This is a genomic window from Chelatococcus daeguensis, from assembly GCF_001887265.1.
Lineage (GTDB): Bacteria > Pseudomonadota > Alphaproteobacteria > Rhizobiales > Beijerinckiaceae > Chelatococcus_A > Chelatococcus_A sambhunathii.
The window spans coordinates 393,850-617,573 of the sequence record NZ_CP018095.1 but is presented as its reverse complement, the minus strand read 5'-3'; the positions used below and the strand labels follow the sequence as shown (position 1 = coordinate 617,573).

207 protein-coding genes, 4 tRNA genes and 1 riboswitch (2 of these 212 only partly in view) are annotated in these 223,724 nt (G+C 68.9%); of the genes, 105 read left to right on the top strand and 106 right to left on the bottom strand.

The window, feature by feature from the left end:
• Positions 1–340 carry the final stretch of a prephenate/arogenate dehydrogenase family protein gene (locus tag BOQ54_RS02850; protein WP_063188281.1) on the top strand. The gene continues 620 nt to the left of window position 1, outside the view, so 340 of the gene's 960 nt are visible here — the last part of the coding sequence; the start codon falls outside the window, past its left edge; the stop codon is at positions 338–340.
• A 12-nt stretch (positions 341–352) separates the two neighbouring features.
• On the opposite strand, the gene BOQ54_RS02845 is transcribed toward BOQ54_RS02850, so the two are convergent.
• Complete coding sequence (locus tag BOQ54_RS02845; RefSeq protein WP_055459702.1) at positions 353–1,429, bottom strand: DUF2125 domain-containing protein; 1,077 nt, start codon at positions 1,427–1,429, stop codon at positions 353–355.
• Between the two features lie 135 nt (positions 1,430–1,564).
• Between BOQ54_RS02845 and BOQ54_RS02840 the strand changes: the two genes are divergently transcribed.
• The gene (locus tag BOQ54_RS02840) at positions 1,565–2,092 is read left to right on the top strand and encodes a gamma-glutamylcyclotransferase (protein WP_063188278.1); all 528 of its coding nucleotides are present in this window, start codon (positions 1,565–1,567) and stop codon (positions 2,090–2,092) included.
• Positions 2,093–2,113: 21 nt separating this feature from the next.
• On the opposite strand, the gene BOQ54_RS02835 is transcribed toward BOQ54_RS02840, so the two are convergent.
• The 5 genes from BOQ54_RS02835 to ftsE form a co-directional block, all read right to left on the bottom strand.
• The gene (locus BOQ54_RS02835; RefSeq protein WP_145979709.1) at positions 2,114–2,545 is read right to left on the bottom strand and encodes a hypothetical protein; all 432 of its coding nucleotides are present in this window, start codon (positions 2,543–2,545) and stop codon (positions 2,114–2,116) included.
• Positions 2,546–2,626: 81 nt separating this feature from the next.
• Complete coding sequence (locus tag BOQ54_RS02830; protein WP_071924379.1) at positions 2,627–3,391, bottom strand: lysophospholipid acyltransferase family protein; 765 nt, start codon at positions 3,389–3,391, stop codon at positions 2,627–2,629.
• 47 nt (positions 3,392–3,438) lie between these two features.
• Positions 3,439–4,191, bottom strand: coding sequence for a YdcF family protein (locus BOQ54_RS02825; protein ID WP_083585883.1), 753 nt, complete (start codon positions 4,189–4,191; stop codon positions 3,439–3,441).
• 77 nt (positions 4,192–4,268) lie between these two features.
• Entirely contained in the window at positions 4,269–5,240 is a 972-nt protein-coding gene (locus tag BOQ54_RS02820) for a cell division protein FtsX (protein ID WP_071923208.1), read from the bottom strand.
• 4 nt (positions 5,241–5,244) lie between these two features.
• Positions 5,245–5,868, bottom strand: coding sequence for a cell division ATP-binding protein FtsE (gene ftsE / locus BOQ54_RS02815; RefSeq protein ID WP_245280552.1), 624 nt, complete (start codon positions 5,866–5,868; stop codon positions 5,245–5,247).
• 337 nt (positions 5,869–6,205) lie between these two features.
• Here ftsE and hpt point away from each other — a divergent pair, with 337 nt between their 5' ends.
• From hpt to BOQ54_RS02800, 3 genes are all read left to right on the top strand, one after another.
• On the top strand, positions 6,206–6,760 hold the full coding sequence (hpt, locus tag BOQ54_RS02810) for a hypoxanthine phosphoribosyltransferase (protein WP_055459708.1): 555 nt from the start codon (positions 6,206–6,208) through the stop codon (positions 6,758–6,760).
• Positions 6,761–6,762: 2 nt separating this feature from the next.
• Positions 6,763–7,125, top strand: coding sequence for a response regulator (locus tag BOQ54_RS02805; protein ID WP_055459709.1), 363 nt, complete (start codon positions 6,763–6,765; stop codon positions 7,123–7,125).
• A 115-nt stretch (positions 7,126–7,240) separates the two neighbouring features.
• Complete coding sequence (locus BOQ54_RS02800) at positions 7,241–8,404, top strand: trans-sulfuration enzyme family protein (RefSeq protein ID WP_071923207.1); 1,164 nt, start codon at positions 7,241–7,243, stop codon at positions 8,402–8,404.
• A gap of 14 nt (positions 8,405–8,418) precedes the next feature.
• On the opposite strand, the gene BOQ54_RS02795 is transcribed toward BOQ54_RS02800, so the two are convergent.
• The 4 genes from BOQ54_RS02795 to BOQ54_RS02780 all read right to left on the bottom strand — a co-directional run bounded on the left by BOQ54_RS02795 (position 8,419) and on the right by BOQ54_RS02780 (position 13,299).
• Positions 8,419–8,982: a hypothetical protein gene (locus BOQ54_RS02795; protein WP_141659684.1), complete on the bottom strand. Its 564-nt coding sequence runs from the start codon at positions 8,980–8,982 to the stop codon at positions 8,419–8,421.
• Positions 8,983–9,036: 54 nt separating this feature from the next.
• Complete coding sequence (locus tag BOQ54_RS02790; protein WP_063188357.1) at positions 9,037–9,486, bottom strand: host attachment protein; 450 nt, start codon at positions 9,484–9,486, stop codon at positions 9,037–9,039.
• Positions 9,487–9,584: 98 nt separating this feature from the next.
• A complete protein-coding gene (locus BOQ54_RS02785) occupies positions 9,585–11,264 on the bottom strand; it encodes an acyl-CoA dehydrogenase family protein (RefSeq protein WP_071924377.1) in 1,680 nt (559 codons plus the stop codon).
• A gap of 37 nt (positions 11,265–11,301) precedes the next feature.
• Entirely contained in the window at positions 11,302–13,299 is a 1,998-nt protein-coding gene (locus BOQ54_RS02780; protein ID WP_063188264.1) for a protein meaA, read from the bottom strand.
• A gap of 252 nt (positions 13,300–13,551) precedes the next feature.
• On the opposite strand from BOQ54_RS02780, the gene ccrA reads away from it, so the two are divergent.
• Positions 13,552–14,841, top strand: coding sequence for a crotonyl-CoA carboxylase/reductase (ccrA, locus tag BOQ54_RS02775; RefSeq protein WP_055459713.1), 1,290 nt, complete (start codon positions 13,552–13,554; stop codon positions 14,839–14,841).
• Positions 14,842–15,069: 228 nt separating this feature from the next.
• On the opposite strand, the gene BOQ54_RS02770 is transcribed toward ccrA, so the two are convergent.
• Positions 15,070–15,921 carry a YihY/virulence factor BrkB family protein gene (locus BOQ54_RS02770; RefSeq protein ID WP_082464827.1) on the bottom strand — a complete coding sequence of 284 codons (852 nt, stop codon included), beginning with the start codon at positions 15,919–15,921 and terminating at the stop codon, positions 15,070–15,072.
• Positions 15,922–16,178: 257 nt separating this feature from the next.
• Here BOQ54_RS02770 and BOQ54_RS02765 point away from each other — a divergent pair, with 257 nt between their 5' ends.
• Entirely contained in the window at positions 16,179–17,024 is an 846-nt protein-coding gene (locus BOQ54_RS02765; RefSeq protein ID WP_245316275.1) for a DMT family transporter, read from the top strand.
• On the opposite strand, the gene BOQ54_RS02760 is transcribed toward BOQ54_RS02765, so the two are convergent.
• Both BOQ54_RS02760 and ubiG read right to left on the bottom strand, forming a co-directional pair.
• The gene (locus BOQ54_RS02760) at positions 17,021–17,542 is read right to left on the bottom strand and encodes a GNAT family N-acetyltransferase (RefSeq protein ID WP_055459715.1); all 522 of its coding nucleotides are present in this window, start codon (positions 17,540–17,542) and stop codon (positions 17,021–17,023) included. The two genes, BOQ54_RS02765 and BOQ54_RS02760, sit on opposite strands and share 4 nt — an antisense overlap.
• A gap of 5 nt (positions 17,543–17,547) precedes the next feature.
• Complete coding sequence (gene ubiG / locus BOQ54_RS02755) at positions 17,548–18,333, bottom strand: bifunctional 2-polyprenyl-6-hydroxyphenol methylase/3-demethylubiquinol 3-O-methyltransferase UbiG (protein WP_071923205.1); 786 nt, start codon at positions 18,331–18,333, stop codon at positions 17,548–17,550.
• Positions 18,334–18,478: 145 nt separating this feature from the next.
• On the opposite strand from ubiG, the gene BOQ54_RS02750 reads away from it, so the two are divergent.
• The 7 genes from BOQ54_RS02750 (at position 18,479) to clpB (ending at position 29,811) form a co-directional block, all read left to right on the top strand.
• Positions 18,479–19,717 carry an aspartate kinase gene (locus BOQ54_RS02750; protein ID WP_063188254.1) on the top strand — a complete coding sequence of 413 codons (1,239 nt, stop codon included), beginning with the start codon at positions 18,479–18,481 and terminating at the stop codon, positions 19,715–19,717.
• A gap of 90 nt (positions 19,718–19,807) precedes the next feature.
• Positions 19,808–20,740, top strand: a complete 933-nt coding sequence (locus BOQ54_RS02745; RefSeq protein ID WP_245316273.1) for a DMT family transporter — start codon at positions 19,808–19,810, stop codon at positions 20,738–20,740.
• 166 nt (positions 20,741–20,906) lie between these two features.
• Entirely contained in the window at positions 20,907–23,171 is a 2,265-nt protein-coding gene (gene ptsP, locus BOQ54_RS02740) for a phosphoenolpyruvate--protein phosphotransferase (protein ID WP_055459718.1), read from the top strand.
• A gap of 82 nt (positions 23,172–23,253) precedes the next feature.
• On the top strand, positions 23,254–24,345 hold the full coding sequence (gene prfA, locus BOQ54_RS02735; RefSeq protein ID WP_055459719.1) for a peptide chain release factor 1: 1,092 nt from the start codon (positions 23,254–23,256) through the stop codon (positions 24,343–24,345).
• 386 nt (positions 24,346–24,731) lie between these two features.
• Entirely contained in the window at positions 24,732–25,592 is an 861-nt protein-coding gene (gene prmC, locus BOQ54_RS02730) for a peptide chain release factor N(5)-glutamine methyltransferase (RefSeq protein ID WP_245316270.1), read from the top strand.
• 439 nt (positions 25,593–26,031) lie between these two features.
• A complete protein-coding gene (locus tag BOQ54_RS02725; protein ID WP_083585882.1) occupies positions 26,032–26,910 on the top strand; it encodes a DUF4167 domain-containing protein in 879 nt (292 codons plus the stop codon).
• Between the two features lie 270 nt (positions 26,911–27,180).
• Entirely contained in the window at positions 27,181–29,811 is a 2,631-nt protein-coding gene (gene clpB, locus BOQ54_RS02720; RefSeq protein WP_071923202.1) for an ATP-dependent chaperone ClpB, read from the top strand.
• A gap of 42 nt (positions 29,812–29,853) precedes the next feature.
• Here the strand turns inward: clpB and BOQ54_RS02715 are convergent, their stop codons facing one another.
• The 6 genes from BOQ54_RS02715 to BOQ54_RS02695 form a co-directional block, all read right to left on the bottom strand.
• The gene (locus BOQ54_RS02715) at positions 29,854–31,488 is read right to left on the bottom strand and encodes a hypothetical protein (RefSeq protein WP_145979708.1); all 1,635 of its coding nucleotides are present in this window, start codon (positions 31,486–31,488) and stop codon (positions 29,854–29,856) included.
• 39 nt (positions 31,489–31,527) lie between these two features.
• Positions 31,528–31,677 carry a diguanylate cyclase domain-containing protein gene (locus BOQ54_RS19955; RefSeq protein WP_157672336.1) on the bottom strand — a complete coding sequence of 50 codons (150 nt, stop codon included), beginning with the start codon at positions 31,675–31,677 and terminating at the stop codon, positions 31,528–31,530.
• Positions 31,678–31,715: 38 nt separating this feature from the next.
• Complete coding sequence (locus BOQ54_RS19950) at positions 31,716–31,892, bottom strand: hypothetical protein (RefSeq protein WP_157672337.1); 177 nt, start codon at positions 31,890–31,892, stop codon at positions 31,716–31,718.
• A 15-nt stretch (positions 31,893–31,907) separates the two neighbouring features.
• The gene (locus BOQ54_RS19945; RefSeq protein ID WP_071923200.1) at positions 31,908–32,087 is read right to left on the bottom strand and encodes a hypothetical protein; all 180 of its coding nucleotides are present in this window, start codon (positions 32,085–32,087) and stop codon (positions 31,908–31,910) included.
• A 175-nt stretch (positions 32,088–32,262) separates the two neighbouring features.
• Positions 32,263–33,198 carry a site-specific tyrosine recombinase XerD gene (locus tag BOQ54_RS02700; protein ID WP_071923199.1) on the bottom strand — a complete coding sequence of 312 codons (936 nt, stop codon included), beginning with the start codon at positions 33,196–33,198 and terminating at the stop codon, positions 32,263–32,265.
• A 15-nt stretch (positions 33,199–33,213) separates the two neighbouring features.
• A complete protein-coding gene (locus BOQ54_RS02695) occupies positions 33,214–33,357 on the bottom strand; it encodes a hypothetical protein (RefSeq protein ID WP_055459907.1) in 144 nt (47 codons plus the stop codon).
• Between the two features lie 92 nt (positions 33,358–33,449).
• Here BOQ54_RS02695 and BOQ54_RS02690 point away from each other — a divergent pair, with 92 nt between their 5' ends.
• From BOQ54_RS02690 to BOQ54_RS02680, 3 genes are read left to right on the top strand one after another with little or no spacing between them, the layout of a single operon-like run.
• Positions 33,450–34,067 carry a shikimate kinase gene (locus BOQ54_RS02690; protein WP_083585880.1) on the top strand — a complete coding sequence of 206 codons (618 nt, stop codon included), beginning with the start codon at positions 33,450–33,452 and terminating at the stop codon, positions 34,065–34,067.
• Between the two features lie 11 nt (positions 34,068–34,078).
• Positions 34,079–35,224, top strand: a complete 1,146-nt coding sequence (aroB, locus tag BOQ54_RS02685; protein ID WP_071923198.1) for a 3-dehydroquinate synthase — start codon at positions 34,079–34,081, stop codon at positions 35,222–35,224.
• A complete protein-coding gene (locus BOQ54_RS02680) occupies positions 35,221–36,510 on the top strand; it encodes an HlyC/CorC family transporter (protein ID WP_055459727.1) in 1,290 nt (429 codons plus the stop codon). Before aroB ends, BOQ54_RS02680 begins: the two co-directional genes overlap by 4 nt.
• A gap of 230 nt (positions 36,511–36,740) precedes the next feature.
• Here the strand turns inward: BOQ54_RS02680 and BOQ54_RS02675 are convergent, their stop codons facing one another.
• Positions 36,741–38,531 (bottom strand): glucan ABC transporter ATP-binding protein/ permease, encoded by a 1,791-nt coding sequence (locus BOQ54_RS02675; RefSeq protein WP_071923197.1) that lies wholly within the window; start codon positions 38,529–38,531, stop codon positions 36,741–36,743.
• A gap of 211 nt (positions 38,532–38,742) precedes the next feature.
• On the opposite strand from BOQ54_RS02675, the gene BOQ54_RS02670 reads away from it, so the two are divergent.
• Entirely contained in the window at positions 38,743–41,289 is a 2,547-nt protein-coding gene (locus tag BOQ54_RS02670; RefSeq protein WP_071924374.1) for a DUF3772 domain-containing protein, read from the top strand.
• A gap of 1 nt (position 41,290) precedes the next feature.
• Positions 41,291–41,806, top strand: a complete 516-nt coding sequence (locus BOQ54_RS02665; protein ID WP_082464831.1) for a CAP domain-containing protein — start codon at positions 41,291–41,293, stop codon at positions 41,804–41,806.
• Positions 41,807–41,812: 6 nt separating this feature from the next.
• Here the strand turns inward: BOQ54_RS02665 and BOQ54_RS02660 are convergent, their stop codons facing one another.
• Genes BOQ54_RS02660 through cbiE form a run of 5 tightly spaced genes read right to left on the bottom strand, consistent with a single transcriptional unit; the run spans position 41,813 to position 46,494 of the window.
• Positions 41,813–43,315, bottom strand: coding sequence for a cobyrinate a,c-diamide synthase (locus tag BOQ54_RS02660; RefSeq protein WP_055459729.1), 1,503 nt, complete (start codon positions 43,313–43,315; stop codon positions 41,813–41,815).
• Complete coding sequence (cobA, locus tag BOQ54_RS02655; protein WP_071923196.1) at positions 43,312–44,094, bottom strand: uroporphyrinogen-III C-methyltransferase; 783 nt, start codon at positions 44,092–44,094, stop codon at positions 43,312–43,314. The genes BOQ54_RS02660 and cobA overlap by 4 nt, the downstream gene beginning before the upstream one ends.
• Positions 44,094–44,867: a precorrin-4 C(11)-methyltransferase gene (gene cobM, locus BOQ54_RS02650; RefSeq protein ID WP_055459731.1), complete on the bottom strand. Its 774-nt coding sequence runs from the start codon at positions 44,865–44,867 to the stop codon at positions 44,094–44,096. Before cobM ends, cobA begins: the two co-directional genes overlap by 1 nt.
• Positions 44,864–45,238 carry a cobalamin biosynthesis protein gene (locus tag BOQ54_RS02645; protein WP_145979707.1) on the bottom strand — a complete coding sequence of 125 codons (375 nt, stop codon included), beginning with the start codon at positions 45,236–45,238 and terminating at the stop codon, positions 44,864–44,866. The genes cobM and BOQ54_RS02645 overlap by 4 nt, the downstream gene beginning before the upstream one ends.
• A complete protein-coding gene (gene cbiE / locus BOQ54_RS02640) occupies positions 45,235–46,494 on the bottom strand; it encodes a precorrin-6y C5,15-methyltransferase (decarboxylating) subunit CbiE (RefSeq protein WP_432431525.1) in 1,260 nt (419 codons plus the stop codon). Before cbiE ends, BOQ54_RS02645 begins: the two co-directional genes overlap by 4 nt.
• On the opposite strand from cbiE, the gene BOQ54_RS02635 reads away from it, so the two are divergent.
• A complete protein-coding gene (locus BOQ54_RS02635; protein ID WP_071923194.1) occupies positions 46,493–47,275 on the top strand; it encodes a cobalt-precorrin-6A reductase in 783 nt (260 codons plus the stop codon). The genes cbiE and BOQ54_RS02635 overlap by 2 nt on opposite strands.
• Positions 47,276–47,382: 107 nt before the next feature.
• On the opposite strand, the gene cobJ is transcribed toward BOQ54_RS02635, so the two are convergent.
• The 13 genes from cobJ to BOQ54_RS02570 all read right to left on the bottom strand — a co-directional run bounded on the left by cobJ (position 47,383) and on the right by BOQ54_RS02570 (position 60,094).
• Positions 47,383–48,156, bottom strand: coding sequence for a precorrin-3B C(17)-methyltransferase (gene cobJ / locus BOQ54_RS02630; RefSeq protein ID WP_071923193.1), 774 nt, complete (start codon positions 48,154–48,156; stop codon positions 47,383–47,385).
• Complete coding sequence (locus BOQ54_RS02625; RefSeq protein WP_071923192.1) at positions 48,153–48,884, bottom strand: precorrin-2 C(20)-methyltransferase; 732 nt, start codon at positions 48,882–48,884, stop codon at positions 48,153–48,155. The genes cobJ and BOQ54_RS02625 overlap by 4 nt, the downstream gene beginning before the upstream one ends.
• Positions 48,881–49,513, bottom strand: a complete 633-nt coding sequence (locus tag BOQ54_RS02620; RefSeq protein ID WP_071923191.1) for a precorrin-8X methylmutase — start codon at positions 49,511–49,513, stop codon at positions 48,881–48,883. Before BOQ54_RS02620 ends, BOQ54_RS02625 begins: the two co-directional genes overlap by 4 nt.
• Positions 49,510–50,781 carry a hypothetical protein gene (locus tag BOQ54_RS02615; RefSeq protein WP_083585878.1) on the bottom strand — a complete coding sequence of 424 codons (1,272 nt, stop codon included), beginning with the start codon at positions 50,779–50,781 and terminating at the stop codon, positions 49,510–49,512. The genes BOQ54_RS02620 and BOQ54_RS02615 overlap by 4 nt, the downstream gene beginning before the upstream one ends.
• Positions 50,778–54,263, bottom strand: a complete 3,486-nt coding sequence (cobN, locus tag BOQ54_RS02610; protein WP_071923189.1) for a cobaltochelatase subunit CobN — start codon at positions 54,261–54,263, stop codon at positions 50,778–50,780. Before cobN ends, BOQ54_RS02615 begins: the two co-directional genes overlap by 4 nt.
• Before the next feature lie 47 nt (positions 54,264–54,310).
• Positions 54,311–55,360, bottom strand: coding sequence for a cobalamin biosynthesis protein CobW (gene cobW / locus BOQ54_RS02605; protein WP_071923188.1), 1,050 nt, complete (start codon positions 55,358–55,360; stop codon positions 54,311–54,313).
• A gap of 67 nt (positions 55,361–55,427) precedes the next feature.
• Positions 55,428–55,856, bottom strand: a complete 429-nt coding sequence (locus tag BOQ54_RS02600) for a DUF1636 family protein (protein WP_055459740.1) — start codon at positions 55,854–55,856, stop codon at positions 55,428–55,430.
• Positions 55,856–56,581 carry a CbtA family protein gene (locus tag BOQ54_RS02595; protein ID WP_071923187.1) on the bottom strand — a complete coding sequence of 242 codons (726 nt, stop codon included), beginning with the start codon at positions 56,579–56,581 and terminating at the stop codon, positions 55,856–55,858. Before BOQ54_RS02595 ends, BOQ54_RS02600 begins: the two co-directional genes overlap by 1 nt.
• A 6-nt stretch (positions 56,582–56,587) precedes the next feature.
• Positions 56,588–56,761, bottom strand: a complete 174-nt coding sequence (locus BOQ54_RS02590; protein WP_071923186.1) for a CbtB domain-containing protein — start codon at positions 56,759–56,761, stop codon at positions 56,588–56,590.
• A 35-nt stretch (positions 56,762–56,796) separates the two neighbouring features.
• A riboswitch (cobalamin riboswitch) is annotated at positions 56,797–56,985 on the bottom strand.
• 64 nt (positions 56,986–57,049) lie between these two features.
• The gene (rnk, locus tag BOQ54_RS02585) at positions 57,050–57,463 is read right to left on the bottom strand and encodes a nucleoside diphosphate kinase regulator (protein ID WP_071923185.1); all 414 of its coding nucleotides are present in this window, start codon (positions 57,461–57,463) and stop codon (positions 57,050–57,052) included.
• A gap of 378 nt (positions 57,464–57,841) precedes the next feature.
• Positions 57,842–58,531, bottom strand: coding sequence for a hypothetical protein (locus tag BOQ54_RS02580; protein WP_071923184.1), 690 nt, complete (start codon positions 58,529–58,531; stop codon positions 57,842–57,844).
• Positions 58,528–59,889 (bottom strand): O-antigen ligase family protein, encoded by a 1,362-nt coding sequence (locus BOQ54_RS02575; RefSeq protein ID WP_055459745.1) that lies wholly within the window; start codon positions 59,887–59,889, stop codon positions 58,528–58,530. The genes BOQ54_RS02580 and BOQ54_RS02575 overlap by 4 nt, the downstream gene beginning before the upstream one ends.
• A 128-nt stretch (positions 59,890–60,017) precedes the next feature.
• Positions 60,018–60,094, bottom strand: a tRNA-Arg gene (locus tag BOQ54_RS02570).
• A gap of 20 nt (positions 60,095–60,114) precedes the next feature.
• Here BOQ54_RS02570 and BOQ54_RS02565 point away from each other — a divergent pair.
• Both BOQ54_RS02565 and BOQ54_RS02560 read left to right on the top strand, forming a co-directional pair.
• Entirely contained in the window at positions 60,115–60,981 is an 867-nt protein-coding gene (locus tag BOQ54_RS02565; protein WP_071923183.1) for a thermonuclease family protein, read from the top strand.
• A gap of 68 nt (positions 60,982–61,049) precedes the next feature.
• Positions 61,050–62,462: a M48 family metalloprotease gene (locus tag BOQ54_RS02560; RefSeq protein WP_082464834.1), complete on the top strand. Its 1,413-nt coding sequence runs from the start codon at positions 61,050–61,052 to the stop codon at positions 62,460–62,462.
• Positions 62,463–62,673: 211 nt separating this feature from the next.
• Here BOQ54_RS02560 and BOQ54_RS02555 read toward each other — a convergent pair whose 3' ends face one another.
• The 5 genes from BOQ54_RS02555 to BOQ54_RS02535 all read right to left on the bottom strand — a co-directional run bounded on the left by BOQ54_RS02555 (position 62,674) and on the right by BOQ54_RS02535 (position 69,003).
• Positions 62,674–63,264, bottom strand: a complete 591-nt coding sequence (locus BOQ54_RS02555) for a CarD family transcriptional regulator (RefSeq protein ID WP_071923182.1) — start codon at positions 63,262–63,264, stop codon at positions 62,674–62,676.
• A 338-nt stretch (positions 63,265–63,602) separates the two neighbouring features.
• A complete protein-coding gene (gene fdxA, locus BOQ54_RS02550; protein ID WP_055459748.1) occupies positions 63,603–63,941 on the bottom strand; it encodes a ferredoxin FdxA in 339 nt (112 codons plus the stop codon).
• A gap of 205 nt (positions 63,942–64,146) precedes the next feature.
• Positions 64,147–64,443, bottom strand: coding sequence for an RNA-binding S4 domain-containing protein (locus tag BOQ54_RS02545; protein ID WP_063188197.1), 297 nt, complete (start codon positions 64,441–64,443; stop codon positions 64,147–64,149).
• A 46-nt stretch (positions 64,444–64,489) separates the two neighbouring features.
• Complete coding sequence (locus tag BOQ54_RS02540; protein WP_071923181.1) at positions 64,490–67,642, bottom strand: helicase-related protein; 3,153 nt, start codon at positions 67,640–67,642, stop codon at positions 64,490–64,492.
• 563 nt (positions 67,643–68,205) lie between these two features.
• Positions 68,206–69,003 (bottom strand): DUF3108 domain-containing protein, encoded by a 798-nt coding sequence (locus BOQ54_RS02535; protein ID WP_186438018.1) that lies wholly within the window; start codon positions 69,001–69,003, stop codon positions 68,206–68,208.
• Between the two features lie 353 nt (positions 69,004–69,356).
• On the opposite strand from BOQ54_RS02535, the gene rpmB reads away from it, so the two are divergent.
• Entirely contained in the window at positions 69,357–69,647 is a 291-nt protein-coding gene (gene rpmB, locus BOQ54_RS02530; protein WP_055459752.1) for a 50S ribosomal protein L28, read from the top strand.
• Between the two features lie 83 nt (positions 69,648–69,730).
• A complete protein-coding gene (locus BOQ54_RS02525) occupies positions 69,731–70,354 on the top strand; it encodes a queuosine precursor transporter (RefSeq protein WP_063188191.1) in 624 nt (207 codons plus the stop codon).
• A 7-nt stretch (positions 70,355–70,361) separates the two neighbouring features.
• Here the strand turns inward: BOQ54_RS02525 and BOQ54_RS02520 are convergent, their stop codons facing one another.
• The 4 genes from BOQ54_RS02520 to BOQ54_RS02505 form a co-directional block, all read right to left on the bottom strand.
• Positions 70,362–71,390, bottom strand: a complete 1,029-nt coding sequence (locus BOQ54_RS02520; RefSeq protein ID WP_071923179.1) for an esterase-like activity of phytase family protein — start codon at positions 71,388–71,390, stop codon at positions 70,362–70,364.
• Positions 71,387–73,288, bottom strand: coding sequence for a cobaltochelatase subunit CobT (cobT, locus tag BOQ54_RS02515; protein ID WP_063188188.1), 1,902 nt, complete (start codon positions 73,286–73,288; stop codon positions 71,387–71,389). The genes BOQ54_RS02520 and cobT overlap by 4 nt, the downstream gene beginning before the upstream one ends.
• 22 nt (positions 73,289–73,310) lie before the next feature.
• Positions 73,311–74,300, bottom strand: a complete 990-nt coding sequence (cobS, locus tag BOQ54_RS02510; protein WP_055459756.1) for a cobaltochelatase subunit CobS — start codon at positions 74,298–74,300, stop codon at positions 73,311–73,313.
• Positions 74,301–74,461: 161 nt separating this feature from the next.
• On the bottom strand, positions 74,462–75,082 hold the full coding sequence (locus tag BOQ54_RS02505; protein ID WP_063188185.1) for a J domain-containing protein: 621 nt from the start codon (positions 75,080–75,082) through the stop codon (positions 74,462–74,464).
• Between the two features lie 79 nt (positions 75,083–75,161).
• Here BOQ54_RS02505 and BOQ54_RS02500 point away from each other — a divergent pair, with 79 nt between their 5' ends.
• Positions 75,162–75,428: a BolA family protein gene (locus BOQ54_RS02500; RefSeq protein ID WP_096335248.1), complete on the top strand. Its 267-nt coding sequence runs from the start codon at positions 75,162–75,164 to the stop codon at positions 75,426–75,428.
• Between the two features lie 90 nt (positions 75,429–75,518).
• Here the strand turns inward: BOQ54_RS02500 and BOQ54_RS02495 are convergent, their stop codons facing one another.
• Positions 75,519–76,685 (bottom strand): acetyl-CoA acetyltransferase, encoded by a 1,167-nt coding sequence (locus BOQ54_RS02495; protein WP_063188181.1) that lies wholly within the window; start codon positions 76,683–76,685, stop codon positions 75,519–75,521.
• Positions 76,686–76,761: 76 nt separating this feature from the next.
• Positions 76,762–77,664: a DMT family transporter gene (locus BOQ54_RS02490; protein WP_083585876.1), complete on the bottom strand. Its 903-nt coding sequence runs from the start codon at positions 77,662–77,664 to the stop codon at positions 76,762–76,764.
• A gap of 230 nt (positions 77,665–77,894) precedes the next feature.
• Between BOQ54_RS02490 and BOQ54_RS02485 the strand changes: the two genes are divergently transcribed.
• The 4 genes from BOQ54_RS02485 (at position 77,895) to BOQ54_RS02470 (ending at position 83,125) form a co-directional block, all read left to right on the top strand.
• Entirely contained in the window at positions 77,895–79,172 is a 1,278-nt protein-coding gene (locus BOQ54_RS02485; protein ID WP_071923178.1) for a D-alanyl-D-alanine carboxypeptidase family protein, read from the top strand.
• Positions 79,173–79,340: 168 nt separating this feature from the next.
• Complete coding sequence (locus BOQ54_RS02480; RefSeq protein WP_071924370.1) at positions 79,341–80,525, top strand: CobW family GTP-binding protein; 1,185 nt, start codon at positions 79,341–79,343, stop codon at positions 80,523–80,525.
• A 112-nt stretch (positions 80,526–80,637) separates the two neighbouring features.
• Positions 80,638–81,882 (top strand): GNAT family N-acetyltransferase, encoded by a 1,245-nt coding sequence (locus BOQ54_RS02475; RefSeq protein ID WP_083585875.1) that lies wholly within the window; start codon positions 80,638–80,640, stop codon positions 81,880–81,882.
• Between the two features lie 697 nt (positions 81,883–82,579).
• Positions 82,580–83,125 carry a hypothetical protein gene (locus BOQ54_RS02470; RefSeq protein WP_055459762.1) on the top strand — a complete coding sequence of 182 codons (546 nt, stop codon included), beginning with the start codon at positions 82,580–82,582 and terminating at the stop codon, positions 83,123–83,125.
• A gap of 206 nt (positions 83,126–83,331) precedes the next feature.
• Here BOQ54_RS02470 and BOQ54_RS02465 read toward each other — a convergent pair.
• Positions 83,332–83,406 (bottom strand) — tRNA-Gly (locus tag BOQ54_RS02465).
• Positions 83,407–83,593: 187 nt separating this feature from the next.
• Here BOQ54_RS02465 and BOQ54_RS19940 point away from each other — a divergent pair.
• From BOQ54_RS19940 to BOQ54_RS02455, 3 genes are all read left to right on the top strand, one after another.
• Positions 83,594–83,767 carry a hypothetical protein gene (locus tag BOQ54_RS19940; RefSeq protein ID WP_157672339.1) on the top strand — a complete coding sequence of 58 codons (174 nt, stop codon included), beginning with the start codon at positions 83,594–83,596 and terminating at the stop codon, positions 83,765–83,767.
• A gap of 120 nt (positions 83,768–83,887) precedes the next feature.
• The gene (locus BOQ54_RS02460; RefSeq protein ID WP_055459763.1) at positions 83,888–85,129 is read left to right on the top strand and encodes a GNAT family N-acetyltransferase; all 1,242 of its coding nucleotides are present in this window, start codon (positions 83,888–83,890) and stop codon (positions 85,127–85,129) included.
• Positions 85,130–85,132: 3 nt separating this feature from the next.
• Positions 85,133–86,065, top strand: coding sequence for a cupin-like domain-containing protein (locus BOQ54_RS02455; RefSeq protein ID WP_055459764.1), 933 nt, complete (start codon positions 85,133–85,135; stop codon positions 86,063–86,065).
• Between the two features lie 60 nt (positions 86,066–86,125).
• Here BOQ54_RS02455 and BOQ54_RS02450 read toward each other — a convergent pair whose 3' ends face one another.
• Positions 86,126–87,226 carry a 2'-deoxycytidine 5'-triphosphate deaminase gene (locus BOQ54_RS02450; protein ID WP_055459765.1) on the bottom strand — a complete coding sequence of 367 codons (1,101 nt, stop codon included), beginning with the start codon at positions 87,224–87,226 and terminating at the stop codon, positions 86,126–86,128.
• Between the two features lie 90 nt (positions 87,227–87,316).
• The gene (locus tag BOQ54_RS02445) at positions 87,317–87,985 is read right to left on the bottom strand and encodes a CDP-alcohol phosphatidyltransferase family protein (protein WP_055459766.1); all 669 of its coding nucleotides are present in this window, start codon (positions 87,983–87,985) and stop codon (positions 87,317–87,319) included.
• A 105-nt stretch (positions 87,986–88,090) separates the two neighbouring features.
• On the opposite strand from BOQ54_RS02445, the gene apaG reads away from it, so the two are divergent.
• Both apaG and argE read left to right on the top strand, forming a co-directional pair.
• Positions 88,091–88,483, top strand: a complete 393-nt coding sequence (gene apaG / locus BOQ54_RS02440; protein WP_055459767.1) for a Co2+/Mg2+ efflux protein ApaG — start codon at positions 88,091–88,093, stop codon at positions 88,481–88,483.
• A gap of 31 nt (positions 88,484–88,514) precedes the next feature.
• Positions 88,515–89,675: an acetylornithine deacetylase gene (gene argE / locus BOQ54_RS02435; RefSeq protein WP_055459768.1), complete on the top strand. Its 1,161-nt coding sequence runs from the start codon at positions 88,515–88,517 to the stop codon at positions 89,673–89,675.
• Positions 89,676–89,787: 112 nt separating this feature from the next.
• On the opposite strand, the gene BOQ54_RS02430 is transcribed toward argE, so the two are convergent.
• From BOQ54_RS02430 to BOQ54_RS02420, 3 genes are read right to left on the bottom strand one after another with little or no spacing between them, the layout of a single operon-like run.
• Positions 89,788–90,768, bottom strand: a complete 981-nt coding sequence (locus BOQ54_RS02430) for an Hsp33 family molecular chaperone (protein ID WP_071923176.1) — start codon at positions 90,766–90,768, stop codon at positions 89,788–89,790.
• Positions 90,768–91,697 carry an ornithine carbamoyltransferase gene (gene argF / locus BOQ54_RS02425; RefSeq protein WP_055459770.1) on the bottom strand — a complete coding sequence of 310 codons (930 nt, stop codon included), beginning with the start codon at positions 91,695–91,697 and terminating at the stop codon, positions 90,768–90,770. The genes BOQ54_RS02430 and argF overlap by 1 nt, the downstream gene beginning before the upstream one ends.
• Positions 91,697–92,896, bottom strand: coding sequence for an aspartate aminotransferase family protein (locus BOQ54_RS02420; RefSeq protein ID WP_055459915.1), 1,200 nt, complete (start codon positions 92,894–92,896; stop codon positions 91,697–91,699). The genes argF and BOQ54_RS02420 overlap by 1 nt, the downstream gene beginning before the upstream one ends.
• 371 nt (positions 92,897–93,267) lie before the next feature.
• Between BOQ54_RS02420 and BOQ54_RS02415 the strand changes: the two genes are divergently transcribed.
• Positions 93,268–93,813, top strand: a complete 546-nt coding sequence (locus BOQ54_RS02415; RefSeq protein ID WP_055459771.1) for a GcrA family cell cycle regulator — start codon at positions 93,268–93,270, stop codon at positions 93,811–93,813.
• Positions 93,814–93,903: 90 nt separating this feature from the next.
• Here the strand turns inward: BOQ54_RS02415 and phoB are convergent, their stop codons facing one another.
• The 8 genes from phoB to phaR all read right to left on the bottom strand — a co-directional run bounded on the left by phoB (position 93,904) and on the right by phaR (position 102,697).
• Positions 93,904–94,605 carry a phosphate regulon transcriptional regulator PhoB gene (gene phoB, locus BOQ54_RS02410; RefSeq protein WP_055459772.1) on the bottom strand — a complete coding sequence of 234 codons (702 nt, stop codon included), beginning with the start codon at positions 94,603–94,605 and terminating at the stop codon, positions 93,904–93,906.
• A gap of 38 nt (positions 94,606–94,643) precedes the next feature.
• Entirely contained in the window at positions 94,644–95,363 is a 720-nt protein-coding gene (phoU, locus tag BOQ54_RS02405; protein WP_055459773.1) for a phosphate signaling complex protein PhoU, read from the bottom strand.
• 29 nt (positions 95,364–95,392) lie between these two features.
• Positions 95,393–96,211, bottom strand: coding sequence for a phosphate ABC transporter ATP-binding protein PstB (gene pstB / locus BOQ54_RS02400; RefSeq protein ID WP_055459916.1), 819 nt, complete (start codon positions 96,209–96,211; stop codon positions 95,393–95,395).
• Positions 96,212–96,243: 32 nt separating this feature from the next.
• Positions 96,244–97,998, bottom strand: a complete 1,755-nt coding sequence (gene pstA, locus BOQ54_RS02395; protein WP_055459774.1) for a phosphate ABC transporter permease PstA — start codon at positions 97,996–97,998, stop codon at positions 96,244–96,246.
• The gene (gene pstC / locus BOQ54_RS02390) at positions 97,991–99,364 is read right to left on the bottom strand and encodes a phosphate ABC transporter permease subunit PstC (protein ID WP_055459775.1); all 1,374 of its coding nucleotides are present in this window, start codon (positions 99,362–99,364) and stop codon (positions 97,991–97,993) included. The genes pstA and pstC overlap by 8 nt, the downstream gene beginning before the upstream one ends.
• 113 nt (positions 99,365–99,477) lie before the next feature.
• A complete protein-coding gene (locus tag BOQ54_RS02385; protein WP_055459776.1) occupies positions 99,478–100,524 on the bottom strand; it encodes a PstS family phosphate ABC transporter substrate-binding protein in 1,047 nt (348 codons plus the stop codon).
• A gap of 156 nt (positions 100,525–100,680) precedes the next feature.
• Complete coding sequence (locus tag BOQ54_RS02380; protein WP_096335374.1) at positions 100,681–101,970, bottom strand: ATP-binding protein; 1,290 nt, start codon at positions 101,968–101,970, stop codon at positions 100,681–100,683.
• Positions 101,971–102,091: 121 nt separating this feature from the next.
• Entirely contained in the window at positions 102,092–102,697 is a 606-nt protein-coding gene (phaR, locus tag BOQ54_RS02375; protein WP_055459777.1) for a polyhydroxyalkanoate synthesis repressor PhaR, read from the bottom strand.
• A 301-nt stretch (positions 102,698–102,998) separates the two neighbouring features.
• Here phaR and BOQ54_RS02370 point away from each other — a divergent pair, with 301 nt between their 5' ends.
• Together BOQ54_RS02370 and phbB are read left to right on the top strand one after the other, a co-directional pair.
• Positions 102,999–104,177 carry an acetyl-CoA C-acetyltransferase gene (locus BOQ54_RS02370; RefSeq protein ID WP_071923175.1) on the top strand — a complete coding sequence of 393 codons (1,179 nt, stop codon included), beginning with the start codon at positions 102,999–103,001 and terminating at the stop codon, positions 104,175–104,177.
• A gap of 75 nt (positions 104,178–104,252) precedes the next feature.
• Positions 104,253–104,981, top strand: coding sequence for an acetoacetyl-CoA reductase (gene phbB, locus BOQ54_RS02365; RefSeq protein ID WP_055459779.1), 729 nt, complete (start codon positions 104,253–104,255; stop codon positions 104,979–104,981).
• A 17-nt stretch (positions 104,982–104,998) separates the two neighbouring features.
• Here the strand turns inward: phbB and BOQ54_RS02360 are convergent, their stop codons facing one another.
• From BOQ54_RS02360 to BOQ54_RS02350, 3 genes are all read right to left on the bottom strand, one after another.
• Positions 104,999–106,318 (bottom strand): HlyD family type I secretion periplasmic adaptor subunit, encoded by a 1,320-nt coding sequence (locus BOQ54_RS02360; protein WP_055459780.1) that lies wholly within the window; start codon positions 106,316–106,318, stop codon positions 104,999–105,001.
• Positions 106,315–108,057: a type I secretion system permease/ATPase gene (locus tag BOQ54_RS02355; RefSeq protein WP_063188166.1), complete on the bottom strand. Its 1,743-nt coding sequence runs from the start codon at positions 108,055–108,057 to the stop codon at positions 106,315–106,317. The genes BOQ54_RS02360 and BOQ54_RS02355 overlap by 4 nt, the downstream gene beginning before the upstream one ends.
• Positions 108,058–108,438: 381 nt before the next feature.
• Positions 108,439–109,176, bottom strand: a complete 738-nt coding sequence (locus BOQ54_RS02350; RefSeq protein WP_055459782.1) for an RluA family pseudouridine synthase — start codon at positions 109,174–109,176, stop codon at positions 108,439–108,441.
• 57 nt (positions 109,177–109,233) lie between these two features.
• Here BOQ54_RS02350 and ftsY point away from each other — a divergent pair, with 57 nt between their 5' ends.
• Both ftsY and BOQ54_RS02340 read left to right on the top strand, forming a co-directional pair.
• Positions 109,234–110,343: a signal recognition particle-docking protein FtsY gene (gene ftsY / locus BOQ54_RS02345; protein WP_063188164.1), complete on the top strand. Its 1,110-nt coding sequence runs from the start codon at positions 109,234–109,236 to the stop codon at positions 110,341–110,343.
• Between the two features lie 4 nt (positions 110,344–110,347).
• Positions 110,348–111,010 carry a septation protein A gene (locus BOQ54_RS02340; RefSeq protein ID WP_071923174.1) on the top strand — a complete coding sequence of 221 codons (663 nt, stop codon included), beginning with the start codon at positions 110,348–110,350 and terminating at the stop codon, positions 111,008–111,010.
• Between the two features lie 9 nt (positions 111,011–111,019).
• Here the strand turns inward: BOQ54_RS02340 and BOQ54_RS02335 are convergent, their stop codons facing one another.
• From BOQ54_RS02335 to ccmA, 6 genes are all read right to left on the bottom strand, one after another.
• Positions 111,020–112,345, bottom strand: coding sequence for an adenylate/guanylate cyclase domain-containing protein (locus BOQ54_RS02335; protein ID WP_071923173.1), 1,326 nt, complete (start codon positions 112,343–112,345; stop codon positions 111,020–111,022).
• Positions 112,346–112,353: 8 nt separating this feature from the next.
• Complete coding sequence (locus BOQ54_RS02330; RefSeq protein ID WP_055459786.1) at positions 112,354–112,974, bottom strand: DsbE family thiol:disulfide interchange protein; 621 nt, start codon at positions 112,972–112,974, stop codon at positions 112,354–112,356.
• Positions 112,971–113,144, bottom strand: a complete 174-nt coding sequence (gene ccmD, locus BOQ54_RS02325) for a heme exporter protein CcmD (RefSeq protein ID WP_071923172.1) — start codon at positions 113,142–113,144, stop codon at positions 112,971–112,973. The genes BOQ54_RS02330 and ccmD overlap by 4 nt, the downstream gene beginning before the upstream one ends.
• The gene (locus BOQ54_RS02320; protein ID WP_055459787.1) at positions 113,141–113,917 is read right to left on the bottom strand and encodes a heme ABC transporter permease; all 777 of its coding nucleotides are present in this window, start codon (positions 113,915–113,917) and stop codon (positions 113,141–113,143) included. The genes ccmD and BOQ54_RS02320 overlap by 4 nt, the downstream gene beginning before the upstream one ends.
• Positions 113,918–113,996: 79 nt before the next feature.
• Complete coding sequence (ccmB, locus tag BOQ54_RS02315; protein WP_071923171.1) at positions 113,997–114,665, bottom strand: heme exporter protein CcmB; 669 nt, start codon at positions 114,663–114,665, stop codon at positions 113,997–113,999.
• 100 nt (positions 114,666–114,765) lie between these two features.
• Positions 114,766–115,410 (bottom strand): heme ABC exporter ATP-binding protein CcmA, encoded by a 645-nt coding sequence (ccmA, locus tag BOQ54_RS02310; protein ID WP_071923170.1) that lies wholly within the window; start codon positions 115,408–115,410, stop codon positions 114,766–114,768.
• Between the two features lie 203 nt (positions 115,411–115,613).
• On the opposite strand from ccmA, the gene acnA reads away from it, so the two are divergent.
• The 9 genes from acnA (at position 115,614) to BOQ54_RS02265 (ending at position 125,486) form a co-directional block, all read left to right on the top strand.
• A complete protein-coding gene (gene acnA / locus BOQ54_RS02305; RefSeq protein ID WP_063188156.1) occupies positions 115,614–118,322 on the top strand; it encodes an aconitate hydratase AcnA in 2,709 nt (902 codons plus the stop codon).
• 194 nt (positions 118,323–118,516) lie between these two features.
• On the top strand, positions 118,517–118,795 hold the full coding sequence (locus tag BOQ54_RS02300; RefSeq protein WP_019400864.1) for an acyl carrier protein: 279 nt from the start codon (positions 118,517–118,519) through the stop codon (positions 118,793–118,795).
• Positions 118,796–118,872: 77 nt separating this feature from the next.
• Positions 118,873–119,346 carry a 3-hydroxyacyl-ACP dehydratase FabZ family protein gene (locus tag BOQ54_RS02295; RefSeq protein WP_071923169.1) on the top strand — a complete coding sequence of 158 codons (474 nt, stop codon included), beginning with the start codon at positions 118,873–118,875 and terminating at the stop codon, positions 119,344–119,346.
• 1 nt (position 119,347) lies between these two features.
• Positions 119,348–120,481, top strand: a complete 1,134-nt coding sequence (locus BOQ54_RS02290) for a beta-ketoacyl-ACP synthase (protein WP_071923168.1) — start codon at positions 119,348–119,350, stop codon at positions 120,479–120,481.
• A 12-nt stretch (positions 120,482–120,493) separates the two neighbouring features.
• Positions 120,494–121,777, top strand: a complete 1,284-nt coding sequence (locus BOQ54_RS02285) for a beta-ketoacyl-ACP synthase (RefSeq protein WP_071923167.1) — start codon at positions 120,494–120,496, stop codon at positions 121,775–121,777.
• The gene (locus BOQ54_RS02280; protein WP_071923166.1) at positions 121,774–122,535 is read left to right on the top strand and encodes an SDR family oxidoreductase; all 762 of its coding nucleotides are present in this window, start codon (positions 121,774–121,776) and stop codon (positions 122,533–122,535) included. Before BOQ54_RS02285 ends, BOQ54_RS02280 begins: the two co-directional genes overlap by 4 nt.
• A 44-nt stretch (positions 122,536–122,579) precedes the next feature.
• Complete coding sequence (locus BOQ54_RS02275; protein ID WP_071923165.1) at positions 122,580–123,602, top strand: zinc-binding dehydrogenase; 1,023 nt, start codon at positions 122,580–122,582, stop codon at positions 123,600–123,602.
• A gap of 64 nt (positions 123,603–123,666) precedes the next feature.
• Positions 123,667–124,593, top strand: coding sequence for a lipid A biosynthesis lauroyl acyltransferase (locus BOQ54_RS02270; protein ID WP_276199864.1), 927 nt, complete (start codon positions 123,667–123,669; stop codon positions 124,591–124,593).
• 92 nt (positions 124,594–124,685) lie between these two features.
• Positions 124,686–125,486, top strand: coding sequence for a DUF1223 domain-containing protein (locus BOQ54_RS02265; protein ID WP_055459919.1), 801 nt, complete (start codon positions 124,686–124,688; stop codon positions 125,484–125,486).
• Between the two features lie 12 nt (positions 125,487–125,498).
• Here the strand turns inward: BOQ54_RS02265 and ggt are convergent, their stop codons facing one another.
• Positions 125,499–127,262 carry a gamma-glutamyltransferase gene (ggt, locus tag BOQ54_RS02260; protein ID WP_071923164.1) on the bottom strand — a complete coding sequence of 588 codons (1,764 nt, stop codon included), beginning with the start codon at positions 127,260–127,262 and terminating at the stop codon, positions 125,499–125,501.
• Positions 127,263–127,376: 114 nt separating this feature from the next.
• On the opposite strand from ggt, the gene BOQ54_RS02255 reads away from it, so the two are divergent.
• Complete coding sequence (locus BOQ54_RS02255) at positions 127,377–128,018, top strand: LysE family translocator (RefSeq protein ID WP_063188143.1); 642 nt, start codon at positions 127,377–127,379, stop codon at positions 128,016–128,018.
• 17 nt (positions 128,019–128,035) lie between these two features.
• On the opposite strand, the gene BOQ54_RS19935 is transcribed toward BOQ54_RS02255, so the two are convergent.
• The 5 genes from BOQ54_RS19935 to BOQ54_RS02230 form a co-directional block, all read right to left on the bottom strand.
• Positions 128,036–128,614 (bottom strand): LemA family protein, encoded by a 579-nt coding sequence (locus BOQ54_RS19935; RefSeq protein ID WP_063188141.1) that lies wholly within the window; start codon positions 128,612–128,614, stop codon positions 128,036–128,038.
• Between the two features lie 31 nt (positions 128,615–128,645).
• The gene (locus BOQ54_RS19930) at positions 128,646–129,128 is read right to left on the bottom strand and encodes a hypothetical protein (protein ID WP_063188139.1); all 483 of its coding nucleotides are present in this window, start codon (positions 129,126–129,128) and stop codon (positions 128,646–128,648) included.
• A gap of 9 nt (positions 129,129–129,137) precedes the next feature.
• The gene (gene rlmN / locus BOQ54_RS02240) at positions 129,138–130,322 is read right to left on the bottom strand and encodes a 23S rRNA (adenine(2503)-C(2))-methyltransferase RlmN (protein ID WP_432430784.1); all 1,185 of its coding nucleotides are present in this window, start codon (positions 130,320–130,322) and stop codon (positions 129,138–129,140) included.
• Positions 130,323–130,525: 203 nt separating this feature from the next.
• Entirely contained in the window at positions 130,526–131,074 is a 549-nt protein-coding gene (locus BOQ54_RS02235; protein ID WP_072249502.1) for an invasion associated locus B family protein, read from the bottom strand.
• A 144-nt stretch (positions 131,075–131,218) separates the two neighbouring features.
• Positions 131,219–131,590, bottom strand: coding sequence for a YkvA family protein (locus BOQ54_RS02230; protein ID WP_425349140.1), 372 nt, complete (start codon positions 131,588–131,590; stop codon positions 131,219–131,221).
• A gap of 243 nt (positions 131,591–131,833) precedes the next feature.
• Here BOQ54_RS02230 and BOQ54_RS02225 point away from each other — a divergent pair, with 243 nt between their 5' ends.
• Together BOQ54_RS02225 and BOQ54_RS02220 are read left to right on the top strand one after the other, a co-directional pair.
• Positions 131,834–132,619 (top strand): SDR family NAD(P)-dependent oxidoreductase, encoded by a 786-nt coding sequence (locus tag BOQ54_RS02225; protein WP_071923163.1) that lies wholly within the window; start codon positions 131,834–131,836, stop codon positions 132,617–132,619.
• A 154-nt stretch (positions 132,620–132,773) separates the two neighbouring features.
• The gene (locus BOQ54_RS02220) at positions 132,774–133,808 is read left to right on the top strand and encodes an HWE histidine kinase domain-containing protein (protein ID WP_071923162.1); all 1,035 of its coding nucleotides are present in this window, start codon (positions 132,774–132,776) and stop codon (positions 133,806–133,808) included.
• Here the strand turns inward: BOQ54_RS02220 and thpR are convergent, their stop codons facing one another.
• From thpR to BOQ54_RS02205, 3 genes are all read right to left on the bottom strand, one after another.
• A complete protein-coding gene (thpR, locus tag BOQ54_RS02215; protein WP_063188333.1) occupies positions 133,809–134,384 on the bottom strand; it encodes an RNA 2',3'-cyclic phosphodiesterase in 576 nt (191 codons plus the stop codon).
• A gap of 196 nt (positions 134,385–134,580) precedes the next feature.
• Positions 134,581–135,627 carry an aldo/keto reductase gene (locus tag BOQ54_RS02210; RefSeq protein ID WP_071923161.1) on the bottom strand — a complete coding sequence of 349 codons (1,047 nt, stop codon included), beginning with the start codon at positions 135,625–135,627 and terminating at the stop codon, positions 134,581–134,583.
• Between the two features lie 64 nt (positions 135,628–135,691).
• Positions 135,692–136,342, bottom strand: coding sequence for an arylesterase (locus BOQ54_RS02205; RefSeq protein WP_055459804.1), 651 nt, complete (start codon positions 136,340–136,342; stop codon positions 135,692–135,694).
• Between the two features lie 61 nt (positions 136,343–136,403).
• On the opposite strand from BOQ54_RS02205, the gene BOQ54_RS02200 reads away from it, so the two are divergent.
• The 3 genes from BOQ54_RS02200 (at position 136,404) to BOQ54_RS02190 (ending at position 140,677) form a co-directional block, all read left to right on the top strand.
• Positions 136,404–137,123 carry an ABC transporter ATP-binding protein gene (locus BOQ54_RS02200; protein ID WP_071923160.1) on the top strand — a complete coding sequence of 240 codons (720 nt, stop codon included), beginning with the start codon at positions 136,404–136,406 and terminating at the stop codon, positions 137,121–137,123.
• Positions 137,124–137,131: 8 nt separating this feature from the next.
• Entirely contained in the window at positions 137,132–139,711 is a 2,580-nt protein-coding gene (locus BOQ54_RS02195) for an ABC transporter permease (RefSeq protein WP_071924368.1), read from the top strand.
• 180 nt (positions 139,712–139,891) lie between these two features.
• Positions 139,892–140,677, top strand: a complete 786-nt coding sequence (locus BOQ54_RS02190; RefSeq protein ID WP_055459806.1) for a Bax inhibitor-1/YccA family protein — start codon at positions 139,892–139,894, stop codon at positions 140,675–140,677.
• Between the two features lie 88 nt (positions 140,678–140,765).
• Here the strand turns inward: BOQ54_RS02190 and BOQ54_RS02185 are convergent, their stop codons facing one another.
• Complete coding sequence (locus tag BOQ54_RS02185; protein ID WP_186438016.1) at positions 140,766–141,215, bottom strand: DUF2794 domain-containing protein; 450 nt, start codon at positions 141,213–141,215, stop codon at positions 140,766–140,768.
• Positions 141,216–141,628: 413 nt separating this feature from the next.
• Positions 141,629–142,237 carry a peroxidase-related enzyme gene (locus tag BOQ54_RS02180; protein WP_071923159.1) on the bottom strand — a complete coding sequence of 203 codons (609 nt, stop codon included), beginning with the start codon at positions 142,235–142,237 and terminating at the stop codon, positions 141,629–141,631.
• 143 nt (positions 142,238–142,380) lie between these two features.
• Between BOQ54_RS02180 and BOQ54_RS02175 the strand changes: the two genes are divergently transcribed.
• The 4 genes from BOQ54_RS02175 (at position 142,381) to BOQ54_RS02160 (ending at position 149,885) form a co-directional block, all read left to right on the top strand.
• Positions 142,381–147,213: an NAD-glutamate dehydrogenase gene (locus BOQ54_RS02175; RefSeq protein WP_071923158.1), complete on the top strand. Its 4,833-nt coding sequence runs from the start codon at positions 142,381–142,383 to the stop codon at positions 147,211–147,213.
• On the top strand, positions 147,194–147,874 hold the full coding sequence (gene bluB, locus BOQ54_RS02170) for a 5,6-dimethylbenzimidazole synthase (protein WP_245316267.1): 681 nt from the start codon (positions 147,194–147,196) through the stop codon (positions 147,872–147,874). Before BOQ54_RS02175 ends, bluB begins: the two co-directional genes overlap by 20 nt.
• Positions 147,874–149,274, top strand: a complete 1,401-nt coding sequence (locus BOQ54_RS02165) for an MFS transporter (RefSeq protein WP_063188131.1) — start codon at positions 147,874–147,876, stop codon at positions 149,272–149,274. The genes bluB and BOQ54_RS02165 overlap by 1 nt, the downstream gene beginning before the upstream one ends.
• A 110-nt stretch (positions 149,275–149,384) precedes the next feature.
• Positions 149,385–149,885, top strand: coding sequence for a L,D-transpeptidase (locus BOQ54_RS02160; RefSeq protein ID WP_083585874.1), 501 nt, complete (start codon positions 149,385–149,387; stop codon positions 149,883–149,885).
• 201 nt (positions 149,886–150,086) lie between these two features.
• Here BOQ54_RS02160 and BOQ54_RS02155 read toward each other — a convergent pair whose 3' ends face one another.
• A complete protein-coding gene (locus tag BOQ54_RS02155) occupies positions 150,087–151,406 on the bottom strand; it encodes an SAM-dependent methyltransferase (protein ID WP_063188130.1) in 1,320 nt (439 codons plus the stop codon).
• Positions 151,407–151,661: 255 nt separating this feature from the next.
• Between BOQ54_RS02155 and BOQ54_RS02150 the strand changes: the two genes are divergently transcribed.
• Positions 151,662–152,210 carry an AAA family ATPase gene (locus BOQ54_RS02150; protein WP_071923157.1) on the top strand — a complete coding sequence of 183 codons (549 nt, stop codon included), beginning with the start codon at positions 151,662–151,664 and terminating at the stop codon, positions 152,208–152,210.
• Here the strand turns inward: BOQ54_RS02150 and BOQ54_RS02145 are convergent.
• Both BOQ54_RS02145 and BOQ54_RS02140 read right to left on the bottom strand, forming a co-directional pair.
• On the bottom strand, positions 152,188–152,742 hold the full coding sequence (locus BOQ54_RS02145; protein WP_071923156.1) for a thermonuclease family protein: 555 nt from the start codon (positions 152,740–152,742) through the stop codon (positions 152,188–152,190). The genes BOQ54_RS02150 and BOQ54_RS02145 overlap by 23 nt on opposite strands.
• 63 nt (positions 152,743–152,805) lie before the next feature.
• The gene (locus tag BOQ54_RS02140) at positions 152,806–153,042 is read right to left on the bottom strand and encodes a DUF1674 domain-containing protein (RefSeq protein ID WP_055459813.1); all 237 of its coding nucleotides are present in this window, start codon (positions 153,040–153,042) and stop codon (positions 152,806–152,808) included.
• Between the two features lie 147 nt (positions 153,043–153,189).
• Here BOQ54_RS02140 and htpX point away from each other — a divergent pair, with 147 nt between their 5' ends.
• The 4 genes from htpX (at position 153,190) to purH (ending at position 159,100) form a co-directional block, all read left to right on the top strand.
• Positions 153,190–154,107: a zinc metalloprotease HtpX gene (gene htpX / locus BOQ54_RS02135; protein WP_071923155.1), complete on the top strand. Its 918-nt coding sequence runs from the start codon at positions 153,190–153,192 to the stop codon at positions 154,105–154,107.
• Between the two features lie 3 nt (positions 154,108–154,110).
• A complete protein-coding gene (locus BOQ54_RS02130; RefSeq protein ID WP_346348317.1) occupies positions 154,111–155,466 on the top strand; it encodes an RsmB/NOP family class I SAM-dependent RNA methyltransferase in 1,356 nt (451 codons plus the stop codon).
• 110 nt (positions 155,467–155,576) lie between these two features.
• A complete protein-coding gene (locus BOQ54_RS02125) occupies positions 155,577–157,382 on the top strand; it encodes a heparinase II/III family protein (protein ID WP_055459816.1) in 1,806 nt (601 codons plus the stop codon).
• Between the two features lie 125 nt (positions 157,383–157,507).
• A complete protein-coding gene (purH, locus tag BOQ54_RS02120; protein ID WP_071923154.1) occupies positions 157,508–159,100 on the top strand; it encodes a bifunctional phosphoribosylaminoimidazolecarboxamide formyltransferase/IMP cyclohydrolase in 1,593 nt (530 codons plus the stop codon).
• Positions 159,101–159,164: 64 nt separating this feature from the next.
• Here the strand turns inward: purH and acs are convergent, their stop codons facing one another.
• The 6 genes from acs to hemC all read right to left on the bottom strand — a co-directional run bounded on the left by acs (position 159,165) and on the right by hemC (position 166,658).
• Positions 159,165–161,114, bottom strand: coding sequence for an acetate--CoA ligase (gene acs, locus BOQ54_RS02115; protein WP_055459818.1), 1,950 nt, complete (start codon positions 161,112–161,114; stop codon positions 159,165–159,167).
• Positions 161,115–161,534: 420 nt separating this feature from the next.
• A tRNA-Thr gene (locus BOQ54_RS02110) sits at positions 161,535–161,610 on the bottom strand.
• A gap of 98 nt (positions 161,611–161,708) precedes the next feature.
• Positions 161,709–163,565 (bottom strand): heme biosynthesis protein HemY, encoded by a 1,857-nt coding sequence (locus BOQ54_RS02105; protein ID WP_071923153.1) that lies wholly within the window; start codon positions 163,563–163,565, stop codon positions 161,709–161,711.
• 10 nt (positions 163,566–163,575) lie between these two features.
• Complete coding sequence (locus BOQ54_RS02100) at positions 163,576–164,892, bottom strand: COG4223 family protein (protein WP_071923152.1); 1,317 nt, start codon at positions 164,890–164,892, stop codon at positions 163,576–163,578.
• Between the two features lie 114 nt (positions 164,893–165,006).
• Entirely contained in the window at positions 165,007–165,726 is a 720-nt protein-coding gene (locus BOQ54_RS02095) for a uroporphyrinogen-III synthase (protein WP_071923151.1), read from the bottom strand.
• Between the two features lie 2 nt (positions 165,727–165,728).
• Positions 165,729–166,658 carry a hydroxymethylbilane synthase gene (hemC, locus tag BOQ54_RS02090; RefSeq protein WP_055459822.1) on the bottom strand — a complete coding sequence of 310 codons (930 nt, stop codon included), beginning with the start codon at positions 166,656–166,658 and terminating at the stop codon, positions 165,729–165,731.
• Positions 166,659–166,871: 213 nt separating this feature from the next.
• On the opposite strand from hemC, the gene tsaD reads away from it, so the two are divergent.
• From tsaD to BOQ54_RS02050, 8 genes are all read left to right on the top strand, one after another.
• The gene (tsaD, locus tag BOQ54_RS02085; RefSeq protein ID WP_063188111.1) at positions 166,872–167,912 is read left to right on the top strand and encodes a tRNA (adenosine(37)-N6)-threonylcarbamoyltransferase complex transferase subunit TsaD; all 1,041 of its coding nucleotides are present in this window, start codon (positions 166,872–166,874) and stop codon (positions 167,910–167,912) included.
• On the top strand, positions 167,909–168,907 hold the full coding sequence (locus BOQ54_RS02080) for an NAD(P)H-dependent glycerol-3-phosphate dehydrogenase (protein ID WP_071923150.1): 999 nt from the start codon (positions 167,909–167,911) through the stop codon (positions 168,905–168,907). Before tsaD ends, BOQ54_RS02080 begins: the two co-directional genes overlap by 4 nt.
• 16 nt (positions 168,908–168,923) lie before the next feature.
• Positions 168,924–169,337, top strand: coding sequence for an EVE domain-containing protein (locus tag BOQ54_RS02075; RefSeq protein WP_055459825.1), 414 nt, complete (start codon positions 168,924–168,926; stop codon positions 169,335–169,337).
• 66 nt (positions 169,338–169,403) lie between these two features.
• On the top strand, positions 169,404–169,898 hold the full coding sequence (locus BOQ54_RS02070; protein WP_157672643.1) for a TerB family tellurite resistance protein: 495 nt from the start codon (positions 169,404–169,406) through the stop codon (positions 169,896–169,898).
• Positions 169,898–170,674, top strand: coding sequence for a glutamine amidotransferase (locus tag BOQ54_RS02065; protein ID WP_063188103.1), 777 nt, complete (start codon positions 169,898–169,900; stop codon positions 170,672–170,674). The genes BOQ54_RS02070 and BOQ54_RS02065 overlap by 1 nt, the downstream gene beginning before the upstream one ends.
• Before the next feature lie 59 nt (positions 170,675–170,733).
• A complete protein-coding gene (locus BOQ54_RS02060) occupies positions 170,734–172,140 on the top strand; it encodes an adenylate/guanylate cyclase domain-containing protein (protein ID WP_055459828.1) in 1,407 nt (468 codons plus the stop codon).
• A gap of 19 nt (positions 172,141–172,159) precedes the next feature.
• Positions 172,160–172,510, top strand: coding sequence for a 4a-hydroxytetrahydrobiopterin dehydratase (locus tag BOQ54_RS02055; protein WP_055459829.1), 351 nt, complete (start codon positions 172,160–172,162; stop codon positions 172,508–172,510).
• Between the two features lie 55 nt (positions 172,511–172,565).
• A complete protein-coding gene (locus BOQ54_RS02050; RefSeq protein ID WP_083585873.1) occupies positions 172,566–173,198 on the top strand; it encodes a MarC family protein in 633 nt (210 codons plus the stop codon).
• 417 nt (positions 173,199–173,615) lie between these two features.
• Here BOQ54_RS02050 and BOQ54_RS02045 read toward each other — a convergent pair.
• Positions 173,616–173,691, bottom strand: a tRNA-Ala gene (locus BOQ54_RS02045).
• A 147-nt stretch (positions 173,692–173,838) separates the two neighbouring features.
• Between BOQ54_RS02045 and BOQ54_RS02040 the strand changes: the two genes are divergently transcribed.
• The 9 genes from BOQ54_RS02040 to BOQ54_RS02000 all read left to right on the top strand — a co-directional run bounded on the left by BOQ54_RS02040 (position 173,839) and on the right by BOQ54_RS02000 (position 181,259).
• On the top strand, positions 173,839–174,129 hold the full coding sequence (locus BOQ54_RS02040; protein ID WP_019404936.1) for a YggT family protein: 291 nt from the start codon (positions 173,839–173,841) through the stop codon (positions 174,127–174,129).
• Between the two features lie 23 nt (positions 174,130–174,152).
• On the top strand, positions 174,153–174,479 hold the full coding sequence (locus BOQ54_RS02035; RefSeq protein ID WP_055459831.1) for a DUF167 family protein: 327 nt from the start codon (positions 174,153–174,155) through the stop codon (positions 174,477–174,479).
• Positions 174,476–175,387: a bifunctional methylenetetrahydrofolate dehydrogenase/methenyltetrahydrofolate cyclohydrolase FolD gene (gene folD / locus BOQ54_RS02030; protein WP_071923149.1), complete on the top strand. Its 912-nt coding sequence runs from the start codon at positions 174,476–174,478 to the stop codon at positions 175,385–175,387. The genes BOQ54_RS02035 and folD overlap by 4 nt, the downstream gene beginning before the upstream one ends.
• A gap of 94 nt (positions 175,388–175,481) precedes the next feature.
• Complete coding sequence (locus tag BOQ54_RS02025; protein ID WP_063188326.1) at positions 175,482–176,528, top strand: MaoC family dehydratase; 1,047 nt, start codon at positions 175,482–175,484, stop codon at positions 176,526–176,528.
• A gap of 137 nt (positions 176,529–176,665) precedes the next feature.
• The gene (sdhC, locus tag BOQ54_RS02020; RefSeq protein ID WP_055459833.1) at positions 176,666–177,079 is read left to right on the top strand and encodes a succinate dehydrogenase, cytochrome b556 subunit; all 414 of its coding nucleotides are present in this window, start codon (positions 176,666–176,668) and stop codon (positions 177,077–177,079) included.
• Between the two features lie 11 nt (positions 177,080–177,090).
• The gene (gene sdhD / locus BOQ54_RS02015) at positions 177,091–177,486 is read left to right on the top strand and encodes a succinate dehydrogenase, hydrophobic membrane anchor protein (protein WP_055459834.1); all 396 of its coding nucleotides are present in this window, start codon (positions 177,091–177,093) and stop codon (positions 177,484–177,486) included.
• Between the two features lie 4 nt (positions 177,487–177,490).
• Positions 177,491–179,515: a succinate dehydrogenase flavoprotein subunit gene (sdhA, locus tag BOQ54_RS02010; protein ID WP_245316265.1), complete on the top strand. Its 2,025-nt coding sequence runs from the start codon at positions 177,491–177,493 to the stop codon at positions 179,513–179,515.
• Positions 179,516–179,590: 75 nt separating this feature from the next.
• Positions 179,591–180,376, top strand: coding sequence for a succinate dehydrogenase iron-sulfur subunit (locus BOQ54_RS02005; protein ID WP_055459835.1), 786 nt, complete (start codon positions 179,591–179,593; stop codon positions 180,374–180,376).
• 208 nt (positions 180,377–180,584) lie between these two features.
• Positions 180,585–181,259 (top strand): AprI/Inh family metalloprotease inhibitor, encoded by a 675-nt coding sequence (locus BOQ54_RS02000; protein WP_245280551.1) that lies wholly within the window; start codon positions 180,585–180,587, stop codon positions 181,257–181,259.
• Positions 181,260–181,302: 43 nt separating this feature from the next.
• Here BOQ54_RS02000 and BOQ54_RS01995 read toward each other — a convergent pair whose 3' ends face one another.
• Positions 181,303–181,974, bottom strand: a complete 672-nt coding sequence (locus tag BOQ54_RS01995; RefSeq protein WP_141659686.1) for a GNAT family N-acetyltransferase — start codon at positions 181,972–181,974, stop codon at positions 181,303–181,305.
• Between the two features lie 104 nt (positions 181,975–182,078).
• On the opposite strand from BOQ54_RS01995, the gene BOQ54_RS01990 reads away from it, so the two are divergent.
• From BOQ54_RS01990 to lpdA, 9 genes are all read left to right on the top strand, one after another.
• A complete protein-coding gene (locus BOQ54_RS01990) occupies positions 182,079–182,705 on the top strand; it encodes a glutathione S-transferase family protein (RefSeq protein WP_071923148.1) in 627 nt (208 codons plus the stop codon).
• A 62-nt stretch (positions 182,706–182,767) separates the two neighbouring features.
• Positions 182,768–183,976: a cell division protein ZapE gene (zapE, locus tag BOQ54_RS01985; RefSeq protein WP_186438015.1), complete on the top strand. Its 1,209-nt coding sequence runs from the start codon at positions 182,768–182,770 to the stop codon at positions 183,974–183,976.
• Positions 183,973–184,596 (top strand): TetR/AcrR family transcriptional regulator, encoded by a 624-nt coding sequence (locus BOQ54_RS01980; protein ID WP_055459839.1) that lies wholly within the window; start codon positions 183,973–183,975, stop codon positions 184,594–184,596. The genes zapE and BOQ54_RS01980 overlap by 4 nt, the downstream gene beginning before the upstream one ends.
• Before the next feature lie 302 nt (positions 184,597–184,898).
• Complete coding sequence (gene mdh / locus BOQ54_RS01975; RefSeq protein ID WP_055459840.1) at positions 184,899–185,864, top strand: malate dehydrogenase; 966 nt, start codon at positions 184,899–184,901, stop codon at positions 185,862–185,864.
• Positions 185,865–185,964: 100 nt separating this feature from the next.
• Positions 185,965–187,161, top strand: a complete 1,197-nt coding sequence (gene sucC / locus BOQ54_RS01970; protein ID WP_071923147.1) for an ADP-forming succinate--CoA ligase subunit beta — start codon at positions 185,965–185,967, stop codon at positions 187,159–187,161.
• 3 nt (positions 187,162–187,164) lie between these two features.
• On the top strand, positions 187,165–188,049 hold the full coding sequence (gene sucD, locus BOQ54_RS01965; RefSeq protein WP_055459842.1) for a succinate--CoA ligase subunit alpha: 885 nt from the start codon (positions 187,165–187,167) through the stop codon (positions 188,047–188,049).
• A 203-nt stretch (positions 188,050–188,252) separates the two neighbouring features.
• Positions 188,253–191,213: a 2-oxoglutarate dehydrogenase E1 component gene (locus BOQ54_RS01960; RefSeq protein WP_071923146.1), complete on the top strand. Its 2,961-nt coding sequence runs from the start codon at positions 188,253–188,255 to the stop codon at positions 191,211–191,213.
• A gap of 72 nt (positions 191,214–191,285) precedes the next feature.
• Positions 191,286–192,512 carry a 2-oxoglutarate dehydrogenase complex dihydrolipoyllysine-residue succinyltransferase gene (gene odhB / locus BOQ54_RS01955; protein ID WP_055459844.1) on the top strand — a complete coding sequence of 409 codons (1,227 nt, stop codon included), beginning with the start codon at positions 191,286–191,288 and terminating at the stop codon, positions 192,510–192,512.
• A 100-nt stretch (positions 192,513–192,612) separates the two neighbouring features.
• The gene (lpdA, locus tag BOQ54_RS01950) at positions 192,613–194,013 is read left to right on the top strand and encodes a dihydrolipoyl dehydrogenase (RefSeq protein ID WP_055459845.1); all 1,401 of its coding nucleotides are present in this window, start codon (positions 192,613–192,615) and stop codon (positions 194,011–194,013) included.
• Between the two features lie 296 nt (positions 194,014–194,309).
• Here lpdA and BOQ54_RS01945 read toward each other — a convergent pair whose 3' ends face one another.
• A complete protein-coding gene (locus BOQ54_RS01945; protein WP_071923145.1) occupies positions 194,310–195,242 on the bottom strand; it encodes a tyrosine recombinase XerC in 933 nt (310 codons plus the stop codon).
• A 70-nt stretch (positions 195,243–195,312) separates the two neighbouring features.
• Between BOQ54_RS01945 and BOQ54_RS01940 the strand changes: the two genes are divergently transcribed.
• Positions 195,313–197,517 (top strand): primosomal protein N', encoded by a 2,205-nt coding sequence (locus BOQ54_RS01940; protein ID WP_083585872.1) that lies wholly within the window; start codon positions 195,313–195,315, stop codon positions 197,515–197,517.
• 20 nt (positions 197,518–197,537) lie between these two features.
• Here the strand turns inward: BOQ54_RS01940 and BOQ54_RS01935 are convergent, their stop codons facing one another.
• Together BOQ54_RS01935 and BOQ54_RS01930 are read right to left on the bottom strand one after the other, a co-directional pair.
• On the bottom strand, positions 197,538–198,458 hold the full coding sequence (locus BOQ54_RS01935; RefSeq protein ID WP_071923144.1) for a pseudouridine-5'-phosphate glycosidase: 921 nt from the start codon (positions 198,456–198,458) through the stop codon (positions 197,538–197,540).
• Entirely contained in the window at positions 198,455–199,372 is a 918-nt protein-coding gene (locus BOQ54_RS01930) for a carbohydrate kinase family protein (protein ID WP_063188073.1), read from the bottom strand. The genes BOQ54_RS01935 and BOQ54_RS01930 overlap by 4 nt, the downstream gene beginning before the upstream one ends.
• 304 nt (positions 199,373–199,676) lie before the next feature.
• Between BOQ54_RS01930 and BOQ54_RS01925 the strand changes: the two genes are divergently transcribed.
• The 5 genes from BOQ54_RS01925 (at position 199,677) to BOQ54_RS01905 (ending at position 204,676) form a co-directional block, all read left to right on the top strand.
• Positions 199,677–200,237: a F0F1 ATP synthase subunit delta gene (locus tag BOQ54_RS01925; RefSeq protein ID WP_055459849.1), complete on the top strand. Its 561-nt coding sequence runs from the start codon at positions 199,677–199,679 to the stop codon at positions 200,235–200,237.
• Positions 200,237–201,766 (top strand): F0F1 ATP synthase subunit alpha, encoded by a 1,530-nt coding sequence (atpA, locus tag BOQ54_RS01920; RefSeq protein ID WP_063188069.1) that lies wholly within the window; start codon positions 200,237–200,239, stop codon positions 201,764–201,766. The genes BOQ54_RS01925 and atpA overlap by 1 nt, the downstream gene beginning before the upstream one ends.
• Positions 201,767–201,822: 56 nt before the next feature.
• A complete protein-coding gene (locus tag BOQ54_RS01915; protein WP_071923143.1) occupies positions 201,823–202,704 on the top strand; it encodes a F0F1 ATP synthase subunit gamma in 882 nt (293 codons plus the stop codon).
• A 35-nt stretch (positions 202,705–202,739) separates the two neighbouring features.
• A complete protein-coding gene (gene atpD / locus BOQ54_RS01910) occupies positions 202,740–204,191 on the top strand; it encodes a F0F1 ATP synthase subunit beta (protein ID WP_055459852.1) in 1,452 nt (483 codons plus the stop codon).
• 83 nt (positions 204,192–204,274) lie between these two features.
• Positions 204,275–204,676 (top strand): F0F1 ATP synthase subunit epsilon, encoded by a 402-nt coding sequence (locus tag BOQ54_RS01905; protein ID WP_055459853.1) that lies wholly within the window; start codon positions 204,275–204,277, stop codon positions 204,674–204,676.
• Positions 204,677–204,744: 68 nt separating this feature from the next.
• Here the strand turns inward: BOQ54_RS01905 and BOQ54_RS01900 are convergent, their stop codons facing one another.
• The 5 genes from BOQ54_RS01900 to BOQ54_RS01880 form a co-directional block, all read right to left on the bottom strand.
• On the bottom strand, positions 204,745–206,361 hold the full coding sequence (locus BOQ54_RS01900) for an acyl-CoA synthetase (RefSeq protein ID WP_071923142.1): 1,617 nt from the start codon (positions 206,359–206,361) through the stop codon (positions 204,745–204,747).
• 80 nt (positions 206,362–206,441) lie between these two features.
• Positions 206,442–207,188: an ABC transporter permease gene (locus tag BOQ54_RS01895; RefSeq protein ID WP_063188321.1), complete on the bottom strand. Its 747-nt coding sequence runs from the start codon at positions 207,186–207,188 to the stop codon at positions 206,442–206,444.
• A 98-nt stretch (positions 207,189–207,286) separates the two neighbouring features.
• Positions 207,287–208,075, bottom strand: coding sequence for an ABC transporter ATP-binding protein (locus BOQ54_RS01890; RefSeq protein WP_019402743.1), 789 nt, complete (start codon positions 208,073–208,075; stop codon positions 207,287–207,289).
• Positions 208,076–208,154: 79 nt separating this feature from the next.
• Positions 208,155–209,216 (bottom strand): ABC transporter substrate-binding protein, encoded by a 1,062-nt coding sequence (locus BOQ54_RS01885; RefSeq protein WP_055459855.1) that lies wholly within the window; start codon positions 209,214–209,216, stop codon positions 208,155–208,157.
• Positions 209,217–209,417: 201 nt separating this feature from the next.
• Positions 209,418–209,876, bottom strand: coding sequence for an Lrp/AsnC ligand binding domain-containing protein (locus BOQ54_RS01880; protein WP_055459856.1), 459 nt, complete (start codon positions 209,874–209,876; stop codon positions 209,418–209,420).
• Positions 209,877–209,999: 123 nt separating this feature from the next.
• On the opposite strand from BOQ54_RS01880, the gene putA reads away from it, so the two are divergent.
• The 6 genes from putA (at position 210,000) to BOQ54_RS01850 (ending at position 217,392) form a co-directional block, all read left to right on the top strand.
• Positions 210,000–213,116, top strand: a complete 3,117-nt coding sequence (putA, locus tag BOQ54_RS01875; protein ID WP_071923141.1) for a bifunctional proline dehydrogenase/L-glutamate gamma-semialdehyde dehydrogenase PutA — start codon at positions 210,000–210,002, stop codon at positions 213,114–213,116.
• Positions 213,117–213,365: 249 nt separating this feature from the next.
• A complete protein-coding gene (locus tag BOQ54_RS01870; RefSeq protein ID WP_019402473.1) occupies positions 213,366–213,920 on the top strand; it encodes a peroxiredoxin in 555 nt (184 codons plus the stop codon).
• Positions 213,921–213,981: 61 nt separating this feature from the next.
• Positions 213,982–214,518 (top strand): carboxymuconolactone decarboxylase family protein, encoded by a 537-nt coding sequence (locus BOQ54_RS01865; RefSeq protein WP_019402474.1) that lies wholly within the window; start codon positions 213,982–213,984, stop codon positions 214,516–214,518.
• 140 nt (positions 214,519–214,658) lie between these two features.
• Positions 214,659–215,345, top strand: a complete 687-nt coding sequence (locus BOQ54_RS01860) for a response regulator transcription factor (protein WP_055459858.1) — start codon at positions 214,659–214,661, stop codon at positions 215,343–215,345.
• Positions 215,342–216,709 carry a sensor histidine kinase gene (locus tag BOQ54_RS01855; RefSeq protein WP_055459859.1) on the top strand — a complete coding sequence of 456 codons (1,368 nt, stop codon included), beginning with the start codon at positions 215,342–215,344 and terminating at the stop codon, positions 216,707–216,709. The genes BOQ54_RS01860 and BOQ54_RS01855 overlap by 4 nt, the downstream gene beginning before the upstream one ends.
• 80 nt (positions 216,710–216,789) lie before the next feature.
• Positions 216,790–217,392 carry a class I SAM-dependent methyltransferase gene (locus tag BOQ54_RS01850; RefSeq protein WP_071923140.1) on the top strand — a complete coding sequence of 201 codons (603 nt, stop codon included), beginning with the start codon at positions 216,790–216,792 and terminating at the stop codon, positions 217,390–217,392.
• A gap of 38 nt (positions 217,393–217,430) precedes the next feature.
• On the opposite strand, the gene BOQ54_RS01845 is transcribed toward BOQ54_RS01850, so the two are convergent.
• The gene (locus tag BOQ54_RS01845) at positions 217,431–218,141 is read right to left on the bottom strand and encodes a CPBP family glutamic-type intramembrane protease (protein ID WP_210187188.1); all 711 of its coding nucleotides are present in this window, start codon (positions 218,139–218,141) and stop codon (positions 217,431–217,433) included.
• Between the two features lie 52 nt (positions 218,142–218,193).
• Here BOQ54_RS01845 and BOQ54_RS20335 point away from each other — a divergent pair, with 52 nt between their 5' ends.
• From BOQ54_RS20335 to BOQ54_RS01835, 3 genes are all read left to right on the top strand, one after another.
• A complete protein-coding gene (locus BOQ54_RS20335) occupies positions 218,194–218,316 on the top strand; it encodes a hypothetical protein (protein WP_280949166.1) in 123 nt (40 codons plus the stop codon).
• A gap of 82 nt (positions 218,317–218,398) precedes the next feature.
• A complete protein-coding gene (locus tag BOQ54_RS01840; RefSeq protein ID WP_055459932.1) occupies positions 218,399–219,139 on the top strand; it encodes a hypothetical protein in 741 nt (246 codons plus the stop codon).
• Positions 219,140–219,170: 31 nt separating this feature from the next.
• Complete coding sequence (locus BOQ54_RS01835) at positions 219,171–219,887, top strand: hypothetical protein (protein WP_055459862.1); 717 nt, start codon at positions 219,171–219,173, stop codon at positions 219,885–219,887.
• An 11-nt stretch (positions 219,888–219,898) separates the two neighbouring features.
• Here the strand turns inward: BOQ54_RS01835 and cueR are convergent, their stop codons facing one another.
• Together cueR and BOQ54_RS01825 are read right to left on the bottom strand one after the other, a co-directional pair.
• Positions 219,899–220,339: a Cu(I)-responsive transcriptional regulator gene (cueR, locus tag BOQ54_RS01830; protein WP_055459863.1), complete on the bottom strand. Its 441-nt coding sequence runs from the start codon at positions 220,337–220,339 to the stop codon at positions 219,899–219,901.
• Positions 220,340–220,350: 11 nt separating this feature from the next.
• The gene (locus tag BOQ54_RS01825) at positions 220,351–222,867 is read right to left on the bottom strand and encodes a heavy metal translocating P-type ATPase (protein WP_071923138.1); all 2,517 of its coding nucleotides are present in this window, start codon (positions 222,865–222,867) and stop codon (positions 220,351–220,353) included.
• 173 nt (positions 222,868–223,040) lie between these two features.
• Between BOQ54_RS01825 and BOQ54_RS01820 the strand changes: the two genes are divergently transcribed.
• The gene (locus BOQ54_RS01820) at positions 223,041–223,244 is read left to right on the top strand and encodes a cation transporter (RefSeq protein WP_055459864.1); all 204 of its coding nucleotides are present in this window, start codon (positions 223,041–223,043) and stop codon (positions 223,242–223,244) included.
• A gap of 6 nt (positions 223,245–223,250) precedes the next feature.
• Here the strand turns inward: BOQ54_RS01820 and BOQ54_RS01815 are convergent, their stop codons facing one another.
• A protein-coding gene (locus tag BOQ54_RS01815; RefSeq protein WP_071923137.1) for a homocysteine S-methyltransferase family protein crosses the window boundary here: on the bottom strand, positions 223,251–223,724 show its 3' portion. 474 nt of this gene lie beyond the right edge of the window; the window shows 474 of its 948 coding nt (coding positions 475–948); its start codon lies off the right edge, out of view — the gene reads right to left on this strand; it ends in the stop codon at positions 223,251–223,253.

Below are 223,724 nucleotides of genomic sequence, written 5' to 3'. Positions count from 1 at the left end.
CATCGTCGGGACGGCGGCGGACCTCGAAGAAGTCACCCAGTCGGAGGTGATCAAATTCTCGGCCGGCGGTTTTCGCGATTTCACGCGCATCGCCGCGTCCGACCCGACCATGTGGCGCGACGTCTTCCTCAACAACAAGGAGGCGGTGCTGGAGATGCTCGGCCGCTTCAACGAGGATCTCGCGGCGCTGCAGAGGGCCATCCGCTGGGGCGACGGGCAGGCGCTGTTCGACCTCTTCACGCGCACGCGCGCCATCCGCCGCAACATCATCGCCGTCGGCCAGGAGACGGCCGAACCGGACTTCGGCCGCCGGCGGGGCGGAGACGGCGACGGGCAGTGACCGGCCCGCCGCTCAGCGCAGCGGCGCGACCGTGCCCACCTGGAAAGGACCGAGGAGGATCCGCCCGTCCGCGAAGCGGATGGGCGGCAGCCTGGTCATCCCCGGCGCACCCGGAGCCTGGGCATCGGCCCTGCCGCCGCCGAGCACGGAGAGACCTCCGGCGATGAGGCCGCCGAGTCCGTTGCCGCCGATGCCGAAGCGCGAGAGCAACCCCTCGAGGCCTGCCACCGACGCATCGATGGTGCCCTCCGGCCGATGCAGCACATCGATCCCGAGCCTTCCGCTTGCCTCCAGCGACTGCGGGCCCTTGACGAGGGCAAGGCGGGTCAGCTCCACCGCCCCATCGCGTTCCCGCCAGGCCTCCAGGCGGGTGGGGGTGGCGCCACGGGCCAATATCTCGGCATCGGTCACCGTTGCGCGCAATGTCATGTCCGCGGCGTCCGAGGTCGCGAGAAGGGCGTCTAGCTCGGGCACACTTGCCTTGCGCAGATCAAGCGCGAGGTCATAGGCACCGGGGCGCTCGGGCGCACGCCGGGCATGGAATTCCATGGCCTCCGCCTGGAAACGGCCCCCGGTCGAATCAGGCGCGCTCACCGTAAGCGTCGGCTCCGCGATGCTCACGGCGATCCGCTCGGGTAGATCGTCGGCGATGACAACGCTCGCATCGAAGCGCCGCCAGTCCAGCGTCAGGCCGGCATCGTTGACCGTGCTGCGCGCCACGAGCGGCCCCTCGACCTCCAGGATAACGTGCTGCGGGCGATAGACCTGCGAGACCGCGAGGAAGCGCTTCAGCTCGCCCGTGGCAGGGCCGATGTTGGTCTCGCCCGTGAAGGTGGCGTTCTCGCAACGCAGCTCGAAGCGGAAGGGAAAGCCTCCGACCGAGCGCTGCGGGCAGGACCAGCGGCGCCCCTCGGCCGCCTCGCGTGCCAGCCACAATTCGACCGTCTCGAGGGCCCGGGCGCGCGCGCTGAACCAGAAGACGGACCAGCCGGCGACGAGCAGCGCCAGCAGCACGACCGGAAGATAGAGCCCCCAGCGGCTGCGGCGCACGCCGGCCAGGCTGCTGTCGACCTGTTCGCTTTGGTTCAACACCCTCTCCCTTGTTGCACCGCCCCTTCCTAGCTGTTACCCGGCTTGCGGCCAAGCGGCGGCGCGGGCAAGCTTTCGGCGTCGGCGGAAACGGCCTGTCATCGACGAGACGGTTCATCGACGAGACGGAAGGGCATGGGCCACGAATCGGGCGATCTGTGGGTCTTCGGCTATGGCTCGCTGATGTGGCGGCCCGGCTTTCCCTTCATCGACCGCTTTCCCGCCCGGCTCGCCGGCTACCGGCGCTCGCTGTGCATCTATTCGCACGTCCATCGCGGCACCCCGGAGCGGCCGGGCCTCGTCCTCGGACTCGATCGCGGCGGCGCCTGCAAGGGGGTAGCCTTCCGCGTGCCGCGGCCGGAGGTCGCCGAAACGATCGCCTATCTGAGGGCACGGGAACAGGCGACGGCCGTCTATCTGGAGCGCTACCTGCCGGTGCGCCTCGACGACGGCAGGCACGTGACCGCCCTCACCTATGTGGCGGACCGCCGGCACCGCCAATATGCCGGGGAGCTGCCGCGCGAGGCGCTGCTCGCCATCGTGCGACAGGGCGTGGGCCAGTCTGGCCCCAATCCCGAATATGTGCTGAACACTTACGAGCACCTCATGGCGCTCGACGTGCATGACGCAACGCTCGCCTGGCTGGCCGCGCAGCTGCGCTGACGCCAGCCCCGCAACGCCGGATCACTGGAAGGGGCGCAGGTCCCGCGCGACGGCCGCGCGTTCCCCGGCGCTGGTGGCGAGGAGGTGGACGTGGAGCTCCACCGCGCCGCAGGCGCGCATCTGCCCGAACCAGGCGCCGTCGAAGCCCTCGGGCGAGAGCGGGGAGGAATCGCGCACCCCGACGATGCGGCGCGCCTCACCGTCACGGGCGACGGCGATGAGCACGGCGTCGAGATGCGCCTCCTGCCACATGGCCGTCATCGGATAAACCGACACGACATAGCGGCGCCCCGAGCGCCCGCGCCAGGCACGCAGCGGCAGGAGATCGCCGCCCGAGGCGACGTGGAGGGCCTCGTCCTGCACGGCCCGGCGCCCCGCAACGAGCGGGCGGACCAACGGGCGCGCGACGGGACGGCGCGCCATGTGCATGGGAAATTGGACGACTGCGCTCATATCCGGCTCCATGTTCCCTATTTGTTCCGGACAAAGAGAGAACAAATTAACCATGTTGTCAAGCGCCGAGGCTTCAGCTGATCACGGGGCCTCCGCCCGCTCCGGTGCCGGCTGGATGGTCCCGCCGATCTCCGCAAGGCCTTCGGCATGGAGGCGGCGGGCGACGGGCTCGATCGCTTCGATCAGCGCCGGCACAAGGCTGTCGCGCGGCAGGCCGGCCGGGATCGGCGGCAGGAACTCGACCACGATGGTGCCGGGCCGGCGGATGAAGCGCCGGCGCGGCCAGTAGAGGCCGGAGTTGAGGGCGACCGGCAGGCACGGCACGCCGAGCCGGCCGTAGAGATGGGCGATGCCGTATTTGTAGGCGGGCTCGGCGCCCGGCGGCCGGCGCGTGCCCTCGGGGAAGATGATGATCTGGCGGCCGTCGCGCGCCTCCTCGGCCGCCTTCTCGGTCATGCGCACCATCGCCCGCGCGCCGCCGCGCCGGTTCACGGGCACCATGTCGGCCTTCCACAGGTACCAGCCGAAGAAGGGGATGAACATGAGCTCCCGCTTCAGGATAAAGGTGGGATCCGAGAAGAAGGGAACGAGCGCGAAGGTCTCCCACATCGACTGGTGCTTGCAGGCGACGAGGCAGCCCCCCTGCGGGATGTTGGCGAGGCCGCGCACCTCGAGACGCGTGCCGGCAATGACGCGCAGGAGCCACAGGGAGCTCCGGGCCCAGCCGCGCGCCACCGCCATCAGGGCGCGCCGCGGCAGGAGCATCGTCGGCAGGCAGATGACGAGCCACACGGCGAGGTTGGCGTAGAAGGCGATGTTGAAGGCGAGGGAACGGAGAGCGAGCATGGCATCCGGCGGCATCTGCGCGCGCGGGCCGGCGCGCCGCTGACCGCCTAGCGCAGCACGGGAACGGTCGCAACCGGTTTGCGGCCGCCGACGAAGACCGCGACGCGCGAATCTTCCGGATCGCGCTCCACATAGGTGCGCGCCACCGCGACGAGATACTTCAGATATTCCATGAAGAGCAGCTTCGCGGCCACGGGGTCGCGCCACCACCGCTCTGTGTCGATGCGGTCGGCCGAGACGGCATGCGGCACGAGTTCGGTCTCGGGCAGGACATTGCCGAGCTCCACCAGCGAGCGCGGCATGTGGTAGTTCGACGTCACCACGATCAGCGAGCGGAAGGCGTGCTGTTGCACCCAGCGCCGCGTCTCGATGGCGTTGCCGATCGTATTGCGCGCCCGGTAGTCGAGATCGACGCAGCAGTCGACGAGATCGCCGAGTTCCGGGTTGAGATCGGCGAGTTGGGCCGGCGTCGTGTGCTTGTTGACGCCGCTGATCAGGAGACGGCGAGCATAGCCCTGCTTCAGCAGGTCGGCAGCATCGGCGATGCGCTGGGCGCCGCCGGTCAGGGCCACCACGGCATCGGCGCTCGCGTTCACCCGCCGCTCCGCGCGCCCGACCATGTCGGTGAACACGAAGAAGCCGACGGCGAAGGCAAGGCAGGCGAGAAGGCCGGTCGCAGCCACGCCACGGCGCAGCACCAGCCATCCCCTGCCGCGCCGCGGGGGCACTGCCGTCGCCACGGCGGACGGCTCGCCTTCGGCAGGATCGACCGCGACCGGCTCGTTGCCCACGACGCTCATGCTTTCAACCTTTCGCCGCGCAGCATAACGACGAATGCGGCGGGCACTAGGCAGAAAGCGCGCACAGCCACGCGTTGTCAGCCCAGCCCACTCAGGTGACGGCGCACCGTGACGCGCGAGACGAGCGCCGTCACGGCGGCGACGATCGCCGCCACCACGACGACGGCGCCATAGCCGCGCCAGCCGATGTCGAAAGCCCCGAACAGCGCCTCGATCTGATCGCCGCCCGGACTCGCGCGCCAGTAGCCGGCGAGGAAGCCGAGCGCCGCGATGAGCAGGATGGCCGCCAGGCAGCCGATGGCCCCGCCCTTGAGGCCGAGGCCGAGGAACCTCAGCTGGAACTCGCGGGCGATGAAGCGGTCATCCGCGCCCACGAAATGCAGCACCTCCAGGATCTCGCGGCTGCTCGCCACGGCCCCGCGCGTCGCGAAGGCGATGGCCAGCGCCGCCGCCGTGAGCACCAGGCCGACGATGGCGAGCGCGATGACGACGAGGGTGCCCGCCATGGTCGACAGGCGCGCGATCCACATGCGGTGATCGTCGAGGCTCGCGGTCGGCACCTGCTCGGCCAGTTGCTGCTTCATGCCGGCAAGGTCCGGCGTGATGCCGCCCTTGAGGCGGACGACGACAAGCCGCGGCACCGGCAGTTCGACGAGGTCGAGCCCCGTGCCGAGCCAGGGCGCCAGCAGCCGCTCCGCCTCCTCCTTCGAATAGACGGAGACGGAATCGACCTGCGGGTCGGCACCCGCCACCGCGGTGGCAGTGGCGACATCGGCCTCGATGTCACGCTGGGTGTTGGGCTTCACCTGGATGGTGACCTCGCGCGAGATCGAGGAGCGCCATTCGGCCGAGGCGCCGGCGACGAGCTCGGCGGCACCGGCCGCGAGCGCGGCGAGGAAGGTCAGGATGGCGATGACGGTGACGAGCGCCCGGCCGGCGACCGAATCGGCCGGGACGAGCGGCTGGTTGCGCCGCAGCGTCTCTGGCAGCGGCCCGAGGTCGGGCTCTGCGACCGGTTGGACGGTGGTCTGTTCGGCGCGGCGCATCATGCGATCACTCGTAGATATGCAGGCGGCCTTCGCCAAGCACCAGGCGCCGAGCGTCCACCTGATCCATGAGCGCAAGATCGTGCGTGGCGATGATCACCGACGTGCCGAGCCGGTTGAGCTCCACGAAGAGGCGCAGCAGGCGTCTGGCGAGGCTGGGGTCAACATTGCCGGTCGGCTCGTCGGCAAGGAGTAGCTCCGGCCGGGCGATGAGGGCGCGGGCAATGGCCGCGCGCTGCTTTTCGCCGCCCGAGAGCACAGGCGGCAGCACGTGCATGCGTTCGCCGAGGCCAACCCAGCGCAGCAGTTCCACCACCTCGGCACGGTAGCCCGCTTCCTCCCGCCCCTGCACGCGCAGCGGCAGAGCGACGTTCTCGTATGTGGTGAGATGGTCGAGCAGCCGGAAGTCCTGGAAGACGACGCCCATGCGCCGGCGCAGGGCTGTCAACGCGTCCCCGCCGATCTGGGATACATCCTCGCCGAACAGCGTGATGAGGCCCCGCGTGGGCTTGAGCGCGAGAAGAATGAGGCGCAGCAGCGTCGTCTTGCCCGCGCCCGACGGGCCGGTCAGGAACTGGAACGAGCGCGGCTCGATCGAGAACGTCAGGTCTCTCAGCACCTCCGGCCCCATGCCGTAGCGCAGTCCGACATTGTCGAAACGAACCACCAGTCACCTCCTCGCGGCCGCGGCGCGTTCACGGTTCGTTAACCATGAGGGCCGACCAATTGGTGTTACGCGGATGCCTGTCCTACCCGGGGCAGGCCGCGCAAGCCAGCCTGATTCGCCATGCCCATTGTCTGTCCTTCCCGCGCCAACGCCTATAGGGTCATACGCGCGGAGGCGCGGGCGCCCCGGCAGCGGATGGATCCGCGCCCGGACCCTGCCCGCCCGTCCTACTTGCACCCATCGCCGGTGGCGGCTAAGCGGCAGCGTGCGCTTCGCCGTGGGCAACGATAAAGGCCAGACCATGCAGACCAAGAGCATCCGGGTTCTGTTCGACGAGAGCAAGATCGCCGCCCGCAACGAGGACATCGCCAGGGCCGTAGCGGCCTCCAAGCCGCACGACCTGCTCGTCGTCGCCGTGCTCAAGGGCAGTTTCATGTTCGCGGCCGATCTCATTCGCGCGCTGCACAGGGCCGGGCTCGAGCCGCAGGTCGAGTTCGTGCACATGTCGAGCTATCGCGAGGCAACCGTTTCCTCCGGGCAGGTCGAAATCCTGAAGGATGTCGAGAGCGACGTACGCGACCGCGACGTGCTGCTCGTCGACGACATCCTCGAATCGGGCCGCACCCTCGCCTTCGCAAAAGACCTTCTGATGGCGCGCGGCGCGCGCACCGTGAAATCCGCCGTCCTGCTCGAGAAGCCGGGCAAGCGCGCGGTGCAGATCGATGCCGACTACATCGGCTTCGAATGCCCGGACCTGTTCGTGGTCGGTTACGGCATGGACGTCGCCCACCGCTACCGGCAACTGCCGTTCGTCGGCGTCGTGGAGACAGAAGACAAGGACCGCAAGGAGCAGTGACGATGGCGCATATTCTGCTCGTCGACGATGAGGAAGGCGTCCGCGGCTTCCTGAAGCGCGGGCTGGAGATCGACGGCCATGCGGTCGTCACGGCCATCGACGGCGAGGACGGCCTTGCCCGTCTCGACCAGCACGAGGGCCGTTTCGACCTCCTGCTCACCGATATCCGCATGCCCATCATGGACGGGATCGCCCTCGCGCATGCGGCCAAGCGCTCCTACCCCGAGCTTCCGGTCATGTTGATGACCGGCTTCGCCGACCAGCGCGAGCGGGCAGGTTCCCTCGACGGCATCGTCATCGACGTCCTGACAAAACCCTTCTCACTGGCGGACCTGCGCACGAGCGTGCGGGACGCGTTGAGCTGAAGGCGGCCACCGCCATGCGCCCGGCGCAGTCGGACGCTTCGTCGCGCCGCTTGCGTCGCCTGCCGGCTGGCGTCATATGCACGCATCCCGGTTCGCGCGCCGCAAGGAGCTTCCCATGACCGCGCCCCAGAAGCCCTGGTCCGCCCGCACCCTCGCCGCGCAGGCCATGGGTGTCACCGATCCGGTGACCAAGGCCGTGGTGCCGCCCATCCATGTCGCGACGACCTATATCCGGGACGAGGACAACGCCTATTCGTCGGGCTACGTCTACGGCCGGCCCGACAACGCCACGACGCGCGAGGCCGAGGCCGTCCTCGCCATGCTGGAGGGGGGCAAGGAGGCGCTGCTCTTCGGCTCAGGCATGGCCGCAGCCACTGCCCTTTTCCAGGCGCTCGACCCCGGCGACCACATTGTCGCGCCGACCGTGATGTACTGGGCGCTGCGCCACTGGCTGGCGAACGAGGCCAGGCGCTGGGGCCTCCTCGTCGATTTCGTCGATACCGCCGATCTTGACGCACTGCGCGCCGCCGTCACGCCCGGCCGCACCAGACTCGTCTGGATTGAGACCCCGTCTAACCCGCTGTGGACGATCACCGACATTGCCGCCGCCGCCGAGATCGCCCATGCAGCCGGCGCGCGCCTTGCGGTCGATTCCACCACCGCCTCGCCCTTCCACAGCCAGCCGCTGGCGCTCGGCGCCGATATCGTGATGCATGCGGCGACAAAGATCCTCAACGGCCATTCGGATGTCGTCGCCGGTGCCCTCGTCACCGCTGCAGAGGACGACTTCTGGGCGCGCATCACGACGATCCGCCGGGGCCAGGGCGGCATCCTCGGCCCCTTCGAGGCCTATCTCCTGATGCGCGGTATGCGCACCTTCCACTTGCGCGCCGCGGCCCAGAGCGCCTCGGCTGCAACGCTCGCCGAACGGCTCGCCGCTCATCCCGCGGTGGCGAAGGTGCTCTATCCGGGCCTGCCGGGCCACCCTGGCCATGCCGTCGCGGCCCGGCAGATGGCGAACGGCTTCGGCTACATGCTGTCGATCCGGCTCGCAGCCGGCCCACAGGCGGCCATCGCGACGGCCGCGAAGGTCCAGTTGTGGAAACGGGCGACTTCCCTCGGCGGCGTCGAGAGCCTGATCGAGCATCGCGCCTCCATCGAGGGGGCGGGATCGCCCTGCCCGCCCGATCTCCTGCGCCTGTCGGTCGGCATCGAGGATCCGCAGGATCTCTACGATGACCTGTCCTCCGCGCTCGAGCGGGCGACCCGGCACGGCTGAGACCGCATCCGACGTCAGCCCCCGACCGCGGGGCGCGGTGCCGCCTTCCGGCACGCTTCGCCGCTTCCGTGCGACGCCGAGTCCGTCCGGCCGCCGAGGGCCACGACGAGATTGCGCGCGGCAGAGCGTACAAGCCGGGCGACAGCCGGCAGATCGACGGCATCGACGGCCGGCGCGCGGCGGGCGAGCCCTTCGGCCACAAGCGCTTCAAGGCCCGCTTCCGACACCAGCATGTAGCGCGTGAATGGCCGAAATGTGCCCGGGCTCGTCTCCAGCCGCACCAGCATCTTGTCATCGGGACCGACACAGGCGAGCGCTTGGGTGACGTTGATGGCGCCGGCCCGGTTCAAGGTGAAGCGCAGGGACCGGCAAACGTCGGCCGCGACGAACCACAACCCGCCAGCGCGTTCCACGAACCGCACCTCGTCGCCGGTCTCCGGCCAAGGCAGGCGAAAAACGGTATCGGCTTCGAAACTCTCCAGGGCCCACCCCATCGCCGGTACGCTCCCCTCGCTCGTTGCGCCATTCCGATAGCTGACAACGCAACGCGCGGCGTGGCAACACCCGCCGGCAGCCATGGGGCTTTTGCAGGAGCGCCCGCGCGGCACCGCCTGGCGGCTGGCGCAGGCACTTCAGGCCGTCAGGACCTTCTCGATATCGTAGACCGGGTGGGAGGTGAGCGTCTTGTCCACCTCGGCGACGATGCGCTCGCTGACCTCCTTGTGGAAGGCCTTGCGCAATTCGCCGAGCGTCTGCGGCGGAGCGACGACGACAAGCCGCTCGAATCGCTTTTCGTGAGCCGCCCGGTAGAGTGTTTCTGCCACCTCGCTCGCGAATCGATCCTTGGCGAGACGGTGCCAGTCCGTCGGCTCGATGGCACTCTTGTTGTTGCTGGGCCGGCCACGGTTCATGCGGCCCGGCACGTCCGTAGCCTGCTCGCGATTGGGCGGATTGTCCTGCGCGAAGACATTCTCGACGACAAGGTTCGGATAGGCGGCGTCCCCCTCGTTGCGGAAGAAGAGCGCCTTCTCTCCGTCGCCGACGAGAACCCAGGTGTCGTGGGCAAGGCGTAGTCCGCTCATCATGGTCCTCCTTGGCTGCATTGACTTATGTGGGAAGCGGGCACGCGCGATGCCAGACACGCGCGTGAAAGCCCTTCAGGAAGCGAACACGGCAAAGGTCAGGACAGTTCCTCGATCAGGCGGCGGGCGATGACCTGGGCCTGGATCTCGGCAGCGCCTTCAAAGATCGACAGGATGCGCGCATCGCACAGCACGCGCGACACCGGATATTCGAGCGCAAAGCCGTTGCCGCCGTGGATCTGCACAGCATTGTCTGCCGCCGCCCAGGCGACGCGGGCTGCCAGAAGCTTCGCCATGCCAGCCTCGAGATCGCAACGCCGGCCCTCGTCCTTGGCGCGGGCGGCGAAATAGGTGAGCTGACGGGCAAGCATGATCTCGACCGCCATCATGACGAGCTTGTCGGCAACCCGCGGGAAGTGGATGAGGCTCTTGCCGAACTGCATCCGCTCCTCGCCATAGCGCAGGCCGAGCTCGAAGGCCGATTGCGCGACGCCAATGGCGCGCGCCGCCGTCTGGATGCGGGCCGCCTCGAAGGTCTGCATCAGTTGCTTGAAACCCTGCCCCTCGTGCCCGCCGAGAAGATTGGCCGCCGGCACCTCGAAGCCATCGAAGGCGAGTTCGTACTCCTTCATGCCGCGATAGCCGAGCACCTCGATCTCGCCACCCGTCAACCCCGCCACCGGGAAGGGGTCTTCATCCGTGCCGCGCGGTTTCTCGGCCAGCAGGATGGAAAGGCCGCGGTGGCCGGGCTCGGCCGGGTCGGTGCGCACGAGCAGGGTCATGAGGTCGGCACGCACGGGATGCGTGATCCAGGTCTTGTTGCCGTGGACCTTGTAGACTTCGCCCTCGCGCAGGGCGCGCGCCTTCAGGGACGCGAGGTCCGAACCGGTGTTCGGCTCCGTGAAGACCGCCGTCGGCAGGATCTCTCCGCTCGCGATCTTCGGCAGGAAACGTGCTTTCTGCTCCTCCGTGCCGCCGCCGAGGATCAGTTCGGCCGCGATCTCGGAGCGCGTGCCGAGGGAGCCGACGCCGATATAGCCGCGCGACAGCTCCTCCGAGACGACGCACATGGACACCTTGGACAGTCCCATGCCGCCGTATTGCTCGGGGATGGTGAGGCCGAAGACACCGAGCGCGGCCATGTCGGCGATGATCTCGAGCGGAATGTAGCTGTTGCTGCGATGCCAGTCCTGCGCGTGCGGCATGACCTCCGCATCGGCGAACCGGCGCATCTCGGCGCGGATGGCCTCGAGCGTCTCGTCGAGACCGGTGTCGCCGATGCTCGAGGCGCCATCGCGCTGGCGGATGAGCATCGCCAGCCGGGCACGGTTTTCAGCCGTATTGCCTTGAGCTATGAGCGTCCGCAGCGCCGGTGTACGCAAGGTGGCAAGCGCCGCTTCGTCGAAACTGAAGACATCAGGCCGCACGATCTCGCCCTGGCTCATGGGGATGCCGCCGAAGACCTGCGCGCAATATTCGCCCGCGCCTATGGCGAGGATGAGTTCCTCCACCTCGCCGAAGCGGCCTTCCCCGGCGAGCCGATCGGCCCAGGCGGCGAGCTCGCGCACGGCCGTGGCATAGGTCGCGATCCAGGCGAGACCATGGGCCATGTGCTGGGCGCGGTCGAGCCTGTCCGGCGCGATACGCCCCTCCATCATGACGGTGATCCGTGTCGCCTCTGTCGCGGTCCCTGTCAGTGCGCCGAGTGCCTTGGCCGCCTCGCGGGCGAGGGTGCGCAGATCGGTCGGTATCGTGCTCGCGGCAGCGGCAGGGCTCATCATGTCTCCCTTTCGTTATCGTTTCTTAATGGAGCGCTCAGGCATCGAGCCGGGCGCGGGCGCGCTCGACGACCCGGACGATGCCGGCCATCACCTCGTCGAGCGCATAGTCCTTCGGCGTGTAGACGGCGGAGACGCCGATGTTCTGCAGCACCAGTTCGTCCTCCGGCGGGATGATGCCGCCGACGACGACCGGAATGTGGTCCAGTCCCTCGGAGCGCAGCCGCGCCATGACGTCGCGGACGAGCGGCACGTGGGAGCCAGAGAGGATGGAGAGGCCGATGACATGGGCATCAACCGCGCGGGCCCGGGCCACGATGTCCGCCGGGGTCTGGCGGATGCCGTCGTAGGTCACGTCCATGCCGACATCGCGGGCGCGCAGGGCCACCTGCTCGGCACCGTTGGAATGGCCGTCGAGCCCCGGCTTGCCGACGACGAGGCGCGGCGGACCGCCGAGCTTTTCCGCAAGATCAGCCACCAGCAGGCGCACATCGCGGTCGACCTCGGGCGAGCGCGTCTCAATGGAGACGCCGGTCGGCGCACGGTATTCGCCGAAGACGCGGCGCAGGGTCTCGCCCCATTCGCCGGTGGTGACGCCGGCACGGGCGCAGCGGATCGATGGCTCCATGATGTTGCGCGCCTCGCGCGCCGCGGTCTCGAGATCGGAAAGCGCCGCCGCAACCTCGCTGCCGTTGCGCCGGGCCCGCCACTCCCTGAGCCGGGCCACGGCCTCCATCTCGACCGTCTCCGGCACGGTGAGAATGGCCCCCTCCCCAGCCAGGAGCGGGGAAGGCTCGCTCTCCGTCCAGCGGTTGACACCGACGACGACCTGCTCGCCCGCCTCGATGGCAGCGAGCCGGGCCGCATTCGATTCGACGAGCGCCCGCTTGAGATAGCCGGTCTCGACCGCGGCGACGGCCCCGCCGAGCGACTCGATGCGGGCGAGTTCCGCCCGCGCCGCATCCTTCAACGCCTCTACCTTCTCCTCGATCACGCGGGAACCGTCGAAGATGTCGTCATATTCGAGCAGGTCCGTCTCGTAGGCCATGATCTGCTGCATGCGCAGCGACCATTGCTGGTCGAAGGTACGCGGCAGGCCGAGCGCCTCGTTCCACGCGGGCAACTGCACGGCGCGCGCGCGCGCCTTCTTGGAGAGCACGACGGCGAGCATCTCGATGAGGATGCGGTAGACGTTGTTCTCGGGCTGCTGCTCGGTGAGGCCGAGGGAATTGACCTGAACGCCGTAGCGGAAGAGGCGCTTTTTCGCATCCGTGATGCCGTAACGATCGACGCAGATCTCATCCCACAGTTCCGCGAAGGCGCGCATCTTGCAGAGCTCGGTGATGAAGCGCATGCCCGCGTTGACGAAGAAGGAAATGCGCCCGACGACCTCGGCGAAGGTCTCCTCATCCACCTCGCCGCTACCCCGCACGGTGTCGAGGACGGCAATGGCCGTGGCGAGCGCGAACGACAACTCCTGCACGGGTGTCGCGCCCGCCTCCTGCAGGTGGTAGGAGCAGACGTTCATCGGATTCCACTTCGGCACCTCACGCGTCGTGAACAACACGATGTCCTTGGTGAGGCGCATCGACGGCACCGGCGGGAAGACATAGGTGCCGCGCGAGAGATATTCCTTGACGATGTCGTTCTGCGTCGTGCCCGCGAGGCGCCCTCGCGCGGCACCCTGCCCGTCAGCAACAGCGATGTAGAGCGACAGCAGCCACGCCGCCGTCGCATTGATCGTCATGGAGGTGTTCATCTCCGCGAGCGGGATGCCCTCGAAGAGGGTGCGCATGTCGCCGATATGGGCGATGGAGACACCGACCTTGCCGACCTCCCCGCGAGCGAGCGCATGGTCCGGGTCGTAACCGGTCTGCGTCGGCAGGTCGAAGGCGACCGACAGACCGGTCTGGCCGCGCGCGAGATTGGTGCGGTAGAGCCGGTTTGATTCCGCCGCCGTCGAATGGCCCGCGTAGGTGCGGAAGATCCAGGGCCTGTCCCGGTGCGGGCGCGCGCCGCCGTCTCGCTCGCTCATGCCGTCTCCCCATCATGCGCTCGCGGGTTCGTTTTTCCCGCGCTGCTGTTCTGACGTCATGGTGCGGCGCAGCAACCCGCGCTGCAAGCGCAAAATGCCGGATTGGCCGAAGGTCGAATGCAACCGGCGCCCGCCAACGGGCGTTTTCGCTTTCGCTGCATCGCAATATCATTCATTCTGTCCATGGCGCAGCGCAGCAGAGCCCCGTCATCAAGAGGGCGCGCCGGGGAAACACGAACGACAGGAGGCCGCATGAACGCCACAGCCAGAGCGACCACCGCGGGCGGCACGGACGAGCGCAAGGACCTTTACGCCATCGGCGAGATTCCGCCTCTCGGCCATGTGCCGGCGAAGATGCATGCCTGGGCCATCCGCAAGGAGCGGCACGGGCCACCGGAAGAATCGATGCAGCTCGAAGTTGTGCCGACCTGGACCATCGGCGACGACGAGGTGCTGGTGCTCGTGATGGCCGCCGGCGTCAACTACAATGGCGTCTGGGCCGCGCTCGGCCAGCCGATTTCGGTGCTCGACGTCCACAAGCAGCCATACCATGTGGCCGGCTCCGACGCCGCCGGCATCGTCTGGGCCGTCGGCTCCAAGGTGAGACGCTGGAAGGTTGGCGACGAAGTCGTCGTGCACTGCAACCAGGACGACGGCGACGACGAGGAGTGCAACGGCGGCGATCCGATGTTCTCGCCCTCGCAGCGCATCTGGGGCTATGAGACGCCGGACGGCTCCTTCGGCCAGTTCTGCCGCGTGCAGTCGCGCCAGCTCATGGAGCGGCCGAAGCACCTGACGTGGGAGGAATGCGCCTCCTACACGCTGACCCTCGCCACCGCCTACCGCATGCTCTTCGGCCACGCGCCGCATACGCTGAAGCCCGGCGACAACGTGCTCGTCTGGGGCGCCTCGGGGGGGCTCGGCGTTTTCGGCGTGCAGCTGTGCGCCGCCGCCGGCGCCAATGCCATCGGCATCATCTCCGACGAGGACAAGCGCGACTACGTGCTCGGCCTCGGCGCCAAGGGCGTCATCAACCGCAGGGACTTCAACTGCTGGGGGCAATTGCCCAAGGTGAACTCGCCCGAATATGCCGCCTGGACGCAGGAGGCGCGCAAGTTCGGCAAGGCGATCTGGGACATCACCGGCCGGCAGGACGTCGATATCGTCTTCGAGCACCCGGGCGAACAGACCTTCCCGGTCTCGACCCTGGTCGTGAAGCGCGGCGGCATGGTGGTGTTCTGCGCCGGCACAACCGGATTCAACCTCACCTTCGACGCCCGCTACGTCTGGATGCGGCAGAAGCGCATCCAGGGCTCCCACTTCGCCCATCTCAAGCAGGCTGCCGCCGCCAACAAATTCGTCGTCGACCGGCGTATCGACCCATGCATGTCCGAAGTCCTCTCCTGGCACGAGATCCCGGCCGCGCATACCAAGATGTGGAAGAATGAGCACAAGCCCGGCAACATGGCCGTGCTCGTCAATGCGCCGCGGCCCGGCCTGCGGAGCTTCGACGACGTGCTGGAGGCAGCGCGAGAAGGTTGAGTGACCCCCGGACGGTGCTGCGGGCCGATCCATCCGGAGCCCGGCGGATCGCCCGTGGCGCCACCGCCGGGGTCGGCCTCTCCGCCGTCCTGGACGGGCTTGCCCCGGCCATCCACGTCTTGGGCCTCGCACGATCGTCGCGGCATGGATGCCCCCGACGAGTGGTCATGACGGTGGAAAGCTCGCCCCTCGCTACCCTAGGCTTCTGCAGTCCTTGGCGTCACTCCGCTACAAGCCGCCATCGTCCACCTCGCGCTCGCGGATCAGCGCGGCGTTGAGCTCGCCGCCAAAGATGAAGATGGCGGACAGGATATAGAGGAAGACGAGCACGATCATGCCGGAGGCGAGGCCGGCATAGGTCGACACGTAATTGGTGGCGAAGCCCTCGAGATAGAGGCCGAAGGCGGTGCCGCCGATGAGCCAGAGCACCAGGGTCGCAGCGATGCCCGGCAGCACCGACCTCACGCTGCGCCGCCCGCCCGGCAGGAGGAGATGGGCAATAAGCAGGGCCACGACGATGACGATCGTCGCCACGGCAAAGCGCGCCGTGACGATGAGCGGACCGAGCGGGCGCAGTGCCGGCACCTCGGCGACGATCGCGCGCCAGGCAAGCGGACCGAAGACGACGAGGAGGGCGAAGACCATGAGCGCGATGGCTCCGACGAGGACGTAGGCGATCGCCTCGAGCCGTGTCAGCCACCAGGGCCTCCAGTCGTAGCAGTCATAGGCGCGATTAAGGCCGATGCGCAGCGATTCGACGCCGTTCGAGGAGAAATAGACCGCAAGGAGAGCGCCGACCGTCAGGAGGTCGCGCCGCTGCTGGGTCATGACCTTGCGCACCTCGCCGGCCACCGAACCGGCAACCTCGCTCGGCCAGGTTTCGAAGATGAGGTCGGCGACGCCGCGGGCAAGATCGGTCGAGCCGATGAAACCGGCGAGCGCCGTGACGAGAATGAGGAACGGAAAGAGCGACATCAGGCCGGACAAGGCGATGTGGCTCGCGATCGCCCAGCCATCATGATCATTGAACCGTTCGAAGGCCCGCCAGAGGACGCGTGCCGAAATGGCTATCGCCTTCACCGTCGCTCCCCTTGCACGGCGGCCTTTCGCCTCGTGACCTGCATCGCTCCTCCCGGCGCTCGCCCGCCAAGTTCGGCATTCCGGCCGCCGCTGACAAGTCGCATGGCAAGCCGGATGGCGACCGGACACATGGTCGCACGGCTGTGTGGCCGCCCCGACATTGCGGCTCGGCCGCCGCCATGGTTGGGTGCAGCCCCTTCTCGACAACGGATCGACCTGCCTTGCCGTTCCCGCCCTCCATGCCCGCCGAACGGCTGATGCCGGCGCTTTTCGTCGTCATCTGGGCGACAGGCTTCGTCGTGGCGCGCCTCGTCGCGCCCCATGCCGAGCCGTTCACCTTCCTCTTCATCCGCTATTGCCTTACCATAGCCGTGCTCGGTGGCCTGTGCCTCGCCGTTGGCGCGCCCTGGCCGCGGACGGCGCGCGGCTGGCGCGACGGCCTCGTGGCCGGCGTGCTGCTGCACGGCGTCTATCTCGGCGGCGTGTTCTGGTCCGTCGGCCACGGCCTGCCAGCTGGCATCGCCGCGCTCATCGCCGGCATGCAGCCGCTGCTCACCGGGGCGCTCGCCGGGCCCCTCATCGGCGAAAGGGTCAGCCCACGGCGCTGGCTCGGCATCGTCACCGGCTTTGCGGGCGCCCTCCTTGTGCTCGTGCCGAAGCTCGGCGGGGTCGACGGCCTCGCGCCGATGGCGGTACTTGCCTGCTCGCTCGGCATGGTGTCCATCACCATGGGAACGTTCTGGCAGAAGCGGACGGGCGCCGGCTCGGACCTGCGCACCAACGCCGTCGTGCAGTTCATCGGGGCGGCGCTCGTGACCCTGCCGGCCATGCTGCTCGCCGGGGACATGCGCTTCGACCCAGCGCCGCCCGCGCTTGCCGGCCTCGCCTGGGCGGTCGTCGTCCTGTCGATCGGGGGCATCCTCCTGCTGATGCACCTCATTCGCCGGGGCGCAGTGGCGGGTGTCGCCTCCCTGCTCTATCTGGTGCCGCCTGTGTCGGCCGTCATGGCCTTCCTTATCTTCGGCGAGAGCCTCGCGCCGCTGCAGATGCTGGGCATGGCCATCGCCGCCGTCGGCGTCGCCATCGCGAGCCGCGGCGCTTAAGACGCGATCATGCTCCACATGTAGAGCGCATCCTCGCCGTAGCTGGCGAGCTTGTCGGCAAGTCCCGGTGCGTCGGCCGCCACGAAGCCGTGGCGCTGCCAGAATGCAGCGGAATTGTTGACGGCCACGAGCGAGAGGTTGTCGGCTCCCGCGATCCGCGCCTGCCGCACGAGATGGGGCAGCGCGGCTGCGGCAGCGCCGGTGCCGCGACCGGGCGGCAACAGGGCGATGTCGTGCAGATAATAGGTGGTCGCGACCGGCGGCAGACGGCCGAGGAGGCTGTCGAGCGGCGGGGGCGCGCCAGCGTGCCAGGGATGGCTGAGGAGATAGCCGGCCGCCTCGCCGTCCCGCTCCAGGATCAGGCAGCCGGCCGGGAAGAGCGCAAGGCGCTCGGCGAAGACCTCTGGCCGTTCGGGAAAGCCCGGATGCACCGCCCGCGCGATGGCATCGACCTCCGGCAGGTCCGTCACCGTCATGGGCCGCCAGCCGGCGCCGGCGGCATCGCTGCCCTCGATCATCGTACCTAAGCGCCGGCCTCGCCCGGCCGGGCGGCGACCAGCATGTAGTTGACATCGAGATCGCGCGACGGACGCCAGCTGTCGGCAAGCGGATTGTAGACCACGCCGGTGCGGTCGAGCACAGAGAGGCCGCCGTCCTCGATGGTGTCGGTGAGTTCGTCCGGCGTGACGAACTTCTCCCAGGAATGGGTGCCGCGCGGCAACCAGCGCAGGACATATTCGGCGCCGACGATGGCGAGCGCATAGGACTTCAGCGTGCGGTTGATGGTCGCCATGAAGAGCAGGCCGCCCGGTTTCACCACCGCGCAGCAGGCCGCGACGAAGGCGCCGACGTCGGCAACATGCTCCACCACCTCCATGGCGCAGACGATATCGAAGCGTTCGCCGCGTGCGGCAAGGGCCTCCACCGTCTCATCGCGATAGGCGATGGAAAGGCCCGCGCGCTCCGCATGCAGGCGCGCCACCTCCACATTGGTGGTGGCGGGGTCGAGCCCCGTGACCTCCGCCCCGAGGCGCGCCAGAGGCTCGCACAGCAGCCCGCCGCCGCAGCCGATGTCGACCACCGAAAGATCCTGCAGGCAGGTCAGGCTCGCCGGGTCGCGGCCGAAATGCCGCGCCGCCTCGTCGCGGATATAGCCGACGCGGACCGGGTTGAACTTGTGCAGCACGCGCATCGATCCGCGCGGGTCCCACCAGGTGTCGGCGAGCGCGGCGAAGCGCGCCACCTCCCGCTCATCCACCGTGCGGCGCTCACCCGTGCCGTGCCGCGGCTCGCTCCTCGTTCCAGCCATGTCCCTCACCCTCGTCCGGGGGCCTTTCCCGCCGTTGACACGGCAGGGGGCTCCCGTCATCTATACGCGCCTTTTGCGTGCTTGGCGCCAGGCTCCTGGTCGCTGTAGCACCTCCCGTCGTCCTGTAAATGGTGTCAGTCCTGCCATGGCCCGTCTGGTGATGAAGTTCGGCGGCACGTCCGTCGCCAATATCGAACGCATCCGCAACGTGGCCAGGCACGTCAAACGGGAGGTCGACGCCGGCCACCAGGTGGCGGTCGTCGTCTCGGCCATGGCCGGCAAGACGAACGAACTCGTCGGCTGGTGCCGCGAGGCCTCACCCCTGCACGATGCGCGCGAATATGACGCGGTCGTCGCCTCCGGCGAGCAGGTGACGGCGGGCCTCCTCGCCATCGTGCTGCAGGACATGGGTATCTGGGCCCGTTCCTGGCAGGGCTGGCAGATACCGATTCTGACCGACGGTGCCCACGGCGCGGCCCGAATCACGGGCGCCGACGGCTCGCGCATCATCCAGCATTTCGAGGAGCGCAACGAGGTCGCGGTCGTCACCGGCTTCCAGGGCATCCACCAGCCGACAAACCGCATCGCGACGCTCGGCCGCGGCGGCTCGGACACGAGCGCGGTGGCGCTCGCCGCCGCCATCCATGCCGACCGCTGCGACATCTACACCGACGTCGACGGCGTCTACACGACGGACCCGCGCATCGTGCCCCAGGCCCGGCGCCTCGACCGCGTCTCCTTCGAGGAGATGCTCGAGATGGCCTCGCTCGGCGCCAAGGTGCTGCAGGTGCGCTCGGTCGAGCTCGCCATGACCCATAATGTGAAGACTTTCGTGCGTTCCAGCTTCGACGATCCCGCCGATCCCAAGCCGGGCACGTTGATCTGTGACGAGGAGGATATCGTGGAACAGCAGATCGTCACCGGCATCGCCTATTCCAAGGACGAGGCCCAGATCACGCTCCGCCGCGTCGCCGACAAGCCGGGCGTCGCCGCCGCGATCTTCGTGCCGCTGGCCGATGCCAACATCAACGTCGACATGATCATCCAGGTCGTGTCCGACGACACGACGACCACCGACATCACCTTTACCGTGCCGGCCGCCGACTATGAGCGCGCCAAGACGATCCTCGAGAAGGCGCGCGGCGAGATCGGCTATGCCACGCTGCAGGGCGCCACAGACGTGGTGAAGGTCTCGGCCATCGGCGTGGGCATGCGCAGCCACGCCGGCGTCGCCGCCAAGGCCTTCAAGGCGCTCGCCGACAAGGGCATCAACATCCGCGCCATCACGACGTCCGAGATCAAGTTCTCGGTGCTGATCGACGCGGCCTATACAGAGCTTGCGGTGCGCACGCTGCACTCGCTCTACGGGCTCGACAAGGCCTAGAGCGCAGGCAAGACCGGCCCGGTTTCGGGTGGCCTCCTCCCCGCGCGCGGCTAACGTTCAGGCGGCTGCAACGAACAGCGATCGAGGAGCATGATGACGGCCACCCCACGCACCCCGGCCATGGGACCTACCGAATGGGCGATGCTGATCGCCCTGTCCGTCCTGTGGGGCGGCTCGTTCCTCTTCATCGGCATCGCCGTCAAGGCCGTGCCGCCGCTCACTATCGTGCTGGCCCGCGTCGGCATCGCCGCCCTCGCCCTCAACCTCGTGCTGCGGCTCTCGGGCCAGCGGCTGCCGATCGACGGCCGCTTCTGGGTCGCCTTCGCGATCATGGGCCTCCTCAACAACCTCATCCCCTTCAGCCTCATCGTCTGGGGACAGGCGCGCATCCCGAGCGGAGTCGCCTCCGTCCTCAACGCCATGACGCCCGTCTTCACCGTCATCGTCGCCCATTTCCTGACGAGCGACGAAAAGCTGACCGGCAACCGGCTCGCCGGCGTCGCGCTGGGCTTTGCCGGCGTTGCGGTGATGATCGGGCCGGCGGCCGTCATGGGCCTGGGTGCCGATGTCATCGGCGCCGTCGCCGTTCTTCTCGCGGCGCTGTCCTACGCCTTCTCCGGCATCTTCGGGCGCCGCTTCCGCGGCTACGGGCTGAGCCCGCTTGTGGCCGCCACCGGCCAGCTCACGGCGACGACGGCGATGATGACGCCGCTTGCCGTCCTTGTGGAACAGCCGTGGACATTGCCGGCGCCCGGCCTCGGCCCGGTGGCCGCGATCGTCGCGCTGGCGCTCGCCTCCACCGCGCTCGCCTATATCCTCTTCTTCCGCATCCTCACCGCGGCGGGGGCGGTCAATCTGTCGCTGGTGACGCTGCTCATCCCGGTGAGCGCCGTCTTCTTCGGCGCCATCTTTCTCCACGAGGCCCTCGCGGCGAGGCATCTGGCCGGAATGGGCCTGATCGGCCTGGGTTTGCTCGCCATCGACGGCCGCCTGTTCGCCGCCTTCCGGCGCGCGCCCGCGTGAAGCAGGCGGGAAGGAAATACGCATCCACATGCGCGCGGCAGCTTGCGGGTGCGGCAAGACCTTGGTTATACGGCTAGTTGAAGCTGTCGGCCGGAGACGATCATCGGCGCCGGTCCGACGAAGAGGGAACGGGCTGCGCTGGCGGCCCGATGACGGGAACCGGCTGATGCGAGGCGCTCTCGGTGGCCCGCGCGTTCTCCTGCGCCGCCTCCGCGAGGTCATGGCGGAGCCGGTCCACGCGCAGGAGAAGCTCGACAGGATCGTCATCCAGATCGCCGCCAACATGGTGGCGGAGGTCTGCTCGGTCTATGTCATGCGTGCCGACGGCGTACTGGAGCTTTACGCCACCGAAGGCCTGAAGCGCGAGGCCGTGCACCTGACAGCCATGCGCGCGGACGAGGGCCTCGTCGGTCTCATCGCCCGCGAGGCCGAGCCGCTCGCCCTCTCCGACGCCCAGTCGCATCCCGCCTTCAGCTACCGCCCGGAGACGGGCGAGGAGATCTACCACGCCTTCCTCGGCGTTCCCATCCTGCGCGCCGGCAATACGCTGGGCGTGCTCGTGGTGCAGAACAGGGCGCACCGCCTCTACAGCGAGGAGGAGATCGAGGCGCTGCAGACGACCGCGATGGTCCTCGCGGAGCTGATCGCCTCGGGCGAGCTGCAAGCCATCGCGACGCCGGGCGCCGACATCGCCATCCGCCGGCCGCTGCACCAGCGCGGGGTGTGCCTCGCCGATGGCGTCGGCCTCGGACACGTGGTGCTGCACGAGCCGCGGGTTGTCGTGAAGAATCTCATCGCCGAGGACGTGCAGCGGGAGGTGCAGCGCCTCGAGGATGCGATCGCCGCCATGCGGGCGGCTATCGACAAGCTCATCGAGCGCGGCGACGTCGCCCACCATGGCGAGCACCGGGACGTGCTCGAGACCGTGCGCATGTTCGCCAACGACCAGGGTTGGCTGCGCCGCATCCGCGAGGCGGTACTCACTGGCCTCACGGCCGAGGCCGCGGTCGAGCGCGTGCAGTCGGACACGCGCGCTCGCCTCCTGCGCCAGACCGATCCCTATCTTCGCGAGCGTCTGCACGATCTCGACGACCTCGCCAACCGGCTGCTGCACACGCTGGCCGGCACCGACTTCGCAACCAGCCGGGAGGGCCTGCCGGAGAATGCCATCCTGGTCGCCCGTTCCATGGGGCCCGCCGCGCTGCTCGACTACGACCGGGCACACCTCAGGGGTGTCATTCTCGAGGAAGGCGGCCCGACGAGCCATATCGCCATCGTCGCCCGGGCGCTCGGCATCCCGGCGGTCGGGGAGGTGGAGAACATCACGAGCCTCGTCGAGCAGGGCGACGCCATCATCGTCGACGGCGGCGCGGGCGAGGTTCAGATCCGCCCGGCACCCGACGTCGAGGCGGCCTATGCGGAGAAGGCGCGGCTGCGCGCCCGCCGGCAGGAGCAGTACCGCAGCCTGCGCGACCTGCCGAGCCGCACGCGCGACGGCGTCGCGATCGACCTTAACATCAATGCCGGCCTCCTCGTCGACATGCCGCATCTGGCGGAGACGAATGCCGCCGGCGTCGGCCTGTTCCGGACCGAAATCCAGTTCATGGTAGCGCAGCGCCTGCCGACGACCGGCGAACAGCTTGCGCTCTATGCAAGCGTGCTCGAAGCCGCGCAGGGCCGGCCCGTCACCTTCCGCACGCTCGATATCGGCGGCGACAAGGTGCTGCCCTACATGAAACAGGTGGAAGAGGAGAACCCGGCGCTAGGCTGGCGCGCGATCCGCATCGGCCTCGACCGGCCGGGGCTGCTGCGCTCGCAGGTGCGCGCCCTGCTGCGCGCCGGAGCCGGGCACCACCTCAGGATCATGTTCCCGATGGTGGCCACCGTCGAGGAATTCGAAATGGCAAAGGCCATCGTGGCGCGGGAAGAGGCGCATCTTGCGCGGCACGGCCACCCCCCGCCCGCGTCGCTGTCGCTGGGCGTCATGGTAGAGGTGCCCTCGCTTCTCTTCCACATCGACGAGGTCGCCCGCAAGGTCGACTTCATGTCGGTCGGCTCCAACGACCTGATGCAGTTCCTTTTCGCCGCCGACCGGGAGAACCGGCAGGTCGCCGCGCGATTCGACCCGCTGTGCCGGCCGGCGCTCCGGGCTCTCAAGGTCGTCGCCGAGCGGGCCGATGCGCTCGGCTGCCCGGTCACCGTCTGTGGCGAGATCGGGGGCCGGCCGCTCGAGGCGATGGCGCTCATCGGCCTCGGCTATCGCCGGCTCTCGATGTCACCCTCCGCGGTCGGGCCCGTCAAGGCGATGCTGCTCAAGCTCGACGCCGGCGCCATCACGGCGGAGATGGAGCGGTTGCTCGCGGGAGACGGCGACCTGTCCCTGCGCAAGGCGCTCCTGCGCTTCGCCGAGGCCCACGACATCCCGTTGTAGCGACGCTGCCGCACATCCCGGTTCCCCGGCCGTGCGCTCAGCCCTGACGGCCGTATCGACGCAGCCGCATTTCGGAAACGCCATGTCCGACCAGACCTTTACCCCCCCGCGAGAGAGGCTCGACGCCATCCGGGCTCGGCGCGACATTCTGACTGCGACCCTCGCGGCCGGCGCCGGGGCGGACGATTTCGTCGCGCTGTCGCGCGAACTCGCCGAGATCGATCCCGTCGTCGTCGCGATCGACGCCTTCGAGGGCGCGCGCAAGAACCTCGCGGAAATCGAGGCGCTCATGGACGACCCGGCAACGGACGCAGACATGCGCGCACTCGCCGAAGAGGAACTGCCGCGGGCACGCGAGGCGGTGAACGAGGCGGCACACACCCTCAAGCTGCTGCTGCTGCCGAAGGACGAGGCCGACGAGAAGAGCGCCATCCTCGAGATCCGCGCCGGGACGGGCGGCGACGAGGCCGCCCTCTTCGCCGGCGACCTCTTCCGGATGTACAGCCGCTACGCCGACCTCAAGGGCTGGAGCGTGGAGATCCTGTCGGAAAGCGAGGGTACCGTCGGCGGCTACAAGGAGATCATCGCCGAGGTGAAGGGCCGCGGCGTCTTTGCCCGCCTCAAGTTCGAATCCGGAGTCCACCGCGTGCAGCGCGTGCCGGAGACGGAGGCTTCCGGCCGCATCCACACCTCGGCCGCCACGGTCGCCGTCCTCCCGGAAGCTGCAGAGGTCGACTTCGCCATCGACGAGGGCGATCTCAGGGTCGACACCATGCGCGCCGGCGGCGCCGGCGGCCAGCACGTCAACAAGACCGAATCGGCCGTGCGCATCACGCATGTGCCGACTGGCATCGTCGTCCTGGTGCAGGACGAACGCTCGCAGCACCGCAATCGCGCCAAGGCCATGGCGCTCCTGCGCTCGCGCCTCTATGACGCCGAGCGTCAGCGCAAGGACGCGGAGCGCGCGGCCGATCGGCGAGCGCAGGTCGGCTCCGGCGACCGCTCCGAACGCATCCGCACCTACAACTTCCCCCAAGGGCGCCTCACCGACCACCGCATCGGCCTCACCCTCTACAAGCTCGACGAGGTGATGATGGGTACGGCCTTGGACGAGGTCATCGATGCTCTGATCACCGAGCACCAGACGGCGCAACTGGCAGCGCAGGCGGGGTGAGGACAGCATCCCCTCTCCGCCGGAGGAGTATGGTGGAAAGGAAAACGTCTCCACCGAAGCGACAGCAGGCGCTTCGGCTATTGGCTTTTGCCCCTCACCCCGGCCCTCTCCCCCTGATAGGGGAGAGCGGGCAGGGTCCAGTTGTGCGAGTGATCGTCGCCCGCCTCATAGCTTCGGCCGCAATCCCAGCATCGAGCGGCAGGAGGGTGTCGGCGAACTGCTCGAAGGAGAATGGCTTGCATGCGGCGGTTCTGCGGCGGATAAGACGCGCCTTATGGCCCGCCCAGTGGCCCGCGAACAAGCGGGCACCACATGTCCCTGCCGCCGTTTGCGACGGAGCGGGAGGAATCACCCTGACGACCATGCCCGCTCCGGTTCCACCTTTGATGCCGACGACGACGCGTCAGGAAGCCCTGCGGCATTTGCGCGCGTCCTTTGCGGCCGCCGGCATCGACAACCCGGCGCTCGACGCGCGACTTCTCCTTCTGGCCGCATGCGAGATCGCCGGCGCGGAGCTCGCCGCCAACCCGACGGAACCCCTTGGCGAGGACGGCGCGAAGCGCCTCGCCGCCGTCGCGGCGCGCCGGCTCGAGCGCGAGCCGGTGGCGCGCATCCTCGGCGAGCGTGAGTTCTGGGGTCTGCCCTTCCGGCTGTCGCCCGCGACGCTGGAGCCGCGGCCCGACACCGAGACGCTCGTCGCGGCGGTACTGAAAACGTTGAGGGCGCAAGGCCGCGCCGATGCGCCGCTTACCATCCTCGACATTGGTACCGGCACCGGCTGCATCCTCCTCGCGCTGCTGCACGAACTGCCCCATGCCACGGGCCTTGGCATCGACCGCGCCCTGGAGGCTGCGCAGACGGCGCGGGGCAATGCGGAGCGCCTTGGCCTAGCAGAGCGCGCGCGTTTCATCGTCGGCAACTGGTCCGCAGCCGTTGCTGGGCCGATCGACATCCTCGTCTCGAACCCACCCTATATTGCGAGCGCCGTGATCCCTGGCCTCGCGCCGGAAGTGCGGCGATACGATCCGCTGCTCGCCCTCGACGGCGGCGGCGACGGGCTCGATGCCTATCGGGCGCTCGCGGCCGATGCGCCGCGCCTCCTCGCTCAGGGCGGTCTTGCGGCGCTTGAGGTCGGTGCGGGGCAGGACGGTGCCGTCGCCGGCCTCTTCGCCGGACTCGGGCCGATAACGGTCCATGCCGATCTCGCGGGCATTGCCCGCGCGGTCGTTGTCGCGGCGGCTGGATGAGCCTGTCGGCGGAGGGGCCCGCCGGGCCGGAGCGCAAAAAAGGCTTGGCGGGCACGGTCAAAGCCGCTAGTGTCCGGTTAGGAATCGCGCTCCACGACAAATGATCTGGCTTCAGCAAGCCCGGTCGAGGTTGCGACAGCAAGCCTCCGGGTCGGCGCGAACATCAAGTCTTCGGAGTGCCGGGATGCGTCTGCGCCTGGCATGAAGCGCCGGACGACGAGGCGACGTCTGTTCGGCGCGGCCGGGGAAGTATCCGGAGAGCTCGCTCGCCCTCGGATCATTGCCGCTGTTACATGACGTTCTCGGCTGACAGGCCCCTTCGGTTCGGCATGCGACCCGAACCAACCGGCTCGCTCAATGCCTCTCGGCGGCTCGCCGCCCGGGATGGTCTGCGGCGTCGGGATGTCATGCGGTTCAGGAAGCTTCAAAGAGACATTAGATGAGACCAGGTCAGAACAGGCGTATGCGGGGGCGCAACCGCAAGGGTCCCAACCCGCTGACGAGAAGCTACGAGTCGAACGGTCCGGACGTGAAGGTGCGCGGCACCGCTCAGCATATCGCCGAGAAATACAGCCAGCTGGCGCGCGACGCCCAGGCTTCGGGCGATCCGGTCGCGGCCGAGAATTACTTCCAGCACGCCGAACATTATTTCCGCATCATTGCGGCGGCGCAGTCGCAGCTGCAGCAGACCTACGGCGGCTTCCAGCGGCCGTACGACGACGAACGCGATGATCTCGATGCCGAGGAGGGCAACGGCTTCGGTTACGGGCCGGGCCAACCGGCCGTGCACGAGCTTGGCGCGCCCCAGCCGGATGTGCGCGGCGAAACCTTCGCCGACGACGACGGCGAGGCCCGGCCCGAGCGCCCGCGCTTCGAACGCGGCCCGCGCGGCGACCGCCCGATGCGACAGGACCGTGGTGACCGTCCGGACCGGAGCGATCGCCAAGAGCGTGGCGAGCGACAGGACCGTGGCGAGCGCCGCGAGCGCGGTCCCCGGCCTGCCTATGTGAACGGCAATGCCGCGGGCGAGGCGCGCCGCGCCGAGAGCGAGGAAAAGGCTGGCCTGCCGGCCTTCCTGACAACCCCCGTGCGCACGCCGATCGCCCCGGTCGAGGATGATGAGGCATCCGCACCGGCGAACGAGCCGGCGGCTGTCGAAGAGGTCGCCCCCAAGCGCACGCGCCGCCGCAAGGCCCCGCTGGCGACCGAGCAGGTTGCCGCCGAGAGCACTCCGGCGGAGGAGGACAAGCCCGCTCGCGCCAGCCGTCGCCCCCGTGCCCGCAAGACCGCGGACGACAAGGTGCCCGTCGGCGAGTGAGCCCAGGCCATCATAACGACTGCGCGGAAGGCGGGCGACGAGCCCGCCTTTTTCGTCTTGGCCGGCCTTGCCGCGATCGGCGGGCTGCATCGGCGCCCGCCCCTTGATGTGGCCGCCGTGCAACACCTACATGATTGATGCGGCGCAATGACCGGTGCCGCAGCCGTGCCGAGGATCGCCGCAATGGGGTCTTGGGCCGGCAAGTCCATTGAATGGGGGGCGCCTTCCCGGGCATCATCTGGCGGGCGGCGCGGCCTCGAGGAGGTTTTGATGAACGTCGACAAATACACCGACCGCTCGAAGGGTTTTCTGCAGTCCGCGCAGGCACTCGCCCTGCGCGAGGGCCATCAGCAGTTTTCGCCCGAACATCTCCTCAAGGTACTGCTCGACGATCCCGAAGGGCTCGCGGCCGGCCTCATCGACCGCGCCGGCGGGCGCTCGCGCGAGGCGCTGCAACTCGCCGAACAGGCACTCGCCAAACTGCCGAAGGTTGAGGGCGGCTCGGGCCAGCTCTATCTCTCGCCCGGCCTCGCCCGGGTGTTCGACACGGCCGAGAAGGCGGCGGACAAGGCGGGCGACAGCTTCGTCACCGCCGAGCGGCTACTCATCGCCCTCGCCATCGAGAAGGACACCGAGGCCGGCAAGGCGCTGGCGAAGGCCGGCGTAACCGCCCAGAGCCTCAATGCCGCCATCGAGGCCCTGCGCCAGGGCCGCAAGGCAGACACGGCCTCGGCCGAGGAAGGCTACGACGCGCTGAAGAAATATGCCCGCGACCTCACGCAAGCGGCGCGCGACGGCAAGCTCGATCCCGTCATCGGCCGCGACGAGGAGATCCGCCGCACCATCCAGGTGCTGTCGCGGCGCACCAAGAACAACCCGGTGCTGATCGGCGAGCCCGGCGTCGGCAAGACGGCCATCGTCGAGGGCCTCGCCCTCCGGATCGTCGACGGCGACGTGCCCGAGAGCCTCAAGGACAAGCGCCTGCTCGCACTCGACATGGGCTCGCTCATCGCCGGCGCGAAGTACCGCGGCGAGTTCGAAGAGCGGCTGAAGGCCGTGCTGCAGGAAGTGCAGGCGGCCGAAGGCGGCATCGTCCTGTTCATCGACGAGATGCACACGCTCGTCGGCGCAGGCAAGGCTGACGGGGCGATGGACGCCTCGAACCTGCTGAAGCCCGCACTTGCCCGCGGCGAATTGCACTGCGTCGGCGCGACCACGCTCGACGAGTACCGCAAGCACGTGGAAAAGGACGCGGCGCTCGCCCGACGATTCCAGCCCGTCTTCGTCTCCGAGCCGACGGTGGAGGACACGGTCTCGATACTGCGCGGCCTCAAGGAGAAGTACGAGCAGCATCACGGCGTGCGCATCCAGGACGCGGCGCTCGTCGCGGCCGCAACCCTGTCGAACCGCTACATCACCGACCGCTTCCTGCCCGACAAGGCCATCGACCTCGTCGACGAGGCGGCGGCGCGCCTTCGGATGCAGGTCGATTCCAAGCCGGAGGAGCTCGATTCGCTCGACCGCGAGATCGTGCGCCTCAAGATCGAGGCCGAGGCCCTGAAGAAGGAGAATGACGCCGCCTCCAGGGACCGACTCGTGCGGCTGGAGAAGGAGCTGGCCGCGCTCGAGGAGCGGTCCGCCGTGCTGACCGCCGCCTGGCAGGCCGAGAAGGACAAGCTCGGCCGCGCCGCGGACCTCAAGAAGAAGCTCGACGAGGCGCGCAACGAGCTCGCCATCGCCCAGCGCAAGGGCGAGTATCAGCGCGCCGGCGAACTCGCCTACGGCATCATCCCGCAGCTCGAGCGCGAACTGGCCGAGACTGAGGCCAAGGCCGACGGCAAGGGGGACGGTGCCGGCGTGGTGCAGGAGGCAGTGACGCCCGACAACATTGCCCAGGTGGTGTCGCGCTGGACGGGCGTGCCCGTCGACAAGATGCTCGAGGGCGAGAAGGAGAAGCTCCTCAAGATGGAGGAGCAGCTGGCGCGCCGGGTCGTCGGCCAGAGCGAGGCGGTGGAGGCGGTGTCGACCGCCGTGCGCCGCGCCCGCGCCGGCCTGCAGGACCCGAACCGCCCGATCGGCTCCTTCATGTTCCTCGGCCCCACGGGCGTCGGCAAGACGGAGCTGACGAAGGCGCTCGCCGCCTTCCTCTTCGACGACGAGACGGCGTTGGTGCGTATCGACATGTCGGAATACATGGAGAAGCACTCGGTCGCCCGGCTCATCGGCGCCCCGCCCGGCTATGTCGGCTACGAGGAGGGCGGCGCGCTGACGGAGGCCGTGCGCCGGCGGCCCTATCAGGTCGTGCTCTTCGACGAGATCGAGAAGGCGCATCCGGACGTGTTCAACGTCCTGCTGCAGGTGCTCGACGACGGGCGCCTGACGGACGGCCAGGGCCGTACGGTGGACTTCCGTAACACGCTCATCATCATGACCTCGAACCTCGGGGCCGAATATCTCGTCGCGCAGAAGGCGGGCGAGGATTCGGAGGCCGTGCGTGACGAGGTGATGGGAGTTGTCAGGGCCCACTTCCGGCCAGAGTTCCTCAACCGCGTGGACGAGATCATCCTCTTCCACCGCCTGAGGCCCGAGCAGATGGGATCAATCGTCGACATCCAGCTCAAGCGCCTCGCCCGGCTGCTCGAGGACCGCAAGATCACGCTCGCGCTCGACGACGCGGCGCGCGAATGGCTGGCGACCAAGGGCTACGATCCGGCCTACGGCGCACGCCCCCTGAAGCGCGTGATCCAGAAGAACGTGCAGGACCCGCTCGCCGAGATGATCCTCGCCGGCCGGGTGAAGGACGGCGAGACCGTGCCGCTGACGGCGGGGCCGGAGGGCCTGGTCATCGGCAACACGCCCGTCGTGCGCGAGCGCCGGCCGGCCGGCGTGCCGCTGAACTGATCGTGGAACGGGAGCCGCAGCCGGTGCTGCAGCTCCCGCTGCTCAGGCGGTGGGCGGGACGTCGGGCGTGCCCGCCTGTTGTGATTCGCCTGGATCCTGCCGCGGCACGACGACGACCGCTTCGGGCGCCTCCGCCTCGCCGGCGGGCCGGGCCGCCCCCCCGGCCCAGGCTTCCAGGGGGCGGGAAACGGTTCGCATCGCACTTCCCGCCACGGTCCTGACCGCCTCCTTGATCGAGGCGTTGTCGTAGATGCCGGACAGCGGCACTCTCAGGGGAAAGGCTGCCAGCCTCCCTGCCGCATCGCCCCAGAGCCGGCTCGCCCCGGCCCCCTCAACCGCGTCCTTGACGGCCGTTCTCGTCACGGCATAGGCGCTCAAGCCGCCGACGAGCCATGCACCCAGCGCGACATTCTCGACGGACACGGCATCCTTCAGGTTGTCGCCAAGGCTGCGCACGGCATCATAGGGCAGCAGGGCAACCTTGCGGCCGATGTTGAGGGCAGGCTCATAGGGGGGCGAGGCCTTCAGGGTGTCGTAAACCTCCTCCCAGTCGTGCCTGCCGAACAACCACAACGGGCCATAACGGCCGGCCTGGTACTCGATGCCGTAGCGGATACCGTCCTTGATGGCGCCACCCGGCATGCGCAGCGCGTTGTTGACGATCTTGTCGACGACGCCGGCCGTGCTGGGAGAGGAGGCCGCCTCCACCGCGACGGCGATGGGGAGCAGCAGAAGATTGCGCACCGATCCCGTCTGGTTGGTCAGGAACCGGTTGCGGAAGACCTGCCATTGCCCGAGCTCCATGGCCTTGTTGGCCTTGGCCGCCGGCTCGACCAGCTTTTCCACGTTCGGCGCCAGATAGAACCGGTCACCGACCGAGGGTACCACGCGCAAAGACAGCAGATAGCAGCCAAGCACATCGGCCGCGTGCTCGAAGGCTCCCGCCTGCGCCGCCGTGGCGGCCGCCTTGCCGAGCGGATTGCCCAGTTTCTCCGCCTCGGCGAAGAAGTTTGGCGTGAAATCGGCCGCCCATCCGGCCGCCATGGCGGGGACGGCATTGACCGCCCCGGTCGCCGCGGCCGTCAGGACATCGCGCCGCAACGCCTTGAGCGCCAGCGCCCTGATGTCCTCGAGCCGCTCTCCTTTTTCGGCCAGGCGACGGCTCACGGCCTCGAGATGCAGGCCGAGGGCCGCGCGCACATCCTCGTCAAGCTCCCGCGGGACGGAGGACGCCAGCCAGGAACCGATGACCTCTCCCTCGGGAATGTCGATCGCGACCGACTGTGCACGGGTAGGTCCCTGCGATGCGGCCGCCCCGTTAACCGGCACCGGATCTCCGAGGTGGATGACCACCGAGCGGTCCGGCCGATAGCTGATCGTCGCGCTGGGCGCACCCAAGGGGATCTCCGCCAACGCGGGCCCGCGGACCCGGCGCCCCGGGCCCGCCTGCGCGGCGTCCCGGAACCGGGCAGCCGCGGCACCGCGTGCCGGGCTCTCGCCCGCCCGCGGAGATGGAACAGCATCATTATTGATATCAACACCCATTATAAGTCCTCTCAAAATATCCCGAACAGGCGCAAAGCCACCCTGCGGCGCAGAACCATAAATCCAGCAAGTGATATTGGTGACGTATATTAGAATTCCCATGAACGAGATGGGAAATATCGGTCTGCGCATCGATAGACTATCGCGGGGCGAGCACACTCACGTAGCGGCCTACACCTCGGCCGCTACGGAAAAACCATTGCGACCACGCTTCTTCGTAGCATAGAGCGCCACGTCTGCCGCCTCGATGACCCGCGCCAGTCTGGCGTTTCCTTCAGGGCGCCATTCTGCAATGCCGACGCTGATGGAAAGCGGGATCATCTTGCCGCGCCACAGACAGGGGCTTGCAGCGACGAGCCTCACGAGATCGTGGCCATGTTGAGACTCGCCCGGTTGCCAACGCACAGCACCATGCCGAGACCTGCCGCTGCCGTCACGACGACGGTCACATCCCAGCGCGGCCGTTCCCCGTAGAACACGCGCACGCCACCCCACGTGACACCGAAACCGAAGATGACGCACGCATTGCCCGCCACCGTGAAGGCCTCGTCCTAGGGCAGCACCTCCAGCGCCAGGAGACAGCCGCCGAACGTCGTCAGAATGCAGCTCGCCAACCCGTAACGCGCGGCCGCGAACGGCCGGTAGGCGTGGCAGATGGCGGCCCAGACGATGGTCAACGTCAGCGAATTGAGGAGTATGATGACGTAGAGCGTGAAGAAATCGAGGTTCAATCGATGCCCGCCCGCTGTGGGTCGGGCGCTTGGCCCGATCGGGCACGACACCGGCGCCCTGGGCCCGCCGGTCGATCATTGTGCTCTTGTTGCACCGCATGCAGAGCGTTGCAAGCACGATACGCGGCACCAGAGGTGCGGATCCGGACAGGCCGAACCACCGGGCGCCTTTCGCTCACCCCTTATCCGCCAGCGGATGCAGGTCGCGCACCATGGCCTTCAGCCGCTCGTCGAGCACGTGGGTATAGATCTGGGTCGTGGCGATGTCGGCGTGGCCGAGCAGCTCCTGCACGATGCGCAGATCCGCGCCATTCTGCAGGAGGTGGCTGGCAAAGGCGTGCCGCAGCACGTGCGGACTGACGCGCGCCGGATCGAGGCCGGCGGCGATGGCGAGGTCCTTCAGTTCGCGGGCGAAGGCCTGGCGGGTCAGGTGGCCGCTCTCGCTGTCGGCCGGAAAGAGCCAGGGCGAGGTCCTGTCCGCCGCCTCGCCCGTGGTGGCGAGGTCGAGCCACGTCCGCATTGCCCGGCGCGCGGCCCCCGTCAACGGCACCAGCCGCTCCTTGCCGCCCTTGCCCTTGACAAGGAGGAAGCGCTCCTTCGTACGCGCAGCCGCCACGGGCAGTGAGACGAGCTCCGATACGCGCAGGCCGGTGGCATAGATGAGCTCGAGAAGGCAGGCGAGACGGGCGGCGCGGCGGCGCCCGCGCAGGGGGCGCTTCTCGTCGTCGATGCCCTCGTGCGCCGTGGCGATGAGCCGGTCGACCTCGGCGACGCTGAGCACCTTCGGCAGCGGCCGGCCCTGCTTCGACCCCTCGATGGCGCCGGTCGGGTCGTCGCCGCGATAGCCCTCGGCATAGAGGAACTTGTGCAGTTGCCGGACGGCCGAGAGGCGGCGCGCCGCCGAACTCGCCTTGAAGCCGCGGGTGTGCACGTCCTGCAGATAGGCCCGTATCATCGCCGCATCCGCACTCCTCAGACCGGTGCCGGCCGCGGCCAGGAAGGCCGTGTAATCCTCGAGATCGCGCCCGTAAGCCGCGAGCGTGTTGGCGGAGGCCCCACGCTCGGCCGCCAGCATGTCGAGGTAGAGGGCGATGAGCCGGTCGTCGCGCATCGTCAGCTGCCGGTGTCACTTGCCGAGACGGGAATTGGGAATGGTGACCGTGATCTCCCGCTCCTGCGGCTCGACGAAGGTGGCTAGCGCGAACATGCCGGCATAGACGGCGCCGACGACGAGACCGACGACGAAAAGGAAGCGAAACAGGGTGGGCACGTGTCGGAACCTGCCGTCAAAGTCCATGCCGCGACCACCGTGGCGCGGCTTTCCTGTCCGTGATAGTGAAGCATCGAAGAGTGAATACCAAGATGACGAGCTATCAGGACATGGCGACCGTGGACGACAAGGCTCCACCGGCCGCCCTTGCGCCCGACGCGCTGCGCCGCAGCCTCGGCAAGCGCTCGATCGTGCTCGTCGGCATGATGGGCGCGGGCAAGAGCACGGTCGGGCGGCGGCTGGCCGCGAGGCTTGGCCTGCCCTTCATCGATGCCGACAACGAGATTGAGGCAGCGGCCGGGATGACGATTCCCGAGATCTTCGCCGCCCATGGGGAGGCTTCCTTTCGCGACGGCGAGCGGCGGGTGATCGAGCGACTTCTCGGCGAGGGGCCGCAGGTCCTCGCCACCGGCGGCGGTGCCTACATGAACGCGGAGACACGCGCCCGAATCGCCGAAGCCGGCATCTCGGTGTGGCTCAAGGCCGACCTCGATGTGCTGATCAAGCGCGTGCGCAAGCGCCCCAACCGGCCGCTGCTGCAGACACCCGACCCGGAAAAGACCCTGCGCGGGCTCATCGATCTGCGCTATCCGATCTATGCCGAGGCTGCCATCACCGTGATCTCGCGCGATGCCCCGCACGAGGCGGTGGTGGAGGACATCATCCGGCGCGTCTCCGCCTTCCTCCAATCGCCCGCCGGCCGCGCATAACGAGCCCTGCGGTGACAGCATCCCCTTCCCCCGCCCGCTCCGCCACCCCTGCGCGCGTCGTCAAGGTTCCGCTCGGCGAGCGGTCCTACGACATCCGGATCGGCCGCGGCGTCCTCGCCGAGGCGGGCTCCGCCATGGCAGCCCTCAAGCCCGCCGCCTGCGCCATCGTCAGCGACGAGACGGTCGCGAGGCTGCACGCTTCGGCGCTCGCAGCGTCCCTCGAAGGCGCCGGCCTCAGGACGTCCCTCGTCACCGTGCCGGCCGGCGAGCCCTCGAAAAGCTACGCCCGGTTCGCCGAGGTGTGCGACAGCATTCTCGCCGCGCGCATCGAGCGCGGCGACCTCGTGGTCGCATTCGGCGGCGGGGTGGTCGGCGACCTTGCAGGCTTTGCCGCTGCGGTCGTGCGGCGCGGCGTACGCTTCGTGCAGGTGCCGACGACGTTGCTCGCGCAGGTCGATTCTTCCGTGGGCGGCAAGACCGGCATCAACTCGCCCCACGGCAAGAACCTCGTCGGCGCCTTCCACCAGCCGAGTCTTGTCCTTGCCGACACGGCGCTGCTCGACACGCTGCCCGCGCGGGAGTTCCGCGCCGGCTATGCCGAGGTGGTGAAATACGGCCTCATCAACGACGCCGGCTTCTTCGACTGGTGCGAGGCGAACGGTACGCGCGTCTTCGCCCCCGGCGACGAGCGCGACCAAGCGGTGGCTGTCAGTTGCGCTGCCAAAGCCGCCATCGTCTCGCGGGACGAGCGCGAGACGGGCGAGCGGGCGCTGCTCAACCTCGGCCACACCTTCGCTCACGCGCTCGAGCGCGCCTGTCGCTACGACGGCAGCCGCCTGGTACACGGAGAGGCGGTCGCGATCGGCCTTGCCCTCGCCTTCCGCTTCTCGCAGCGACTCGGCCTGTGTCCCGGCCAGGACGCGGTGCGCGTCGCCCGCCATCTTCAGGCCGTCGGCCTGCCCTCGCGACTGCAGGACGTGCCCGGCGGCGCCGTCACGGCCGACAGCCTCATCGACGCCATGGGGCAAGACAAGAAGGTGGAGCGCGGGGCGCTCACCTTCATTCTGGCGCGCGGCATCGGCAAGAGCTTCGTCGCCAAGGGCATCGAGGCTGGCGCCGTACACGACTTTCTCACGGAGGAACTGAAGCCGTCATGACGGCAGACCTTTGGCTTGCGATCGGTACCGTCTTCATCTGCCTCATTCTCTCGGCCTTCTTTTCCGGCTCCGAGACGGCGCTGACCGCCGCCTCACGTGCGCGCATGCATGCCCTCGAAAAGGGGGGCGACGCGCAAGCCGGCATCGTCAACCGCCTGCTCTCTCTGCGCGAGCGGTTGATCGGCGCCATTCTCATCGGCAACAACATCGTCAACATTCTCGCCTCGTCCCTGGCGACGAGCGTGCTGGTTGCCTTCTTCGGCAGTGCCGGCGTCATCTATGCGACGGCGGTGATGACGGTGCTCGTGGTCGTGTTTTCCGAGGTGATGCCGAAGACAGTCGCCATCAATGCACCCGACCGGGTGGCGCTCCTCGTCTCGCGGCCGGTCGCTGTCTTCGTGGCGCTGTTCGGCCCCCTCGCGCTTGCCGTCGAAGCCATCGTGCGTCTGACGCTCAGGCCCTTCGGCGTCCGCATCGGCGAAAATCAGGCCATCCTTTCGGCCCACGAGGAATTGCGCGGGACGGTCGACCTGCTGCACCGTGAAGGCGGCGTGGTTAAGGACGACCGGGACATGCTCGGCGGGCTCCTCGACCTGCAAGATCTCGAGGTCTCGGACGTGATGGTCCACCGCACCAAGATGCGCACCATCAATGCCGAGCTGCCACCGCAGGAGCTCGTCAACGAGGTGCTCTCCTCGCCCTACACGCGCCTGCCCCTGTGGCGGGGCACAGGGGACAACATCATCGGCATCCTGCACGCCAAGGACCTGCTCCGGGCGCTCGCCGCCGCGGGCGGCGACGCGGAGAAGCTCGACATCGAGAAGATCGCCCTGCCGGCGTGGTTCGTCCCGGACACGACCGGCCTCGTCGACCAGCTGCGCGCCTTCCTGTCCAAGAAGACGCATTTTGCCCTCGTCGTTGACGAATACGGTGAGGTGATGGGCCTCATCACGCTCGAGGACATCATCGAGGAGATCGTCGGCGACATCAAGGATGAGCACGATATCATCGTGCAGGGCGTGCGGCCGCTGCCGGACGGCTCCATCAACGTCGACGGCTCGGTGCCGATCCGCGACCTCAACCGGGCCATGGATTGGGACCTGCCGGACGAGGAGGCGACGACCATCGCCGGCCTCGTCATCCACGAGGCGCAGACCATCCCCGAGCAGGGCCAGGCCTTCACCTTCCACAACTTCCGCTTCCAGGTACTGCGCAAGACGCGCAACCGCATCACTTTGCTCCGTGTGACGCCACTCATCCCGCGTCGCAAGGCGGCAGGGGAGTAGGGCCTCGAAGATTGCGGCCCACGGCGGTTCGGTCGACGATCGGGAGCGCCGGGGAAGGCGAGCGGGCGCCGTCACGGCCGGGCCTGTCCCGGTCATCCACGCCATTTGAGACAGCTTGGAGCGTCAGCCGCGTGGATGCCCGCGACAAGCGCGGGCATGACGGCGAGCGGCCGTGCCGAGACTGCCCGGTCGCGGCCCGATAGCAGCCAGCCACCACGGACCGCGGGACCTCACGTCTCGGCGATGCCGGCGCCCTCCGGCTGCGCCTCGGCCTCGGCCAGGAACTGCGCCCGGGCGAGGGCCGCGAAATGGCCGCCCTTGGCTACCAGCTCCGCGAAGCTGCCGCTCTCGATGATATGGCCGTCCGAGAAGACGAGGATGCGGTCGGCGTTGCGGATGGTGGCCAGCCGGTGGGCGATGACGAAGGTGGTGCGCCCAGTCATGACCGCTTCGAGCGCCTTCTGGAGCTTCGCCTCGGTCGCCGCGTCGAGCGCGCTCGTCGCCTCATCGAGGATGAGGATCGGCGGGTTCTTGAGGAGGACGCGGGCGATGGAGAGGCGCTGGCGCTCACCGCCCGAGAGCGTGCGCCCGCGCTCGCCGATGACGGTGGCGAGCCCGTCCGGCTGACGGGCGAGAAAGTCGCTGGCCTGCGCCTTCGCGAGCGCCGCCCGCATTTCGTCCTCGCTCGCGTCAGGCTTGCCCACGGCAAGGTTCTCGGCGATGGAGCGGGCGAAGAGCATCGGCTCCTGGAAGACGACGCCGATGTTGTGGCGCAGGCTCTCGAGTGTCAGCGAACGGATGTCGCGCCCGTCCACCGTAATCGTGCCCGATTGCGGATCGAAGGCACGGTAGAGCAGGCCGAGCGTCGTCGACTTGCCCGAGCCGGTGGCGCCGACGAGCGCCACCGTCTCGCCGGGGGAGACGGTGAAGGTCACGTCCGCGACCGCGGCCCGCTTGCCGTCGTAGGAGAAGCTCACCCCGTCGAACGCGACGGCGCCCGAGAGTTGCCCGGCGTCGATCGCGTCCGGCCGGTCGGCGACGGTGGGTGCAGTGTCGGCCACGGTAAAGAACTCGGCGATCTTCGGCGCCTGCATGAAGAGCACGTTGACGAAGCCGACCGCCTGCTCCAGCCGGCCGATGAGCAAGGTGGCGAGGCTCATGAAGGTGACGATCTCGCCGATGCTCGCCTCGTCGCGCAGATGCAGCCAGGTGCCGAGGAGGAAGACGGCGAGGATGGTCAGCGTCGCCGCCGCACGCGTCGAGATGGTGGCGAGCGCCCACCAGGACAGGACGGGGGTCTGGGCCGCAAGCAGCCGATCTGTCGTCTCGCGCAGGGCGCGCGCCTCGGCCTCGATGCGCGTGAAGCTCTGGATGACGGGCACATTGCCGAGGGCGTCCGAGGCCCGCTCGGCCAGCGCGCTGTGATAGCGCTCGACCGTGCCCTGCTTCGTCTGCGTGCGCCTGAGGACGAAGTTGATCAGCACCGCGAAGACGAGCACGAGGACGAGCAGCAGCGCGCCGAGGCGCAGGTTGATGACGAGCGACAGCGGCAGCAGCACGACGAGCATGACGAAGGCGGCGCAATGCTCGCGGAAGAAGGAGAGCCACAGGCTCGCCATGCCGTTCGCGCCTTCCAGCATCACCTTGAGGAGCCGGCCGGAATGGGTCTCGCCGTGGAAGGACAGGGGCAGGCCGAGGACGTGCTCGAAGAGCCGCGCCATGACCGCGAGACGCCGGCGGTGCGACAGCCGGTCGGCATGCAGCGCGACGACGACGCCCATGGCGATCGAGAACAGGCCGAAGGCGACCCACAGGCCGGCGAACAGGGTAAGACGGCGCGTGTCGAGCGGCACATCCGGCGCCTGGGCGCGGGCGAGCACGTCGATGAGCCGGCCGAAGAGCACGGGCTCGGCGAACAGCGCCGCCGCGAGCGCGACATTGGCGAGGGCGAGCGCGAGCGCCAGGCGCGCCTCGTCCCTCAGCAGGCCGAGGACACGGGCGTAGAGACGGATGATCGACATGGATGTCCGCGAGGGTGGACCGGGCCCGCAGCTTGCCCGCCGGCGCCTGCCGCCGCAACCCGCCCGTCCTGCGTTAACGCTTCCTTCACCAAAGGCCCGCTTGCTGCCCACAGAGCACAACTTCCCCGCCTTGTCTTTGCCGCAACCGCCGAAGAGGTTGCCGCGGGCGACGGCCGGGGGGCTGAGCCGAAGCAGCGGATGCCGCATGCGCATGACACATCCTGTCCCGATCCTTCGCCTTGCGGCGGCCATCGTCCTCGCCACCAGCCTTTCCATCGGCTTCTGCTGGCCCGCAAGCCTGGCCGCCGCTGCACAGGACGCGGCAGAGCAACGCCCCCCGGTGCTGGCAGCGCCATCGGGAGCGGTCGCGGAGCCGGGCAACGGTCAGGATGCCGCTATCCATCGGGCGCAGCTCGACGGGGTAAGGGCCCAGCTCGACCAGATCGAGAACGCCCTGACGCGCCAGGATCTTTCGGACGACGACCTGCAGCGGCTGCGCCAGCTGCTGGAGGCGCCAGCGGCGCGGATTCAGGCAACCCTCACGGCCCTGACGCCGAAGGCCGATGCCGTCAAGGAGCGCCTGACCCAACTCGGCCCGGCGCCGGCGGCCGGAGCCGCACCGGAGACGGCGGAGATCAGCCGTGAGCGGGAGGAACGCAGCCGCTCGCTGAAGGAGCTCGAGGACACGATTCGCCTCGCCAGGGCACTGCAGGTGCAGTCCGAGCAGATCCGGGCCACGTTGGCCGAACGGCGGCAGGCGGCCTTTACGCGCATGATCTTCCAGCGCACGCATAGCCTGCTCAGCCCTCATCTCTGGTCGCGCTTGCTTTCGGCCCTGCCGGGCGAGTTCGCCGCGCTCTCCACCGTTGCGCGCGACTGGCTGGCGACCTTCGAGCGGCGCGCCCGCAGCGGGGAGGTGCTGGCGCTGCTCGCCGCCCTCGGCATCGGGCTTGCCCTGCATTTCGCGCGCGTCCGGCTGCTGCCGCATGTCGCACGCCGCCCCGCGGAGGTGACGGACCCGAGCCGGCTGCGGCAGTCCGTGACAGCCCTCGGCATCGTGCTGGCCCAGACGGTGCCGGTCCTTGCCGGGGTGTTGGTGCTCTATCTTGCGCTCGAGAGCATCCAGCTGCTGCCGCCGCGGGTCGCGCCGATCGTCGGCACCTTCCTGACGAGCCTCGTCTTCCTCACCTTCGTGCGCTCTCTCGCCCACGGCCTCCTCGCCCCCGGCCTGCCTGCCTGGCGGCTGCTGCCGGCACAGGAGGTAACGGCGCGCATTCTCGTCACGGCAGTCACGACCGGCTCGGCACTGGTCCTGCTGTTCACCACACTCGAGCGCATCGCCGAATCGATCGGCGCCGACTACGCCGTCCTCGTCTTCCTGCGGGGCGTCCATGCTGTTGCGATCGCGGCGCTGCTGGCGGTGACGCTGCACCGAACGCAATCGACCGGTGCCAGCGACGAAGCCTGCCTCGGCCCCTATGTGCCCGACAGCCGGGCCGGCGGTCCGCTCAAGGCCCTTGGCTGGCTGGTGGCGGCGATCATCCTCATCGCCTGCCTCGCCGGCTACATCGCCCTCGCCACCTTCCTCGTCGAGCAGATCGTCTGGGTGGCGACGCTCGCGGCGGTGCTCTTCCTGCTGCTCGTCCTGGTCGAGGAAACCTTCGAGCACGCGATCCGCCCCAACAGCCGCTTCGCGCTCTCGCTGCAGACCAGCCTCGGGCTGCGCCGTGGCGCGCTCGACCAGCTGTCGGTGCTCGCGGGCGGCACGATCCGCATCCTGCTCGCCATCGCTGCCATCGTGCTGGTGCTCGCACCATGGGGAATCGAATCGTCCGACATCCTCGGCTCGCTGCGCAGCGGGCTCGCCGGCATCCAGCTCGGCGAGGTCAGACTGTCGCCGACAGCGATCGCCATCTCCATCGTCACCTTTCTCATCGTGATCGTGGTGACGCGGGCCGTGCAGCGCTGGCTCGACCAGAAGTTCCTGCCAGCGACGGAGCTCGATTCCGGGCTGCGCAACTCCATCCGGACGGCGACCGGCTATCTCGGCTTCTTCCTGGCGGTCGCGCTCGCAACGGCCCAGATGGGCCTCAGCCTGGAGAAGATCGCGATCGTCGCCGGTGCCCTCTCCGTCGGCATCGGTTTCGGCCTGCAGTCGGTCGTCAACAACTTCGTCTCCGGCCTCATCCTCCTGTGGGAGCGGCCGATCCGCGTCGGTGACTGGGTCGTCGTCGGCGACGAGCAGGGCTACGTGCGGCGCATCAACGTGCGCGCGACGGAGATCGAGACTTTCGACCGGGCAGCGGTCATCGTGCCCAATTCCAACCTCATCTCCGGCGTCGTCAAGAACTGGGTACACAACAACCGCATCGGCCGCATCATCGTGCCCGTCGGCGTCTCCTATGACGCCGATCCGGACGAGGTAGCGCGCATCCTCGAGAGCTGCGCCCGCGAGCATTCGGAGGTGCTGAGCGAGCCCGCTCCGACGGTCCTGTTCATCCGGTTCGGCGATTCCTCGCTCGACTTCGAGCTGCGTTGCTTCGTCGGCAATGTCGAGGCGTCGCTCGGCGTGAAGAGCGCCCTGCTCTTCTCCATCTTCCGCAAGCTGCGCGAGGCGGGCATCGAGATCCCCTATCCGCAACGTGACCTCCACGTGCGCGGCACCGAACGGCTGGAACAGGTCCTCGAACGGCTGACAGATGCCACAAGGGCACCGCCGGCGCCCGCGAGTGCGGCCGAGACGTCCCAATCTTCATAGGATGACCATGGTGAACACCTCCTCCGTTCAGCAACTCCTGCGCCGCGCGCTTGCCGCAGCCCCGCTCGCGCTCCTGGCGGCCTGCTCCTCGCAGCCGGAGACGCAGCAGCCGGCCTTCTACCGCTCCCTCGCCTCGGCCGGTGCGAGCGTCGATGCCGCAAGCGCCGCGGGGATGATCTCGGCCTACCGCCGCAACCACGGCCTGCCGCCCGTCGCCGTCGACGCCGCCCTGCAGCGCGAGGCGCAGGCAGAGGCTGAGCGCATGGCGGCGGCCGACAGGCCGAGCTCGGCCGATGCGGTGAAGCAGCGCCTCGCCGCGGCGGGCGTCGCCTCTCCCGCCGTCAACCTCTCGGCCGGCTACCACACCATGGCGGAGGCCTTCTCCGGCTGGCGCGAATCGCCCCAGCACGACCGCACCATGCTGGCGCCCAGCGCGACGCGCCTCGGCATCGCCACGGCCTATGCGCCGGGGTCGAAATACAAGGTCTACTGGGCGCTGATCGTCGCCAGCCCCTGAGAGGGCTCAGCGCGGAGCGATAGCGTGAAAGAAGGTGCCGCTGACGCGCCCGCGCAGATGGCCCACCGGGCCGATGTCCGTTCCATGTGCATCGCGCACCTGCGCCAGGCAATCGACCTCGCCCGGGGCGCCGGCCGTCACCGAGGCATAGTGGAACTCGTGGCCGACGAGCACCGCGCCGGCGGAGCCGAGGACGCTGTCGCGGGCCAGCGTCGCGATGCGATAACCGAGGTGCAGGCGGCGCCTCGCGAAGGAGGTGACGACGGGCAGCAGGCCGGCCATGGCGTGCGTCACACCTTCGGCATCCTCCAGCGCCTCGCCCAGCACCATGTAACCGCCGCATTCGCCGTGCACCAGCCGGCTGGCCGCGAACCCGCGGAGGCCGTCGAGGAAGCGCGCATTGCCGGCGAGTCGCCCGGCATGCAGTTCCGGATAGCCGCCCGGCAGCCAGCAGGCGTCGCAATCGTCCCCCGGCGGCTCGTCCTCCAGCGGCGAGAAGGGCACGATCTCCGCCCCCGCCTGCCGCCAACCGTCGAGCACATGCGGATAGACGAAGGAAAAGGCCGCATCCTGCGCCAGCGCGATACGCCGGCCGGGCGGTGGCAGGCGGAGCGATGGGCGGCCGGGCGGTCGAAGGCTGGGCGATGAAGGACTGGGCGCCGTTCCCCTCCCCCCGCCTTTCGGTTGGAAGGGGCTAGGGGTGGGGGGTGTTCCCGCTTGGATGGGCCGGCTGTCGATCGTCGCGCCGCTGCCCCCCACCCCAACCCTCCCAACCGCAAAGCGGGGGGAGGGAGCCTGTCGCTCCCGGTCGTCGCCAGCGTTTTGCGATTGCCGCGCAGCGCGCAGCAAGGCGTCGAGATCTATCGACGCCTCCGCGAGGTCCGCCAGTGCGTCGAGGCGGGCGGCGAGGTCGGCCGTCTCGCCCGCCTGGACGAGGCCGAGGTGGCGCTCGGGCAGGATGATCTCCTTGCGGCGCATGACGACGCCGACGACGGGCAAGCCGATCTGCGCCATGCCGTCGGCCGAGAGGCGCCGGTGGCGCTCGCTCGCGACGTTGTTGAGGATGACGCCGGCGATCATCACGCGCGGATCGTAGCTGCGGAAGCCGAGAGCCGTCGCGGCCGCCGACTGCGCCTGGCCCGAGACGTCGAGCACCAGCACGACCGGCCAGCCGAAGCGGGCGGCGATGTCGGCGCTGGCGCCGGTCGCCCCCTCGCCGCCGGTCACACCGTCGAAGAGCCCCATGGAGCCCTCGGCAATGACGAGGTCGGCCGCCGCATGGTCGGTGACAAGATCCTCCAGCAGCGCCGGCGGCATGGCGAAGCTGTCGAGGTTGAAGCTCGGCCGCCCGGTCGCCGCGGCATGGAAGGCCGGGTCGATATAGTCCGGCCCGCATTTGGCGCCCTGCACGACAAGGCCGCGCCGGCTGAGCGCCCGCATCACCGCAAGCGTGATCGTCGTCTTGCCGGAGCCGGAGCGTGGGGCGGCGATGAGGAGGCCGGGGCTCACGAAGCCTCCTTCAGGCGAGCGGCGAGCATGGCGCGGAACCGCGCTATGGCGCCCACAGCGATTACCGCCGGCGCGTTGAGGCCGCCGCCAGCGGCGAGCGCGGCAAGCTCGTCGAGCGTGCCCTCCACAAGCCGCTCGTCCAAGGTCGAGACCCGCTCCACCGCGAGCGCCGGTGTCGCGCCCGGCATGCCACCGGCCTTGAGTCCGGCAACGATGGCGGGCAGGTTGGCGACGGCCATGTAAAGCACGATGGGCACGCCCGCCCGGGCAAGCGCCGCCCAGTCCGCGCCCTCCTCGCCCGGCGCCGCATGGCCGGTAGCGAGAATGACGGCGTGGTTGGTGTCGCGCGTCGTCGCCGGAAGGGCGTGGGCGGCGAGTGCGGCAATGCCGCTCGACAGGCCGGGCACCACGTGGAACGGCACGCCGGCGGCGGCGAGCGCCAGCACCTCCTCGCCGCCGCGGCCGAAGACGAAGGGATCGCCTCCCTTGAGGCGCAGCACGCGCAGCCCTTCGCGCGCGAGCGCGACCAGCCGCTCTGAGATGTCGCGTTGGCACGCCGAGGGCTTGCCGCCGCGCTTGCCGGCATATTCGCGCCGAGCCGAAGACGGTGCGAGCGCGAGGATGCGCGGATCGACGAGCGCGTCGTGGACGATGACGTCCGCCTCGACGAGCGCCTTGACGGCATGGAGCGTCAGGAGCCCGGGGTCGCCGGGGCCGGCGCCGACGAGCCAAACCGAGCCGGGCGCGAAGGCGGGCGTCTCGATCTCCGGCAGCCTCATCACGTCTCGCTCTCCCCCTCCTGCGGGCGGAAGCGCCGCGCATAGGTCTTCGTATAAAGCGCGCTGTCGCGGAAATCCTCGCGAGCCAGCGCCGGCCCGACGAGGATGAGCGCGGTGCGCTCCAGCTTCTCGCGCGCCACCTCGCCGGCGATGCCGGAGAGGGTACCCCTCAGGATACGCTCGTCCGGCCAGGACGCACGCCAGACCACGGCCGCCGGGCAATCCGGCCCGTAGTGCGGCGTGAGCTCATCCACCACCTTGTCGATGACATGGATGGAGAGATGGATGGCGAGCGTGGCACCCGTCGCGGCGAAGGCGGCGAGCTTCTCCCTGTCCGGCATGGGCGAGGCGCGGCCGCCGGTACGGGTGAGCACGAGCGACTGGGCGACGCCGGGCAGCGTCAGCTCTCGCCCGAGCGCAGCCGCAGCCGCGGCGAAAGCCGGCACGCCCGGCGTCAGCGTATAAGGAATGCCAAGGGCATCGAGCCGGCGCATCTGCTCGGCCACCGCGCTCCAGATGGAGAGGTCGCCCGAGTGGAGGCGCGCCACGTCCTGCCCGAGCGCATGGGCACGCTCGAACTCGGCGGCGATGGCATCGAGGTCGAGTCCGGCCGTATCGACGAGGCGCGCACCCGGCGGGCACCAGGAGAGGATCTCCGGCGGCAGGATCGAGCCGGCATAGAGGCAGACCGGACAGCGCTCGACGAGGCTGCGCCCGCGCAGGGTCATGAGATCGGCGGCGCCGGGACCCGCGCCGATGAAATGGACGGTCATGGCCCCTCCCCTTCCGCCACGGCGCAGGTCGCCCCCGCCTCTGCAAGGCGCGCCACGAGCAGGCGCGCGCCGCGTCCGGCGGCGACGAGCGCCGCCGCTTCGGCGACCGAGCCGACGCCGTAGCGGGCAAGGCTTTCGGGCGCGCGTGTCGCCACGGCCGCCTCGACGGTCTGCATGGCCGCGCGCGATACCGGCGCGACCGGCAGGCCCAAGAGGCGCGCCGCCGCGGCCACCGCCGGCAGGTCCGCGCGCCAGTCGGGCACGGCGAGCACGGACGCCTCCAGTCCGGCATGGGCCAACGCTCGGCGTACGAGCGCGGCAATGGCCGCGCCGTCGACAGCGCTGGTAAGACCGATGCCGAGGGCGATCATGGCTTGTCCACCATCCATTGCGTCACGGGCATCGCCGTGCGCCAGCCATGGAAGCCGCCGACCGGCTCGGCCCGGGCGACGGAGAGGCGCCGCAGCCGCCCGCCGTGGGCGGCGAAGAGCGCGGCGAGCCGCTGTTCGCTCTCCAGCGTCACGGCATTGGCGACGAGCCGCGCGCCGGCCGGCAAGGCGGCCCAGGCCGCCTCGAAGACGCCGGCATCCGTCAGCCCGCCGCCGATAAAGACGGCCTCAGGCCGCGGCAGGTCGGCGAGCCCTTCCGGCGCCCGGGCTTCCACCACCGTGACAGCGATCGCGCCGAGCCTGTCCGCATTCGCCGCGGCACGCGCGGCGCGGTCCGGCCGCTCCTCGATGGCGAAGGCGCGGTTACGGGGATGGGCAAGGCACCATTCGATGGCGATGGAGCCGGCGCCGGCGCCAATATCCCACAACACCTCGCCCGCGCGCGGGGCGAGCGCCGCCAGGGTCACGGCGCGGATCTCGCTCTTGGTGAGCTGGCCGTCGTTGTCGAACCAGGCATCGTCGCGCCCCGGCACCAGCGTCACGACCCGGGCGTCCGGGCCGGCGAGGACCTCGACGGCGAGCGTGTTGAGCGGACCGATCCCGGCAAGATCGAAGCCTTGCGCCGACGCCACAAGGCGCCGCTCGCGCGGCCCACCCATGGCCTCGAACACGGTGAGGCGCGAGGCGCCGAAGCCACGCTCCGTGAGCAGCGTCGCCACCTTGCCGGGCGTCGTGCCGTCCCATGTCAGCACGATGAGCCGCGCACCGGGCTGCAGGTAAGGCACGATGCCGGCGAGCGCGCGGCCGTGCAGGCTGATGGTCGCGGCGTCCGGCAGCGACCAGCCGAGACGCGCGGCGGCGAGCGAGAAGGAGGAGGGCTGAGGCAGGCACAGCAGTTCGTCGGCCGGCACGAGGGCGGCGATCTGCGCGCCGATGCCATAATTGAAGGGATCGCCGCTGGCGAGGATGCACACCGGGCGGCCGCGATGGGCGAGGATTTCCGGAAAAGCCTCCTTGAGCGGGCTCGGCCAGGCGAGGGCCCGGCCGGGAAAGGGCGCGGCGAGCGCGAGGTGCCGCTCCCCGCCGACCACGAGCTCGGCCGCCTCGAGCGCCGCGAGCGCGGCGGGAGACAAGCCGCCGCGCCCGTCCTCCCCGATGCCGACAATCGTCAGCCAGGGCCCCGCGCTCATCCGCGCGGCGCTCGACATCGGCGCTGCGTTGGGCGAGAAGTCCGGCATGTCAGCGGCCATGCGCATTCTCCTTCTCGGCGGCACCAGCGAGGCGACGACCCTTGCCCGGCTCGTGGCGGAGGATACGCGGTTCGAGCCCGTGCTGTCGCTCGCCGGGCGCACGAGCGCGCCGGCCGCCGCGCCTGTCGCGACACGCATCGGCGGCTTTGGCGGCGTGGACGGGCTGGCGCATTTCCTCGCCCGAGAACGGATTGCGGCCGTCGTCGATGCGACGCATCCCTTCGCCGCTCGCATGAGCGCGAATGCGGCCGCCGCCTGCGGGATGGCGGGCGTGCCGCTTCTCGCCCTCACGAGGCCGTCGTGGCAGCATCGGCCGGATGATAACTGGATCGAGGTCGCCGACATGGCGGGCGCGGCGGCGGCGCTCGGCACGATGCCTGCCCGCGTGTTCCTCACCATCGGGCGGCAGGAACTCGCCGCCTTCGCGGCGGCGCCGCAGCACCATTATGTCGTGCGCAGCATCGAGCCGGCGGAGGGGCTTCTCGCGTCCGCCACGCTCATCCGGGCGCGCGGGCCGTTCGCGGTGGAGGACGAGGTGGCGCTGATGCGGCGCGAGGCGATCGATGTCGTCGTCTCCAAGAATGCCGGCGGCCGCGCCACCGAGGCCAAGATCATCGCGGCCCGCAAGCTCGGCCTGCCCGTCGTCATGGTGCGACGGCCCGACCGGCCTGACGTGCCGATGGTCGAGACCGCCGAGGCCGCACTGGCATGGCTCGTCGCCAGGCACCGGAGCGCAAGCGTCCCCTCCCCCCTTGTGGGGGAGGGTTAGGAAGGGGGGTAGCGCCATCCGCTGCACAAGCGACCGGCGCCCGGCCTGACGCCCCCCACCCCCGATACCTCCCCGCAAGGGGGAGGGGAGAATTGACGCCGCTCTGTTCACCGCCCGCCTCCGTAGCTGCGCGGCGTGTAGACCCAGGGTCGTTCACCGGCCGGCCGCAGCACGCAGCGCGTCGTCGAGGCCCCGATAATGACGAGGGTCGCCATGTCGGCGAGGCCGCCGGCCGCCTCGGCGAGAGGCACCACCGTCAGCTTCTCGTCGGCACGCCCCACGGCCCGGGCGAAGATGACGGGCGTTTCCGGCGCGCGATGCTCGCGGGCGATGGCGAGGGCGCGCCCGAGCTGCCAAGGCCGCGCGCGCGAGATGGGGTTGTAGAGGCAGATGACGAAATCGGCCGACAGCGCCGCAGCGAGCCGCTTCTCCAGCACCTCCCAGGGCTTCAGATTGTCGGACAGGGAGATGGCGCAGAAATCGCCGCCGAGCGGCGCGCCGGCCCGGGCCGCGGCGGCGAGCATGGCGGTGACGCCGGGCTCCACGTGGATGTCGAGCCCCGCCCAGGCGGGATCGCCCCCTTCGACCGCCTCGAACACGGCCGCCGCCATGGCGAAGACGCCGGGATCACCGCCCGAGACGACGGCCACCCGCCGGCCCTCGGCGGCGAGCGTGAGCGCGTGGCGCGCCCGCTCCAGCTCCACCCGGTTGTCGGAGGCGTGGCGGCGCTGGTCGGGCCGCAGGTCGCCGAGGCGGTCGAGATAGGGTCCGTAGCCGATGAGGTCGCTCGCGCCCTCAAGCGCGGCGCGCGCCGCCGGCGTCAGCCAGTGCGGCTCGCCGGGCCCGAGGCCGACGATGACGAGGCGGCCCGACGCCCTCACAGCCGGCGCCCCTCGCCGGGCACCAGCACCATGGCGAAATAGGGCGCCTCGTCGTCGGCCTTCTCGGCAAGCGGGCAGACGATCTCGCCGTCCATCGTGCCGCGCTCGACGAAGACAGCGCGCTCGATGAGCCCGGCCTCGATCAGCGCCGCACGCACCTTGCGGAGGTTGCGGCCGAGCTTCATGATGACGGCGGCGTCCGTCGTGCCGAGACGGCGCACCAGGTCCTCCTTCGCGAGCGTCGCCGGCAGCACCGTGAGCACGTCGTCGCCCCAGGTGATGGGCACGCCGGCGCGTGACCAGCAGCCCGACATGCCGGTGACGCCCGGCACCACCTCCACCGCGAAGCGCCCCCGCAGGCGCCGCCACAGATGCATGAAGGAGCCGTAGAAGAAGGGGTCGCCCTCGCATAGCACGGCGACATCGGTGCCGGCGGCGAGTTCCCGGGCGATCGCCTCGGCCGCCTCGTCGTAGAAGGACGTGATGGCGGCACCGTAGCCCGGATCGGCCACGGCGATCTCGGTCGTCACCGGATAGACGAGGGCCATTTCGCGCCTGCCTGTGCCGATGGCCGCATCCGCGATGGTGCGGGCATGGCCGCGCCGCCCCTTCTTGGCGAAATGGGCGACGACGCCCGCCTCGAGCACCACTGCGCGGGCGCGCAGCGTCACATAGCCGGCGTCGCCCGGCCCCATGCCGACACCGAAGAGCTTGCCTGGGGTGGTCATTCGCTATCGCTCGCAAGGGCGTTGACCGCCGCGGCCGCCATGGCGCTGCCGCCGCGCCGGCCCTGGACGACGAGGTGCGGCACGCGCCCGTCGGCGGCGAGCGCCGCCTTCGATTCGGCCGCGCCGACGAAGCCGACGGGGATGCCGATGATGGCAGCCGGCAGCGGCGCGCCCTCGTCCAGCATTTCCAGCAGACGGAACAGCGCCGTGGGCGCATTGCCGACGACGACGAGGCTGCCGGCGAGCCGCGCGCGCCACAGCTCCATGGCCGCGGCGGTGCGGGTGTTACCTATCTTCTCAGCGAGGGCCGGCACGCGCGGGTCGTCGAGCGTGCAGACGACCTCGTTGCCCGCCGGCAGGCGCGCGCGGGTGATGCCGTTCGCCACCATGCGCGCGTCGCAGAGGATGGGCGCGCCCCGGCGCAGGGCCGCCGCCGCCGCTTCCGCGAAGCCGCCGGACATGTCGACGTCCTGCGACAGGTCCGTCATGCCGCAGGCGTGGATCATGCGCACGACGACGCGCTCGGCGGCGCCGGAAAAGCGCGCAAGATCCGCCTCGGCGCGGATGATGGCGAAGGAAGCGCGATAGATCGCCGCCCCGTCGCGCTCGTAATCGTAACGGCCGCTCATCGCGGCATCTCCTTCCCCGGTTCAGATCCCAACGCGCGGACGAGGGAAGCGATTGCCTCGCCCCGCGACGGGCCAGTCGCGACAACCTGCTGCAGCAGCGCCTCGATCTCCGCCGCTGAGCGGACGGCGAGCGGCGCATCGCGCACCGTGCCGTCGAGCACCACGCCATAGCCGCCCGCCTGGGCCACCAGCGTGAGCGGCGCTGGCGCCTGGCGCGCACAGCCCTTGGCGCAGCCCGAGACATGCACGGCGCCGAGGAGCCCGGCCACGCCGGCGAGGCGCAGGGCATCGGCCTGCGCCGGCGCGAAGGCGCTCCGGCAGGCCGGCCGCCCCGGACAGGCGACAAGCAAGGCACGCGGATCATCGGCATCGACGATGAAGCCGGCCGCCCGCGCCTCGCGCATCAGCCCGTCCGCGGCGCCCCTGTCAAGATGCGGGATGAGCACGGCCCGGGAGGGCGTCAGGCGCAGTTCTCCCGCGCCGTGGCGGCCGGCCCAACCGGCGAGCCGGCGCATGTCGGCAGCGGCGAGGCGGCCGAAGGCCGGGGCGACGGCGAGGATCGGTTGTTCGCCGGCTGGCAGAAGGCCGAGGTAATTAGCCGGCACATCGCTTCGTTGTCGGGGACTACGCTTGGCGGAGCGACGGGCGAGGAACTCCAATACCAGCGCCACGATCCGGGCCGGGAGCCCGGCCTCCTGTCTCCTCCTCCCTTGCGAAGGAGGGGAGCAGGGCGTGTCCGCCTCAGGCGGTTGCGCGCCGGGCAAATGGACGACAGCGTTGCCGTCGGCATCGATGGCGACCTCGACGTCCGCTGCCACGGCGGGCGCGGTGCCTTCATGTCCAAGGGCGATGCAGAACTTGCCGGGGAGCTTCGCGCGCAGCGGCCGCAGCTCGGCCTCGATGGCATCAGCGAGCGGGCGCAGGTCGCGCAGTCCGTCGAGACCCGCGAGCGGATGCAGAAAGACGACGCGCTGCGGTCCCGTTGCCGGCAAATCATCGATGAAGCCGAGTCCGGCGAGCGCGTCAGAGAGCGCGCCATGATCGGCCTCGACAACACCGCGCAACTGCAGGTTGCCGCGGCTCGTCACATCGGCGAGGCCGTTGCCGTAGCGCTCAGCCAGATCGGCGAGCCCTCCAAGCTGTGCCGCCGTCAAGGAGCCGTGGCGCGGGTGGATGCGCACGAGCAGGCCGTCGCCGGTCGCCATGGGGCGGGCGATGCCCGGACACCAACCGCGTCGGCTGGCCGGTACAGGAGCCGCAACGCTCATGCCGCGGCCTCCCGGACGAGGGTCTCCAGCCGGGTGGCGGCGGAATTGAGCCGCGAGCGCCACAGGCCGCGGCGGCGGGCCGCGGCGAAACGCTCGAGGATAGCACCGGCGGCCGGGGGATTGGCCTCCCGCACCTGGGCGAAAACCGCCTCGTCGCCGACATAGGCGGAAAACAGCATGTCGAACTGATGGTCCGACACTGCGCCCGTGGTGGCCGCACAGATGAAGACGGCATCGAGCGACTGGGCGAGCTCGGCGGCGCCGCGCCAGCCGTGAGCGAGCTGGCCGGCGATCCAGCGCGGGTTGATGAGCCGGCCGCGGACGAGGCGGGCGACGTCCTCCTCCACGGTGCGCACGCGCGGCGCCACCGGCCGGCTGGTATCGAGACTGAAGACGAGCGCCCCGTCGCGCCCGGCGACGGCGAAACCGCCGATGGCCTCCATGGCGTCGTCGCCGTCGAGGATGTCGCGCTCGCACGTGTCGGACACGTGGACGAAGGCATCGGCCGCCGCGAGCCGCTCCGCGAAGGAGTCATCCGCGCGCGCCTCGCCGGCGCCATAAGCGTGGTCGGTCGCGGCCAGGTAGAGCGCGGCGAGGTCCGTGCGCGCGGCCTCGTCATCCGCCAAGACCCGGTCCGCCAGCCCCATGCCGTAGCGGCCCGGCGCGGCGCCGAAGACGCGGGACAGGAGGCCACCGGCGCGGCGCGCGGCGGCGAGCGGGTTCCAGCCGTCCTCCTCGTCGAGCGCCGCGACCGCCCGCGCCGCCTGGTCGAGCAGCGCCAGCTGGACGGGGAAGGTATCACGAAAGGCGCCCGAGACGCGCAGGGTGACGTCGACGCGCGGCCGGTCGAGCAGCGCCAGAGGCAGGATGGTGAAGCCGCCGACACGGCCGGAGGCATGGTCCCACTCCGGCTTCGCGCCCATCAGCGCCAGCGCGTGGGCGATGTCCTCACCGCCGGTGCGCATGGTGGGCGAGGCCCACAGGTCCATGACGATGCGGCGCGGCCAGTCGCCCGTCTCCTGCAGATGGCGGCGGACCACTTCGGCGGCGGCGCGCTCGCCGAGCCGGGTGGCAGCCGGGGTGGGGACGGCGCGCGGATCGAGCGTCGTCATGTTGCGGCCGGTGGGCAGCACCTCCACCTGCCCGCGGGCAGGCGATCCCGATGGGCCCGGCGGCACGAAACGCCCGTCGAGCGCGGCGACGAGTGCCTCACGCTCGGCCGCGCCGCTCGCCGCGACAGCCTCGGCCACGCGCGCGGCCTCCGGTTCGTCGAGCCCGGCGATCTCGGCCAGAAGACGCGCCCGCTCAGGTGCCGCGGGGCTGCGGCCGAAGACGTGCAGTCCCGCGGCGAACGAAACTTCGGCGAGATCGCAAAGATGCGCATCGAGCGCGCTCAGCGCCTCCGCCATCCCCATGCCCGGGACGATGCCGCATTCGGCGGCGAGGCCGGCGGCTTCGGCACGCGACAGGATGTCCTCGGCAAGGAGTGTCGCCCGGCGCGGGTCGAGCACCTGTGCGCCGGCATATTCCTCCACGAGGTCGCGCAGTCCGGCCGCCTCGCCGTGGAGTCCACCGATGGCGAGCGGCGGCGTGAGATGGCCGAGCGTCAGGGCCGCGATACGCCGCTTGGCGGGCGCCGCCTCGCCGGGATCGTTGACGATGAAGGGATAGATCACCGGCAGGTCGCCCGTCACCACCTGCGGCCAGCAGGCGCCCGACAGCGCTACGGCCTTGCCCGGCAGCCATTCCATGGTGCCGTGCGTGCCGAGATGGACGAGGGCATCGACGCCGGAGCGCCTGAGCGCCAGATAGAAGGCGAGATAGCCGTGGCAGGGCGGCACGTCCGGCGCGTGATGCAACGCCTTCCTGTCGGCGTCAGGCAGGCCGCGGCCCGGCTGCAGGGCGGCAAGCGCCTTGCCCGCGCGCAGCACGGGGAAGACGAAATGGCCGTCGCGACAGGCGGGGTCCGATTCAGGCGCGCCCCAGCGGTCCAGAACCTCCGCCTGCAGCGCGGCGGGCAGGGCGGAGAACCAGGCGCGGTAATCGGCAAGGGACAGGAGCGCTTCGCCGGGGGCCGCCGAATCTCGGGAGAGATCAGCCGCGGCGACCGGGTGCCCCCTGGCCCCCTCCCCCCGCAAGCGGGGGGAGGGAGGCACGGCGCCCGTCAGCCGCGGCATCACGTCGGCCACATCGAAGCTGCGGCGTGTGTCGAAGCCGACCGCGGCGAGATCGTCGAAGATGGCGCAGAGGCTCGCCGGCGTGTCGAGCCCAACGGCATAGCCGGCGCGGCCGGCACGGGCAGGATAGTCGGACAGGACGAAGGCAAGGCGCCGCTCGCCGCGCGGCGTCGCGGCAAGGCGCGCCCAGCGGGCGGCAAGGTCCGCGACCGCCGCCACGCCCTCCGGATCGGCGACCTTGCGCCGGCCGACGAAATCGGCCGCGGGCACGTCGAGCGCCCATTCCTTGAAGGCGACGGCGCGGCCGATGAGGCGCCCGTCCGCCTCCGGCAGCACGACCTGCATGGCAAGATCCGCCGCGGCGAGGCCGGCCGGCGCCTCCGCCCAGGCCTCGCGCGTGCTGCCCGAGACGATCGCCTGGATGACGGGCACCCCGGCCGCGTCGAGGACGAAGCCGGCATCGTCCCGCGCCGAAAAGCCCGTCAGCGCGACGATCACGGCGGGCGGGCGCAACGCGAGGAGCCGGCGCAGCGGCTCGGCGACGGCAGGGTCCTTCAGGCTGGTGAGCGCCAGCGGCAGCGGCGCGAGGCCACGCACGGCCAAGGCTTCGGCAAGGGCTGCGACCGGCGCGACATCCCCGGCCGCGAGCGCCGAACGATAGAAGAGGAGCGGCACGACCGGCCGGTCCGCCGGCAGGCTTGCGAGCGCCGCCACGGGCTCCACGGCCCCGCCCTCCGCCGACCAGGCGACGAGCGGCGGCAGCGGCGCCGGCGGTGCAGACGCGGTCTCGCTCGCCGCTTCATGGCCGAGGGCGGCGGCGATGCGGCCGAGCATTGCCTGCATCGCTGCCTCGCTGCCGGCCGAGAAATCGGCATGGAGCGCGCGCAGCAGGTCCGGCGAGGCGCTGGAGAGCGCCATGAGCGCAGGGTCGGGCCGCGGTTCGCCGGGCACCGCCGCGAGCATCAAGCCCGTCTCCCGCGCGAGCTGTGACAGGCGCTCGAGGCCGTAGCGCCAGTAGTCGACGCCGCCGAGGCAACGCACCAGGACGAAACGCGCCTTCGCCGCCACCTGATCGACGTAGAGGTCGACCGACAGGGGATGGCGCAGCCGCTTGAGGTCGGCGAGGCGCAGGCTGGGAAAGTCGCTGCCGGAGCGAGCATGGGCGAGACGGGCATGGGCGGCCGCGACGAGCGCAAGATCGCTGTCGGCGAAGGAGAGCACGACGACGTCGCCCGGCGACTGGGCGACATCCACCGCCTCGTTCGCCTCGTCGAGCGTCACGGATGTCGTCGCGAGGAGGTGCATCGCCTCCGTCCCTCAGCTCTCACGCAGCCGGCAAGCCCGCGCGCTCCTCACCCGGCGAGCGCACCCGCCACCGCATCCCGGTCGAAGCCCTTGAGGCCGATGACGACGAGCCGGCCCGCGCGCTCCTCACCCGGCTTCCATGCCCGGTCGAAATGATGGCCTACTCGGGATCCCACCGCCTGCACCACGAGCCGCATGGGCTTGTCCGGCAGCGCGAGGAAACCCTTGATGCGCAGGACGCCATCCACCGCGCCCGCGGCGGCGACGCGCCGGGCGATCTCCTCGGGCGAATCGACATCGGCCACCGGGAAGATAGCGCTCTCGAAGTCGTCGTGGTCGTGCTCGCCGATGTCGTCATGGTGCGACGGACGGGCGGCAAGGTCGTTCTCCGCCGCCGCGCCGAGGCCGATCAGCACGCGCGCGTCGATGGCGCCGTTGGCCGCCGGCACGATCTTGACCGCGCGCGGCAGTTCGCTGGCAATCTGTGCTGACACGGCCTCGATCTCGGCCGAGGTCATCAGGTCCGTCTTGTTGAGCACGATGAGGTCGGCGCACAGAATCTGGTCCTCGAACACCTCCTCGAGCGGATTGTCGTGGTCGAGCGTCTCGTCCGCCGCACGCTGCGCCGCCAGCGCGGCGGGATCGTCGGCAAAGCGCCCCTCCGCCACGGCCGGCCCGTCGACCACGGCGACGACGCCGTCGACGGTGACGCGCGAGCGGATCTGCGGCCAGTTGAAGGCGCTGACGAGCGGCTTGGGCAGGGCGAGGCCCGAGGTCTCGATGACGATGTGGTCGGGCGCCGGCTCAATGGCGAGCAACCGGTCGAGCGCCGGCACGAAGTCATCCGCCACCGTGCAGCACAGGCAGCCGTTGGGCAGCTCCACCACCGCCTCCTCCGGGCAGCCGGCGATGCCGCAGCCGGAAAGGAACGAGCCGTCGAAGCCGACGTCGCCGAATTCGTTAACGATGACGGCAATGCGCCGGCCGTGGCCGCCCTCGAGGATGCGGCGCACGAGGGTCGTCTTGCCCGCGCCAAGGAAGCCGGTGACGATGGTACACGGCACCTTGGCCGTCGTTGCTGGAAGGGTCGCTTGCATCTGTCGGTCCAGTCTGCCGCATCACGGCGGCACAAGAAAATCGGGGGCTGCGCCAGGAGCGGCGCGGCTAGTCCTGCGTCAGCGCATCGCTGCCGCTCAGGGCCGGCGTCGGCGTCTGCGGGCGAAAGGCCAGGGGCGGCACGCGCGCGACGACGCCCTTGCGGAAGGGCAGCGGCCGCTCCTTCCAGGCGATGATGCCGTTCTCGGTGGCGCCATAAGCCCGTGCGGCAGCGGCGATGTCGTCGAGATGGGCCTCGTTGTCGAGGTCACCGACGAGATAGGTCCACTTGCCGTCACCGACGAGCGCCACCGTGCAGGGGCGGTTGCAGACGGCGAGGCACTCGACCGGCACCACCGCGGCGCCGGGCGCGTCATCGGCCAGCCGGTCGGCGAGGCGCTCGGCGAGCACGCGGCCCGGCTCATCGAAGCCGACGGCATTGTCGGCGCGCCGCCGGCAGGAGACGCAGACGAAGACGGTGACGTCGGGCGCCGCCATCACGCCTCACCCGCCCGGTGGGCCAGATGCTGCCAGAGGAGACCGACGAGGAGCCCGGTCGACAGCCACAGCACCGCCTGGACGGCGAGCGAGGTGGCGGCGAACTGGGCGGCGAGCTCGGCCGGCACGCGGCTCTCGTAGGCGGCCGGATGCGGCGCGCCGACGACGTGCGGCGCCGCGATCATGGCAAGGGCGATAGCTCGGGCCCAGAACGCGCCGTGGTGCACGAACAGCCACAGGCCGCCCGCGGTCAGCGCCGCCGTCGCGATCCACCAGACCTGCCGCGCCAGCAGCGGCGCGGCGGCGCTGCCGGGCAGTTCCGGCGCGAGGCCGAGGGCCGGTGCAAGGCCGGCGGCGAGGAAGGCGGCGAAGGCGAACCCGAGGGCCCGGCGCTCGTCGATGCGCCCGCCTGCCGCGATCATGGCGGCGAGGATGACGAGGGCGAAACCGACGGCCGTGACGATCGTGGCAAGCCCGGTCAGCAAGGCCCTGCCGGCATCGAAGCCGGCCTCACCGCCCGATGCGGCAGCACGGGCGCCGTGGCCGCCGTGAGCGAGGATGATATTGGCCGGCACCAGCAGGCCACGGGCCTGCTGCTCGGCCTCGACCTCATAGACCTCCGCCGCCAGGATCAGCGGCGTCGTGGTGAAATGCTGCAGGACCGCAACCGCAAGCCCGGCAACGAGGCCGGCCACAAGGCCGACCGCGAGCACGCGTTGAAGCATTGCCCGTCAGTGGCAGGGGAAGCTCAGGGCGTGGCGCGTGTCGTGCGCGGCGTCGTGGATGGTGTCGGGATGGGCGAAGCCCGTCACGAAGACGAGGCCCGTGCCGAGGACGAAGGCGAGAAGCGCCACCTTGAAGGCTTCGGCGCGGCTGGCAACGCGGGCGGTTGCGACTGCGGTCATCGTGCATCTCCCTGGCTGCCACACCCGGCAGCCTCACGCGTGGATCGGCGACGGCAGGTCTCCTGGCTTGCGGCTCTCGGCTCCGGGCCGCCTTCCCGGGACCATGGGTCCCAGTGGCATCCGGCCCGGCGCTTGCCGCCTACAGTTGCGGGGGCAGCCGCGGCTTTCGACCGCGTTCCCTTTTCACCTCGCGGGAGCGAGGCACCGTCACCGGCACATTACCGTTTCACGAGGCGCTTGCAATCACGCTTTTTGCCGAGCGTCACCGCCGAGGCGCCCGTTGGCGCCTCAGGACCGCTCCTCGACGGCGTGGACCTTGAGCTGCCGCCGCTCGCCGCTGCGCGTCTCCCACGAGATCGACTGGCCGGCGGCGAGGCCGATGAGCGCGACGCCGATTGGAGTCAGAATGGAGATGCGGCCGGCCGCGATATCGGCCTCACCGGGGTAGACGAGCTCGACCGTCTGCACCTTGCCGGTCACCTCGTCCTCGAAGGTGACGCGCGAGCCCATGGCGACGACGGCGCTGCGCAGCTTGCCGGCTGGAAGGACCTTGGCCCGATCGAGCTCGCCCAGGAGATTCTCGGCAACCTCCGGCTGGCGATCTGCCGCGGCCTCGGCCAGCGCGTAAAGCCGGTCGAAATCCTCCTGCGAGACCGTGATGGGCGGACGGCGCAAGGCGCGGCGCGACGATACGGCGGACATGGAATAACCTCCCGATGAGCGTTCGACGGCCCGGTGCCGCTTCCTGACGGGCAGGCCGCTCGCGGAACGGCCCTCGCAGCGCGACCGCCTCTACGGCCGGCCGGCGCGCGGCGCCCTAGCCGCATGATGTGGATGACTGTCGTGTGATGTCGTGTATGGCCGGCCTACGCCGGCGGTCGTCAGGCCGAAGCCCGGCGGCTGCCCCGAACCCGGGCAGCCCAATGGCCACACCGCGTCCGGGGCTATATTCCCGCGATGAGAGAACCCGCGCGAAGCAGGAAACGGCGCTGTGGCACGACCTTCAACATCATCCATCGAATATGGGTTCGGCCGGAGCGGGTGTCAAACGGGCTGACGCGCTGCGGCCTGTGGACAGCGTCACTTCTCGGCGGCATCGAGCCGCGCGAGCTGGGTGGCGAACCATGCGCGCACCTCGCCGCCCGCCAAGTCACCCAGCGCCAGCGCGACCTTTTCGGCCCGCGGGTCCAGCGACGCGCGCGCGAGGATGTGCTGCATGCGATGCCCGGACATCACGAGGATGGCGAAATCCGCCGCGATGCGCCTGCGCTCGTCCGGCGTGAGGGCGTCGAAGGCATCGAGGGCGAAGAGCACCCGCCGCTCCGCCATCCACGCCTCGAAAGGCATGGTGCGGATCGACAGGGCGAGGGCAGCCCTGCCCTGGTCGTCGAGGCGCCCCCCGGTCACGTGGGTGGCAGCCAGCGCAAGCCAGGCATCGCCCGAACGGGGCGAGGCCCGCACGAGGCGCCGGCGCAGATCGGCGCAGGCTCCGCGCTGCCGCTCCGCCTCATCGCGAGCCCTCCGCGCCACCAGGACGAGCCACTCGCTGTCGCAGGACAGCGCCGCAACGGCCAGAACCTCGCCTGATTCGATGTCGCCGAGCGGCCCCGGAACGGGCGAATCAGCGATCGCGACGCGCGACAGCTGTCTTGCGCCGAACTCCGGCACAAGGGTTCCCATCGCGCGAACTGCCCAGCACTCGGACCGCAACATGACAAGGCCGGCGGCGACCAGCGCGACGGCAGGGAGGAGGGTCGTGGCGCGCCTCATCGCGTCTGTCCCGAAAGGATGGGCAGAACGGCCAGCCCCGTAGCCCGACGCCGGGTAGCCGTGATGCCGCGTGCCGCATCACCCGCGGCCGCGAAGGTCAGCGCGAGCAGCGCGGTGGCGAAGCCGCGGCTCTCGATCAGCATGGCTTCGACCACATTTGCACCGATCAGGAAGACAGCGACGGCGAAAGGCATACAGCGCAAGGCTCCGAGCCGTGCCACGTCCTCCCGCAAGGCGAGACGCAAGGACTGGCGAAGGAGAACGAAGAGGACGAAGAGAGCGGCGAGGAGCCCGACGACGCCAAGGCCGATGAGAATGTCCATGTAGCCGCTGTGCGGATTGACGAAATCGTAGCCGAACATCGCTGTGATGGCCGGCCGAAGCACCTGGTAGCCGGCGCTGAAGCCGTAACCGAGCCAGGGATTCTCCCTCGCGAGATCGATCAGCAGGACCCACAATTGCCAGCGGCCGGTGAAGGTGAGGTCTCGGCCGAGGGCCATGATGCCGGCGGCGAGCAGCGCCTGCGACGCGAGCAGCAGCGGAACGAGGAAGAAGAGGCCAAGGACCAGCAGCACACCGCGCAGGCTCCGCCCGGCCCCTTCGAGGAGGCGAAGCCCGGCCATGGCGGCAACCCCGATGACGAGCGCCGCATAGCCGCCGGCCGATTCCGACCGCACGAGACAAAGCACGGCCACGGCGGCGATAGCGAGACGCAGAACGAGCGGCCCGAGGGACGGCCCGGCGCAGAAGAGCCAGGTGATGCATGTGAGGGCCGCCGCCTGACCCAGCAGCACGCGATGGTAGAAGACGCCCCGCCAGACACCGGCATGGATGGATTCGAAGGCATCCGTGCGCTGGTGCAACGCCTGTTCGGGCGCAGCGAAGGCAAAGAGCGCGCTGGCGAGGATGCCGATGGCGAGGACGATGGCGACCAGACGCAAGGTCTCGCGGGCGCCGAAATACGCAACATAGCCGCAGCCGAGGACGAAGGTCGCCGTGCTGGCGAAGGCCTTCTGCAATGTCACCCCCGGAAGCGGCGACCAAAAGGCAGACAACGCCGCGAGAAGCAGCACCGGGAAGACGGGCCACGCGCGCAGCAGCGTGGCTGCGAAGCGGCGCGGCACCATCAGGCCGAAGCAGAGGCCAAGGGCGTAGATGCCGATGAGCAGGCCGCGCAACAGCGGCGAATAGATCTCGATGGCCTGCTCGAAGTCGATGCCGACTATCTGCGGCCGAAAGACATCGAAAAGCACGACAAGCGCCGCCAGCGCAACCAGCCGGATCACGGCGGGCCTTTGAGCGACATCGCCATCCCCCGGGCGGCGCAGTTGCGCCTTGCCGGTTCCCGTCTGTTGCATCCGCGGCGCCCCGCTGGCTCCCGAAACATGAGACTACCGCCGCCCGGCACAAATTGCCACGCGCCCACGCGCGGGCGGCGCCGCAAGCGCTGGCCGGCCCACTGCTGGCGGGATAACAATGGACGGGATGGTGTCCCGGACAGGATTCGAACCTGTGACCTACGGTTTAGGAAACCGTTGCTCTATCCTGCTGAGCTACCGGGACAACCGCAGCCCCTTTAGCACATGATTCTCGAAATTGCAGCGCGGCACATGCATCATGTCGGCATCGCGGCCGTTCTCGTGGCGCTCATCGCAGCGGCGCCGGCTCGCGCAGCCTCCTGCCCGGGGCGCATCGCCGGCACGGCGCGCATCGCCGCCGTCACACATCATGGCGACCTGAATCTCGATGACGGCCGCACGGTGCGGATCGCGGGTGCCCTGCTGCCGCAGGACGGGCCGGCGGCCGAAACCTGGCGTGGACGACTTGCAACACTCGCCGGAGAAGAGGTCACGCTTGCCGCAATCGGGGCGGGAACGGACCGCTGGGGCCGCAATGTTGCCTCAATCTTGGTCGGAAAGAACTTTTCGGCCGCGTGGGACGTTTTCCCACAACGCGCGTCAACCGACGCCGAAGGCGCATCCGATGTCATGATGCTCGAGGAGCTGTTGGTGCGGAACGGTTTGGCGCGTGTGTGGCCGCAGTATGGCGTGAAGGGTTGCATACCGACGTTGCTCGCGGCAGAGACAGAAGCGCGGCGCGAGGTACGCGGGCTGTGGCGCGAAGCCGAGCATGCGGTGCGGGAGGCGAGCGATCTTGACGGGCTTGCAGCCTTGGCGGGGCGGTTCGCCATCGTCGAGGGCACGGTGGCGAGTGTAGGCGAGCGTACAGCCCGTACCTATCTCAATTTCGGCCGGAGCTGGTCTGAGGACATGACGGTCACCGTCTCGAAACCGATCTGGGAGACCATGCGCGCGGCCGGTCTCTCTGCGGCCTCTCTCAAAGGGCGCCGGGTGCGTGTACGCGGCGTCGTCGAGCTGCGCGGCGGCCCGCTGATCGAGGTAACACGGGCGGAAGACATAGAGCGGATCGAGGTGGCCGGAACGGAATGAGCAGGCTGAGCGACAGGACAGGTCTGGTCTTGCCGGGACGTACCGCGCGTCTGGCGGCAGGACTTGCCATGGCACTTCTCCTGGCCGGCTGTGCTTTCGACAATAGCCGGCTGCCGGACACTGCCCCCCTGCCGCCGGCGGCGCCGCGGCTGACGGGGCTCGACCGGGCAGCAAGCCGCGAGCACCAGCAACTCGTCACCGCGCTCGGCGGCGAATACCGCAACGCCAGGGCCGAGCAGTTGCTGCAGCAGGTTGTGGCCAAGCTGGCGCCGGCGAGCGACCGTCCGGCAGAGAGCTATCGCGTCACCATCCTCAACTCCCCGACTGTCAACGCCTTCGCCCTTCCGACCGGCAACGTCTATGTCACGCGCGGTCTGCTCGCGCTCGCCAACGACACGTCGGAGATCGCCGGCGTACTGGCGCACGAGATCGCCCACGTCACCGCACGCCACGCTGTCGCGCGCGCGGAGATGGAGCAGCGCTCCATGCTCGTCAGCCGCGTGGTCTCCGAGGTGCTGAACGACCCGGCGGCGAGCGAGCAGGTGCGAGACGAGACGCGCCTGTCGATCGCAGGCTTCTCGCGCGCCCAGGAGCTCGAGGCGGACCGCATCGGCGTGCGCACCATCGCCAAGGCGGGTTACGACCCCTATGGTGCGGCGCGCTTCCTCGTCTCTCTCAGCCGCAACGCCGAGCTCAATGGAAGCTCGAGCCGGTCGGCCCAGGGGCAGAACTTCCTCTCGACCCACCCGACAACGCCGGAGCGCGTGTCCCAGGCCATCGCCGCGGCACGGCTGGCCAGCAGCACGCGGGCTGGGGCGGCCGACCGCAATGCCTATCTCAACGCCATCAACGGCATCGCCTATGGCGAGGACCCGGCCGACGGCGTCGTTCAGGGACGCCGCTTCCAGCATCCGCGCCTGGGCATCACCTTCGCCGGACCGGAGGGATTCCAGCTCGATAATACGGCCCAAGCCGTGTTCGGCGTCTCGCCCGACGGCTCGCATGCCCTCCGCCTCGACGCCGTCGAGCTGCCGCCGGCACAGAGCCTCCGGGACTTCCTCGCCTCGGGCTGGATCGAGGGCATGACGACCCAGAACATCACCGAGACGACGATCAACGGCCTGCCGGCGGCGACTGGCACCACCCAGGGCAAGGAGTGGTATTTCCAGCTGGCCGCCATCCGCGTCGACGGTGCCGTCTACCGCCTCGTCTACGCCTCGCGCGACAACAGCACCGCCACCATGCGCGCCTTCCGACAGACCCTCGCGAGCTTCCGCCGGCTCTCCACGCACGAAATCGCGTCCATCCGGCCGCGCCGCATCGCCTTGATCACGGCGCAGCCCGGCGACACGCCCGAGAGCCTCGCAAGCCGCATGTCGGCGCCCGACCGGCCGCTCGAGCGCTTTCTCGTGCTGAATGGCCTGACTGCGGGCAAGCCGCTGACGCCCGGCTGGACCTACAAGATCATCACGGAAGAATGATCGGCTGCGCGGCCTGCCAGGTCGCGGAACGGCGCGCCTGCGAATGGTGCAGGTGCATGCCGCGTGCCGCACGAGGCGGCCGGCCCCCGTCGCGGGCCAATGATGAAACCGGCGCAGCGCAAGCGGAGCCCGGGACCGCGCCGCCAGCAACGGCGACGGTCAGACAGCGAAAAGCCCGGCATTGCTGCCGGGCTCTTGTCTAACGCAGGGCTCAGGCGGCTTCTTCCTGGACGTCCTCGGCATCAAGGTCGGCATCGGCCTCGACCGGCGCCTTCGCCGCCCGCTTGGGTGACTTGGCAAGGCTGTCCTCGATCAGCTTCAGCGCCTCGGTCTCAGTGACGCGGTTGACGGCCGAGATCTCCCGCACCATCCGGTCGAGCGCGGCTTCGTAGAGCTGGCGCTCACTGTAGGACTGCTCGGGCTGGGCATCGGAACGGTGCAGGTCGCGCACCACCTCGGCGATGGCGATGAGATCGCCCGAATTGATCTTGGCCTCGTACTCCTGGGCACGACGCGACCACATGGTGCGCTTGATGCGCGCGCGGCCGGTCAGCGTCTCCAACGCCTTGGCGACCAGCGGTGTCTCGGCGAGCTTGCGCATGCCCACGCTTGCCGCCTTCGTGGTCGGCACGCGCAGGGTCATCTTGTCCTTCTCGAATGTGATGACGAACAGTTCCAGCTTGAAACCGGCGACCTCCTGCTCCTCGATGGCGACGATCTGGCCGACGCCATGAGCGGGATAGACGATGGATTCCCCCGTCTTGAAACCCTGACGCTGGGCGGTCTTCTTGGCATTCGTCATGATAGTGGTCGCCTCCTGATCGCACTCGCCTCAAAACGGACGATACGCCCCACCACCGGGAAGGCTGATCCGCGGCGGTGGCACAACACCAGCGGGGCAGGAGGGACACCTCTGCCTCGCAAACCGATCTCAGTCGATGAACCCGTGTCGCGCAAAGGCCTTGGGCGCCTGCGAGGACATCGCAGGTTCCGCTACTGACGTTCTTTGGCTGAACAAAGTACGGCGAAAACGACCGTGCCCATTGCGCTAACCGACTGTAGAACAACAACCTATCATAAAATGCAGTGAAAATCAAAGGCCTACCGCGCCGCACCCCGCGAGCGGACGGGGCAAGGCGCTCAATCCCCTTCTCCCGGCTCGGGCGAAAAATACTTCTCCAGCTTCCCCGGGACGCCATCAAACTCCTTGGCATCGGCCGGCGGCTCGCGCTTCTGGGTGATGTTCGGCCACACCTTGGCGAAATCGGCGTTCAGCTTCAACCAGTTCTCAAGCGCAGGCTCCGTGTCCGGCTTGATCGCCTCGGCAGGGCATTCCGGCTCGCACACACCGCAATCGATGCACTCGTCGGGATGGATGACGAGCATGTTCTCGCCTTCATAGAAACAGTCGACGGGGCAAACTTCGACGCAATCCATATACTTGCAACGAATGCAGTTGTCGGTGACGACGTAGGTCATCCGCTTCTCCTGCCGCCTGGCCCCGTGTTCGAAGGCGGGCCCGCGCCCGTCCGTCAGTTGCGAAAGCGCGCTCTACCCGCTCCGCGTCCGCAAAGCAAGCGACGTCTCGTCGCGCGCGGCCGCGACGGCCGCGCGTGGATTGCGACCTCGCACATCCGCCCATCGTGTGACTTAAGGGGCCAGCCGGGACGATGCCAGAGCGCACTCATTCGCTGGCTGCAGGGCCGTCCTGCAAATTCTCGACATAGAGGGTGCGCGCTTCTGCCGCAGGCCCGCGGCGCGTACCGAGCGCCATGACGGTGACGACGAAAGTCCCGTGCGCGAGCGCGATCGTGAGGACATCCCCCCTGCCGATGCGGCGGGCGGGATCCTCCATGCGCCGGCCGTTGAGGCGCACGTGGCCGGCGGTCACCAGCCTGGCCGCGAGCGTGCGACTCTTGGCCATGCGCGCGTGCCACAGCCACTTGTCGAGACGCAGCCGCTCGGCTTCCTGCTCGGTCATGCACTCCGTCCGCGCTGGCGGCGGGACGCGAGGCCCCGTGGCGCCGCTACTTCTTGTCGTCCCGCGCTTCGAGCTGCTGCTTGAGGGCGAGCAGCTTGGCAAAAGGCGAATGGGGATCTGGCGCGCGCTCGTTGCGCTGTTCGTGGCGGCGCTCGCCGCGTCCCTCCCCGGGTTTGCCGCGACGCGGCCCGCCGTCGGCCCGTTTCTCGGATCGCCCTTCGGCCGGCCCGCCGTTGCGCGGCTGGGCCGAACGCATCGGTCCACGCACCGCCGGTCTGTCGGGACGCCCCGGCCCGCCCTCACGCGGCGCCTCGGCGCGGCCATGGCGGCGGCCGCGCTTTTCCGCGCCCTGCCGCTGCTGCGCGTGGTGATGATGCCGGTGCGGACGCCACACCTCGACGATAGCCGGCTCCGCCGGCGCTTCCGTTGCGCCTTCCTGCGCAGCAGGCTCGTCCACCCCACTCTCTCCCACGGGAGCAGGTTCCTGCGCGGCCAGTTCCTGGGCGACGACTTCCTGGGCGGTATCCTCTCGGGTGTTGGCCTCTTGCTCAGCCGGCTCGTCTGCCAACGGCGTCTCGCCGGCCGCATCCTCGGAGGCTGCCCGTTCGGCGATGGTCGCCCCCGTCTCGGCAACTGGCTCGGCCGGCGCATCCCCCAGCGCTTCGGCAGCCGCGTCCGGCAGACCGGGCTGCGGCGGCGTCACCTGACGGGGCGCCGGCACGAGCGGCACCGTGATGGCCGGCCCCGGGCGGCGGTCGACGACATAGCCCAGCGCCTTGAGGATCGAGGAGAAATCCTCGCCCGAGCAGCCGACGAGGGAGGTCATGGCGACGGTGACGACAAAGCCGTCGCCATCGGCCGCGCCGGCCGGCGGCTCGCCGGGCGTCGTGCCGGGCCGGTAGGCGATGGCCGGGCGGATGAGATCAGCGAGGCGCTCGAGGATGTCGACCCGCACGGCCCGCTCGCCGCAGACGCGGAAGCCGGCGGCGCGATACAGCGCCTTCGGCGCCTCGGCATCGACGGGAATGGACGTGCGTCCGGAGGCGGCGAGATGGGGAATATCGTCGAGCCCCTTGACGTCGAGGCCGCCGTGCTTGAGCGCCCAGAGCTGCGCGGCAAGCGCCCGCGGCGCCGGCTTCAGGAGCTGGGGCAAGTAGAGATGATAGGCGCCGAACCGCACGCCCATGCGCCTGAGAGCGCCGCGCTGCTCCTGGTCGAGGCCCTTGACCTCCTGCGCCACGCGCGCCCTGTCTAGCACGCCAAGAGATTCGGCGATCTGGAACGCGATGCCACGGGCAATGCCATTGAGTTCGTTCGCCTCCTCGAGGGCGATAAGCGGCCCGAGCAGCTTGCCGACATGCGCCTTGAGCCAGAGGTCCAGCCGCTGCTCGACCTTGTCGCGCGCCGGACCACTCAGATGCTCGTCGGCGAGGATGCGCAGGCGCGGGCCCAGCAACTTCTCGCCCGGCACCAGCCGCGCTACGGCCTCGCCCATCCAGCGCACGACGCCATCGTTCGCGAGCACGAACGTATCATCCCCGGCGTTGGCCAGGCGCTCGGCGCGCATTTCGATCTCGCCGGCCAGCGCCTTCTGCGCTGCGGCGCGCAGGGCCTTGGCCTCGGTGCCGTCCGCCTGCGGGTCCGCGGCGAACTGAAATCCGTGGAGCTGGCCCACGTGCTGGCCCTCGACCAGCACATCCCCAGCGGCGGTGACTTCCGCTTCAAGCATCGCATTCTCTCTCAAACGCCGCATCAGGACGCTGGTGCGCCGGTCGACGAACCGACTGGCCAGACGCTCGTGCAGCGCATCCGACAGCCTGTCCTCTACCTGACGGGTTCGCGCCTGCCAATGCTCGGGATCGGTCAACCAGTCGGGACGGTTGGCGACGAAGGTCCATGTGCGCACCTGCGCGATGCGTGCGGAAAGTGTGTCGATGTCGCCGTCGGTGCGGTCGACGAGGCCGACCTGACGGGCGAACCAGTCCTCCGCTAGCACGCCGTTGCTGACGAGATCGCGGTAAATCGTGACGACGAGGTCGGCATGAGCGGCCGATGCGACGCGCCGGTAGTCCGGCACCTGGCACACCTCCCACAGCCGCTCGACCGCCGACCGCGAGCCGGCGAGGCGGCGCACCTCGGCATCGCGGGCAGCGATGTCGAGCGCCGCCTCGTCCTCGGCCGTGGGGGCGCGCGTCAACCCCTCCTCGCGCGGCGGCGCAGCGAGGCTGCGCTGCAGGGCAGCCAGCGAGGAGAAATCGAGGTCGGGATTGCGCCACTGCAACATGCGCACCGGATCGAAGGCATGGTCCTCGAGTGCCGTGACGAGCTCGGAATCGAAGGGCGGGCAGCGACCCGTCGTGCCGAAGGTGCCATCCCGCATGTGACGGCCGGCACGGCCGGCGATCTGGCCGAATTCGGCAGGGGTCAGCTGGCGAAAGCCGTAACCGTCGAACTTCCTCTCGCTGGCAAAGGCGACATGATCGACGTCGAGGTTGAGGCCCATGCCGATGGCATCCGTGGCGACGAGATAATCCACCTCGCCGGATTGGAAGAGCTCGACCTGGGCGTTGCGCGTGCGCGGGCTCAGAGCTCCGAGGACAACGGCCGCCCCACCCTTCTGCCGTCGGATCAGCTCGGCGACGGCATAGACCTCCTCGGCCGAGAAGGCCACGACGGCAGAGCGCCGCGGCAGGCGCGTGATCTTCTTTTCTCCGGTATAGCTCAGTTGCGAGAGACGCGGCCGCGAGACGATGTTGGCCCCCGGCAGCAGCCTCTCGACGAGCGGGCGCATTGTGGCCGCGCCTATGATCAGGGTTTCGGAGCGGCCGCGCTGGTTGAGCAGCCGGTCGGTAAAGACGTGGCCGCGATCGAAGTCGCTAGCGAGCTGTATCTCGTCGATGGCGCAGAAGGCGACATCGAGGTCGCGCGGCATGGCCTCGACAGTCGCCACCCAGTAGCGGGCGTTGAGTGGTTTGATCTTCTCCTCGCCCGTGACGAGCGCGACCTGATCGGCGCCGGCGCGTTCGACGAGGCGGCCGTAGACCTCCCGCGCCAGCAGGCGCAGCGGCAGGCCGATTATACCGCTGTCGTGCGCCAGCATGCGCTCGATGGCGAGATGCGTCTTGCCCGTATTGGTCGGCCCAAGCACGGCGGTGACCCCGCGGGCGCGCACGGAAGGCGGCAATGATCGAAGAAGCATGCGATCCCGATTACGATAAACGGTCCGGCGCCGCGAAGCTTTGCTCCGGCACCCTCCTGTACCACAGCGGAACGCCCGCCCGCGCGCTTTTTAACGATGCGAACAGGCCACGAACGAAGGGAGCCCGAATCGCTGACTCGTGCAGAATCAGGATTCGTTCGCCACGACATATGGTGGCTGAACCTGCCCTGCGCCACAAACGACCGATATGGAACCTCCAGCCAAGGCACGGCGAAGCACTTGGAATGGTTAACGGGGCCGGCTTTCTGCAATTGGCAAATATTAACGCTCCGGATGGCCGCCGGCGGCCGCGACGTTAACGGTCAGGCCGAAACGGGAACGGAGGTGCGACGAATCACTGCCAATGCACCGTTCACGGTTCGGTCTGCGCAAGATATCGTGGCCGCCCCATGAGAGAGGCACAAGTTGCCGCCGGCGCTACGAGCGCGCGCCGCCCTGGAAACGCCGCGCGTTTACCACGCCGTGCTGAAATGGCACAGGAATCGGGACACGCACGCATTCCTTCTTCGCGGAAGCGTAAAGCGCCGGATCGGCCCCCGCTTTCAGTTCTGGGCGCGGACCGGCGACATGTCCCGGCCGAGGGGGACACCGTCCATCGTCAGGCTCGTCGCCTCGATCTCGCTGAGGCCGATGGGCGTGCGCACGGCGATGCGGTAGGGCATGAACAGGCGCGTGCCGGCGAGCGGCGCGAGCCACACCTGCATGTCCCTGTTCTCCTCCATGAACTTCGTCACCTTGCGGTTGGCACGATGCCCGGCAATGGCGGAATAGCGCACGTCGCAGACTGCGACAGGTCCCTGATAGCCGTTGCCGTTCACCGTGCGCACGGTCCTGGGCGTCAAGCTGATGTCATAACGGGCGGCCCCGTCGAAAATAGGCAGGGTGCGCCGGCAGGCGTTCGCGCTCACGCTCGCGGCATTCGTCCGCGACAGCGTGGCCGAGACGGGCATCAGAAGGGCGCTGACCGGATCGAGCACATTGCGCCGATGCGCATCAGTGACAGCGATTCGGTCGGGATGCGGCTCGATCTGCGGATTGACCTCGAGGGCCTGCACGGTACCGCCAGACATGGCCATGCGCACGGTGATGGATTTTTCGGAGCCTGCGGTGGTGATGGCAAAGGTGCCCGGGGCGGGGCGGCTGCCGTCGAGGCTGCCTGTTGCCGTGGCAGCCCCCTTGCCGCTGGTCATCACCCCTGCAAGGCCAGTGAGTTTGGCCCAGATCGACAGGTCATAGCGATCCCCGTCGATATCAGCCTTGACGGTGGCGACGCCGATCTTGAAGCCCATCAACGAAATGTCGTATCTCGCCTCGACCGTGCCGGCGGCGGCCTGCGACACGAAGGCCACCAAGGCGAGAGACGCGCCCGCGGACGCGCGAAGGCAGGCCGTGCTCCAGCCGGAGCGGCCCAGCATGCGGGGAAGAGACTTCCCTCGCCTCAATCGGTAGCGCGCCTGCATGTCGAACCCCGGGTGCCCGCTCGTCCTTAACTGGCCTGCGAATCAGTCCGAATCGTGGCGCTTTCCTCGCCGTTTGGCGAGATGCGCGCGTTCACGTCCTTGACGAACACGGGCGAAGTCCACTATACACCCGCGACTTTCTCGGGACATGTGGTGCCCAGCCGCCGGCGACGGTTGCCGGTCATGGGGCTTTGCCTGGTCGGCGGCACCTGTAGCGTTGAGGACGAATCATCATGGCACGCCGTTGTGAACTGACGGGCAAGGCGGTTCTGACCGGCCACCTCGTGAGCCACTCGAACCGCAAGACCAAGCGCCGGTTCCTGCCGAACCTGTGCAACGTCACGCTGCAGTCGGATGCGCTCGGCCGCGCCGTTCGCCTGCGCATCGCCGCTGCCGCCCTGCGCTCGGTCGAGCACCGCGGCGGCCTTGATGCCTTCCTCGTCAAGGCGGCCGACGGCGACCTGTCGCAGGGCGCCCGCGCGCTCAAGCGCGAGGTCGAGAAGAAGCTCGCCGCCGCCGAATAAGGCCGGCGCGCCAGTCTTCCTGCGGGCGGCTCACGGCCGCCCGTTTGTGTTTGGGCACCCGCGACTGGTGAGAGAAGCCGACCATGGACCGTGATCGACGCCCCTTCTTGCCGGCGCGGACGCGCCGCCTATGGGCGCCGGTCACCGCCATGGCGCTGGTGGTACTCGCGTCCAACATCGCGGTGCAGCACCCCTTCACGCCCTGGGGCCTTGAGGATTACCTGACCTGGGGGGCCTTTACCTATCCGGTCGCTTTCCTCGTCACCGACCTTACCAACCGCCGCTATGGTGCCGCCACGGCACGCCGGCTCGTCATCGTCGGCTTCGTGCTTGCCCTGGCCGCTTCCGTCGTCGCGGCGAGCCCGCGCATCGCCTTCGCTTCCGGCACCGCCTTCCTCGTCGGGCAACTGCTCGACATCGGCGTGTTCAACCGTCTGCGCCGGCTCGCGTGGTGGAAAGCACCGCTGACCGGCAGCCTCCTCGGCTCAGCTCTCGACACGGCCCTGTTCTTCACCCTCGCCTTCGCGGGCGATGTGACCGATCTCGTCACCTATGGCGGCGGGCCGCTTGCAGCGACCGTTCCCGTCTGGATCGGCTGGGCAATCTGCGACTTCATCGTCAAGGTCGCGATGGCGCTCGCCATGCTGGTGCCCTACGGCGCCCTCATGGGCCTTGTCCGCCCTGCGGTCGAGGCCCGCGCCTCCTGAACGGCGCCTAGGGTGCCAGGGCGAATTCCAGCAGCAGCGTGCGCTGCATCATCGAGAAATTGTTGTCGGAGATGACGGTGAGGATGGTCTCGCCCGCGGCGCCGCGGCGCACGGCGAGCCCCTCCATGTTGTCGATCTCGTAGCCGTTGTCCGCCTCGATGAGCGCCGTGCCGTCGAGGACGGCGCCCGGCACGAGCGCCCGTCCCTCGATGTGCCGGATGCGCATGCCGATGCTGAAGGGCGGCACGTAGCGCCGCTCCAGCACGATCAGATCGCCGCCGGGCAGGAAGGCGAGATCCGTCACGTCGAAGCCGTCCCGCCGGCCGAACGCGAACCGGCCGGGCCGCCGCCCGCCGATGATGAAGCCGGCCGTCTCGTCCTCGCCCGAGCGCTCGGCAATGGCGACGATGGCACCGGCGACGGGGCTGCCGCGCGGCGCGACGCCGATGGCCTCGAGCCCGCGGTTGCGGGGCAGGCGACGTGCCTCGTCCGGCACGGCAAGACGTTCGGCGCGTGCCGCGACGCCCGACCGGGCCCAGTCGAACTTCAGGATCTGGTGCACGCGCTCGACGCCGACATAGGCGGTGCCGCCGGCGATCGTGAGGCTCTCGGTGTCGTAAGCCGATGTTGCCGCCAGCGGCACGCCGTTGCCGGCGAGCATCGGCGCCATCACCGCCTCGGCGAGGCCGACGAGGCGATCGCCCTGGCGCTCCGGCCGGGCGACGAGCCATTCGGCCGCATCGGAGATCGCGACGAGCCGGCCGTCGTCCGCGAAAGCAAGGCCGGAAAAGCCACCGAATCCCTCATAATCCGCCTTGAGCTGCAGCCCGCCGCGAAAGACGAGCGCGCCGAAGCGCTGGCGGCCGGGATCGCCCGGACGGAAGGCGTCGATGCGGCGCGCCTCGACATTGAGGCGCACCGGCCCGTCCGGCACCGGCGGGCGGGCATTGACGCGGTGCAGCCCGAAGGCGGCGAGACCCGCGGTCGCCAGCCCGCCCCCGAGGAGGGCGCGGCGCGTCGGCCACAGCCATCTCATGCGTGGAGGCGCTGGCGTCGGCCGGCGACGGGCGAGGCGCGGCTCGCCGTCTCGTCGAACAGCTCGGCAAGCTTCTCGGTCATCACGCCGCCGAGTTCCTCGGCGTCGACGATGGTGACCGCACGACGGTAATAGCGGGTGACGTCGTGGCCAATGCCGATGGCGATGAGCTCGACGGGCGAGCGCTCCTCGATCTCCGCAATGACGTGGCGCAGATGGCGCTCGAGATAGTTGCCCGGATTGACGGACAGGGTCGAATCGTCGACCGGCGCGCCATCCGAGATCACCATCAGGATGCGGCGCTGTTCGGGCCGCACCAGGAGGCGCTTGTGCGCCCAATCCAGCGCCTCCCCGTCGATGTTCTCCTTGAGGAGGCCCTCCCGCATCATCAGGCCGAGATTGCGCCGGGCACGGCGCCAGGGCGCGTCGGCCGCCTTGTAGACGATGTGGCGCAGGTCGTTGAGGCGACCGGGATTGGCCGGCTTACCGGACTGGAGCCACAGCTCGCGCGACTGCCCGCCCTTCCAGGCGCGCGTCGTGAAACCGAGGATCTCCACCTTGACACCGCAGCGCTCCAGCGTGCGGGCGAGGACGTCGGCGCAGGTTGCGGCCACCGTGATCGGCCGCCCGCGCATGGAGCCCGAATTGTCGATGAGCAGGCTCACCACCGTATCGCGGAAGTCGGTGTCCTTCTCGCGCTTGAAGGAGAGCGGCTGGAACGGATCCGTCACCACGCGCGGCAGACGCGCGGGGTCCAGCATCCCCTCTTCGAGGTCGAATTCCCAAGCCCGGTTCTGCTGCGCGAGAAGGCGCCGCTGCAGGCGGTTGGCGAGACGCGCCACGACGCCCTGGAGATTGGCGAGCTGCTTGTCGAGATAGCCGCGCAGCCGCGCCAGCTCCTCGGCATCGCAGAGCTCCTCGGCGGCAACCGTCTCGTCGAAGCGCGTCGAGAAGGCCTTGTATTCCGGGCCGCGCGGCTCGTTGGACAGCGATGTCGGCGGGCGGCGAGATTCGCCGGCATCGTCTGCCTCCGAAACATCGGCATCGTCGGGCATCTCACCGGAGGGCGCCTCGGCGGCCTCGCTCATGCCCTCCTCGAGCTCCTGCATGGCCTCGGCGGCGCTCTCCGACTCGCCGCCCTCATCCTGCGACTGGCGCTCGCCCTCGCCCTCGTTCTCGTCCTGCTGCTGGTCGGACTTGTCCTCGCTGTCCTCGTCCGCCTCGTCCTCGGCGTCGAGATCCGTCTCGTCGGCCATGTCGAGGCTTACGAGAATGTCACGCACGCCGCGGGCGAACAGGCGTTGGTCCTCCACCGACGCAACCAGCCTGTCGAGCTCGCGGCTCGCCTTGTCCTCGACCACGTCGCGCCAGATGTCGACGAGCTTGCGCGCGGACGGCGGCGGGCGCTGGCCGGTCAGCCGCTCGCGCACGATCATGGCGACCGCCTCCTCGATGGGCGCATCACTGCGATCGGCGACGTCCTGCATGTTCGCGCGGTGGCAACGGTCCTCGAGCATCGCCGAGAGATTGGCGGCGACACCGCTCATGCGCCGCGCGCCAATGGCCTCGACACGCGCCTGCTCGACGGCATCGAACAGCGCCCGCGCAGCCTGCCCGTCCGGGGCAAAGCGACGATGCACGGCCTCGTCGTGACAGGCAAGCCGGAGCGCCATCGCATCGGCATGGCCGCGCAGGATGGCGGCGTCCGCCTCGCTCATGCGGCGCGGCGGCTCGGGCAGGCGCGCGCGCTCGCCGACGAGTGCCGGCCGATCCACGGCAAAAGCGACGTCGAGCTCCGGCCGACGAGAGATGGCCCGCATCGTGCCGGCGACGGCGCGCTTCAGCGGCTCGCTCGGCGCCTCCTTCGACGTGGCGGGCTTGCGGTTGGAGATGCTCACGGCGCTGCCCTCTCGTCTCCCGTCAGCTCAGGGCGACGTTGACAGCCGATTCCGGCAAGTCCTTGCCGAAGCAGCGCTGGTAGAACTCCGCCACCAGCGGCCGCTCCAGCTCGTCACACTTGTTGAGGAAGGTGACGCGGAAGGCAAAGCCGATGTCGTCGAAGATGTCCGCGTTCTCGGCCCAGGTGATGACCGTGCGCGGGCTCATGACCGTCGACAGGTCGCCATTGATGAAGGCGTTGCGCGTCAGGTCCGCCAGCCGCACCATCTTGTTGACGATGTCGCGACCCTCACCGCTCTGGTAGTGCTTGGCCTTGGCGAGGACGATCGCCACTTCCTTGTCGTGCGGCAGGTAGTTGAGCGTCGTCACGATCGACCAGCGGTCCATCTGGCCCTGGTTGATCTGCTGCGTGCCGTGGTAGAGGCCCGAGGTGTCGCCGAGGCCGATGGTATTGGCCGTGGAGAACAGGCGGAAGGCCGGATGCGGGCGGATAACGCGCTTCTGGTCGAGCAGCGTCAGCTTGCCGGACAGTTCCAGCACGCGCTGGATGACGAACATCACGTCCGGACGGCCCGCATCGTATTCGTCGAAGACGAGGGCGACGTTGTGCTGCAGCGCCCAGGGCAGGATGCCGTCCTGGAACTCGGTGACCTGCTTGCCTTCCTTGAGCACGATCGCGTCCTTGCCGACGAGGTCGACGCGGCTCACATGGCTGTCGAGATTGATGCGCACGCAGGGCCAGTTGAGGCGCGCCGCGACCTGCTCGATATGCGTCGACTTGCCGGTGCCGTGATAGCCCGTGACCATGACACGGCGGTTGCGGGCAAAGCCCGCGAGGATGGCGAGCGTCGTCTCCCGGTCGAACAGATAGTCGGGATCGAGGTCGGGCACGTGTTCTTCGGGCGTCGAATAGGCCGGCACCTCGAGATCGGTGTCGATGCCGAAGACCTGCCGCACGGATAGCTTCATGTCGGGCAGGGAATTCGCGCTCGTATCGGTGGTCGCTTGCATGGCTCCTCACAATCGGCGGGACCTCCCGCCGCGTCGCGGCAGAGTTTCACCGCCTCCGCCCGCGGGCAAGCCCAAATATATCGATATGACTCTCGATATAGGCTCGCGCCGGCGCGCACAAATCACCATGCGTCATCGTGACCGTCACGACGACAGGTGGTTCAGCACAAGCCGACCGTCTTCAGGGTATTGTAGGCGCGGATGATCTCCTGCAGCCGCGCCTCGAAGGACCGGTCGCCGCCGTTGGCATCGGGGTGAAAACGTTTCACGAGCTGCTTGTAGCGCGCCTTTATCGCGGCTGCATCCGCCACCTCCTCGAGCCCGAGGGTATCGAGGGCCTGGGCCGCTGGCGCGGACAGGCGCCGAACCGGCTCGGCACGGCGAGCCGCGCCCTGTGCCTCGCGGGCGCCGGCGAAGAAATCGAACGGATCGATCACCTCGGCCTCGTCATCGGCCCTGGCATAGGCGGCCGAGCGCATGCGTGCGGTGCCGTTAACGCCCATCTTCCATGTCGGCCGGTGGCCGATGACCGAATCCTTCTGGTAGGCGGCGACGGCATCCTCGCTCATGCCGGCGAAATAATTGTAGGACTGGTTATAGGCGCGCACATGCTCAAGGCAGAACCGAAAGTACTGGCCCTCCTGCCCCCGCCCTTTCGGTGCCCGGTGCAGGCCAAGGCCCGCGCAGCCCGGATGCTCGCACACCGGGTCGTCGCGACGCGCCGTCTCCTCCGCCGCGGGGCGGACACGGATGCGATCGAAGAGGGGCGAGTTGAGATTCATGACTCAAAGCTTATGTGAGACGCGGTTGTCAGAACAAGTGCCGCAGAGACACAGCGGCGTTGCAATGCAGGGGGCACCCATGGGCTTGAAGGACGACATCGGCGCCAAACTCACGGCGGGGCTCTCCCCCACCCACATCACGGTCACGGACGAATCGGGCAACCACATCGGCCATTCCGGCTGGCGTCCGGGCGGCGAGACGCATTTTCGCGTCGAGATCACCGCCCCGGCCTTCGCCGGCAAGAGCCGCGTCGAACGTCACCGCATGGTCAACGCCCTTCTCGCCGAGGAGTTCGCCAACGGCATGCACGCGCTGGCCGTGACCGCGCGGGCGCCGGGAGAATAGATGGATAGGCAATAGGCAATAGGCAATAGGCAGTCGGATCCCCCCGACTGCCTATTGCCAACGGCCTGAGGTCGCGGCTCGGCCGCGACTTTACTTGATGCGCTCGAGCACCGACACGTAGTTGGCGACTGCCGCCCCGCCCATGTTGAAGATGCCGGCAAGGGTCGCGCCTGGCACCTGGATGCCCCCGGCCTCGCCGCACAGCTGCATGGCGGAGAGCGCGTGCATGGAGACGCCCGTCGCGCCGATGGGATGGCCCTTGGCCTTGAGGCCGCCGGAGGGATTGACCGGCAGGCGCCCGCCCTTCTCCGTCCAGCCCTCCTTGATGGCGCGCGCGCCCTCGCCCTCGGGCACGAGGCCCATGGCCTCGTATTCGATGAGCTCGGCGATGGTGAAGCAATCGTGCGTCTCGACGAAGGACAGGTCGTCGAGCGTCAGGCCGGCGCGGTCGAGCGCATCGGCCCAGGCCTTGGCGCAGCCCTCGAACTTGAGGATATCGCGGCGCGACAGGGGCAGGAAGTCCTGGGCATGGGCCGTGCTGCGGAAAGCGACGGCCCGGCGCATCTTCAAGGCCGTCTCAATGTCGGCGAGGACGATGGCGGCCGCGCCATCGGAGACGAGGGAGCAGTCCGTGCGCTTCAGCGGCCCTGCGACGATGGGGTTCTTCTCGCTCTCGGCGCGGCAGAAGTCGAAGCCGAGATCCTTGCGCATCTGGGCGTAGGGGTTGTCGACGCCGTTCCTGTGGTTCTTGGCCGCGATCATGGCGAGCGCGTCGGACTGGTCGCCGTGGCGCTGGAAATAGGCAGCGGCGATCTTGCCGAAGACGCCGGCGAAGCCGCCGGTGATGTCGCCTTCCTCTTTGAGATAGGAGGCCTTGAGCAGGTTCTTGCCGATCTCGGGACCGGGCGTCGTCGTCATCTGCTCGACGCCGACGACAAGCACGACGCGCGCATCACGGGCGGCGATGGTCTTGAGGCCCTGCTGGACGGCGGCCGAGCCGGTGGCGCAGGCGTTCTCGACGCGCGTGGCCGGCTTGAAGCGGAACGCGGGATCGGCCTGCAGCACGAGCGAGGCCGTGAAGTCCTGCTGCGAGAAGCCGCCGTTGAAATGGCCGAGCACGATCTCGTCGACATCGTCGGCGCCGATGCCGGCATGGGCGAGCGCCTCGTTGGCGACGCGGACGATGAGGCTTTCGACGCTCTCGCTGTCGAGCTTGCCGAACGGCGTATGGGCCCAGCCGACGATTGCCGCGGTCATTCCTGTTATCCTCCCATCATTGTGCGGCGCACTGTGCACCCGCCTATGACGGGTCGCAACCCGATTATCGCTCATATCACTGTGCGGCGAAGAGCATGGCGACGCCAAGGCAGACGAGGAGCATGCCGGCGATCTCGCGCCGCGACGCGGACTGGGCGAAGAGGCGCCGCGCCGCGATCTGGGCGAAGAACACCTCGACGAGGGCGAGGGTGCGCACGTTGGCTGCACTCGTGAGCGAGAAGCCGACGAACCAGAACTGCGAGGCGAGCGCGCCCATGAAGCCGGCAAAGAGCGACGGCCGCCAGGCCCGGAAGCTGCCGATGAGCGCCCCCCTGTCGAAGAGGGCGAGATAGGCGAGGAGCACCAGCGTCTGGATGCCGAGCCCGAAGACGAGCGTCGTCGTCGCCCGCACCAGGAACGAGCCTTCCGGCAGGGCGAGGATGGCGCCGCGGAAGCCGATGGCGGCGAGCGCGAAACACGCGCCGGAGGCGATGCCGGCGAGCGCCGGCCCGCCGCGGGCAAGGGAGGTGAGGCGGCTGCCCGGCTTCACCGACATCATGACGACGCCGAGCGTCGCGACGACGACCGCGCCGGCGCCGAGCATGGTCAGCCGGTCGCCGAGGACGATGAGGCCGAAGAGGGCGACCTGCACCGGCTCGCTCTTGGTATAGGCGATGGTGACGGCGAAGCCCTCGCGGCGCATGGCGGCGAGCATGAGCGCGGTCGCCGCGATCTGGGCCAGCGCACCGGCCGTGACAAAAGCGAGGAAGCCCGCGCCCGGCGCCGGCAAACCCTCCCCCGTCACGGCGGTGACAAGCCCGAGGAAGATGAGGGCGAAGGGAAAGCCATAGAGGAAGCGCACCTGGGTCGCGCCGACCGTGCCGAGCACATCGGTCAGGCTGCGCTGCATGGCATTGCGCAGGGTCTGCGCGGCGGCGGCCGCGATGGTGGCGGGAATCCACAGAAGGGCTGTGACCACGGCGAAACTGTCCGGTGAAACGCGGATGTGGAAGACGCCACCGTCCGCCCGGACGCTGCCGCAATTGCTGTCTACAGGCCGCTGCGACCCTATGCAAATCAGACGATACAGGTTACGACTGACCAGCGAAAACGCTTGCCTTCCGGGTTGGACGCCAGGAAGGACTGCTTCGGGCCGCATCGCACCACGGTGTCGGCCATGCGCCGGCAGGCGACCCGGACAGGTTCGATATGACAACCGCTCTCTTCTCGCGAACGGCTGCACCTCTTTTTTCCGGTCTTGCGGCACTCCTTCTCTCGGTCTCCATGGCGCTGGCCGCACCGGCCATCGTGGTCGATGCCGGCTCCGGCCGCGTGCTACACGCGGAGGATGCAACGCTCGCCTGGTATCCGGCCTCGATCACCAAGCTCATGACGACCTATGTCGTGCTCAGCGAGATCCGCGCCGGGCGCATCACCTTCGAGACGCCGCTGACGGTGAGCGCGACGGCCACGGCGGTGATCCCATCCAAGATGGGCTTCAAGCCCGGGACCGAGGTGACGGTCGACAACGCCCTGAAGATGATCATGGTCAAGTCGGCCAACGACATGGCCGTAGCGCTGGCGGAAGGCGTCGGCGGCTCCGTCGAGAACTTCGCCGCCATGATGAACGCTTCGGCCAGCCGGCTCGGCATGCACGACAGCTATTTCGTCAACCCGCACGGCCTGCCGGACGAGCGCCAGCGCACCAGCGCCCGCGACATGGCTGTGCTCGCCCGCGCCTTGCTGACGGAATTTCCCCAGTACAAGGATTACTTCGGCATCGGGGCGATCCGCTTCGGCAAGCGCATCATGCGCAACACCAACGGCCTCATCGGCCGCTATCCGGGTGCCGACGGCATGAAGACCGGCTTCATCTGTGCCTCCGGCTTCAACGTGGTTGCCACGGCGACGCGGAACGGGCGCACGCTGATCACGGTGGTACTGGGCGCGCACAACGCCACCGAGCGCACGATCCGCGCCGCCGCGCTCTTCGACAAGGGTTTCGCCAGCACCGGGTGGGCCGGTTCGACGTTGGAGGCGATGCCGGTCTCCTATACCTCGCCGCCGGACATGCGCGAGGCCGTCTGCGGCCGTAACCGCGGAACGGTGGGCGAGGATGGCGACGAGATGCAGACGGTGGAGGCTAATGCCGGCCTGTTCAACATCTTCTCGCCCTCACCCGGGCTCTCGAAGGTGATGGGCGACAAGCCGGGCACGCTCGGGCCGCGTGAGCCGACGACGCCCATCGACGTCTATGTCGGCCGCGCCCCAGGTGCCAAGGCTGCGCCGGCTGCCGTTGCCGCGACGCCACCAGCCGCTCGCGCCTTCGCGCCCAAGGAAGCGGAGGGCCCTGCGCTCAGCGGCAGCGGCCCGATGGTGCTTCAGGGGGCCGTCCGGCCGCCGCCGCGCCCCGTCATGAAGACGCAGGCCCCGGCGAAGAAGACCGTCCAGAAGACACCGCCGGCCCGGAAGGTGAGCGGCAACTAGCGTCCCGGACCGGTCGCGCCCACAGCACTGACCCGGTCTTGCGCTTGTCCATCGCGCGATAGATGTAATAGTAGAACATTGTCGCCGGCGCAGGGCCGGCGGCTTGCAATGCATGACGCGACCGCCGGCATGGCCGGTGGCCCGTCAGCCATGCGGGATTTTCTTTCCATGACCGCTGACCAGCCCAGCCGTCCGGCGCCGATCCCGCTCAATGTCGTCACCGGTTTCCTCGGGGCGGGGAAGACGACCCTGCTCAATCGCCTGCTGCGCGACCCATGGATGACGGACACCATCGTCATCATCAACGAATTTGGCGAGATCGGGCTCGATCATCTTTTCGTCGAGAAGGTGGACGAGGACCTGGTGCTGATGACGGCCGGCTGCCTGTGCTGCAGCATCCGCGGTGATCTCGTGGCAACGCTGGAGGACCTCCTGCGCAGGCGCGACAACGGCCGCATCCGGCCCTTCCGCCGTGTCGTCATCGAGACCACAGGCCTCGCCGATCCGGCCCCCATCCTGCACACGATCCTGCGCCACCCCTATCTCTCGATGCGCTATGCGCTCGACGGCGTCGTGACACTCGTCGACGCGGTCAATGGCGAGGCGACGCTCGATGCGCATGAGGAGGCGATGAAGCAGGCCGCCGTGGCCGATTGCCTCGTCCTGACCAAGGCCGATCTCCTGCGGGGCGATGACCTACGCAGGCTCGAGAGACTGACAGCGCGTCTTGGTGCCCTCAACCCCGCAGCGGACGTCGTGCGCGCGGACGATGCCACCGCGACCGCCGAGCGCCTTCTCGACCGCGGCCTCTACAGCCCGGATGGCAAGATCGGCGACGTCGCCCGCTGGCTCCGCGCCGAGGTCTTCGAGGACGCGCATCATCATGGCCATGGGCACGATCAGCATGGCCACCATGATCATAACCATCATCATCACGACGATCATGGCCACGGCCACCACCAGCACGACGTCAACCGGCATGATGCGCGCATCCGCGCCTTCTGCCTGACGAGCGACCGACCGATCCCGGCCCCCTCCTTCGATCTCTTCCTTGACCTGCTGCGCTCGGCGCACGGGCCGAACCTGCTGCGCGTCAAGGGCCTCGTCGCTGTAAAGGAGGAGCCGGAGCATCCGGTCGTCATCCACGGCGTGCAACATATCTTCCACCCGCCGGTCGTGCTCGACGCCTGGCCGGACGGGGACCGGCGCACCCGCATCGTCTTCATCCTGCGCGACCTCGACGAAAGCTTCGTCAGGCGCCTGTGGGGCGCCTTCGACGGCACGCCTGCCGTCGACACGCCCGATGCTCAGGCGCTCACCGACAATCCGCTCGCCATCGGCGGAAGCCGCTGAGCCTCTGGAGCGGCTTTCCGGCACGCCCCCTGCTATGGCAATAGGCGACCGCTCCAGGACGGCAACATCCGTCCCGGTACGGGACGCCAGGCACAAGCGGGACCGGGCCGCCATGGAACAGAATGTCGTCCGTTTCAGATTCGGCGCGGTGATCGCCCCGGCTGGCTCGCCGTGTCCGGTGGCGCCCGGCAAGGACGAAAAAACGGGCCGCGATGATGTGGGTTGCCTTGTCATCGAAGAGCGCGCTGGCGCCCGGCTCGGCGACATCGCCGATGCGTGGGACGATCTCGCCCGCCGCGCTCTGGAGCGCAATGTCTTCGTCGAGCGGGCCTTCGCCCTCGCCGCGATGCAGCACATTGCGGGAGGGCAGGCCACCTCGGCCCTCCTCGTCTGGCGCGAACGCGGCGACGGCCGGCAGCTTGCCGGCCTCCTCCTTCTCGCCGCGCGACGGCGCCTCGACGTGCCCGGCCTCCTGCGCGGCTGGCATGTCCCACTCTCGGGTCTCGGCACACCGCTGATCGATGCCGACAGTTCCGAGGCCGTGGCCGCCGCAATCATCGATCACCTCTGCCGCCGCTCACGCGCCGGTGCCGGCCTCGTCCTGCCGATGCTGGCCACCAAGGGCCCGGTGGCGATGACCTTTGCGGCGGCCGCCCGCGCCCGCGGCCTGCCGGTGGAGGCGCTCGACCGGCACGAGCGCGCCGTCCTCGACGGCGGGCAGGATGCCGAACGCCTCCTGCAAATCAACCTCTCGGCGAAGAAGCTGAAAGACCTGCGACGGCAACTGCGCCGGCTGGGCGACCATGGCCGGGTGCGGATCGAGGAGGCGCGTGACCCACAAAGCGTGCGGGATGCGACCGAGGTGTTCCTCGGCCTCGAGGCCTCGGGCTGGAAGGGCACGCGCGGCACCGCCCTCCTGCAAGACCGCGGCACGGCGACCTTCGTGCGGACGATGACGCGGCTGCTAGCGCGCGAGGGGCGCTGCCATGTCGAGACGCTCTTGGTCGGCGAGATGCCGGTGGCGGCAGCCCTCGTGCTGCAGAGCGCAGACCAGGCCTGGTTCTGGAAGATCGCCTATGACGAGCGCTTCGCCCGCTTCTCCCCGGGCGTGCAGCTCACGCTCGCGCTCACCCACCGGCAATTGGCCGAAACCACCCTTACCCGCACGGATTCCTGCGCCATCGCGGACCACCCCATGATCGACCGTCTCTGGTCCGAACGGATGGCCGTCGCCGATCTCTTCATCGGACTGCACCGGGCGGACGATGTCCGGACGCGGATGACCTTGCGGTTCGAATTGATGCGTCGGTGGCTGCATGGCGCGGCGAAGCGCACGTACCACATGCTCAAACCGTAAAGGCCAACAGCTTGTTGATCCTGTCCCGCGCGACGGCGCTGAGGTCGTGAAGCATCAGGGGTGGCACTTGGGGCGATGAAGGGGTCGCATTGCATTTGAACCGCAAAACGTCCTTTCGCATCTTCTGAATAGCGGCGCAGATCTTCATCAGCTCATTTAGGGGCCAACATCAGACCATTTGACAGGCTTCAACATGATGGATCGCAGTCCGCGCGTCGGCCAGACGACACCGCCAAGTCCCGCTCCGACCTTTCAGACGCCTCCCCCATTTCCGCCCCTCGTACTGCTTTCGCCGAACGGTCTCCACGAATGCGGGCACACGCCACCGGCGTCACCGCCTGCCGATGTTCGTTCCTGGGATTCGACTACGGCTCTGGGCGCTGGCGGGCGCGGGACAGCCGAGGTTCCGTCCAGCCTTCCGGCCCCGCACCGATCCCGGCCGGATGCATCACCGGGCACGGCCGTGTCCGGCGCGAGCCCGGTTTCCATCGAACGGCCCGGGTCGGTCATGGCTGCTCAGCAAACGCTTGGGGCGGCTCCTCAAGCTCCAGATACCCCGGCTGCGCACGACCGGGCCGGCTCGAGTATGTCGCGCACGACCACACTGGAGACAGCGGAGTCTCCCACAACCAGCACTGCGGCTGCAATCCAAAGGGCGCTCGACGCATATGACGGGCAACTCGCTCGCATACGTCCCATGCTGACGCCCTTGGAGCACGCAATATTGGATCGTCCCCATCAGAACAACAAGGATCTCGCGCGCGCGAACAACGTTAGCGAACATACTGTCTGGGAGAGGCGGCAGGCGTTTCTCCGGTGCGGGCTTGTCACCACAGCCGCTTATGGCGGCGTTCAAGAGAACCGCATCGAACGCCAGAAGATCGGCGAAGCCTTAAAGAAGCGCCCGTGGATCGAGTCGAAAGACCTCGCGAAGCAACTCAATGTGAGCTATCCGCTGGTTCAATCCGAGCGGCGCATCAAGGAAAGGACGGATCAATTCAGGTGGGCTTTAGGGTTGGCAGACGAGCCACCGGCGGCAAGACAGCGCCCGCCGACGCAAGTGTTACCGGTTTGGACGGTCCCGCGGCCGGATGGAACGCTCCTCACAGTGCGCCCCGAGGATCGGCAGGAGGTCCTCGATCGATTGCATCCGGGTGCCACCACCTATGAGCTTCTTGAACCCCTCGAGCGCCGGTACGGCCCTATCGGGTACAGCACCCTCAACAGATGGCTTGGCCTTTAGGACGAGCGCAGCACCGCGGCCTGCCGCGGCGTCGATCACGTCCAACCGGGCTGCAACGACGACGCCGGCAGCGCGTCCTGCCCCGGGCACAGGCAGAAGCACGCCGGGCTTCTCGCTCCCGAGCGGCCCGCTTCGGCTTTGTCTGGCCCCGATCCGTCTCCCCAGGGAGCGGGACGGCGCCCCGGTCCTCGGGCTGGTTGCGTCTCTGGAGCGGGCGAAGGGAATCGAACCCTCGACATACAGCTTGGGAAGCTGTCGTTCTACCACTGAACTACACCCGCGAAGCCGGTGCGCGGCCCGTCGCGCGGTCGTCGCAGTGCAACGATGGCGACGTCTTTCCATAGCCGGTTCCGGAGCGGCTGTCACTATGCGGCATCGCAACGCCCGCGCCGCATCCCCCAGATTTCTCATTCGCCTTCGTTGCGGATGGCACCCCGCCTCTGCCATGCTGCAATCGGAGGTGTGCCGATGGACGACCCATCCGATGTTCCGCCGGGCTGGGAGAGCCGTCGCGAGCGGCGCCTTTGGCTCATCGCCTATGTCGCCATGGTGATCGTCGTCGGCCTCGGCGCCGCGCGCCAGCTCCACAAGCTGTACGGCAGGCCCGGGCCGGCTTCGACGGCGGTCACCGATACGCGCTGATCCGTCCGAGCAGACGGGTCCCCCGCCGGCACGATCCCTGCGAGAGCTGGAGAGCGGGCCGTCGGAACGGCCGGAACCGTTTCACGGTGGGACAAACAGTTGCAGATCGGAACAGCCGGCATGGCACCCAAGGCCGCACACCCCTTGCAGAACGCGCCGCAGAAGCCGCACACCGCGCGCGGCACCATGGGCTGTGCTGCGCGCCCGAAAACGGCCTCCGGCGGCCGCTTTACCATCGAGCGGCAGCCCGCGGCCAAGCTCTCGGACATCGCAGAAGCCTGGGACGACCTCGCCCGCCGAGCCCTGGAACGCAACATCTTCACCGAACGGGCCTTCGCGCTCACAGCCGCGCTGCACATCGCCTCGGAACAGCACACGAGCGCCGTGCTCGTCTGGCGGGGCGACGGCAGGGCACCGCGCGATCTCCTCGGCCTCTTCCTCATCGATCGCCGACGGTTCGACGTACCCGGCGTGTCGCGCCTGTGGCACATGCCTTTCTGCGGCCTCGATACGCCACTGATCGACGCGGACAGCGCGGTGGCCGTCGCCGGTGCCTTCCTCGACCATATGGCGCAGCACGGCGCCCTGGCCGGCGGCATCCTGTTCCCGCTGCTTCCCGCCGAGGGCGCCGTGGCGCGGACGCTCGCAGCCGCGGCCGAGGCTCGGGACCTGCCGATGCGGCTCTTCGACCGCCACGAGCGGGCCGTGCTCAATGGCGGACACGCCCCGGAGGCATTCCAGGTAGCGAGCCTGCCCGGCAAGAAACTGAAGGAGCTGCGCCGCCAGCTGCGGCGGCTCGGCGAACTCGGCGAGGTGCACATCGAGACGGCGAGCGAGCCGCAGGCCGTGCGCGACGCCACCGAAATATTCCTGGCCCTCGAGGCGTCCGGCTGGAAGGCGGAGCGCGGCACCGCCCTGTTGCAATCCAGCGGCACGGCCACCTTCGTGCGCACCCTGACGCGGCTGCTCGCGAGCGAAGGCCGCTGCCGCGTCATCACGCTGCACGCCGGCGCGACGCCCGTCGCCGCGGGGCTCCTGCTGGATGCCGGCAGCCACAGCTGGTTCTGGAAGATCGCCTACGATGAGCAGTTTGCCCGCTTCTCGCCCGGGGTTCAGCTCACGCTGGCCCTCACCCGGTCCCAGCTCGAGCGCTCGACGGTGGAACGCACCGATTCCTGCGCCATCGCCGATCACCCGATGATCGACCACCTGTGGCCGGAACGGATGGCCGTCGCCGATCTCTTCGTCGGCCTGCGCCAGGAGGGCCACAGCCTCCCGATCGCTGTCGTCCGTCTCGAGCACCTGCGTCGCCGCCTGCGCGGCGCTGCCAAGCACGTCTACTACCGCCTGAAGGGATACTGACACATGATTGCCGAGATCATCGCCACCGAGGCCGATTTTGCCAGCCGCTTCCCCCGCGAGCCCTTCGCCACGCGCCACAACCTCGCCGACCACCCGTTGTTCTCGCTCACCGCGCTCGCGCGCCTCGCCAAGGCGCTGCCGCGCGACCGGGTGGAGTACAACGCCGGCGATGTCGCGCCGGGCGTCAAGCCGGAAGACGTGCCGACGCTGGACATGTCGGCCGAGGAGGTCGTGCACCGCATCGAGCAATGCAACGCCTGGATGGTGCTGAAGCGCGTCGAGGTGGAGCCCGCCTATCGTGCGCTGCTCGAGGAGGTCCTGACCGGCGTCGCCGAGAAGCTCGGCCACGGCTCCCTGGAAGAGGCCGGCTTCCATGACATCCAGGGCTTCGTCTTCGTCGCCTCCGCGAACGCGACCACGCCCTTCCATGTCGACCCGGAGGAGAACTTCTTCGTCCAGATCCGCGGGCCGAAGTTCTTCCACATCTTCGACAATCGCGACCGCTCGCTTCTGAGCGACGAGGAACTCGAGATGCTGCCCTCCAAGCACCGCAACAAGCGCTACGACCCGCGCCACGAGACAAAGGCGCAGGTCTTCTCGCTCCAGCCCGGCGACGGGCTCTTCGTGCCCCACCTGTGGCCGCACTGGGTGCGCACCGGCGACGGCCATTCCGTCTCCATGGCCATCACCTGGAAGTCGCCGCGGGCCGAGCGGCTCAATACCCTCCTGCGCGCCAACGGACTGCTGCGCAAATATGGCTGGCCACAACCCGCGCCGGGCACCAATCCGTTGATGGACGGCGTGAAGATCGCCGCCTATCGGACCATGCGCGCCGCCATCGAACCGCTGCGGCGTTCGGAGAGCATGCGCCGCACTCTGCGCGGCCTCGTGTTCGGGAGGCAGGCAAATTACTACTATGGTGAGAAGAAAGCCTGAGGCCCCATCCCACCGGCAGCACGGCCCTTGCGTCGCGCTCCGGCGCAACCGGTCAGCCGACTATACGTCCATGATGAAGTGCTTGGAGAGCTTCAACCCCTGCGCCTGGTAGTGCGAGCCGGCGCCGGCGCCGTAGAGCACGGCCGGGCGGGCGGCCATGCGCTCGTAGACGAGGCGGCCCACGATCTGCCCGTCCTCCAGGATGAAAGGCACGTCGCGCGAGCGCACCTCGAGCACGGCGCGGGCGCCCGAGCCGCCCGCCCCGGCATGACCGAACCCGGGATCGAAGAAACCCGCGTAGTGCACGCGGAACTCGCCGACCAACGGATCGAACGGCACCATCTCGGCCGCATAGTCCGGTGGCACGTGCACCGCTTCCTTGGACGCGAGGATGTAGAACTGGCCCGGATCGAGGATGATCTCGCCCTGGCCGCCAGCATAGAGCGGCTCCCAGAAGGCGCTCGCCTGATAGGCGCCGGGCCGGTCGACATCGACGAGGCCGGTGTGGCGCTTGGCGCGGTAGCCGACGAGGCGGCGCTCGCCGAAACCGGCTAGATCGACGCTGACGGCGACGCCAGCCTGGATAGAGGGCTCGTGCGAGGCGACCACCCGCGCCTCCTCATGCAGGGCGGCAAGCTCCGCGTCGCTCAGTCGGCAGGCGCCGTGGCGGAAGCGCAGTTGCGACAGGCGCGAACCCTGGCGCACCAGCACCGGGAAGGTGCGCGGCGAGATTTCGGCAAACAGCGCCCCCTCATAGCCGGCGTCGATGACATCGAACTCGCGGCCGTGGTCGGCGATGACGCGGGTGAAGACATCGAGGCGGCCGGTCGAGCTCTTGGGATTGGCCGCGGCGGCGAGCCCGGCGGGCAGCGCAAGCCCCTCCTGCAGCTCGGCGATGTAGACGCAGCCCGTCTCGAGCACGGCACCGCGCGTCAGATCGATCTCGTGCAGGGAGAGACCAGCGAGCCGCTCGCGCACCGAACGGCCGCGGCCGGGCAGGAAGCTCGCCCTGACGCGATAGGCCCGTGCGCCGAGGCGCAGGTCGAGGCTCGCCGGCTGGATCTGGTCCCCGTCGAAAGCGGCCGCGGCGCGGATCACGCCGGCCTCGGCGAAGGCGGCGATCGTCTCTGCAGGCTGGATGCCGGGAACGAGTGGAACCATGAAACCTCGCAGGAACCTCGCGGGGACAGGGGACGACGCCCGGGGCCCGGGCGCGGGAGTTCCGTGATTAGCGCGCTTTCGTGGCAAAGGCTATGGCTGCGCGTGCTCGTCCCGTTCGGGCGGGGAAAAGCCCGAAGCACGCACCTGCGGAGCCTCGCGAAAGCGGTACCAGCCGGCGAGCGCGCGGCCGACGGCGGTCGCGAGCGTCATGGCAGCGAAGGCGTAGGCGATCACCGGAAAATGCTGCGGCAGCGCCAGCATGAGGAGGAAGGCGAGGATCGTCTCCGTGCCCTCCGCGAGGCCGGCCGTGAAATAGATGGACTTTGGGCCGCGCGTCTCGGTCTCCCATCCCCGCCGGGCCGCCACCGCTGCATAGGCGAGGAAGGTCGCGCCGTTGACGTAGAAGCTACCCAGCAGGACCGCCGCGGGGAGCGCATTGGCGTCGGGATCGCGCAGCGCGAAGGCGAGCGGAAAAGCGCCATAGAGGGCGAAATCGCAGACAATATCGAGAAAGCCGCCGCGATCGGTGCGCCGGCCGGCCCGCGCGATCGCCCCGTCGAGACCGTCCGCGACGCGCCCGACGAGGAAGAGAAGGGCGGCAAGGGCATCGAGCCGCAGGACGACCGCTGCGGCGCCGACAAGCCCGGCGGCGAAGCCCGCGAGCGTCACGGCGTCTGCCGCAACGCCAGCTGCGGCCAACCGCCGGCCCGCGACGGCGAGCGGCGGGTCGATGACACGGCGCATGATCCCGTCGAGCATGTCGTGCTGCCTCCCCGGCGCGCGGGGCGATTGACGCTCGGCCCCGTTAGCGCTTACCACGCCGGACGGGGCGTTGTCCGTTCGCGACGTTCACGGAGCTGCGAGATGTACAGGGCCGAAACCAAGGGAATTCGCGTCACTGTCGAGCCGCGTTTCCTCGAGGATGAATCTTCGCCGCGCGACGGACGCTTTTTCTGGTCCTACACGGTCGAGATCGTCAATCTCAGCGCCGAGACGGTGCAGCTCAAGACCCGCCACTGGACGATCACCGACGGCGAGGGCCGCTCGCAGGAGGTGCACGGCCCCGGCGTCATCGGCGAGGAGCCCATCCTTGAGCCGGGTGAGAGCTTCACCTACACCAGCGGCTGCCCCCTTTCAACGGCCCACGGCACGATGGTCGGCTCCTACGACATGATCACGCAGCGCGGCGAGCGTTTTCCCGTGGATATCCCGCTGTTCCCGCTGGACAGCCCCTATGTGCGGCGGGTCATGCATTGATCCTTCGCAGCAGCAACCGATCGGGCCCCGCATGACCGGCACGCGCCTTTCCCCTCTCGACATGCTGGCGCGGCTCGTCGCCTTCGACACCGAGAGCGCCAAGTCCAACCTCGCGCTCGTCGAATTCGTCGCGACCTATCTCGACGGCTGGGGCGTGCGCTACATCCGCCTGCCGAACGCCACCGGCGACAAGGCGGCGCTGCTCGCCACCATCGGCCCCGCCGTGCCCGGCGGTGTTGTCCTCTCCGGCCATACCGACGTCGTGCCCGTGGCCGGCCAGGCCTGGACGAGCGATCCCTACAACCTGCGCGTCGCGGACGGGCGCGCCTATGGCCGCGGCGCGGTGGACATGAAGGGCTTCTGCGCGCTGGCGCTCGCCCTCGTGCCCGAGTTCCTGGCTGCGGATCTCAAGCGGCCGATCCACATCTTCCTCTCCTATGACGAGGAAACGACCTGCCTCGGCGTGGCCGACGGCATCGCCTGCTTCGGCAAGGACCTGCCGCTGCCCGGCGCCGTCTTCGTCGGCGAGCCGACGGGCCTCGAGGTGGCCGATGCGCACAAGAGCGTCGTGACCTTCGAGACTGAGGTGCACGGCGTCGAGGCGCATTCCTCGAAGCCCGAGCTCGGCGCGAGCGCGGTCATGGCCGCCTGCGATCTCGTGGCGGAACTCAACCGCATGGCCGAGGACTTCGTGGCGCGCGGTGACGCGTCCGGCCGTTTCGACCCGCCCTATACGACGATCCACATCGGCACCATCGCCGGCGGCACGGCGCGCAACATCCTCGCGCGCAACTGCGCGTTCCACTGGGAGTTCCGCGGCCTGCCGGATCTCGACCCTCAGGAGATTCCGCGCCGCTTCGCCGCGGTATCCGAGACGGTCCTCGCGCGCATGCGGCGCACGGCGCCGGCGAGCCGCATCGAAACCCTGTGCGAGGTCTCCGTTCCCGGCCTCAGGCCCGACACGGGCTCGGCCGCCGAGACGCTGGCGCTGCGCCTTGCCGGCCGCAACCGCACCATCACCGTGCCCTTCGGCACGGAGGCCGGGCACTTCCAGAACGCCGGCATCGCCACCGTCGTCTGCGGCCCGGGCACCATCGACCGGGCGCATCAGGCGGACGAATACATCACGCTCGCGGAACTAGAGGCGGGCGCCGCCTTCATGCGCGACCTGGCGCGCAGCCTCGCGCAATAGGCGACGTCAGCCACGCCGCTTGCGGAAGGCGAGCTTGGTCCAGCTCACACCCGGCTGGCTGAGCTTGCGCGCGACTGTCTCGTCGGCCGTGCCGCGCCGGTCCTTGCCGTCCTCAGCCGGCATCGGCTTCCTCGGCGACATCGGCCGGGTCGATGTCGTAATGGCGGGAGCAGAATTCGCAGGTGATGCCGATGCGGCCGTTGTCGCCCACCATGTCGGCGCGATCCTCGAGCGAGAAACGCTTGAGCATGGCAAGGATGCGGTGAGACGAACAGCGGCAGCTCTCCTCGACCGCCTGCGGCTGGAAGACGCGAACGCCGCGCTCGTGGAAGAGGCGATAGAGCAGTTGCTCGCGCGTCAACGTCGGATCGAGCAGTTCGTGGTCCTCGACGGTGGAGACGAGGAGCTTGGCCTCCACCCAGGCGTCGTCCTCGTCCGGCCCGGCCGCCGGATTGTGCCCCTCAGGCGCATCGCCGGGATCGAGGTCCGGCCGGCGCATGCGCTCGACCGAGCGCGGCAGGAACTGCACCATGAGGCCACCGGCCCGCCAAGCATGATCGCCGCCCCCCATCGCCTCGCCGACAGCGAGGCGCACGAGCGTCGGGATCTGCTCGGACTGGCGGAAGTACTGGTGCGCCGCCTCTTCGAAGCTCTGCCCCTCGAGCGCCACCACGCCCTGATAGCGGTTCATGTCGCCGCCCTGGTCGATGGTGAGGGCAAGATGGCCGTGGCCGATGAGGTCTCCCGTCGCCGTCGCGCGCGCGGCGATAGCCGCCTCGAGGCGCGCGGCATCGAAGCGGGCGCAGGCGCGCAGCCGGCCCGGCGCGTCGAAATCGACGATGACCATGTCGACCGGCCCGTCGCTGCGCGTCTGCAGCTGGAAGCGGCCATCGAGCTTGAGAGCCGAACCGAGCAGCGCCGTCAGCACTAAGGCTTCGCCGACCACGCGCGAGACAGGGGGGGGATAGTCGTGGCGTGCGATGATCGTGTCGACGCTCGTCCCGAGGCTGGCGACGCGGCCGCGCACGTCGAGCCCCTCCACCGCGAAGGGCAAGACGCGGTCGTCGCCGGCCGGCGGCGCAGCCATGTCCATTACGCGATTGCTCCCAGACACCAAGCCAGAATACCCTTTTGTGCATGGAGGCGGTTCTCCGCCTCGTCGAAGACGACCGAAGCCGGCCCGTCCATCACCTCGTCCGTCACCTCCTCGCCGCGGTGCGCCGGCAGGCAGTGCATGAAAATGGCATCCCTGGCGGCAGCGGCCATCAGCTTGCCGTTGACCTGATAGGGCCTCAGCAGGTTGTGGCGGCGGCCTTCGTCCTCGTCACCCATGGACACCCAGCAGTCGGTGACTACCGCATCGGCCCCCTCCACTGCTGCGAAGGGGTCGCTCGTGACATTGACGCGCGCGCCCTCCCGCCGGGCGAAGGCGATGACCTCCTCGGGCGGGGCGAGCTCCGGCGGGCTCGCGATGTTGAGCGTGAAATCGAGCCGCGCCGCGGCGTGCACCCAGGAGGCGAGCACGTTGTTGGCATCACCCGACCAGGCGACCGTGCGGCCCGTGATCGGGCCGCGATGCTCTTCAAAGGTCAGCACGTCGGCCATGATCTGGCAGGGATGCGAACGCTTCGTCAGCCCGTTGATCACCGGCACGTCGGCATGGCGGGCGAGCTCCAGCATCGCCTCGTGATCGAGGATGCGGATCATGATGGCATCGACATAGCGCGACAGAACGCGCGCCGTATCGGCGATGGTCTCGCCGCGGCCAAGCTGCATCTCCTTGCCCGTCAGCATCAGGGGCTCGCCACCGAGTTCGCGCATGGCGAGGTCGAAGGAGACGCGCGTGCGCGTCGACGGCTTGTCGAAGATCATGGCCAGCACCTTGCCGGCGAGCGGCTTCTCCTTCGGCGGCTGGCCTTTGCGGCGCCCGGCCTTCAGCGCGGCGCTGGCGTCGAGCACCTGGCGCAGGTCGTCTTGCGTGAAATCGGTGAGGTCGAGGAAGTGGCGCACGGAGCCGCTCATCACGCCGCTCCCTTCTCGACCGAGCGGGCGGCCTCGACGGCGGCGGCGGTCGCCTCCAGGCGTTCCAGCGCCTCGCTCACCTCGGCCTCGCCGATGGTGAGCGGCGGCAGCAGCCGCACCACGTTATCGCCGGCGCCGATGACGATGAGCCTGTTGGCCCGCGCCGCATCGACGAATTCCGTGTTCGGCACGGCGAGCTTGAGGCCGAGCATCAGCCCCTCGCCGCGCACCTCGGCGATGACACCAGGATGCCTGTCCTTGAGCGCGGCAAGGCGCTGCTTGAGGAGCAGGCCGGTCCGCGCCACCTGATCGAGGAAGCCGGGCGCCAGCACCACGTCGAGCACCGCATTTCCGACCGCCATGGCGAGCGGATTGCCGCCGAAGGTTGTGCCGTGAACGCCATAGGTCATGCCGCTCGCCGCCTCGGCGGTGGCGAGGCAGGCACCCATGGGGAAGCCGCCGCCGATGCCCTTGGCCACCGCCATGATGTCCGGCGTGATGCCGGCCCATTCGTGCGCGAAGAGCTTGCCCGTGCGGCCGACGCCGCTCTGCACCTCGTCGAGGATGAGGAGGAGGCCCCGCTCGTCGCAGAATTTGCGCAGGCGGCGCAACGCCTCGGGCGCGACGGCGCGGATGCCGCCCTCGCCCTGGATCGGCTCGATGAGGATGGCGCCGGTCTGCGGGCCGACGACGGCCTCGAGCGCCTCCCAGTCGCCGAAGGCGACCTGGTCGAAGCCTTCGACCTTGGGGCCGAAGCCCTCGAGATATTTCTTCTGGCCGCCGGCGGCGATGGTCGCCAGCGTGCGGCCGTGGAAGGCGCCCTCGAAGGTGACGATGTGGAAGCGCTCGGGCTGGCCCTTGGACGAATGGTAGCGCCGGGCCATCTTGATGGCGCATTCCAGCGCCTCGGCGCCGGAATTGGTGAAGAAGACATTGTCGGCGAAAGTCGCATCGACCAGCCGCTGGGCGAGCCGCTCGCCCTCGGGGATGCGCACGAGGTTCGACGTGTGCCAGAGCTTGCCGGCCTGCGCGGTCAACGCCTCGACGAGATGCGGATGGCAATGGCCGAGGGCGTTGACAGCGATGCCGGCGCCGAAATCGAGGTATCGCTCGCCGCTTCGCGTCACGAGCCACGCGCCCTCGCCCTTCTCGAATTCGATGTCGGCCCGCGCATAGGTCTGCAGAAGCGGCGAAGTCACGTCTCTCGTCTCCGCGATGAGGCGCCGGCCTGCCGCCGGACGCCTCGGATTTTCCCGAAAATCAAAGTGCCGCCCGGGCAGGGGCGGCACCGTCCACAATTTTAGATGGGTCACAGGGACTGTCAATTCAATCGCATTGATACGATCGATCAGCCGGCGCCCGATTGCTGTCACGATCTTGGGGAAAACGCAGATCGGCCGGCGCGAAGCCTTGCTCGTGCCTTCCCTCATATTGTAGCTTCCGAGCCACAGACCACGACATATCGTGTGGCCAATTCCCTATCGGCGCTACCTGCAGCAGGATGCGACGAGGCAAGAGCCTCTTTCGCGCTCCCCTTGCGCGCGCCGGAACGAGCCGGGCGGAGAGAGCGATGAGCGATCAGAGCAATACCTGGAGCGACGAGCGGGTGGAGCTGCTGCGCAAGCTCTGGACCGAAGGCCTTAGCGCCAGCCAGATCGCCGCCGAGCTCGGCGGCGTGACGCGCAATGCCGTCATCGGCAAGGTGCATCGCCTCGGGCTTTCCGGCCGCGCCAAGTCGGCGGCACCGGCGGCCTCCCGGCCGCGGAAGGCCGCGCACACACGCAGCCCGAGCCATCCTATGACGCAGCCATCGGGCCAGACCGTCGTGCGCGGCAACACAGCCCTCGCCGCGGCGCCCGAGCTCGAGACCGAGGCGGTGCCGCAGGAACAGTTCCAGCCCCAGGACGAGGTGGTCGTGCCGCTGAGCGAGCGCGTGACCATCATGGAGCTGCGGGAAGCCATGTGCCGCTGGCCGATGGGTGACCCGACGACGCCGGACTTCCGCTTCTGCGGCGCGCGCTCCCTCCTCGGCATGCCCTATTGCGCGCACCATGCGCGCATCGCCTACCAGCCGGCGGCGGACCGTCGGCGCGAGAAGAAGGTGATGCGCTCCTGACCGGGGACAGAAGCGGCCAGCAAAGAGGCCGGAGCGGGCCGCTCCGGCCTCTTTGCTGGCCGCACCGGGGGATGGCGGCAGCATCGCGCTTCACTCCGCGTGCGAAAAGGTCTCGTCGAAGGAATAGCCGGCGCCGCGCACCGTGCGGATCGGGTCCGGCTTGCGGGCCCGGTTGATGGCTTTGCGCAGGCGTCCGACATGCACGTCCACCGTGCGCTCGTCGATATAGACGTCGTGGCCCCAGACGCCGTCGAGCAACTGCTCGCGCGTGAAGACACGGCCGGGGCTCTGCATCAGGAACTCGAGCAGCTTGAACTCGGTGGGGCCGAGGTGAAGCTCGCGGCCAGAACGGCGTACGCGCCGGGTCTCGCGGTCGAGCTCGATATCGCCGGCGGTGAGCACGGTGGCCACATGGCCCGGCTTGGCGCGGCGCAGCAGGGCACGCACGCGCGCCAGGAGCTCCGGTACGGAGAAGGGCTTGACGACGTAATCGTCCGCGCCGGTCGCGAGACCGCGCACACGCTCGCCCTCCTCGCCCCGGGCGGTGAGCATGATGACGGGCAGCCGTTCCGTTTCCCGGCGGGCACGCAAGCGCCGGCATAGCTCGATGCCGGACAGTCCCGGCAGCATCCAGTCGAGCAGCACGAGGTCCGGGACCTGCTCGCGCAGGCGCACCTCGGCCTCGTCACCGCGCGCGACGGCATCGACGGTATAGCCTTCGGCCTCGAGGTTGTAGCGTAGGAGGAGTGTGAGCGGCTCTTCGTCTTCGACGATGAGGATACGGGGTCCCATCGGTCCTTCCGTGGTGGACGCTGGCGCGTGATCGACACTTACTGCCGGCCGGAGACCGGCACGGTGGTGAAGCTCGAGTCGTCGCTCTTCGGCCGTTCGGCGGCGAGCGGCTTTCCGGTGACAAGATAGTGGATGGTCTCGGCGATGTTGGTGGTGTGGTCGCCGATGCGCTCGATGTTCTTGGCGAGGAACAGGAGATGCGTGCAGAAGCTGATGTTGCGCGGGTCTTCCATCATGTAGGTCAGCAGTTCGCGAAAGATCGAGGTGTAGAGCGCGTCGATGCGATCGTCGCGCTGCCACACGTCGAGCGCGCGGGCCGTGTCCTTCTGCGCATAGGCGTCGAGCACATCCTTGAGCTGGGCCTGCACGAGGTCGCTCATGTGCTGCACGCCACCGACGATCTTCTGCGGCTGCATCTCGTTGCTGATGGCGACGACACGCTTGGCGGTGTTCTTGGCGAGGTCGCCGACGCGCTCGATATCGCCCGCCACGCGGATGGCGGAGACGATCTCGCGCAGGTCGACCGCCATCGGCTGGCGCTTGGCGATGGTGAGCACGGCGCGTTCCTCGACGTCGTGTTGCAGGGCATCGAGCCGCTCGTCGACGGCGATAACCGCCTGGGCGAGGGCTGCATCGCGCCGCACGAGGGCTATCGTCGCATCGCCCAGCATCTTCTCGGCGATGCCACCCATCTCGGCGATCTTGCTGCGCAGGGTATCGAGCTCGACGTCGTACGAGCTGACGATATGATCGGTCATCGTCGGCAATCCTTGTTGCTGCGGCAGCCTCAGCCGAAGCGCCCAGTGATGTAGTCTTGCGTCCGCTTGTCCTGCGGCGCCGTGAAGATCTGCTCCGTCGGCCCCTCTTCCACGAGCTTGCCGAGGTGGAAGAACGCCGTGCGCTGCGAGACGCGGGCCGCCTGCTGCATCGAGTGCGTGACGATGACGATGGTGTAGTTCTCGCGCAATTCGTCGATCAACTCCTCGATCTTTGCCGTGGCGATGGGATCAAGCGCCGAACACGGCTCGTCCATGAGGATGACCTCGGGATTGACGGCGATGGCACGGGCGATGCACAGGCGCTGCTGCTGGCCGCCGGAGAGGCCGGTGCCCGGCGAGGCGAGACGGTCCTTCACCTCCTCATAGAGACCGGCGCGCTTGAGGCTCATGGTGACGACCTCGTCGAGGTCGGCCTTGGAGCTCGTGAGCCCGTGGATGCGCGGCCCGTAGGCGACGTTCTCGTAGATCGACTTGGGGAAGGGGTTCGGCTTCTGGAACACCATGCCGACCTTCGCCCGCAACTGCACCGGGTCGAGATTCCGGTCATAGATGTCGCTGCCGTCGATCTCGATGCGGCCGCTGACGCGGCAGATCGATATCGTGTCGTTCATCCGGTTGATGCAGCGTAGGAAGGTGGACTTGCCGCAGCCGGACGGGCCGATGAAGGCGGTGACCGCCTTCTCAGGAATGTCAATCGAGACATCGTGCAAGGCGTGCTTGTCGGCGTAATAGACGTTGACCTCGCGGGCCACGACCTTCGTCGCTGCCTCGTCCGCGACTTCGGCCACCGTGGCCTTCGCCAGCTCGATGTTCGGCATCGTCGTCATCATTGAGAACTCCCTTCGGCCCGCGACGCGGCTCACCAGCGGCGCTCGAAGCGGCGGCGCAGCAGGATGGCAAGACCGTTCATGATAAAGAGGAAAGCGAGCAGAACCAGGATGGCGGCGGCGGTCTTGGCCTGGAACAGCGGCTCCGGCAGGTCCGACCACAGGTAGATCTGTACGGGCAGCGCCGTCGCCGCATCGGTGATTGAGCCCGGTACGTCGACGATGAAGGCGACCATGCCGATGAGGAGCAGCGGCGCGGTTTCCCCCAGCGCATGCGCCATGCCGATGATGGTGCCGGTCATGATGCCGGGCATGGCGAGCGGCAGCACGTGGTGGAACACCGCCTGCTGGTGCGAGGCGCCGATGCCGAGCGCCGCCTCGCGGATCGACGGCGGCACCGACTTCAGAGCGGCGCGGCTCGCGATGATGATCGTCGGCAGCACCAGGAGAGCGAGGACGAGACCACCGACGAGTGGCGCCGAGCGCGGCAGGCCGAAGAAGTTGAGGAACATCGCAAGGCCGAGCAGACCGAAGACGATCGAGGGCACCGCCGCGAGATTGTTGATGTTGACCTCGATGAGGTCCGTCAGCCGGTTCTTCGGCGCGAATTCCTCGAGATAGACGGCGGCACCGACGCCGATCGGCAGGCACAGGACCAGCGTCACCAGCATGGTCAGCGCCGAGCCGATGAGAGCTCCGAGAATACCCGCCTGCTCCGGCTCGCGGCTGTCGCCAGAGGTGAAGAAGCGGCTGGCGAAATGCGACGCTACCATGCCGCGCTGCTTCAGGTCCTCGAGCCAGGCGACCACCTGGTCGTCAAGCCGACGGTTCGCCTCGGGTTGGGTCAGGGTGAGGATGTCCCACCCACCCGCCGTCACAGCGTCGGTATTGGCCAGCGGCACGAGCACCGTGCCGCGCGCCTCGGAGGCGCCGATCTCGGTCAGCTTGACGATGCCGCCGTTGATGAAGACGAGTTTCGAGGGCAGGTCAGCCGTCAGCCGCTCGGGCGCATCAGCCGCGGCAGCGCGTGCTTCGGCGGCAGCGGCATCGCCCTCGAGGTCGGCGATGCGCTTCTGCAGAGCCTCGCGCTGGTCGCCGGCGACATCGGCCGCCGCGGCGGTCAGCCGTGCGGCCTCGCGACGGTCGGCGGCCGCCTCCTCGCGCAGGCTCTCCTTGACCTCGGCAAGGGCGCGGGCGAAATCGGGGGCCGAGCTCGTCAGCACCACGTCCTCGCCGTCCAGCGTCACCTGCGCCTGCCCTTGGCCGACGCTCTCGCGCCGCCCGGTCATCAGGCCCTTGAGGTAGAGGTCGGCCGCGTCGTCGAGCAGTGCCTCGATCGTCACCGGCTGGCCGATGGCGGAGGGATCGGCCAGCACCCGATTGCGCAGCGTCATCGCCGCGCCAGACGACAGAAGGTCGTTGTTGAGCTTGCGGCGCAAGGCACGCGTCGTGACCTGCGGGAAGAGTTCCTGCAAGCCCCTGCGCAGCACGGCGTCATAATCGCCGCTGCGCAGCGCCTGCGGATCGGTGGTGCCGTCGCTGGACACCTGCTCCAGCGTCGGCGTCACCGTCATGGTCAGGCGATATTCGGTAAAAGCCGGCATCGCCTTGACGATGACGTCGCCGATCAGGACGACGAGGAAGATCGCCGCGAGCGCGATTGCGCCGATGCCATAGGCACGGAACCGTGCCTCCGCGGCGTGGCGCCGCCTCAACCGCGCCTGGGCCTCGGCCGACGAGAGACCGAACCGACGGGCGCCTTGAGGGGGTGCAGCAATGTCAGTCATATTGCTCTCGGTATTTGCGAACGATGCGCAGGGCGATGATGTTGAGCGCCAGCGTGAAGAAGAAGAGCACGAAGCCGAGGGCGAAGGCTGACAGGGTCTTGGCGCTGTCGAACTCCTGGTCGCCGACGAGGAGCGTCTTGATCTGCACGGTAACGGTCGTGACGGCCTCGAGCGGATTGAAGGTGAGGTTGCCAGCGAGGCCCGCGGCCATGACGACGATCATCGTCTCGCCGACGGCCCGCGAGATGGCGAGCATGAGGGCCGAGACGATGCCGGGGAGTGCGGCCGGCAGCACGACGCGCTTGATGGTCTCCGACCGAGTCGCGCCCATGCCGTAGGAGCCGTCGCGCAGCGACTGCGGCACGGCGTTGATGACGTCGTCCGACAAGGACGAGACGAAGGGAATGATCATGACGCCCATGACGAGGCCGGCGGCCAGCGCGCTCTCCGACGCAACGGACAGGCCGAGCGACTCGCCGACGTTCTTGATGAAGGGCGCCACGGTGAGCGCGGCGAAGAAGCCGAACACCACGGTCGGGATGCCGGCGAGCACCTCGAGCACGGGCTTGGCGACGGCCCGGACACGCGGCGTCGCATATTCGGACATGTAGATCGCGGCGAAGAGGCCGACCGGACCCGCGACCATCATGGCGATCAGCATGATGAGCGTGGTGCCGGCGAAGAGAGGCACCGCGCCGAAGGTGCCGGACTGGCCCACCTGATCGGCGCGGATCGCCGTCTGCGGCGACCACTGCAGGCCAAAGAGGAAATCGTACCAAGGATAGCGCGCGAAGAAGCGTAGCGTCTCGAACAGCACCGAGAAGACGATGCCGACGGTCGTCAGGATAGCGACGCCCGAACAAGCGATGAGGACGACCTTGGTGACATGCTCGAAACTGTTGCGGGCCCGAAAGTCGGGCGCCAGGCGCCGACGACCGAAGACGAAGCCGGCCGCAGCCCCGGCGAGGCCGAGCACGAGGAGAGTCACCTCCGCCTCGGTTCGAGCGCCCGCGTAGGCGCCGGCGGCAACGGTCGTGCCGGCATCGGGCGTGCCCGCGAATTGACCGAGAGCGACGAGGCGGGCCTCGCGCAGGCGTCCTTCCTTTTCCAGCGTGGTCTGCGGCGCAAGCTCCGCCGGGAGGGCGGCAAGCGTGCGAGCCTCGACGTAGCGTGGCGCAACCGGTGTCCAGGCCGCCAGGACGACGAGCATGGGCAGGACGCATAGCGTGGCCAGAAACAGGCCGTGATAGACGGGCAACGAATGAAGCCGAGCGCCGCCGCCGACGAAGGCACGCCCCCTGGAACGTCCGAAAGCGAAGGCCGCCAGCGCAACGGCGACAATGAGCAGGAAGAACAAGCTAACCATCTCCGCCCCCGGGAGAGCAGCGGCAGGAGGCCGCGTCGGCGACCGGCTCTACCGCATTTTGACGGCAAAACGAAGCGGGTGGATGGTCCACCCGCTTCGCCTGCGTCAACGGATCAAAGCCCGGCGTCGGCGGCAAGCGGCTTCTGCGCCTCGACGTCGGCGCGCACCTTGGCAAGTTGGTCGGTCGGCAGCGGCACGAGACCCTTGCGCGACAGGTAGCCATCCTCGCCGAGTGCCTTCTCGGAGACGTATTCGGCGATGAACTTATCGAGCCCGGGCACGACGCCGATGTGCTGCTTCTTGAAGTAGACGAACAGCGGGCGGGAAACCGAGTACTTGCCGTCGGCGATGGTGTCGAAGTCCGGCTCCACGCCGTCGATCTTGGCCCCCTTGATCTTGGCCGCGTTCTCCTCGAGGAAGGAATAGCCGAAGATGCCGACCGCCTTGGGGTTGGCGTCGAGTTTCTGGACGATGAGGTTGTCGTTCTCGCCGGCGTCGATGTAGGCACCGTCCTCGCGGATCGTCTTCCAGGCGGCGGCAAAAGCCTTCGCGTCGCTCTTCTTGAGATCGGCGAGAACCTTCTCGGCGCCCGGCTCCATGACGAGCTCGAGGAAGGAATCACGGGTGCCGGAAGTCGGCGGGGGGCCAAGCACCTCGATCTTCTCGTTCGGCAGCGCCTTGTCGATGTCTGACCAGTTCTTGTACGGGTTGGCGACCAGCTTGCCGTCCGGACCAGGAACTTCCTTGGCGAGAGCGAGGAAAATCTGCTCCTTGGTGAAGTTGAGGTCCGGACCCGCCTTGGAATTGGCGACGGTCAGTCCATCGAAGCCAACCTTCAGCTCGATGATGTCGGCGACGCCGTTCTTCTTGCAGTCTTCGAACTCCGACTTCTTGATGCGGCGCGAGGCGTTCGTTGCATCCGGATGGTCCGTGCCGACACCGGCGCAGAACAGCTTCATGCCGCCGCCCGTGCCGGTCGATTCAACGACCGGCGCCTTGCCGGCGCCCGAACGGCCGAACTGCTCGGCAACCGCCGTCGTGAAGGGATAGACCGTCGAGGAGCCGACGATGCGGATCTGGTCGCGCGCCTGGGCGGCACCGGCAGCGGCGACGCCGGCCAGCGTGAGGGCGGCGACGCTGACGAGGGAACGGAATTTCACGGTATATCTCCCTGATCTCTTGGAGCGGGACGGCGATCGCACGGCCATGACGGGGTCGTGCCGCATCCGCTTCGGCAATGCCGCAAGCACCACCGACACCTCTTGTCTATGACGGCAAGGTGACAGCCGAATGACAGCGTAACAATTTGATCCGTCTTAGTTTTGCGATTCGTCGCCGAGCGCTGGCAGCGTCACCGTGAAGGAAGCGCCCCGGCCCACATCGCTGGCGATGGCGAGGCGCCCGCGATGACGCATCACGATGTGCTTGACGATGGCAAGGCCGAGGCCGGTGCCACCCTTGCCCCGGCTGGCCGCAACATCGACGCGGTAGAAGCGCTCGGTCAGGCGCGGCAGGTGCTCGGGCGCGATGCCGGGGCCATAGTCGCGCACCACGACCGACACTTCACCCCCGCCGCTACCCGGTGCCGTGGTCGCAACCCGTACGTCGACGCGGCCGCCACCTTCGCCGTATTTCACGGCATTCTCGATCAGGTTCTCGAAGACGCGCAGGAGCTCGTCGCGCTCGCCGCGCACGTTGACCGGTCCCGGCGGGGCCTCGAGCACGATCTCGACCCCGCGCTCGCGCGCCAGCGGCGCAAGCGTGTCGATCATGTGGCGCAGCAGGGCGATGACATCGACGATCGCCGTCGGTTGCACGTGCACGCTGAGCTCGATGCGCGACAGCGACAGGAGGTCGTCGATGAGGCGCGCCATGCGCTGCGCCTGCTCGCGCATGATGGCGAGGAAGCGTTCGCGCGCGGCCGCGTCGTTGCGAGCCGGCCCCTGCAGGGTCTCGATGAACCCCATCAGCGAGGCGAGCGGCGTGCGCAACTCGTGGCTGGCGTTGGCGACGAAGTCGACCCGCATGTGCTCCAGCCGGCGTGCCGGCGTCAGATCGCGGAAATAGAGGGCGGCCCCGGCCCGACCGGCATCGGCCCCGGCCTCGTCGGACAGGGGAGCGATGTGCACCTCGAAGGCGCGCTCGACCGGCACACGCTCGACAAATTCGACCGCCTCGGCCTTGCCGCCCTTCACCACCCGATCGAGACCATCGAGCACGTCGGGTGCGCGCAGAGCGAAGGACAGGGGATGGGCGTTGCGCAGGCCCGGCAGCACGGCAATCGCCGCACGGTTGGCGTCGACCACGAGGCCACGCCGGTCAACGATGACGACGGGATCCGGCAAGGCCGCCAGAACGGCCGCCGGCCCGAAGGCGTGTTTCTGGCGCCGCTCGCCCGTCGTCACGACACGGCCGCTCAGCGGCCGCCGGTCGCGGAAGGCAAGGCCTGCGACGACAAGGCTGGCGAGCGCAGCGAGCGCAGTCGAGATGCCGAGCGAGCCGCCGGCCAACGCGGCGAGCGTAAATATCGCGCTGCTGAGGCCGGCGGTTCTGAGCGCGATGGCATTGGCGCTGAGCCGCAGGCTGTTCTTCGTCGTCTCGATCATGCCCTTGCCCGAACCGGCCGCACTCCCGGCAACCAAGGCCGGCGAATCGGGACGGGCGGCACGTCAAGGAGTCATCTCAACCGCCCTTCCGCGTCATCCCGATGACAGCGGCGATACGCCCTCAGCCGCGGCCCGAGCCCTTGCCGGCCAGTTCGTCCAGGCGCGCCTGCATCTCGAGCACCTGGCGCTTGAGGTCGTCAAGGTCGCCGCCCGCCTGCCGGGGCTCGTCCTCGCGCGGCCGCGCCGTGGGCTCGCCCTGCTGCCCGCCGCGCGGGCCGAACGGGGAGAACAACCTGAGGGCCTCGCCGAACATCGCCATGTTCGTGCGCACGTGCTCTTCCATGCTCTTGAAGGCAGCCGCCGGGCCGAAGGCCTCGGCCATCTTTTCGCGCAGCTTCTGCTGCTCGCGCGTGAAGTTCTCGATGGAGAACTCGAGGTAGCTCGGCACCAGCGCCTGCATGCTGTCGCCGTAGAAACGGATGAGCTGACGCAGGAAGGCGACCGGAAGCAGGTTCTGTCCGGCCTTGTTCTCCTCCTCGAAGATGATCTGCGTCAGTACCGAACGGGTGATGTCCTCGTTGGTCTTGGCATCGAAGACGATGAAGTCCTCCCCGTCCCGCACCATCTGCGCGAGGTCCTCCAGGGTGACGTATGTGCTGGTTCCCGTGTGATAGAGGCGGCGGTTGGCGTATTTCTTGATGACGGTCGGATTTTCTTCTGTCGCCATGGCTCTGCTTTGTCTCGTCCCGGCCCCGGTAAGGGCTCATGCCGCGGCGCCCGAAGCATTGCCGGCGTCGGAACCGGTTGCCTGCGCACGGCCTCCCCGGCGCAGACGATAGGCGCTAATCAGCCCGACGAAAACTCATTTGTGCGACACGGGGGCGCGGTGCGCGCCCGATGTGGTGCTTGACGCTCCGCGGAGGCCCCCCGAAGATGGCTTCGACCCGTCCACATGGCCCCGTCCAGGCGGCCGCAGCATGACAGCAAGGCCGCCACGAGCGGCAAAAGAAGGAACAAGGGAGATCACCATGGCCTCCACGGATATCGTCATCGTCGCCGCCACCCGCACGCCGGTAGGCTCGTTCAACGGCGCCTTCGCCAACGTGCCCGCGCATGTGCTGGGCGCCGCCGCCATCAAGGGTGCCCTCGAGCGGGCGGGCGTCGCCGCCGAAGAGGTCGACGAGGTCATCCTCGGCCAGGTGCTGACAGCCGGCGAAGGGCAGAACCCGGCCCGCCAGGCCGCGATGAAGGCGGGCATCCCGGTCGCCAAGACGGCCTGGAGCCTCAATCAGGTCTGCGGCTCGGGGCTGCGCGCCGTCGCCCTCGGCATGCAACAAATCGCCAACGGCGATGCTTCCGTGATCGTTGCCGGCGGGCAGGAATCGATGTCGTTGTCGCCGCACGCGGCCCACATGCGCGCCGGCACCAAGTTCGGAGACGTGCAGTTCGTCGACACGATGATTCGCGACGGACTCTGGGATGCCTTCCATGGTTACCACATGGGCGTGACTGCGGAGAACGTGGCCCAGAAATGGCAGATCAGCCGCGAGGAGCAGGACGCCTTCGCGGTCGCCTCCCAGAACAAGGCCGAAGCCGCCAAGAAGGCCGGCCGCTTCGCGGAGGAGATCACGCCCGTGACGGTCGCCTCGCGCAAGGGTGACGTCGTTGTCGACACAGACGAGTACATCCGCGACGGAGCGACGCTCGATGCGGTCGCCAAGCTGCGGCCCGCCTTTCAGAAGGACGGCACGGTGACGGCTGGCAACGCCTCCGGCCTCAACGACGGGGCGGCGGCACTCGTGCTGATGACGGCGACGGAAGCCGAGCGGCGCGGCCTCAAGCCGATCGCCCGCATCGCCTCCTGGGCAACGGCAGGCGTCGAGCCGGCCGTCATGGGCTCGGGCCCGATCCCGGCCTCGCGCAAGGCGCTCGAGAAGGCGGGCTGGACGGTGCAGGATCTCGACCTCGTCGAGGCCAACGAGGCCTTCGCCGCCCAGGCGCTGGCCGTCAATAAGGACATGGGCTGGAACCCCGACATCGTGAACGTCAATGGCGGTGCCATCGCCATCGGCCATCCCATCGGTGCTTCCGGCGCGCGCATCCTGACGACCCTGCTGCACGAGATGGGTCGGCGCGACGCCAAGAAGGGCCTCGCGACACTGTGCATCGGCGGCGGCATGGGAGTCGCCATGTGCGTGGAGCGCTGAAGACGGACCCGAAGGGGCTTTCCGGCGGCGGCCTCACCCCTTCCCGACAACGATAACGGCCAGAGGGAGAGAAACATGGCACGAGTTGCAGTCGTCACAGGTGGCACGCGCGGTATCGGCGCCGCGATCGCGCGCGCCCTGAAAGCGGCGGGGCACACGGTGGCCGCCAACTATGCAGGCAACGACGAGGCCGCCGCCCGCTTCAAGAGTGAGACCGGCATCTCCGTCTACAAGTGGGACGTGAGCGATGCCAGCGCCTGCGCCGACGGGCTGGCGCGCGTCGCGGCCGATCTCGGGCCGGTGGACGTCCTCGTCAACAATGCCGGCATCACCCGCGACGGCATGTTCCACCGTATGAACCTCGAGCAGTGGCAGGCGGTGATCCGTACCAACCTCGATTCGATGTTCACGATGACCCGGCCGGTGATCGAAGGCATGCGCGAGCGCGGCTTCGGCCGCATCATCAACATCTCGTCCATCAACGGCCAGAAGGGCCAGATGGGACAGACCAACTATTCCGCCGCCAAGGCTGGCGTCATCGGCTTCACCAAGGCGCTGGCGCAGGAAAACGCCGCCAAGGGCGTCACCGTCAACTGCATCTGCCCCGGCTACATCGACACCGACATGGTGGCGGCGGTGCCTGAGGATGTGCTGAAGAAAATCATCGCCGGCATCCCCGTCGGCCGTCTCGGCCGCGCCGAGGAAATCGCCGCCGCGGTGGTCTATCTCGCCTCCGATGCCGCAGCCTTCGCAACCGGTTCGGTACTGACCATCAACGGCGGTCAGTACATCGCCAACGGCTGAGCCAGCGCGGGCGCGCGTCACTCCTCCCGGAAGGCGCGCGCCAGCTGGTCCGCCAGCGGTTTCAGCATGTAGGAGAGAGCCGAGCGCGAGCCGGTGCGGATATGGACCTCGACCGGCATGCCCGGGACGAGCCTGAGACCGCGCAGGCGGGCGAGTTCATCCGGCGCGATGTGGATCCGGACCTTGTAGAACGCTTCACCCGTCGCCGCGACCGTGAGGAGGTCGGGCGCAACACTGGTGACGATGCCGGCGAGTTCGGGTGTGGTGCGCTGGCTGAAGGCCGAGAAGCGCACCACGGCCATCTGGTCCGGCGTCACCTGGTCGATGTCGCCCGGCGAGACCCGGGCCTCGACGACGAGTTCGTCGCTGCGCGGGACGATAAGCATCATAACCTGCCCCGCGCTGACAACCCCGCCAACCGTGTGTACATCGAGCTGATGGACGATGCCGTCCTGCGGGGCGCGGATGTCGATCCGCGCGAGCTGATCCTGCGCTGCCGTCCTGCGTTCGACATATTCGCCGATTCGGGCCTCGTAGTCCCGCAGCTCCTGCATCACTTCGGTCCGGCGGTTCTGGTCGAGCTGGATGATCTGCAGTTCCGTCTCGGCGATGCGCCCCCGGACCTGGGCGATGGCGGCGACGATCTGGCCACGCTCGCCGCCGAGGCGCGCGGCCTCCCGCTGCAGATGCTTGAGCCGGTTGATCTGGACGAGGTTACGCTCGAACAGCGCCAGCACACCGGCGAGTTCATCCTCGATCAGTGCGATCTCCCGGCCCTTTGCCGTCTGCTGGGCATCGAGGCCATCGATCTCGCGCCGCGACTGCAAGATGCGCTCGCGCAGCTGCGCTTTCTGGCCCTCCATCGCCATCCGTCGGGCCCTGAAGAGGCGGCTTTCGCCATCGATGACCGCAGCGGCCTCGTCGTCCGTGCCGGCCCTGGCGACCAGGCCGGCGGGGAAGACGATCTCCGACAGGCCGTCACGCTCGGCGATGAGCCGTGCGACGCGGCCGGCCGCCTGGTCGAGCTGCTTGGAGACGAGTTGCAGACTGGCCCTGGCAAGGGTGGCATCGAGCCGCGCCAAGACGTCGCCAGCCCGCACCACGTCGCCTTCCCTGACATTGAGCTGGCCGAGGACGCCGCCGGTGGGATGCTGTACGCGCTTGACGTTGGATTCGACGACGAGGAGGCCGGGAGCGATGACGGCACCGGCCAGTTGCGCCACCGATGCCCAGCCGCCGATCGTGCCGAGCAGCAGGAAGGACATTGCGAGGCCGAGCGCCATATTGCGCCGGATCGAGCGCGCGTCGCAGCCTCCGGGTGGAAACCATGCGCTCATTGGGCACCCGCTTTGTTTTCCTCGACGACGGCCAGCGGTGCGGAGCTTCGGGCGGGCCCCGATTGCCCGCGCATGCGGCGCAGCACCTCCTGGTGCGGGCCGAAGGCCTGCAGCGCTCCGTCGCGCAGGATGGCGATCAGGTCGACGCCCGCGAGCACGGCCGGGCGGTGCGCCACCACGACGACGATGCCGCCGCGGGCACGCACACCATGGATGGCTTCCGTCAGCGCCGTCTCACCTTCCGAATCGAGGTTGGAGTTGGGCTCGTCGAGGACCACGAAGAAGGGATCGCGATAGAGCGCCCGGGCCAGCGCCAGGCGCTGGCGCTGGCCCGCCGACAACGCTTCGCCGCGCTCACCGATCTGCGTCTCATAACCGTCCGGCAGACGCAGGATCATCTCGTGCACACCGGCCGCCATGGCCGCGGCGATCACCGCCTGGGCATCCGGCTCGTCCTCGAATCGGGCAATGTTGGCGGCGATGGTGCCGGCGAACAGCTCCACGTCCTGGGGCAGATAGCCGATGTGGCGGCCGAGGACGGTCTCGTCCCACTGGTCAAGGGCGGCGCCGTCGAGACGCACCGTGCCCGAGGCGAGCGGCCAGACGCCGACGAGGCCCCGCGCGAGGGATGACTTGCCGGCGGCGCTTGGGCCGATGATGCAGAGCGCCTGCCCCGCCTGCAGCCCGAAGGAGACGTTGCGAACGCTCGGCCGGCGCTGGCCCGGCGCTGCGACCGAGAGTTGCTCGACGGCAAGGCTGGCGACGGGCGCCGGCAGGTCGAGCCGTCGCGCCGCCGGCGGTATCGCCTTGAGCAAGCTGGCGAGCCGGTGCCAGCTGTCGCGTGCGGCGACGAAGGACTTCCATTGCCCGATGACCAGTTCCACCGGCGCGAGCGCCCGGGTCGCGGCGATCGAGGCGGCGATGATGGCCCCTGCGGTCACCTCGCCGCGAATGGTCAGCCATGCGCCGAGTGCGAGAATGAGCGACTGCAGCAGGAGCCGCAGGACGCGGGAAGCGGCGCCGAGCCCGCCGACGATGTCGCCTGCCCGCCGCTGCTCGGCGAGAAAGGCCTGATTGAGGCCCAGCCAGCGCGCCGTCAGCCGTTCTCCAAAGCCCATGGCGCGCAGCACCTCGGCATTGCGGCGACCGGCGAGGCCGAGGTTGATACGTTGCACATTCTGCACAGCCAGCACGCGCTGGGGCCGGCGCGAGAGGATCTCGGCCGCCACGGTCAGGCCGACGAGCACCAAGGCACCCGCAGTCGCGAGGAGACCGAGGAAGGGATGCAGAACAAAGACGAAGAGCATGTAGAGCGGCATCCACGGCAAGTCGAAGAAGGCCGAGAGGCCGGGCCCTGCTACGAAACTGCGCAGCGTGTCGAGGTCGCGCACCGGGGTGAGACCGTCGTCCTGAAGCGCACTCCTGAGCGGCAGCGCCAGCACGCAGCGGAAGACGCGGGGAGCGAGTTCGGCGTGAAGGTGGCTGGCGATCCGCCCCAGCACCCGGCTGCGCACCGCCTCGAGCCCCCCCTGGAAGCCGAAGAGGAGCACGACGAGTACGCACAATGCGGCCAGGGTCGGCTCGCTGCGGCTCGACAGCACCCGGTCGTAGACCTGCAGCATGAAAATGGAGCCGGACAGCGCGAGGCAATTGATCACGCCAGAGATGAGGGCAAGACCTCCGAAAACCCAACGCAGTCGCCGAAATGCAGTCGCCAGTTCGCTGCGCGGCTCACTCATCGGCTCGCGTCCCTAGGACAGTCCGCCGCAGCGGACGACATCAGGCGGATGCGGCGATCGCGCAGCCGCCAGGTGCGGAGCCGGGGGGCGGCGTGCTGCGGCACACCGTGGGGGAAGGTGGAAGGACCGCCGCCCCCCGGCCCGAAGCGCCCCTGACCGGAAGCGCCCGCACAATCTGTATACGCGTCCGTCTTTACTGGATAAATAAGAAGCGCCGGAGCGCCACATCAATTGCGCTGAAAGCAAAATATCGATTGAATATTACTGATGAAGCTTGTGACGACTGAAAGATTGCTATTGATCTGACAGACGATGGCATGCAGATATCTCAGGCCCTATGGCAGGAAGAGGCACGATCGCCACGCGGACAGCGAATCACGCTCAGCGCCCGGCTGTCGCATGCGCGGGCGTTGCCTCGCACCAACCGGTCGCGTCGAGGGCGGCGCGCATGTGCGGCGGCGCGGGGGCTGCGACCCGCACCGCCTCGCGGCTGGGATAGAGCGGGATGGCGAGCGCGGCGGCATGCAAGTGCAGCCCCGGCCCGCCTCTGCGCGGGGCATGGCCGTAGATGGTGTCGCCGAGGATAGGGAAGCCCGCCGCGGCGCAATGGACACGCAGCTGATGGGTGCGGCCGGTCACCGGCATCAGGGCGAGCCAGCTGACGCCCTCCCCGCGCCCGAGGACGCGCCAGCGCGTCAGCGCCGGCTGGCCGGCAGCATCCACCTTCATCCACCAGCCCCGCGCGGGATCGCGCGGGGCGAGCGGCATGTCGATCTCGCCCTCCTCGTCGCCCGGTCCGCCCTCGACGATGGCCCAGTAGGTCTTCTCGACCTTGCCCGACTGGAACAGGCGTCCCAGCTTGTCGAGCGCCTTGCGATGGCGGCCGAGCACGAGGCAGCCGGAGGTGTCGCGGTCGAGCCGGTGGGCGAGCTCGGGCCGCCGCGGCAGGCCGAAGCGCAATGCGTCGAGATGGTCGCTCAGCGTCTCGTCGCTCGTCGCCGTGCCGCTGCGCGGGCCGGGATGAACGGGCATGCCCGCCGGCTTGTCGATCACCAGCATCAGCGCGTCGCGATAGAGGAGGCGCGACACTATATCGAACGGCAACTCTTTCTCGTTCATGCGCTTCGGGCTATCGAGGGGGCAGGCCGAGGGCAAGGGAAAAGAACGCGAGGACCGATGAGCGACGGCGACAAGGACAAGCGCGGGATGCTGGCCCGGCTCTTCCGGCGCGGCGAGACCGCCCAGCCGGAGCCGCAGGCGCCGCCGTCCGAAGCCGAGGCGCCGCAGCCGCCATCACCGCCGCAGGAGGCCCCGCCCCGGGCAGTGCCCCAAACGTCGCCCGAGGCCACTCCCCAGCCCGCGCCCCGGCGCAGCTGGTGGCAGCGGCTGAAGGAGGGGCTGGCGCGCACCTCGTCCTCGCTCGGCCTCGGCATCACCGAGCTCTTCTCCAAGCGCCGCCTCGACGCCGCGACCATCGACGACCTCGAGGACATCCTGATCCAGGCCGACCTCGGCATCGAGACAGCGGCGCGCATCACCCGCTCGATCGCCGAGGGGCGCTACGACAAGGCCATCGACCCCGAGGAGGTCAAGGCCGTGCTGGCGCGCGAGGTGGAGGCGGTGCTCGCCCCCGTGGCGCATCCGCTTGCCGTCGACGCCGGCAGGAAGCCCTTCGTCATCCTCATGGTGGGGGTCAACGGCTCGGGCAAGACGACCACTATCGGCAAGCTCGCGGCGAAGTTCCGCGCCGAGGGGCGCAAGGTCATGCTGGCGGCGGGCGACACCTTCCGCGCCGCGGCCATCGAACAGCTCAAGGTGTGGGGCGAGCGCACCGGCGCGGCTGTGATCGCACGCGAGCAGGGGGCGGACGCGGCCGGTCTCGCCTTCGACGCCCTCAGCGAGGCGCGCGCGAGCGGCACGGACGTCGTGCTCGTCGACACCGCCGGGCGGCTGCAGAACAAGGCCAGCCTCATGGCCGAACTCGAGAAGGTGGTGCGGGTGATGAAGAAACTCGACGAGACGGCGCCGCACGCGGTGCTCCTCGTGCTCGACGCCACGACCGGCCAGAACGCGGTGAACCAGGTCGAGATCTTCGGCAAGACGGCCGGCGTCACGGGTCTCGTCATGACCAAGCTCGACGGCACGGCGCGCGGCGGCATCCTCGTCTCCATCGCCGCCAAATTCGGCCTGCCCGTGCATTTCATCGGCGTCGGCGAGGGCGTCGAGGACCTCGAACCCTTCACGGCACGCGATTTCGCCCGCGCCATCGCCGGACTGGAAGCATAAGAGCATGTCGAAGGAACTTGTGGAAAGCGACCCGAAGGGCCAGCACCTGCCGCCGCTCACCAAGCTCGCGCTGGAGCTTGGGCCGCTCGGACTGTTCTTCCTCGCCAACACCCGGCCGGGGCTGTTCGCGCCGCTCATGCAGCCGCTTGTGCCGGCCTCGATCCTGACAGGCGGCCAGGCCGGCATCTTCACGGCGACGGCGGTCTTCATGCTCGCGACACTGGTGGCGCTCGCCATCCATTACCGGCTCGTCGGCAAGCTGCCGATCATGCCGCTCGTCTCCGGCATCGTCGTCCTCGTTTTCGGTACGCTGACGCTCGTCCTGCACGACGAGTTGTTCATCAAGCTGAAGCCCACCATCGTCAACGCGCTGTTTGGCTCGGTCCTGCTCGGCGGGCTTCTGTTCGGCAAGTCGCTGCTCGGCTTCGTGCTCGACAGCGTCTTCGAGCTCGACGCCGAAGGCTGGCGCAAGCTGACCCTGCGCTGGGGCCTGTTCTTCTTCTTTCTCGCGCTGCTGAACGAGGTCGTCTGGCGCACGCAGACGACGGACTTCTGGGTGAACTTCAAGGTCTTCGGCGTGATGCCCATCACGCTTGCCTTCGCGCTCGCGCAAACGCCGCTCATCATGCGCCACAGTCCGGCGACGGACGAGGGCACCAAGTCCTGAGCCACAGGCTCAAACGGCGTCATTCTCCAGCGTGTAGATCGGCATCGCCTCGTTGCGCCCGCGCAGGGTCTGCGTTCCAAGGCTTCGCCAATGCGAGCCGGCGCGCTCAGGATCCTCGCCCGCCGCCCTGAGGACGTCGCCCGAGGCGACCAGCGGTACCTCGAGGGCCTTAGTCGCGTCCTCGAGTCGGGCCGCGACGTTGACGGCATCGCCCATGACGGTGAATTCGAGGCGCTGCTCGTCGCCGATGGCGCCGACGAAGGCCGTGCCGAAGTGAACGCCGATGCCCACCGCTACCGGCACGGCACCGGTTGCCTTGCGCAGCCCGTTCCACTCGTCGACCGAGGCAAGCATCGAGCGGCAGAAGGCAAGCGCCCGGGCCACATCGTCGCCGCTCGTCTGCGGCAGACCGAAGATGATGAAGGCGCCGTCGCCGATGAACTTGTCGATGACACCGCCGTGCTGGCGCGCCGCCCGCGTGACGCGGGCGCGGAAGGCGCCGATGAAGCCGGTGAGTGCCGCTGGGCTCATCGCCTCGCCCATGGCGGTCGAGCCGCGGATGTCGATGAAGACGAGCGCCACTTCGGCGCGGCGTCCTATCCGCAGGTCCTCGATGTTGTCGCTCGACAGCACGGGCAGAAGCTCGGCGGGGAGATAGCGCGCGAGATTCAGCCGGCGTGTCGTCTCGGCCACCGCCCGGTTGAGCAGGCGCCGGCCGCGCACGGCGCCAAGCACGAGCACCGCCCCGCCGAGCGCGAGCATCGCGGCACGGGCCGTGTTCGCCGGTACGGAATAGAACATCTCCGCATCGCGCAGGAAGGTCTCCGGAGCGAGGTTCGAGCCCCATCCCCCCAAGCAGGCGACCAGTGCCAAACCGACGAGGGTCAGGCACAGGGCATAGAGCTGCACCCAGGGACGGATGCGCAGGGCACTGACCGCAAGCAGCAGCGGAAACACTCCGACCACCGGAAACATGCTCATGAACGCGACGGGCAGGCGCAGGTCGCGCAGGTCGGCGAGAAGGCTGCCGGTGAGGACGGCGATGTCGACCGTCACCGTCACATAGGCCATCCATGGCCGCCAGCGGCCGAACTTCACGAGCAGATAGACCGCAAGGCCCGCGAAGAAGAGGAGGCCAAGCGTCGCCCGCGCCTGGTTGCGCGCCTCCGTAAGATCGAGCAGCGAGATGTCGTTGCTGCGCTTGAGGACAACCTCCACGGTCACGAGGAGCGCGACCGCGATGGCCATGCGCACCACGCTCGCTGCCCGTTCGGCCGACAGGTCGGCCTCTAGCAGCAGGCGCTCGCTGCCATTCGCCGGAAGGGCTGGCGCCATCGATCCCCCTAGCGTTGCTGCGCCGCTCTCAGTGCCGGCAGGAAAGTGCCGTTCAGGCTGTCCGGCGTCAACGGGCCGATGTGCTTGTGCCTGATGGTGCCGTCGGGCCCGACGATGAAGGTCTCGGGCACGCCGTAGACTCCCCAATCGATGGCGGCGCGGCCGCTCTCGTCAATACCGACCGCGCCAAAGGGATTGCCGAGGGCGCCAAGGAAGCGGCGGGCGTTCTCGGGATTGTCCTTGTAGTTGAGACCGAGGAGGCGCACGCCCGGCTGGGCCGCAAGCTCCATCAGCAGGGGATGCTCCTGCCGGCAGGGCGCGCACCAGGAGGCCCAGACGTTGACGATGGTGACCTCGCCCCGCTTCAGGTCCGCATCGGAGAAGCCAGGGACCGGCGCACCGCCCGGCCCCGACAGTCCTTCGAGCGGCGGCAGGGCGAAGGCCGGCACGGGACGGCCGATGAGCGCCGAGGGAACGCGTGAGGGATCGCCCGCGAAGAGCCGCACGAGAAAGAGCGCGGCAAGCAACAGGAAGATTCCGAGCGGGAGGAGAAGGATGAGCCGGCGACGGCGCATCTCGGGCGAACCCGCATCGTCATCTGCCGCGAGGCCGTTCTGCTGCTGACTCATGGGGCGGCCTCCTGCCGTGCGGACCGGCGGCGCACGCCGCGCGCCTCGAGCTGCTTGAGCGCGCGCCGCTGAGCACGATGGTCGATAATGGCGCGCAGCACGAGCCCGCCGATGACGAGCGCAGTGAAGGCATAGCTCGCGATGATGAAGCCGGCGTGGGGATCGCTCATCGGGCGGCTCCCGCAGCCGTCTCGGCGCCCGCGTCGAGGCGCTCGGCCTCCATCAGCCGCAGGCTGCGCACGCGCCGGCGCAGGATCTCGTTGCGCATGCCGGCGACATGCAGGGCTATGGCGAGCACCGTGCAGCCAAGGGCCATGACGAGGAGCGGCCACAGCATCGAGGGATGGATGGTCGGCCCGTCGATGCGGAAGACGGCCGCCGGCTGGTGCAGCGTGCTCCACCAATCCACCGAGAACTTGATGATCGGGATGTTGACCACGCCGACGAGCGTCAGCACGGCGACGGCGCGCGCGGCGCGACCGGGATCGTCCACCGCCCGCCACAGGGCCATGATCCCGAGATACATGAGGAAGAGCACGAGGACGGAGGTGAGCCGCGCGTCCCACACCCACCAGGTGCCCCACATCGGCTTACCCCAGAGCGAGCCCGTGACAAGACAGACGAAGGTGAAGGCGGCGCCGATGGGCGCGGCGGCCTTCTGCGCGACGTCGGCGAGCGGGTGGCGCCACACGAGCGTGCCGAGCGCCGAGGCGCTCATCATCACGTACATGAACAGGCCGAGCCAGGCGGCCGGCACGTGGATGAACATGATGCGCACCGTCTCGCCCTGCTGGTAGTCCGGCGGCGCGACGAAGAACGACAGGTAGAGCCCGACCCCGAGCAGCGCGGACGCGAGCGCGGCGAGCCACGGCAGCAGCCTGTCGGCGAGGCCGAGAAAGCGCGTCGGATTGGCGAGGTTCCAGAGGCTCGAGAGGCGCGGCACGCGGTCGTTCGTTCCAGGTTTCGAGGAATCTTGGGCCTGATCTAACGTCGCGCGATCGTGGCTGCAATTGGGCGCTTCGTCACGCGGCTTGCCGCAGGGCGGCGGCGGCGGCGAAGGTGCCGATCACGATCGCGACAAGAGACAAGGCCGCAAGGATGAGGAAGGGAGTGAGGAAGGCGATGGTGCCACCCGTCGCGGCGCTGGCGGCGGAGACGCCGAAGATGAGGGTGGGCACCATCAGCGGCATGACCAGGATGGCGAGCAGCAGCCCGCCGCGCCCGAGCGAGGCCGTGAGCGCCGCGCCGACGGCGCCGATGAAGGTCAGCGCCGGCGTGCCGACGACGAGCGTCGCCGCGACGGAAAGCATCGCCCCGGGCGTCAGCGCCAGCAGCAGGCCGAAGAGGGGCGCGCAGAGCGCGAGCGGCAGGCCGGTGGTCAGCCAGTGCGCCACGCCCTTCGCCACCACCAGCACCTCGAGCGGCGTATCGCTCGACAGGATGAGATCGATGGCGCCATCCTCGACGTCGGTTTGGAACAGCCGGTCGAGCCCGATGAGCGTCGCAAGCACGGCCGAGAACCACAGGAGGGCCGGGCCGATGCGGGCAAGGAGATTGAGGTCCGGCCCGAGCGCGAAGGGCACCACGGCGACGAGCATCAGGAAGAAGACGAGCCCCATGGCGCCGCTGCCGCCGACACGGGCCGCCAGCCTTAGGTCCCTCAGGACGAGAGCGAGGAAGGCGCGGGTCATGTCAGGGCGCTTGGTTTTTTAGGAAGGCGGCATGGTCCAGCCCCTCCCCCTTGCGCGGAGGAGAGAGGCGCGCCTGGCCGAAAGACCGTGTTCTCCATCCTCATGCCCGCTCCCCCTCTGCCCCGCCGGGCATGTCGACGCCGGGCACATGCGCGTCGATGCTCAGCGTCTTCGTCCCCTCGAGCCCAAGCGGCGCGTGGGTTGCGGCGATGATGAGGCCGCCCTCCGCCAGATGGCCCTGCATGACCTCGGCGAGCCGGGCCTGCGAGGCCGCATCGAGGGCCGAGGTTGGCTCGTCGAGGAGCCACAGCGGGCGACGGGAGACGAAAAGGCGGGCGAGCGCGACGCGCCGCCGCTGCCCGGCGGAGAGATAGCCCGCCGGCAGGTCCGCGGCGCGGGCGAGGCCGACGCGCGCGAGCGCTTCGCGCGGGGAGAGCCGCGGCCGGCCGAGCATGGCGCCGGCGAAGGCGAGGTTCTCCTCGGCCGTCAGCGACGCCTTCAGCCCTTCCTTGTGACCGACGTGGTTGGCGACCTCGGCGAGCGTCGCCTCACCGATGCCCTCGGTGCGGATCTCTCCCGCCGCCGGCGTGAGGCGGCCGGCGAGCATGGCGATGAGGCTCGACTTGCCGGCGCCGTTGCGACCGGTGACGACGAGCGCCTCGCCGCTCGCCAGCGCGAAAGAAAGGTCCCGGAACAGAAGACGTTCCCCGCGCCGGCAGGCGAGCCCTTCAACCGAAATGCGCATGAGCCCGCCCCTCTCGCATGCCTGCCTTCTTTAGAATGATTGTCGTCCGTGTAGCGGAACGCAGGAAAATTCTCTATATGACCCGTGGCTGCGCCGCGCGCCTCGTCGCGTGGATCCCCGGGCGCCCCCGGAGCGGCGCGCGCACTTCGCGCATCGGCCGAACGAACCTCTAGTTCGATCATCGTGATGTGAGGATCCCAGCCGTGACGACCATCGACAGTTTCAAGAGCCGCAAGACGCTTTCCGTCGGCGGCAAGACCTATACCTACTACTCCCTGGCGGAAGCGGAAAAGAACGGCCTCGACGGCATCTCGCGCCTGCCCTTCTCGATGAAGGTGCTGCTCGAGAACCTGCTGCGCTTCGAGGACGGCCGCTCGGTGACGAAGGACGACATCGTCGCCGTCAAGGAGTGGCTCGTCAACAAGGGCGCCGCGGGGCGCGAAATCGCCTTCCGCCCGGCGCGCGTGCTGATGCAGGATTTCACCGGCGTGCCGGCGGTGGTGGATCTTGCGGCCATGCGCGACGCCATGAAGCAGCTCGGCGGCGACCCGACGCGCATCAACCCGCTCGTGCCCGTGGACCTCGTCATCGACCATTCGGTGGTCGTCGACTTCTTCGGCTCGTCCTCCTCGCTCGCCCAGAACGTCGCCCGCGAATATGAGCAGAACCAGGAACGCTACCGCTTCCTGAAGTGGGGCCAGAGCGCCTTCGACAACTTCCGTGTGGTGCCGCCCGGCACCGGCATCTGCCACCAGGTGAACCTCGAATATCTCGCCCAGACCGTCTGGACGAAGAGCGAGAGCGGCGAGACGACGGCCTATCCAGACACGCTCGTCGGCACCGATTCGCATACCACGATGGTCAATGGCCTCGGCGTACTCGGCTGGGGCGTTGGCGGCATCGAGGCAGAGGCGGCCATGCTCGGCCAGCCACTGTCCATGCTGCTGCCGGAGGTCATCGGTTTCAAGCTCACCGGCCGCCTCAAGGAGGGCGTGACGGCGACAGACCTCGTGCTCACCGTCACCCAGATGCTGCGCAAGAAGGGCGTCGTCGGCAAGTTCGTCGAGTTCTACGGCCCCGGCCTCGCGCACATGACGCTCGAGGACAAGGCGACCATCGCCAACATGGCGCCGGAATATGGCGCGACCTGCGGCTTCTTCCCGGTCGACGCCGAGACACTGCGCTATCTCGACAAGACCGGCCGTGACGCCGAGCGCATCGCCCTTGTCGGCGAATATGCCAAGGTGCAGGGCATGTTCCGCGAGGACGGCACACCCGATCCGGTCTTCACCGACACGCTCGAGCTCGACCTCGACGACGTCGTCCCCTCGCTCGCCGGTCCCAAGCGCCCGCAGGACCGCGTGACGCTGGCCGACGCCAAGGCCGGCTTTCTCGCCTCGCTGGAGAGCGAGTTCAAGAAACCGGGCGAAGCGGGCAAGACAGCACCATCCTCGAACACGCGCGGCGACAGCTTCGCGCTTGGCCACGGCGCCGTTGTGATCGCGGCGATCACCTCCTGCACCAATACCTCGAACCCGAGCGTGCTGATCGGCGCCGGGCTTCTCGCCCGCAAGGCGAAGGAGAAGGGCCTGAAGCCGAAGCCGTGGGTGAAGACCTCGCTCGCACCCGGCTCGCAGGTGGTGGCCGAGTATCTCGCCAAGTCAGGCCTGCAGGGGGATCTCGACGCCATGGGCTTCAATCTCGTCGGCTTCGGATGCACGACCTGCATCGGCAACTCGGGCCCGCTGGAAGCGCCGATCTCGAAGACCATCAACGAGGCTGATCTCGTCGCCGCGGCGGTGCTCTCAGGCAACCGCAACTTCGAGGGCCGCGTCAATCCGGACGTGAAGGCGAACTATCTTGCCTCGCCGCCGCTCGTCGTCGCCTATGCGATTGCCGGCTCCATGCAGGTCGACCTCACCACCGAGCCGCTCGGCACCGGCTCGGACGGCAAGCCAGTCTACCTCAAGGACATCTGGCCGTCACCGAAGGAGATCCAAGGGTTCATCGACGCCTACATCACCAACGAAATGTTTCGCACGAAATATGCGGACGTCTTCAAGGGTGACGAGAACTGGCAGAAGATCGACGCGCCGGCCGGGCAGACCTATGCCTGGGACAGCCAATCGACCTATGTCGCCAACCCGCCCTATTTCGTTGGCATGGGCAAGACGCCCGAGGCGACGAGCGACATCATCGGGGCGCGGGTGCTCGGCCTCTTCCTCGATTCGATCACAACCGACCACATCTCGCCCGCAGGCTCCATCAAGGCGGCGAGCCCGGCCGGCAAGTACCTGATCGATCATGGTGTCGCGGTCGCCGACTTCAATCAGTACGGCACGCGCCGCGGCAACCACGAGGTCATGATGCGGGGCACCTTCGCCAACATCCGCATCAAGAACCAGATGGTGAAGGACGAGGCCGGCAATGTCGTCGAGGGCGGTTACACCCTCCACTGGCCGGACGGCGAGCGTCTGCCGATCTACGACGCGGCCATGAAGTACAAGGCCGAAGGCGTACCGCTCGTGGTCTTCGCCGGCCGCGAATACGGCACCGGCTCGTCGCGCGACTGGGCGGCCAAGGGCACCAACCTCCTCGGCGTGCGCGCCGTGATCGCCCAGAGCTTCGAGCGAATCCACCGCTCCAACCTCGTGGGCATGGGCGTCCTGCCGCTCGTCTTCGAGGAAGGAACGTCCTGGCAGACTCTCGGCCTCAAGGGCGACGAGACGGTGACCATCCGCGGCATCTCGGCCGGCCTCAAGCCGCGCCAGAGGCTGGAAGCCGAGATCACCTTCGCCGATGGCACGGTCAAGACGGTGCCGCTGCTGTGCCGCATCGACACCCTCGACGAGCTGGAGTACTTCAGGAACCGCGGCATCCTGCACTACGTGCTGCGCCAGCTCGCGGCCTGATCCGAGCCGGCAGGCCGGCGCTTGCGCAGGCACCGGCAGCGGGTTTATGGAGAACAACGACGCCGGCGGTTGGACAACCGCCGGCGCTCATGTATAGGGAACCGCTTTCAACGGAACCTGCGTTCAGCGGATGACGGGGCGCCCATCCGCGACCGCTGCTCCGCCCCGCCGCAAACAGACAGGAGAGAGAAGCGATGGCTTCCACTTTCGAGACCGTCGCCGGCATCATCTCGGAGACGTGCGACATCCCCCGCGAACAGATCACGCCCGAGAGCCACGCGATCGACGATCTCGGTGTCGACTCGCTCGCCTTTCTCGACATCGCCTTCGCCATCGACAAGGCCTTCGGCATCAAGCTGCCGCTCGAGACGTGGACGCAGGAAGTCAACGAAGGCAAGGTGCCCGCCGAGGAATATTTCGTGCTCAAGAACCTGTGCGCACGTATCGACGAGCTCGTCGCCGCCAAGGCCTGACGCACGCCTGAAAACGTCTTTTCACCGGCGGTGCGGCCTTTCACCGCGGCGTCGGGCCGGCAGATCCCGAAGAGCCCATGCGCCTCGAATACTTCCAGATGATCGACCGTGTCGCCCTCTTCGAGGAGGCGGGCGAGCGGCTCGAAGCCCATTCGACGGTGCCGATGGCAAGCCCCGTCTTCGAGGGGCATTTTCCGGATCACCCGCTGATGCCGGGTGTGCTCCTCACCGAGACCATGGCGCAGGCCTCGGGCTATCTCATCCTGGCGCTGACGCGCTTCACGCATATGCCCTTCCTCGCCGGCGTCGAGAAGGCGAAGTTCCGTTCGTTCGTCGGGCCGGGCGCGCCGCTCATCATCGAGGCCAGACGCATCCACCAGGGTTCCGGCTACGCCGTGACCAAGGCGAAGATTTCGAGCGCCGGCAAGGGCATCTGCGACGCCGAGCTCATGTTCCGCATGCTGCCCTTCCCCGAGGGGCTGTCGGGCCGCATGCGCGAGCAGGCCCTTGGGCTCGGCCTTGCGCTCGACGCGCCCGCCCCGGAGGCATGACATGACGCGTGAGGTCTTCATCACCGGCATCGGCATCGTCTCCAATCTCGGCGAAGGCATCGAGGCGCATCTCGCCGCCGTCGATGCCGGCCGCCCGGGGACCGTCGAGGCCGAGCGCTTCAAGCCGCATCTGGTGCATCCGGTCGTGCCGCTCGAATGGGAGCGGCAGATTCCGAAGAAGTCCGACCAGCGGCAGATGGAGGCCTGGCAGAAGCTCGGCGTCTATGCGGCGGGGCTCGCCCTCGACGACGCCGGCATCAAGGAGGACAAGGCGCTCCTCGGCCATCTCCACCTCATCTGCGCAGCCGGCGGCGGCGAGCGCGACTATCAGGTGGACGGCCAGGTGCTCACCGGCCTGCCGCAGGCGGCCGACCCCGGCGCCTTCCTCAACGAGCGGCTGATGAGCGATCTCCGGCCCACGCTCTTCCTCGCCCAGCTGTCAAACCTCCTCGCCGGCAACATCTCCATCGTGCACGGGGTGACCGGCGCAACGCGCACCTTCATGGGGGAGGAGCAAGCCGGCGTCGATGCCTTGCGGATCGCCAAGGCGCGCATCGCCGCGAACCAGGGCGACATCTTCCTCGTCGGCGGCTCCTACAATGCCGAGCGGCCGGACGTGCTGCTCGTCTACGAGATGGCCGGCCTCCTGTGGAAGGGTCGTTTCGCCAGCGTCTGGGAGCGCGGTGAGAAGGGCGGTTTCATCCCCGGCAGCGGCGCAGCCTTCCTCGTGCTTGAGGCGCGCGACCATGCCGAAGCGCGCGGGGCAACGGCGATCGCCCGGCTTGCGCATGTGGGCGCCGATCAGGCGCGCCGCGTGTCCGGCGCGGCGGGCGAGGCGCTCGACGGCCTGTTCGAAAGGGCCGGCGGCTTCGACGCGGCGAGCGGCCTCGTCGTCTCGGGCGCCACCGGCGTCGCCGGCATCACGGCGGAAGAGAAGGCGGTGCTCGACCGGCGCACCGACGGCACGCGGCGCATCGCCACGGGCGACCTCTTCGGCAACATGCTGGAGCCGCAGTTCCCCGCCGGCGTCGCGCTGGCAGCGGCCCTCGTCAGGCGCGGCGACGCGCGGCAGGCGGCGGTGACGAGCATCGGACATGCCCGAGGCGAGGGCCTCGCCCTCATCGAGCGCATCTGAGCGGAGGCAGAAATGGCCACGCCCCACAGGGACAAGCATGGGCGCCCCCTCGTCGTCGTGACGGGCATGGGAGTCGTCACCTCGCTCGGCGAGGGCAAAACCGACAACTGGACGGCCCTGACGGCCGGGCGTTCAGGCATCCACCGCATCAACCGGTTCGCCATCGACAACCTGCGCACGACGATCGCCGGCACCGTCGATTTCGTGGCTGCCGAACCGTTCTGCGCGCCGGCGCTGTCGGAGCAACTCGCCCTGCGCGCCGCCAAGGAAGCGGTCGCGCAAGCGGACATCGGCCGACCCGGCGATTTTCCCGGCGCCCTGTTCATGGCCGTCCCCCCCGTGGAGATGGAATGGCCGCAGCGCGAGGCGCTGGCGCAGGCTGGCAAACGCAATGGCGAGACCAGTTACGGCACGCTTCTGGCGGGCGCCGAGACAGGCCGTTTCAAAGCCTGGCACGAACTGTTCCTCTTCGGCACGGTGGCAGCTCGCATCCAGGACCGCTTCGGCACCAAGGGCTCGCCCGTCTCGCTGTCGACCGCCTGCTCGTCGGGTGCCACCGCCATCCAGCTCGGCGTCGAGGCGATCCGCCGCAGCGAGGTTTCGGCGGCGCTCGCCATCGGCACTGACGGCTCGGTGAACCCGGAATCGCTCATCCGCTTCTCGCTGCTGTCGGCGCTTTCGACGCAGAACGACCCGCCGGAGGAGGCCGCCAAGCCGTTCTCCAAGAACCGCGACGGCTTCGTCATGGGCGAGGGCGCGGCGGCACTGGTGCTGGAGGACTATGACCACGCGCTCGCGCGCGGGGCGACGATCCTCGGCTTCGTCCTCGGCTGCGGCGAGAAGGGCGACGGCTTTCACCGCACGCGCTCGAGCCCGGACGGGGCGCCCGCCATCGCCGCCATGCGTGAAGCCATCGCGGACGCGGGGCTGACGCCGGACGACATCGACTATATCAACGCGCATGGCACGTCGACGCCGGAGAACGACAAGATGGAATCGATGGGCTGCCTCGCCGTCATGGGTGAGCGCATGCGCGAGGTGCCGATCTCCTCCAACAAGTCGATGATCGGCCACACGCTGACGGCGGCCGGCACCATCGAGGCGGTGTTCTCGCTCCTGACCATCGGCGAGGGGCGCATTCCGCCCACCATCAACTACAAGGTGCCCGACCCGACGATCCCGCTCGACGTGGTGCCGAACGTGGCGCGGGACGCGACGGTCGGCCGCGTGCTCTCCAACTCCTTCGGCTTCGGCGGGCAGAACACCTGCCTCGTCTTCGCGGCGGAACCGGCATGAGCGGCGAACCCGCAAGGCGCGTTCTCGTCACCGGCGGCGCCAAGGGCGTCGGCGGGGCCATCGTGCGCGCGCTCGTGGCGCAGGGCTTCGACGTCGACTTCACCTACAGGGCTTCGGCCGAGGCAGCCGATGCCCTCGCCGGGGAGCTCGAACAAGCCCATCCCGGCCGCTCGGTGCGGGCGCGCGCGCTTGACCTCGCCGACCGGGCGGCGCTCGACGCCTTCTGCGCGGCCGTCGAGGAGACGGCCTATTTCGGCCTCGTTCACAATGCCGGCCAGTCCTACGACGCGCTCGCGGCCATGATGGCGCAGGACAAGGCGGAAGCGGCCATGCAGGTCAATTTCTGGTCGCTGACCCAGATCGCCAAGGGCCTGATGCGCACCATGCTGCGCGCGCGGGCCGGGCGCATCGTCGTCATCGGCTCCGTGGCAGCACTGCAGGGTAACCCGGGCAATGCCGCCTATGCGGCCTCCAAGGGCGCGCTCCTCAGCTACATCCGCACGCTCGCCGTGGAAACCGCCAAGCGTGGCGTCACCGTCAACTACGTGGCGCCGGGCTTCATCGACACGGACATGATGGCGCCCTACGCCGCCTATCGCGCCAATATGGAAAAGCAGATCCCGACCGGCCGCTTCGCCCGGCCGGAGGAGGTCGCGGGCCTCGTCGCCTTTCTTTTCTCGGAGCCGGCGGGCTATATCACGGGGGCGGTCCTGCCGATCGACGGCGGGCTCACCGCGCAGATCGGCGTGCACCGCTGAGGCGGCGCGCCCCAGACCAGAATTTCGAAGAGACGGCGAGGCTCATGCGCGCATTAAGGCTCCACGGCGACCGCGACCTGAGGCTGGAGGAGGTGGAGAACCCGCCCCATCCCGGCCCCGGCGAGGTGCAGATCCGCGTCCATGCCGTCGGGCTCAACCACATTGACGTGTGGGGTTTCCGCGGCATGGCCTTCGCCAAGCGCAAGATGCCGCTCGTCGTCGGAGCCGAGGCCGCCGGCGCAGTCGTCGCCATCGGCGAGGACGTGACGCACGTCGACGTCGGCGACAAGGTCGCCCTGTACGGCGCGCGCACCTGCGGTATCTGCCGGGCCTGTGTCGAGGGCCGCGACAACCTGTGCGAGAACGTCGGCGGCATCATGGGCTTCCATGTCGACGGCTTTGCCTGCGATTTCGTCAACATGCCGCAGCGGCTCGTGGTGAAAGTGCCGGACGAGGTCTCGTTCGAGGACGCGGCCTGCGCGCCGATCGCCTTCGGCACCGTGCAGCACATGCTGTTCGACAATGCGCGGCTGGAGCCGGGCGAGAGCGTGCTGGTGCACGCCGGCGGCTCGGGCATCGGCACCGCCGCCATCAAGATGGCGAAGGCCATCGGCTGCACGGTCTACACCACCGTCGGCGACGACGAGAAGGGCGAGAAGGCGAAGGCGCTCGGGGCCGATCACGTCATCAACTACCGCAACGAGCGCTTCGAGGGCGAGGTCAGGCGCCTCACCAAGCGCAAGGGCGTCGACGTCGTCTTCGAGCATGTGGGCGCGGACACGTGGAACGGCTCGCTGCTCTGCCTCAAGCGCGGCGGCCGGCTCGTCACCTGCGGCTCGACCTCGGGCGTGTCGACGACCATGAACCTGATGCAACTCTTCCAGCAGCAGTATCGCATCTTCGGGTCCTTCGGCTGCTCGATGCGCAACATCCGCGAATCGCTCGACAAGATGGCGTCGGGCCTCAGCCCGGTGATCGACACCGTCTTCCCGCTCGAGGATTTCGCGCAAGGGCTGGAGCGGCTCGAGAGCCGCAAGGTCTTCGGCAAGATCCTGGTGCGCTTCTGACGATGCGGCCGAAGGTGCGGCGCATGGCATCGATCCGGTTGAGGGCAGGCGAAGGGGCTGGCGCGTGAGGCCGGCTTCAACGCTCAAGCGCGCTGGGCTCGCCGTCGCCGAGGTCGTGATGGTGGGCCTCGTGCGGGCCGTCTTCGGCGTCCTGCGCCTCCTCGGGCCCGAGCGGGCGAGCAATCTCGGCGGCGCCGTCGCCCGAACCATTGGTCCTCTCCTGCCCGTGCACCGCATCGGGCTTGCCAATGCGCGCGCGGCCTTTCCTGAAAAGAGCGAACACGAAATCCGCGCCATCGTGCGCGGTGCATGGGAGAATCTCGGCCGTACGGGCGCCGAATATGCCCATCTCGACGTCCTCTTCGACTACGACCATTTCAACCCGAAGGCCGACGCCCGGGTGGAGGTGGACGGCATCGAGCATTTCGAGGCCCTGCGCGACGACGGCAAGCCGGGCATCATCTTCTCCGCCCATCTTGCCAACTGGGAGCTGCCGGCCATCTGCGCCGCCCGCTATGGGCTCGACGCGACGGCGGTCTTCCGCGCCCCCAACACGCCGGCTGTCGCGCGCGTGGTGCACGAGGTACGCAGCGGCACCATGGGCGGGCTCGAGGCGGCGCGGCAGGGGGCGGCCTTCGCCATGCAGAGCGTGCTCGAGCGCGGCGGCCATCTCGGCATGCTGATTGACCAGCACTTCACCCGCGGCGTCACGGTGCCCTTCTTCGGCCGCCCGGCCAAGACCAACCCGATCCTCGCCAAGTTCGCCAGGCGCTTCGACTGCCCGGTGCATGGCGTGCGGGTGATCCGCCTCCCCGGCCTGCGCTTTCGCCTGGAGCTGACACCGCCCATCGATCTGCCGCGCGACGCCAAAGGCGAAATCGACGTCGAGGGCGCCATGGCCGTCATGACGGCGGTGGTCGAAGGCTGGGTGCGGGAGCACCCGGAGCAGTGGCTGTGGATGCACAGGCGCTGGCGGGTTCCGGCGCGATGATGCCCAGCGTCGCCCATGATCAAGGCAAAGTGACTTTCGCGACGGCACGGCTTGCGCTTCATTGTGACCCTTCGGAAAAGGGATCGGTGTTCATGAAGCGCTGGGCCGCCAGCCTCGTCCTCGCAACCATGGTTCTCGCGGCCGTCAGCTGGGAGCGTGCCCGGGCCGAGCAGGCGATCCATAGTGTAGTCGAGCTGTTCACCAGCCAGGGCTGCTCCTCGTGCCCGCCGGCCGATGCACTGCTTGGCGAACTCGCGGGTGAGCCGGGTGTCGTTGCCCTGACGCTGCCGGTGGATTACTGGGACTATCTCGGCTGGAAGGACACGCTCGCAAGCGCGTCCTACACTGCGCGGCAGCGCGGCTATGCAGAACAGCGGGGCGACCGGCAGGTCTATACACCGCAAATGGTCATCGACGGGCTGCGCCATGCCATCGGCTCGGACCGAAAGGCAGTCGAGGCCGCGCTCGCTGCCGAGAAACAGGCCGGCGCCATGAGCGTGCCGCTCACCCTCTCGTCGGATGGGGCGACGGTGCACGTCTCCGTCGCAGCGGCGCCCCAAGGGATTAATGATGTCGTACAGGCTGGCGCCGCGGCAGCTGACGACGAGGCAGAGAAGGGCCCGCCGAAGGGCGTGCTGTGGCTGATGCCGGTGAAGCGCCGGGAGCGCGTGAAGATTGGCCGCGGCGAGAACACCGGCCGGCAGGTGATCTATACCAACGTGGTGCGCGGCATCATGAAGGTGGGCAAGTGGTATGGGCGCGAGGCCACCTTCATGCTGCCGCAGGACATCGCCCGCCCGGACGGATGCGACGGCTACGTGCTCATCCTGCAGCGCGGCACCGGCAAGGTGCCGGGGCCGATCCTCGGCGCGGCCAAGAGCCCGGGCCTGTGACTGCGGCGTCCGTCAGTATCCAGCCGCGAGCGTGCCGCGCTGGCGTGTGTCGGACGCCCCGGCGAGCCCCTCCGGCGTGACCATGATAGAATTGGCCGAGCCCGAGGTGGCGCCGACAGTGATCTTCTGGCCGCGTGCGGCGAGGATCTTGAGCGTGTCGGGAGAAAGGCCGCCCTCGGCGAGCAACCGGTCTGGCTGCCACTGGTGATGGATGCGCGGTGCGACCACCGCCTCGGCGATGTTCATGCCAAAGTCGACCACATTGACGATCACCTGCAGCACCGTGGTGATGATGCGGCTGCCCCCCGGGCTGCCGGTGACGAGCACGAGCTTGCCGTCCTTGAACAGGAAGGTGGGCGTCATCGAGGAGAGCGGGCGCGCACCCGGCGCGACGCTGTTCGTCTCGCCGCCGACGAGACCGTAGGCGTTCAGCGCCCCGACCTTGGCGGCAAAATCGTCCATCTCGTTGTTCATCAGCACGCCGGTGCCGGCGGCGACGAAGGCGGCGCCATAGGAGAAGTTGAGGGTATAGGTGTTGGCGACCGCATTGCCGTCCTTGTCGACCACCGAGAAATGCGTCGTCTGGTCGCTTTCGTGCGGCAGGGGATCACCGGCCTTGACCTCCTCGGCGCGGCGGGCGCGGTCCTTGTCGAGCGCGACGCGCAGGCTGTCGGCATAGAGCTTCGAGGTGAGGCCCCGGAGCGGCACGTCGACGCGGTCGGGATCGCCGAGCCAGGCCGCCCGGTCGGCATAGGCCGGCTTCATCGCCTCGGCCATGACGTGCAGCGCGTCGGCACTGCCGGCGCCCATCGCGGCAAGATCGAAGCCCTCGAGGATGTTGAGGATCTGGACGAGATGCACGCCACCCGAGCTCGGCGGCGGCATCGACACCACCTCGTGGCCGCGATAGGTGCCACGCACGGGCTTGCGCTCGATGACGCGATAGCGGGCGAGATCCTCCACCGTCATGACGCCGCCCGCGGCCTTGACGGAGGCGGCGATCTTCTCGGCCACGGGGCCGCGGTAGAAGGCATCCGGCCCTCCGTTGGCAATGGCTGCGAGCGTGTCGGCGAGGTCGCGTTGCACGAGGCGCTCACCCCTCTGGAAGGGGCGCCCGTCCTTCAGGAAGATGGCGGCCGTCGCCGGGTCGCGACCGAGACGGGCCGAAGCCTGCGGCAGCGAATCGGCAAGGTCGTCCTCTACCGCGGTGCCCTCGCGCGCCAGGCGCTCGGCCGGGGCGACGAGATCGACCAGGGTGAACTTGCCCGAGCCATATTTCTCGAGCGCGTGGGCTAGGCCCATGACGGTGCCCGGCACGCCGACGGCAAGGCCCGAATCGCGCGACTTCTTCGGGTCCGGCTCGCCCTTCTCGTCGAGGAACATGTCGCGGTGCGCGGCCGCGGGCGCGCTTTCGCGATAGTCGATAGCGACGGTCTCGTTGCGCTCGGCGAGATGGACCAGCATGAAGCCGCCGCCGCCAAGATTGCCGGCCCGCGGCAGCGTCACGGCAAGCGCGAAGCCGACCGCGACCGCCGCGTCGACAGCGTTGCCGCCCTTGCGCAGCACCTCGACGCCGACGCGCGTCGCCTCGGCCTCCTGCGAGGAGACCATGCCGTTCGGCGCGATGACCGGCAGCAGCCGCGCCTGGCCGGAGATGATGGGCTGGCCGGCCGGAGGCGCCACCGGCTGCTGGGCGAGGGCGAGCGGGGCGGCAACAGCGATGGAAACGGCGGCAAGAAGCGCCTGGAGCGGCCGGATGGAGCGGAATGACGTCATGGATCTCCTCCACATGCGAAAGTGGAGGTTAGCGTCTTGTCCGCATGCTGATAAACATGCCGCATGCGGCGCGCGCAGCGGAAAATTGCAGCCGCTGTCCCTACGAGGTTTTGCATGACGTTCCTGCCAGAGCTTGCCGTCCTCATCGCCTATTCGCTGGCCTGTTTCGTGCTGTTCGTCACGCCGGGGCCGGACATGAGCCTTTTCCTTGCCAAGACGATGGCCGAGGGGCGGCGTTCGGGCATCGCGGCCATGCTCGGCGCGCTCACCGGCTGCTGCGTGCACACGCTGCTTGCCGCTCTCGGCGTCTCAGCCCTTCTCGCGGCCTCGGCGACTGCCTTCACCATCCTCAAGGTGGTCGGCGCCCTTTATCTGCTCTGGCTCGCCGTGGATGCCGTCCGCAACGGCTCGGCCCTCAACGTCAAGGCGGGCGCGCGCCCGCCGGCCTCCTTCGCACGCACCTTCCTCCTCGGCATCGGCGTCAATCTCACCAATCCGAAGATCGTGCTGTTCTTCGTGACCTTCCTGCCCCAGTTCGTTGCGGCCAGCGACCCGCACGCCTCGGCCAAGCTTATCTTTCTCGGCCTCTACTTTATCGCCTTCTCGCTGCCGCTCGCCGTGCTGCTCATCCTGGCGGCGGACAAGGTGGTTCGCGCTCTCAAGGGCCGCCCGCGCATCATGCGGGGGCTCGACTTCGCCTTCGCCGGTCTCTTTGGCGCCTTCGCCCTGAAGATCCTCGCGACCCAGGGCCGCTGACAGACGGCGCCGACGGTTCAGCCGTTGCGCGGCGAATCGAACGTCTCGACCATACGCGGCTGCGGCCCGAGAAAGGCGAGCGCCACCCAGCGGCCGGGAACGCGGCTGATCGACAGGTTGTAGTTGCGGGCGAGTCTCACGAAATCGCTGCGGGCGACCACAATGCGGTTCTCGCGCGTTTCCAGCGCATCGAGCACCCGCCGGATCTCGGGGTTGGAGCGCCGGTCGGGATAGAGGTTCATGAGATCCATGACCTTGCCGAGCGCCCGGGAGAGGTCGTCCTGCGTCTCCATGAACCTCCGGAAGCGTGCGGGATCCGTCGGCGCCTCCGGCTGGGGCCGCAGGGCAAGGACCGCGGCCTGCGCCTCGCGCAGCCGCTCGACGAGCGGGCCCTGTGTGGTGTTGACCGTTTCCACCATGGCGATGATTTCGGGCACCATGTCGGCACGGGCGCGGAACTGCTCTTCCACCTCGCGCCAGGCCTCGCGGGCCGCCGCACCGTAATGCGGCGCATTGTTGGCGCTGACAGCCACCCAGGCAGCGGCCGCCACAATCACGGCCAGGCCGGCAACGAGCGCGAGTCGCCGCGAGATCATCGATTGAACTCCTTCATGAAAGGCGCTGGCCTCATGCGGCAGGCTCGCTGCGCTCGATGCCCGCGGTGCGGCCGGCAATGAGCCAATAGACGAGCCCCGACAACGAACCGGTGAGAAACAGAAGCAAGGTGATGCGCAATTCGCCCTCGCCGGCCCGGCCGGCGCCGGCGGCCCACGGCATGGCGGCGCTGATGAGGCCGCTCGCCCCGCCGTACCAGACGAAAGAGCGCCAGCCGCCGATCTCGCCGGCCGCAGCCGCGACCGCCGGAGGCAGGACGAGCACCATGAGCGCCATCGTCCACAGCGCGGCACCGATGGCGAGCGCCGCCACATCCGGCGCGCCCTCGCTCATGATGGCGTCGAACAGTGCGAAGAAGCTGGCAAAGCCGAGGCCGGCGATGAGCTCGTGCATGGCGGGCTCGCCGAAGCTGGCGACGACCAAGAAGATGAAGCCGGCCGTGATGGCTGCCCCGAGCGCGAAAGCGACGACAGCGAGCCGGACGAGAAAGCGCATGAGGGGCCTTTATTCGGCGGCGGAGAACATGCCCTCGGCGCCGATACCGGATTCGAGCATCAGGCGGGCGCGGGCCCTCAGCTTTTCCGTCTCGCTCTTCAGCTGGCCGCAGGCCGCCAGGATGTCGCGGCCGCGCGGCGTGCGCACGGGGCTCGCATAGCCGGCATCGAACACGATCTGCGAGAACCGCTCGATCGTCTCCCAGTCGGAGCATTCATACTGGCTGCCCGGCCAGGGATTGAACGGGATGAGGTTGATCTTGGCCGGAATCCCCTTGAGCAGGCGCACGAGAGCCCGGGCGTCCGCCTCGCTGTCGTTGACGCCCTTCAGCATCACATATTCAAAGGTGATGCGCTTGGCGTTGGAAACGCCGGGATAGGTGCGGCAGGCCTCGAGCAGCGTGGCGATCGGGTATTTCTTGTTGAGCGGCACCAGCACGTCGCGCAGGTCGTCGCGCACGGCGTGCAGGGAGATGGCCAGCATGCAGCCGATCTCCTCGCCGGCACGGGCGATCATCGGCACGACACCGGAGGTCGACAGCGTGATGCGGCGGCGGCCGATGCCGAGGCCCTCATTGTCACAGACGACGTCCATCGCCGCCTTTACGTGGTCGAAGTTGTAGAGCGGCTCGCCCATGCCCATGAGGACGATGTTGGTGACGAAGCGCCCGCCGTCGCTCGGCACGAAGGCGCCCTCGGGCGGGTTCTCGTCCGGCCAGTCGCCGAGCCGGTCGCGTGCCACCATCACCTGGGCGACGATCTCGGCAGAGGTGAGGTTGCGGACGAGCTTCTGCGTGCCGGTGTGGCAGAAGGAGCAATTGAGCGTGCAGCCGACCTGGCTCGACACGCAGAGCGTGCCGCGGTCGACCTCGGGAATGTAGACGCACTCGATCTCGGCGCCCTTGTCGAAGGGGCTGGTCGAGGGCATGCGCATGAGCCATTTGCGCGTGCCGTCGCGCGAGACCTGCTCAGTGACTACCTCGGGCCGCGCCAGCGTATAGGCCTCGGCGAGCCGCGCGCGCAGGCCCTTGCCGATGGTCGTCATGACGTCGAAGTCGCGGGCACCGCGCAGGTAGATCCAGTGCCACAACTGGCCGACGCGCATGCGCAGCTCGCGCGCTGGGATGTCGAGCGCGGCGAGGCTGTCGCGCAGTTCCTGGCGAGTCATGCCCACGAGCGAGGGCTTGACGGGCATCGCCACGGGGCGCGGTTGTGAAGGGGCGCGGAGCGCCGCCTCCTGCGAGGGCACTTGCATGGGTCCGGTCCAAAACAGAAAGTCCCGGCGCTATAACACGCCGGGGCCGTCATCGTCACCTCATGCCGGCAACGAGGCCGATAACCCGATGCGGGGCCGACCCGTCCAGAGGCGTTTCATCGCAGCCGTTCGGCTGGAGCCGCTCATTTGCACTCGTCGTTCACTCGTTTCAGCGCCTGCGTGAAGCCCTGGAGCGAGTATTCGTCCGTCAGCTTGTTGCCGCGGCGCGATTCCACGTTGATGACCAGCTTGGCGCCACGCTGGAAGGACGTGATCACCTGGCTCTCCTGCGCCGGGTCCTTGACCCATGCATTCTCGCCCTTCGTAACAAGTGCAAAGGCCGTATCGCCCACAGTCGCGCGGGCATCGACATTCTCGCGTGTGGGGAAGCCCATGACGAAGCTGACCTCGTTGCGCACGTTCTCGGCTGGCCGCTTCGAGACGAAGAGATAGGCGGGATCACGGTTGAGGCCGGCCGGCAGGCGCTGCTTCGGCTGCGTCATGGCGTAGCAGACGCGCGCATTGCCTTGACCGGTGGCATAGGCGCCCCAGTCGCCGTAGGTGGCAAGCAGCGTCGCCTGGCCGCCGGCCGCACCCTGCGCCGCCGCCGGCTGGCTCGCAACCAGGGCGGCAACGGCTGCGCCGATCACGAAAAGGCCCGCGCCGGGCCGCGCCGAAAATCCTCGAATCATCAGAGCGTCACACTCCCTCGTTCGAGTGGAACACATCCCGCCCGGCGCCTCGTAGGCGTCCGGAAGGGGGCGAAATTATGATCGCGCCGGCCGGCATCGGTCCCGGTGCGCAGCCGTTCATGAAGCCGAAACGTTAATCGAATTTTATTGAGAGATTATTTCCCGCGCCCGGCGCCTGTGATCATCGGTGATGGCGCCCGCCGCCATGGCGATCGCGGCAGCAAGCACCGCCATGTCGTCAGTGAAGCCCAAGAGCGGGAGGAAATCGGCCACGGCATCGGTCGGCAGGATGAAGTAGCCGAGCGCGCCGAGCAAGGTGAGCTTGACGCGGCGCGGTGTCGCCGGGTCGATCGCGCAGAAGTAGACGGCGACGAGATCCTCGGCGAAGGGAGTATTTGCGGCGACACGACGCAGAGCCTTCCAGAAACGGCGCGTCACGCTCTCCTCGTCGCGCACCGCTCGCCTTATGGCCCGCATCTCCTCGCGCGTCAGCGGGCGCGCGATCGTCTCGTCCATTCCCTGCCTCCTTTAAGGGCGACAGTCGCATCGCCCACCATCGATTCTGGTGCCGCAAGACCAAGGCCAGAAGATGGTTTGCGGAAGCTGGCCGCGCAAGGTTTCGCGACCGCTTCACCATCGGCATTGGCACCGGCGCACCGCCGGCACCGTTTGCGCCGGGCTGCAGGTGCGCTAAACCCCTGAGGAAGCATCGGAACACCGACAGTAGTGCCGGCAAGAGAACATGAGGGAGGAGAAGGCATGAAGCTCGACGCATCGACCGCCGCCGTGGTCACCGGCGGGGCCTCCGGCCTCGGCGAGGCCACCGGGCGCATGCTGGCCGCAGCCGGCGTGAAGGTGGCGATCCTCGACCTGAACGAGGAGCGGGGGCGGGCCGTGGCAGCGGAGATCGGCGGGCTCTTCGTGCGCACCGACGTGGCCGACGAGGCGTCCGTCGATGGCGCGCTCGCAGCGGCGAAAGCCGCGCACGGGCCTGCACGGATCGTGGTCAACTGTGCCGGCATTGCTCCCGGCAAGCGAACCGTGGCAAAGAAGCGCGACACCGGGGAGTTCGTCGCTCACGATGTTGCGAGCTTCGCCCGCACGGTGGCCATCAACCTCGTCGGCACATTCACTGTGACGGCCAAGGCGGCCGCCGACATGGCAAGCCTCGCGCCCGTCACCCCCGACGGCGGACGCGGCGTCATCGTCTGCACGGCCTCGGTCGCGGCGACCGACGGACAGATCGGCCAGGCAGCCTATGCGGCCTCAAAGGCCGGCGTGATGGGCATGACGCTGCCGGTGGCACGCGATCTTTCCACGCTCGGCATCCGCGTCATGACGATCATGCCTGGGCTGTTCGAGACGCCGATGTTCGCCTCCGTCCCCGAGGACTACCGCAAGGCGCTCGAGGCAAGCGTGCCCTTCCCCTCGCGGCTGGGCAAGGCGGAGGAATATGCCGCGCTTGTGCGCGCCATCATTGAGAACGACATGCTCAACGGCTCGGCCATCCGCCTCGACGGAGCGATCCGCCTCGCCCCAAAATAGCCGTGCTCCCGCGGGCGGCCAATTGCTGCCTCAATGACACGGTCTGTTGCGCGCGTCGGTCGATCGGACGAATCCATCCCCCGTTGACCGGCCGCGCCAAAGCAGGAGACGGCATGACGGGAAACGGCATCATACGCGGCAGGCACGGGGTCCTGTGAGCACGACCCTCGCTTCGCCGCGCGGCAGTGCCTGTGACGTCCTCGGAGCGTCGCAACGTTTCATCGATCTGCTGCCGGTCGCCATTTACGTCTGCGACAGGGACGGCTGCATCGTGCGCCACAACCGCTCCGCGGCGGCGCTGTGGGGGCGCGAGCCGTCGCCGCAGGACCGTTTCTGCGGTTCCCTCGCCCTTCGCGCGCCCGATGGCACTCCCATGGCCCATGCCCATTGTCCGATGGCCAATGCATTGAGGACCGGCCGGGCCGTGAGCGACGCCGAGGTGCTCATCGACCGCCCGGACGGTGAGACGCTTTTCGTCCTCGTCAACATAGAACCGATCCGCGATGCCTCCGGCGCTGTCGTCGGCGCGGTCAACTGTTTCCGCGACATCACCGAACAGCGGCGAATGCACGAGCGGCAGGAACTGCTGTTGCGCGAGATGGACCACCGCATCAAGAATCTGTTCGCCTTGGCGAGCGGTATCGTCGGTCTCAGCGCGCGCGGCGCCGCGACGCCTCAGGAAACCGTCGAGGCGGCCCGTCGTCGGCTTGAAGCGCTGGCGCGGGCCCACACGCTGACGCTGCCGGGCACCGGCCTCAGCGGCGAAGAGACGCGCAGCGCGACCCTTGCCGCCCTTGTCGACACCATCGTCTCGCCCTTCGTCGACCCACGGGCCGAAGAGCCACGGATCGTCGTCGACGGACCAGAGGTCATCCTGGGCGGCGGCGGGCTGACCAGCTTCGCCCTGTTGCTGCACGAATTCGCCACCAACGCCGCCAAATACGGTGCTCTGTCGTCGTTCGGCGGGCGCGTCATCATCTCCTGGCGCACCGACGCGGACACTCTGCATCTCGCCTGGCGCGAGGTGGGAGGCCCCGCCCCGTCGGGCGGCGAGGCGGCCGGCGAAGGCTTCGGCAGCGTGCTGGCCCGCAGCGCCGTGCGCAGCCAGCTGGGCGGCTCCCTCGCGCGCGAGTGGCGGCCGGACGGACTCGTCGTGACACTGACGGCCCGGCTCGACCGCCTCGCCTGATCAGGCGCCAGCTGCCGCGCGACGGCCCGACATGTAGGGGTGGCGCGCGAGTGCATAGGCCGCTTCGACAATGTAGGGGCCGCCGCCCACCGAGGCGCGCGAAGAGAACAGCACGAAGCGGTCGGCGGTGAAGGTGAGCGGCCGGAAGGCGCCTTGCCCGGCAAAATAATCCGCCACATCGAGCGGCGAAGCATCGCGCAGCCGCGCCAGGGTGACGTGCGGCGTGAACTTGCGCGGCTCAGGCGGCAGGCCGGCGCGGCGCACGCAGCGCTCGTGATCGGCCTGCAACTCGGTCAGCGCGGGGTTCGGCCGCACGCGCGCGAAGATCGTCCGTGGCCGGCTGCCGCCGAAGGAATCGAGCATGTCGAGCGTCACCGTGACCGGCGGCCGGTCGATATCGGCAAGGGAATCGTAGATGTCCGCCGCCGTGGTGGCATCAACGTCACCAATGAAGCGCAGCGTGATGTGATAATTCTCGACATCGATCCAGCGCGCGCCATAGAGACCGCCGCGGTAACGCGCGAGCGCTTCGGCTATGTCGGCGGGAACTTCGAGGCCGGTGAACAGACGAGGCATGGCCATCCTCCCTCGTTCCAGAGGCTTCGCGGCACCGGCAGCCGTCACGGATACCGGATTCCCCCTCCCGCTGGGTCTTGTCTGGCGCTGGCAGCGCCGGCCCAGGCGAATCGCTCCCTCGTCCAAGGATCGCGCGCCCGCCCGGCCCTGTCCAGAGCGGGACGGGCGCACGTCGGCTGGCTCCGAGGCTTCGGCCTCAGGGACAGGGATTGCCCTGGCGCTGATGAATCGCATCGATGCGGGCCTCGACCTCCTCGGTGATCGTCACGTCGAGCGCATCGATGTCGGTCCGCAACTGCTCCATCGTCGTCGCGCCGATGATGGTCGACGTGACAAAGGGGCGGCTGGTGGCAAAGGCGATCGCCATCTGGGCCGGATCGAGACGGAGCTCTGCAGCCAGCGTAACATAGGCGTCGATTGCCTCGGCGGCGCCGGGCTTCTCGTAGCGCTTCAACCGGTCGAAGAGCTGCTTGCGGCTGCCCGGCGGCAAGGCACCGTCGCGGTACTTGCCGGTGAGATAGCCCTGCGCAAGCGGCGAATAAGCGAGAAGGCCGACGTTTTCGCGCATGGCGATCTCGGCGAGGCCGACCTCGAAGGTGCGGTTGACCAGCGAATAGGCGTTCTGGATTGACTGCACCCGCGGCAGACCCTTCACGGTTGCGTGATGAAGGAAGGTCATCGTGCCCCAGGCGCTCTCGTTGGAGAGGCCGATGTGGCGGACCTTACCCGCTTTCACGAGGTCCCCGAGCACGGCGAGAATCTCGTCGATCGGGTTCTCGGGCCCCTCGGCGGCGCGGAAGATGGTCGGGTTGGAGCCGAACTGGGTCACCGCCCGGTCCGGCCAGTGCAGCTGATAGAGGTCGATATAGTCGGTCTGAAGCCGCTTGAGACTCTTGTTCACCGCTTCTTCGATCTGCGCGCGGTTGAGCTCGCCCTTGCGCCTGCCGTCGCGGAACCAATCCATGTGGGTGCGGCCGACCACCTTGGTGGCGAGGATGATCTTGTCGCGGTTACCGCGCGCCTTGAACCAGGAGCCGATGATGCGCTCGGTGGCACCCTGCGTCTCGGCCTTGGGGGGAATGGGATAGAGCTCGGCTGTGTCGAAGAAGTTGATGCCGCGCTCGACGGCATAGTCCATCTGCGCATGGCCTTCAGCCTCGGTGTTCTGCTCGCCCCAGGTCATGGTGCCGAGGCACAGTTCGCTGACCATGAGATCGGTGCGGCCGAGTTTGCGGTAGTTCATAAGGCAGTCCTCATCGTGCGGCGCCATGCCGCCGCGTCTGGCCCTTGCAAGAGAAAGCGGCCGGTCAGCCGCGGGGAGGCAGGGAGGACACGAACCGCACGACCGTCGGCAGCATGCGCGCGACGATGCGTTTCACGCCCTCGGCATTGGGGTGCATTCCGTCTGGAAGGTTGAGGCCGGGGATGGCCGCCACCTCTTCGAGGAAGAAAGGATAGAACACAAGGCCGTGTCGCGCCGCAATATCCTTATAGATAGCGTCGAAGCGGCGCCTGTAATCCTCGCCGAGGTTCGGCGCGGCCACCATGCCGACCAGCATCACGGGGATGTTGCGCGCCTTGAGCCGCGTGACGATCGCCTCCAGCGCCTCGCGCGTCACGTCGGGCGATACGCCGCGCAGCATGTCGTTGGCGCCGAGCGCCAGGATGACCGCATCGGTCCCCTCCGGCACCGACCAGTCGAGCCGCGCGAGGCCGCCCGATGCGGTGTCGCCGGAGACACCAGCATTAGCGATCTCGACCTCCATGCCCCGCTCGCGCAGGGCCTTCTCGAGAACGACGGGAAAGGCCGCGTCCTGCGGCAGGCCGTAGCCGGCCGTCAGACTGTCGCCGAGGGCGACGAGACGCAGCGGCTCGGCAAGCACGCCACCGGTCGCGGCAAGGACCAGCATCACATGAAGGAGAGCGAGCGGCAGGGTGCGACGAAGACGTTTGATCATCCCTGACAAGGTCCCATATGACGGGGTGTTCTCCCACCCCTCAGCCTCTACGGATCGATTGATGGACAGCGCGACGGATCTGGCCCCACCAGCCGATATGGTCATTTCCCTCGTGGATGTCCATTTGAGCCTCGGACGTGGCGCCGCGCGCGTGCACATCCTCAAAGGCGTATCGCTCGGCGTGCGGCGCGGCGAGGCCGTCGGCCTGGTCGGCCCGTCAGGCTCCGGCAAGTCCACCCTGCTCATGACCATGGCCGGGCTCGAGCGGCCGGACAGCGGCACCGTGACCGTCGCCGGCAAGGATCTCGCCCGGCTCGACGAAGACGCGCTCGCCCGCTTCCGCGGCCGCAACGTCGGCATCGTCTTCCAGTCCTTCCATCTCGTGCCAACCATGACGGCGCTCGAGAACGTCGCTCTGCCGCTCGAGCTCGCCGATGCGCCCGACGCCTTCGCCCGGGCCGAGGCGGAGCTTGCGGCCGTCGGGCTCGGCGAGCGGCTGCATCACTATCCATCCCAGCTCTCGGGCGGCGAGCAGCAGCGCGTCGCCATCGCCCGCGCCATCGTCGCCGACCCGGCCATCCTCGTCGCCGACGAGCCGACCGGCAACCTTGACGAGCGCACCGGGCGCGGCATCGTCGACCTTCTCTTCGCGCTCAAGCGCGACAGGGGTGCGACGCTGGTCCTTGTCACGCACGACATGGGCCTCGCGGAGCAGTGCGACCGTGTCGTGCGGCTGCGCTCCGGCACCGTCGTGCCGGACGACGCGCCCGTGAGCGCGTGAGGATGGCCATGCACGGTTTCGTCGGCGCCCCCGCATCACACCCCGCTCCACGTCTGCCGCTGGTGCCGCGCCTCGCCCTGCGGGAGCTGCGCGGCGGCCTGCGCGGCTTCGGCGTCTTCCTCGCCTGCATCGCGCTCGGCGTTGCGGCGATCGCGGGCGTCTCCTCCGTCTCCCGCAGTCTGACCGAAGGCCTCGCCGTGGAGGGGCGTCGTATCCTCGGCGGCGACCTCGCCTTCAGCCTCGTGCAGCGCGAGGCGAGCCTTGAGGAGCGCGCCTTCCTCGACGGCGCGGGGCGCGTCTCCGCCATCGCCACCCTGCGCGCCATGGCCATCGCGGATACAGGCGAATCCGCCCTCGTCGAGGTCAAGGCCGTCGACGGGGCCTATCCGATGATCGGGGCGGTGGAGAGCGAGCCGGCCGCATCGGTGCAAGAGCTTCTCGCCGAGCGCGACGGCACCTACGGGGCTCTCGTCGATCCGGTCCTGCTCGATCGCCTCGGCCTTGCGGTCGGCGACGTCGTCAGCCTCGGCAACGCCCGCGTCGCGCTCCGGGCGCGCCTCGTCTCGGAACCGGACAAGATCGCGGCCGGCGTCGGCTTCGGCCCGCGGCTCCTGATGTCGCAGGAGGGGCTCGCGGCGAGCGGCCTCGTGCAGCCCGGCAGCCTCGTGCGCTGGACCTACCGCGTGGCGTTGCCCGGCGCGAGCGGGGGCGAGCGCGCCCTGGAGCGCCTCGAAGCCGAGGCGCGGCAGCGCCTACCCGACGCCGGCTGGCAGATCCGCTCGCGCAACAACGCCTCGCCGCAGTTCGCCCGCAACATCGAGCGCTTCACGCAGTTCCTCACCCTGGTCGGTCTCACCGCCCTCATGGTCGGCGGAGTTGGCGTTGCCAATGCGGTGAACGCCTTTGTCGAACGCAAGCTGCATTCCATCGCCACGCTGAAGAGCCTCGGCGCGCCGGGCGGACAGGTAGTGGCCGTGTACCTGACCCAGGTCATGATCATTGCCGCTGTCGGCATCGCCATCGGGCTCGCCGTCGGCGCGGCGATGCCCTTCGCGGTGGCCCATGCGGCCAAAAGCCTGCTACCCCTGCCGCTGACGCCGGGGCTGGCCCCGCTCGAACTCGCCGTCGCCGCGCTCTACGGCTTTCTCACGGCGCTTGCCTTCGCGCTCGGCCCGCTCGGCCGGGCGCACGACGTGCCGGTCTCGGCCCTGTTCCGCGACGAGGTGGATCCTGCCGCGAAGGGGCCGCGCCTGCGCTACCGGCTCGCGAGCCTCGCTGCCGTCGCGGCGCTGGTGGCAGTCGCCGTCGTCTTCGCCTACGACCGGCGCGTCGCGCTCATCTTCATCGCCGCCGCAGCGGGTGCCTTCCTGCTGCTGAGGCTGGTCGCGCTCGGCCTCATGGCGCTCGCCCGCCGCCTGCCGCGCCCGCGCCGCACGGCGCCCCGCCTCGCGCTCGCCAACATCCATCGGCCGGGTGCGCTGACGCCCTCGCTCGTCCTGTCGCTCGGCCTCGGCGTGACGCTGCTCGTCGCGCTCGCGATGATCGACGCCAATATCCGCGGGCAACTGACGCGCGCCCTGCCGGCCCAGGCGCCGAGCTTCTTCTTCCTCGACATCCAGAACGGCGAGGCCGACCGCTTCGAGGCCTTCCTAGCCCGCGAGGCGCCGCAGGGAACGGTCGAGCGGGTGCCCATGATGCGCGGCCGCGTCGTCTCGCTGAAGGGCATCCGGGCAAGCGACTACAAGGCGCCGGAAGAGGCCGCCTGGGTGCTGGAAGGTGATCGTGGCCTCACCTATGCCGCAAAGCCACCCGAGGGCTCGACCGTCGTTGCCGGCGAATGGTGGCCGGCCGATTACGCGGGCGAGCCGCTCGTCTCCTTCGATCGGGAGCTTGCGCAGGAACTCGACCTCACCATTGGCGACCGGCTCGTCGTCAACGTGCTCGGGCGCAACATCGAGGCCAGGATCGCCAACCTGCGCACAGTGGAATGGCGCACGCTCGGCATCAATTTCGTCATGGTGTTCTCGCCCAATACCTTCGCCGGCGCGCCGCATACGCATCTTGCCACGCTCACCGCGAACGGGGTGGGCAAGCGCGTCGACGAAGGTGCGGTGATGCGGGCGCTCGCCAAGGAATTCCCAATGGTGACGAGCGTGCGCGTGCGCGACGCGCTTGATGCCGTCAACGACGTCGTCAGCCAGCTCGCCATCGCCGTGCGCGCGGCGAGCTCGGTGGCGCTGGCGGCGAGCCTGCTGGTCCTCGGCGGAGCGCTGGCCGCCGGCCATCAGACCCGGCTGCATGATGCCGTCGTCCTGAAGACGCTCGGAGCGACGCGCGCGCGGCTGATCAGCGCCTTCAGCCTCGAATATGGTGCGCTCGGCAGCGCGACCGCCCTCTTCGGCTTCATCGCCGGCACGATCAGCGCCTATGTCATCGTGACGCGCGTCATGCGCCTGTCATTCACCTTCGAGCCGGGCAGCGCGCTCGCCGCGGCGCTGCTTGCCATCGTCGTCACCATCGGCCTCGGGCTTGCCGGCACGTGGCGCATCCTCGGCCAGAAGCCGGCACCCTATCTGCGCAACCTTTGAGGCGCATGGCCGCGGAGGAAATTCGTCCCCAAGCCCTCCGCCCGCGGCATTCCCCGGCGCCGCTTTCCCATGCGCGGCCACCGAATCAGCCTTGTAAGGCGGGCCTGTTGAGCCCATATTTCGGTACAAGTGCGGCCTTCGGCGCGCATCGTTGGCGTGATTTAGCTTCGAGAGGGAAAAATGTCCGATCTGAACCGCAACACCTATGCCTACGGCACGGGTGTCGCCCGGGCCGGGACCGCAGAGCTCGACCAGGGCCTGCGGGCCTTCATGCTGGGCGTTTACAACCACATGGTGCTGGGACTTGCCGTCACCGGTCTTGCTGCCCTGGGCACCTTCATGCTCGCAGTGACAAACGACCCGTCGGCAGCCGTGGCGCAGATGCGCGGCGGCATCATGCTGACGCAATTCGGCTACGCCATCTTCGCAAGCCCGCTGAAGTGGGTGGTGATGCTGGCGCCGCTTGCGGCTGTGTTCTTTCTCAGCTTCCGCATCGCCAGCATGCAGCCGGGTGCGGCGCGGGCACTGTTCCTCGTCTACGCGGGACTTGTCGGCCTGTCGCTGTCGTCGATCTTCCTCGTCTTCACGGGCGCGTCCATCGTGCGCGTGTTCTTCATCACGGCCGCCGCCTTCGGCGCACTGAGCCTCTACGGCTACACGACGAAGAAGAACCTCTCGGCGATGGGCTCCTTCCTGGTCATGGGCCTCTTCGGCCTCATCATCGCCATGCTGGTCAACCTGTTCCTGCAGTCGAGCGCCCTGCAGTTCGCCATCTCGGTGGTGGGTGTGCTCGTCTTCGCCGGCCTGACCGCCTGGGACACGCAGCGCATCAAGGAGATGTACTACGAGCTCGACGAGAGCGACGTTGCCGCCCGCAAGTCGATTCTCGGCGCGCTGATGCTGTACCTCGACTTCATCAACATGTTCGTCATGCTGCTGCAGCTTTTCGGCCAGTCGCGCGAATGAACGCGGCGACGGTCGCAAGCGACAAAGCCCCGGCTGCGCGTCGGGGCTTTCTTTTTGATGGTCGCTTCGGCGTCGCGGCGATCCGGCTCTAGCGGGCGACCAGCCGCACGGGCTTGTCGAGAACCTGCAGAACGCGGGTAAGATCGTGCCCGCGCTTCAGGATGCGTCCCGAGGCCGAGATGACGCTATAGGCGCCCTGTCGGCGGGCGAGTTGCGGATCCTTCTCGATACGGTAGAGGGGAACCTCGCTCGTTCGGCGAAAGACCGAGAACACCGCCCTGTCCTTCAGGAAGTCGAGCGCGTAGTCGCGCCATTCGCCGAGCGCCACCATCCGCCCGTAGACATTGAGGATCTCCCTGAGCTCGCGCGCATCAAACGAGACGACGTTGGCCGCGCGCGGCGCCGGGGACGAGATGTGGTGCCCGTGCGGTGGAGAAGGTTCCTCATCCTTTCGCCGCGGGGTGAAGGGCACAATGGCCGCTCCGCCCCCGGTGCGAAAGGGATCGGAAGAGGGATCGCTCGTCTCCGTTTCGCTCATGACCTCCGTCCGGCTCGGCGAGGAGAGCATGCGGGCCGCCTGCCTGCGTCATGCATCCGTCATGATGCGGCCGCCGCCGGGCCGGCGCAAGCCTCATCGCGGGCCTCAACCAGATCGCTGAGCGATGCAGGCAAATCTGAAAGAAAAACCACAATTTGGCCGCAGAGCCGTCAATCAGGCGCCCTAGTGCGGGGCGATAAAAAGCACGTTGCCTCGATGGTCCGGCGCTCGCCGCCCTGGATCTAGTCAGCCCCCCAGCCCCCCGGGGTGGACGAGATGCCGGACCACTCGGTTCCGTGTAAGAGTAACTAGGGCCGGTGTCCCCGCACCGGCCCTATTCTTTTGCCCGCCCCCGCCGCGAGGCGATTCGGCTGCGACGCCCGGTCCTAGAGAGCCTCTCGGCACGGAGGCCCTCAGCGTGCCTGGGCGTGATATTCGCGGTTCGGCCGCATGTCGACGGCCGAAGCCATGCGATTCGACATGTTGAAGAAGGAAGCGACGGCGGCAATGTCCCAGATCGCCTTGTCGTCGAAGCCGGCATCGCGCAGCGCCTGCCGGTCCTCCTCGCCGATCTCGTGCGACCGTTCTGTCAGCTTCGCGGCGAAGTCCAGCATCACCCGCTGGCGCAGGGAGAGCTCCGCCGCGCGGTAGTTCATCACCATCATTTCGCCGAGGACCGGATCCCCCGAGAGCAGGCGCACCGCTGCCCCGTGCGCCGTCAGGCAGTAGTAGCAGCGGTTGATGCTCGAAACGACGACGGCGATCATCTCCCGCTCCAGCTTGCTGAGACCGGACGGCGCCAGCATCAGGTCGTTGTGGAAGGCGGCGAAAGCCTCGAGCTTGGCATTGTCGTGCGCATAGGCGGCAAGCACATTGGGCACGAAGCCGAGCTTCTCCTCGCATTTTGCGAAATAGGCCTGCATCGACGGCGACAATTCCCCCGGTGCCAGCGACAACGCCGTCGGCGCCGGCTCCGCGTCCTGGGGGGCCGGCTTCTCCTCGTGCCGATCGACTCTCGTCATGCGCGCATCTCCTCCCTCGTATTTCCCGCTGCCGCAATTGCCTGTGCGGCGTCCGGCCATGCCGAGAATGTCGGCCGCAAGGCTGCATTTGTCCACGACATGATCTAAGGAAGAGCAGCTTCGACGCTGTCGGGAGGACGATGATGGAGCTCGCTGCGGCCGACAAACGGGCCGGACTGGTAAAAGCCATTGAAGAAGCGCTCGATGCGATGGGTGAGGTCTTGCCACCCGGCTTCGTCGATCTCCTGATCGGACGCGCCGCCCTCGAGGATCTTGCCGACTATCCCGTGGCAAGCCTCGCCGCCCTGGCCGTCGCGTCCTACCGGCACCTGACCGAGCCGCGCCCGGCCGGCCGGCATGACGTGCGCCTCATCGACCACGAGATCGAGCGCGATGGCCATCGCCGCGACATCACGGTCGTCGAGGTCATCAACGACAACATGCCGTTCCTCCTCGATTCGACACTCGCCGAGATCGTCGATCAGGGATACGAGCCCTATCTCGTCACCCACCCGATCCTCGCCGTGGAGCGTGGCGAAGACGGCGCCTTCCTGCGCTTTGCCGGCGAGGCAGCAGCCGGGGCACCACGCGGTGCGCGGCGCGAGAGCCTCATCCATATCCACCTGCCGCGAATCGACGACGAGGCGGTGCGCCTCAGGCTCACCCAGGGGCTCGAGTCGGTCTACACCGACGTCGAGCGGGCGGTGCGCGACTGGAGCGCCATGCGGGGGCGCCTCGCCGGCGCCGCCGAGGCCTACAAGATCAATCCGCCGCCCCTGCCGGCGGAGGAGGTCGCAGAGGCGGTCCGCTTCCTCGAGTGGATCGCGGCGGACAATTTCACCATTCTCGGCGTCCGGGAATATGGCTTCGCCGGCGGCGACGCGGCGGGCTCGGCACCGATCGAGGGCACCGGGCTCGGCATCCTGCGCGATCCGGAGGTGCGCGTGCTGCGCCGCGGGCGCGAGCTCGTCGTCATGAGCCCCGAGATCACGGCCTTCCTCGCCCGGCCGGTGGCGCTCATCATCACCAAGGCGAATGTCAAGAGCCGGGTGCACCGCCGGGCCCATCTCGACTACATCGGCGTCAAGCTGTTCTCGGAAGAGGGCGAGCTCGCCGGCGAGCTGCGCATCGTCGGGCTGTTCACGGCCAATGCCTATACCGGCTCGACCCGCACCATCCCCTACCTCAGGCACAAGGTGGCGCAGGTCATCCAGCGCGCCGGCTTCGACCCGGCGAGCTATTCCGGCCGCGCGCTCATGCACGTCCTCGAGGACTATCCGCGCGACGAACTGTTCCAGGTCGACATCGAGACGCTCTACCGCTTCTCGCTCGACATCCTGCACCTGACCGAGCGCCCGCGCGTGCGCGCTCTTGCCCGGCTCGACGAATTCGACCGCTTCGTCTCCGTGCTCGTCTTCATCCCGAAGGAGCGCTACGACACGTCCGTGCGCCGGCGGGTGGGCGAGTTCCTCGCCGAGACCTACCAGGGGCGCGTCTCCGCCGCCTATCCGAGCTATCCGGAAGGCCCGCTGGCGCGCACGCACTACATCATCGGCCGCGACGAGGGCAAGACGCCGGACGTCAGCCGCGAAACCCTGGAAGCCGGTATCACGGCCATCGTGCGCACCTGGGCCGACGCCCTGCGCAGCGCACTCGAGAACACCGTCGGCGGCTACAAGGCGCGCGTCGCGGCCCAGCGCTATGCGGAGGCCTTCAGCGCCGCCTACCGCGAGGCCTTCTCCGGCGAGGCGGTGCTGAAGGATATTGGCATTCTTGAGCGCCTGTCGAACCGGCGGCCGCGTGCGGTCGACCTCTACCGGCGTGAGGGCGATGGCGAGGAACGGGCCAATCTCAAGGTTTTCGCCCGTGGTGCTCCGATGCCCCTGTCGCAGCGCGTGCCGATGCTGGAGCGGTTCGGCTTCCGGGTCGTCAACGAGCGCACCTATCGCGTCCTGCCGGACGGCGAGCCCAAGAGCGCCCAGGTATGGCTGCACGACATGGCGCTGGAGCGCAGCGCCGGCGGCCCGATCGACATCGACGCCCTGCAGCGTCCGCTAGAAGCCGCTCTCATGGCCGTCTTCCGCGACGCGGCCGAATCGGACGGCTTCAATGCGCTTGTCCTGGAGGCCGGGGCCAACTGGCGCGACGTCGCCATGCTGCGCGCCTTCGGCCGTTACATGCAGCAGATCGGTGTTCCCTACGACCAAGACTACATCGCCGCCGCGCTCGCGCGCCAGCCGCAGATCGCGCTCGCGCTCATCCGCCTGTTCTACGCTCGCTTCGACCCGCGCGGCGACGAGGCGACGCGCGCCGAGGTTTGCGCGGCCGAGCGGACCAGAATCGAGGAGATGCTGGCCGCGGTCACGAGCCTCGACGACGATCGCATCCTGCGCCGCTTCGTCAACCTGATCGAGGCGGCAGTCCGCACCAGCTTCTTCCAACTGGGGCCGGATGGGCAGACGCGCGACCCCATCGCCTTCAAGTTCGAATGCGCCCGCGTCGAAGGCCTGCCACTGCCGCGCCCGCTCTACGAGATCTTCGTCTACAGCCCGCGGGTCGAGGGCGTGCACTTGCGCTTCGGCAAGGTGGCGCGTGGCGGCCTACGCTGGTCCGACCGGCCGCAGGACTTCCGCACCGAGGTGCTCGGCCTCGTCAAGGCACAGCAGGTGAAGAACGCCGTGATCGTACCGGTCGGGGCCAAGGGCGGCTTCGTGCCCAAGCGCCTTCCGCCGGCGAGCGACCGGCAGGCATGGCTCGCCGAAGGCACTGAGGCCTACAAGATCTTCGTCGGCACCTTGCTCGACCTCACCGACAATCTCGACGGCGAAACCGTCGTGCCACCGGCCGACACCGTACGCCACGACGGCGACGACCCCTATCTCGTGGTTGCCGCCGACAAGGGCACGGCCACTTTTTCCGACATCGCCAACAGCCTCTCGGAAGCCCACCACCACTGGCTGGGCGACGCCTTCGCCTCCGGCGGCAGCCATGGCTACGACCACAAGGGCATGGGCATCACCGCCCGGGGTGCATGGGAAGCTGTGAAGCGCCACTTCCGCGAGATGGATGTCGACATCCAGAGCGAGCCCGTCAGGGTCGTCGGCGTCGGTGACATGTCGGGCGACGTCTTCGGCAACGGCATGCTACTGTCGCGGGCGCTCAAGGTGGTCGCCGCCTTCGACCACCGCGACATCTTCATCGATCCCGATCCCGATCCGGCCGTCTCCTGGGCCGAGCGCAAGCGGCTGTTCGACCTGCCGCGCTCGAGCTGGCAGGACTACGACAAGAGCCTGATCTCGGAAGGCGGCGGCGTCTTCTCCCGTTCTCTCAAGGCCATCCCGCTGTCGCCGCAGATGCGTGCTCTCCTTGATCTCGACAAGGAGACGGCAACTCCGAGCGAGGTGATGAATGCCATTCTCAAGGCCCGCGTCGACCTGCTCTGGTTCGGCGGAATCGGCACCTACGTATGCTCGCAGGAGGAGGACAGCGAGGACGTCGGCGACCGTGCCAACGATGCCATCCGCATCACGGGCGGCGAGATCCGCGCCCGCGTGGTCGGCGAGGGTGCCAATCTCGGCTGCACCCAGCGCGGCCGCATCGAGGCGGCGCGGCGCGGCGTCCGGCTCAACACCGACGCCATCGACAATTCCGCCGGCGTCAACACCTCGGACATCGAGGTCAACATCAAGATCGCGCTCAGCCAGCCCGAGCGCGACGGCCGCCTGACGCGCGCGGCGCGCAACGCCCTCCTCGCCGAGATGACCGACGAGGTGGGAGCGCTCGTGCTGCGCAACAACTATCTGCAGACGCTCGCCCTCTCGCTGGCCGAGCGGCATGGAGCGGGCGAGATCGGCTTTGCGCGCCGCCTGATGCAGGTGCTCGAACAGCATGGCCGGCTCGACCGCACGGTCGAGAACCTGCCGGACGATGCGAGCCTTGCCGAGCGCGAGCAGCGTGGCGAGGGCCTGACACGGCCCGAACTTGCCGTGCTTCTCGCCTATGCCAAGCTCGCCCTGCACGATGCCCTGCTCGACAGCGCCGTGCCGGACGAACCCTATCTCGCCCGCGAGCTGGCGCGCTACATGCCCGGACCGGTGCGCGAGCGTTTCCCCGACGCGGTGGAAAGCCATCGTCTGCGGCGCGAGATCATCGCCACCCAACTCGCCAACGCCATCGTCAACCGCGGCGGGCCGACCATCGTGACGAAGCTCGCCGACCAGACGGGCGCCGACGCGCCGGCCATTGCCACGGCCTATGCGGCGACGCGCGACGCCTTTGGCCTCACCGAGCTCAACGCAGCCATCGACGCCCTCGACGGCAGGATCAGCGGAGCGCTGCAGCTTAGGCTCTACGGCGAATTGCAGGACATGCTGATCGGCCAACTCGCCTGGTTCATCCGCAATGTCGACCTTGCCGGCGAGGATCTCGATGCTGTCGTTGCGCGCTATCGCGACGGGCTGGGCGAGATCGCGGCCTGTCTCGACGCCATCCTGCCCGCTTCGGCGCGGGAGGGGCTCAGGGAGCGCGCCGAGGCGCTCGTGGCCCAGGACGTGCCTGAGGATCTCGCAGGACGCCTCGCCGCCCTGCCCGTTCTCGCGGAAGGCCCCGACATCGTCCGGGTCGCCACCCTGGCCGGTCGGCCGGTGCGCGACGTGGCCGCCACCCATTTCGCCGTGGAGGGGATCTTCCGGCTCGGGGCGCTCGCCGCACAGGGACGGGAGATCAAGGTCGCCGACTACTATGACCGCCTGGCGCTCGACCGGGCCATCGACGGCCTGTCCGACGCCCACCGCCGCCTGACGGCGGAGATCGTCGCCGACGGCGCGGGACCGCAAGCCGTCGAGGCCTGGGAGGAGCGCCGCGGCAGCGAGGTCACACGCATCCGCAGCACCGTCGAGACCATTGCCGCCTCCGGGCTGACGCTGTCGAAGCTGACGGTGGCGGCGAGCCTGCTCGGTGACCTCGCTCGTGGCTGAGCCGGATCATGACGTCGGCGGCTCCGCGCCGCCGGTGTTCGATGCGGTCTTTCGCGCCCGCTTCGCAGAACTCGTCGCCTGGCGGCGCGACGTGCGCCGTTTCCTCCCGAAGCCCGTCGACAGGGACACGATCGGGGCGCTCCTCGCGCTGGCCGCGCAGGCACCTTCCGTCGGCAATGCGCAGCCGTGGCGCTTCGTCATGGTCGACGACCCATCCCGGCGCGCGGCGGTGCGCAGCAACTTCGAGCGCTGCAACGCCGAAGCCCTCCTGGACTACGCCGGCGAGCGGGCGCAGCTCTACACCCGGCTGAAACTGGAAGGGCTCGCGGAGGCACCCGTGCACATCGCCGCCTTCTGCGACGAGCGCGCCGATACCGGCCACGGCCTCGGCCGGCGCACCATGCCCGAGACGCTCCACTATTCCGTCGTCACCGCGATCCATACCTTCTGGCTCGCGGCGCGGACAGCCGGGCTCGGCGTCGGCTGGATCTCGATCCTCGATCCCGGCGAGCTGACGGCGGCGCTCGAAGTGCCGGCACACTGGCGCTTCATCGGCTATCTGTGCGTCGGCTATCCTTGCGAGGAACACCTTGATCCCGAACTCGTGCGCCACGGCTGGCAGGACCGGCTGGCGCCCGACAGCACCATCCTGGAGCGCTGATGACCGCCGCGACGACCGACGCGCCGCCCGAGTCGAGCCTTGCCGGGGCCTATCCGCCCCGGCGCTCGGTCGTCGCCTGGCTCTTCTTCGACTGGGCCTGCCAGCCCTTCTTCACGCTGATCACGACCTTCGTGTTCGCGCCCTATTTCGCCGCGCGCCTCGCCGCCAACCCGGCCGAAGGGCAGGCGCTGTGGGGCTATGCGACGGGCCTTGCGGGGCTCACCATCGCCCTTGCGTCCCCCGTGCTTGGGGCGATTGCCGATGCGAGCGGGCCGAAGAAGCCCTGGATCGCCGCCTTCGGCGCCATGATGGCGCTCGCCAGCGCAGCCCTTTGGTGGGCCGCGCCGGGCGTGCCCTTCGCCGTACCGCTCGCTCTCGTCGCCTTCGCCATCGGTACCATCGGGGCGGAATTTGCGACGGTCTTCAACAATTCCATGATGCCGCGCCTCGTCCCGCCGGAGAAGCTCGGGCGCCTGTCCGGCACCGGCTGGGCTACCGGCTATGTCGGCGGGCTCATCTCGCTCGTCGTCACGCTCGGCTTGCTCGCCGGAAGCCCAGAAACCGGGCGCACGCTCATGGGCCTCGTCCCACTCTTTGGCCTCGATCCTGTGACCGCCGCAGGGGACCGGGCGGCAGGGCCGCTGACCGCGCTGTGGTTCGTCGTCTTCGTCATGCCCATGTTCCTGCTGACGCCGGACGTACCGGCGACGGGAGCCTCCCTTCGCGAAGCGGCCGGACGGGGTGTGCGCGCGCTCGCCAACACCATTGCCCACGCGCGGCGGCACGGCGCGGTGATGCGCTTCCTCCTTGCCAACATGGTCTACCAGGACGGGCTGGTGGCCCTGTTCGCCTTTGGCGGCATCTATGCGGCCGGCGTCTTCGGCTGGGGCACCATCGAAATCGGCATCTTCGGCATCCTGCTGACGATCACCGGCACCATCGGCGCCTTCGTCGGCGGGCGCCTCGACGACGCCATCGGCTCGAAGCCGGTCATCCTCGGCGCGCTCGGCGTCCTCATCACCTGCTGCATCGGTATCCTCTCGCTATCGAGCGACCGCGTCCTCTTCATCGTGCCGGCGGAGCCACCGCAGCCGGCGGATGGGCTCTATGCCAGCCTGCCTGAGAAGGTCTATCTCGGGCTCGGGCTCCTCATCGGCCTCGTCGCGGGACCCATGCAGGCCGCGTCGCGCAGCCTCCTCGTGCGCCTCGCGCCGGAAGGCCGGGCCGGCGAGTTCTTCGGCCTCTTCGCCCTGTCGGGCAAGGTCACGTCCTTCCTTGCGCCGACCATGGTCGCCGTCGCCACGCAGGCGAGCGGCACGCAGACAGCAGGGCTCGCGGTTCTCGTCCTCTTCTTCGGCTCGGGGGCCGTGATCCTCGCCGGCGTCAACCAGCGGACGTAACCGGCCGTTCACCCTCGTGGCCGAAAGCCGGTTTCCGGCAAGAAGCCGTTCATCGCCGTGAGGCTTCAATCGCCGCCGACGTTCGCGAAAAGACGAACAGGGTGGCGACGATGAAGATTGTGATGGCGGCGGGCGCGGCCTCGGTCGCGCTCGCCCTCCTGGCAGTGCCGGCAAAGAGCCGGGAGATCGTCTCCTTCTCCGGCTATGCGCCGGGCACGGTGGTGGTGCGCACCAAAGAGCGCCGGCTCTATTTCGTCGCCCGCGAGGGCGTCGCGCTGCGCTATCGTGTCGCAGTGGGCAGGCCGGGCAAGCAATGGCGCGGCATTACCCATATCGACGGCAAATACGTGCGGCCGGCCTGGTCGCCACCGGCCGAGGTCAAGCGCGACAACCCGCACCTGCCGGACGTCATCCCCGGCGGCGTGCCACAGAACCCGATGGGCGAGCGGGCCCTGACGCTGACCGGCGACGAATATGCCATCCACGGCACCAACCGGCCCGATTCCATCGGCCGGTTCGCGTCCTACGGCTGTATCCGCATGCACAACACCGATATCATCGACCTTTTCGACCGCGTCACCGTCGGCACGCCGGTGGTCGTGCTGCCGTAGCGGGCCGGACGTCGGCGAGGCCCCCCGCGCAGGCGACGCTCTTCGTCCCGTTTCCTCCCCCTCCATCCCCGCGCTCGTCGCGGACGTCGACGCCGGCGACGCCGGCGCTAGGCTGAAAGGCGTGGATGGCCAGGGCGGGTGGGGAGGTCGCATTCCGCTCGCGCTCGATGCGTTCGGGCAACGCGTGCGCTTGCGGCAGCCTTACCGGTAAAGGTCCTCGCGCGTCGGCGGCAGGCCCGAGGGGCCCTTGGCGCGGCGGGAGGCGAGCGTCTGGAAGATGCCGATGGTGCCGCGCTCGAAGCCGAGCGAGACGCCGGCAAGGTAGAGCAGCCACAGCCGCGTCTTCGCTGCTCCCACCTCGCGCTCGGCTGCCTCGCGGTTGGCGTAGAGGCGTTCGCACCACAGCCGCGTGGTACGCGCATAATGCTCCCGCCAAGCCTCGACGTCATGCACCTCGAAGCCATAGCGCTCGAGGCTCGTCACCGAGCCGCCGATGTGATCGAGCTCCGAGCCCGGGAAGATGTAGTTGACGATGGCTGCATATTCCGGCCGCTTCCTGCGGAAGGCGCGGGCCGACTTCTTGGCCGGGCGGGTGATGGCGTGGTTGAGCAGGAGGCCGCGCGGGCGCAGGAGTTCGCGCATCTTGGTGAAATAGGCACCGTGGTTGTCGAGCCCCACATGCTCGAACATGCCGATGGAAGCGATCTTGTCGAAGCTGCCGGTGAGCTCGCGATAGTCTTTCAATTCCACCGTCACCCGGTCCTGAAGGCCGAGGCGGGCGATCTTCTCCTTCGCGAAGGCGAGTTGTGCCTCGCTCAGCGTCACGCCGTGCGCCGCGACGCCGTAATGCTGCGCCGCGTGGCAAACGAGGCCGCCCCAGCCGCAGCCGATGTCGAGGAAGCGCTCGCCTTCCTTCAGCCGCAGCTTGCGGCAGATCATGTCGAGCTTGGCCTTCTGCGCCTCCTCGATGCCGACGTCCCAGCGCGGGAAATAGGCGCAGGAATATTGCATCTCGGGATCGAGGAAGAGGCCGTAGAAGGCGTTCGACAGGTCGTAGTGGAACTGCACGAGGGCCTTGTTGTCGCGGCCGGCGGCGTCCTTGTCGACCTGGGCGCCCTGATAGGCATGGCTGCCGGCCGGCTTCTGCGCCCGGCCGAAGAGGAACGGCAGCAGGGAGCGAACGAGCAGCCCCTTGTCGAGCCGCTTCAGGAGGCCCTTGGTATTGGCCTCGCCGCGACGCGCCGCGACGTCGAGCAGCGTACCGCCGTGCAGGTCGATGTCGCCGGCGGCCAGAAGCTCGACCAGCGTCGTCAGCCGGGGCGAGCGCACGAGGCGGGTCACGGCCTCCGGCGCCGCAATGGAGAAGACGAGATCGCCGTTCGCCTTGGGCCCGAGCGGGATCGTCTCACCGTTCCACAGCCTGACGGAGAGGTCGGCGCCCAGCCTGTCACCGACGTGCCGCAGCAGTCGCCGCGCGGCATCGAGCCGCTTGTCCACCCCTTCAGCCTCGCGCGTCACCATGCCGTCCCCTCATTACCCGAGTCGGCGCACGTTATAGCCTTTGCGCGGAAAGTGAATCACGCTTCGCCGCCAGAACGAATTTTCAGGACGAATTTTCGGGGCGAGTTTCCGAGACGAATTTCCTCTGGCGGCGGGCTTGCCCCGCCCGGCGCAAACGCCGTAGTCTTCCGTCTCTCCCCTGACATTGCTCACCCCGGCGCAGCGCCGCCGTGGCGCGCGTGCGCGCCTTTTCCCCTCTCATCCATGAGGACTGCCATGGCGAACGACGCCACCGATCGCTTCTTCGTGCTCACCGGCGGGCCCGGCTCCGGCAAGACGACCCTGCTTGCCGCGCTCGCGGCGGCGGGCCATACGGTCTCGCCCGAAGCCGGCCGCGCCATCATCCGCAACCAGCAGGCGATCGGCGGGCCGGCCCTGCCGTCCGCAGACCCGGCGCTCTATGCCGAGCTCATGCTGGCGCACGACCTCGCCGCCCATCGCCGCCATCTGAACGGGGATGGCCTGGTCTTCTTCGACCGCGGCATCCCGGACATCGCAGGCTATCTCGACCTCGTCGGCCTCGCCCGGCCGGCGCATCTCGAGCGAGCCATCGCATGCTGCCGCTACAATAGGCGCGTCTTCATCTGCCCGCCCTGGCCGGAGATCTTCACGCAGGATGCGGAGCGGCGGCAGACGCTGGAGGAAGCCGAGCGCACCCATGCCGCCATGGTCAGGATCTATGACGAGACGGGCTACGACCTCATTGAGGTACCGCGGCTGCCGACCGCGGAGCGAGCTGCTTTCATCCTTGCCTCATCGGCGTGACGGGCGGGTCGCGGTGCTGCGCCTGTCCGTTGCACCACGAATCGCGGCGCCCGCCTGCATAGGCGCGGGCATGGCCTGCCTCGCGCAGCAGAGCTCCGACATCCTGATCCTTGGCATCGAAGACGCGGGCGACAACGCGGCCGAAATACTTGTCGGGCTGCACCTGCGACAAAACGATGCCGCCGTCACGGACAAGCCGCGCCAGCGCTTCGTGCGCGGCCTGCGCGGCACGTCGCTCCTCCCGGCAGCGGCCCGCCCGCTCGGGCGCGTCCAGACCCGCGATACGAACCTTCGTCCGGATCTCGTGACCCGGCCACACGGCGACGCGCGCCTCGATCGTATCGCCATCCACAACGCGCAGAACCTCGGCGGCGAACGTACCGCGCTGCGCCACGCCGCGCACAGACACCGCGGCCGGGATCTCGGAACGCTCCACCCCCTGACCGACAAGGGCAGCCGTTCCAATTCCGGCAGCGAAAGCAAGCAGAGGGATCGGAGCCGGATATCGCATCCATCTCTTATAGCGTTTCATGCCCGATATGGGAAGACAGTCTCTTTATAGGTGTCCTGTCTTATATCGGGAGTGACGCGCGGATCAGAAGTCGGTAGCGATGCCCTTGCGCTCCCAGTCGCTGTACCGCACCGGCTCCGGTCCATCGCGACCGTTGACCTCGCGCTGACGCGCCAGGTCGCGTGTGCGGGCATCGATCTCGGAGCGGCGCGCCGCCGCCTCCTCAAGCGCCCGGCGCGCGGCCGGGCTCAGGACCTTGCCCGGCGCCGCCCCGGGCGGGGTCTCGCTCGCCGGGACCCCGGCCGGCTTGATCCTTTCCATCGCCATTCTCCACGCAATCGCGGGGCCCCGCGCCGCATGTCCTGCGACGTCCTCTTGCGGCGCCGGCCGCCCTTCCCCCACATATAGGGGGATTTCGGCGATTGGCACCGGCAAATCGGCGCCGCCGGTGCCGGACGGAGGCAAAGGATGAACTATTTCAAAACCGGCCTGCTGCTGGCGGCGCTCACGGCGCTGTTCGGCGTCGTCGGTTTTCTCATCGGCGGCACGGGCGGCATGCTCGTTGCGCTCGGCCTCGCCGCGGCGATGAACATCTTCAGCTACTGGAACTCGGACCGCCTGGCACTCGCCGCCCACGGCGCGCAGGAGGTCGACGAGCGCACGGCGCCCGAGCTCGTGCGCATGGTGCGGGAGCTCAGCCAGCGCGCCGGCCTGCCGATGCCGCGCGTCTACATCATCGACAATCCCCAGCCGAATGCCTTCGCCACCGGTCGCAACCCGGAGAACGCCGCCGTTGCGGCAACGACCGGCATCCTGCGCATGCTCTCCTACGAGGAGCTGGCGGGCGTGATGGCGCACGAGCTCGCGCACATCAAGAACCACGACACCCTGACGATGACGATCACGGCGACCATCGCCGGCGCCATCTCGACCATCGCGCAGTTCGGCCTCTTCTTCGGCGGCGGCAACCGCAACAACGGCGGCGGCCTCATCGGCACCATCCTGCTCGTCGTGCTCGCGCCCATCGCCGCGATGATCATTCAGATGGCCATCAGCCGCTCGCGCGAGTATGAAGCGGATCGAATCGGCGCCGAGATCTGCGGCAACCCGCTGTGGCTGGCGGGCGCGCTCGGCAAGATCGCCCGTGGCGTCGAACAGATCCCCAACGAGAGCGCCGAGACCCACCCGGCCACCGCGCCGCTCTTCATCGTCAACCCGCTCAGCGGCCGCAACATGGACAACCTGTTCTCGACCCATCCGGCGACGGAGAACCGCATCGCCGCCCTCATCGACCTCGCTCGCCGCATGGGGCTGGGCACGGCCGGCGGGAACGTGCCGCGCGGTCCCTGGGGTGGCAGCCAGCGGCCCCGCGGACCCTGGGGCTGAGCGCTGAAACCCGCCCGTCCCCCTCACAACGCGCGTATAAGGCCCACGCAGCCGGCGGGCCTTGCCGCGCGCGTCATCGCTGCCGAAGCGCTCGATGCGGTGCTGCGCCAGCGCGCGCCGCTCGACGAGACGCTGGAGCGGCTCGCCGTACACCACGACGAAGCGGGCCAACGGGACCGCGCGCTCGCCCGCGCCATCGCCACCGTCGCCTTGAGGCGGCTCGGCACCATCCGTCTCGGCCTCAAGCGCTTCCTCGAGCGCGGCCTGCCGCGCAATGCCGGGCTTCTCGAGGCAATCCTCATCGGGGGCGCGGCACAGCTCCTCTTTCTCGAGGTGCCCGACCATGCGGCGGTCGACCTCGCCGTGCGCCAGGCACGGGCGGACAAGCGCGCCTTCCCCTATGCCAAGCTCGTCAATGCCGTGCTCAGGCGTGTGGCCGGCGCGCGGGCGGAGATCCTGGCGGCCGGCGAGGCGCCGCGCATCGATACGCCCGACTGGCTCCAGCGGCGCTGGACGACGGCCTATGGCGAGGCGACAGCCGATGCCATCGCGGCCGCCAACAGGCACGAGGCCGCCGTCGACATCTCAGTGAAGCACAACCTTCCCGGCTGGGCCGAGACGCTCGGCGCCCACATCCTGCCCACCGGCTCGCTGCGCCTGCCGCAGCGCGTGCCCGTGACGGACCTGCCAGGCTATGCCGAAGGGGAATGGTGGGTGCAGGACGCTGCCGCAGCCCTGCCGGCGCGGCTCATCGCCGCCAAGGCAGGCGAGCGCATCATCGATCTCTGCGCCGCGCCAGGTGGCAAGACGGCGCAGCTCGCGGCCGCTGGTGCCTCGGTGCTCGCCGTCGACCGCTCACCCGAGCGCTTGGAACGGCTCGCCGAAAACATGCGGCGCCTGTCGCTGACCGTCGAGACGCTGGCCGCCGACGCGCTTTCCCTCGACGTGCCCGCGGCAGATGCCGTGCTGCTCGATGCCCCTTGCTCGGCGACTGGCACGCTGCGCCGCCACCCGGACGTCGCCTGGACGAAGCGCGCGGAGGACATCACCTCGCTCGCGCAGCTGCAGGCGCAGCTGATCGACAAGGCCGCAAGCCTCGTGCGCCCGGGCGGGCGGCTCGTGTACTGCACCTGCTCGCTCGAGCCGGAGGAGGGCGAGCGCCAGGTCGCGGCCTTCCTCGACCGCCATCGCGACTTCACGCGCCTGCCGGTCGCTGCGGAGGAGATCGGCGGGCTCGCGCAGTTCATCACCGCCGACGGCGATCTGCGCACCCTGCCGCACGCACTGCCGGGCGCAGAGCCGCGCCTGTCCGGCCTCGACGGCTTCTACGCCGCGCGGCTCGTGCGCGCTTCATCATGAGCAGCAGGCGGCAGCGGCACGGGACGGTCAAAGGGCACGTGAGCGCGAACGGAAACGTTAACCATCCTGCAGTAATTTATGTGGGCTAAGTGTTGACGAAAGCGCAAGCGATGCACGCGGACAAGGCGGGAGCGATCGTGGCCGGAAGCGCCGATCGGTGGCGGCTCATGGGACTTGCCCTCGGCGAGATCGCTCGGCGTGCGCGCAACCTCGCCACCGGCTCGCTGCGCGCCCTGCTGCAACCGGTGCGCCGTCAGGCGCCGAGCCGCCTCATCATCGCCCCGCAGGACCTGCGCACCACCGATCCGACCGTCGCAGGCGACATTTACGCCGGCTATTTCGCCTTCGCTGGCCGCGTCGTTCAGGCCCAGGGGCGCTCGCCCTTCGAGGCGGCGCCGCCGAGCCGGGCCTGGGCCGAACAGCTCTACAGCTTTGGCTGGCTGCGCCACCTACGTGCCGCCGATTCCGCCCTGGCCCGTGCGAACGCGCGTGCGCTCGTCGACGATTTCCTCGCCAGCGGCCATGACCGGCGCGGTCTCGCGGCAGAGCCGACCATCGTCGCGCGCCGGCTCATCGCCTTCCTCACCCAGTCGCCGCTGCTGCTCGAGGGGGCGGACCATGCCTTCTACCGGCGGCTGATGAAGGCGCTCGGCCGCTCGGTCAGTCAGCTGCAGCGGGCGCTCGCCGGCGGCGCGCGCGGCGAGGAGCGGCTGACCGCGGCCATCGCCCTCGCCTATGCGGGCCTGTGCCTCGACGGCTATGCCCGGCTGCAGCGCGGCGTCAGCCGCACGCTCGCGGACGAACTGTCGCGCCAGATTCTGCCCGACGGCGGCCATGTCAGCCGCAACCCGCGCGTCCTGATCGACCTCCTTGCCGATCTCCTGCCGCTGCGCCAGACCTATGCGGCGCGCAGCGTCGAGCCGCCGGCGCCGCTCCTGCGCGCCATCGATCGCATGATGCCAATGCTGCGCCTCTTCCGGCACGGGGACGGCTCCATTGCCTTGTTCAACGGCATGGGCGGCACGGCGCCGGATCTCATCGCGACCCTCCTCGTCTATGACGATGCCCGCGCGCAGGGCATGGAGCACGCGCCACACAGCGGCTACGAGCGGCTGCAGGCCGGTGGCACGGTGGTCATCGCCGACACCGGCGGCCCGCCGCCCGCCGCCTTCTCGGGCGAAGCCCATGCGGGCTGCCTCTCCTTCGAGCTGACGGCCGGCTTCTGCCGTATCGTGGTCAATTGCGGCGCGCCGCGCGGCACGGGGCCGGTTCCGATCGCCACGCGTTCTACCGCCGCCCATTCAACGGCGACGGTGCACGATGCTTCCTCCTGCCATTTTGCCGGAGCGGGCGACGACCTGTCGCTCGGCGCCCGCCTCGGCCGATGGATCGGCGCGCCCATCCTCTCCGGCCCGCAGGACGTGCCGGTGTCGCGCAAGGACGAGGACGGCGACGTCATTCTCGTCGCGGCGCACGACGGCTACGTGCAGCGCTTCGGCATCGTGCACGAGCGCCGCCTGCGCCTCGCCGCCGGCGGCGAGCAACTCGCGGGCGAAGACACCTTCATCCTCATCGATCCGACGCCGGGCATGACGGATGTCACCATCCGCTTCCACCTCCACCCTTCCGTGCGCGCCAGCCGGCTGCAGAGCGGGCAGGCGGTGATGCTGCTTCTGCCCGATGGCGAGGCCTGGACCTTCGAGGCCGAACATGTGCCCCTTGCCATCGAGGAAAGCGTCTTCTTCGCCGCCCCGGACGGCACGCGCCGGACCGAACAGATCGTGCTCTCGCTCGATGCGGCCGAAACCCATGCGGTGCGGTGGTCCTTCCAGCGCATCGGCCGCCACAACAGCACAGACGCAAGGCGCTCGGCCGCCCGCCCGGACGAGGAACCGCTGCCCCTCCGAGGCATCTGACAGCGCCTCGCACCCGCATCCGCGTTTTGTCGGCGACGCATTCGTGCTAAGCGCCGGGGCGACGGCGCCGGCAGAAGGCTCTGCGGCCGGCTGCCGGGAGCCAGAATGCCGAAGGACATCGCGTAATGCCGAGTGAAGTCAGGCGCGTCACCCGCGCCCTCCTGTCCGTCTCCGACAAGACGGGCCTCGTCGAATTCGCCGCCGCGCTCGCGGCCCGGGGCATCGCCCTCGTCTCGACCGGGGGCACGCGCAAGACGCTCGTCGACGCCGGCCTCACCGTGGCTGATGTCTCGGACGTGACAGGCTTCCCCGAGATGATGGACGGGCGCGTCAAGACGTTGCACCCGGCCGTACACGGCGGGCTCCTCGCCGTCCGCGCCAATCCCGAGCACCAGGCGGCCATGCTCGCCCACGGCATCGGACCCATCGACCTGCTCGTCGTCAACCTATATCCGTTCGAGGCGACGGTGGCGAAGGGCGCCGCCTATGACGACTGCATCGAGAACATCGACGTCGGCGGCCCGGCCATGATCCGCGCCGCCGCCAAGAACCACGACGACGTCGCCGTGGTCGTCGAGCCCGACGACTATGCCGCCGTGCTGACCGATCTCGAGGCGCATGACGGCGCGACGACTCTGACGCTGCGGCGGCGCCTGGCGCAGAAGGCCTACGCGCGCACCGCCGCCTATGATGCTGCCATCTCCAACTGGCTCGCCGGGCAGCTCGGCGAGACGGCGCCAGCCTTCCGGGCGCTCGGCGGCGCGCTGGCCGAGCCGATGCGCTATGGCGAGAATCCCCATCAGTGGGCCGCCTTCTACCGCACGCCGGAGCAGCGCCCCGGCGTCTCCACGGCGCGCCAGCTGCAGGGCAAGCAGCTCTCCTACAACAACATCAACGACACCGACGCCGCCTTCGAGTGCGTGGCCGAGTTCGACCCGGCCCGCACCGCCGCCGTCGTCATCGTCAAGCACGCGAACCCGTGCGGCGTCGCTGAGGGATCGAGCCTCCTCGACGCCTACGAGAAGGCACTCGCCTGCGATCCCGTTTCGGCCTTCGGCGGCATCGTCGCCCTCAACCGCCGGCTCGATGCGGAGGCGGCGAGGAAGATCGTCGAGATCTTCACCGAGGTGATCATCGCCCCCGAGGCGAGCGAGGAGGCGGTTGCCATCGTCGCGGCGAAGAAGAACCTGCGCCTGCTCGTGACCGGCGGCCTGCCCGACCCGCGCGCCGGCGGGCTTGCCCTGCGCACGGTCGCTGGCGGCTTCCTCGCCCAGGCGCGCGACAGCGCCGTCATCGACGACATGAGTCTCAAGGTGGTGACGAAGCGCGCCCCGACGGCGGCCGAACTCGCGGACCTCAAGTTCGCCTTCCGTGTTGCCAAGCACGTCAAGTCGAACGCCATCGTCTATGCCAAGGGCGGCGCCACGGTGGGCATCGGCGCCGGCCAGATGAGCCGCGTCGATTCCTCGCGCATCGCGGCCTGGAAAGCGGCGGAAGCGGCGAAGACGGCGGGTCTTCCCGAGACGCTGGCCAAGGGCTCGGTCGTCGCCTCCGACGCCTTCTTTCCCTTTGCCGACGGGCTACTCGCCGCAGCCGAGGCCGGCGCCACGGCCGTCATCCAGCCTGGCGGGTCCATGCGCGACGACGAGGTGATCAAAGCGGCCGACGAGGCAGGCCTCGCCATGGTTTTTACCGGCCACCGCCACTTCCGGCACTGATGCTGCGAACCACCCCTCTCCCCACAAAAAGGGGGGAGGGGTGGTGACTTCTTCCCCGACGGCCTCAGGCCGGCACGCGCTTGTTCTGCCTATTGTGGATGAGATCGTCCACCACGGACGGGTCGGCCAGTGTAGAGGTGTCGCCGAGGTTGGAGAACTCGTCCTCGGCGATCTTGCGCAGGATACGGCGCATGATCTTGCCCGAGCGGGTCTTCGGCAGGTTGGGCGCGAACTGCACGAGGTCGGGCGACGCGATCGGGCCGATCTCCTTGCGGACCCACTGGACGAGCTCCTTGCGCAGCTCTTCCGTCGGCTCCACGCCTGCCATCAGCGTCACGTAGGCGTAGATGCCTTGGCCCTTGATGTCGTGCGGATAGCCGACAACGGCCGCTTCCGACACCTTGGCGTGGGCGACCAGCGCCGATTCGACCTCGGCCGTGCCCATGCGATGGCCGGAGACGTTGATGACGTCGTCGACGCGGCCGGTGATCCAGTAATAGCCATCGGCGTCGCGCCGGCAGCCGTCACCGGTGAAATACTTGCCGGGATAGGTGGAGAAGTAGGTGTCCATGAAGCGCTGGTGGTCGCCGTAAACCGTGCGCATCTGGCCCGGCCAGGAATCGGCGATGCACAGATTGCCCTCGGTCGCGCCCTCCAGCACCTTACCCTCGGCGTCGACGATCTCGGGCCTGATGCCGAAGAACGGCCGCGTGGCGGAGCCGGGCTTCAACGCAATGGCGCCTGGCAGTGGCGAAATCAGGATGCCGCCAGTCTCGGTCTGCCACCAGGTGTCGACGATGGGGCAACGCCCGTCCCCGACCACGCGATAGTACCACTCCCAGGCCTCCGGATTGATCGGCTCGCCGACCGAGCCGAGCAGGCGCAGCGAAGTGCGTGAGGTCTTCTTCACCGGCTCGTCCCCGGCCTGCATCAAGGCGCGGATGGCGGTGGGGGCGGTGTAGAAGATGTTGACCTGGTGCTTGTCGATCACGCGCCAGAAGCGGGAATTGTCCGGGTAGTTCGGCACGCCCTCGAACATGAGCGTCGTCGCGCCATTGGCGAGCGGGCCGTAGAGGATGTAGCTGTGCCCGGTCACCCAGCCGACGTCGGCCGTGCACCAGAAAATGTCGCCGTCGTGATAGTCGAAGACGTACTGATGCGTCATCGACGCATAGACCAGATAGCCGCCCGTGGTATGCAGCACGCCCTTGGGCTTGCCGGTGGAACCCGAGGTGTAGAGGATGAAGAGCGGATCCTCCGCCTCCATCGGCTCGCAGGGGCACTCGCTCGTCACCAGTGCTGCCGCCTCATGGTACCAGACGTCACGGCCCGGCTCCATGGCGACATCGGCGCCGGTGCGGCGTACGACGACGACGTGGTCGACACCGCCCACCTTGGCGATGGCTGCGTCGACATTGGCCTTGAGCGGCACCTTGCGCCCGCCGCGCAGGCCCTCGTCCGCCGTGATGACGACCTTTGAGGCGCAGTCCTCGATGCGGCCGGCGAGCGAGTCGGGCGAGAAGCCACCGAAGACGACGGAGTGGATGGCGCCGAGCCGCGCGCAGGCCAGCATGGCGAAGGCCGCCTCGGGGATCATCGGCATGTAGATGGTGACGCGGTCGCCCTTCTCGACGCCGCGGTTGCGCAGCACGTTGGCGAAGCGGCAGACCTCGTCGTGCAGCTCGCGATAGGTGATGAGGCGGGATTCGGAGGGATCATCGCCCTCCCAGATGATGGCCGTCTGGTCGCCGCGCGTCTCCAGATGCCGGTCGATGCAGTTGTAGGCGACGTTCGTTACGCCATCCTCGAACCAGCGGATGGAGACCTCGCCCGGCGCGTAGGAGACATTCTTGACCTTCTCGTAGGGCGTGAACCAGTCGATGCGCCGGCCGTGCTCGTCCCAGAACGCTTCGGGATCCCGAATCGAGGCCTCGTACATCTCGTTGTAGCGAGCCTCATCCACGTAGGCGCGCTTCGCCCAATCGGCCGGCACCTCGTAGACCTTCTCCTGCATGACGTCCTCCCGAAACCTCGGCCGGGCCTTCAGTCGGCACCGGTCCAAACGCAGCCTCCGGCCCGCCATCCGGACGGATAGCGGCCTTGAAGCGATTGATCGGGCGGCATTATGCGAAGGGCGACCGGCACCGGCAAGGCGCCAAGGGTCACACTTTCGTCTCTTCGACGTTGGGAGAAGGCTTCACCAGAGGCGCGTGCCGGGACATCCTCGCGGGTCATGGCCGGACTTGTTCCGGCGATGCGCGCCTTTCAGCCTTGCGCAACGGCGAGGTGTGGATGCCCGCGACAAGCGCGGGCATGACGGGGAGGAGCGGTTGCCCTTCACGCCTCAAGGGCCCCTCCGGCAAGGCTCCGTGGCATCCCGCTTCGCTCGGCGAAGACGGACAAATCTGCGTGGTGGGCTGGCGCGAAGCAGGAATGGTGCCGCGGAAGGGATTCGAACCCCCGACCCACGCATTACGAATGCGTTGCTCTACCAGCTGAGCTACCGCGGCACGCGCGCGCCTTCTAGCGTCAATCACCCCGCCTTGGCAAGTGCCTCGCGCGATTCCGAGCCAGCGGCCGCGCGAGGCCTGTGCACGAGCAGCCGCGGTCAGGTCACGATGGTGCGGCGCACGGGGCCGGCCTCGTCCTCCCCGGTCACCGGCCCGGGATCATCGGGCGGACGGCTGACCGGGAAGATGACCGGGCTCGCCCGCCGTGCGCGACGGGGCGTGGCGTTCTCGGCGGGCTGCGCAGGTGCCGCCGTCTCCGATATACCGCGTCGCGCCGATGCCTTCGCCGCCTCGGTCACATATTGCGGCACGGGAGCAGCCGGCGCGGGCGACGGCTTTTCCTCTGGCGGGACGGGAGGGGCGGCCGATGCCTGTGCCCGTTCAGGCGCGGCGGGCTCGCCGGTCTCCGGTGGAGGAGCTGGCGCAGCCGGCTGCGGCGATTTATCTGCCGGTTCGACCACGGTCACCGGTTCAGGCTCGGAACGCGCATCAGGCCCCGCAGCCCGGGAAGGCGGCCGGGCCTCGGCAGCCGTTGCGGGAAGCTCACGGGAGGGCTCTTCCCGCGCTGGCGGCACGATTTCAGGCAGCGCCTCGGCTGCATGGCGCTCGTCGACGTCGCCGATGACGGCGTCGGCCCGGTGCGTCTCCTGCGCCTCGCGATGCTGGGCGGCGATCTGCTCGCTCGGCGTTCCCCAGACGAAGGCGTCGAGCCGGCCGCTGACCGGCGAGACCGGCGACCAGGTGTCGGAGATGACGCCGTCGGCGAGCCAGGCGGGATCGCGCGGCGCGCGCGAGGCACGGGCCAGCCAGGCGCGTACGGCCCCCGTCTCGCCGTGCTCGGCCTCCTCGATGTCGGCCATCAGCACGCAGGTGCGCAGCGTGGGGCGCTCGGCGATGAGCGGGGCCAGCGCCTCGCGGGCGCGGGCGAATTCGCGCGCGTCGAGCGCGGCCCGGGCCAGCATCAGCCGCGATTCGGCGGAATCCGATGCCAGCCGCGCCAGCGTCTCGGCGCGGGCGAGCCGATCACGCGCCGAATCGCCGGAGCGGATCTCGACATAGGCCGCGGCGATATCAGGATGCGGCAGCCGCACCCAGGCCGCCTCGAGGATCCTGGCCGCCTTGCGGTATTTGCCGGCGCGGGCGAGAAGGCGGCCGGCCAGCACGGCGGCGGGCACGAGATCGGGCGCGAGCTTGACGGCCTCGCGCACAGCGGTGAGCGCGGCGTCGGGGTCCTTCTCCGCCCGGTCGATGGCATCGGCCGTCAGGAGCACGGCGCGCTGGCGGCGCGCCTCGGCGCGGTCGATGAGCCGCAGCGCGGCGCGCCGCTCGAGGGTCATGAGCGCCCCGCGCCAGTCGCGTTCGGCGGATTGGAATTCGAGCACCGCCTCGTTGGCCCAGCCGACACTCGGCGCAAGCTCCGCCGCCTTGGCCGCATGGGCCCGGGCGGCGACGAGATCGCCCTTGCGTCGCGCCTCGACGAACAGGCCGCGCAGGCCGAGCACCCGCGTCTCGGGCTCGTCGAGCATGTCGTTGAAAGCGGCCTCGGCGCCTGCCCGATCGCCGGAGATCTGGGCGGCCTGGGCCTTGAGCAGCAGCGTCAGCGGCTCGCGGCCGAGCCAGCGCTCGGCATCGCCCGCGTGTCGGCGCGCGGCGGCGGGATCGCCCGAGCCGACGGCTACCATGCCGCGCGACACGGCGGCAAAGCCGCGCGCCCGGCGGCGGGCGCGCGAGGCGATGGTGACGAGGTCCGGCAGCTTGAAGACGAAGCGCACCACGCTCCACACGATGACAAGCGCGGTGACGATACCGATGAGCGCCGCCACGGCGACGCTGAGCGGGGTGCTGATGCGATAATCCTGCCAGGTGAGCACCACCTCCCCCGGATGGTCGGCAAGCCAGGCGGCGCCGAGCGCGACGAAGGCGAGAAGGACGAGGAAGACGAGAACGCGAATCATGGCTGCGCCCTCACCCGTTGCCGCCGAAGGCGTCGACGGCCGAACGACGCACGGCGAGCGCCGCCTGCTCCGCTTCCGCGCGGGCCCTCAGCGCCGCGACCCAATCACGCGTCGCCTGCTGCTCGGCCGGCGACAGCCGCTCCCAAGCCGCGAGCGCCGCCGCCGCGTCGCCGCGGGCGAGCGCCGCATCGACGGCGTCGGCCGGCTGCTCCCCGCTGCCGACGCGCTCGACCCGCACGAGGCCGGCTGCACTGTCGCTCAGACGCTCCCAGAGGCTGCCCTCCGGACGGCTGCGGCGCTCGGTTTCGGCCGCCCGGGCCAGACCTTCGCGCAAGCCTGGACGCAGGCTCTCGGTGGTCGGCAAGCCGGCCCCCGCCTGCGGCTGGAGCGGGGACAGGAGCTCTGCCGGCGTGCCGAGGCGCTCGAGCACCGCAATCTCCTTCTCGAAGGGCTGGCCGGAGCGGATCGCGGTCAGCAATAGCTCCGCCACGGCGAGCCGGCCCGCGGCATTGCCGATCGGCTCGGCAGCGCCGTCGGCGATCTGCCTTTCGGCGGCGTCGAGCCGGGCGCCCAGGGCCTCCAGCCGGCGCGAGACGTCGCTGATGACGCCCGGATCGAGGCTGCGCACGGTCCCTTCGACTGCGTCGACACGTCGGCTCAGTTCGTCGCGGATCGCGCGAAGCTCCGCCGGCGACGCGCCCTCGACGGACCGCAGCCCCTCGATCTCGTTGGCGAGGCCGTTGATGCGCGCCGTCAGGCCGTCGTCCTCGCGGGAGGCGGAGGTCATGCGCGCCTCGAGCGCCTCGAGATCCTCACGGCCGACGACATTGGCGAGGCTGCGCTCGACGACGGCAAGGCGCGCCGCGGTGTCGTTGGCCGGACCGACGAGCACCGGCAGCAATATGGCTGCGGCGGCGCCGACGATGCCGCCGACGGCAGCCGCCACGAGGAGCGAACTTTGGAGGCCCTGGCGGGGCGCCGCAGCCGGTTCGGCGGGCCGTACGCCATGAGCGGTGGTGTCGACGGGCGCCTCGTCAGCCGGCGCATCCCCGAGGCGTTCCTTGCCTTGAAGCCTCTCGTCTCCGCCGGGCACATCCTCGGCGGCCGGCATGTCGCCAGGTGGGACTTGTGCGGCCGGCTGCGCGACGGCGGGTGCGTCCTCGCCCGCAGAAACCGTCCGGGGGGTGGTGGCCGCCTCTGCAGCCGCGCCATCGGCGGAAGGCAGCGCGGTGGCCTCGGTCATGGCGCGGTCGGTCGTCTGCGCGGCGCGCTCCGCCTTCGTGCGGGCTGTCCGGGACGTCCGGCCCGTCGGCTTCTCGTCGCTCATGCAGACCTCTCTCCATCATTTCCTCGGCACCGCCGGTGCTCCCGGGCAGGCCATGATGAACCCTCAAGCTCTTAACATCAGCCGCCCGTCCATGGCGAGCCCGCAGGCTGCGCGTCATCTGTCGCCATGTGCCGGCAGCAAAGCCAGCAAGGCTTCCTCGTGCGGAGCGGCCGCGGCCGCGACCCGCCGGATACCAGCGGCCCTGAGTGGCGCGGCAACATCCTCCGACAGGCACAGGTGTCGCAGGGCACGGAATGCCTCGCCGCAGCCGGCCCGCTCGGCGAGATTGAGCGCCAGGGCTGCGCTTCGGCGGGAATAATGCAGCGCGACCGTGACTTTGCCGCCGCCAAGCGCCACCACTGCGGCCGGCGGCAGCGATTCCTCCGCCTCGGCGACATAGGCGATCCACGGCACGACCGCAAAGCCGGCGGCGGCGAGAAGAGCGGGCGTATCGGCCTTGTGATCGCGGCCGAGGACGAGGAGAAGCCGCGCGCCTGCGGGGAAGACCGACGGGGCGAGCGCCGCGAGGGCGATGCGGTCGCCCGCCGCCGCCATGACGGCCGCAAAGCCGGCCTCGCGCGCCACCTCGCCCGTGCGCTCGCCGACCGCAAGGAGAGGCAGCGCGGCGAGTGCCGCGACATCCCCCTCGCCCAAAGCTTCGAAGGTGTTGGGGCTGGTGACGACGACACCGTCGAAGGCTCCCGCCGGGCGCGGCTCATCCGTGGAATGGATGGTCAGGAGCGGAGCGATGACGACCGCATGGCCGCGCTCGCCAAGGCGCTGCGCCGTCCGGCGCGCCGCCGTTTCCGGCCGCAGGACGAGGACGCCCGCCATGTCTACTTTCCCAGGAGCGCCGGGCGCGCGCGGGCCACCACCTCGCGCCCCGCATCCTCTCCGAGACCGAGTGCCTCGGCGACCGGGCCGCTCCGCTCGACGGCCACCCAGTCGCTGCCATCGGGCGCCAGCAGCATGCCGCGGAAGGAGAGACTGGCCCCCTGCACTCGCGCCAGACCCGCAATGGGCGTGCGGCACGAGCCGTCGAGCACGCGCAGGAAGGCTCGCTCGACCTCCAGCGCCACACCTGTCGCGGGATCGGTGAAACGCATCAGCATCTCGCGCAGGGCAAGGTCGTCGGCGCGCGTCACGATGGCGATGGCGCCCTGGCCGATGGCGGGCAGGAAATCCTCCGTATCGAGCACGGCGGTCGCCTTGTCGGCGAGGCCGAGCCGCCGCAGCCCGGCGAGGGCCAGCAAGGTCGCGTCGATCTCGCCGCTCTCGACCTTGGCGAGGCGAGTGCCGACATTGCCGCGCAGCAGCGTGACCGAGACATCGGGCCGCAGGCGCCGCACCTGCGCCTGCCGGCGCAGCGAGGCGCTGCCGACCACGGCGCCGCGCGGCAGCTCGGCGATGCTGCGCGCACCGCGGCTGATGAGAACGTCGCGCACATCCTCGCGGGCGAGATAACCCGCGATGACGAGCCCTTTCGGCAGGACGGTCGGCAGATCCTTGGCGGAATGGACGGCAAGGGCGATGCGCCCGTCGAGGAGCGCGCTGTCGAGCTCCTTCGTGAACAGACCCTTGCCGCCGGCCTCCGACAGCGCCCGGTCCTGGATCATGTCGCCCGTCGTCTTGATGACCGAGAGCGCGACCGCCTCGGCTGGGCAGCCAAGCGCTCCGGCGAGGAGCGCCTGCACCTGCCGCGCTTGGGCCAGGGCGAGCGGGCTGCCGCGCGTGCCGATGACAGGTGCGCCGGTCGATGCGATCATGGTTCCGTCCAACTCCAATTACGGCCCCGCGGCCGGCGGGCGATTCGTGCAGGCGGGAGGCCGCAGAGCCGCTCCCGCACCTCACTATCGCATGCCCTACCACCCTGCTGCGGCGAAAAACCGGTTCCCACGGCTTTACGCCATGCTCTATAGGGGGAAGCGGCGCTTTTGCGAACCGCGACCGATCGCAGCCCCTTCAGAACCCAGCGAATCATGCGCGTTCTTGGCATCGAGACCACCTGTGATGAAACGGCGGCCGCCGTCGTCGGCCTTGCCGGCGACGGGCGCGGCGTCATCCTGTCGAACGAGATCCTCAGCCAGATCACGGAACATGCCGCCTATGGCGGCGTGGTGCCGGAGATTGCGGCGCGCGCCCATGTCGAGGTCATCGACCGGCTGGTGGCGCGGGCGCTGAAGGCGGCCGACGTGACGCTGAAGGACATCGATGCCGTCGCCGCCGCCGCCGGCCCCGGCCTTATCGGCGGTGTCATCGTCGGCCTCACCACCGGCAAGGCTCTCGCCCTCGTCTCCGGCAAGCCTTTTATCGCCGTCAACCACCTCGAGGCGCACGCGCTGACGGCACGAATGACCGACGGCGTCGCCTTTCCCTATCTGCTGCTGCTCGCCTCGGGCGGGCATACGCAATTGCTCGCGGTGCGTGGCGTCGGCGACTATGTGCGCCTTGGCACCACGATCGACGACGCCATCGGCGAGGCCTTCGACAAGACGGCGAAGATGCTCGGCCTGCCCTATCCCGGCGGGCCGGAGGTGGAACGCCAGGCGCTCCACGGCGACCCGGCGCGCTTCGCCTTGCCACGGCCGCTGGCCGGCCGGCCGGACCCGGATTTCTCGCTCTCCGGCCTCAAGACCGCCGTGCGCATCGAGGCCGAGCGCATCGCCCCGCTCTCGGCACGGGACGTTGCCGATCTCTGCGCCTCCTTCCAGGCGGCCGTGGTCGACGTCGTCGCCGACCGGGTGCGCATGGGCCTACGTGCCTTCCGGCAGAAGGCGGGGCACCCGACCGCGCTCGTCGTCGCCGGTGGCGTTGCCGCCAACCAGGCGATCCGCCGCGGCCTGACGCGGCTTGCCTCCGAGGCCGGCCTGCCCCTCGTCACGCCGCCGCCGGCCCTGTGCACGGACAACGGCGCGATGATCGCCTGGGCGGGGCTCGAGCGCCTGCGGCTCGGCCTCACCGACGACCTCACCGCCCCCGCCCGCGCCCGCTGGCCGCTCGAGGCGGCCTCCGCGGCATGATGACCGATCCTGTCGTCATCGTCGGAGCCGGCGCGTGGGGCACGGCCCTCGCCAACGCGGCGGCCCAGGCCGGACGCTTCGTCACCCTCGTCGCGCGCGATCCCGAGCACGCCGGCACGATGCAGGCCGCGCGCGAGAACTTGCGCTTCCTGCCCGGCGCGCCGCTCCATGCCGCGATCACCGTCACCGCCGACCTCGGCGCAACGACGGCCGCGCGGGCGCTGCTCCTCGTCGTGCCGGCACAGGCCCTGCGCGAGGCAGCCCGGGGGCTCGTGCACCGGCTCGCCCCGGGCACACCCGTTGTCATCTGCGCCAAGGGCATCGAGCGCACGTCGAGCCGCTTCATGAGCGATGTCGTCGGCGAGGAGCTGCCGGCGGCGGTGCCCGCCGTCCTGTCGGGCCCGAGCTTCGCCGAGGACGTGGTGCGGGGCCTGCCGACCGCCGTGGTGCTGGCCTGCGCGCAGGAGGAGACCGCGCGCAGCCTCGCCGCGACGCTGACGAGCCCTACATTCCGCATCTATCACGGCACCGACGTGCGCGGAGTCGAGATCGGCGGTGCAGCCAAGAACGTGCTCGCCATCGCCTGCGGCATCGTCATGGGCTGCGGCCTCGGCGAGAGCGCCCGGGCCGCCATGGTGGCACGGGGCTTCGCCGAGCTGATGCGCTTCGCCCGCGCCCTCGGCGCCCGTCCTGAGACGCTGATGGGGCTGTCCGGGCTCGGCGACCTCGTGCTCACCTGCGGCTCTGCGAAATCGCGCAACTTCGCCTTCGGCGAGGCGCTGGGGCGCGGCGTGCCGCTTTCTGAAGCCTCTGGCGGCAAGCTGGCGGAAGGCGCCTTCACCGCCGCGGCACTCGTGGCGATGGCCGGCCGGCACGGGGTGGAGATGCCGATCTCAGAGGCTGTCGCTGCAATCGTCGCTGGGGAGGTTTCCGTGGAAGCGGCGATCGGCGCGCTGCTCAACCGGCCGATCCGCGCCGAGCACGAGATCATCTGACGAACGGGGAGAGGTCATGGCGCACTGGCTGTTCAAATCGGAACCGGCCACCTGGTCCTGGGACCAACAGGTCGCGGAAGGCGAGAAGGGCACGTTCTGGAACGGCGTGCGCAACCATTCCGCCAAGCTCAACATGATGGCGATGAAGAAGGGCGAGACCGGCTTCTTCTACCACTCCAACGAGGGCAAGGCGATTGTCGGCATCGTCGAGGTGATCAAGGAGTACTATCCCGACCACACCGATGCGAGCGGTCGCTTCGGCATGGTCGACATCAAGGCGGTGAAGGCGCTGCCGCGGCCGGTGACGCTCGACGAGATCAAGAATACGCCCGCGCTCGCGGATATGGTGCTCGTCAACAATTCGCGCCTGTCGGTACAGCCGGTGAGCGACCCCGAATGGGACATCATCTGCAGGATGGGCGGATTGTGAAGAAGGCGGGGTTGAGCGCCGCCGTCCGATCGGACAGGATGCCAGTCTGAAATCGTTCCTATGTCCATGACTCGTCCCGTCCGCCTCATCGCCAGCATTGCCCGGCTCTTCGAACGCCTGCCCCGGCACCAGGCCGTGCCGCCGCGCGAAGATCGGGACCGCACCCCCGACACCCTCCTGTCGCTTGCCATCGTCCTCGTGCACATCGCCGGAGGCGACGGGCGCCTGACGGGAGAGGAACGCGCCAGGCTCGCCGACCTCGTCGGACGCCGCTTCCGCCTCTCGCCGCGCGAGGCGCTCCGGATCATCGAGGCTGCCATCGTGGCCGAGGGCTCGCGCGAGGACGTGGACGACGCCTTCGAGGACCTGAAGCGCCTGCTGCCGCCGGACGGGCGCCGCGAGCTGATGGCCGCCGCCTGGGAACTCGCGAAGATCGACGGTCACGTCGCCGAACTCGAGGACGACCTCCTGTGGCGCTCCGCCCGCCGGCTCGGGCTGAGCGAGCGCGAGGCCGAGGCGCTGCGTCAGAGCGCGCTGACGGACGTCGACGGAGGGGTCTGATGGGTGCGGCGACCCCGCTGCCCGTTCTCATCGTCCTGCACCAGGAACATTCGACGCCCGGCCGGGTTGGCCGGCTCCTTGTGGAGCGTGGCCACCCGCTCGACATCCGCCGGCCGCGCTTCGGCGATCCCTTGCCGCAGACGCTCGCACTGCATGCCGGCGCCGTCGTCTTCGGCGGGCCCATGAGCGCCAACGACCCCGATGACTGGGTGAAGCGCGAGATCGACTGGATCGGCGTCGCGCTCGATGAGAAAAAGCCGCTGCTCGGCCTCTGCCTCGGCGCGCAGATGCTGGCGAAACACCTCGGCGGGCGGATCGATCCGCATCCCTCGGGCCTTGCCGAGATCGGCTATTATCCGCTCAAGCCGACGGCGACGGGGCGACGCTTCGCCAGCGAGACGGGCGCGCCATGGCCGTCGCACGTCTACCAGTGGCATCGGGAGGGGCTCGACTGTCCGCCCGGCGGCGAACTTCTCGCCGAAGGCGCGGATTTTCCGAACCAGGCCTTCCGCGTCGGACCCGCCGCCTTCGGCCTGCAGTTCCATCCCGAGGTGACGCACGCCATGATCTATCGCTGGACGACGCGCGCCAGCGAAAGGCTAGGCCTGCCGGGCGCCCAAGCCGCGCACCTGCACCACCGCGGGCGCTTCATGTACGACCCCGACGTCGCCCTTTGGCTCGATGCGTTTCTCGACCACTGGCTCGCCGCCGGCACCCCACAGGCCCGATCACAACCAGTCGCGGAACCGGGGAGCGCCTGCGCCCCAGCGATCTGAGAGCCGCAACGGTCGCTTCATGGTATACTTAATAAATTGTACATGCGGAGCACCGTCCGATGGCCGAGACGGAAGCGCTCTTCTCACTCCTGCGTCAGACCGCTGATCCTGCGGCGGCCATGGCAATCGAGCGCGTTGTCCGGCATGGCGCCGACCGCGCGCTCAACCGCATCAACGTGCTCGCCTTCGCGGCGCGCGAGGGCCTCGACGAGGAAGCTGCCATCGCCGCCTTCCTCCATGCCGCCCATCTCGGCCTGTTCGACCTGTCGTGGAACGTGCTGTGCCCGGGGTGCGGCGGCGTGCTCGACGCCAATGCGACACTCGGCACCCTCGACCGCTCCTCCTACAGCTGCACGCTGTGCGCCGCAGGCTACGAGCCGACCCTCGACGAGATGGTGGAGGTGACCTTCACGGTGAACCCCCGCGTGCGGCAGATCGCGGCGCACGAGCCGGATCGGCTGCCGATGCACGAATATTTTCGCCAGATCTTCTGGAGCTCGGGGGTAGACCTGCCGGACGAAATCGAGGCGCAACTCGACGAGATCATCATCGAGGCCATCGAATTGCCACCCGGCGAGAAGGCCCTCCTGTCACTTCAGCTGCCGCGGGGCTTCATTATCGTCTTCGACCCCGTCACCCATTCCGTGCAGTTCATCGACGCCGACAGCGAGGAGACGCGCGAGCGGCGCTCCCTCTCCCTTGTCATCGACGCCGTGCATGCACCGAACGAGACGGTTCGCCTGCAGCCCGGCCCGCTGCGCCTGACGCTCGAGAACCGCACCGGCCGGCGCGTCCTGCCCGGCCTCTTCATCGCGGGCGAGGCGCTGCACACGCTCATCGGCCGGCGCCGGCCGTTCCTCACCGCCAAGCGGCTCCTCAGCAACCAGACCTTCCGCGACATCTATCGGACGGAGACGCTCAACGTCGACCAGCGGCTGAAAATCACCAGCCTCACCTTCCTCTTCACCGACCTCAAGGGATCGACCCGGCTCTACGAGCGCGTGGGCGACCTGGCCGCCTTCGACCTCGTGCGCGAGCACTTCCGGGTGCTCGGCGACATCGTGGCGGCGGAAGCAGGCGCCATCGTCAAGACCATCGGCGATGCGGTGATGGCGACCTTCCCGACGCCGGAACGGGCTGTCGCCGCCGCGCTACGCATGCGCGAGGCCATGCGCAGCCTTAACGCCGCCCACGGCAGCGAGGACCTGGTGCTGAAGATCGGTCTGCACGAGGGTCCCTGTCTGGCCGTCAGCCTCAACGAGCGGCAGGACTATTTCGGCCAGACGGTGAACATCGCCTCGCGCGTGCAGGGCCTCGCCGAATCGCAGGCGATCTACGCCACGGGCTCCGTCGTCGAGCGGCCGGAAGTGTCGAGCCTGCTCGCCCGCACCGGCCTGACGCCGCTGGCGCGACGACGCGCCTTGCGCGGCATCGATGACGAGGTCACCCTGTACGAGATTCCGTGACCCGGCCGCGGGAACAGCCATGACCGACGATCTCGCCACGAAGACCTGCACGCCCTGCAAGGGCGGAACGCCGCCTTTGTCCCCCGAAGCCGTCGCGCATTACGCGAAACAGGTGCCGCAGTGGGAGGTCAACGGCGATGCCACGCGCATCGCACGCACCTTCCGCTTCAGGAACTACGCGGGGGCTTTCGCCTTCGTGGCGCGTGTGTCGGAGATCGCCGAGGAGCAGGGCCACCACCCCGACATCACCTTCGGCTGGGGCTATGCGACGGTCACGCTGCAGACCCACAAGATCAAGGGCCTGCACGAGAACGACTTCATCATGGCGGCCCGCATAGACGAGATCGCCGGCGGCGAACCCGCCGCCTGAGACGCCCTGTCCGGCGCCCTCCCCCAGCCCTCATCTTCCCCTTCCGGAGCCGATCGTGCTGATCGACCAGACCCTGCTCGTCACGCAGTTCATGACGCTTCTCGCCGTCCTCGACCCGATCAGCCACACCTCGCTCTTCCTCTCCGTCACCGGCGGGCTCGACCGGGCCGAGCGGCGCAAGGCGGCCCTCATCGCCGTTCCCGTCGCCTTCGTCATCCTCGTCGTCTTCGCCGTCATCGGCCAATATGCGCTGGCGGCGATGAACATCTCGCTCATCTCCTTCCAGATCGCCGGCGGCATCATCCTCCTCATCTTCGCCTTGTCGATGACCCTCGGCGACAAGGGGCCGGCGCCGGCTGCCGAGGCGGGCGCAAACGACGCGGCGAGCGTCGCCGTCTACCCGCTGGCGGTGCCGATCATCGCCGGGCCGGGCGCCATGCTCGCCATCGTCATCCTCATGGACAACAACCGCCTGACCTTCGTCGAGCAGGTGGAGACGGTCGCCATGCTGGCGCTCAACATGCTCATCCTGCTCGGGCTCTTCCTGTCCGGCGATGCGGTGTCGCGCCTCATCGGCCGCCACGGCGCCAACGTGCTGCGGCGCGTGATGGGCATCGTGCTCGCCGCCCTGTCGATCAACCTGATCCTGGAAGCGATGGCGAAATGGCTGGGGCTGCCGGCGATTTGAGAAGGGGTGCAGGATGGCGGAAGAGGCATCGCCAACGCTTCTTCGCGAGGGCCTGCCGGAGCCAGACTTCAAATATTGCTCCAATGCGTGGGCCGTTTTCTCCACCGCACCGACCGTCTGAGCGGCGCGGATGAATGCACGGCCCCAACATGATTTCCGATCGCCTCCGCCGTCATGCCCGCGCTTGTCGCGGGCATCCACGCGGCAAAGCCCGCGCCAGGCGAAAAGGCGTGGATGGCCGCGACAAGCGCAGCCATGACGGGCGGGAGGTTGTAACACTCTGAAAAGGCGCAGCGATCCCGACCGGATAGCCGCGAGGCGGCGCCGTTCACTGCGCACCCCGTGGCGGTCGGCAAGCTTCTACGGCTGCTGCGTCGGGCGTCGGCCTTTGGACTGCCATCCCAAGCTAACGTGGAATGGTGGAGCTGAGGGGATTCGAACCCCTGACCTCTGCAGTGCGATTGCAGCGCTCTCCCAACTGAGCTACAGCCCCTAAAGGTCGGCGCGTTTTAGGCCGGCGCGGGGGCGGCTGTCAATTGCTGTTTCGCGCGAGCGCGCGGCGAGCGCGACGGGTTGTTCACAGCGGCGGAGAGCGCTAAACGGAAGCTCCCGTCCGTCCTCTCCATCCTCCGGATTTTCAATGCGCGCGATTCTCGATGTTCTCATGGTCGTGCTCGACCTCTACACATGGCTCGTGATCGCCTCAGCCATCATCAGCTGGCTGGTCGCCTTCAACGTCGTCAACACGCGCAACGACGTGGTGCGGGCGATCTGGAATTTCCTCTACCAGATCACCGAGCCCGCGCTTCGGCCCATCCGCTCCATCCTGCCCAATCTCGGCGGCATCGACGTCTCGCCCATCATCCTGCTGCTCATCATCTTCTTCCTGCAGCGGGTGATCGTGCTCTACGTCTACCCGGCCGTCATCTAAAGCCCGGCCGGCGCGAGGCAGGCATGAGCGGCGCCTTCACGCGCACGGGCGAGGGGCTGACGCTCACGGTGCGCCTGACGCCGCGCGGCGGGCGCGATGCGATCGAGGGCGTCGATGAGCTGGCGGACGGGCGCGCCGTCATCAAGGTCCGCGTCCGCGCCGTGCCGGAGGACGGGGCGGCCAATGCGGCGCTCACCCGGCTCCTCGCCAAGAGCCTCGGCGTCGCCGCCTCCGCCGTCGCGCTCGTCTCCGGGCACACTGCACGCATCAAGATCCTGACCGTCGCCGGCGACGCCGCTATGCTGGAAGCGCGGCTCGCGGCACTCATCAAGCACGAGGACCGGCCATGACGACGCTCCCGACGTCCCGAATCATCGACGGCAAGGCCTTCGCCGAGGGCCTGCGCCGACGCGTGGCGGAAGCAGCGGCCGATTTCCTTAGCCGGTCCGGCCGCGCGCCCGGCCTTGCCGTCGTCCTCGCCGGCGAGGATCCGGCGAGCAGCGTCTATGTGCGCAACAAGGCGCAGCAGACGGTGGAGGCCGGCATGGCCTCCTTCGAGCACCGCCTGCCGGCGGAGACAGGCGAGGCCGAGCTCCTCGCCCTCGTCGCGCGGCTCAACGCGGACGATGCGGTCGACGGCATCCTCGTACAGCTGCCGCTGCCGGCGCATATCGACGCGCAGAAGGTGATCGAGGCGATCGACCCGGCGAAGGACGTCGACGGCTTCCACCCGGAGAATGCCGGGCGGCTGATGACCGGGCTTCCCGCGCTCGTGCCCTGCACGCCGCTCGGCTGCCTGATGCTCATCAAATCCGTCCAGCCGGCGCTCGCCGGGCTCGAGGCAGTCGTCGTCGGACGCTCCAACATCGTCGGCAAGCCGATGGCGCAGCTGCTCCTCTCCGAGAGCTGCACGGTCACGGTCGCCCATTCGAAGACGCGCGACCTGCCGGCCGTGTGCCGCCGCGCCGACATCCTCGTCGCGGCCGTCGGCCGGCCGCAGATGGTGCGCGGCGACTGGGTGAAGCCCGGCGCCATCGTCATCGACGTCGGCATCAACCGCATCCCGGCGCCCGAGCGCGGCGAGGGCAAGACGCGGCTCGTCGGCGACGTGGCCTATGACGAGGCGGCGCAGCGCGCCGGCGCCATCACGCCGGTGCCGGGCGGCGTCGGGCCGATGACTATCGCCTGCCTCCTGCGCAACACGCTCGCGGCGGCGGTCGCCCGCACCGGCGTCGTGGTGGACGTGCCGTCGGCCTGAACGCCTCCGCCCAAGGTCGCAATGGCGCAGTGCAGCATGTAGGCTAGTCTCCCGCGAAACAGCGAGGGAGGAGCCGATGGACACAGCACTGCCGATGAAGACCAGCACCGGCCGGTTCTTCGAGGATTTCCGCCTCGGCGAGGTGATCCGTCATGCGACGCCCCGCACGGTAACGGCGGCCGATGCCGCGCTCTATTCGGCGCTCTACGGCACGCGCTTCGCCGTGCAGTCCTCGGACGTCCTCGCCGCGCAGATCGGCTACGAGCGCAGCCCCCTTGACGATCTCCTCGTCTTCCATGTCGTCTTCGGCAAGACCGTGCCGGACATCTCCCTCAATGCGGTCGCCAACCTCGGCTATGCGGAAGGCCGCTTCCTGAGGTCCGTCTATCCCGGCGAGACACTGTCGGCCGTCTCCGAGGTCATCGGGCTCAAGGAAAATTCCAACGGCAAGACCGGCGTCGTCTACGTGCGCACGCGCGGGCTGCGCTCCGACGGGGCCGAGGTGCTCGAATATGTGCGCTGGGTGATGGTGAAGAAGCGCGACGAGGCGGCGTCCGTCGCGGACCAGCACGTGCCGCAGCTCGCGGACAGCGTGGAACCGTCGCATCTCGGCATCGGGTGCCCGCCCATCGACGTCGAGGTCTATGATTTCGGACTTGCCGGCAGCCCCTGGCGCTGGGGTGACTTCCGCATCGGCGAGCGCATCGACCATGTCGACGGCATGACGGTGGAGGAGGCCGAACATCAACTCGCGACCCGGCTCTATCAGAACACGGCGCGGGTGCATTTCGACCAGCACGCTGCCACGGGCTCGCGCTTCGGCCGGCGGCTGATCTACGGCGGCCATGTGATCTCGCTGGCCCGTGCGCTGTCCTTCAACGGCCTTGGCAATGCCTTCCACATTGCCGCCATCAACGGTGGACGCCATGTGGCGCCGCTCTTTGCCGGCGACACCGTCTATTGCTGGAGTGAGGTGATCGACACCGCCGAACTCGAGGGGCGCAGCGACATGGGCGCCCTGAGGCTGCGTACCATCGCCACGAAGAATTTACCCTGCGCTGGTTTTCCGGGCCACAACGGCACCGAATACGACCCTGCTGTGGTGCTTGACCTCGACTATTGGGCCCTTCTGCCGCGATAGGACGGCGCAAGGAAGCAGTTACAAAGCTGGAAAAATGTCACCGCCTTTGGCGGCATGTTGCATTGCGGTTGCGGCCCACATTCGTTACGAAGCCGATAGCTTCGAGCAACTCCAGACTGCAAGCGGGGAGGCCCCACATGGCCGAGGCGAAAGCGCCCGGGACGAGACCGGAAGACATCCGCCCCCTCTCGCCGCACCTCCAGATCTACCGCTGGACGTGGACGATGGCGATGTCGGTGGCCCATCGTGTCACCGGCGCGGCCCTCTACGTGGGCACCCTGCTGCTGGTCGCCTGGCTGCTGGCGCTGGCCAGCGGGCCGGCAGCCTTCGAGACCGCGCAGTGGTTGTTCGGCTCCTTCCTGGGCCGGCTCATCCTCTTCGGCTACACTTGGGCGCTGCTGCACCACATGTTCGGCGGCATTCGCCACTTCATCTGGGACGTCGGGCTCGGCTTCGATGCCCCTGCCCGCCAGAACCTCGCCCGCATGACCCTCATCGCCTCGGCCGCGCTCACGCTCCTCGTGTGGGTGATCGGCTACGCGGTTTCGTGAGGAGACATTCCATGGCTTCGACGAAGCATTCGTTGCGCACGCCGCTCGGCCGCGTCCGCGGGCTGGGCTCCGCCCGGTCCGGCACGTCGCATTTCTGGCACCAGCGGCTCACGGCGCTCGCCAACGTGCCGCTGGCGCTCGCCTTCATCGCCATCGTGGTCTGCGCGGCCGGCGGCGGCTACGACGAGGCGCTCGCTCTCGTGCGCAGCCCGCTCGTGGCGCTCCTCCTGCTCCTCTTCATCCTCTCGGCGACCTATCACATGCGCATTGGCATGCAGGTCATCATCGAGGACTACGTTCACGGCGGCGCCAAGGTCGCTGCGGTGATCGCCAACACATTCTTCGCCCTGCTCGTGGCAGCCGCCGCGGTCTTCGCGGTTCTCAAGATCTCCTTCGGCGGGATGTAAGTTCATGGCCAAGGCACCCAGCAACGGAACCACCTCCGGCACCGAGACGAGCGCTCCGACGCGCCGCAGCACGAGGGCCAGAGCCGCCGCGTCGACCACTCCCGCACCGGAGGTCGCCGGCGCCGCTGTGGAGACGACGCCGTCCAAGGCCGTGCGCATGCCGCGCGCACGGGCCGCGCAGGCCGATGGCGCCGGCCCAAGCGGCATCCTGCGTATTCCCCGCCCGGCCTATACGGGCCAGGCCTATCCGATCACCGATCACACCTTCGATGTCGTCGTCGTCGGCGCCGGCGGCGCCGGGCTGCGTGCCACCGTCGGCTGCGCCCAGGCGGGCCTCAAGACCGCCTGCGTCACCAAGGTCTTCCCCACGCGCTCGCATACGGTGGCCGCCCAGGGCGGCGTTGCCGCCTCGCTCGCCAACATGGGGCCGGACGACTGGCGCTGGCACATGTACGACACCGTGAAGGGGTCCGACTGGCTCGGTGACCAGGATTCCATCGAGTATCTGGTGCGCAATGCGCCTGCCGCCGTCTACGAGCTCGAGCACTGGGGCGTGCCCTTCTCGCGTACCGAGGACGGGCGCATCTACCAGCGCCCCTTCGGCGGCATGACGACCGATTTCGGCAAGGGTCCGCCGGCCCAGCGCACCTGTGCTGCCGCCGACCGCACCGGCCATGCCATCCTGCACACGCTCTACGGCCAGGCGCTGCGCAATAACACCGAATTCTTCATCGAGTATTTCGCCATCGACCTCATCATGGATGACGAGGGCCGCTGCCGCGGCGTGGTGGCGCTGAAGATGGACGACGGCACCGTCCATCGCTTCCGCGCCCATCTCGTCATCCTGGCGACGGGCGGCTACGGCCGCGCCTATTTCTCGGCCACCTCCGCCCATACCTGCACGGGCGACGGCAACGCCATGGTGCTGCGCGCCGGCCTGCCGCTGCAGGACATGGAATTCGTGCAGTTCCACCCCACCGGCATCTACGGCGCCGGCTGCCTCATCACCGAGGGGGCCCGCGGCGAGGGCGGCTATCTCACCAATTCCGAGGGCGAGCGCTTCATGGAGCGCTATGCCCCGTCGGTGAAGGACCTCGCGCCGCGCGACATGGTCTCGCGTTCCATGACCATGGAAATCCGCGAGGGCCGGGGCGTGGGCAAGAACAAGGACCACATCTTCCTGCACCTCGACCACCTCGACCCGGCCGTGCTGCACGAGCGCCTGCCCGGCATCTCGGAGAGCGCCAAAATCTTCGCCGGTGTCGACGTGACGAAGGAGCCGATTCCGGTGCTGCCGACGGTGCACTACAACATGGGCGGCATCCCGACGAACTTTCATGGCGAGGTGGTGACCAAGGCGGGCGACAACCCCGACCATGTTGTGCCAGGGCTGATGGCCATCGGCGAGGCGGCCTGCGTGTCGGTGCACGGGGCGAACCGCCTCGGCTCCAACTCGCTGATCGACCTCGTGGTCTTCGGCCGCGCCGCCGGCCTGCGCGCCGCCGAGATCGTCAAGCCGGGCGAATCGCACCCCGACCTGCCGAAGAACTCGGCCGATCTGTCGCTGTCGCGGCTCGACCGCTTCCGCAATGCTCGCGGCAGTACGCCGACAGCTGAGCTGCGCCTTCGGATGCAGCGCACGATGCAGTCGAACTGCGCCGTCTTCCGCACTGGCGAGGTGCTGGAGGAGGGACAGAAGCTCATCCGCGAGGTCTGGCAGGGGGCTGAAGACGTGTGCGTCAGCGACCGCTCGCTCGTCTGGAATTCGGACCTCATCGAGACGCTCGAGTTCGACAACCTGATCACCCAGGCCGTCGTGACGATGGACGGCGCGGCCAACCGCAAGGAAAGCCGTGGCGCCCACGCGCGCGAGGACTATGCGGAGCGCGACGACGTCAACTGGATGAAGCACACCCTGGCCTGGGTCGACGACACGGCCAAGACCGTCACCATCGACTACCGCCCGGTGCACAACTACACGATGTCGAACGACATCGAGTACATCGAGCCGAAGGCGCGCGTCTACTGAGGCCGCACGCGACAGATCCCATCCGGCCCGTGGCGCAGGCCACGGTACGCCGGCAGGTTCGAGGACAGAGACAACATGGCCAAGTTCTCCCTCCCCAAGAATTCGCAGATCAAGGAAGGCAAGGCCTGGCCGAAGCCGGACGGGGCGGCGAACACGACCGCCTTTCGCATCTATCGCTGGAACCCGGATGACGGGCAGAATCCGCGCGTCGACACCTATCACGTCGACCGCGACGATTGCGGGCCGATGGTCCTCGATGCACTCATCTACATCAAGAACAACATCGACCCGACGCTGACCTTCCGCCGTTCCTGCCGCGAGGGCATCTGCGGCTCCTGCGCCATGAACATCGACGGCGCCAACACGCTCGCGTGCACCAAGGGCATCGACGAATGCACGTCGAAGGGCGACGTCCGCATCTATCCGCTGCCGCACATGCCGGTGGTGAAGGACCTGGTGCCCGACCTCACTCGCTTCTATGCCCAGCACGCCTCGATCGAGCCCTGGCTTAAGACGACCACGCCGGAGCCGGAGAAGGAGTGGCGCCAGAGCCGCGAGGACCGCGAGAAGCTCGACGGCCTCTACGAATGCATCCTGTGCGCGTGCTGCTCCACGTCCTGCCCGAGCTACTGGTGGAACGGCGACCGCTATCTGGGCCCGGCCGTGCTGCTGCAGGCCTATCGCTGGCTCATCGACAGCCGCGACGAAGCCACGGGCGACCGCCTCGACAACCTCGAGGATCCGTTCCGGCTGTATCGCTGCCACACGATCATGAACTGCGCCAACGTATGCCCGAAGGGCCTCAACCCGGCCAAGGCGATCGCCGAAATAAAGCAGATGATGGTCACGCGCCAACTCTGACGGAGCGCCGGACGGCCCCAGGTCGGGTGTGACCCGCGCGCCACGCTGCGTGCCGGGCAGACCCTCCCGGGGCCAGCGCATCCGCCATTTCACCCGCCCGGGCTTGCCCGACCAAGCCGTTTACGGCATGACGAACGTGGTGTCTTGCGTGCCTGCGCTGCCTTGCGAGGAGGCAGGTGCGCCGAAGGAAGAGCGGGAGCGGGACAGCATGAGACCGACGATGCACGATGCGACGACCGAACTGGCCCGGCGCGGCGCGAGCGCCATGCGTATCGCGCCGCGCCTGGCGGCCCTCGCGCCGCTGCTCATCGTCGCCGCCTGCGCATCGGACCGCTTCGCCAGCTCGCCAGGTCCTGCTACCGGATCGGGCTACCGCAGCGCCGGCGCGGCCACGAGCGGATCGGACTTCGAGCCGCTACCGCCATCTGCCTCGGCTGAGGTGATCGCCAGCCCGCTGCCGCCCGCGCCGGGGACGGCCGCGGCACCCGATGGCTCCACCGTCGCGCCCGGCACGCTCGGCCCGGACGGTACGCTTTCGGGCACCGGCGGCACCCCGGGGCCCGTCGCGAGCCTTGGCAGCCAGCCGACGAGTGCGCCTGCCGCGCCGACGCGCAGCGCGGTGACAGGGGGCTGGACGGCGCGCGAAGCCGCCGGCGGCTCCTGTCGCATCACGCTGTCGAGCGCACCCGCGCTCGATCTCTACAAGGCCTCCACCTCGGGCTGCGCCGGGCGCGACCTGCAGAGCGTCAATGCCTGGGACCTGCGCGACGGCGAGGTCTATCTCTATTCGCGCGGTAGCGTCGTGGCGCGCCTCAAGGGCGGCGGCAGCTCGTTCAACGGGGTGCTCGCCAAATCCGGGGCGCCCCTCACCTTGTCACGCTGAAGGCGATACAAGCTGACGCGAAAGGGCGCCACGGCGCCCTTTTTCAGTTTTGAGCCTGAGGCGGAGCCATGAAGTGTCGCTGGTAGTCGAGCGCGCTCATGGCAAGGCCGTGCGCATCGTCAATCATTTCTTCGGCCAGGGAGAAAGGCGTCGGCCCGAGGCCTCTGATCGTGCCGATGAGATCGCCGCGCTCGAAGGCGATCTCGGCCGAGAAGCGCCGCGCCAGCGCGCGCATGGCGCCGTTTTCGCTCATGCAGTTGACGACGAGCGCGGCAACGCCGCGGTTGCGGGCGCTGACGAGGAGGCGGGCAAAGAGCGCGCTGCCGATGCCGCGCCGACGCCAGCCGCGCTCGACGCTGAAGGCGGCCTCGGCCCGTCGCTCGCCGCCGATCTCGAAGGGCTGCAGTTCGGCCGCGCCGCGCACGATCCCGCCCTCGACATAACCGAAGACGAGCCCGCGCGAGGCCAGGCATCGGTCGGCATAGTCGGCGAGATACGCGTCGGTCACCACCCCGATAAAGCGGCTGTGGCGGCTGGCGGGATCGAGGCGCAGCAAATGGGCGCGGAACGCGGGCAGATCGGCCGCGAACAGCTTGCGAATAGTGCCGGAAAGCCCGGAGAATGTGTCCATCGTCGTTCTCTCGGTGGTCGATGTTGCTTCGACCCCCGAGGGCGCGGTTTCCCTAGACCCGGCACATATTGTGCAATGCAACATGAAATTCAAGCACCGGGATGCCGCAACACTCTGGTGCCGAATGCCCGTTTGCGTTCAACTGGCGCGCGAGATCGGCATGCGAGAGAGAGGCGCAGGGCCCAGCGATGAGCGACTACATCCTCCACTGCTTCGGCCAGTCCGGGAACGCCTACAAGGTGGCCCTGATGCTCAACCTGTGCGGTTGCGACTGGCAGCCGCGCTTCGTCGACTTCTTCAACGGTGAGACGCGCAGCCCGGCCTTTCGCGACAGTTGCAACGAAATGGGCGAGGTCCCGGTGCTGGAGCACGGCGGGCAGCGACTCAGCCAGAGCGGGGCGATCCTCACCCTTCTCGCCGAACGGCATGGACGTTTCGGCGGGCACGACGCCGGGGAGCGCTACGATATCCTGCGCTGGATCCTCTTCGACAACCACAAGTTCACCAGCTATTTTGCCACGCTGCGCTTCATGGTCGGCCTCAAGAAGATGGGCGAGAGCCCGGTGACAGAGTTTCTGCGTGGCCGCGCGCTCGCCGCCTTCGACATCGTCGAGAAGCACCTCGCCAAGCGCTCTTTCATGGTCGGCGAGACGCCGACCATCGCCGACATCTCCATGGTCGGATATCTCTATTATCCAGAGGACACCGGCATCGACCGGTCCGCCTTCTCCAACATCGACGCCTGGACACGGCGCATCGCCGCCCTGCCCGGCTGGGCCCATCCTTACGACCTCATGCCACGCGAGCCGGGCTGAGCCGCCGCCGCACGCCAGAGAGGCGATTGTGCGGCGCGGTGCGAGGCGCTAAATCCTCTCCCGTGACCATCGAGCCTCGTCTTTCCCGGCAGACCGCCGCCAGCGTGCGCGCACGCTACGACGCCCTCGTCAGCGAGGGCGTGATCGAGCGCGACCCGGCGCAGGAAAGGCTGGTAGCGCGGCTCGACGAACTCGCACAGCGGCTCGGCGAGCGGCGCCTTGCGCGCAAGGCGAGTCCGCTCGGCTGGCTGTTCGGCAAGCGCAACGAAAAGGCCGAGCCCCTCAAGGGTCTCTACATCTGGGGCTCGGTGGGCCGCGGCAAGACCATGCTGATGGACCTCTTCTTCGAGGTCGCGCCGCCCGAGCGCAAGCGCCGCGCCCATTTCCACGCCTTCATGGCCGATGTGCACGAACGCATCTTCACCCATCGCCAGAAGGTCAAGGACGGCCGCGAGAGGGACGGCGACCCCATTCCGCATGTGGCGGATGCGCTGGCAGCCGAGGCCTGGCTCCTGTGCTTCGACGAGTTCACTGTCACGGATATCGCCGATGCGATGATCCTCGGCCGGCTGTTCACGGCCCTCTTTGCCCGCGGCGTCACTGTCGTGGCCACGTCGAACGTGGAGCCGAACCGCCTCTACGAAAACGGACTCAACCGGGCGCTGTTCCTGCCGTTCATCGACCTGCTGACGAGCCGGGTCGAGGTGATCCGGCTCGATTCCCGCACCGACTACCGTCTGGAGAAGCTGGCCGGCAGCCCGGTCTATCACGTGCCGGCCGACGCGGCGGCCGAGGCGGCGCTGGACGAGGCCTTCTTCCGCCTCACCGGCCGGCACGAGGGCAGGCCGGCGGCGGTGCACGTGAAGGGGCGCACGGTGCCGGTGCCGGAAGCGAGCGATGGTGTGGCGCGCTTCTCCTTTGCCGAGCTCTGCGAGCGTCCGCTCGGCGCCTCGGACTACCTCGCTCTCGCCGAGCGCTACCACTGCATCATTCTCGCCGGCATTCCGGTAATGGACCTTGCCCAGCGTAATGCGGCCAAGCGTTTCATCACGCTCATCGACACGCTCTACGAGAAGCACGTGAAGCTCATCGCCTCGGCCGAAGCGGAACCGCACGCGCTCTACCGGGCGGACCAGGGACGCGAGGTCTTCGAGTTCGACCGCACGGTGTCGCGGCTCATCGAGATGCGGTCGGAAGACTATCTCGCCCTGCCGCATGGCCAGGGCGATTCCCGCGCCTCGGGCGACACGACGGGCCTCGTCGAGACATGAACATCCCGCGCCGGGCAGCCCGCACGACACCGCAGACGGCGGACGTAAGGCTGCTCGACATCGCGGCCGAGCACGTGCGCCGCCTCGGGGCGACGCGCGTCACGGTCGTCGGCGTCGCCCAGGAAGCGGGCATGACGCATGCCAATGTGTACCGCTACTTCCCCTCCAAGCGCGACCTGCTCGACGCCGTGGTGCAGGCGGCCCTGCGCCCGGTCGAGACATTCCTCGCCGACGTCGCGAGCGCGCCGGACCCGGCGGACGACAAGCTGGAGCGGCTCATCCTCGCGCTCGCGCGCGACTATCGCGACCTTGCCGAGAACGACCCGCCGATCTTCGACCTCTTCGTCGCCGCCGCCGAGGCGAACCGCGGCGTCGCCCGGCGCCACCGCGGCCGCGTGCGCATGTTCGTCGGCCGCGTCGTGGACGAGGGGCTGGCGACCGGGACCTTCAACCCCAAGGACCGCGAGCAGGCGCTGACCTTCCTCACCGACATCCTCTTTCGCTTCACCCATCCGACGGCCGTCAAACTCGACACCGAGCGCCCGCGCGACATGCTGGAGGAGCGACTGGCAACGACCATGCGTATCGCGCTGAGGGCGCTCAAAGCCGGCTATGTATGAATGCGCTCCGACGCGCCCGACGAGCCTCGCGGGGGGCGAGCCTGCTTCGAGTTACAATATCTGAAAACTGTAACAAAAAGACTCGGCGGGCGGCAGACCCGGGCCATGGGCCGCTGGAACTCGCCAAGCCCTTGCACCATCTTTCTTTTCGGCGCCGAGGCCGGTGCGTGCGAACGGCCCTGCCGGCAAAGGCCATCACCGCGGCGGGTTTTGCACGTCTTGAAGCAGAACCCCGTTTGAGTCAAAGAAACCGCGGTTTTCCGGGATGCGTCCCCTCCTCGAACTGAAGGACGGTTTCTCACATGGCCCGTAAGAAGATCGCGCTGATCGGCGCCGGCCAGATCGGCGGCACCCTCGCCCATCTCGTCGGCTTGAAGGAGCTCGGCGACGTCGTGCTCTTCGACATCGCCGAAGGCATTCCGCAGGGCAAAGGCCTCGACCTCGCCGAGTCCTCCCCGGTGGACGGCTTCGACGCCGCCTACAAGGGCACCCAGTCCTATGCGGATATCGAGGGCGCGGACGTCATCATCGTCACCGCCGGCGTACCGCGCAAGCCAGGCATGAGCCGCGACGACCTGCTCGGCATCAACCTCAAGGTGATGGAATCGGTCGGCCAGGGTATCAAGCAGTATGCCCCGGACGCCTTCGTCATCTGCATCACCAACCCGCTCGACGCCATGGTGTGGGCGCTGCAGAAGGCCTCCGGCCTGCCGAAGAACAAGATCGTCGGCATGGCCGGCGTGCTCGACTCGGCCCGCTTCCGCTACTTCCTCGCCGAGGAGTTCAAGGTCTCGGTGGAGGACGTCACCGCCTTCGTGCTCGGCGGCCACGGGGACGACATGGTGCCGCTGGTACGTTACTCGACGGTCGCCGGCATCCCGCTGCCGGACCTCGTCAAGATGGGCTGGACCAGCCAGGACAGGCTCGACGCCATCGTCGAGCGCACCCGCAAGGGCGGCGGCGAGATCGTCAACCTGCTGAAGACCGGCTCGGCTTTCTACGCACCTGCGGCCTCGGCCATCGCCATGGCCGAAAGCTACCTCAAGGACAAAAAGCGCGTGCTGCCCTGCGCCGCCCACCTCGACGGTGAGTACGGCGTCAAGGACATGTTCGTCGGCGTGCCGATCGTCATCGGCGCCGGCGGCGTGGAGCGCATCGTCGAGATCGAACTGGACGGCGCCGAGAAGGCGATGTTCGAGAAGTCGGTCGCGTCCGTGCAGGGCCTCGTCGAGGCCTGCAAGGGCATCAACCCGGCCTTCGCCGGCTGATCGGGGAGGCAGTCGGCCGCAGGCAGCCGGCGATGGAGACGCGACGACTGCCCGCTGCCGACGGCGATTGCCGACTGCCCCGCCAAGAAGGGACACCCTCATGAACATTCACGAGTACCAGGCCAAGGCCGTCCTGAAGGAATTCGGCGCCCCGGTCTCGGCCGGCAAGGCCGTGTTCTCCGTCGACGAGGCGGAAGCCGCGGCGAAAGAGCTCGGCGGGCCGCTGTGGGTCGTCAAGAGCCAGATCCACGCCGGGGGGCGCGGCAAGGGCAAGTTCAAGGAGCCCGAGGCGGGCGAGAAGGGCGGCGTCCGCCTCGCCAAGTCCGTCGAGGAGGTGAAGACCTTCGTCGGCCAGATGCTCGGCAACACGCTCGTGACTGTTCAGACCGGCCCCGCCGGCAAACAGGTCAACCGCATCTACATCGAGGACGGCTCGGACATCGAGCGCGAGTTCTACCTCTCAGCCCTCGTCGACCGCGCCACGAGCCGCGTCGCCTTCGTCGTCTCGACGGAAGGCGGCATGGACATCGAGGAGGTGGCACACAGCACCCCCGAGAAGATCCACACCTTCTCGATCGACCCTGCGACCGGCGTGATGCCGCACCACGGCCGCACGGTCGCCAGGGCGCTCGGCCTTTCCGGCGACCTCGCCAAACAGGCCGAGAGCCTCGTCGCCAAGCTCTATGCCGCCTTCGTCGCCAAGGACATGGCGATGCTCGAGATCAACCCGCTGATCGTCACCAAGGGCGGTGAGCTGAAGTGCCTCGACGCCAAGGTGTCCTTCGATTCCAACGCTCTCTACCGGCACCCGGACGTCGTCGCCCTGCGCGACGTGACCGAGGAGGACGAGAAGGAGATCGAGGCGTCCAAGCACGACCTCGCCTACATCGCCCTCGACGGCACTATCGGCTGCATGGTCAACGGCGCCGGCCTCGCCATGGCGACGATGGACATCATCAAGCTCTACGGCGAGGAGCCGGCGAACTTCCTCGATGTCGGTGGCGGCGCCTCGAAGGAGAAGGTCACCGCGGCCTTCAAGATCATCACCGCCGATCCGAACGTGAAGGGCATCCTCGTCAACATCTTCGGCGGCATCATGAAGTGCGACGTCATCGCCGAGGGCGTGATCGCCGCGGTGAAGGAGGTCGGCCTCAAGGTGCCGCTCGTCGTGCGCCTGGAGGGCACCAATGTCGAGCTTGGCAAGAAGATCCTGAACGAATCCGGCCTCAACGTCATTTCCGCCGACGACCTCGACGACGCGGCGCAGAAGATCGTCAAGGCCGTGAAGGGAGCCTGACCGATGTCCATCCTCATCGACAAGAACACCAAGGTCATCTGCCAGGGCTTCACCGGCAAGAACGGCACCTTCCACTCCGAGCAGGCTATCGCCTACGGCACCAAGATGGTCGGCGGCACCTCGCCGGGCAAAGGCGGCTCGACGCATCTCGGCCTGCCCGTGTTCGACACGGTGGCCGAGGCGCGCGAGAAGACCGGCGCCGACGCTTCCGTCATCTACGTGCCGCCGGCGGGTGCGGCGGACGCGATCTGCGAAGCGATCGCGGCCGAGATCCCGCTCATCGTCTGCATCACCGAGGGCATCCCGGTGCTCGACATGGTGAAGGTCAAGCGCGCCCTCTCGGGCTCCAAGTCGCGCCTCATCGGTCCGAATTGCCCGGGCGTCGTGACAGCGGGCGAATCGAAGATCGGCATCATGCCGGGTAACATCTTCCGCCCCGGCAACGTCGGCATCGTCTCGCGTTCGGGCACGCTGACCTACGAGGCCGTGTTCCAGACGACCCAGGAAGGCCTCGGCCAGACCTCGGCCGTGGGCATCGGCGGCGACCCGGTGAAGGGCACCGAGTTCATCGAGGTGCTCGACCTGTTCCTCTCCGACCCCAAGACCGAGTCGATCATCATGATCGGCGAGATTGGCGGCTCGGCCGAGGAGGAGGCCGCCGAATTCCTCAAGGCGGAGGCGAAGAAAGGCCGCAAGAAGCCGATGGTCGGTTTCATCGCGGGCCGCACTGCCCCGCCCGGCCGCCGCATGGGCCATGCCGGCGCCATCATCTCCGGCGGCAAGGGCGGCGCCGAAGACAAGATCGCAGCCATGGAGGCGGCAGGCATCCGCGTGTCGCCCTCCCCGGCGCGGCTGGGCAAAACCCTCGTCGAAGTCCTCAAGGGCTGACGAAGCGGCGATGCGTGGGCGACGGCAACCTTTTGCTCACGCATCCTTCATAAGGTTCGACTTGATTTCGCCATTCTCGGACCGCTCTTGGGCGGTCCTTCCACCATCCGCAGCCCAACCGGAGGCTGCGGATCCGGGGCCGGGCAACCGGCCCTGACATCCGTCGAGGATCCTCCTCGAAGGTTCCGGCAGGACCAGGACCAATGGCACGCCAGGACGCCAACGATCTCTTCGCCCAAACCTCGTTCCTCTACGGCGGCAATGCCGCCTACATCGAGGAGCTGTACGCCCGCTACCAGCAGAACCCGACCTCGGTCGATGCCGAGTGGCAAACGTTCTTCGCAGGCCTCAAGGACGAGGCCGCGCTGATCACGAAGAATGCGCGGGGCGCCTCCTGGAAGAAGCCGCACTGGCCCGTGCCGCTCAACGGTGAGCTTGTCTCGGCGCTCGACGGCAACTGGGCGCCGGTCGACAAGGCCGTCGGCGACAAGATCAAGGCGAAGGCGCAGAAGTCGGGCGTCGAACTGCCCGAGGCGCAGGTGCTGCAGGCGACGCGCGATTCCGTGCGCGCCCTCATGATGATCCGTGCCTACCGCATGCGCGGCCATCTGCATGCCGACCTTGACCCGCTCGCCATCGAGCCCCGCAAGGATCACGAGGAGCTGCATCCGGCGACCTACGGCTTCACGGAAGCCGACTACGACCGGCCGATCTTCATCGACAATGTGCTCGGCCTCGAGTTCGCGACCATCAATCAGATGCTCTCGATCCTGCGCCGCACCTATTGCCAGACGCTCGGCGTCGAGTTCATGCACATCTCGGACCCGACCGAGAAGGCGTGGATCCAGGAACGCATCGAGGGACCGGACAAGGAGATCGCCTTCACCGACCGCGGCAAGCGGGCGATCCTCAACAAGCTCATCGAGGCCGAGGGCTTCGAGAAGTTCCTCGACATCAAGTATACCGGTACCAAGCGCTTCGGCCTCGACGGCGGCGAGGCGATCATCCCGGCGCTGGAGCAGATCATCAAGCGGGGCGGCGCGCTCGGCGTCGAGGACATCGTCTTCGGCATGGCCCACCGCGGCCGCCTCAACGTACTCGCCCAGGTGATGGGCAAGCCGCACCGCGCCATCTTCCACGAGTTCAAGGGCGGCTCCTTCGCCCCGGACGACGTGGAAGGCTCGGGTGACGTGAAGTACCACCTCGGCGCCTCGGCCGACCGCGAGTTCGACGGCAACAAGGTGCACCTGTCGCTGACCGCCAACCCCTCGCACCTCGAGATCGTCGATCCCGTCGTGCTCGGCAAGGTGCGTGCCAAGCAGGACCAGCTCGGCGACACCATCGAGCGCTCCAAGGTGCTGCCGCTCCTCATCCACGGCGATGCGGCCTTCGCCGGCCAGGGCGTCGTGGCCGAGTGCCTCGGCCTCTCGGGCCTCAAGGGCCACCGCACCGGCGGCTCGCTGCACTTCATCATCAACAACCAGATCGGCTTCACGACCAACCCGCGCTACTCGCGCTCCTCGCCCTATCCGTCCGACGTAGCGAAGATGGTTGAGGCGCCGGTCTTCCACGTCAACGGCGACGATCCGGAGGCCGTGACCTTCGCTGCCAAGATCGCGACGGAGTTCCGGCAGAAGTTCCACAAGCCGGTCGTCATCGACATGTTCTGCTACCGTCGCTTCGGTCACAACGAGGGCGACGAGCCGGCTTTCACCCAGCCGCTGATGTACAAGAAGATCCGCCAGCATCCCTCGACGCTGGAGATCTACGCGAAGAAGCTCGTCGACGAGAAGGTCGTCACCCAGGCCGAGGTCGACGAGGCGCGCGAGCAGTGGCGTGCCAAGCTCGACATGGAGTTCGAGGCGGCCCAATCATACAAGCCCAACAAGGCCGACTGGCTCGACGGGCGCTGGTCCGGCCTCAAGGCCGTGCGCGAGGACGCCGACGATCCGCGCCGCGGCGCCTCGGGCGTCTCGGTCGACACGCTGAAGACGATCGGCGAACGCATCTGCGACGTACCGGAAGGCTTCAACGTGCACCGCACGATCAAGCGCTTTCTCGACAACCGTCGCAAGATGGTTGAGACCGGAGAGGGTATTGACTGGGCGACCGCCGAGGCGCTCGCCTTCGGCTCGCTCGTGCTCGAGGGGCACCCCGTGCGCCTGTCCGGCCAGGACAGCGAGCGCGGCACCTTCAGTCAGCGCCATTCCGTCCTGGTCGACCAGGAGAACGAAGATCGCTACACACCCCTCAACAACATTCGCGAGGGACAGGCGCGCTACGAGGTCATCAACTCGATGCTCTCGGAAGAGGCGGTACTCGGCTTCGAATACGGCTACACCCTGTCCGAGCCCAACGCGTTGACGCTGTGGGAGGCGCAGTTCGGCGACTTCGCCAATGGCGCGCAGGTCGTCGTGGACCAGTTCATCTCCTCGGGCGAGCGCAAGTGGCTGCGCATGTCCGGTCTCGTCCTGCTGCTGCCGCACGGCTACGAGGGCCAGGGGCCGGAACACTCCTCCGCCCGTCTCGAGCGCTACCTGCAGATGTGCGCCGAAGACAACATGCAGGTCGCCAACTGCACGACGCCGGCGAACTACTTCCACATCCTGCGCCGGCAACTGAAGCGGGACTTCCGCAAACCGCTCATTCTGATGACACCAAAGTCGCTGCTGCGCCACAAGCGCTGCGTGTCGAGCCTTGCCGAGCTCGGCGAGGGCACGACCTTCCACCGCATCCTCAAGGACGATGCCGAGCGGCTCCCGGGCGAGGCGATCAAGCTTGTCAAGGACGACAAGATCCGTCGCGTCGTTCTGTGCTCGGGCAAGGTCTATTACGACCTCTACGAGGAGCGGGAGAAGCGGGGCATCGACGACGTCTATCTGCTCCGCACCGAACAGCTCTACCCCTTCCCGGCCAAATCGCTGGCCACCGAGCTGCAACGCTTCCCGCGCGCCGAGGTGATCTGGTGCCAGGAGGAACCCAAGAACATGGGCGCCTGGACCTTCGTCGAGCCCTATCTCGAGTGGGTGCTCGACCATGCCGGCTCCAAGGTGAAGCGTCCGCGCTACGTCGGCCGGGCGGCCTCCGCCGCCACCGCCACGGGCCTGATGTCGAAGCACCTCGCCCAGCTGCAGGCCTTCCTCGACGAGGCTTTCGCCGCGTAACGCCGGGGCGGCGGCAAGGCCGCCCCCTGCCCTTTCAACCCGGCCGCGTGGCCTAGAGACGAAACGAAGATCATGGCGACCGAAATCCGCGTGCCCACCCTGGGCGAATCCGTCACCGAGGCCACCATCGGCCGCTGGTTCAAGAAGCCCGGCGAGGCCGTGAAGGCCGACGAGCCGCTCGTCGAGCTCGAGACCGACAAGGTCACGCTCGAGGTCAATGCACCCTCCGCCGGCGTCCTCGCCGAAGTGACGGTGAACGAGGGCGACACGGTGGAGGTCGGCGCTCTCCTCGGCTCCATCACCGAGGGTGCGGGCGGCGCGGTCGCCAAGACGGCCGAGAAGCCTGCGGAGAAGAAGGAAGAGGCGCCCAAGGCGGAAGCCTCAAAGGCCGCGGCGCCCGGCGCCGCCGACGACCATGGTCCGGCGGTGCGCCGCATCGCCGAGGAGACGGGCGTCTCCCCGGCCACCGTCGGCGGTACCGGCAAGGACGGGCGCGTGACCAAGGGTGACATGCTGGCCGCCGTCGCCTCGGGCGTCTCCGCCTCGCCGGCGCCGTCCGCCCCGGTGCAGGTCCGCGCCCCCTCGGCGCCGGACGATGCCTCGCGCGAGGAGCGCGTGCGCATGACCAAGCTGCGCCAGACCATCGCCCGCCGCCTCAAGGACGCTCAGCAGACCGCCGCCATGCTGACGACGTTCAACGACGTCGACATGTCGGGCGTGATGGCACTGCGCAGCCAGTACAAGGATGCCTTCGAGAAGAAGCATGGGGTCAAGCTCGGCTTCATGGGCTTCTTCGTGAAGGCCTGCGTGCAGGCGCTGAAGGAGCTGCCGGCCGTCAACGCCGAGATCGACGGCAGCGACATCATCTACAAGAACTACTATCACGTCGGCGTCGCCGTCGGCACCGACAAGGGCCTCGTCGTGCCGGTGGTGCGCGATGCCGACCAGCTCTCGGTCGCCGGCATCGAGAAGACGATCGGTGACTTCGGCAAGCGCGCCCGCGACGGCCAGCTGAAGATCGAGGAGATGCAGGGTGGCACCTTCACCATCTCCAACGGCGGCGTCTACGGCTCGCTGCTCTCGACGCCGATCCTCAATGCGCCGCAGTCGGCCATCCTCGGCATGCACCGCATCGAGGAGCGCCCGGTCGCCCGCAACGGCCAGGTCGTCATCCGCCCGATGATGTATCTCGCGCTCTCCTATGACCACCGCATTATCGACGGCAAGGAAGCCGTCACCTTCCTGGTGCGCGTGAAGGAGAACCTCGAGGACCCGGCGCGCCTCGTGCTCGACCTCTGATCCCGCCCGACCGGCATTCCGCCGGATCCTTTCCCGCTCGACCGGGACGCATCCGTGGCCGGGGCGACCCGGCCATGACGTCTCACACGGAGCCCGCCCCATGTCCTACGACACAATCGTCATCGGCACCGGCCCCGGCGGCTATGTCTGTGCCATCCGCACCGCCCAGCTCGGCCAGAAGGTTGCCGTGGTGGAGAAGCGCAAGACGCACGGCGGCACCTGCCTCAACGTCGGCTGCATCCCCTCCAAGGCGCTGCTGCACGCCTCGCACCGCTTCGAGGAAGCGGGGCACGCCTTCGCCGGGATGGGCATCTCCGTCGCCGCGCCGAAGCTCGACCTCAAGCAGATGCTCGCCTTCAAGCAGGAGGGCATCGACGGCAACACCAAGGGCGTCGAGTTCCTGCTGAAGAAGAACAAGATCGACGCCTTCAACGGCACGGGCCGCATCCTCGCCCCCGGCAAGGTGGAGGTGAAGGCCGAGGACGGCACGGTCCAGACGCTGGAGACGAAGAACATCGTCATCGCCACCGGCTCGGACGTCGCGCAGCTGCCGGGCGTGACCATCGACGAGAAGGTCGTCGTCTCGTCCACGGGCGCGCTGGAGCTTTCCAAGGTGCCGGGCAAGCTCGTCGTCGTCGGTGCCGGCGTCATCGGCCTCGAGCTCGGCTCGGTATGGCGGCGCCTCGGCGCCGAAGTCACCGTGGTCGAATTCCTGGACCGCATCCTGCCCGGCATGGACGGAGAGGTGGCCAAGAACTTCCAGCGCATGCTGGCCAAGCAGGGCTTTGCTTTCAAGCTCGGCAGCAAGGTGACGAAGGTCGAGACCGGCGCCGATGGGGCCAAGGTCACCGTCGAGCCCGCTGCCGGCGGCGCGGCCGATGTGATCGAGGCCGACATCGTGCTCGTCGCCATCGGCCGCGTGCCCTACACCAAGGGCCTGGGGCTCGACGACGTGGGCATCGAGACCGACAAGCGCGGCCGCATCGTGGTCGATGCCCATTTTCAGACCAAGGTGCCGGGCATCTACGCTATCGGCGACGTCATCGCCGGTCCCATGCTCGCCCACAAGGCCGAAGATGAGGGTGTCGCGGTGGCCGAGATCATCGCCGGCAAGGCGGGTCACGTGAACTACGACGTCATCCCGGGCGTGGTCTACACATTCCCGGAGGTCGCCGCCGTCGGCAAGACGGAGGAGGAGCTGAAGGAGGCCGGCATCGCCTATTCAGTCGGCAAGTTTCCCTTCACCGCCAACGGCCGCGCCAAGGTGAACCAGGAGACCGACGGCTTCGTGAAGGTGCTCGCCGACGCGACCACCGACAAGGTGCTCGGCGTGCACGTCATCGGTGCCGAGGCTGGCGAGATGATCCACGAGGCGGCCGTGCTGATGGAGTTCGGCGGCTCGTCCGAGGATCTCGCCCGCACCTGCCACGCCCACCCCACCCGCTCGGAAGCGGTGAAGGAGGCGGCGATGGCCGTGGAGAAGCGCGCCATCCACATGTGAGCGCGGCGCCCGGTCGAGACGGCGGCCGCCAGGGCCGGCCCGACCGTCCGCTGTTCAGGGATGGAAGCGGGGCCGATCGGCGCACCATCCGTCGTGGCCGGGCTGTCCCGGCCATCGCCCAGATGTTGCACATCGTGACAAGGCGTGGATGCCCGCGACGAGCGCGGGCATGACGGTGGGAGGCGACGCCTCAACAGGCCAGCAGAACTGCGCCGAAGCGCATGGCGCCGAGCGACAAGGGGACCCGGAGCGTCACTCCAGGCCCTCTCCTTGCCGGGCCTCACGGTTGCAAAGCCTCATGCCCGCGGGTGCGCCGCGTCGTAGGCGGCGAGCAGCCGGGTGGCGTCGACCTTGGTGTAGATCTGCGTCGTCGACAGCGAGGCGTGGCCGAGCAGTTCCTGGATGGCGCGCAGGTCGCCACCGCGGCCGAGCAGGTGGCTGGCGAAGGAATGGCGCAGGGCGTGCGGCGTCGCGCTCGCCGGCAGGCCGAGGGCGCCGCGCAGGCGCTCCATGGCGAGCTGGATGATGCGCGGCGACAGCGGGCCGCCGCGGGCGCCGACGAAGAGCGGCCCGTCCGCCTTGAGCTGGTAGGGGCAGGCGGCGACATAGTCCGCCACCGCCCGCGCCACCTGCGGCAGCACCGGCACCTCGCGCATCTTGCCACCCTTGCCGGTGACGATGATGCTGCCCGCCGCGAGCGCCTTGGCGTCCGCCCCTTTGAGGCCGAGCGCCTCGGAGATGCGCAGGCCGCAGCCGTAGAGCAGCGTCATCACGGCCGCGTCGCGCTGGAGAATCCAACCGTCCCGCTCTTCGCCGGCACGGCTGTCGGCATCCGCCACCGCGCGCGCGGCCTCGGCGGTCAGCGGGCGGGGCAGGCCTTTCGACACCTTCGGCGCGCGCATGGCGACGAAAGCCGATGCCGTGCCAAGACCGCCGCGTTCCAGATGCCGGGCGAAGGAGCGCAGCGCCGCGAGCTGGCGCATCAGCGAGCGCCCGGTGACACCGGCCGCGCGGCGGGCGGCGAAGAAGGCGCGCAGGTCCATCGGCTTCAGCCGCGCGATGGCGTCGAGCGTCGGCGGTCCGCCGAGATGATCGGTGAGGAAGGCGAAGAACTGGCGCGCGTCGCGGCCATAGGCCTCCAGCGTCTTCGGCGACAGGCGCCGCTCGCCGGCAAGATGGGCGAGCCATGACTGGCAGGCACGGAAGGTGTCGTCGGGTAGGTCGATCATGGACGAAGCATCCACCGGCTGCCCTAACGGCGCGTGAACAGGCGGGCGAATCGGTGTTATGCCAGGGCGCATGGACATGCCTTCCGAAAACGGCGCAGTGAACGAGGGGCGGGCGGGAAGCCGCATCGCCGACATCGTCGTGCCCGTGGCGCTCGACAAGGCCTATTCCTACGCCGTGCCCGCCGGCGCGGCGCTGGCGGAGGGCGATGTCGTCGTCGTGCCGCTCGGCCCGCGTGAGACGGTTGGCGTCGTCTGGGCGTTGCGCGAAGGCGCGGGCGCCAACCTCAAGAGCGTCCTCGGCCGGGTGGACGTGCCGCCCATGGGGGAGGACCTGCGCCGGCTCATCGACTGGATCGCCTGGTACACGCTCGCCCCGCTCGGGCTTGCCATGCGCCTCGCCCTGCGCATCCCGGGCGAGGACCGGGCGGAACAGGTGCGCGTCGGCGTGCGCCTCGCCGGCGAGCCGCCCGAGCGCCTGACCGCGGCTCGTCTCCGGGTCATCGCCGCGGCCGAGGGCGGGCTCGTCTACACCAAGGGGGACCTCGCCGAGCGCGCCGGCGTGAGCCTTGCCGTGATCAACGGCCTCGTCGATACCGGCACGCTGGAGGCGGTCGCCCTGCCGCCGGAACCGGTGGCGGGCCTGCCGGATCCGGAGCATGCGCCGGCGGCGCTGTCGCCGGACCAGGAGCGGGCCGCGGCGGTCCTGCGCGCGGCCGTCGCCGAGCGCAGTTTCTCGGTGACGCTCGTCGAGGGCGTCACCGGCTCGGGCAAGACGGAGGTCTATTTCGAGGCGGTGGCCGAGGCCCTGCGGCAGGGTCGGCAGGCGCTGATCCTGATGCCCGAGATCGCGCTCACGGCACAGTTCCTCGGCCGTTTCGCCGCCCGCTTCGGCACGGCCCCGGCCGAGTGGCACTCGGGCATCTCCAGCCGCAGGCGCGAGCGTCTGCACCGGGCCGTCGCCTCGGGGGAGGTGAAAGTGGTTGCCGGCGCCCGTTCGGCCCTCTTCCTGCCCTTCAGCGACCTCGGCCTCGTCGTCGTCGACGAGGAGCACGAGCAGGCCTACAAGCAGGAGGAAGGGGCGCTCTACCACGCGCGCGACATGGCCATCGTGCGGGCGCGCATCGACAAGGCACCCGTCGTCCTCGCTTCCGCCACCCCGTCGGTCGAGACGCGCGTCAATGCGGCGCGCGGGCGCTATCGCCACCTCGTGCTGCCCGAGCGTTTCGGCGGCCGCACCTTGCCGACGATGCGCGCTATCGACATGCGCAAGAAGGCCCCCGAGCGCGGCCGTTGGCTGTCGCCGCCGCTCCTTGCCGCGATGCGCGAGACGCGCGCGGCCGGCGAGCAGAGCCTGCTCTTCCTCAACCGGCGTGGCTATGCGCCCTTGACGCTCTGCCGCAGCTGCGGCCACCGCTTCCAGTGCCCCAACTGCTCGGCCTGGCTGGTGGAACACCGCTTCCGCCGCGCCCTCGTCTGCCACCATTGCGGCCACGTGGAGCGGCGGCCGGACAATTGCCCGGAATGCGGCACCGTCGATGCGCTCGCCGCCTGCGGACCGGGCGTCGAGCGGCTCGCCGAGGAGGTCGTGGAGCATTTCCCGGATGCGCGCGTCATCACGCTGTCGAGTGACTTTCCCGGCGGGATCGAGCGCCTGCGCCGCGAGCTCGAGGCCATCGCCGCGGGCGAGGCCGACATCATCATCGGCACGCAGTTGGTCGCCAAGGGCCACAACTTCCCGCAACTGACACTCGTCGGCGTGGTCGATGCCGATGTGGGCCTTGCGAGCGGCGACCCGCGCGCCTCCGAGCGCACCTTCCAGCTCCTGCAACAGGTGACGGGACGGGCCGGGCGCGGCGACCGGCCGGGGCGAGCGCTGCTGCAGACCTACCAGCCCGACCATCCGGTGATGCGCGCGCTGCTGTCGGGCGATGCCGCGGCCTTCTACGCCGAGGAGGAGGCGGTGCGCGAGGCTGCCGGCCTGCCGCCTTTCGGGCGCCTCGCTGCCATCATCGTCTCGGCGCCCGACCGCGGCGAGGCCGAGGCGCATGCCCGGGCCCTCGCCCGCTCGGCCGAAGCACCGGAGGGCATCGACGTGCTCGGCCCGGCGGAGGCGCCGCTCGCCCTCATCCGAGGCCGCTACCGCTTCCGCCTCCTGGTGCGGGCAGCGCGCGACAGCGACCTGCAGGGCTACCTGCGCGCCTGGATCGCGCGAACGCCGAAGCCGCCGCAGCGCATCCGCGTGACGGTGGACGTCGACCCGATGAGTTTCATGTAAGGCCCATCTCCGCCGGCTTCTCACCGGCCTTCCGCGGCGAGCGCCACCGCGATCTGGGCGGCGAGCACGGCGTTGTTCTCGACAAGTGCAATATTGGCCTTGAGGCTGCGACCGGCGGTAGCCTCGGCGACGCGTGGCAGGAGAAAGGGCGTCACCTCCTTGCCGGTAATGCCCTGCGCGGCGGCCTCGAGCAAGGCCGATTCGATCACGGGGGCGATCTCGGCGCCCGGGATCTCGTGCTCTGCCGGAATGGGGTTGGCGACAAGCACGCCCGAGGTGAGGCCGAGCGCCCTGTGCGCCCGGATGAAGGCGGCGATCTCGCCAGCCGTGTCGAGCCGCGCCGGGGCGGCAAGGCCGCTGTCGCGCGAGTAGAAGGCGGGGAAGATGTCCGTGCCGACCGAAACCACCGGCACGCCGAGCGTCTCCAGCATCTCGAGCGTCAGGGCGAGGTCGAGGATGGCCTTCGCCCCGGCCGAGACGACGGCGACCGGTGTGCGCGAGAGCTCCGTCAGGTCGGCGGAGATGTCGAAGCTCGTCGCCGCACCGCGGTGCACGCCGCCGATGCCGCCGGTGGCGAAGACGGCGATGCCCGCCATGGCGGCGAGGCGCATGGTGGAAGCGACAGTCGTCGCGGCGTCGCGCCCCGTGGCGAGCGCGAGCGGCACCTCGCGCGTGCTCGCCTTCATGACGTCGCGGGCGGTGGCCAGTCTCTCGAGGCCGGCGTCGTCGAGGCCGATGCGGATGCGCCGGTCGAGGACGGCGATGGTCGCCGGCACGGCGCCGCCGGCGCGCACGATGGCCTCGACCCGGCGCGCCGTCTCCAGATTGGCGGGATAAGCCATGCCGTGGGCGATGATGGTGGATTCGAGGGCGACCACGGGCCGCCCGGCCGCGAGCGCATCGGCCACCTCGGGCGACAGAAGGGGGGTGACGTCGGTCATCGCGCAAACTCCTCCTGCACGGCCTCATCACGCCCGGTGACGACCGCCGCCGCCATTCTCTGCCCCTCGCACGCCGCCGTCGTAAAGTCCCATCCGCTGAGAAGGCCGAAGACAGTGCCGGCGAGCGCCGCATCGCCGGCGCCCGTGACATCGCGCGCCCGGCCGGCGGCAGGGGCCGGCAGAAGGGCGGTTTCGCCCTCCGCCGTCGACAGGAAGACGCCGTGGGCGCCCAGGCCCACGGCGAGGCGGTGCACGCCGCGCCCATGGAGCGTGCGCGTCGCTGCCGCAAGGGCCGCCTCGCCATCCACCGGCAACCCCGCGAGGGCGGCAAGCTCGTCACGGTTCGGGGTCATCAGAGCCACGGGCACGCCCGCGGCGAGGATCGGCGCGAGGCGCGCCGCCTTGGCGACCGAGACCGGCTCGAGCGCCAGGGGGCGGCCATGGGCGCCCGCAAGGCGGGCCAGCCGCGCGAGCGCCGGTGGCGAGAGATTGGCGTCGGCGACGATGAAGGCGGCTTCCAGGACCGCCTCCTCCCGCGCGGCGATGGCGGCCGTGTCGAGCGCATCGAGGATGTGCATGGCTGCCACGGCGACCACCAGTTCCCCTTCATGGTCGAGCACCGCCGTATAGCTGCCCGTCGGCAGCGCCGCGCGGAGACAGAGCGACATGTCGACGCCCGCCGCCTGCGTTTCGCGCCAGATGCGCTCGCCCGCGGCATCCTCGCCGAGGACCGTCAGGAGGCGCACGGCGGCACCGCGGCCGGCGAGGTGCTCGGCAACGTTGCGGGCAACCCCGCCGCAGGCGACGGTGGCCGTGCCCGGATTGGACGTGCGCATCACCACCGGCCCGTCGGCCCGGCACTTGATGTCGAGATTGGCGCCGCCGGCAACGAGAACGGACGGTCCCAGCGTCATGGCCCACCTCGGGGTGACAAAGGCGGAGTCATGCCCTCGTCTCTAGCCTCATTCGTCCCTTCTTCCAATGTCGGCTCGCTTCTCGCAAGGCGGCCGGCGTTGTGGGGAACTGGCCTTTGTGGCAACGCGAAGGCGCAAGGAGCGCCTGCGATGTTGCACGCGTCCGATCCTTATGTTAGGGCACCGGCGCCTTCCGGGCAGATCGTGTCTGTCCTCGCCATTTCCGTGTCCCCGCGCGAAGGATCAGGCGCCGCCGAGGCAATCGGTGACGACCGTTGGTTCTTGAGAGCAAGAGAGAAGCCCTGTGGCTCAAGGCGGAACTATCATAGCAGGAGTTGCCGGGCGCTACGCCTCGGCGCTGTTCGACCTGGCCAAGGAAGCCGGCAGCCTCGAAGCGGTCGAGGGCGACCTCAAGCGCTTCGATGCGCTCGTGGCCGGAAGCCCCGACCTTGCCCGCCTCGTGACGAGCCCCGCGTTCAGCGCGGAGGAGCAGGAACGGGGCGTCGCCGCCGTTCTCGCCAAGGCCGGCATCGGCGGGCTCGCCGCCAACTTCATCCGCCTCGTTGCGTCGAAACGTCGCCTCTTCGCGGTGCGTGACATGGTGCGTGCCTACAGCGCGCTCGTCGCCCGCGAGAAGGGCATCGTGCACGCCGAGGTCACCCTCGCCGAGGAGCCCTCGCAGAAGGCGCTCGACGAGATCAAGGCGGCGGTCAAGGCCGTTGCCGGGGGCGAGATCGCCCTCGACGTCAAGATTGATCCCGCCATCCTCGGCGGTCTCATCGTCAAGCTGGGCAGCCGCATGGTCGATGCGAGCCTTCGCTACAAACTGAATTCGATCCGTTTCGCCATGAAAGAGGTCGGCTGATGGACATCCGCGCCGCGGAAATTTCCGCAATCCTCAAGGAGCAGATCAAGAACTTCGGCTCCGAGGCCGAGGTCACCGAGGTCGGCCAGGTTCTGTCGGTCGGTGACGGTATCGCCCGTTGCTACGGTCTCGACAATGTGCAGGCCGGCGAGATGGTCGAGTTCGAGTCGGGCGTGCGCGGCATGGCCCTGAACCTCGAGGCCGACAATGTCGGCGTCGTCGTCTTCGGCTCCGACCGCGAGATCGCCGAAGGCCAGACGGTGAAGCGCACGGGCGCCATCGTGGACGTGCCGGTGGGCAAGGGCCTGCTCGGCCGCGTCGTCGACGCGCTCGGTAACCCGATCGACGGCAAGGGCCCGATCCAGGCCGACGAGCGTCGCCGCGTGGACGTCAAGGCGCCGGGCATCATCCCACGCAAGTCCGTTCACGAGCCTATGGCCACCGGCCTCAAGTCGATCGATGCGCTCATCCCGATCGGCCGCGGCCAGCGCGAGCTGATCATCGGCGATCGCCAGACCGGCAAGACGGCGATCGCCCTTGACACCATCCTCAACCAGAAGCCGCTGCACGCGACCGGCGACGAGAGCCAGAAGCTCTACTGCGTCTATGTCGCCGTCGGCCAGAAGCGCTCCACAGTCGCCCAGTTCGTGAAGGTGCTGGAAGAGAACGGCGCGCTCGAATACTCGATCATCATCGCCGCAACCGCCTCCGACCCGGCGCCGATGCAGTTCCTGGCGCCGTTCTCGGGCTGCGCCATGGGCGAGTTCTTCCGCGACAACGGCATGCATGCCGTGATCGTCTACGACGACCTGTCCAAGCAGGCCGTCGCCTACCGCCAGATGTCCCTGCTTCTGCGCCGCCCGCCGGGCCGCGAGGCCTATCCGGGTGACGTGTTCTACCTGCACTCGCGCCTGCTCGAGCGGGCAGCGAAGATGAACGACGACAACGGCAACGGTTCGCTCACCGCCCTGCCGGTCATCGAGACGCAGGCGAACGACGTGTCGGCCTACATCCCGACCAACGTCATCTCGATCACCGACGGCCAGATCTTCCTTGAGACCGACCTGTTCTACCAGGGCATCCGCCCGGCCGTGAACGTCGGCCTCTCGGTGTCGCGCGTCGGCTCCTCCGCCCAGACCAAGGCGATGAAGAAGGTCGCCGGCAAGATCAAGGGCGAGCTTGCGCAGTACCGCGAGATGGCAGCCTTCGCGCAGTTCGGCTCCGACCTCGACGCCACGACGCAGCGCCTGCTCAACCGCGGCGCGCGCCTCACCGAGCTCCTGAAGCAGCCGCAGTTCTCGCCGCTGAAGATGGAAGAGCAGGTCTGCGTGATCTACGCCGGCGTCAACGGCTACCTCGATCCGCTGCCGGTCAACAGGGTGCGCGATTTCGAGGAGGGGCTGCTCGGCGTCCTGCGCGCCAAGCACACCGACATCCTCGATGCGATCCGCTCCTCGAAGGACCTGTCCGACGAGACGGCCGCCAAGCTCAAGGACGTCGTCGAGGCCTTCGCCAAGACGTTCGCCTGAGGGGCGTCCGCGTGAGCCGCACCTGCCATCGCAGCAACGGGGAATAGGCGCTCGTCATGCCGAGCTTGAAGGATCTGCGCAACCGCATCGCCTCGGTGAAGGCGACGCAGAAGATCACCAAGGCCATGCAGATGGTGGCGGCAGCCAAGCTGCGCCGTGCCCAGACGGCGGCCGAGGCGGCCCGTCCCTATGCCGAACGCATGGAGACGGTCCTCGCCAACCTCGCCTCGCGCATGACGGTGACGGAAGGCGCGCCGCGCCTTCTCGCCGGCACGGGCCGTGACGAGACGCACCTCTTGATCGTCTGCACGGCCGAGCGCGGCCTGTGCGGCGCCTTCAACAGCTCCATCGCGCGTCTTGCCCGCGACAAGGCCAATGCGCTGATGGCGCAGGGCAAGACGGTGAAGATCCTGTGCGTCGGCAAGAAGGGCTACGACATCCTGCGCCGGCAGTTCAAGGATCAGATCATCGAGCTCATCGAACTGCGCTCGGTGCGCCAGATCGGCTTCGAGAACGCCGACGCCGTGGGCCGCAAGGTGCTGCAGATGTTCGACGCCGGCGAGTTCGACGTGGCGACGCTGTTCTACAGCAAGTTCAAGTCGGTGATCTCGCAGGTGCCGACGGCGCAGCAGATCATTCCGGCCGAGTTCGACGGCGAGACGAAGGCGGCGACCGGCCTCGATGCCGTCTACGACTACGAGCCGGGCGAGGAGGAGATCCTCGCAGCACTCCTGCCGCGCAACGTCTCGGTGCAGATCTTCCGGGCGCTGCTCGAGAACGGTGCCTCCGAGCAGGGCGCGCGCATGTCCGCCATGGACAACGCGACGCGCAATGCCGGCGAAATGATCAAGAAGCAGACGCTGACCTACAACCGGACGCGTCAGGCGATGATCACCAAGGAACTCATCGAAATCATCTCGGGCGCCGAGGCTCTTTGAGGCCCCGCTCTGATTGGACCGTGAGGGTTTAGAAAATGGCGAACAAGGCGAGCGACAAGGCGGTCGGACGCATCACCCAGGTCATCGGCGCGGTCGTCGACGTGCAGTTCGACGGGCACCTGCCGGAGATCCTGAACGCGCTCGAGACGACGAACCAGGGCAACCGGCTCGTGCTCGAGGTGGCCCAGCAGCTCGGCGAGAACACCGTGCGCTGCATCGCGATGGACACCTCCGAGGGTCTTGTGCGCGGCCAGGCGGTGACGGACACGGGCGCCCCGATCAAGGTGCCGGTCGGCGACGGCACACTCGGCCGCATCATGAACGTCATCGGCGAGCCGGTGGACGAGGCCGGCCCTGTCCCGGCCGAGGACACGCGCGCCATACACCAGCCGGCCCCGAGCTATGCCGAGCAGTCCACCGAAGCGCAGATCCTCGTCACCGGCATCAAGGTCATCGACCTCCTCGCCCCTTACGCCCGTGGCGGCAAGATCGGCCTCTTCGGCGGCGCCGGCGTCGGCAAGACCGTGCTCATCCAGGAGCTCATCAACAACGTCGCCAAGGCCCACGGCGGCTACTCGGTGTTCGCCGGCGTCGGAGAGCGTACGCGCGAGGGCAACGACCTCTACCACGAGATGATCGAATCGGGCGTGAACAAGGACCCGAAGGAGCACGGCGGCTCGACAGCCGGCTCCAAGTGCGCCCTCGTCTACGGCCAGATGAACGAGCCGCCCGGCGCCCGCGCCCGCGTCGCGCTCACCGGCCTCACCGTCGCTGAGCATTTCCGCGACAAGGGCCAGGACGTGCTGTTCTTCGTCGACAACATCTTCCGCTTCACGCAGGCGGGCTCCGAGGTGTCGGCGCTTCTCGGCCGCATTCCCTCGGCAGTGGGCTATCAGCCGACGCTCGCCACAGACATGGGCGCCCTGCAGGAGCGCATCACCACCACGACGAAGGGCTCGATCACCTCGGTGCAGGCGATCTACGTGCCGGCCGACGACCTGACCGACCCGGCGCCGGCCACGTCCTTCGCCCACCTCGACGCCACGACCGTGCTGTCGCGCGCCATCTCCGAGAAGGGCATCTACCCGGCCGTCGACCCGCTCGACTCCACCTCGCGCATGCTCGACCCGCGCATCGTCGGCGAGGAGCACTACCAGGTGGCCCGCCAGGTGCAGCAGATCCTGCAGCGCTACAAGTCGCTGCAGGACATCATCGCCATTCTCGGCATGGACGAACTCTCGGAAGAGGACAAGCTCACGGTAGCGCGCGCCCGCAAGATCGAGCGCTTCCTGTCGCAGCCGTTCTTCGTCGCCGAGGTGTTCACCGGTGCGCCGGGCCAGCTCGTCGCCATCGAGGACACCATCAAGGGCTTCAAGGGCCTGTGCGAAGGCGCCTATGACCACCTGCCGGAGGCCGCCTTCTACATGGTCGGCACGATCGAGCAGGCGGTCGAGAAGGCCAAGCGCCTCGCCGCCGAAGCCGCGTAAGCTTCAAGCGTCCGGCCGCGGCCCCCGCCTTGGCCGGGCCTGACGGCGCAAAGGCCCGATTCCTGTTTCGGAGACAGATCGACATGGCGACTTTTACGTTCGAGCTCGTCTCACCCGAGCGGCTTCTCTTCTCCGGCGAGGTCGAGAGCGTCGTCGTGCCTTCGAGCGAGGGCGAGATGACGGTGATGGCCGGCCACGCGCCGGTGATGGCCGTGCTCAAGCCCGGCGTCGTCGCCGTCAGCGAGGGCAAGGGCGCCGTGCGCCGCCTCTTCGTGCGCGGCGGATTCGCCGATGTCGGCCCGGATGGCCTCACCATCCTCGCCGAAGTGGCGCTGCCGATGGAAGAGCTTGACGTCGCGACACTCGCCCAGCACGTCCGCGATGCCGAGGAAGACGTGGCCGACGCCAAGACCGACGAAGCTCGCCAGGCGGCGGCCGAGCGCCTCTCCCAGCTCACCGAGCTGCGCGACGCGCTGGTGCACTGAGCATTCTCGCCACAGCCTTTTGAAAGGCCGCCCTGCAGGGCGGCCTTTTGCGTCGAGGCGGCTTGCCGTCAGGCCTCGGACCGCAGCAGCCGGCGGATCACCTTGCCCGTGGTCGTCAGCGGCAGTTCGTCGCGAAAGGCGATCTCGCGCGGGTATTCGTGGGCTGACAGACGCTCGCGCACGAAGGCCTTGATGTCGGCGGCGAGGGCCTCGGATGGCACATAGCCGTCGCGCAGCACGATGAAGGCCTTGACGATCTCCGTGCGCACCGGATCCGGCTTGCCGACCACGGCCGCGAGCGAGACGGCCTCGTGCTTGATGAGGCAATCCTCGATCTCTCCTGGACCGATGCGGTAGCCGGCCGAGGTGATGACGTCGTCGTCGCGGCCGACGAAGTGGATGTAGCCGTCGGCGTCCAGGCTGCCCTGATCGCCCGTCGTCATCCAGTCGCCGACGAACTTGTCGCGCGTCGCCTCGGGCCGGCGCCAGTATTCGAGGAACATCACGGGATCGGGCCGCAGCACCGCGATCTGCCCGAGTTCCCCCGCCTCGCAGCGCGTGCCGTCCCGCCGGATGACCGCCACGGTGTGGCCCGGCACCGGTTTGCCGATCGCCGCGGCACGCGAGACGCCGATCGCGGCGCAGGAGGCGAGCACGAGGTTGCACTCGGTCTGGCCGTAGAACTCGTTGATGGTGAGCCCGAGCTCCTCCCGGCCCCAGGCGAAGGTCGCCTCGCCCAGCGCCTCTCCGCCCGAGGCGAGGGTCCGCAGGCGGAGGTTAAAGCGCGCCCGGAGCCGCGGCACGCTGCGCAGCATCCGGAGCGCCGTCGGCGGAATGAAGGTGTTGCGCACCTCAAGGCGCGCCATGAGGTCGAAGGCTTCTTCCGGGTCGAACTTCTCGAACTTGCGCGCCACCACCGGCACGCCGTGATGCAGGCCGGGCAGCAGCACATTGAGCAGGCCGCCCGCCCAGGCCCAGTCGGCCGGCGTCCACAGCCTGTCGCCCGGCCGGGGCAGGAACTCGTGCGGCATCTCCACACCCGGCAGGTGGCCGAGCAGCACGCGATGGCCGTGCAAGGCGCCCTTGGGATTGCCGGTAGTGCCCGAGGTATAGATCATCATGGCGGGATCGTCCGGCCCCGTGTCACGCGGCACGAAGTCCTCATCCGCCTCCGCGAGCATCTCGTCGAAGCCGATCGCCGTGCCGTCCGGTCCGTCGGTGCTGACGATCACGGCGAGGTCGGGCAACGGCACGTCGATGGCCTCGAGCGTCGCAAGGCCGGCGGCATTGGTAATGATGGCGCGGGCGCCCGCGTCCACGAGGCGGTAGCTCAGCGCGTCGACGCCAAAGAGCATGGCAAGCGGCAGGGCAACGGCGCCGAGCTTGTAGATGGCGATATGGGCGATCGCCACCTGCTGCGACTGCGGCAGGAGGATCGCCACCCGGTCGCCGGCCGCGATGCCACGGCGGCCGAGCGCATGGGCAAGACGGTTCGAGCGGCGCCGCAGGGTGCCATAGGTCAGGGCCTCGACCGTGCCGTCGCGAGCGACATCGAGGATGGCCGGCCGCTCGGGATCCGCCGCCGCCCAGCGGTCACAGCAATCGACGCCGATGTTGTAGCGCTCGGGAATACGCCAGCGGAAGCCGGCAACGAGCGCAGCATAGTCGCGAATGTCGGGCAGCATCGGCACCCCTCGTGTGGGACGTGCCGTGTTTATAGGCAAAACGCCGCAAAATCACCATGCCGGCCGGGGGCGCCGGACGATCAGGCGGCGAACTGCGAGCGCTGGGCCCAACCGGTCATGCGCCGCTCCAGCCAGGCCATCACGGCGTAGATCATGATGCCGAGGACGGCGAGCGCGATGAGGGCGGCGAAGAGCAGCGGTACGTTGAAGTCCGCGCTGGCGCGCGCCATCAGGTTGCCGATGCCGTTGCGCGAGGCATTGTACTCCGCGATCACCGAGCCGACATAGGCGAGCGTGATCGCCACCTTCAGCGAGCCGAAGAAGTAGGGCAGCGAGCGCGGCACGCCCACCTTCAGCATGATGTCGAGCTTCCTCGCGCCGAGCGCCCTGAGCACGTCCTCCACCTCCGGCTCGATGGTGGCGAGGCCGGTGGCGACATTCACGACGATGGGGAAGAAGGAGATCATGAAGGCGGTGAGCACCGCCGGCAGCCAGCCGACGCCGAACCAGATGACGAGGATCGGCACCACCGCCACCTTGGGAATGGCGTTGAAGCCGACGAGGAGCGGATAGAGCCCGGCATGGACGAAGCGCGAGGCGCCGAGCGCCAGCCCGAGCACGAGGCCGAAGACGATGGCGAGGATGAATCCGGCCGTGGTCATCCACAGCGTGTGGAAGGAGTGGAACAGGAGCGGCCACCAATAGGCGATGGTCGCGTCGAGGATGTCGCTCGGCGCCGGCAGCACATAGGAGGAGACGCCGAAGACGCGGCAGAACACCTCCCATAGCAGGAAGAAGCCGATTGTGCAGAGCCAGGGCGCCAGCATGAGCCGGCGCGCCTGCGATGCCCGGGCGCGCGCAGCGGCGTCACGCACGGCGCGCGCCTCGGCTTCAGCTGTAGCGGAGACGGTGTCGGCCTCGGCGCTCATGCTGTCTTCCTCGCATCGGCGATGTGACCGCGCAGCTCGTGCACGATGTCGATGAACGCCTTGGTGTAGGTGACCTCGAGGTCGCGCGGACGGGGAAAGTCGACCACGCGCTCGGCGACGATGCGGCCGGGGCGAGCGCTCATGCAGAAGATGCGGTCGGCGAGGAAGGTGGCCTCGCGCAGATCGTGGGTGACGAGCACCACCGTCATCCGGCGTTCGGCGTGCAGATCGCGGATCACGCACCACAGCTCCTCGCGCGTGAAGGCGTCGAGCGCGCCGAAGGGTTCGTCGAGGAGAAGGAGCTGCGGCTCATGGATGAGCGCTCGGCACAGGGAGGCACGCTGCTGCATGCCGCCCGAGAGCTCCCACGGATATTTCCCGCCCTGGCCCTTGAGCCCCACCTGGGCGAGCAGGCGCTCGGCCTTGGCGACGTAGCTGCCGCGCTCGCGCTTTAGCCGGCTGCGGTGCGGCTCGACGATCTCGAGCGGCAGGAGCAGGTTCTCGAGCGTGGTGCGCCACGGCAGCAGCGTCGGGTTCTGGAAGGCCATGCCGGCGATTCTCACCGGCTGTGTCACCGGCGCACCGCCGACGAGGATGGTGCCGGCGCGCGGGAACTGCAGGCCCGTGGCGAGCTTCATCAGCGTGGACTTGCCGCAACCGGAGGGGCCGACAACCGCGGCGAACTCGCCCTCGGCGATGGAGAGCGACAGGTGCTCGACGGCGGGAAAGCCGTCACCGCTGCCATAGGCGTGGGTGACGTCCTTCAGGGCGACGAAAGCATTCAAGCGGCTCACCTTTCCCTTGGCCACGGAGCCGGCCGCCGGGAGACGGCGGCCGGGCGAGGCGGACGACGCGACGGAACGGTCAGTCGATCATCCGCTCGGCGTGCGGGGGCAGGTAGGTGTCGACGAAGATGTCGCCGGCGACCGGCTTGTTCTTGAAGGTGAAGGTGAGGCCGATCTGCTCCAGCGCCTTCTCGAACCGCGTCGCGTCGATGCCGCCGAAGCCGTTCTCCTTGACCCAGGGCGTGATGACGTTCTGGGCCAGGTTCATCTGCAGGCGCTCGAGCTCCACCTCCTTCTTGGCGACGTCGTTGCGCTTGATGACGCTGTCGACCGCGGCGGAGGGATTGGCGACGGTGTCTTTCAGGCCGCGCACGAAGGCGCGCAGGAAGCCCTTCACCGCCTCCGGCTTCTCCTCCGCAAACTTGGCCGAGACCATGATGGCATTGCCGTAGAGCTCGACGCCATAGTCGCCCATCAGCATGACGACGATGTCGTCCACGGCGACGCCGCGCGACTTCAGGTTGATGAGCGACGACATGGCAAAGCCGAAGATGGCGTCGACCTCGCCGGAGGCGAGCATGGGCTCGCGCACCGGGAAGCCGACGTTCTCGAACTTCATCTTGGAATCGTCGAGCCCGTTGACCTGCTTGAAGATCGGCCACTGGGCGAAGGCTCCGTCGGCGACCGGAGCGCCGAAGGTCTTGCCCTCGAGGCTCTTGGGATCGGAGGAGATGCCGCGGCTCTTGCGGCCGATGATGGAGAAGGGCGGCCGGTCGTAGACCATCATCACCGCCTTCACATCGACATTGGGGTTCTCGTCGCGGAAGCGCACCAGCGAGTTGATATCGCCGAAGCCCATGTCATAGGTGCCCGAGGCGACACGCGGGATGGCCTCGCGCGAGCCGTTGCCGGTGTCGATGGTGACGTCCAGCCCCTCGTCCTTGAAATAGCCCTTGTCGATGGCGACCAGGAACGGCGCCGCCGGCCCCTCGAACCGCCAGTCGAGCGTGAAACGCAGGGGCGTTTGCGCCGCCGCGGCGCCCGTCCAGAACACAGCGGCACCGGCCACGACACCGGCGAAGGTCCTCAAGGCGGTACGCCGGCACTGACCGAAGGGGCTCAATACGGACGGAAGGGACATCGGACGGACTCCAGACTGGAAGCGTGCGGACGCGTAAGGCGCGTCATCGTTGTCGAAGCAATATTCGTACCGGGCCGAAACCGGCGAAAGAGCTCCTTCCTGCTGATCGTGACGGCACTGCCGCGCCTGTCAAGGACGATGGCTGGCCAGCCGGTCACAAAGCGTATCTTTTCCTAACGTTTCAGTCCTCCGCCCGGCCGCCTATGCCACCGGCAGCGCGCCGTCGCTCTTCACCTCCTCCATCACGGCATAGGTGCGCGTCTCGGTGACGCCGGGCAGCGACAGCAGCACGTCGCCGAGGAAGCGGCGGTAGGCGGCCATGTCGGCGACGCGCGTCTTGACGAGATAGTCGAAGCCGCCGGCCACCATGTGGCACTCCAGCACCTCCGGCGCGCGGCGCACGGCTTCGGCGAAACGCTCGAAGATGTCGGGTGTCGTCTTGTCGAGGGACACCTCGACGAAGACCATCAGTTCGAGGCCAAGCTTGCGCGGGTCGAGCCGTGCGCCATAGCCGGTGATGTAGCCCTCGCGCGTCAGGCGCTTCAGCCGCTCGCTCGTCGCGGTCGGCGACAGGCCGATTCGCTCGGCGAGTTCCACGGTGGTGATGCGCCCGTCCGCCTGCAGGACGGCGAGGATGCGCTTGTCAGTGCGGTCGATCACTTATCATTCTCACTATCATGATTTCTTTTTATAGCGATTTTTGCTGACAATTCCCGCTTTCGTCAAATCGAACCACGGCGATATCCGCGGTATCCTGACGATCTCTCAAGGAGTTGATCGTCAATGCATTCCGCCTCTTCCGCCAACAACCCGCCTGATGCCCCCCTGCCGCCCTTCCGGGCCCCCTTCGCGCCCGACGATGCGGCGATCGCCCGTGAGCTCATGGCCAGGGCCGCGCTGGTGCCGGAGCGCGAGCGTGGCATCGATAGGCTGGCGGGAAGCCTCATCGAGGCGATCCGCTCCAGGAGTGGCGGCCTCGGCGGCGTCGAGGAACTGCTGCGCGAGTATTCGTTGTCGACGCGCGAGGGGCTCGCGCTGATGGTGCTGGCGGAAGCGCTGCTGCGCGTGCCCGACAGCGTCACCGCCGACCGACTGATCGAGGACAAGCTCGGCCAGGGCGACTTCGCCCGCCACGAGTCGAAGTCCGATGCCTTCCTCGTCTCAGCCTCGGCCTGGGCGCTCGGCGTGACGGCACGCATCATCCAGCCCGGCGAGACGCCCGAGGGCATCCTCGGCCAGCTTGCCAAGCGCATCGGCCTGCCGGCGGTGCGCACGGCGACGCGCCAGGCCATGCGGGTGCTCGGCAACCATTTCGTGCTCGGCCAGACCATCGAGGAGGCGCTGAAGCGTGCCCAGTCCGGCGCGGGCCGCATCTACCGCTATTCCTTCGACATGCTGGGCGAGGGGGCGCGCACGCAGGACGACGCTGACCGCTACTGGCGCTCCTATGCGCAAGCCATCGACGCCATCGGCCGGGCCGCTGGCAACGAGCCGCTGCCCAACCGCCCGGGCATCTCCGTGAAGCTCTCGGCGCTTCACCCCCGCTACGAGGCGGTGAGCCACGCGCGGGTGATGGCGGAGCTCGTGCCGCAGGTGATCGCGCTCGCCGAAAAGGCCAAGGGCTACGACCTCAACTTCACGATCGACGCCGAGGAGGCGGACCGGCTGGAGCTGTCGCTCGACGTCATCGCCGCCGTCGTCGCCGCTCCCTCGCTCGCCGGCTGGGACGGCTTCGGCCTCGCCATCCAGGCCTACCAGAAGCGCGCCGCGGCCGTGATCGACTGGATCGCCGCTCTCGCCGAACACCATAACCGCCGCTTCATGGTGCGCCTCGTCAAAGGCGCCTACTGGGACACGGAGATCAAGCGCGCCCAGGAGCGCGGCCTTGCCGGCTACCCCGTCTTCACCCGCAAGGCGATGACGGATCTGAACTACATGGCCTGTGCCGAGAAGCTGCTTGCCTTGCGGCCGCGCATCTTTCCGCAGTTCGCCACCCACAATGCGCTCACCGTCGCCAGCATCGTCGAACGGGCCGGCAATACGGACGGATTCGAGTTCCAGCGCCTGCACGGCATGGGCGAGGCGCTCTACGGCAAACTGTTCGAGGCCATGCCGGGCACCGCCTGCCGTACCTATGCGCCGGTCGGGGGGCACCGCGACCTCCTCGCCTATCTGGTGCGCCGCCTGCTCGAAAACGGCGCCAATTCCTCCTTCGTCTCCGTGGCCGCCGACCCGAACGTGCCGATCGCCGAGATCCTCAAGCGGCCGGCGGCGATCATCGGCACGCCCGAGGCGGCTACCCACCCGCGCCTGCCTTTGCCAGCGGCGCTCTATGGCTCGCGCGTCAATTCCGCCGGCGTCGAATTCGGCCACGCGGAGGAGTTGTCCCGTCTCATGGACGACCTGAAGAAGGCGGGCCTGCCGACGGCACCGGCACGGGCCATCGTCGGCGGCGAAGCCCGGCCCGGCACGCGCCGCGAGATCGTCAGCCCCATCGACGGCAGGACCATCGCCGGCGTCGTCGAGGATGCGGACGAGGCTACCGCCGATGTGGCGATGGCGGCGGCGAAGGCCGGTTTTAGTGCCTGGGCGGCAACGCCCGCCGCGACGCGTGCCGAAGCCATCCGCAAGGCTTCCGACCTTCTGGAGGCGCGGCGCGGGCTGTTCCTCAACCTACTGCAGGTCGAAGCCGGCAAGACGCTCGACGACGCGGTGGCGGACCTACGCGAAGCAGTGGACTTCTGCCGCTATTATGCGCGGCAGGCCGAGCGGCTCTTCGGCGAGGGTACGGTGATGCCCGGCCCGACGGGCGAAGAGAACCGCCTCGTGCTGCGCGGGCGCGGCCCCTTCGTCGCCATCTCGCCGTGGAATTTCCCGCTCGCCATCTTCCTCGGGCAGGTGACGGCGGCGCTCGTCGCCGGCAATTCAGTCGTCGCCAAGCCGGCCGAGCAAACGCCCGTGATCGCCTTCGAGGCGGTGAAGCTGCTGCACGAGGCCGGTGTGCCGAGAAGCGCCCTCCACTACGTGCCCGGCGACGGGCGCATCGGCGCCCGGCTCGTCGCCCACCCGGCCGTCGCCGGCGTCGTCTTCACCGGCTCGACGGAGGTCGCGCGCATCATCAACCGCACGCTTGCCGCCAAGGAAGGGCCGATCGTGCCACTCATCGCCGAAACGGGCGGCATCAATGCCATGATCGTCGACGCGACCGCTCTGCCCGAGCAGGTGGCCGACGACGTCGTCACGTCCGCCTTCCGCTCCGCTGGTCAGCGCTGCTCGGCGCTGCGCCTCATGTGCGTGCAGGAGGATGTCGCGGACCGGATGATCGAGATGGTGGTAGGCGCCGCACGCGAGCTCAAGGTGGGCGATCCGCGCGATCCGTCCGTCCATGTGGGGCCCGTGATCGATGCCGAGGCCAAGGAGAAGCTCGAGGCCCATATCAAGGCGATGAAGGAGAGCGCCCGCACGCATCTTGCCACACCCGGCCCGACGCCGGGCACCTATGTCGGCCCCCACGTGTTCGAGCTCGCCGGCCCGAGCGACCTCAAGGAAGAGATCTTCGGCCCCATCCTGCATGTCGTGCGCTACAAGGCGAACAGGCTCGACGACGTGATCGCCGCCATCGATGCCACGGGCTATGGCCTGACGCTCGGCATCCACTCGCGCATCGAGGACACGGTCGCGCGGATCGTCGCACGACTCGAGACGGGCAATGTCTACGTCAACCGCAACATCATCGGCGCGGTGGTCGGGACCCAGCCCTTCGGCGGCCACGGTCTCTCCGGTACCGGGCCGAAGGCAGGCGGACCACACTACCTCCTGCGCTTCGCCACCGAGCAGACGGTGACGATCAACACCGCTGCCGCCGGCGGCAATGCCAGCCTGATCGCGATGGGCGAATAGAAGGGACGGCGCCGCTCTCCCCGCCCCCGCACGGGCGAGGGAAAGCAGGTAGCCGCGAGCCATTCGTCGCACCGGGCCCGCCATGCGGCCTGCGCAATTTACTTTCGCCGCGGCGCGGCTATTGTCGCGGCGCAGCGCATGATTTGTGCGCTGCACAGGAGCTGCGTCCGTGGCTCCTTCCAGCCAATTTCCCCTCGGCGGCGCGGGCGCGGCAGGCGCGGCGCGGCCACTGCTTTGCGGAGAAGCGACATGCTCGGAATCGGCGACAAGCTCCCCTCGTTCAGCGTCACCGGCGTCAAGCCCGGCTTCAACAACCACGAAGAGAACGGCCAGAGCGCCTTCGAGACGATCACGGACGAGAGCTTTGCCGGCAAGTGGAAGGTGATCTTCTTCTATCCGAAGGACTTCACCTTCGTGTGCCCGACCGAGATCGCGGAGTTCGCCCGCCTCGCCGGCGAGTTCGCGGACCGTGACTGCGTCGTCCTCGGCGGCTCGACGGACAACGAGTTCGTGAAGCTCGCCTGGCGCCGCGCCCATCCCGACCTCGACAAGCTGCCGATCTGGTCCTTCGCCGATACCAACGGCTCCCTGGTCGACGGGCTCGGCGTGCGCTCGCCGGACGGTGTCGCCTACCGCTACACCTTCATCGTCGACAACGAGAACACCATCCAGCACGTCTATGCGACCAACCTCAACGTCGGCCGCAACCCCAAGGACACGCTGCGCGTTCTCGACGCCCTGCAGACGGACGAGCTCTGCCCCTGCAACCGCGAGGTCGGCGGCGCCACGCTGAAAGCCGCGTGAGCCGCGGGGCCGGGCGGGCATGCCCGGCCCTCACCCGCCCCTGAAGCCAAGGACGCAATCGATGTCGTTCGACACGCTGAAGAGCAAGATCCCCGACTTCGCCAAGGACGTGCGGCTCAATCTTTCGTCGCTGGCCCAGGACGAAACCCTGAGCGAGCAGCAGAAGTACGGTCTCATCCTCGCCTGCGGCATCGCCACCCGCAACGCCGAGGTGGCCGCCGCCTGCGAGGCCGAGGCCAAGGCCAAGCTGTCGCCGGTGGCGCTCGACGCCGCCCGCGCCGCCGCCTCGATCATGGCGATGAACAACGTCTACTACCGCTTCGTCCACCTTGCCTCGAACAAGGAATACGGCACCCTGCCGGCGAAGCTGCGCATGAACGTCATCGGCAACCCCGGCGTCGACAAGGTCGATTTCGAGCTGTGGTCCCTGGCCGTCTCGGCCATCAACGGCTGCGGCATGTGCATCGACGCGCACGAGAAGGTGCTCAAGGATGCCGGCCTGCCGACGGCCACCGTGCAGACGGCGGTGCGCTTCGCCGCCATCATCCAGTCCGCCGCCGTGGCGCTGGAGGCCGCCGCGCTCGCGACGGCCGCGTGAGCCGCGCCTGCCGGCCGGGACGAGCGAAGGGCCGCCACGCGCGGCCCTTTTTCATTCCGGGCACGGCAGGACCCGCGCGGCGCAACGCTTCCGCAATGATCGCCGCTCACAGATGATGATCCGGCACAGCGGAGCGACCATTGCGGATCCTGCTCGTCGAAGATGAGGTCGAGATGGCCGGCGCCCTGGCGTCGGCCCTGCAGCGCCACGACATCGTGCTCGATCACGTGACGAGCCTCGCCGAGGCGCGCGAGGCGCTGGCGGGCGAGGTACACCATGCCGTCCTCGTCGACCGCCGCCTGCCGGATGGCGAGGGGCTCGATCTCGTCCGCGGGCTCAGGGGCGGCGAGCGCGCGGCGCTGCGCCATCTGCCGGTGATCGTGCTCACGGCCCGCGGCGACATCGAGGACCGCGTTGCCGGCCTCGACGCCGGCGCCGACGATTATGTGCCCAAGCCCTTCGCCGTCGAGGAATTGCTGGCGCGCCTGCGTGCCATCCTGCGCCGGCCGGGCGCCGTCTCGCAGCGCTCGCTGCGCATCGGCCATCTGACCTTCGACACCGAGCATCGCGAGGCGAACGTCGGGGGCGCGCGCCTCGACCTGCCGCGCCGTGAGCTCCTGGTGCTCGAGACGCTGCTGCGCCGCGCCGGCCGTACGGTAATGCGCACCATGCTGGAGGAAGCGGTCTACGGCTACAGCGACGAGATCCAGTCGAACGCTCTCGACGCCCACGTCTCACGCCTGCGCCGCAAGCTGACCGAAGCCGGGGCAGGCCTCGAGATCCACAACGTCCGCGGGGTCGGCTACCTGCTGCGGCCGGCCTCATGAGAGGCGGCACGCGCCATTCGCTCAAGCGGCGCCTGGTAACGCGGCTCATCGCGGTGCAGGCGGCCGTCGTCGCGCTCGTCGTCCTCGCGGTCTTCCTCACCCTCTGGCTGGGCGGCCACTTCGCCAGCAAGCTCGAGCCCGAGGACGCGATCCTCGAGGCCGTGGCCCATGCCCTCGGGCGCGATAGCGGCGGCGGCCTCATCCTTCGTCCGACGCGGCAGCTCGCCGAATTGCGACAGCGCTCGCCCGACCTGTGGTTCGTCGTGCGCGACAAGGATGGCGCCATACTCTCCGAGGGGCGGGTGCCCGATGACTATGCGCGCATCGGCGCATTCGCAATGCGAATCGGCCAGGCGCGCTTCGGCTGGAATCTCGGCGATCCGCCAGGGCAGATCGCCCGCCTGAAGCAGATGGATACCGCTGCCGGGCGCGTGCAGGTGCTGACCGGCCCCGGTAGCGACATACCGCTGCGGCGTATCGTCTGGGCCGTCACGATCAGCTTCGCCGGCATCGTCCTGCCCATCGTCCTCGTCATGGCGCTGGCGACGCTGACCGCCACGCCGCTCGTCGTCGGCCGGGCGCTGGCCGGCCTGACGACGGTCGCCGAAAAGGCACGCCAGATCGACGCCGGCCGGCGCGGCGGGCGCCTGCCGCTCGACGGCGTGCCGGCCGAGGTCGTGCCGCTCGTCACGGCCGTCAACGACGCCCTCGCCCGTCTCGATGACGGCTACGAGCGTCGCCAGCGGTTCCTCGTCGATGCCGCGCACGAGCTGCGCACGCCCATCGCCATCTTGACGACGCGGCTCGAGGCACTCGACGACAGCCCGCAGCGGCAGCGCCTGCTCGCCGATGCCGCGCGCCTCTCCAACCTCGCGGGCCAGCTGTTGGACCTGCAGCGCATCGATGCGGCGCCCTGTGCCATGACAAGCCTCGACCTCGTCGCCCTGGCGCGCGAGGTCGCCGCCGACCTTGCCCCGCTCGCCATCGCCGCGGGCTTCGAACTGTCGTTCGAGGCGTGTGTGAAGACGATGAAGGTGCGTGGCGACCCGCTCGGGCTGGGGCGGGCGCTAACCAATCTCGTACAGAACGCCATCGACCATGCCGGCCGGCCCGGCCTCATCACCATCACAGTTGCCGAAGGCGGCATCGTCGAGATCGCGGACGACGGCAACGGCATCCCTGCGGCCCAGCGCGAGCAGATCTTCGAGCCTTTCCAGCGCCTCGACACGCGCTCGCACGGCACCGGCCTCGGGCTGCATCTCGTCGTCGAGATCGTGCGTCTGCACGGCGGCACCATCGCCGTCGTCGATGCGCCCGGCGGCGGCGCCTGCTTCCGCATCGCCCTGCCGCAGCCGGAGGACTGATCCGGGCGGGCGTCATGCTTCCACAATCCGGGTCGGCGACAAGCGAATGGGGCCCGCCATAGGAAGGATCGTCGCAAGCCATGTCCGTCGCCCGTCCATCCGATCTCGTCCAGTTCCTCCGCGCCTGGTGCGCCGATCCGGCCCGAGTCGGCGCCGTTGCGCCATCCGGCGCTGCTCTCGCCGAGCTCATCACGCGCGAGATCGGGCCGGCCTCGGCGCCCGTCATCGAACTCGGCCCCGGTACCGGCGCCTTCACAGAGGCGATCCTCGCCCGCGGCGTTGACGCCCGCGACCTCGTGCTCGTCGAATACGGCTCCGACTTCGCCCGCCTCCTGCAGGCGCGCTTCGACCGGGCCCGGGTGCTGTGGATGGACGCGGCCCGACTTGCCCAGGTCGAGCTGTTCGACGGACGTCCGGCCGGGGCCGTCGTCAGCGGCCTGCCACTGCTCAACCTGTCGCCGCGCAAGGTCATGGCCATTCTCGATGGCGCCTTTCGCCACCTCAGGCCCCAAGGTGCCTTCTACCAGTTCACCTACGGCATGCGCTGCCCGGTGCCGCGGACCATCCTCGACCGGCTCGGCCTCAGGGCGACGAACCTCGGGCGTACCGTTCGCAATGTGCCGCCGGCGGCAGTCTATCGCATCACCGCCCGCCCGCAGAGGCGCGGTGTGAAACAGGTCTGAAGGGCCGGACATTTCCTGCACGATGCGGCGCCTTAACCTCAGGGCAGGAACAGCATCGGAGCGATCTGCAGGGGAAGATGTGCGGCCGCATGAGCGATCATGGCGGCCTCCAGTCCCCGTCGGACATAGATGAACCCGCACACCACACCCACGAGGCCGTTGAGCAGCAGGGCACGCAGGACGATCGCAGGGGTCAGCGGGGCGAGTGCCGCCGTGGCCGGAAGATGGCCAAGCCCGAAGACGATCGCAGCGACGGCGATGGCGATGACGACGGGCACGGTGCCGGCCCGCGCGCCCTCACGCCAGCCGCATGCAAGGAGATAGACGAGCGCGGACACAAGAAAGAGGCGCAGGAGGATCTCCTCGGCGAGGCCACCATACAGAAGGCCGGCGAGCAGACGCTTCCACAGGGCGACCTCGCCGAAGATGGCGGCAGAAGGCGGCAGCACGCCGCGAAAGAGAACCCCGTCCACGGCGACCACCAGAAGGCCGACGCCGAGCCCGACCATCACCGCCCGGTCAAGGCGCGCGTCCGCCAGGGGCGCGGGCCGCCCGCTGGCCAGCGCCGCCAGCAGCGGTGCGCCGGGAAGCCCGACGTGCTCGGCGGACCTCAGGCCGAGATGGGCGGCAAGCGCGAAGACGACCAGCGCCTGCAGCGCCATCCCGGCGATCAGGACCGGCCAGGGGGGCAGGCCGGCCATCCCTCCGTGCAGGGCGAAAGCCACGGGCAGGGTGGCGAATGAGGCCACGACTCCCAGAATCGACAACACCAGGACGAGCCGACGGTGGGGGGACGGTTGCATGACGAGCCTGTTCCGCGATGGTTGCGCCTCGGCGCTGCAGGCCCTGCTAAAGCGGGTAGATTACCTGGATATGATGAACCTGTGCCGCAGCAGCACCGCGCCACTAAAATTGCATTCTTGACGTGTTACAACCATTGCGCGAATAATGATTTTGCTTACACTTGTTCCGTTTTCACAAGCCTTTCTTTCACCGGGGTCATTTCATGAAACATACGGTTATCCTGGTCGGCGCCGACAAGGGCGGTGTCGGCAAGACCACGACGTGCCGCGGCCTTCTCGACTATCTCATCGACCGCAACATCCTGCCTCGTGCCTTCGACACCGAAACACCTCGTGGCACGCTGCAGCGCTTCCACCCCGATATCACCGAGATCGTCGACCTGTCGCTGACGGCCGGCCAGATGCGCATCATCGACACACTGTCGCGCACAGACGTGAAGGCGAGCGTCGTCGACGTGCGCGCCGGCCAGATGGGACGAACCCTGGCCGCGCTGCGTGACATGGGCTTTCTAGAGGCGGTGGCCGAAAAACGCTTCAACTTCATCGTCCTGCATGTCCTCGGGCCGTCCATCGCATCGCTGGACGAGATTGCGGAGACGGCGCCCTTCACGAGCGATGCCCAGTATTTCCTGGTGAAGAACAAGGTGAACGACACCACCTTCTTTGATTGGAGCCCCTCCACGTCCAAGGCCTATTTCGGCAAGGTCAAATGCGCGGGTGAAATCACCATCCCGAAGCTCAACGAGATGGCCTACGAGCAGGTGGAACTCGCGGGAACGAGCTTCTCCACCTTCATTGCCGACAAGTCGCGCGACGGCGAGGAAGCCGGCCACTCCTTCGTGCTGCGTGGCTATGTCCGCTCCTGGCTGCGCTCCGTCTGCGCGGAATTCGATCGAGTGCACTTCGCCGACATCATGACGGCCCGCCCGGCGAAGAGAGCCTGAGCGAAGCCGAGGCAACGAGCTGGAAGCCCCGATGCGGCACGTCGTCATGAGTGGCTGGACGCCCATATTCATCGCCTGCGGGCCACTGGCGAACGCCGGCAAGACCCTTTCCGCGCGACTCTTCCTGGAGTTCTGCCGGGCGAGCGGGCGCTCGCCCCTCGCCTTCGACGTCAATCCACACGATGCGGAACTGGCAGCGGCAACGAGTGGCGCCGCGCACATCGTCAATCTCTCCACCACGGCCGGACAGATGCGGCTGTTCGAGGGCATGCTGCAGGCGGGACCGGAAGCGCGGGTGGTCGACCTTTGGCACGGCTCCTACGAGCCCTTCCTCGACCTCATGGAGCAGATGGAGTTTGCCTCGGAAGCCGCCCTGCGCGATTTCAGACTGGTGCTGCTGCTGCACGGACGTTCGCTCGAAGACCTCGACATCCAGGCCGAGCAACTGCGCGCCCGCATCAATCCGGCCGAAACCATCGTCGTGCTCAACGAACACATCTGCGAATCGGCAGGGCCGTCATTCGCGCGCTTCGAACATTCCCTCTCGATCCCCGTGCTCGCGCCCTCCATTCTGCAACAGCTGGCGCGCATGCGGCTCGGGCTCGTCGAGGGGATCGACGCCGAACGCGGCCTGCCCTCCATGGTGGCCCGCAGTTGCCTGCGGGACTGGCTGACGCAGATCTTCGCGCAGTTCCACTGCATCGAACTGCGCCACCGTCTCGGCGCCACGACCTTCAACCCGGGCTGAGCGCGGCACCGTCACACCCGAGCGGGGCGTCGCGCTGCCCTGTTCCGTTGCGCCTCATCGAGGTCGCCCTGGGCGAGGTTGTCGAGAATGGGGCAGTGGGGCCGGTCGTCGCCATGGCAGTGGTCGGCGAGATGCCTGAGCGTGTTCACCATCTCGCGGATCTGCCGCATCTTCTCCTCGAGATCGGCGATATGGGTGGTGGCGATACGCTTCACGTCGGCGCTGGCGCGATCGCGGTCGGCCCACAGGGCGAGCAGCTCGCTGATCTCCTTGACGGAGAAGCCGAGGTCGCGCGCGCGACGGATGAAGCGCAGCCGATGGACGTCGCTCGTCGAATAGACGCGGTAGCCCGCCTCGGTGCGCGCGACGCCGGCGACAAGGCCAATCTGTTCATAATAGCGGATCATCTTGGCCGAGACGCCGGAGGCGGCCGCGGCTTCGCCGATGTTCATGGGTTTGCTCCTCAGCTTCCGGCACCTGCCGGCTGCGGTGGCGAAAACCGCCGCAGCCGCAGGGCGTTGGTGACGACGAAGACACTCGACAGGGCCATGGCACCGGCGGCCAGCATCGGCGACAGCAGGATGCCGGCAGCCGGATAGAGCACGCCCGCCGCCACGGGGATGAGCGCGACGTTGTAGGCGAAGGCCCAGAAGAGGTTTTCGGTAATGTTGCGCATCGTCGCCCGCGACAGGGCGAGCGCCGTCGCGACCCCGGTGAGGGCGCCCGACATCAGCACCACGTCGGCGCTCTCGATGGCGACATCCGTCCCGGTGCCGATGGCGATGCCGACATCGGCGGCGGCGAGCGCCGGCGCATCGTTGATGCCGTCGCCGACGAAGGCGACGGGGCCGGCGCGCTTCAGCCGCTCGACGACGTCGACCTTGCCGCCGGGCAGCACCTCCGCTTCCACGGCATCGATGCCGAGGCGCCGGGCGACGGCCTCGGCCGTGCGCCGGTTGTCGCCCGTGATCATCACGACGGAGAGGCCGAGCGCATGCAGGGCCGCCAGAGCGGCCGGCGTCGAGGGCTTGACCGTGTCCGCGACGGCGACGATGGCGGCGAGACGCCCGTCGACGGCGACATAGAGCGGCGTGCACCCCTCGTCCGCGAGCCGCGCCGCCTCTTCGGCGAAGGGCGCGACGGCCACGCCGAGCCGTTGCATCAGGCGGTCCGCGCCGACCTCGACCCGGCGGCCCGCGATGACGGCGCTGACGCCGAAGCCGGGATCCGCCGAGAAGGCATCGGCGGGGGCCAGGCCAAGGCCCCGCTCCTCGGCGGCGCGCACCACCGCCTGGGCGATCGGGTGCTCGGAGCGCGCCTCGGCCGAGGCGAGGAGGCCGAGCACCTCGGCCTCGTCGAAGCCCTCCGCGGTGACGAGGTCGGTCAGCGACGGCCGGCCCTCGGTCAGGGTGCCCGTCTTGTCGAGGGCGACGGTGCGCACGCCCCGCAGGCTCTGCAGCGCGTCCCCCTTGCGGAAGAGGACGCCGAGCTCCGCCGCCCGGCCCGTGGCGACCATGATCGAGGTGGGTGTCGCGAGCCCCATGGCGCAGGGGCAGGCGATGATGAGCACCGCCACCGCATTGACGAGCGCAAAGGATAGCGCCGGATCGGGGCCGAGGGCCAACCAGGTGAGGAAGGTCGCGCTCGCGACGGCGACGACCGCCGGCACGAACCAGGCCGTGACCTTGTCGACGAGGCCCTGGATGGGCAGCTTCGCGCCCTGGGCTGCCTCGACCATGCGGATGATCTGGGCGAGCAGCGTCTCGGCGCCCACCTTGGTGGCGCGGAAGGTGAAGGAGCCGGTGCCGTTGACCGTGCCCGCCACCACCTCCGCCCCCGCTTCCTTGGCGACAGGGACCGGCTCGCCCGTGATCATGGACTCGTCGACAAAGGAACGGCCGTCGAGAACTTCGCCATCGACGGCGATGCGCTCGCCGGGGCGCACCACGACGGTATCACCCGCCGCGACGGCGCCGATGGCAATCTCCTGCTCGGTGCCGTCGCACAGGACGCGCGCCGTGCGCGGCTGCAGGCCGACGAGGCGGCGCACGGCCTCGCCGGTGCGGCCCTTCGCCCGCGCCTCCAGATAGCGGCCGACGAGGATGAGGGTGACGATGACCGCCGCCGCCTCGAAATAGACGTGGGTCGTCTCGGCCGGCAGCAGGGCGGGAGCAAAGGTCGCCACGCTCGAGTAGAGGAAGGCCGCGCCCGCGCCGAGCACGACGAGGGCGTTCATGTCCGGCGCGCCGCGCACAAGGGCGGGCACGCCCTTCGCGAAGAAGCGGCGGCCGGGCAGGGCGAGCACGGCGGCCGTCAGCGCGAACTGCAGCGGCCAGTTGAGATCGCCGAGCGTCGCCATCACCCAGTGGTGGAAATCGGAGAAGAGGTGAGCCCCCATCTCCACGATGACGATCGGCAGCGTCATGACGGCGGCCAGGGCGACGTCGCGACGCAGGAGGCGCGCCTCCTCGTCACGCCGGTCTGTCGCCTCGGCCCCGCCGGCCGCGCCCCCGTCGAGCGGGCGCATGCCGTAGCCGGCCCGCTCCACCGCCGCGACGAGCGCAGCCGCGTCGACCGTACCTGCGGCGTGCTGCACGAGGGCCTCGCCGGTGGCGAGGTTGACGCTCGCCGCGATGACGCCGGGCACCGCGCGGAGCGCCTTCTCGATGCGCGCGACGCAGGAGGCGCAGGTCATGCCCTCGACGGCGAAGCGGCTGGTCTCGACGGCGACCGAATAGCCGGCCTCGGCGACGGCGGCGACGACGGGCGCGATGTCGGCGTCGCGGCCGGCGAAGGCGATCCGCGCCCGCTCGGTCGCGAGATTGACGTCGGCCGCCGCGACACCGGAGGCGCCGGCGATGGCCCTCTCGACGCGCCGCACGCAGGAGGCGCAGGTCATGCCCTCGATGGGCAGGAAAACCGTCGGGCCCTGCGCGGCGACGGCGCCGGCCGAGCCGGCCTCGTCGGGTGATCTCTTCATCGGCAACTCCCGCATGTCTCGAAGTTGCCCCTCACATGAGGCTTCCCATGATGGGAAGGTCAAGGGCCGTTGCAAGAGCCGTTGCAAGGGCCCTCCATCGGCTGAAGCCGCTTGACCTTACTATGATGGGAAGGATTAGACAGGGCCGGGATCAATCGTTCCGGAGATCATCCATGCTCACGTTCCAGGTTCCCGAGATGAGCTGCGGCCATTGCGTCGCGGCCATCGAGCGCGCCGTCAAGGCGCTCGATGCCCACGCGGAGGTTGCCGTCGACCTTTCCGCCCGCAAGGTGACGGTCAAGACGACGCGCGACGAGGCCGCGATCCGCCGCGCCATCGACGCGGCCGGCTATCCGGCGGAACGGATCGCCGCCTGAGCGGCGTCAGTCGAGGCACTCCTCGCAGATCGCGCGCAGGTGGCGGATGTCGGTGCCACAACAGCCGCCGAGCACGCATACATGGCGCATCAGCCCCTCGCGCAGCGCCCTGTAGCGCCGGCCAAGATCGATCGGATCGCCGGGATCGAGCTCGGTCGCCGCGTCGAGCTCGGCATGGCTCGTCCTCGAGGCATTGGCGCGAATGCCGCCGATGCGGCGGCGCCAAGGGGCGCCGTCGTCGTCGAGCACCCCGGCGAAATGCGTCGGGTGCGCGCAGTTGATCATGTAATAGGCGGGATAGCCGCCGGTCTCGTCATCCACCATCGCGATGGCTTCGGCAAGGCTCTCGCCGGACGGCAGCCGCCCGTCTGTCTCCACCGTGAAGGAAATGGCGACCGGCATGGCGTTCGCCCGTGCGGCGCGGGCGATGCCGGCGGCCTCGCGCGCATAGGTCATGGTGATCGCGCTCACCATGTCGGT

What these genes read in the sequence shown, in the direction of transcription:
- BOQ54_RS02595 (WP_071923187.1), bottom strand. Translation starts at nt 56,581, where the DNA reads ATGCTTCAACGCGTGCTCGCGGTCGGCCTTGTGGCCGGCCTCGTTGCC.
- atpD (WP_055459852.1), top strand. Translation starts at nt 202,740, where the DNA reads ATGGCGAACAAGGCGAGCGACAAGGCGGTCGGACGCATCACCCAGGTC.
- BOQ54_RS01900 (WP_071923142.1), bottom strand. Translation starts at nt 206,361, where the DNA reads ATGCTGCCCGACATTCGCGACTATGCTGCGCTCGTTGCCGGCTTCCGC.
- BOQ54_RS02790 (WP_063188357.1), bottom strand. Translation starts at nt 9,486, where the DNA reads ATGAGCGGACTACGCCTTGCCCACGACACCTGGGTTCTCGTCGGCGAC.
- BOQ54_RS02680 (WP_055459727.1), top strand. Translation starts at nt 35,221, where the DNA reads ATGACGGCAGACCTTTGGCTTGCGATCGGTACCGTCTTCATCTGCCTC.
- argE (WP_055459768.1), top strand. Translation starts at nt 88,515, where the DNA reads ATGACCGGCACGCGCCTTTCCCCTCTCGACATGCTGGCGCGGCTCGTC.
- BOQ54_RS02160 (WP_083585874.1), top strand. Translation starts at nt 149,385, where the DNA reads ATGAAGATTGTGATGGCGGCGGGCGCGGCCTCGGTCGCGCTCGCCCTC.
- sucC (WP_071923147.1), top strand. Translation starts at nt 185,965, where the DNA reads ATGAACATTCACGAGTACCAGGCCAAGGCCGTCCTGAAGGAATTCGGC.
- BOQ54_RS02675 (WP_071923197.1), bottom strand. Translation starts at nt 38,531, where the DNA reads ATGTCGATCATCCGTCTCTACGCCCGTGTCCTCGGCCTGCTGAGGGAC.
- BOQ54_RS02100 (WP_071923152.1), bottom strand. Translation starts at nt 164,892, where the DNA reads ATGAGCGACGAGAAGCCGACGGGCCGGACGTCCCGGACAGCCCGCACG.
- BOQ54_RS02190 (WP_055459806.1), top strand. Translation starts at nt 139,892, where the DNA reads ATGTCCGATCTGAACCGCAACACCTATGCCTACGGCACGGGTGTCGCC.
- phbB (WP_055459779.1), top strand. Translation starts at nt 104,253, where the DNA reads ATGGCACGAGTTGCAGTCGTCACAGGTGGCACGCGCGGTATCGGCGCC.
- BOQ54_RS02180 (WP_071923159.1), bottom strand. Translation starts at nt 142,237, where the DNA reads ATGACGAGAGTCGATCGGCACGAGGAGAAGCCGGCCCCCCAGGACGCG.
- thpR (WP_063188333.1), bottom strand. Translation starts at nt 134,384, where the DNA reads ATGCCTCGTCTGTTCACCGGCCTCGAAGTTCCCGCCGACATAGCCGAA.
- BOQ54_RS02155 (WP_063188130.1), bottom strand. Translation starts at nt 151,406, where the DNA reads ATGGTGACGCGCGAGGCTGAAGGGGTGGACAAGCGGCTCGATGCCGCG.
- BOQ54_RS02355 (WP_063188166.1), bottom strand. Translation starts at nt 108,057, where the DNA reads ATGAGTGAGCCGCGCAGCGAACTGGCGACTGCATTTCGGCGACTGCGT.
- apaG (WP_055459767.1), top strand. Translation starts at nt 88,091, where the DNA reads ATGTACAGGGCCGAAACCAAGGGAATTCGCGTCACTGTCGAGCCGCGT.
- pstA (WP_055459774.1), bottom strand. Translation starts at nt 97,998, where the DNA reads ATGACTGACATTGCTGCACCCCCTCAAGGCGCCCGTCGGTTCGGTCTC.
- rnk (WP_071923185.1), bottom strand. Translation starts at nt 57,463, where the DNA reads ATGTCCGCCGTATCGTCGCGCCGCGCCTTGCGCCGTCCGCCCATCACG.
- BOQ54_RS02295 (WP_071923169.1), top strand. Translation starts at nt 118,873, where the DNA reads ATGCGCCTCGAATACTTCCAGATGATCGACCGTGTCGCCCTCTTCGAG.
- BOQ54_RS02230 (WP_425349140.1), bottom strand. Translation starts at nt 131,590, where the DNA reads ATGGACGAGACGATCGCGCGCCCGCTGACGCGCGAGGAGATGCGGGCC.
- BOQ54_RS01905 (WP_055459853.1), top strand. Translation starts at nt 204,275, where the DNA reads ATGGCGACTTTTACGTTCGAGCTCGTCTCACCCGAGCGGCTTCTCTTC.
- BOQ54_RS02745 (WP_245316273.1), top strand. Translation starts at nt 19,808, where the DNA reads ATGATGACGGCCACCCCACGCACCCCGGCCATGGGACCTACCGAATGG.
- BOQ54_RS02150 (WP_071923157.1), top strand. Translation starts at nt 151,662, where the DNA reads ATGGCGAACGACGCCACCGATCGCTTCTTCGTGCTCACCGGCGGGCCC.
- cobA (WP_071923196.1), bottom strand. Translation starts at nt 44,094, where the DNA reads ATGAGGCTGCCGGAGATCGAGACGCCCGCCTTCGCGCCCGGCTCGGTT.
- BOQ54_RS02330 (WP_055459786.1), bottom strand. Translation starts at nt 112,974, where the DNA reads ATGAGTCAGCAGCAGAACGGCCTCGCGGCAGATGACGATGCGGGTTCG.
- BOQ54_RS01915 (WP_071923143.1), top strand. Translation starts at nt 201,823, where the DNA reads ATGCCGAGCTTGAAGGATCTGCGCAACCGCATCGCCTCGGTGAAGGCG.
- BOQ54_RS02430 (WP_071923176.1), bottom strand. Translation starts at nt 90,768, where the DNA reads ATGGACATGGCTGCGCCGCCGGCCGGCGACGACCGCGTCTTGCCCTTC.
- purH (WP_071923154.1), top strand. Translation starts at nt 157,508, where the DNA reads ATGCCGAGTGAAGTCAGGCGCGTCACCCGCGCCCTCCTGTCCGTCTCC.
- BOQ54_RS02035 (WP_055459831.1), top strand. Translation starts at nt 174,153, where the DNA reads ATGAGCGGCGCCTTCACGCGCACGGGCGAGGGGCTGACGCTCACGGTG.
- cobW (WP_071923188.1), bottom strand. Translation starts at nt 55,360, where the DNA reads ATGCAAGCGACCCTTCCAGCAACGACGGCCAAGGTGCCGTGTACCATC.
- BOQ54_RS01960 (WP_071923146.1), top strand. Translation starts at nt 188,253, where the DNA reads ATGGCACGCCAGGACGCCAACGATCTCTTCGCCCAAACCTCGTTCCTC.
- argF (WP_055459770.1), bottom strand. Translation starts at nt 91,697, where the DNA reads ATGAGCGGCTCCGTGCGCCACTTCCTCGACCTCACCGATTTCACGCAA.
- BOQ54_RS01895 (WP_063188321.1), bottom strand. Translation starts at nt 207,188, where the DNA reads ATGCTGGCGCCCTGGCTCTGCACAATCGGCTTCTTCCTGCTATGGGAG.
- ubiG (WP_071923205.1), bottom strand. Translation starts at nt 18,333, where the DNA reads ATGGCTGGAACGAGGAGCGAGCCGCGGCACGGCACGGGTGAGCGCCGC.
- BOQ54_RS02225 (WP_071923163.1), top strand. Translation starts at nt 131,834, where the DNA reads ATGAAGCTCGACGCATCGACCGCCGCCGTGGTCACCGGCGGGGCCTCC.
- BOQ54_RS02700 (WP_071923199.1), bottom strand. Translation starts at nt 33,198, where the DNA reads ATGCGCGACGACCGGCTCATCGCCCTCTACCTCGACATGCTGGCGGCC.
- BOQ54_RS02005 (WP_055459835.1), top strand. Translation starts at nt 179,591, where the DNA reads ATGGCCAAGTTCTCCCTCCCCAAGAATTCGCAGATCAAGGAAGGCAAG.
- BOQ54_RS02665 (WP_082464831.1), top strand. Translation starts at nt 41,291, where the DNA reads ATGACCATGGTGAACACCTCCTCCGTTCAGCAACTCCTGCGCCGCGCG.
- sucD (WP_055459842.1), top strand. Translation starts at nt 187,165, where the DNA reads ATGTCCATCCTCATCGACAAGAACACCAAGGTCATCTGCCAGGGCTTC.
- BOQ54_RS02625 (WP_071923192.1), bottom strand. Translation starts at nt 48,884, where the DNA reads ATGACCACCCCAGGCAAGCTCTTCGGTGTCGGCATGGGGCCGGGCGAC.
- BOQ54_RS02835 (WP_145979709.1), bottom strand. Translation starts at nt 2,545, where the DNA reads ATGAGCGCAGTCGTCCAATTTCCCATGCACATGGCGCGCCGTCCCGTC.
- BOQ54_RS01870 (WP_019402473.1), top strand. Translation starts at nt 213,366, where the DNA reads ATGCTCGGAATCGGCGACAAGCTCCCCTCGTTCAGCGTCACCGGCGTC.
- BOQ54_RS01995 (WP_141659686.1), bottom strand. Translation starts at nt 181,974, where the DNA reads ATGTTGCATTGCACAATATGTGCCGGGTCTAGGGAAACCGCGCCCTCG.
- BOQ54_RS02165 (WP_063188131.1), top strand. Translation starts at nt 147,874, where the DNA reads ATGACCGCCGCGACGACCGACGCGCCGCCCGAGTCGAGCCTTGCCGGG.
- BOQ54_RS02575 (WP_055459745.1), bottom strand. Translation starts at nt 59,889, where the DNA reads ATGCAACAGACGGGAACCGGCAAGGCGCAACTGCGCCGCCCGGGGGAT.
- BOQ54_RS02480 (WP_071924370.1), top strand. Translation starts at nt 79,341, where the DNA reads ATGACCGCTGACCAGCCCAGCCGTCCGGCGCCGATCCCGCTCAATGTC.
- BOQ54_RS02805 (WP_055459709.1), top strand. Translation starts at nt 6,763, where the DNA reads ATGGCGCATATTCTGCTCGTCGACGATGAGGAAGGCGTCCGCGGCTTC.
- BOQ54_RS02275 (WP_071923165.1), top strand. Translation starts at nt 122,580, where the DNA reads ATGCGCGCATTAAGGCTCCACGGCGACCGCGACCTGAGGCTGGAGGAG.
- ftsE (WP_245280552.1), bottom strand. Translation starts at nt 5,868, where the DNA reads ATGGGGCCGGAGGTGCTGAGAGACCTGACGTTCTCGATCGAGCCGCGC.
- BOQ54_RS02785 (WP_071924377.1), bottom strand. Translation starts at nt 11,264, where the DNA reads ATGAGCCCTGCCGCTGCCGCGAGCACGATACCGACCGATCTGCGCACC.
- BOQ54_RS02765 (WP_245316275.1), top strand. Translation starts at nt 16,179, where the DNA reads ATGCCGGCGCTTTTCGTCGTCATCTGGGCGACAGGCTTCGTCGTGGCG.
- BOQ54_RS02500 (WP_096335248.1), top strand. Translation starts at nt 75,162, where the DNA reads ATGGGCTTGAAGGACGACATCGGCGCCAAACTCACGGCGGGGCTCTCC.
- BOQ54_RS02545 (WP_063188197.1), bottom strand. Translation starts at nt 64,443, where the DNA reads ATGACCGAGCAGGAAGCCGAGCGGCTGCGTCTCGACAAGTGGCTGTGG.
- BOQ54_RS02485 (WP_071923178.1), top strand. Translation starts at nt 77,895, where the DNA reads ATGACAACCGCTCTCTTCTCGCGAACGGCTGCACCTCTTTTTTCCGGT.
- BOQ54_RS02615 (WP_083585878.1), bottom strand. Translation starts at nt 50,781, where the DNA reads ATGAGCGTTGCGGCTCCTGTACCGGCCAGCCGACGCGGTTGGTGTCCG.
- BOQ54_RS02335 (WP_071923173.1), bottom strand. Translation starts at nt 112,345, where the DNA reads ATGGCGCCAGCCCTTCCGGCGAATGGCAGCGAGCGCCTGCTGCTAGAG.
- BOQ54_RS02800 (WP_071923207.1), top strand. Translation starts at nt 7,241, where the DNA reads ATGACCGCGCCCCAGAAGCCCTGGTCCGCCCGCACCCTCGCCGCGCAG.
- BOQ54_RS02825 (WP_083585883.1), bottom strand. Translation starts at nt 4,191, where the DNA reads ATGAGCGTCGTGGGCAACGAGCCGGTCGCGGTCGATCCTGCCGAAGGC.
- folD (WP_071923149.1), top strand. Translation starts at nt 174,476, where the DNA reads ATGACGACGCTCCCGACGTCCCGAATCATCGACGGCAAGGCCTTCGCC.
- BOQ54_RS01930 (WP_063188073.1), bottom strand. Translation starts at nt 199,372, where the DNA reads ATGACGCTGGGACCGTCCGTTCTCGTTGCCGGCGGCGCCAATCTCGAC.
- BOQ54_RS02580 (WP_071923184.1), bottom strand. Translation starts at nt 58,531, where the DNA reads ATGAGGCGCGCCACGACCCTCCTCCCTGCCGTCGCGCTGGTCGCCGCC.
- BOQ54_RS01835 (WP_055459862.1), top strand. Translation starts at nt 219,171, where the DNA reads ATGCGGCACGTCGTCATGAGTGGCTGGACGCCCATATTCATCGCCTGC.
- phoB (WP_055459772.1), bottom strand. Translation starts at nt 94,605, where the DNA reads ATGGGACCCCGTATCCTCATCGTCGAAGACGAAGAGCCGCTCACACTC.
- htpX (WP_071923155.1), top strand. Translation starts at nt 153,190, where the DNA reads ATGAACTATTTCAAAACCGGCCTGCTGCTGGCGGCGCTCACGGCGCTG.
- cobN (WP_071923189.1), bottom strand. Translation starts at nt 54,263, where the DNA reads ATGCACCTCCTCGCGACGACATCCGTGACGCTCGACGAGGCGAACGAG.
- BOQ54_RS02460 (WP_055459763.1), top strand. Translation starts at nt 83,888, where the DNA reads ATGGCACCCAAGGCCGCACACCCCTTGCAGAACGCGCCGCAGAAGCCG.
- clpB (WP_071923202.1), top strand. Translation starts at nt 27,181, where the DNA reads ATGAACGTCGACAAATACACCGACCGCTCGAAGGGTTTTCTGCAGTCC.
- BOQ54_RS02760 (WP_055459715.1), bottom strand. Translation starts at nt 17,542, where the DNA reads ATGATCGAGGGCAGCGATGCCGCCGGCGCCGGCTGGCGGCCCATGACG.
- ccrA (WP_055459713.1), top strand. Translation starts at nt 13,552, where the DNA reads ATGAACGCCACAGCCAGAGCGACCACCGCGGGCGGCACGGACGAGCGC.
- BOQ54_RS02185 (WP_186438016.1), bottom strand. Translation starts at nt 141,215, where the DNA reads ATGAGCGAAACGGAGACGAGCGATCCCTCTTCCGATCCCTTTCGCACC.
- BOQ54_RS02060 (WP_055459828.1), top strand. Translation starts at nt 170,734, where the DNA reads ATGGCCGAGACGGAAGCGCTCTTCTCACTCCTGCGTCAGACCGCTGAT.
- BOQ54_RS19940 (WP_157672339.1), top strand. Translation starts at nt 83,594, where the DNA reads ATGGACGACCCATCCGATGTTCCGCCGGGCTGGGAGAGCCGTCGCGAG.
- BOQ54_RS02195 (WP_071924368.1), top strand. Translation starts at nt 137,132, where the DNA reads ATGCACGGTTTCGTCGGCGCCCCCGCATCACACCCCGCTCCACGTCTG.
- sdhA (WP_245316265.1), top strand. Translation starts at nt 177,491, where the DNA reads ATGGCCAAGGCACCCAGCAACGGAACCACCTCCGGCACCGAGACGAGC.
- BOQ54_RS01935 (WP_071923144.1), bottom strand. Translation starts at nt 198,458, where the DNA reads ATGACCGACGTCACCCCCCTTCTGTCGCCCGAGGTGGCCGATGCGCTC.
- BOQ54_RS02725 (WP_083585882.1), top strand. Translation starts at nt 26,032, where the DNA reads ATGAGACCAGGTCAGAACAGGCGTATGCGGGGGCGCAACCGCAAGGGT.
- BOQ54_RS02455 (WP_055459764.1), top strand. Translation starts at nt 85,133, where the DNA reads ATGATTGCCGAGATCATCGCCACCGAGGCCGATTTTGCCAGCCGCTTC.
- BOQ54_RS02445 (WP_055459766.1), bottom strand. Translation starts at nt 87,985, where the DNA reads ATGCTCGACGGGATCATGCGCCGTGTCATCGACCCGCCGCTCGCCGTC.
- BOQ54_RS02300 (WP_019400864.1), top strand. Translation starts at nt 118,517, where the DNA reads ATGGCTTCCACTTTCGAGACCGTCGCCGGCATCATCTCGGAGACGTGC.
- BOQ54_RS02280 (WP_071923166.1), top strand. Translation starts at nt 121,774, where the DNA reads ATGAGCGGCGAACCCGCAAGGCGCGTTCTCGTCACCGGCGGCGCCAAG.
- BOQ54_RS02200 (WP_071923160.1), top strand. Translation starts at nt 136,404, where the DNA reads ATGGACAGCGCGACGGATCTGGCCCCACCAGCCGATATGGTCATTTCC.
- BOQ54_RS01850 (WP_071923140.1), top strand. Translation starts at nt 216,790, where the DNA reads ATGTCCGTCGCCCGTCCATCCGATCTCGTCCAGTTCCTCCGCGCCTGG.
- lpdA (WP_055459845.1), top strand. Translation starts at nt 192,613, where the DNA reads ATGTCCTACGACACAATCGTCATCGGCACCGGCCCCGGCGGCTATGTC.
- BOQ54_RS01940 (WP_083585872.1), top strand. Translation starts at nt 195,313, where the DNA reads ATGGACATGCCTTCCGAAAACGGCGCAGTGAACGAGGGGCGGGCGGGA.
- cobS (WP_055459756.1), bottom strand. Translation starts at nt 74,300, where the DNA reads ATGCAAGCGACCACCGATACGAGCGCGAATTCCCTGCCCGACATGAAG.
- BOQ54_RS02555 (WP_071923182.1), bottom strand. Translation starts at nt 63,264, where the DNA reads ATGACGAATGCCAAGAAGACCGCCCAGCGTCAGGGTTTCAAGACGGGG.
- BOQ54_RS02145 (WP_071923156.1), bottom strand. Translation starts at nt 152,742, where the DNA reads ATGAAACGCTATAAGAGATGGATGCGATATCCGGCTCCGATCCCTCTG.
- BOQ54_RS01885 (WP_055459855.1), bottom strand. Translation starts at nt 209,216, where the DNA reads ATGTCCCTTCCGTCCGTATTGAGCCCCTTCGGTCAGTGCCGGCGTACC.
- BOQ54_RS01865 (WP_019402474.1), top strand. Translation starts at nt 213,982, where the DNA reads ATGTCGTTCGACACGCTGAAGAGCAAGATCCCCGACTTCGCCAAGGAC.
- BOQ54_RS02565 (WP_071923183.1), top strand. Translation starts at nt 60,115, where the DNA reads ATGATTCTCGAAATTGCAGCGCGGCACATGCATCATGTCGGCATCGCG.
- BOQ54_RS02140 (WP_055459813.1), bottom strand. Translation starts at nt 153,042, where the DNA reads ATGGAAAGGATCAAGCCGGCCGGGGTCCCGGCGAGCGAGACCCCGCCC.
- BOQ54_RS02285 (WP_071923167.1), top strand. Translation starts at nt 120,494, where the DNA reads ATGGCCACGCCCCACAGGGACAAGCATGGGCGCCCCCTCGTCGTCGTG.
- phaR (WP_055459777.1), bottom strand. Translation starts at nt 102,697, where the DNA reads ATGGCGACAGAAGAAAATCCGACCGTCATCAAGAAATACGCCAACCGC.
- BOQ54_RS02475 (WP_083585875.1), top strand. Translation starts at nt 80,638, where the DNA reads ATGGAACAGAATGTCGTCCGTTTCAGATTCGGCGCGGTGATCGCCCCG.
- BOQ54_RS01855 (WP_055459859.1), top strand. Translation starts at nt 215,342, where the DNA reads ATGAGAGGCGGCACGCGCCATTCGCTCAAGCGGCGCCTGGTAACGCGG.
- BOQ54_RS01825 (WP_071923138.1), bottom strand. Translation starts at nt 222,867, where the DNA reads ATGAAGAGATCACCCGACGAGGCCGGCTCGGCCGGCGCCGTCGCCGCG.
- BOQ54_RS02590 (WP_071923186.1), bottom strand. Translation starts at nt 56,761, where the DNA reads ATGACCGCAGTCGCAACCGCCCGCGTTGCCAGCCGCGCCGAAGCCTTC.
- pstC (WP_055459775.1), bottom strand. Translation starts at nt 99,364, where the DNA reads ATGGTTAGCTTGTTCTTCCTGCTCATTGTCGCCGTTGCGCTGGCGGCC.
- BOQ54_RS02255 (WP_063188143.1), top strand. Translation starts at nt 127,377, where the DNA reads ATGACGTTCCTGCCAGAGCTTGCCGTCCTCATCGCCTATTCGCTGGCC.
- BOQ54_RS02600 (WP_055459740.1), bottom strand. Translation starts at nt 55,856, where the DNA reads ATGGCGGCGCCCGACGTCACCGTCTTCGTCTGCGTCTCCTGCCGGCGG.
- fdxA (WP_055459748.1), bottom strand. Translation starts at nt 63,941, where the DNA reads ATGACCTACGTCGTCACCGACAACTGCATTCGTTGCAAGTATATGGAT.
- BOQ54_RS02210 (WP_071923161.1), bottom strand. Translation starts at nt 135,627, where the DNA reads ATGAACTACCGCAAACTCGGCCGCACCGATCTCATGGTCAGCGAACTG.
- BOQ54_RS01840 (WP_055459932.1), top strand. Translation starts at nt 218,399, where the DNA reads ATGAAACATACGGTTATCCTGGTCGGCGCCGACAAGGGCGGTGTCGGC.
- BOQ54_RS01980 (WP_055459839.1), top strand. Translation starts at nt 183,973, where the DNA reads ATGAACATCCCGCGCCGGGCAGCCCGCACGACACCGCAGACGGCGGAC.
- acs (WP_055459818.1), bottom strand. Translation starts at nt 161,114, where the DNA reads ATGCAGGAGAAGGTCTACGAGGTGCCGGCCGATTGGGCGAAGCGCGCC.
- ggt (WP_071923164.1), bottom strand. Translation starts at nt 127,262, where the DNA reads ATGACGTCATTCCGCTCCATCCGGCCGCTCCAGGCGCTTCTTGCCGCC.
- BOQ54_RS02075 (WP_055459825.1), top strand. Translation starts at nt 168,924, where the DNA reads ATGGCGCACTGGCTGTTCAAATCGGAACCGGCCACCTGGTCCTGGGAC.
- mdh (WP_055459840.1), top strand. Translation starts at nt 184,899, where the DNA reads ATGGCCCGTAAGAAGATCGCGCTGATCGGCGCCGGCCAGATCGGCGGC.
- BOQ54_RS02080 (WP_071923150.1), top strand. Translation starts at nt 167,909, where the DNA reads ATGATGACCGATCCTGTCGTCATCGTCGGAGCCGGCGCGTGGGGCACG.
- putA (WP_071923141.1), top strand. Translation starts at nt 210,000, where the DNA reads ATGCATTCCGCCTCTTCCGCCAACAACCCGCCTGATGCCCCCCTGCCG.
- BOQ54_RS02070 (WP_157672643.1), top strand. Translation starts at nt 169,404, where the DNA reads ATGACTCGTCCCGTCCGCCTCATCGCCAGCATTGCCCGGCTCTTCGAA.
- BOQ54_RS02505 (WP_063188185.1), bottom strand. Translation starts at nt 75,082, where the DNA reads ATGAATCTCAACTCGCCCCTCTTCGATCGCATCCGTGTCCGCCCCGCG.
- BOQ54_RS02670 (WP_071924374.1), top strand. Translation starts at nt 38,743, where the DNA reads ATGACACATCCTGTCCCGATCCTTCGCCTTGCGGCGGCCATCGTCCTC.
- BOQ54_RS02780 (WP_063188264.1), bottom strand. Translation starts at nt 13,299, where the DNA reads ATGAGCGAGCGAGACGGCGGCGCGCGCCCGCACCGGGACAGGCCCTGG.
- BOQ54_RS02125 (WP_055459816.1), top strand. Translation starts at nt 155,577, where the DNA reads ATGCACGCGGACAAGGCGGGAGCGATCGTGGCCGGAAGCGCCGATCGG.
- sdhD (WP_055459834.1), top strand. Translation starts at nt 177,091, where the DNA reads ATGGCTTCGACGAAGCATTCGTTGCGCACGCCGCTCGGCCGCGTCCGC.
- ccmD (WP_071923172.1), bottom strand. Translation starts at nt 113,144, where the DNA reads ATGAGCGATCCCCACGCCGGCTTCATCATCGCGAGCTATGCCTTCACT.
- BOQ54_RS01945 (WP_071923145.1), bottom strand. Translation starts at nt 195,242, where the DNA reads ATGATCGACCTACCCGACGACACCTTCCGTGCCTGCCAGTCATGGCTC.
- BOQ54_RS02495 (WP_063188181.1), bottom strand. Translation starts at nt 76,685, where the DNA reads ATGACCGCGGCAATCGTCGGCTGGGCCCATACGCCGTTCGGCAAGCTC.
- BOQ54_RS02000 (WP_245280551.1), top strand. Translation starts at nt 180,585, where the DNA reads ATGAGACCGACGATGCACGATGCGACGACCGAACTGGCCCGGCGCGGC.
- BOQ54_RS02040 (WP_019404936.1), top strand. Translation starts at nt 173,839, where the DNA reads ATGCGCGCGATTCTCGATGTTCTCATGGTCGTGCTCGACCTCTACACA.
- BOQ54_RS02830 (WP_071924379.1), bottom strand. Translation starts at nt 3,391, where the DNA reads ATGCTCGCTCTCCGTTCCCTCGCCTTCAACATCGCCTTCTACGCCAAC.
- atpA (WP_063188069.1), top strand. Translation starts at nt 200,237, where the DNA reads ATGGACATCCGCGCCGCGGAAATTTCCGCAATCCTCAAGGAGCAGATC.
- BOQ54_RS02750 (WP_063188254.1), top strand. Translation starts at nt 18,479, where the DNA reads ATGGCCCGTCTGGTGATGAAGTTCGGCGGCACGTCCGTCGCCAATATC.
- BOQ54_RS19935 (WP_063188141.1), bottom strand. Translation starts at nt 128,614, where the DNA reads ATGATCTCGCGGCGACTCGCGCTCGTTGCCGGCCTGGCCGTGATTGTG.
- BOQ54_RS02350 (WP_055459782.1), bottom strand. Translation starts at nt 109,176, where the DNA reads ATGAACGAGAAAGAGTTGCCGTTCGATATAGTGTCGCGCCTCCTCTAT.
- ftsY (WP_063188164.1), top strand. Translation starts at nt 109,234, where the DNA reads ATGAGCGACGGCGACAAGGACAAGCGCGGGATGCTGGCCCGGCTCTTC.
- BOQ54_RS02290 (WP_071923168.1), top strand. Translation starts at nt 119,348, where the DNA reads ATGACGCGTGAGGTCTTCATCACCGGCATCGGCATCGTCTCCAATCTC.
- BOQ54_RS02340 (WP_071923174.1), top strand. Translation starts at nt 110,348, where the DNA reads ATGTCGAAGGAACTTGTGGAAAGCGACCCGAAGGGCCAGCACCTGCCG.
- BOQ54_RS02205 (WP_055459804.1), bottom strand. Translation starts at nt 136,342, where the DNA reads ATGATCAAACGTCTTCGTCGCACCCTGCCGCTCGCTCTCCTTCATGTG.
- BOQ54_RS19930 (WP_063188139.1), bottom strand. Translation starts at nt 129,128, where the DNA reads ATGCGCTTTCTCGTCCGGCTCGCTGTCGTCGCTTTCGCGCTCGGGGCA.
- BOQ54_RS01990 (WP_071923148.1), top strand. Translation starts at nt 182,079, where the DNA reads ATGAGCGACTACATCCTCCACTGCTTCGGCCAGTCCGGGAACGCCTAC.
- BOQ54_RS02715 (WP_145979708.1), bottom strand. Translation starts at nt 31,488, where the DNA reads ATGCGCAGACCGATATTTCCCATCTCGTTCATGGGAATTCTAATATAC.
- BOQ54_RS02690 (WP_083585880.1), top strand. Translation starts at nt 33,450, where the DNA reads ATGACGAGCTATCAGGACATGGCGACCGTGGACGACAAGGCTCCACCG.
- cobM (WP_055459731.1), bottom strand. Translation starts at nt 44,867, where the DNA reads ATGACCGTCCATTTCATCGGCGCGGGTCCCGGCGCCGCCGATCTCATG.
- BOQ54_RS02105 (WP_071923153.1), bottom strand. Translation starts at nt 163,565, where the DNA reads ATGATTCGCGTTCTCGTCTTCCTCGTCCTTCTCGCCTTCGTCGCGCTC.
- prmC (WP_245316270.1), top strand. Translation starts at nt 24,732, where the DNA reads ATGCCGACGACGACGCGTCAGGAAGCCCTGCGGCATTTGCGCGCGTCC.
- BOQ54_RS02415 (WP_055459771.1), top strand. Translation starts at nt 93,268, where the DNA reads ATGAGCGATCAGAGCAATACCTGGAGCGACGAGCGGGTGGAGCTGCTG.
- BOQ54_RS19955 (WP_157672336.1), bottom strand. Translation starts at nt 31,677, where the DNA reads ATGATCCCGCTTTCCATCAGCGTCGGCATTGCAGAATGGCGCCCTGAA.
- BOQ54_RS02525 (WP_063188191.1), top strand. Translation starts at nt 69,731, where the DNA reads ATGGACCGTGATCGACGCCCCTTCTTGCCGGCGCGGACGCGCCGCCTA.
- BOQ54_RS02095 (WP_071923151.1), bottom strand. Translation starts at nt 165,726, where the DNA reads ATGGCGGGCGTCCTCGTCCTGCGGCCGGAAACGGCGGCGCGCCGGACG.
- cueR (WP_055459863.1), bottom strand. Translation starts at nt 220,339, where the DNA reads ATGAACATCGGCGAAGCCGCGGCCGCCTCCGGCGTCTCGGCCAAGATG.
- hpt (WP_055459708.1), top strand. Translation starts at nt 6,206, where the DNA reads ATGCAGACCAAGAGCATCCGGGTTCTGTTCGACGAGAGCAAGATCGCC.
- ccmB (WP_071923171.1), bottom strand. Translation starts at nt 114,665, where the DNA reads ATGACCCGCGCCTTCCTCGCTCTCGTCCTGAGGGACCTAAGGCTGGCG.
- pstB (WP_055459916.1), bottom strand. Translation starts at nt 96,211, where the DNA reads ATGACGACGATGCCGAACATCGAGCTGGCGAAGGCCACGGTGGCCGAA.
- BOQ54_RS02795 (WP_141659684.1), bottom strand. Translation starts at nt 8,982, where the DNA reads ATGGCTGCCGGCGGGTGTTGCCACGCCGCGCGTTGCGTTGTCAGCTAT.
- cbiE (WP_432431525.1), bottom strand. Translation starts at nt 46,494, where the DNA reads ATGCCGGACTTCTCGCCCAACGCAGCGCCGATGTCGAGCGCCGCGCGG.
- BOQ54_RS02370 (WP_071923175.1), top strand. Translation starts at nt 102,999, where the DNA reads ATGGCCTCCACGGATATCGTCATCGTCGCCGCCACCCGCACGCCGGTA.
- BOQ54_RS02065 (WP_063188103.1), top strand. Translation starts at nt 169,898, where the DNA reads ATGGGTGCGGCGACCCCGCTGCCCGTTCTCATCGTCCTGCACCAGGAA.
- BOQ54_RS02175 (WP_071923158.1), top strand. Translation starts at nt 142,381, where the DNA reads ATGGAGCTCGCTGCGGCCGACAAACGGGCCGGACTGGTAAAAGCCATT.
- rlmN (WP_432430784.1), bottom strand. Translation starts at nt 130,322, where the DNA reads ATGCCCGTCAAGCCCTCGCTCGTGGGCATGACTCGCCAGGAACTGCGC.
- BOQ54_RS02820 (WP_071923208.1), bottom strand. Translation starts at nt 5,240, where the DNA reads ATGATGCGCCGCGCCGAACAGACCACCGTCCAACCGGTCGCAGAGCCC.
- BOQ54_RS02520 (WP_071923179.1), bottom strand. Translation starts at nt 71,390, where the DNA reads ATGAGATGGCTGTGGCCGACGCGCCGCGCCCTCCTCGGGGGCGGGCTG.
- BOQ54_RS02470 (WP_055459762.1), top strand. Translation starts at nt 82,580, where the DNA reads ATGCTGACGCCCTTGGAGCACGCAATATTGGATCGTCCCCATCAGAAC.
- BOQ54_RS02265 (WP_055459919.1), top strand. Translation starts at nt 124,686, where the DNA reads ATGAAGCGCTGGGCCGCCAGCCTCGTCCTCGCAACCATGGTTCTCGCG.
- sdhC (WP_055459833.1), top strand. Translation starts at nt 176,666, where the DNA reads ATGGCCGAGGCGAAAGCGCCCGGGACGAGACCGGAAGACATCCGCCCC.
- BOQ54_RS02645 (WP_145979707.1), bottom strand. Translation starts at nt 45,238, where the DNA reads ATGATCGCCCTCGGCATCGGTCTTACCAGCGCTGTCGACGGCGCGGCC.
- rpmB (WP_055459752.1), top strand. Translation starts at nt 69,357, where the DNA reads ATGGCACGCCGTTGTGAACTGACGGGCAAGGCGGTTCTGACCGGCCAC.
- BOQ54_RS02055 (WP_055459829.1), top strand. Translation starts at nt 172,160, where the DNA reads ATGACCGACGATCTCGCCACGAAGACCTGCACGCCCTGCAAGGGCGGA.
- BOQ54_RS20335 (WP_280949166.1), top strand. Translation starts at nt 218,194, where the DNA reads ATGACGAGCCTGTTCCGCGATGGTTGCGCCTCGGCGCTGCAGGCCCTG.
- BOQ54_RS01820 (WP_055459864.1), top strand. Translation starts at nt 223,041, where the DNA reads ATGCTCACGTTCCAGGTTCCCGAGATGAGCTGCGGCCATTGCGTCGCG.
- BOQ54_RS02560 (WP_082464834.1), top strand. Translation starts at nt 61,050, where the DNA reads ATGGCACTTCTCCTGGCCGGCTGTGCTTTCGACAATAGCCGGCTGCCG.
- BOQ54_RS02840 (WP_063188278.1), top strand. Translation starts at nt 1,565, where the DNA reads ATGGGCCACGAATCGGGCGATCTGTGGGTCTTCGGCTATGGCTCGCTG.
- BOQ54_RS02620 (WP_071923191.1), bottom strand. Translation starts at nt 49,513, where the DNA reads ATGAGCGGCCGTTACGATTACGAGCGCGACGGGGCGGCGATCTATCGC.
- hemC (WP_055459822.1), bottom strand. Translation starts at nt 166,658, where the DNA reads ATGATCGCATCGACCGGCGCACCTGTCATCGGCACGCGCGGCAGCCCG.
- ptsP (WP_055459718.1), top strand. Translation starts at nt 20,907, where the DNA reads ATGCGAGGCGCTCTCGGTGGCCCGCGCGTTCTCCTGCGCCGCCTCCGC.
- BOQ54_RS02635 (WP_071923194.1), top strand. Translation starts at nt 46,493, where the DNA reads ATGTCAGCGGCCATGCGCATTCTCCTTCTCGGCGGCACCAGCGAGGCG.
- ccmA (WP_071923170.1), bottom strand. Translation starts at nt 115,410, where the DNA reads ATGCGCATTTCGGTTGAAGGGCTCGCCTGCCGGCGCGGGGAACGTCTT.
- BOQ54_RS02360 (WP_055459780.1), bottom strand. Translation starts at nt 106,318, where the DNA reads ATGAGCGCATGGTTTCCACCCGGAGGCTGCGACGCGCGCTCGATCCGG.
- BOQ54_RS02235 (WP_072249502.1), bottom strand. Translation starts at nt 131,074, where the DNA reads ATGATTCGAGGATTTTCGGCGCGGCCCGGCGCGGGCCTTTTCGTGATC.
- phoU (WP_055459773.1), bottom strand. Translation starts at nt 95,363, where the DNA reads ATGACCGATCATATCGTCAGCTCGTACGACGTCGAGCTCGATACCCTG.
- tsaD (WP_063188111.1), top strand. Translation starts at nt 166,872, where the DNA reads ATGCGCGTTCTTGGCATCGAGACCACCTGTGATGAAACGGCGGCCGCC.
- BOQ54_RS02380 (WP_096335374.1), bottom strand. Translation starts at nt 101,970, where the DNA reads ATGATCGAGACGACGAAGAACAGCCTGCGGCTCAGCGCCAATGCCATC.
- BOQ54_RS02540 (WP_071923181.1), bottom strand. Translation starts at nt 67,642, where the DNA reads ATGCTTCTTCGATCATTGCCGCCTTCCGTGCGCGCCCGCGGGGTCACC.
- BOQ54_RS02450 (WP_055459765.1), bottom strand. Translation starts at nt 87,226, where the DNA reads ATGGTTCCACTCGTTCCCGGCATCCAGCCTGCAGAGACGATCGCCGCC.
- odhB (WP_055459844.1), top strand. Translation starts at nt 191,286, where the DNA reads ATGGCGACCGAAATCCGCGTGCCCACCCTGGGCGAATCCGTCACCGAG.
- prfA (WP_055459719.1), top strand. Translation starts at nt 23,254, where the DNA reads ATGTCCGACCAGACCTTTACCCCCCCGCGAGAGAGGCTCGACGCCATC.
- BOQ54_RS02025 (WP_063188326.1), top strand. Translation starts at nt 175,482, where the DNA reads ATGAAGACCAGCACCGGCCGGTTCTTCGAGGATTTCCGCCTCGGCGAG.